The organism is bacterium, assembly GCA_016703265.1.
Taxonomy (GTDB): Bacteria; Krumholzibacteriota; Krumholzibacteriia; order LZORAL124-64-63; family LZORAL124-64-63; genus CAINDZ01.
This window is the reverse complement of record JADJCK010000001.1, coordinates 287,156-517,841: the sequence shown is the minus strand read 5'-3', so window position 1 is coordinate 517,841 and position 230,686 is coordinate 287,156. Positions and strand designations below refer to the sequence as shown.

Here is a 230,686-nt window from a genome sequence, read left to right as displayed (position 1 = left end):
GAACGGAACCGGACACGTGAGTTGGAACCTGATGAGCCGGAACGGCCAGGAAGTCGTCAGTGGCGTGTATCTTTACTCGGTGGTATCCGACGATGACCAGTTCGAGGACTTCGTCGGCAAGTTCGTGGTGGTCAGGTAGGGGCAGATCGAGTCAACTCCGTCGGAGGACGGAAGCGTCCGTCGCGGGACGGACCTGGAGGTTTCCATGAAGCGCATCGCGATGCTGACCGCCATCCTGCTCGCCGCACCCTCGCTGGTGTACGGCGCCGGGTTCGCGAAGGTTGGCACCTTCGGTGGTCAGGAACTCAAGATCGGCGTCAGCGCCCGGGCCACCGGCATGGGCTCGGCGTTCGTCGGGCTGGCCGACGACGCGTCGGCCGTGTTCTGGAATCCGGGCGGGCTGGTCAACGTCACGGGCAACGAAGTGACCCTGAACCACGTTGTCTGGGCGGCGGACACCAAGCTCAGCACGGCGGTCATGGCCTTCAGCCCGCGCTCGATCCCGGGCACGCTGGCCATTTCCCTCCGTTCCTACTGGATGGACCCGCAGCTGGAGCGTACGGCGTACCTGCCCGAGGGCACCGGCCGGACGTTCGACGCGGGCACGACTTCGATCGGCCTGAGCTACTCGAAGTTCTTCACCGACAAGTTCTCGGCAGGGCTCACGATGAACTACCTGCACATGGGCCTGGCCGAGACCGCCGTCAACACCGGCGCCCTCGACTTCGGCATCATGTACCGGATCGGCATCCGCGACCTGAAGCTGGGCATGGTGATCCAGAACCTGGGCGGCAAGTTCACGTTCGACGAACGCGAATCGAAGCTGCCCGTGGCCTTCAAGGTGGGCGTCAGCGCCAACGCGCTGAAGTCGGCCTCGCAGCGGCTGACGGGCGCCGTCGAGTTCCAGCACCCTTCGGACAACCTGGAACGGGCCAACGTGGGGATGGAATACGCGCTGCAGAACCAGTTCTTTGCGCGTGCCGGCTACCACATCAACTACGACACGGACGGCCTGGCCTTCGGGTTCGGCGCGGCGCTTCCTACCGGCGCCAAGACGAAGCTGCAGGCCGACTACAGCGCGGTGGACATGTCGGCCCTCGGCTACGTGCACCGGTTCACGCTGTCGGTCACCTATTGATCGTCCGGCCTGACTGATCGTCCGGCCCGGCTGACGGAAACCGGCCGGCCCGACGCTGCCCCACCTGGAAGAAGCCCTGCCATTGCGGCGGGGCTTCTTCCATTATTGCGACAACTACCTCTGGCCAGCGCCCCGATAATTCGGTAATATGATGGAAGCCGGTAGGATCCGGCTCCGGTCGAGGGGGATCGGCACCCATTCCGTGGAAAGGCCTCGTCATGGCAGTCGTGACGCGTCGTGCCGTACTTCCCCTGCTCTGTGCCTGCCTGGCTGCCCTGCTGGTTCCGGCTCTTGCCGGTGCCGCTCTGCTGCAGCCCCTGGACGGGCGCGGCAACTTTCACGCCTACATCGATGTGGCCAACCGCTGGCGCACTGACGAGCACCTGGACGTCATGGTGCTGGTTTCCGTGGCCAACGGCGACCTTGCCATGCGTAAGGAGGATGGCGACCTGGTGGGGCGCCTGCGCCTGGAGGTGACCCTCACCGCGCCCGACGGCACGGTCGCCACCCGCACGCGCCAGATCCGCACGAAGCCCATGACGACGCAGGACGCCGGGTCGCGAACGTTGCGCCAGGTCTTCGGCGTGGTCCTTTCGGACGTGCCGTTCCGCAGCGGGCGCCTCGAATGCGCCGTCTTCGACGTCAACCAGCGCCGGCGCGGACTGCTTCACCAGATCGACCGCCAGAACTCGCGCAGCGAGGCTGTCACCGACTGGTACGCCGAGGACAGTCCGCGTCCCGCCAGCGGGCTGGCCCTGGACGATCCCCTGTACCTGGTGCAGGCGCCCCTGGCTGCCTGGAAGCCCGAAAGCGCCGCCGATGCCGGCGAAACGGGCGGCTTCCTGGGCGACTATGTCCACCCGCCACGTATCTACGGCATCGAGCAGGACCGTCTGCAGCTGGTGATTCCCGTCTGGCCCCAGGCGGGCGGCGTGACGGGGGCGGCGGATCTGGCGGGACTGCGCCTGCAGGTGCTCGATGCCCCCGGCATCTTCGCCCTGACAGACACCCTGCAGTTCGACGCCCGCGGACGGGCAGCCCTCGAAACCGGCCGCCCGGCGTACCTGTTCTACGAGCTCGACGTGAACCAGCTGCCGGAAGGCGCCTACCAGCTGAGCCTGGCGCCGCTCGGCGGCCAGGGACGCGGACTGGTGAGCGGTTTCTCCGTGGTGTGGCGGCTTGGCGCGCTGGCCAGGCACCAGGACCTGGTGGCGGGGGAGGGGTTCACGGTCTTCAGCGGAGAGCAGCGCGACCAGTTCCTCGACGCCAGCCCGACCGCCCGCGAGACCATGCTCGACGCCTTCTGGGAACGCCTGAACCCCGAGCCCGGCAGCCCCGTCAATGCCGCCCGCCTGGAGTTCCAGTACCGCATGGCCTACGTGCAGCAGTACCTGGGCGGCATCGGGCCGCAGGGGCCGCTCGACGGCCGGGGAGAGGTCTACCTGCTGCTGGGGCCGCCTGACGAGCGCGAGCGGGAGCCGATGCCGCTGAACCACCGCGATCAGGACGATGCCCGCGTCAAGGTCTATGACCGCCTGGCGCTCGACCGCCCGGGCTCCACGGCCAAGGGTGCGGCTGTCGAGGGCAGCGCGCCGACCAGTCCCTATCTCACCTTCGGGGGCGTGGCCATTGCCGGTTCGCCCGAGGCGCCCGGCTCGCTCAAGGCCGAGCGCGACCGCACGGAAATGCTGTACAAGGCCGGCCACGAAATGGGCTTCGAGCTGTGGAAATACGACGATGGCGGAAAGCCGTTGTTCGTGAACAGGTTGTCGAACAAGGGCATGGGGCAGAGGTTCCTGTTCGTCGACCGCACCGGCACGGGCGAGTACCAGATCGAATCCTCGAACGTGATCCAGGGCGAGGACTAGGCAACCCGGTGCGGCCGGGAATCAGCCACGCCGGCCGTACCGGCGCCCTGTCACGAATCGGCGTCGCCGTCAACCGGAATCGTCAAGCCCCATTGACGAAATCGGTTTGACTTGGCGCGCCCGCTTCCACTATTTATAACAAGCGACTAGGCGCTCAGACATCACGCCCGGAGACCCGTTGGTCAGGCGTGATCGCTAAGGGATGCCACGCGCGCTGGCGCGTTCGTGCGGACCTTTTCGGCTGTGATCCGGCGGATCCCCACCTGCCGGCGAAGCCCCACCGTCGCCAGTCTTTCTAAGGGTCCCATTCATTGGAAAGGGAGACTAGCACAATGGCTCGTCAGGGTACGTTGACTCGCGCCGTTATCCGGCACTCTCTGCTCGCACTCCTGGTGCTCCTGATCGCGCTGCCGGTGCTGGCACAGGACCAGGCAACCTCGGCGGCCGCCGCCAAGTTCGCCAAGATCCAGGCCACCAGCGACTCCCTCGGCTTCGGCTCCACCGCCGCCGACTCGCTGCAGGAGATCCCCCGCATCGTCGAGCCCATCAAGGGCCTGATGGGCGTGGTGGACCGCTCCCCGCTGGGCAAGACCGGCGTCGGCAAGTTGTTCGTTGCCGGCGGCGTCTTCATGTGGTGGATCCTCCTGGTCGCGCTGGCAGGATTCATTGTCATCGTGGAGCGCCTGTGGACGCTGAACCGCGCCCGCGTGAACACTCGCCGACTGCTGGGCACGGTCATCACGACCCTGCGCAACGACGGCGTGCAGGCTGCGGCAGAAGAATGCCAGAAGGTGCGCGGCCCCATCGCCGCCATCCTCTACTCGGGTCTGCAGAAGGCCGACCGCGGCCGCGACTCGGTCGAGAAGGCGATCAGTACCGCCGGCACCATCGAGATGTCTTTCCTCGAGCGCGGCATGGTGTGGGTGTCGTCGGTGACTACGCTGGCCCCGCTGCTGGGCTTCCTGGGTACGGTGTCCGGTATGATCAACGCCTTCGAGGCCATTGCGGCTTCGGAGCAGGTGAACGCCAAGCTGGTGGCCTCCGGTATCTCGGAAGCGCTCATCACGACAGCAGCCGGCCTGATCGTGGCCGTACCTGCGACCGTGGCGTACAACTACTTCGTCGGCGCCATCGACCGCTTCGTCATCGAGATGGAAGAGACGAGCTCGGAGCTCATCGAAGAGCTCGAGCGGCGCAACGGCTGATCAACCGCGTTTGGGCGCGCGGCCAGGTAACCGCGCGTCCGGCAGGGGGCTTCGATGGGCATCATGCGCAAGAAGAAGAAAGCTCCGATCGGCGAGTTGCGCCTGGACTCGACCGCCGACGTGGCCTTTCTTCTGCTGATCTTCTTCATCGTGACCACGATCTTCGCGGCCGAGCAGGGCCTGACCCTTGTCCTGCCCGGCAAGCAGAAGAACGTGGACGACAAGATCGTCATCAAGGAGAGCAACATCGCCACGATCTACGTGGACGAGACCAATCACATCACGCTCGACCGCAGGGCCATCGAGATCAACCACATCAAGGCGCAGATCGAGGATCGGATCCTCGGTAATCCGAAGCTCGTGGTGCTGCTGAAGATCCATCCCGAGGCCGACTACGGCAGGATGGTGGCCTGCCTGGACGAACTCAAGATGGCCAAGGCGACCAAGGTCTCGCTGAAGACCGCTGAAGAGTAGGCAAGGAGCCGGGAATGAAGATCACGCGAACGACCAACTCGGGTCCGTTCATCCCGACCTCGTCGATGGGGGACATTGCGTTCCTCCTGCTCATCTTCTTCATGGTGACGACCATCTTCCGCCAGGAGAACGGCCTGCCGGTGGAGTTGCCGCGCGCCGAAGCCGGCGAAGAGGTCAACCGGGAGCTCGTGTCGAACGTCTACATCAACCGGACCGGTTAGATTTCGATCGACGACCGGTTGGTGCAGATCAAGCACATCCCCGACATCATGGGCAAGAAGATCAGCGACAACCCGCAGCTGATCGTGGCCTTCAAGACCGACAACTACGCGGATTACGGCGTGGTCAGCGACGTCATGGAGGCCCTCAAGGAAGTGAACGCGGTGCGCGTGTTCTTCAACAACGACGTCGACTCGGCGCCGGGACTGAAGTACTAGGAGAGCCATGACGACCGCCCCGATGCCCGACGTTCTCCAGATGTCCGCCAACGCCAGGTTCAAGGCGGAGTACGGCCGTACGCTGCGCTGGTCCGCCCTGGTCACGGTGGTGCTGATGCTGTTGATCGCCCTGTTGATCCCGGACTACGTTCCGAACCCGTACAAGCTGCGGCAGGAAGAGTTCGAGGCGATCGACATCGACCAGCAGGAAGCGGTGGACATTCCGCCGCCGCCGGTCGAAGCCCCGCCGCCGCCCAAGGTGATCGAGGCCGCCCCGGATGACGAAGTGGCCGAGGACGTGGATATCGCCGAGACGCTGATGGACCTCGACGAGGCGATCAGTTCGTCGATGCCGAGCTTCGGCCCGGTGGGTGACGAGGGCTTCGTGGCCTCGTCCGAGAACCCGAAGATCCTGCAGTGGGCCAAGCCCGAGTACCCGGAGATGGCGCGTCGCGCGCAGCTCGAGGGAACGGTCATGGTCAAGGTGCTCGTGGGGCCGGACGGCACGGTGAAGGACGCCATCATCATCTCGGGCGTCAATCCGCTGCTGAACAAGGCCGCGATCGAGGCTGCCAAGCGCTGCAAGTTCATCCCGGGCAAGCAGCGGAACATCCCGGTGAAGGCCTGGATGGCCCTGCCCTTCTCGTTCCGGCTGAACTGATCCCGCCCCGGCGGGAGGGAACCTTCACGAACGGGCCGCGTCTTGCAAGGCGCGGCCTGTTTCGTTTGGGGACATTCGTTTACTGACGGCCCGTACTCTTTGCCGCGGCCCGTTTCCTGTTCCGGCGGGTGGGGCCTGTCCGGCGCTGGCTTCGGCCGCCCCGGGCGTTGGGTGTCCGTTCCGTGCAACCGCCGGCGGCCCCAAGCGTATAGAACAGGTTGGCCAGCAGTTGGAGCCGGATTCGGGTTTGGCTTCAGGCGGCAGTGGTCCTATCATGGCCCGGCCCGGGTCCCGGCGGCAATCGAGGCCTCCGGCGGCACCCGGCGGCCCCATTTTTCGGCAACTCGGCAGGGAGAGATTCCATGAGCGTTTCGCGTACGGCGAGGGATGGCCGGCGGACCGGTCGCATGATGGCCACCGCAGTGATGGGATGGCTGGTTGTGGCGGCGCTGGCCGGTGTGGCCGCGGCGCAGGACCAGGCGGCGGCGCCGGTGCCTGTCCTGACGCTTGACGAGTGCATCCGGCAGGCCCTGGCCGGCAGCCCGACCCTGCAGATCAGCGCGCAGCAGCGCGAGATCGCCGCGCAGAACGTGCGCGGGGCCAAGGGTGCGTTCCTGCCGAACCTCTCGCTCTCCTACAACTGGCAGAAGAGCGAGCGCACCGACTTCGACGTGGCGCAGTCCCAGGCCGGCACCTATTCGATCCCGACCACCGATCCGGGAATCTCGGTGCTGTTCCCGACGCAGGTGCCCAGCGGCGAGATCGCGGACGAGACCGTGAGCGCCACCTACAAGTCGCTCGGGGGCCGGGCCACGCTGAACGTCTTCGACGGTTTCGCCAAGTACGGCAACCTGCGCAGCGCAAAGAACAGCCTCGGGGCGGCCGACGCCACGGTCGGCTACACGCGCGAGCGGGTGGTCGAGGACGTGGTGGCGGCGTACTACAACCTGGTGCGCTACGAGAAGCTGGCTGAAGTGGCGCGTGAGGCGCAGGAGCAGGCTGCGCGCGAACTGGAACGTACCGAGACGTACTTCCGGCTGGGCAGCGCGGCGAAGAGCGACGTGCTGCAGCAGCGGGTGCAGCTGGGCAACACGAAGCTGGACGTGGTCGTCGCCGAGAACTCCATCAAGAAGGGCCAGGCCGACCTCGCCTATGCGATGAACCTGCCGCTGCAGGGCTCGTTCGCGGTCGATCCCACCGTGCTGGAGACCGACTTCGCGGTGGCCGACGTGACCGAATTGTACGCCGAGGCCCTGCGCAACCGGCTGGATCTGCAGAGCAGCGAACTGGCCCTCGAGGCGCGCCGGCAGGACGTCAAGGCGGCCCGCGGCAGCCTGTTCCCGCAGGTGGACGTGTATGGCAACTACGGTCGCGACAACAACGAGTCGCCGTTCAAGTTCGGCGCCCAGATCTCGTCGTCGACTTCCTACGGCTATGCGGTCTCCTGGAACATCTTCGACCGCCTGCAGACCTACAGCGGCATCTCGCGCGCCAAGGCGAGTGCGCGCATCGCCGAGTACCAGCTGGAGCAGGCGAGGCTCAACGCACAGGTCGAGATCCGGCAACTGCACAACGCGCTGGTCGAGGCGCGGGAGCGCGCCGATGTCAGCCGCGAGACCATCGTGCAGGCGGAAGAAGGCCTGCGCCTGGCGCAGGAACGCTTCCGGGTTGGCGCGGGCACGGCCCTGGACGTGATCGTGGCACAGGTCAATCTGACCACCGCCCGGGCCCAGGAAGTGCAAGCGAAGGTCGACTTCGTGATCGCGCGTTCGAGCCTGGACCGGGCCCTCGGTCGTCGCAATGCGGAAACGGGGAACTGAGATGGCCGACGCCGTTGCCGATGTCCTCATCGATGTGCGCGAACTGGTCAAGACCTACACCGTGGGCACGCAGTCGGTGCCTGCGGTGCGTGGTGTGGACATGCAGATCAAGCGCGGCGAGTACGTGGCCATCATGGGGACCAGCGGTTCCGGCAAGTCCACGCTGATGAACATGCTCGGCTGCCTCGACACGCCCACGAGCGGTTCGTACCGGCTGAACGGGGTCGAGGTCAGCACGCTGACCGACGACCAGCTCGCGGACATCCGCAATCGCGAGATCGGGTTCGTGTTCCAGACCTTCAACCTGCTGCCGCGCAGCACGGCCGCCCAGAACGTCGAGCTGCCGCTGGTCTATGCCGGGATCAAGGCGGCCGAGCGGCAGCCGCGCGTCATCGAGGCCATCCGGGCGGTGGGCCTGACCGACCGCGCCACACACAAGCCCAACGAGCTCTCGGGCGGCCAGCGGCAGCGCGTGGCCATCGCCCGGGCCCTGGTCAACAACCCGTCGCTCATCCTGGCCGACGAGCCCACCGGCAACCTGGACTCGACCACCTCGGACGAGATCATGGGCATCCTCGGCGGCCTGAACGACGCCGGCCACACCATCGTCCTGGTGACCCACGAGCCCGACATCGCCGCCCGTACCCGCCGCATCGTGCGTCTGGCGGACGGCCGCATCGTCAGCGACCAGCCGGTCGTCGCGGTCTCCTGAGGGGGACCGCGGCGCCCCGGCGCCGGTTCAGGCGATTTCTCAATCCCGCGGTTCAAGTCCTTTTCCCGGCGGCCGATGCCTGAGGCGGTTGGTCAGGGTCCTTTCGACCCGGACCGGGGCCGTGGCCTGCGCGGGATGGTCGGATGTACTTCTTCTACTTCTTTCCCCTTGGCCTGGACCGCCCGCTGCGGCGACGCCCGGTGTTGACCTGGGCGCTGATGGCGTTGCTCACGGTTGTCTACCTGTGGCAGCGCTGGGGTGCGCCGCTGACCGGCGCGGACCCCTGGGACTGGGTCTTTTTTCCCGGCAACAGCCGGGCGTGGACGGTGGCGACCGCCATCTTCCTGCACGGCTCCTGGCTGCACCTGCTGGGCAATCTCCTGTACCTCCATGTGCTGGCGCCGCCGCTGGAAGAGCGCCTGGGCCGTCCTGCGCTGCTGGGGCTCGTGCTGGTGCTGGGCGTGGGCGGCAACCTGGCGCACGGGCTGGCCTCGGCGCTGAACCTTTTCGGGCAGGGCGGGCTGGGCGTGATGGGGGCTTCGGGCGCCATCGCCGGCCTGATGGCCCTGACCATGCTGAGGCTGTACAGCGCGCGCGTCGTGATCGCGTGGTGGCTGTTCGCACCCATCGGCGGGCAGAACAAGGTGGGACGGACGCCGATTCCGGTGCTGTGGGCCGTGCCGCTGTGGATCCTGCTGCAGGTGGCGCAGATGCTGCTGGCGTCGGACACGGGCGCCACCGTGAGCTTCGGGGCGCACCTCGGCGGCTTCGCGCTGGGATTGTTCGTGGGCCTGGTGGCGGGCGAGTTGAAGGCCGGGCGCAACGAGGCGGCGGCGGCGCGCGGGCGACGCTACTTCCGCGACGGCCACTACCACGCGGCGGCCGGGGCCTGGACCGAGGCGCTGGCGGACCGCCCCGACGACGCGCCGGCGCTGGCTGAGCTGGCCCGCAGCCTGATGGTGGCCGGTCGCCGCCAGGAAGCGAAGGCCGCTTGGCGCCGGCTGTGGGACCTGCACCGCGCCGACATGCGCGTGGACGCGGCGCTCGCTGTCTACGACGAGGCCTGCCGCGCCGGTCTTGTGGACCTGCTCTCGCCGGCGGAGATGTCCGAGGCGGCGCGCTTCAAGGAACTGCAGCTCGACTACCGGGGAGCCCTGGATGTCTACCGCCGCCTGTACGAGCAGCACCCCGGCGACCCCCAGGGCCAGCGGGCCCTGGTGCGTGTCATCGTGCTGTGCCGCGGGCGGGCGGCCGACGCGGAAGCGGCCGAGCGATGGCTGCACGAGGCGGGGCGCACGCTGCCGCCCGGCCCCTGGCGCGAGTACCTCGAGCGCGAGTTCAACCTGGCAGCAGCGCCGCGTGAAGGCGTGCCGGCAGGTCTCCCGGCTCTGCCCCGTCCAGCAGGATCCTGAGCGTCGCGCCGTCGGCGCGCAGGCGCCACGAGCGTCCACCCGGTGCATCGGCGGCAAGGTCGCGCAGCGTCTCGAGGTGGCGCTGCACCTGCAGCCAGCTGTCGGGGCGGCCGCCGGCCAGGCTGATGCACGACAGCCCGGGCTGCCAGTCGACGGTCCCCGTGCCGGCGGCATCCAGCGCGCGCAGGCGGTCGGGCAGGTCGCCGAAAGCGGCCGCCGGCGCCACGATCTCCCAGCGGAATCCGTCACTCACGTCGAGCCATTCGGCAATCGTCTTCGCGGGGTCCAGGCGCTCGAGCAGCAGTTCGCGCCAGGCGGCGGAGAGCGTGCTGTCGGCCGTGACCAGCCGCAGGCGGGCCGCCGCGGCGTTCACCGTCATGGCCAGGGGGCGATAGCGGCCTTGCAGGTCGTGGGCGGCGGTGACCGGCGCGGCGGCAGCCGGAACAGGAGTGGGGGACGTCGCGGTGGGCTGTTGAAGCGTGCCTTCGGGTGTGGTCGTCGCGAGCGGCTCGCCGATCACCGTGCCGGGCCGGTCGTGGAAGCTCGAACGCACGACCAGTTCCACGCGATGACGCGCGGCGTACTCGACCGCGCGCAGGTGCACGACGCCGCAGCCGGAAGCGGCGATCTTCTCCATCTCGTCCCAGGACAATCGCGTCAGCAGGCGCGCGTCGGGCACGCGCGTGGGGTCGGCGGTCATGACGCCGTCGACATCCTTGAGGATCTCGCAGCGCACCGCGCCCAACGCTGCCGCGAGCGCTACCGCGGTCGTGTCCGAGCCGCCGCGGCCGAGTGTCGTGATCTCCTTCGCCAGGCTCACGCCCTGGAAGCCGGCGACGACCACCGTCTGGCCGCGCGCAAGCGCCTCGCGCACGCGATCACCGCGCACCTCGAGGATGCGCGCGTCGCTGTGGCTCGTGTCGGTGATGATGCCGCATTGGCTGCCGGTCAGGCTGATGGCCGGGCAGCCCTCGCTGGCCAGTGCCATCGCCAGCAGGCTCGCGGTGATGCGCTCGCCGACCGACAGCAGCATGTCGAGCTCGCGGCGCGGCGGCTCGTCGCTGGCCTGGCGCGCGAGCTCGAGCAGGTCGTCGGTGGTGTCGCCCATGGCGCTGACGACGACGACCAGGCGGTGGCCGCGGTCGCGCGCGCGGCGAAGGTCGGCCGCCACGGCCTTGAGGCGCTCGACCGTAGCGAGACTCGACCCCCCGTACTTGCGCACAAGGATGCCGGCATCGGGAGCAGGGGCGGTGTCGGTCACGCGTGGCCTTTCAGCGAATCCGGGTTCTCAACAGACGCGGCCCCCGGTCGGGCCGCGGCGCGGGGCAATTATGATGTTCAAACCGGCATCGAGACAAGATAATGCGGCGGCAGGCGCGCGGGTCGAGGGGCCCGGCGTGACGGCCGCCGGGGTGTCGGGCGCCGGCGGTCCCGATGCGGCCGAGCGTCTGCGCCGATTCGGGGCCCGGGCCCTGAGCGACGCCGAACTGCTGGCCTGGGTGCTGGCGCCGGGTCGACCGGGGCCCGAAATGCAGGACGGAGCCCGGAACCTGCTGGCGCGCCACGCCCTGGCCGACCTGGCGACCTGCCCCGTCGCCGTGCTGGGGGCCTGCGCGGGGCTGGGCCCCACGCGGGCGCGGCGGCTTCTGGCGGCCCTCGAACTGGGGCGCCGGGCGACCCGGCCGATCGCGGTCTGTGGGCTGCTGGTCCGGCGGCCCGAGGATCTGGCGGCGGTGCTTCGCGACGAGTTCCGGGGTCTTGACAGGGAACGCTTCATAGCGCTTTATCTCGATGCACGACACCGTGTGAGGGCGCTGGAGACCGTTTCGACCGGTTCGTTGAACGCCTCCCTGGTGCATCCGCGGGAGGTCTTCAAGCCCGCGATCGCGCTTTCGGCCGCCGCGGTCATTGTCGCCCACAACCACCCCTCCGGAGATCCGCGACCGAGCGGCGACGACCTTGAGTTGACCGGGCGCCTGGACAGGTGTGGGGAACTGCTTGGCATTGCGCTGCTGGACCACCTGGTGGTCGGCGATGCCGACATCACGAGCATAAGGGAATACGGCTGGCCTGCCCCTTCCGGGGGATAGCGGTACAGCCGCCGCCGGAAGGATTCGGGCATGTTCAAGCACCTGCAGGGCATGGTCACCAACGACATCGCCATCGATCTCGGGACTGCCAATACACTCGTCTACGTCAAGGGCAAGGGCATCGTCCTGAACCAGCCCTCGGTCGTGGCGCTCGACAAGCACACGGGCAAGGTCTATGCCGTGGGCGCCGAGGCCAAGGCGATGCTGGGCAAGACGCCCGAGCGCATCGCGGCCATCCGGCCGATGAAGGACGGCGTCATCGCCGACTTCGAAGTCACCGAGTACATGCTTCGCGAATTCATCCGCATCGCGCAGAAGAAGCGCCACTTCATCGCGCCGCGCATCGTCATCTGTGTGCCCTCGGGCATCACCGAGGTGGAAAAGCGCGCCGTGCGCGACAGCGCCAAGCACGCCGGTGCGCGCGAGGTGTTCCTGGTGGCGGAGCCCATGGCCGCGGCCATCGGTGTGGGGCTGCCGGTGGACCAGCCGAGCGGCAACATGATCATCGACATCGGCGGCGGCACCTCGGAGATCGCGGTCATCGCGCTGAACGGCATCGTCTGCGACACCTCGATCCGCGTGGGCGGCGACGAGCTGGATGAAGCCATCGTCAACTACGTGAAGAAGAACCACAACCTGCTGATCGGCGACCAGACGGCCGAGAACATCAAGAAGACCATCGGCTCGGCGCACAAGTTCGACGAAGAGCGCGAGATGGAAGTCAAGGGCCTGTACCAGGTGTCGGGCGTGCCCAAGACCATCAAGGTCTCGTCGGTGGAGATCCGCGAGGCGCTGCAGGAGCCGATCCAGCAGATCTGCGACGCGTTGAAGCACTCCCTGGAGCAGACGCCGCCCGAGCTGGCGGCCGACATCAAGGACCGGGGCATCGTGCTGACCGGCGGCGGCGCGCTGCTGCGCGGGTTGCCCGAACTGCTGCGCGAGCAGACCGACCTGCCCATCAACCTGATGGACGACCCGCTGTTCTGCGTGGTGCTCGGCACCGGCAAGATCCTCGACGACTTCGAGAAGTACCGCCCGGTGATCATGCCGAGCGGACGCTCCTGATGACCGGTTCCGGGGCGCGGGCATGAATGGACGCCAGCACCGGTTCTCGCCCCGCGGCGAAGTCACCGCGCTGGTGTCGTGTGTCGGTCTGTCCCTGCTGCTGCTCTTCCTGCCCGGCGACGCCCGGGTCCTCGTGGCCGACAGCCTCTCCGTGGTCCTGACCGATCCCTGGATGCGGGTGCGCAGCTTTGCCGGCGACGTGGTGACCCTTCGCGGCGAGAACGCCGAGTTGCAGCAGCGCGTGGCCGAACTGGAATTGCAGGCGTCGGCTGCTGATCGCGAGCTGAGCGATGCGGCGCGCCTGGCCGGGCCCGCCCTCGACGCCGGCTACACCGGCGAGCTGGTGCCCTGTCGCGTGGTCATGCGGCAGCGCGGGCGCCAGGTGACCATGATCAAGATCGCCAGTGCGCAGCCCGTGGGCTGGCGCGTCTACCAGCCGGTGGTCTCGCGCGCGGGCTACCTGGGCCGCGTGCGGCAGATCGTCAGTGCGCGCGAGGCGTGGGTCGAACTGTTGACGGCGCCGGATTTCGCCCTGGGCGTGGAGATCGAGCGCACCGGGCTGGTGGGGATCCTGCGACCGCACGCCAGTACCATCCGCGTGGACATGATCGGTCGTGACGAGGACGTGGCGCCCGGCGACCTGGTCATCACCTCGGGCATCACCGAGGTGCGCGACATGGCCGGGACACCGGACGCAGGGCAGACGCCGCGCGGGTTCCCGCTCGGCGTGGTGGCGACAGTGGAGAAACCGGCCGACGGCATGTTCAAGGACATCACCATCGACCTGGCCGCTTCCGCGGATGTGAACGAGACGGTCTTTGTCGTCACGAGCCTGGGGGCCGGGATGGGGCTGACGCCGTGAGGCAGTTCATCCGCACGACCATGCTCTGGTTCCTGGTGGCCTTCGTCGGCGATGCGCTGGTGGCGCCCATGATAGACATCGCCGGGCGCGCTCCCGATTTCACGATCATCGCGCTGGTCATGCTGGCGCTGTCGGCGGGTGCGGTGCCGGCGACGGTGGGCGGCTTCGCCATCGGGCTGGTGCAGGACCTGGGCAATCCGCCGCTGCTGGGCCTGCGCTCGCTGTGCAAGTGCATCCTCGGATTCGGCCTGGGGCGGCTGCGCGGGCGGCTGGTGCACGGCGTGATCGTCGTCGATGCCGTGATGATCGTGCTGGCGGTGTTGCTGCACGACTTCGTGTTCCTGCTGGTCCAGAGCAACCTCACGCAGGAACGGTTCCTGGTGCCCCTGCTGACCATGAGCCTGCCGACGGCCGTCTACTCGGCGCTGGTCGGCGTGCCGCTGCTGCGCCTGGCCGAGTTCGTGGGCGTCCTGCGCCCCGAGGACTAGGCCGTGAACGGCCACGACCTCACCGTCCGCCATGCGCTGCTGCGGACCATCATCATCGTGGCTTTCGCCATCCTCGTCGTGAACCTGTTCCACCTGACGGTCATCCGCCACTCGTACTACCAGGACCAGGCGCTCGAGAACCGGCAGGACCGGTTCCGGGTCAAGGCGCCGCGCGGCCGCATCTACGACCGTGACGGCAACCTGCTGGTGGCCAACCTGTACATCGCCGACATCATCGTGCCTCGCAAGTGCCTGACGCCGGCCGGGCCCGACTCGACGCTCAACCGCCTCATCGAGTGGTTCGGCCTTGACCGCTACGAGACGCTCGACCGCCTGCAGCAGCAGGCCGCGCGCAGGGACCAGCTGGTGCTGGTTCCGGATGCCTCGCCGGCGCGCATCTTCACCGTCGAGGAGCGCGGGCGCGACCTGCCCGGGGTGAAGGTGGTGACGCGCTCGCGGCGGCAGTACCTGTTCGGGCCGCTGTTCGCCCACGCGATCGGCTATGTGGGCGAGGTGAACCAGGCTGAGCTGGACACGACCACCAGCGCCTACGCGCAGGGCGACTACGTCGGGAAGATGGGCGTCGAGGAGGCCATGGAACCGGCGCTGCGCGGCATTGCCGGCATCAAGCTGGAAGAAGTGAACGCCTCGGGGCGCATCGTCGGGCAGAAGCCGATCTGGGTGCGTGACGTGGTGCCGGGCACCGACGTCGAGGTGACGCTGTCGCTGCGCCTGCAGCAACGGCTGGCGACGGCGATCGGCGACCGCCCGGCCTGTGCCGTGGCCCTGGACGTGCGCACGGGCGAGGTGCTGGCGGCGTACAGCAACCCGTCGTTCGATCCCAACCTGATGAGCGGCTCGCTGACGACCACCCAGTGGAACGAGTTGATCAGCGACCCGGACAAGCCGCTGTTCAACCGCATCACCCAGGCCACGTACCCGCCGGCTTCGCTGTTCAAGACGATCACCTCGCTGGCCGGCCTGTCCGGAGGCCACATCTCCACCACGAGCTCACTGGAGCCGTGCGGCGGCGGCTGGACCTATGGCAACCGCTACTTCCGCTGCTGGAAGAAGGGCGGGCACGGCTACCTGGACCACACCGGCGCCATGATGAACTCGTGCGATACGTTCTACTACCAGCTGGGCATGCGCATGCAGGTGGACGAACTGGCGGCCGCGGCCCGGGCCTTCGGGCTGGGCAGCCGGGTGACCACCGAGTTCCGTGATGAGGTGAAGGGGAACGTTCCCGACGCGGCGTGGTACGACAAGCACATGGGCAAGGGCAAGTGGTCGCGCGGCGTGTTGATGAACACCTCCATCGGGCAGGGTGAGCTGCTGGTGACGCCGATCCAGATGGCGGTCGAGGCCGGCCGGCTGGCCACGAGCGGGGCCATGCCGGACCCGGTCTTCGTGCGCACGCCGGCGCCGGTGCGCCGCCAGCCGCGACCGTTGCCGTTCCGGGCCGACCATGTCCTGGGTGCGCGAAGCCATGCGCCGGACCGTGAAGGAAGGCACCGGCCCCGCGGCGCGCCTCAAGACGGTGGAGGTGGCGGGCAAGACCGGCACGGCGCAGAACCCGCACGGGGACGACCACGCCTGGTTCATGGCCTTTGCCCCGGCCACCTCGCCTGAGGTCGCCATCGCCGTCATCATGGAGAACGCAGGTCACGGCGGCAGCGAGGCCGCGCCGGTGGCCGGCGCATTCCTGAGCGCCTATTTCCACGAGGATGAAGCCGACTCGGTGGCCGTCCCCGTGGAGATTCCGGAAGGGGCCGACTGATGGGAGGTCTGCGCGAGCTGCTGACCCCCCGCGGGGACCGCGTCATCTTCTGGTGCTGGCTGGCGCTGTGCCTGACCAGCCTGGCCGTGTTGTGGTCGGTGACCGAACCCATCATCGGGCCCTACGAGGACGTGGATCCGGGCGTCCCGAAGTCGGTGTTCTGGCGCCAGCTGACCTGGGCCATCGTCGGGTATGTGGGCCTGGTGGTCGCCTCACGCGTGCCGCTGCGCCACATCGACAACCTGGCGCCGTTTCCCTGGCTCATCTCGCTGGTGCTGCTGCTGCTGGTGCCGGTGTTCGGGCCGGTCATCAGCGGGGCCCGGCGGTGGCTCGTGTTCGGGCCGGTCAGCCTGCAGCCGGCCGAGCTGGCGAAGGTGTCGTGCATCATCCTGAACGCCAGCCTGCTGGCCCGGGGCGTTGACAGCCGGCGCAAGTCGCTGGCCACGGGTGTCTCGCTGCTGCTGACGGCCATCCCCGCCGTGCTGGTGATGGAGCAGCCGGACCTCGGCTCCTCGCTGGTGTTCTGGGCTGCGTGGGTGGGGATGATCTTCTGGTTCGGCATGCCGGGCATCTTCCTGCTGGTGGCGGCCAGCGGCACGGCCAGCGCGGTGATCATGTTCTATTCGGACACGGTGTCGCACCAGGCCTGGCCCTGGGGCGGCTACCTGCTGGTGCTGCTGGCGCTGCTGTACTGGGTGCGCTGGTCCATCCCGGCCAAGGTGACCATGCTGGCGGTGAATGTCGTCTCGGGCATTGCCATCCCCATCTTCTGGGCCCAGCTGAAGGGCTACCAGCAGGACCGGGTGATGGCGTTCTTCAAGCCCGCCGAGCACGCCTTCAGCGCCGGGTACCAGACCCTGCAGTCGAAGGTGGCGATCGGTTCGGGCGGGCTGTTCGGGACGCACTACCTGAAGGGCACCCAGAAGGGCCTGGCCTTCCTGCCGGAGCGGCAGACCGACTTCATCTTCTCGGTCGTGGGCGAGGAGCTGGGCTTCATCGGGGCGCTGGCGGTGATCGGGCTGTTCTTCGTGATGATCCTGCGCGGCGTCGACCACGCGGCCGCGGTCCGGAAGCCGTTCTCGCGGTTCCTGGCCATGGGGATCGTCTCCTACCTGGCGTTCCACGTGGTGGTCAATGTCTCGATCACGACGGGTTTGATGCCCGTGACCGGAATCCCCCTGCCGCTGATGAGCTACGGGGGCTCGAACCTGCTGGTGACCTCGGCCATGCTGGGGCTGCTGCTGAACGTCAGCTCGAAGTCGTTCGACGTCTGATCGCCGCTGCCCATGCCGGGGCGGCCTTCGGGAAACAGGGAGCCGGAATGCATCCGCATCTGTTCGGGGTGGTCAAGAGCTACGGCCTGATGCTCGCCATCAGCTTCGCGCTCGGCATGTGGCTGAGTGTCAGGCGCGGCAAACCGCAGGGCATCAGCGCTGAGACGGTACTCGACCTGATCTTCGGCGTCCTCATCTCGAGCATCATCGGCGTCAGGGCGCTCTACGTGGCCACACACGCGTCCGAATTCGATCCCTGGTACCGGGCCCTGTTTATCTGGGACGGCGGCCTGACGCTCTATGGGGGCATCCTGGCGGCCACTGCGACGGTGTGGTGGATGTGCCGGCGTCGCGGCATCCCGTTCCTGGTCATCGCCGACAACTTCGCGCCCGGCGTGATGCTCGGCATCGGCATCACGCGCATCGGCTGCTTCCTTGCCGGCTGCTGCTTCGGCAACCCGACCACCTGTGCCCTGGCGGTGCACTTCCCGGCCGACGCCCCGGCCTCGCGCATGTTCGGCGGACGCGCGGTGCACCCGACCCAGCTGTACGCCTCGGCGGCCGGCTTCGCGATCTTCGGGCTGCTGCTGCTGGCCGAGCGTCGGCCTGCCGGACGCGGCGCCACCTTCGGCCGCTTCCTGGCGCTGTACGGCCTGGCCCGCCTGGTCGAGGACATGTTCCGCTACTACGAGCCGAGCCAGATGCTGCTGGGCCTGAGCAACCAGCAGTGGGTGTCGATCGCGCTCATCGCGGCCGGCGCGCTGGTGCTGGTGCGCGCACATCGCCGGGGGCCGGTCCATGCCTGAGCCGCTGCGCCTGACGCCCGCCGGCTGGCTGCGCGAGGACGTCCGTGGACTCCGTCGCTGCCGTTCTACGCCGTGGTGGGCGACCCGATTTCCCATTCCCTGTCACCGCGCATGCAGGCGGCCGCCCTGGCCGAGCGGCAACTGGCGCACGAGTACCTGGCGCTGGAAGTGGCGGCCGAGCAGCTGGCGGAGCTGAAGGCGCGGACCGCCGTCACGACCGGCTTCACGCTGGCCGGCTTCAACGTGACGGCTCCCCACAAGGAGGCGGTCGCGGCCCTCTGTGACGGGCGCACCGACCAGGCGCGGGCCCTTGGCGCGGTCAACACCGTGCGCGTGGAGGACGGCCGCTGGTTGGGCCACAACACCGACAGCGGCGGGCTGCTGGCGGTGCTCACCCAGCTGTGGCGGGACGATTCGCCGCCGGCCGTGGCCGTGGTGCTGGGCACCGGCGGTTCGGCGCGCGCGGCTGTCGACGCGCTGCTGCGCTGGGGCGTTGCCGCCGTCGACGTGCGTTGGCACTCGACCGCCGGACGCGACCGCTTCGAACAGTGGCTGGGTGAGAGAGGACTGGGCGAGGAGGTCTCGCTGGCGCCGCTCGGCGCCGACGACGAACTGCCGCCCGACGAGCCCTGCGCCTGGATCTGCTGCCTGGCCGGCGGCGTCTCCAGCCGCCCGTTCCTGCCGCCGGCCGCCGGCGCCGCGGCCTGCCTGCTGGTCGACGTGCGTTACGGAAATCAGCTGCCGGCCGAAGCCCCGCCGCTGGGCTTCAGCTATACCAATGGCCTGCCCATGCTGCTGATGCAGGGTGGCCTGTCGTTTGCGTGGTGGTTCGGGCCGCCGGTTCCCTGGGCCGCGATGCACGCCGCGTTGCCGTCACGCTGAGCTGCCGGCGGCGGGCACCTGCGCCCGGTCCCGCGTGAGCGTGGGCCGCATCATCGACATCCTCCCGGATTTCGAGACGATCATGCAAACGAGACGGGCCACGACCCGGGCAACCGCACGGGCCCGGATGCCGGCCCGCTCCTTCAGGCGCGGCGTGGCCGGGCCGCTTGTCGATCTGCTGCTGCCGGAGCGATGCGCAGCCTGCGCCGCGACCGCCGGATATGGACCCTGGGAGCCGCCGGGCCTGGTGGTGCAGGGCCTCCGGCCCTGGGACCGTCCGCACCTGTGCGTGGACTGCGCGACGCGGATCTTCGCGCAGCCGTGCGCGCGGATCCTGGACGGCCGCGGGCGTCACCCGGATCTCCGCGTATGGGCTGCGGCGGCGACTTCGGCCCTGCTGACCCAGGTGGTCGGCGCCTTCAAGTACCACGGCGTGCGCGGGCTGGCCTGGCCGCTGGGTCGAGCCCTGGCCGCGGCAGCCGTCGCAGCGCCGCCTTCGGCCGAGGCGGCGCCACCGCAGGCGGCGCGTGCGTGCGCCGATGTCCTGGTGCCGGTGCCGCTGCATGCCGCGCGAAGGCGCTCACGCGGCTTCAACCAGGCCGCCGTGCTGGCCGACCTGGCGGGCCGGGCGACCGGGCTCTCCGTCGACAACGGTGTCCTGGCGCGCACCCGCGCGACGGCCCAGCAGGCGAAGCTGAGCGGATCGGACGCGCGCGAGCGGAACCTGGCCGGGGCGTTCGCGGCCCGGCCACCGGGCGTTCCCCGCCGCGCCCTGGTGGTCGACGACCTCGTCACGGCCGGCGCCACGGCACAGGCGGCGGCGGCGGCGCTGCGGTCGGCGGGCTGGGAGGTGGCCGGAGTGCTGACCCTGGGGCTGGCTCTGTCGCGCGACGGTGACGGTGACGATGCCGATGCCGATGCCGACGACTTCTAGGCCGACCAGGGCGGGGACAGGGGCGACGGCGTTGACACCCCGGGAGCCGGTTCCTAGTATGGACGTGCCCCGCCGGCGGAGCCTGCGGGTGTACACGGACGCAACGGAGGGTGGAGGGCGATGAACCAGAAGCGCAATCTCGACGGTTTCGACGGTCGCGGGCAGAAGGTCCTGGTCAGGGTGGACTTCAATGTGCCTCTCGACAAGGACCGCAACATCACCGACGACACACGAATCCGCGAGACGCTGCCGACGATCCAGCGCCTGCTGGCCAGCGGCGCCGCCGTCATCCTGATGAGCCACCTGGGGCGCCCGAAGGGCAAGATCGATCCGGCCGCCTCGCTGCGTCCGGTGGCCGACCGCCTGGCCGAGCTGCTGTCGTGCCGCGTGCGATTCGCGACCGACACCGTGGGCCCCGACGCGGTGGCGCAGGCCGCGAGCCTGGCTCCGGGTGAAGTGCTCCTGCTGGAGAACGTCCGCTTCAATCCCGGCGAGACGACCAACGACCCCGGCTTCTCGCGCGGTCTCGCGGCCCTCGGCACGTGCTACGTGAACGACGCTTTCGGCTCGGCCCACCGGGCACACGCCTCGACGGTGGGGATCACCGCGTCCTTCCCGCTGAACCGGGCGGGACTGCTGATGGAGCGTGAGCTGGAGCACCTCGGCGCCCTGGTGCGCGACCCGGCCCGTCCCTACGTGGCGGTGCTCGGCGGCGCCAAGGTCAGCGGCAAGGTCGACGTCATCCGCAACCTGCTGGGCAAGGTCGACACGCTGCTCCTGGGTGGCGGCATGATCTTCACGTTCTTCAAGGTGGCCGGCCTCGGCATCGGCTCGAGCCTGCTCGACGAGGAGAGCCTGGACGTGGCCCGCGAGATCACGGCCCTGGCCAAGACCAGCAAGACGCGGCTGGTGCTTCCCGAGGACTGCGTGATCGCCGACGCCTTCAGTGACACGGCCCAGCGCCGTACGGTGCTGGTCTCGGACATCCCCGACGGCTGGATGGGCCTGGACATCGGGCCCCGCACCATCGAGCGCTACCGTGCCCTCATCGAGCCTGCCCGGTCGATCTTCTGGAACGGCCCGATGGGTGTGTTCGAGTTGCCGTCCTTCGCGGCCGGCACGCGCGCCGTGGGCGAGGCCGTGGCGGTGGCCACCGACGGCGGCGCCCGCAGCGTGGTCGGCGGCGGCGACAGCGTCGCGGCGGTCAACCAGCTGGGCCTGGCGAGCCGGGTCAGCCATATTTCGACCGGTGGCGGCGCCTCCCTGGAGTTCATGGGAGGGCTGGAACTGCCGGGGGTGATGGCGCTTACGGACGCCTGAGAGCTCTTTTTCGCTGCGGGGGGCGGTTTGACAGGCCGCCCCCCGTCTGTTACCATATTGCCCGGCGGCGGGCCAGGCGGCCCGCCGTGTTCTTGAGGTGCTGACCCGTTCGGGAGTGTTCCGGCATGTTGCATGTCCTGCTGACCATCGTCCACATCCTGATCTGCCTGGTGCTCTGCGCGGTCGTCCTGCTGCAGTCGAGCAAGGGTGGCGGCCTGGCCGGCGCCTTCGGCGGCGGCGGTGGCGCTCCCCAGCAGTTGCTCGGCTCGCGCGGGATGACGACCCTGCTCCACAAGGTCACGATCTACTGCGCGATCGGATTTTTCGTGACGAGCTTTGCGCTCTTCATGACCGATGGACCGGGCCGCGCCAAGACCGGCAGTGTCGTGGGTGAAGCCGCGCGCGAGGGTGAACTCAATCTTCCGGTGCAGCAGAATCCTCTCCAGGAGAACGCGCCCGCACCGGCGCAGAATCCGACTGACGCGCCGGCGACGCAGCCGCTGCCTCAGGGGAACTAGTCGTCGAATTTGTGCTGCCCGGGTGGTGAAATTGGTAGACACGCCATCTTGAGGGGGTGGTGGCCACAAGCCGTGCGGGTTCGAGTCCCGCCCCGGGCACCAAAAAAAAAAGGAGACTGTCAGCGACAGTTTCCTTTTTTTTTGTTGACACCATTTTCGCTCGGTCGAAATATTGGCATGCTTCAGCTGGCAGCCTGACGCCAGACGTTCGTGAAGCACGTTTGAGACAGGAGGTCTCACTCGGAAATCCACAGGGTGCGTGGTCCGGGTGGGCGAAGGACTCCCAACGAAGTGAGGTTTGGCATGGAGGAGAGGACGATGGTGGCTGCTGGCCCCAAGAAGGCGACGAAGAAGAAGGCCACGAAGAAGGCCACGAAGAAGGCCACCAAGAAGAAGGCCACCAAGAAGAAGGCCACCAAGAAGGCCACCAAGAAGGCGACCAAGAAGGCGACCAAGAAGGCCACCAAGAAGGTTGCCAAGAAGAAGACGACGAAGAAGGCCGCCACGAAGAAGAAGGCCACCAAGAAGGCGCCGGCGAAGAAGGCGACCAAGAAGGCCACGAAGAAGAAGGCCACCAAGAAGGCGCCGGCCAAGAAGGCGACCAAGAAGGCCACGAAGAAGAAGGCGACCAAGAAGGTTGCTAAGAAGAAGTAGTCGGGCCCTGGATGGGGAACGCTGCTAGAAACCCGCCGGGCTTCGGCCCGGCGGGTTCTTTTGGGCCTGCCCTGAAGATTGCATCTGGTCTGGAATTCGCCGAACCCGCGCATGAAAGCAACTGCTGAGAACTGGCTGCCGCCACACTGTCCCAATCATAACTGCCTGTATCACAACAACATGGCGGATGGATGGCGCTACAAGCGCGCCGGCTACTACCGGCGACAGGCGGCTCCGAAGTGTATCCGGCGGTTCCGGTGCCTGAACTGCGGGCGCTACTTCAGCACCCAGACGTTCAGCACTTCGTACTGGATGAAAAAGCCCGATATCCTGCCCGAGGTCTTTAGGCAAACGACGTCCTGTGCCGCCAATCGCCAGATCGCACACAACCTCCAGGTCGGTGCCGACACGATCGACCGCGCCATCGGACGACTGGGCCGACATTGCCTGCTGATGCACTCTTGCCTTTGGGGGCAGCGGCCGCCGTTGGGCCCCGTCGCGATCGACGGGCTGGAGACCTTCGAATGGAGCCAGTACTTCCCGTTCCATATCAATGTCGCGGTCGAGGTCGAGAGCGGGTTCTTCAGCTACTTCACCGAGAGTGAACTGCGCCGAAAGGGGCGGATGACCTCCTTGCAGAAGTACCGTCGGACCCGGCCCGAGGAGGCGTTCGGCCGGCCGGATCCAGCGGCACTTGGCCGAGGTGTCGCATCGCTGCTGGAGGTGGTCGTTGGCCAGGCCGAGACCGCGGTCTTGCGCAGCGACGATCATCCTGCCTATCGGGCGCCAATCCGCGGCTCGAAGTGTCGGATCCGCCATGAAGTCACGCTCTCGACGGTCCGTCGGGACGGCGACAACGCGTTGTTCGAGGCGAACCTCCTGGACAGCTGGCTGCGGCATGGGAGCGCGAACCACAAACGGGAAACCATCGCCTGGTCAAAGCGGCGACAGCGGGCCATGGAGCGGATGGCGATCGTCCTCGTGGATCGGAACTACATCCGGAGCCGGAAGAAGAAGCAGGGGGGGCCGTCCGCAGGAATGATACGGGGGATCACGGAGCGGAAACTGAGCGTCGGGGACATCCTGGCTGAGCGCCTTTTTCCCGGAAGAATCGTGCTGCCGGCGGCGTGGGAGTCCTACTATCGCGGGCTTGTGCGGACACGGGCGCTCAAGGTCAATCGGGAACACCGGCTGAAATACGCATTCTGAAATGGAAAGAGAGCCCGGTGCCATCGGCCACCGGGCTCTCGATATCTCAGGTGCAATCTTCCGGGCATTCCCGCGAGGCCATCTAGCGACGGGTCTTCTTCTGATCCGCCAGATGCTTCGCCCTGACCTCCGCCGGCACCGTATCGATAAACCACGCCGCCCCCACCGTGAAATTCTTGTAGCTGACCATCTCCGAATACCCCAACTCGTCCACATCGAAGGCGAAGATGGCCAGGTCGGCCCGCGCGATGATCCTCAGGTCGTCCAGGGGCTGGAAGCTGAGCCCGAAGTTGCCCTCCAGGTACAGGGCCGTCTTGTCCTCGAGTTCGCTGTAGCGATTGATGACGCCGCCGAGGCCGAAGCCCAACTGGGGCGTGGCGCCCAGGAAGGTGGCGGGGCGGGCATCGTACATGAGCGACAGGCCGCCCTTGTAGGCGCGGAAGCCGTTGTCCTCGTCGACCTCGACGCGGGTCCACTCGTTCCGCGCATCATCGCGGTTCGGGTTGTAGAGCATCGAGGTCACGGCGCGGCCGGACATGTAGTTGCCGACCAGGTCGAGGTGGAAATCGTCGCCGACATAGATGCCGACGCGGCCGCCGAAAGCGGTGCCGGATTCGATTTCCTTGCGGGCGGCGGTGTAGTGGACGAAGTCGATGGACTCGGCCAGGACACTGCCGTCGTAGCCGATGACGTCACCGGCGCCGGGGGTCAGGATGGTGCGCGGGGACAATTGCTTCAGGTCAAGGTAGCGCGCGCCGCTGAAGGCTCCGCCGTAGAAGGAGAGGCTGTATCCCTTGACCTTATAGTCTTTCCATTCGAGCGCCTTGGGGGCGTCCTCGGCGGCGGAATCCGGGGCCGCAGTGGCTGCGGCACTGGTCGCCTGGACGGCCTGGGGGGCGTCAGCGGCCTGGACGGAAGGGGCCCAGGAGCCGACACAGACCACGCCAAGTGCTGCAACGGCAACGAGGCACGCGATTTTCCTGACGGTCATGAATTCACCTCGACGGGTTCACGTCGACATCACGTCGACTTAACGTCGACTTAACTTCGACCAGGACGCCGACCGCCCGAAGCGGCCGTTCGACCAGGATGTGAAGGTCGCGTGGGGCGCGAATGGTTGGGACCGAACGGCAAAGCCGTTTCGGGACCCAACTAACGGTAATGTGACCCGTTCCCGCTGTCCAGAACTTTCGGGCAACGTGGCCGCTGCGGGTGTGTTGACAGCAAGTTGTCAGACAATTACCATTCTCGACCGGGCAGAAATTCCCGGTAATCCGGACCGCGAATCCCTCCGGGGACGCGGGTTTTTACTCTCATCCGGGCGTCAATGATCCGTGCGCGCGGGGTTTTCCCGGGCCGCGGTTTGCACCCGCACCGGTCCGTTCGGCCGGACCGTCCGGGCGGCAGGGTTGCACCGGCTTCCGTCGACCACCCAGGAGGACGATCCGTGAAGACCTTCCCCATGGAAAAGATCCGCAACGTAGCCCTCATGGGCCCCCACGGCGTCGGCAAGACCAGCCTGGCCGATGCGATGCTCCATGTGACCGAGAAGGTCGGCCGCCGGGGGAATGTGGACGACGGCAGCTCGGTGTTCGATTACCTGGAAGAGGAAATCGAGCGCAAGCAGACGATCTCCGCCAGCCTGGCCTGGACCGAGTTCGAAGGCAACAAGATCAACATCATCGATACGCCGGGTGTGGATGATTTCCGGGGCGATGTCTACGCGGCGCTGCGGGTGGTCGAGGGCATCCTGTTCGTCATCAAGGCTGACGGCGGTTTCGAGGTGGCCTCCGAGAACCTGTGGAACCTGATCCGCGGCACGCACCTGCCCACCGCCCTGGTCGTCAACCGCATGCACAAGGAGCACGCCAACTGGCGTTCGGTCATGAACGGGGTCAAGGAGCGCATCCCGGGTGCGGCGCCCCTGGAGCTGCCGATCGGCAACGGCGAGACCTTCGAGGGCGTGGTCGACCTGATCACGATGAAGGGCTGGAAGTTCGACGGTCACCACGCCGTGGAGTGCCCGATTCCCGCCGACCTGGGCCCGGCCGTGGAAGAGGCGCGGGAGATGCTGATGGATGCCGCGGCCAGCGCCGACGACGCCCTGACCGAGAAGTACCTCGAGGAGCTGACCCTGAACGAGACGGACATCGTCGCGGGCCTGAAGAAGGGCACTCTCGAGGGCACCGTGTACCCGGTCTTCTTCTGCGACGCCCAGAGTGAAGTCGGCGTCAACTCGCTGCTGCATTCGGTGGTCAGCCTGTTCCCGAGTTCGTTCTCGCGCACCCGCTCGCCGCTCAAGGGGTTCAAGGCCGGTACCGAGACCGAGACGCCGTTTACGCCGTCGGCCGACGGCCCGGTCGTGGCCTATGCCTTCAAGCGCCAGTACGAGGCCCAGGGCGGCGACAGCACCTGGCTGCGCGTGTTCTCCGGCAGCATGAAGGCGGGCGACAACCTCGAGTGCAGCGATGGCCGGAGCACCGAGCGCATGGGACAGCTGTCGGCGGCGCAGGGCAAGTCGCGCGACAAGATCGAGGTGGCCGGCCCCGGCGACATCGTCCTGGCTGCCAAGCTGAAGGCCACGCACACGGGCGTCACGCTGACGTCGGGCGTCGACTTCGCGTTCCCGCCCATCCAGTACCCGGTGCCCACCTGCACCGACGCGATCAGCCCGGTCGTCAGCGGCGACGACGACAAGATGGCCGCCGGCCTGCATCGGATCATGGAAGAGGATCCGACGTTCCAGCTGATCCACCAGGGGCACCTGTCGCAGACGCTTCTGGCCACCCAGGGCGAGATCCACACGAACTTCATCCTCGACAAGCTCAAGAAGCTGAACGGCGTGGTGGTGGAGCGCCGCCGCCCGCGCATCAACTTCAAGGAGACGATCCGCGGAACGGCCGAGAAGCAGGGCCGGCACAAGAAGCAGACCGGCGGCCGTGGCCAGTTCGGCGATGTGCACATCCGCATGGAGCCGGTGCCGCGCGGTACGGGTTACGTGTTCGCCGACGAGATCGTCGGCGGCGTGGTGCCGAACAAGTTCATCCCGGCGGTCGAGAAGGGTTGCCGCGAGACGCTGCTGCACGGGCTGCTGGCCGGCTACGAGATGGTGGACGTGCGCTGCGCGCTGTTCTTCGGCTCGTACCACGCGGTGGACTCGAGTGAAGCGGCCTTCAAGGCGGCCGCCCGGCTCGCGCTCAAGCATGCTGTCGAGGAAGACGCCGACAAGCTCCGGCCGGTCATCCTCGAGCCGGTCATGAAGGTCCGGATCGTCGTGCCCCAGGCCTACATGGGCGACGTGATGGGCGACATCTCGACGCGTCGCGGCGCCATCCTGGGCAGCGAGGCCGACGGCCCGTACCAGGTCGTGACGGCGAACGTGCCCGAGGACGAACTGTACCAGTACGCAACGTCGCTGCGCTCGTTCACGCAGGGCACCGGCGTGTTCACGATGGAGTTCTCGCATTATTCCGAAGTCCCCGGCGACGTCCAGAGGCGCCTGGTCGAAGAGTACAAGAAGACGGCGACTGCCGAGGAGTAGGAACCGATGTCCGGGCATTCCAAATGGGCGAATATCAAGCGTCGCAAGGGGTCGCAGGACGCGAAGAAGGCCAAGGTCTTCGGCCGCCTCATCCGTGAAATCACGGTTGCGGCGCGCCAGGGCGGCGGCGACCCGGAGGGCAACCCGCGGCTGCGGGCTGCCCTCGTCGCGGCCCGCCTGGCCAACATGACCAATGACACGGTCGAGAAGGCCGCCAAGCGCGGCGCGGGTGAACTGGAAGGCCAGGTCATCGAGGAGATCGCCTACGAGGGGTACGGGCCCGGCGGCGTGGCGATCATCGTCGAGACGCAGACCGACAACCGGAACCGCACCACGGCCGAGGTGCGGCATGCGTTTACCAAGTACGGCGGCAATCTCGGGGCCACCGGCTGCGTCAGCTACATGTTCGAGCGGAAGGGTGTCATCACCATCGACGGCGAGGACACGACGCTCGAGGCGGTCATGGAGGCCGCCATCGAGGCCGGGGCCGAGGACGTCGAGGATGACGAGGGCACCATCACCGTGACGACGGCCATGGAGGATATGCACACCGTGAACGCCGGGCTGACGGCGGCGGGACTGGCGATCACCTCGGCCAACCTGATGCCGGTGCCCGGCAGCTACATCAAGGTGGAGGGCGACGAGGCCGTCACCCTGATGAAGCTGATCTCGTACATGGACGACCTGGACGACGTGGCCCGCGTGGTGGCGAACTTCGACATCGACGACGCGACCATGGCCGCGATTGAAGACCAGCTCTAGTCCCGGGAGGGGGCGCCCGTGATCATCCTGGGCGTCGATCCGGGTTCCCGCGCGACCGGTTACGGTGTCATCGACACCGCGCCGGTCGCGCGCCTTTTGGGTGGCGGCGTGGTGCGGCCCCGCACGGGGGCGCCGCTGGCCGAGCGCCTGCGCGACATCCACGAGGGGCTCAGCGGCGCCATCCATGAGTTCAATCCCGACGTCATGGTCGTCGAGCGGGTGTTCAACGCGCGCAATCCCCACAGCGCCCTGGTGCTGGGCCATGCCCGCGGCGTGGCGCTGCTGGCAGGGGCGCAGGCGGGGCTTTCGCCCGTGGAATACACGGCGCGCGAGATCAAGCTGGCGGTCACCGGCACCGGCGGGGCGGGCAAGGAACAGGTACGCTTCATGGTGATGCGGCTGCTCCGGCTGACCGCCGAGCCGCCGCTCGACATGAGCGATGCCCTGGCCGCCGCCCTGGCGCACCAGGGGCGCGCCCGGCTGGCGGCGCGCGCCTGACCGCCGTTCCGATCACCTGTGGCACCGCGCGGGTCGATCGCGCATAATGCCCCTGCCGGACGGGCGTACCGCCGGCGCGGACCCGCATCAGGACGGAACCGATGATCGCATTCCTCGAAGGCATCGTGGTGACGGGCGGCACCGACGCGGTCGTGAGCGTCGGCGGCGGCATCGGCCTGGAGGTGCACCTGTCGACGGCCGCGGCGGCCGAGTTGCCGGCGCCGGGCGAGCCGGTGCGCCTGTGGACGCACCTGGTGGTGCGCGAGGACGCCTGGTCGCTGTACGGCTTCCTCGACCCGTCCGAGCGCGGGATGTTCCGCCTGTTGCAGACGGTCTCGGGCATCGGGCCGAAAGTGGCCCTCGGCATGTTGTCGAAGGCGGGCGCGACCGAGATCGCCGCCTGCCTGCGCGGGGGCGATGAATCGGCGCTGTCGCGGCTGCCGGGCATCGGCAAGAAGACCGCGGCGCGGCTGGTCGTCGAGCTGGGGAACCGGTTGCCCGAGCTGCCGCAGGCCGGCGACGGGACGGGAGCGGCCGGGGCGCGCTCGGCAGGTGCCGCGGCGGCGCTGGCGGTGCTCGGCGCGATGGGACTGGCTCCCGGGCAGGCTGAACAGGCACTGCAGCGGGCGAAGCAGGCCGACCCCGCGGCGGCCGCCGACACCGAAACCTGGGTGCGGGCCGCGTTGCGGCAGCTGCACCGGGCCGGCTGAACCGAACCGCGGCCCCAGGGCCGGCGGAAGGATGTAGCGTGCGCGACCAGCGATGGACCGACCCGGGGCAGCGTGAAGAGGAGCGCGAGCTGGAGACCAGCCTGCGGCCCCGGCGCCTGGCCGACTTCGTCGGCCAGGAGAAGGTGAAGGACAACCTGCGCGTGTTCATCACCGCGGCCAGGGCGCGCGGCGAGGTGCTCGACCACGTGCTGCTGCACGGGCCCCCGGGACTGGGCAAGACCACGCTGGCGCAGATCCTCGCGGCCGAGATGGGGCTGGAGATCCGCCTGACCAGCGGGCCGGCCTTCGGCAACGGCGCCGAACTCATCGCGCTGCTCAGCGAGCAGGCGGACAAGCGCGCCATCTTCATCGACGAGATCCACCGGCTCAGCCGCGTGATCGAGGAGCACCTCTACCCGGCCATGGAGGACTGGCGGGTCGAACTGATCATCGACAAGGGCCCGAACGCGCGGCACTTCAACCTGCAGCTCGAGCCGTTCACGCTGATCGGCGCCACCACGCGCGCCGGGCTGATCACGCCGGCGCTCCGCAGCCGCTTCGGCATCGTCTGCCACCTGGACTTCTACCCGGCCGACGAGCTGGCGATCATTGTCCGGCGCAGCGCCGTCATCCTCGGTGTCTCGCTGGCCGACGACGGCGCGCTGGAGATCGCCCGGCGCAGCCGCGGCACGCCGCGCGCGGCCAACCGGCTGCTCAGGCGCGTACGCGATTTCGCCCAGGTGGACGGTCGCCTGACCGTCGACCGTGAGGCGGCCGACGCGGCACTGAACCGGCTCGGGGTCGACGCGCTGGGCCTGGAGCCGCTCGACCGTCGCTACCTCGAGACCATGGCCGGACACTTCGCCGGCGGCCCGGTGGGCGTGCAGAACCTGGCCGTGAGCCTGGGCGAGGAGTGCGACACGCTCGAGGACGTGGTCGAGCCGTACCTGATCCAGTCGGGCCTGATGATGCGCACGCCGCGGGGCCGCGAGCTGACCGCGCGCGGCTGGACGCATCTCGGCCTGCAGCCGCCGGCCAACAGCGGCGCGGCCGGGGTCGCAGCCGCCGGCGGCGTCCTGCCCGAGCTGCCCTAGGCGAGCGGCGCATGCACGACGGTGACCCCGCATTCCAGTTCGACCTGCCGCCTGAGCTGATCGCGCAGGAGCCGGCGCTGCGGCGCGACGGCTCGCGCCTGCTGCTGGTCGGCGACGGTGGCCGCGTTGCCGGTGAAGCCCCGTTCGCGTCGCTGCCGCGCCTGCTGTGCGCCGGCGACCTGCTCGTGCTCAACGAGAGCCGCGTGCTGCCGGCCCGGCTGTGGTGCCGGCGTGCGGACACCGGCGGGCGCATCGAGATCCTGCTCATCGAGCCGCAGTCGGCGGCGGCGCCCGGCGCCTGGCGGGCGATGGCCCGGCCGGCGCGGCGGTTGCGGCCGGGACAGGCGCTGGACGTGATCGACCAGCCGGGCTCGCAGCTGGTGGTCGTGGCGCGCGACGACGAAGGGTTCGTGACGGTGGCGCCGGCAGGTGCGGGCGAGCCGCAAGACGAGGACGACGCCGACGCCGATGCCGATCCCGGCGACCGGCTGGCAGCCCTGGCGATGCGCTGCGGCCAGATGCCGCTGCCTCCGTACATCCGCCGCGAGGCGGGGCACGACCCGCACGAGTCCGCCGATCGCGAGCGCTACCAGACCGTGTTCGCGGCGCCGGGCATCGCTGCGGCGCGTTCGGTGGCGGCGCCCACGGCCGGGCTGCACTTCACGCCGGGCGTGCTGGCCGAACTGGGCGCCGCCGGCGTGGGCACGGCGCGCGTGCGCCTGCATGTGGGACCGGGCACGTTCCAGCCGCCGACCGCGGCGCAGGTCGCCTCAAGGCGCCTGCACGCCGAGCGCTTCGAACTGCCGGCGGCCACGGCCGCAGCGGTGGCCGCGACGAGGGCGCGCGGTGGCCGCGTGATCGCCGTCGGCACCACGGCGCTGCGGGTGCTCGAGACGGTGGCCCGGCTGCCGCTGCCCGCCGAAGCGGCCGACGGCGCCGCCTGGCATGCCGACCAGGGAGACAACAACGCCGGAAGCGCCGGCTTCTTCACCGGCGCGGCGCGGCGCGAGGACGGCCACTGGGCGGTGGCCGGGACCACGCGCTTGTTCATCGCGCCGCCCGACCGGGTGACGGCCGCCGACGGCCTGCTGACGAATTTCCACCTGCCGGGCTCGTCGCTGCTGATGCTCGTGGCCTCGCTGGTGGGCGACCCGGCCTGGCGCGAGGTGTACCGCGAGGCGGTGGCGCGCCGGCTGCGCTTCTACAGCTACGGGGACTGCATGCTGGCGCTGCCGGGCCTGGCTGCGGCAGGCGCCCCAACCGGAGACGTGACATGAACCGAATGCCGCTCGACACCCCGTTCTCGTTCACCGTGCTCGGCCGCGAGGACCGCGCCCGGCGCGGCGTGCTCCGCTGCGGTCACGCCGAGGTGCCGACGCCGGTCTTCATGCCGGTCGGCACCGTGGGCTCGGTCAAGGCGGTCACGTTCGAGCAGGTGGCGGCCACCGGATCGCGACTCATCCTCGGCAACACCTACCACCTGTACCTGCGGCCGGGGCACGAACTGGTGGCGCGGCGCGGCGGCCTGCACCGCTTCCAGGGGTGGGACGGCGCGCTGCTGACCGACAGCGCTGGCTTCCAGGTGTTCTCGCTGAGCGAACTCAACCGCATCACCGACGACGGGGTCGAGTTCCGTTCGCACCTGGACGGGAGCAAACATTTCTTCAACCCCGAACTGAGCATGGAGATCCAGCTGGCCCTCGGCTCGGACATCGTCATGGCCTTCGACCAGTGCGCGCCCTACGGCGCCGATCCGGCCGAGGTGAAGCGCGCGGTGGAGCGGACGACACGCTGGCTGCGCCGTTGCCGCGACGTCTTCGGCGGGCGCACGGTGCGCGACGGCTGGGAGCGCGTGCTGTTCGGCATCATGCAGGGCGGGGTGGATGAGCCGCTGCGGCGCCGCTCGGCCGCCGAGATCACCGAGCTGGACCTGCCTGGCTACGCGGTGGGCGGCCTGTCGGTGGGTGAGCCCACCGCGGCGATGCGCGAGATGACCGATCTGGCGGCGGGGCTGCTGCCGCCGGACAAGCCGCGCTACCTGATGGGCGTGGGATTTCCCGACGACATCCTGGCCGGCGTTGCGGCCGGCATCGACATGTTCGATTGTGTGCTGCCGACGCGGATGGCGCGCACGGGCACCGTGCTGACGCGCGACGGTCGCCTGGTCGTGAAGAATCAGGAATACGCCGAGGATGACCGGCCGCTCGACACGGAGTGCGGCTGCCCCGTCTGCGCGCGCCACTCGCGGGCTTATGTACGGCACCTGTTCCAGGCGCGGGAGATGCTCGGCCCCACGCTGGCGACCATCCACAACCTGCACTTCTACCAGGAGCTGATGGCGGGCATCCGCACCGCCCTGGAGGAGGGCCGTTTCGCCGACTACGCCCGCCTGGCCGGGGGGCGCTGGCGGGACGGCGAGGCCGCCCGCCTGGACGGCGTGAAACGACGCTCCGGCTGAGGGTTGGGGGACCGTACCGGTGCTTCTTGCCCCCGACCGGCCGGAATGGCATTGTTGTCCGTGCCGGGTCACCGGCCGCGCCCCGCTGGGGCGCCCAATCGACGATCCCCAGCAAGGAGAGGTCCATGCTTCCCGTGACCGTAACGGCTACCATCGCGCCTTTCGCGAACGCGCATCTGGCCCAGGCCGCGGCGCCCAGCGGCCCGTCGATGCTCATGCAGCTGCTGCCCATCGTCCTGATCTTCGTGGTGTTCTGGTTCCTCATCCTGCGTCCGCAGAAAAAGCAGCAGGACGTGCGGAAGAAGATGCTCGAGGCGATCCAGCGCGGCGACCGCGTGCTGACGACCGGCGGCATCTACGGAACGGTGAAGGACGTGAAGGGCGATGTCCTGGTCCTCACCATCGCCGAGAACGTGAAGGTCGAGGTGGCCAAGGGCGCCATCACGAGCGTCGCCACCGGCGAAGGCTGATTCCCGACTCGGGCGCCGCTGCCAGTGGCGGCGGCGCCCGGTCCCGTGCCCGCCGTCGCGGGTGACGTCCCCACCCGCGGCACAACAAAGGACGACCGATGCGCGTCGTTTTCATGGGCTCCCCCGACTTCGCGGTGCCGAGTCTCGAGGCGTTGATCGAGGCGCGGTTCGACGTGCGCCTGGTGGTCACGCAGCCGGACCGCCCGGCCGGTCGCGGCCGTCACCTGCTGCCCACGGCCGTCAAGCAGGTGGCCCTGGAGCATCACCTGCCTGTGCGCGAGTTCGGCCGCGGCGAGCACGCCGCGGTCTGTGCCGAGGTGCTGGCCTGCGAGCCCGAGGCCGTGATCGTGGCCGCGTTCGGGCACATCCTGCGCGAGCCGCTCCTGTCGACGCCGAAGTACGGCTGCATCAACGTCCATGCGAGCCTGCTGCCGCGCTGGCGCGGCGTCTCGCCGATCCAGTACTCGATCCTGCACGGCGACACCTGGTCCGGCGTCACGATCATGCGCATGGACGCGGGCGTGGACACTGGTCCCATCCTCGGGCTGAGGGCGGTGCCCATCGGGCCGGAGGATACCGCGGGTGAACTGCTCGACCGCCTGGCGGGCCAGGGGGCCGACCTGCTGCTGGAAGTGATGCGCGGCCTGCCGACAGGCCAGGTCGTGCCCGAACAGCAGGACGAAGCCGATGCCGTCTACGCGCCCAAGCTGACGCGCGCGCTGTCGGCGCTGCGCTGGGATCGCGACGTGGTGACGGTGCACAACCAGGTGCGCGCCCTGCAGCCGTGGCCCGGGTGCACGACGTTCCTGGGCGAGCAGCAGCTGAAGATCACGCAGGCCAGCCCGACCTCGCTGAACTCCGTCGGCCGCGAGCCGGGCACGGTGCTGGCGGTGCGCCCCGAGGGCGTGGTCGTGGCCTGCGGCCACGGCGCGCTGCTCCTGACGGGCCTGCAGGTGCCGGGACGGCGCCCGCTGCCGGTGGACGAGTTCCTGCGGGGCTTCGCCATCCGCCCCGGCGACGTCCTGCGTTCATGAACAGGAAGCCGCCGCGCGACGAGAGCTCCGGTGATCTGCCGGCACGCCAGGTGGCGGTGCGCGATGCAGCCCACGCCGTCCTGCTGGCCGTGCACGAAGGCCGCCGCCTCGACGAGAAGCTCGACGCCGCCCTCGGCCGCGCCCTGCCGCGCGACCGCGGCCTGCTGGCCGAACTGGTGCGCGGCACCCTGCAGTGGCAGGCGCGCTACGACCACCTCATCCGCCGCTTCAGCCGCCGCCGCCCGCCCGACGATCCCGCGCTGCTGATCGTGCTGCGCCTGGGCCTGCACCAGCTGTGCGGCCTGGACGGCGTGCCGGCCCATGCCGCGCTGCACGAGACGGGGGAGATGTGCCGCCGCTGCGTGGGCGACCGCGAGGTGGCGTTCGTCAACGGACTGCTGCAGGCCGTCCGCCGGCAGGCGCTGGGCGAACCGGCGCCGGTCGGGCGCGCGGCGCGCGAGGCGAAGTTGCGGCCGTACTTCGACGACCTGGGCCCCGGCTCGCCCGCCTGGCTGGCGGCCTGGCATTCACTGCCGCCGTGGCTGGTGGAGAAGTGGGTGGCGCGGCACGGCGCCGCCACCGTCGAAGCGATGGGCTCGTGGATCAACGACGCCGTGCCCGTCACGCTGCACGTGCGCGCGCCGGCCGTGACGAGCGCGGTGGCCGAGGCGCTGGCCCGTGAGGGCTTCCCCGTGGCCGCCTGCGCGGACCTGCCGCGTGCCCTGGAGCTCGTGGCCGCGACCGATCGCGCCGCGCTCACGCGCCTTCTGGGCGCGCACCCGGAGCTCATAGTGCAGGACCGCACCGTGCAGGAGGCGACGGCCTGGCTGGCGGGCGACGCGGTGGCTGCAGCCGGCACGGGCGACACGCTGTGCGACCTGTGCGCCGCGCCCGGCGGCAAGGCGGCGCTGCTGGCCGGCTGGTGGCCGGGCCGGCTCGTGGCCTGCGACGCCACGCGGGAGCGGACCGCCCTGCTGCGCGGTACCTTGAAAAGGATTGAGGCGCCGCAGGTGGGCGTGGTATTGGCTGATGGCCGGCGCCCGCCCCTGCGGCCCGGTTCGCTGGCCGCGGTGCTGCTCGACGGCCCCTGCAGCGGCACCGGCGTGCTGCGGCACCACCCGGAAGGGCGCTGGCGCCTGCGTCCGTCGCACATCGACCGCAGTGCGGCGCGGCTGGGTGAACTGGCGGCGGCGGCGGCCGACCTGCTGGCCCCGGGAGGCTGGCTGCTCTACGCGACGTGCTCGCTGGAGCCGGAAGAGAACGCCGATGTGGTCGCCGCGCTGCTGGCCGCCCGCCCCGACCTGGCGCCGGCACCGGACAGCGAGGGCCGCTGGCAGCGCCTGTGGCTGCCGCACGAGTCGGGTGGAGACGGGTTCTTTGCCGCGAGGCTGAGGCGGCAGTGATCGTGGCGACTTTGATCGCGGCACCGGAGACAGCCACGGAAGTGAGCGCACCATGAAGCTGTGGAAATTCCTGATCGTGCTCGGCATCGTCGGTGCGGTGGCCGCCGTGCTGGTGGCCGGCATCAATTTCCTGGTGCTGCCCTCGCTCGTGCACAGCAACGAGGAAGTGGCGGTGCCGGACCTGCGCGGCGCCTCGCCCCAGGCCGCGGCCGACCTGCTGCGCCCGCTCGACCTGGAGGTCGTGGTCTTGCGCACCAGCGCCCATGCCAACATGGGTGCCGGCCTGATCAGCGACCAGGTCCCGGCGCCCGACGCGGGCATCCGCAAGGGGCGCGTGGTCAAGGTGGTGGTCAGCAGCGGGCCGGCGACGACGGGCCTTACCGACCTGGTGGGCCTCTCGGAACGACAGGCGGGCATCACCCTGCAGCGCGACAGTTTCCAGCTGGGCCGCGTCTCGAGAATGCAGAAGGAAGGCCTGAGCGAGCCCCAGGTGGTGGCCCAGCACCCGCAGCCGGGCACGAAGCTGAACAAGGGTTCGGTGGTGGACCTGGTGGTGGCCGAGCCGGGCCCCAGCATCCACTTCATGATGCCCGACCTGCGCGGCGTGCCGCTGTTCAAGGCCCGCAAGCTGATCGACGCCGCCGGCCTGCTGACGGGCGAAGTCGACACCGAACGCCACTCCGGCGCCGCCGACAACACGATCCTGGAACAGCGTCCGCGGGCCGGCGCCCGCGTGGCGAAGGGGGAAGTCGTTGACGTCCTGGTCTCGTCCCGCTGAAGGCCGCGCCCTGGTGGCGCCGTCGCTGCTCTCGGCCGATTTCGCCGACCTGAAGGGCGAGCTCGACTCGCTCCAGGCCTGCGGCGCCGACCTGCTGCACCTGGACATCATGGACGGGCACTTCGTGCCCAACCTTACCTTCGGCCCCTTCATCTGCGAGGCCATCCGCCGCCTGACGCCGCTGCCCCTGGACGCCCACCTCATGATGACCCACCCGCACCGCTACCTGGAGGCGTTCGCGAAGTCGGGCGTGGACGGCATCACCATCCACGTGGAAGCCACCTGCGACGTGGGCGCGGCCCTGGACCAGATCGGCGCCCTGGGCTGCCAGCGCGGCCTGTCGCTGCGCCCGGCCACCGACCTGGGCGAGATGCTGCCGTTCCTGGACCGCGTGGACCTGGTGCTGGTGATGAGCGTGCCGCCGGGCTTCGGCGGGCAGTCGTTCGACGAGGGCGCGCCTGAGCGCATCGCCTGGCTGAAGCAGCGGCGGGCCGAGATGGGCGGGCGGTGGCTGATCTCGGTGGATGGCGGGATCAACGATGTGACGGGCGCCGCGTGTCGGGAGGCGGGCGCCGATATCCTGGTGAGCGGGTCCTGGCTGATGAAGGCGAAGGATCGCGCCGCGAGGGCGGCGTTATTGAAAGGCTGACGATTTTTCGTTGACGCTGATGTTTGCGGCTGGTAAAGTTCGACTTCCTCCCACTTGAACATTCTGGATACGACCGGGTTGCCGCGGCTTCGTTGTGGCGCGTTGCAGCGTTTTATCGCTGTGGGGCTGCTCGCGATGTCGTCGTGTTACCCGCAATGGTTGGAGCTATGGGAGACGGTGACATGCTGAAACGCGTGGTGCGTGCGGTGGCTGTGGCCGGGCTGTTGGCGGTGGCTGCGGCTGCGGTGGTGGGCGTGACCGCGGAGACCGCGGAAGCGCGGCAGGTGCATAGGATGGCGGTGGCGGGGGATCCGGGGGATGGGAGTGTTGGGGATCCGACGGATGGGTTGGATGGGGATCCTACTGATGGTGAGGACGGGGATCCTAATGACGGTGAGGACGCTACTTCGAGTGGAGGCGGCCACAAGGGGCCGACATCGGGTGATCCTGGAGACGGTTCAGAAGTGTCGTCGAACCCGGGTTTGGCCAACGGCGCGTACTCGGCATTGGGCTTCCTCGTGCGCTGGGTGTTGACTTCGTGGTGATTCATGAAGGCGCGCGGAATCGAACTGCGAGACCGCGCCAGGATCGAAGGGATCGGTGTGTCATGTCAGTACGGGTAGGTGGCACCAGGTTGATGGGCTTGGTCGCGTTGCTGATGGCGCTGCTGGTCGTGGTGGGGCAGCCGGTTCAGGCGCTCGCGAAGCAGCGGATCGCGGTTGCGCAGGTGGGGAATCCGCGGGATGGGTTGGCGGGTGATCCAGGAGATGGACTGGACGGTGATCCCGGCGACGGCTTTGGCGGCGATCCAGGTGATGGTGACGAGGGCGATCCTACGGATGGCGAAGGAGACCATGCACTAGCCGGGGACCCCGGTGATGGTGACGGCGTAACCGCTTCTGCGGGCTTCGATGTTTGGGCCCAGTACGGCTGGCCGGTGTGGACCAATTTGATTGTGGCGATGGCACTTGTCCGGATCCGTGGGCGCTGATCTGGCAGCAGGCCATAACTTACAGGGCCAAAACCAGTTATGCTTGTGCCGGCCGATCCATTCTCAAGAACGAGCCTGGGCGCACTTGACTCTTGATCTTCAGGACCGGAATGGCCTAAGATCAAGTGGCTTGCGAAGCCCGGATGGACAACTCGGGGACGACACGCTCAAGGCTTCCCCACTGGCCTTAATGACATTGGCGAGTGGGTACTCCTCCCAAGCCTTGTGGAGTTGATGAGATGAAGACGCGCGTCTGCAATACCCGATTGAACGTCAGCGCAGCCCTGCTGGTGCTCGCTGTCGTAGCCGCCGCTTTTGCTGCACCTGTCTTCGCGCGCGAAAACATTGCAGTAGGCCAGGCAGGGGATCCCGGCGATGGTGAAGAAGTATTTTCTGGTGGTTCATCAAACGATGGCTCTACAACAGTGACTAGGGCCGAGTCGGTTTCCAATCCAGAGAAGACTCGGGCAATTCCAGTTCTGATCCCCGTGTTCGTTTCAGGTGTCGTTTTCTTCCAAGTGTATCTCGTCGCCGCGAATATGGAGTTGAGGCGCCAATGATGAATACCCCGCAGCACGGTCATTACGGGGAATGGTCGCGGCCAATTCCCGCCGGTGACGACTATGCAGCGGCGCAGGAGTACTACAGGAATGAGAACTACTCGAAGGCCGAAGAGATTCTGCGACGGCATGTCGAGGACGATTGTTCGGTTCAACCTGCACAAGAGCAGATAGCTTCGGAATCTGTATTGGTGCTTTATTGTTGGTGCCTTTATCAGCTTAAGCGATTCGATGACCTTGAATTGAAGCTTGATGCGATTTGCGACGAGCGGGGTGAACTGCGAGGCGAAATCCTGCTTGTGTGGTGCCGGCTTAAGCTACAGAATGGCGGATTTGACCTCGCAGCAATGGCTTGTCAACGATTCATTTCTGAGCATTGCGATGCGATCCACCCATAATGGGCCGCTTCATGTTTGTGCTTGGCATCGCACAATACAAGCTTGGAAATGTTGAAGACGCAGTTGAATCGTTAGAGGCGGCCCATGCGCTCAATAATATCGTTGGCAACCGACATGAAGCTGCGCTCGCCGGCAATTTTCTTGGCTTTGTTGCAGGCCGTACATCCAACTATCTTGAGTCGATCAAATGGTACAAGCGTTCACTAACTTACTTTGTTGGAATGGGGCTGCCGCGCAAGTGTTCTATGGTTCATTTAAACCTCGGCATTTCCCACTATAAAACGGGGGAGTACGAAGCCTCAAAGTACCAGCTTGAGCAATCCCTCCGCCTAGGCGCCAAAGCCAACGCCCCCCACCGCCAATGCTTCGCCAACATAGCCTTGGGCAACGTCCATCGCCTGACCCGCGACTTCGAATCCGCACGCCGTCACCTGCACCCGCCTACAACCAGGCGCAGGAACTGCAATTCCCCCGGGAAGAGGCCCTGGCCCTGGAGTTCCTCGGCGATGTGTACCGCGACGAGGGCCAGACCGAATCCGCGCGGCGCTTCTATGCGAGGGCGATGGCCATCGGTCTGCAGATCGCGCCCGAAGGCGACATCGTGATGGAGTTGCGCCGGCGCAACGGTGAGTGTTTCGGGCTGGAGAATCGGGCGGCCGAGGCGATGCCCGAGTTGCAGCGCGCGCTCGACATGAGTCGCGCGCAAAAGGATCGCTTCGAGGAGGGCGTCACGTTGCGCGTGATGTCCGAGGTGGCGTACCGGTCGCACGACCTGGCGAATGCGCGGCGGTTCATCGACAAGTCTTGCGCGTTGCTGGTGGAGATCGGTGCGCGGCACGAGGCGGCCATTGCGCTGCTGCACAGTGTCGACCTGCGGTTGGCCGAAGTGGAGACGGGGCGTGGTCAGAGTCCGCGCGCCATGCTGCTCGACCAGGCGTGGCGGCAGGCGACTGAGGCGCTCGACCTGTTCATGCGGGTGGATGTGCGCTGGTGGACGGACAAGTGCCGGGCCACGGTGGCGCGCGTGTCGGCGATGCGAAGTGCGGCCGAGCGCGGCGCGGCCGACGCCAAGTCGAAGCTGGCCGGCTACGCGCCGGGCGATATCATCGTGCATGCGAGCACGGCGATGCGCGACCTGGTCCAGCTCTGCGACATGTTCGCTTCGTGCGATGACCCGGTGCTGGTCACCGGCGAGACGGGCACCGGCAAGGAAGTCGTCGCGCGGCGCCTGCACACGCATGGGCGGCGCGCCGATGGTCCGCTCGTCGTCGTGAACGTGGCGGCGATCCCGCAGACGATGTTCGAACGCGAGTTCTTCGGCCATACGAAGGGCGCCTTCAGCGGCGCCGATCGCGACAGCCAGGGCTATGCGGCGCAGGCCGACGGCGGCACGCTGTTTCTCGACGAGATCGGTGACCTGCCGCTGGAGGTGCAGCCGAAGCTGTTGCGTCTTCTGCAGGAGGGCACGTACCAGGCCATCGGTGACCCGAAGGTGCGCCGCACCGATGTGCGGTTGATCGCGGCGACGAACGCCAACCTGCGGCAACACGTGGCCGAGGGGAAGTTCCGCGCCGACCTCTACTATCGCCTGCAGACGCTCGAGCTCGACATCGCGCCGTTGCGCGATCGCCCCGAGGACGTCCTGCCGCTGCTGCGCCATTTCCTCAGCCTGGCAGCCAATCGCCCGGTCGATCTTGCCGAGTACTTCAATCGGCGCAGCCTGGCGCAGCTGGTGCAGCACGAATGGCCGGGCAACGCGCGCGAGATCGCGATGGTCGCGAAGCGCGCCCACCTGGCCCTGCTGGCGCAGGGGAGGGTGCTCGTCCAGGTTGCGAAGACCGACGGGTCGTACCTCCTGGCCGACGGCCCGGGTGACATGCCCACGATCGAAGAGGCGGCGCCTGCCTTCCTCACGCCGGTCGAGGCCGCGGAGCGCACGCGCATCCTGCTGGCCATCGAGGCGAACGGCGGCAGCCGGTTGCTGGCCGCGCAATCGCTGGGGATGGGGCGCAGCACGCTGTACCGGAAGCTGGCGCGGTTGGGCATCGCAACACGGCAAGACTGAAATCCACACAGATTCGCGGACGTGATGTGATGAGGTGTTTCCGCTTGCGCACGATGTAAAAGTTTAATATAGTGCGTATATTGCGCACGAAGGGAACACAAATTGCATTCATACTCCCAGTTCGCGACGGCTCTAGGGCTTCTGGATGGCCGATTGTCCCTAGTCTCGGCGCCCATGTACCGACTTGTCGTCTGCGGCGGAACCGCTTTGGTGGCAACAGGTTTGCTGCAACGCAGCACAAGGGATGTGGACATCCTGGCGCTGGCTGACGACCTGGGGTGCCTCATTGATCCGTCGCCGCTGCCGGCACCTTTGCTCAGCGCCGCTGCTGAAGTAGCCGCTGATCTGGGTCTTCCGGCGGACTGGCTGAACAACGGTCCCAGCAGCGGCGACGGTGGCCTTTTCCGGCTCGGTCTGCCGGACGGTCTGGCGCAGAGACTGCGTTGGGAGCGTTTCGGCGATCACCTGGAAGTCGGCTTCATCAGCCGGCTCGACCAGATCCACTTCAAGCTCTACGCCGCGGTGGATCAGTTCGGCAGCTACCACGCGACGGATCTGCAGGCGCTGCACCCGACCGACAACGAGCTGATCGCGGCTGCCGACTGGTCGCGATCGCATGATCCATCACCCGGCTACCGGCAGGGACCGATCCAATTCCTGGGAGCGTTCGGCTATGGCCATCTCTGCGACCGAGTTTAGGGACACCGTCCGCGACCGGCTCCTGGGCCTGTTGTGGCGGCAGTGGTCTGCGATCGGCGTAGCCGGATACAGCGAATCGGTCGAGACACGCATTGTGGATCCTGAAGCGCTCCTCCTGCTGACCCTGACCGTCGGCCGCTACGACGCCCGTCTCTACGATGCCGTCCTGGAATGGCTGGACCTCAATGCCGACTATCTCAACGTGCAGCGTCTGCAGAATCTGGCGCCGTCCTTCGGTCCGCATGCCCGGGCCGGGTTGGGTGCGATTGCCGAGCGGCTCGGCCGGCGGTCTGCGGTCGCGTTGAAGTGGAAGAAGCTGGCGGCACTCCCGGGCCTGGCACAGGAGGAGCCACTCTTTCTCCTGGCCGACGGAAGCGCGATGCCCCTTCCCGCTGCACACGACGAGGTGTTCCGCAAACACGGGCTCCTGCGCGCGCCGATCACCACGCGCGGAGTCGCGCAGCCTTTTCCAAACGAAGGCATGCCGTCGCTGCTCCTGCGGTTGCGGGCCCTGTTTGGCGTGAGCATCCGCTGCGAGATCCTGTGCCTGCTGGGCTCGACGAGCGAGATTCATCCTTCGCTCATCGCCAGGCAGATCGGGCAGGCGCCGCGCACGGTGCAGGACGTGTTGGTGGACATGGTGCGCTCAGGGGTGTGCAGGTGCGGACCAGCGCCCGCGCGAAATACTATGCGCTGGTCCCCGGCGCTTTCGATGACCTGCTGCGACCGGAAGGTCGGACACCATGGACCAACTCCGTGCCATTGTTCCGGGCACTCGAGGCGATCTGGCTGGGGCTGTCCGATTCGGGGGAGCGGGATCTGCCCGTTACGCTGCTCGCGTCACAGTGGCGACGCACGGCGCAGTCGATCCGGCCGTTGCTAGGTGACAGCGGACTTGGACAACCTCTGCGGGACGAAACGTCGTTTGTCGGGGAGGCTTACTACGACGTGTATTTGGAAGACATCTTGCGAATCTTGCGGCATCTATAGAAACCAAGGTCGGACACCCACGACAAATATCGCACCGCTGCTTTAGGCGCTCGAAGCGGTGTGACTCGGGCTGTCGGTCCGGGGAAGCAGGATGCCCCTGCTCGACGACAGCGGGCAAAGACAACCCCTTTGGGACGAGGATCATTCATGGGCGAGGCCCACGGAAGCGTATGTGGTAATGCCCCGCGTATGTAGGCAACGGTGTCGTTCCCGAATACAACAATGAGAAATTGCCGACGCTTAGTTTTGATCTCGCCAACTTGGTGGTTAGGAAACGGGAAGGAATGCAGCACATCGTACCACCGTCACGAGGACTGGGATAATCTAAGCGAAGCAGTGGTGACTCGGCGTTTGAGCCGGAGCAGGTTGTCCATGGAATCTGCTCGTGGTCGCCGGTACCTGTCGAGTCGCGCATCGGATACCCTCGCGATTTCTGTAGGCGAGCCGCGACAAAATCTAGTTGACACTTCGTTGAAAGCAGCCGTAGCATCGTCGCGTATTCCAAACGCATCACCCTTCTGCGGCAGATCGGCCGCAAGCGCCCAGGGTGGTGTGCAGTGAGCGGCGGTGGCTCGCTGCTGATCGCGTTTTTGAGACCGTGTGAATCGCGCCGTAATGTGAACCCGGCAAGTCATATTGCGCCAGTTGCGCACCAGGCAGGTCTGGTGTGGCGTGGAGATTGCCGAATCACTGCTGCGCGCCATGTGCACGATCTCGTTTGAAGGCACAGTTTTTCATTGGGGGTGCCTCAATGAACAAGGCCTTTTTGCTTGTCCTCTTTCTGGTCGTGAGTTCGGCCGCATTCGCCGAAGATGAATGGTGCCTCACGCCCACTTCTTCGGTGGATCCGTTGAAATCGCTGGGCGTTTCGCACCCTTACCCACACGAGATGAACTCCGCCGTCTTCCGCATTTTCATACATCTCCTGCGGCGAAGTGACGGCACGGGCGGGATAACGTCGCAGCAGGCCGACGAACAACTCGAGTGGCTCTTCAACGGCATGGCCCCCTACGGCGTCTCTTTCGTTGAAATTGGCCGCGATGAGATCCTGTACCGCTACTTCGACTCAATATTCTACAACCAGATTCCTTTGAGGGTCTACGATCGCACCGATGCTGTAGACATTTTTCTGGGCGATCCAGCCCCGGTAGATCCCAACGGGAATTTGGAATTCCCCTGGTTTCATAGACACCTAACAAGCCACGCTTCGTGAGGCGCTCTCGAACGCCTCGGGACTGACGTTGCCAAGGTGGCTGTGACGACGCCTGACATTGTAGAACATTGCGATGTAGTTGAACAGGTCCGCTCGCGCCTCTTCAAGAGACCGGTAGATCCGCCGACGAACCCACTCCTTCTTCAATGAACTGAAGAACGATTCGGCCACTGCGTTGTCCCAGCAGTTGCCGCGACGGCTCATGCTTGGAACAAGCTTGTTGTGGGCGCAGAACCGGTGCCAGTCGTCGCTTCCGTACTGCGACCCCTGATCCGAGTGCACCACGACGCGGCACTTGGGACGCCGCAGGCGGACCGCCATCTTCAGTGCATCGATGACAAGACTGCGTGTCATTGTCGGCTGCATCGACCAGCCCACGATCCTTCGCGAGAACAGGTCCAGCACGATCGCCAGATATAGCCAGCCCTGCCACGTGCGGATGTACGTGATGTCGGTCACCCAGGCCTGGTTCGGCTCGTTCACTGTGAACTCACGCTGCAGGATGTTCGGCGCCAGGATCGCCGGCCGGCCGTTCACGTAGCGCGGCTTCCGGTAAGCATGGGCGCCGCGGATCCGATTCTGGCGCATGATGCGCTCAACACGATGCAGGCCACAGGACTCGCCCCATTCGCGCAGGTCCTTAAACACCCGCGGACTCCCGTACGAGTAGTTGCTGGCCTCGTGGCTGGCGGCGATCAGCTCGCGCAGGCGCTGGTCCTCGATCGCACGCGCCGATCGGGGCTCCTTGAGCCAGGCGTAGTAGCCGCCCGATGGACCCCGCAGCACGCGACACATCACCGCTATACGGTGCTCGTGTTGGTGTTTTGATGAACGCGTACTTTACTCGTGGTCCTTTGCAAAGTACGCGGCGGCTTTTTTAAGATGTCTCGTTCTTCCTGCGCCCGCTTCAAATCCGCCTTCAGCTTCTGGATCTCGAGCTTGGAGTTTGGCCACCTCGTCGGACTCCGGGGCCGCCGGCGGCGTGGCGGACCCAGAGGTACAGGGTGTGCGCAGGCACCCCAATCCGCTCAGCAACGTCCTTGACCGGGTACCCCCGATCCACGACCTGCTTGACCGCGTCCGCTTTGAACTCGGGAGAGTACTTTTGGCTGCTCATCGACTCCTCCTTCAGGTACAATTGTACCGTAAGAGGTGTCTAGAGAACCGGGGGAATTCCAGACATCTACAGCCTGCGGGGTGAACACGTGCGGGCGCTGGTATCGCGATCCTTGGTCGCAGGTGTGCACTCTGTGGATTGGGACGGAACGAGCGACGACGGCATGGGGCTCCCGAGTGGCGTGTATGTCGCTCGCTTGACCTCGGGGCCAGTGGTTTCCGTGAAACGGTTGACGTTGGTTCGCTAGAACTGGAGATGTCATTGGGGGCGGGCCGCCCCGCCCCCGAGCTGAACAGGTGGTGCCGCAATGCGATCGCGATACAAATGCCTGGCTGCCTTGGCGGCACTTCTTCTGGCGGCATCCCCGCTGACGGCGGCAACGTGGCGTGTGGAACTGAACGGTAGCGGCGACTTCACCGACATTCAACCCGCAGTGGACGCTGCGGCGGCCGGCGATACGATTCGCATCAGGCCGGGGCGCTTCGCGACGTTCCATCCCATTGGCCTGCCTGGGTACTTTGACGAAGTCATTGTCTTGATCAGAAAACCCAATCTGACGTTCATTGGCGCGGGCAAGAACGTAACGAGAATTGGGCCGACGTCTGCTTATGTCCCCTATGCGAAGGCGCCACGTGCGTTCTTTTCGCTTTCGCCAAACAATTTCAAGCTAAGAGACCTGACAGTCGAGAATGTCTGTCTGCTCGTGTTTGCCAGCAACTATGTGGACATTGAGGGCTGTACTTTCAATGCTCCGGATCATCGGATAATTTGTATTTCGATTTATGACTCTGCGGCGCGCGTTGAGTCGTGCGAGTTCACGCTGTATGGTGCGCTCGGTGTTCTATTTAATGGTCCGAGTTCAGGTGCCGTCATCAATGCCTGCCAGTTCTTGGGAACCGGCAACAGCAATCCCGTCAACTGCTCATTTGGCCCCCGAAATGTCAGCGTATCCGGTTGCAATGTCACGAATGGTGGCTTCGTGTTCTATGACGCGACTGGGTCGGTTGCGAACTGTACGTTCGTAAACGGGATCGCGAAGGCGCTCCACGTCGACATGCCGACTTCGAATATCTTGCTCAACAGTGTCACCATTGAAGGAGGTGCGGAAGTGGGGCTTTCAATCCTCGGTAGCGGCAGGGTGACGGCTGAAGGGCTCGTGATAGCCGGTACGACCACTGCCGCGATCACAACTTCCGCGCGTAGCTATTTGTCCGTCCGCAATTCGAGCATTCTTCCTGCGTCCGGATGGGCCGTGTACGCCAATGTGTCTTCAGGCTGGCCAACCCACACCCTGGATCTCACCAATAACAACTGGGGCGTGACGGACGCCGCCGCCATCGACGCCATGATCTGGGATCACCATGACGACCCCAACAACCCCTGCACGGTGATCTACCAGCCGTATGTCGGGCAGCCGGTGTCCATTGAGTCCACGACCTGGGGTGGGTTGAAGTCGCTCTGGCGCTGAGCGTCGTGGTTTCTTGTCGATCTGGCACTACCTGACCGTTTCCTTGCCCAATCCCCCCCCAAATGCTACATTCGCAGGTCCGCTGGCCCTTTTCGGCCGGCTCCGGACGCATCGCCGAAGTGTGGAACTTTCTGCGATGGCGCCCGCAACATGTTGATTTAGCGTAGGATGCGCGCAGCGTCCCGGCGGGCTGGCTCGAAAGAGCGGGGCCCTCGGGCGGGCACGCCCTTTTGCCGTGACCGGCCCCCGGGGCCGTGCGCGGGTGCGCCCAAGACCGACCAGACAGGAAAAAAGACCGTGTTCCAGGACCTGACCAGACGCCTCGACGCCACGCTGAAGAAGCTGTCCGGCGCCGACCGTCTGACCGAGGACAACGTCAAGGAAGCGCTCCGCGAGGTGCGCCTGGCGCTGCTCGAGGCCGACGTCAACTACAACGTCGCCAAGAACCTGATCGCGAACATCCGCGAGAAGGCCCTCGGCCAGGACGTCCTGGGCAGCCTTACGCCGGCGCAGCAGGTCGTGGGCATCGTCAACCAGGAGCTGACGAAGCTGCTGGGCGGCCACGCCAGCGAACTGAACCTGGACGCGGCCAAGGCGAAGAACAAGGGCATGACCGTGGTCATGGTCATGGGCCTGCAGGGCTCGGGCAAGACCACCTTCTGCGGCAAGCTGGCGCTGCGCATGAAGAAGGAAGGCCGCGTGCCCATGCTGGTCGCGTGCGATATCTATCGCCCCGCGGCCATCGACCAGCTGCACGTGATCGGCGACAGCATCGGCGTGCTGGTGCACAGCGATCGCGAGAAGAAGAACCCGTCGCAGATCGCCAAGCTGGGGCAGCGGCGCGCGCGTGACAACGGCTGCGACGTGCTGATCATCGACACCGCGGGTCGCCTGCACATCGACGACGCCCTCATGGGCGAGCTCGAGGCGATCCAGCAGATGGTGCCTTCGGACGAGAGCCTGCTCGTGCTCGACGCGATGACCGGCCAGGAAGCCGTGAACATCGCCGGCACGTTCGCCAAGCGCCTGAACTTCGACGGCGTGGTGCTGACCAAGCTCGACGGCGACGCGCGCGGCGGCGCGGCGCTCAGCGTCCTGGAAGTGACCGGCAAGCCGGTCAAGCTCTGCGGCGTGGGCGAGAAGCTGGAGGACCTCGAGGTCTTCCACCCCGACCGCATGGCCGGGCGCATCCTTGGCATGGGCGATGTGCTCACGCTCATCGAGCAGGCCCAGGACAAGATGGACCAGGCCACGGCCGAGCACCTGGCCGGGCGGTTTGCGCAGGGCGAGTTCTCGCTGGAGGACTTCCAGTCGCAGATCAAGCAGATGAAGAAGATGGGGCCGCTCAAGGGCGTGCTCAAGATGCTGCCGGGTGTCGACGGCGACATGCTCGACAAGGCCAAGGTGGACGACAAGCAGTTCAACCAGGTCGACGCGATCATCAACTCGATGACCGTCAAGGAGCGCCGCCAGCCCGACATCATCAACGGTTCGCGGCGCAAGCGCATCGCGAACGGAAGCGGCACCACGGTGTCGCAGGTCAACAAGCTGCTCAAGCAGTATCGCGATATGCGGCGGATGATGCGCGACATCAACGCTGCAGGCGGCCTTGAGGCCTTCGGCAAGAAGGTGTTCAAGGCCTAAGAGGCCGGCTCGCGGCAACGCGAGGGGCCACGTACGCTGCGCGCATGGTGCATGCAGCGAAACCACCGTAAGGGGAGGCTGATAGTGTCCACAACGATTCGTTTGACGCGCATGGGGCGCAAGAAGAGGCCGTTCTATCGTCTGGTCGCGGTCGATCACCGCAAGCGGCGCGACGGCGCCTACCTGGCCAATCTCGGCTACTACAATCCTTTCACGGATCCGTTCGATGTGAAGCTGCACACCGACGAGATCATCACCTGGTTGAGCCGCGGCGCCACGGTTTCCGAAACCGCGCGCAACCTGCTCAAGGGTGAAGGCATCCTCTATCGCTACTCGCTGGTGAAGCAGGGCGTGGATGCCGCCGAGATCGAGGCCCGCGTGACGACCTGGAAGCAGGGCGCCGAGGCCGGCGAAGCCAAGCGCGTGCAGGAGAAGACCGCGCGCCTCGCCAAGGCCGCCGCCGAGAAGAAGGCCGCCGAGGAAGCCGAAGCCAAGGCCAAGGCCGAGGCTGAGGCCGCTGCGAAGGCCGCCGAGGAGGCCGAGGCCAAGGCCAAGGCCGACGAGGAAGCCGCCGCTGCCGCCGCTGAAGGCGAAGCGACCGAGCAACCCGCGGAAGGCGACAGTTGAGCGCCCCGCGCGATGAGTTTCCCGCGGACGAGGCCGTGAACCCGGCCGACCTGCCGCAGGGCGATGAGCTGACCATCGGTCAGGGCGCGTGCTCGAACTCATCTCCTATGTGGTGGTCAACCTGGTGAGCCACCCCGCGGAAGTGACGGTGGACATCCTGCGCAGGCAGGACCGCGACGTGTATCAGGTCAAGGTGAACCCTGAGGACCTGGGTCGCGTGATCGGCAAGGGCGGTCAGACCGCCCGTGCGCTGCGGGTGCTGCTGACGGCAGTCAGCGCCCGGACCGATCAGCGCATCGGCCTGGACATCGTCGAATAGCATGGCAACGAACGCGGCAGGATTCATCGCGATCGGCGAGATCGTGCGCGCGGTCGGGCTGCGGGGCGAGCTGAAGCTCTATCGGCTGCTCGATTTCCACGAGCCGCTGCTGGGCAGCCCCTTCCTCGTGTGGGAAGACGGCAGTCCGGCCGGGGTGTCCCGGCACCGCATCATGAGCGGCGGGTGCTGGGGGCTGACGACCAAGGGCGTGGGCGGCCGTGACGGCGCCGACGCGATGATCGGGCGCGAGCTCGGTTTCCTGGCCGCCAGCTACCTCGACCCTGCGTTCCCCAAGCCGAGCGGCGGCCTGCCGTTCCGCTGGGTGGGGCGCGAGGTGGTCACCGTGGGTGGCGAGATGGTCGGGATCGTGGACGAGGTGCGGCGCGTGGGCGCCCAGTTCCTCCTGGTGATCCCGGACGGCGCGCACGAGATGCTGATCCCGGCGCTGCCGCCGATCCTGCGGCCCGGCGACGGGCTCGAAGGACAGCTGGTGATCGATCCGCCGGAAGGGCTGCTCGATGTCCAGCGAGACTGAGCCGGACGACGGTCTGGACGTCGGCAAGGGGAACAGCCAGGCACCGGTCATCCGCGTGCTGACGCTCTTCCCGGAGATGGTCCGCGCGGTGCTGGCCACCAGCATCCCGGGCCGCGCCGAACGGCAGGGGCAGGTTCGCTACGAAGTCACCGACATCCGTGACTTCGCCGTGGACAAGCACCGTACCGTCGACGACACCGCCTACGGAGGCGGGGCCGGCATGATCATGATGGCGCCGCCCGTGGTCGAGGCGGTGGAGAAGGTCCGGCAGCGTGAAGACGCCACCGTGATCCTGACCACGCCGCAGGGCGAGACGTTCAGCGAAAAGCTGACGCTCGAACTGCTGGCGGACCTGCAGGCCAAGGGCGAACTGATCCTGGTCTGCGGGCGGTACAAGGGCATCGACGAGCGCGCCCGCGAACTGGTCGTCACGCGCGAAGTCAGCATCGGCGACTACGTCCTTTCGGGGGGCGAGCTGCCGGCGCTGGTGGTGGTCGACGCGATCGTCCGGCGACTGCCGGGAGTCTTGCACGACGAGGATTCGGCGGCGAACGACAGCTTCACCGCCGACCGCGAAGGCGGCCTCGACTGCGCCTGGTACACGAAGCCCCCGGTCTACCGGGGCCTGGACGTACCCGAGGTGTTGATGTCGGGTCACCACGCGAACATAGAGGATTGGCGCCGGCGGCAGGCCGCCGAGCGCACGCGGGCACGACGGCCGGAACTGGCCACCGCCCCCGCCGAAGTGCCGAAGAAGCAGAAGAAGCGCGACTGACCTCGCGCGAGACCGCAACAGGAGGACGAGATGAACATCGTGGACAAGATGCGCGCCGAGAACCTGCGCACCGACCTGCCCGACTTCGCGATCGGTGACACCGTGAACGTCGGCGTGCGCATCGTTGAAGGCAACAAGACGCGCACGCAGAACTTCATCGGTGTCGTGATCGCGCGTTCGGGCGCCGGCATGGAGGCGACGGTCATGGTGCGGAAGATGTCCGGCGGCGTGGCCGTCGAGCGTATCTTCCCGGTCCAGTCGCCGAACGTCGAGTCGATCTCGGTGAAGAAGAAGGGCCGCATCCGCCGCGCCAAGCTGTACTACCTGCGTGGCCGCACCGGCCGCAGCGCCCGCATCCGCGAAGCGCGTCGGTAGGTCCCGCTTGAAGGCGGTTGCCGGAGCGCTGGCGGACTACGACCGCGAGCGCTCGCGGGACGGCCGCCTGCTGCTGGGTGGAGTCGACGAAGCGGGGCGCGGCTGCTGGGCTGGCCCCGTCGTCGCCGCCGCCGTGGTGCTGCCCGCCGGCTGGGCCCCCGTCGGCCTGGACGACAGCAAGAAGCTGTCGCCCGCCCGCCGCGAGGCTCTCTACACCGAGATCCGCGCCGGCGCGCTGGCCTGGACCGCCTGTGCCATCAGTGCGCCCGAGATCGACAGCACCGACATCCTGCGCGCCACCCTGCGGGCCATGTCCCGCGCGGTGGCGCGCCTGCGTCTGACGCCCGACCTTCTCCTGGTCGACGGCAACCAGCTCCCCACTGTATCCATTCCCGCCGAATCCATCGTCCGCGGCGACGGCACCAGCGCCGCCATCGCGGCGGCCTCCATCATCGCCAAGGTGCTGCGCGACCGCGTGATGGTCGCGTGGGACAGGCACTATCCCGGTTACGGATTCGCGGCGCACAAGGGGTACGGCGCGGCTGCGCATCGCGAGGCGATCGAGCGGTTGGGGCCTTGTGTGTTGCATCGGTATTCTTATGAGCCGTTGGCTTCTCGGGGGCAGGGGCGGTTGTTCTGACAGTGGAGCGGTCGGGGAAACTGGCTCAAGACCCAAGTTCAACCTGTGCAGCACTTCCGGACACATGTTCGCCGAACGTCCAGCGCGAGACTTGCTCCGGCGTAAGTTGATTCGACGGGGCCCGCGGCTGCCCCCCCGGCCCCTTTTGGCCCCCCCCCATTGGCGTGGCGTGGGTCTGTCTGCTCTGCGCCCGGTCGACGCCCGGCCGCCGTCTCCCCCCCCGGGCCGCCCCCGGGGGGCGGGGGGGGGGGCGCCGCGGGGACGCCGGGGGGGGGGCGGCCGGCCCGCGGCGGGGGCGCCGGCGCCGGCCCGGGCGGGCCGGCGGGGGGGGGGGGCCGCCCGGCGGCCCGGGCCCCTCCCCGGGCCCGGGCGCTGCCGCGCCTTCCCCGCGGCCCGCCCCCGGCGGGCCCCCCCGCCCCCCCCGCCCCCCCCCCCCCCGCCGCCCCCCCCCCCCCCCCGACCCCCCCTTCGAGGCCCGCGGCCGGCCCCGGCGGGCGGGGGGGGGGGCCCCCCGAACGCCGGGGGGGGGGGCGGGGGGGCCCCCCCGCACGCCGGCGCCCCCCCCCCCGGCCGCGGGGGGGGGGGGCCGCCCCCCGGGCCGGGCCCCACCCCCGGCACCGCGCGCTGGCGCCCGGCTGTTTGCCGCGGGCCGGCCCGGCGGGCCGCCCCGCCCCCGCCCCCCCCCCCCCCCGCGGCCCCCCCCCCCCGACCACCCGGGAACAGGCGGTTTCCGACTCCGTCCGGCAATCCCCTGATGCGCCTCGACATGAGCTCGGACTCCATTGGAACAGTGGTCGGGCACCTCGGCACGATTATGCGGACGGAAGACGGCGGCGCCCCGCCCCTGCGGCAAGCCGGCGGCACGCGGCGGCGGTGGGGGGGGGGCGCGGGCGTGGGTCCGTTGCGTAGTCGCGCAGCAGGGGGGGGGCCTCTCCCGACATCCGATGGTGGCCGCCACTGGATCAGTCGCGACAGCGATACGACCGAAGGGGGGGGGGGGGGGGGGGGGGCGCGGGGGGGGGGGGGGGGGGGATTGGGGGGGGGGGGGGGGGGGGGGGGGGGGGGGGGGGGGCTGGGCGCCCCGGGCCGCCGGGGGCGGGGCCGGGGGGGGGAACCCCCCCCCGGGGGGCGCGGGGCGGCGGCGGGGGCCGCGGCGGGGGGGGGGGGGGGGGGCGGCGGCGGCGGCGCGGGGGGGCGGGGGGGGGGCCCCCGGCGGGGGCAGCAACGGGCCGGTGGGCGAGCGGGCCCCCCGCCGGCCCCGCCCGCCCCCGCCAAAGGCCCCGTGTGCCGGAACCCCCGCCCGGCGAGACCTGGCATCGCCGCCGGCCGGCGCCCCCGCCCCGCGCGGGCGGGGCGCCGGGGGCGCGGCCCCCCCGTACGCCCCGGGCGTCTTCGCGAACGCGGACCTCGCCGTCGGACCAGGGTGTGCTTCGCGATGACGGTGGTCGGTCCTGGTTGCCTGCGACTCCGGTACTTCGTTGACACGCGACGGGGCCTTCGTGGGTGGGGTGGGTCATCGTGGTGCCGGGAACTGTCCTCGTGTCCACGCGACCGGGTCAGATTGGACTGTGCCTTCTCGGCAGGCGACGGCAAGACCGCCCCCCCCCCAACACCCCCGCGGGGGGGGGGGGGCCCCGGGGGCGGGGGCGGGGGCGGGGGGCGGGCGCGGGGCGGGGGGGGGGGGGGGGCCGGCCGGGGGCCCCGCCCCGGCCCGCCCCCCGCCGAGGGCCCCCCCCCCCCGGGAGCCCCCCCCCCCCCGGGCCCCGCGGGAGGGGGGGGGGGGGGGCCCCCCGCCGGCCCCGCCGCCGCCGGGCCGGCGGCGCCGGGGGGGGGGGGGGGGCGGCCGGGCGCGGCGCCCCCCGCCGGCGGCCGGGCGGGCCCCCCCCCCCCCAGGAGCCCGCCCAACGCTGCGGTCGCCTGGTCCGGACCTGATACGGTGGTTGCGGCAGGTGAGCTTGGTACAGTGCTGCTGAGCGCCGATGGCGGCATGACGTGGGTGTGCCGCGCCCCCAGCCCACATGGGCGCGCTTTGCCGCCTCGGCGGGAGTCGGATGCCGACTATGGTCTCTGCGCCAACGACGGGTTTTTGTCCGGCGTTGTTGGGCGCCTGGCCGCCCCCCCCCCCCGCCCCCCCCCCCCCCCCCCCCCCCCCCACCGGAGGCCGCGGGGGGGTGGGCGTGGTCGCCCGGCCCGGGGGCGGGGGGGCTCGACGCCGCAGCCCGTGGGTTCTTGGTTGGGGATCTCGTTCGCGTAATCGGAGGAACCGCGCCCCCATGGGGGGGGTCCCGTGCCTGTTTCGTAAGCTCACCCAATTCAGACAGTTGAGAAGTGCTGCCCTGAGTCAGGGTTCGGCGGCCCCGGGGGCGTCGCCCAGCCGGGCAGGGCTACCCCCCCCCCCCCCCCGCCCCCCCCCCCCCCCCCCCCCCCCCCCCCCCCCCCCCCCCCCCGCCCCGGGGGCGGCTGGCCACGGGTCAGCCGCCCGGCGCCCCGGCGGCGGGGCGGCGGGCCTGTGCGCTGTCGCGTGCCGCGTGGTACAAGACCCCTCAGGGTCGTCTGGTGCGCGACGCTGAGGTGATCGACGCCTTGCAGGGCCTTGCCGGACGACCCCGGCTCGACCAGCTGCGCCTGCACGGCCGGGGGTGGAATCACAAGCGCCTGTACCGGGTGTACTGAGTTGGGGCTGAATCACCGGCGCCGGACCAAGCAGCGCTGAGTGATCGCCCGCGGCAGCCGCTAGCGGTACCGGCTGCACCGAACATGGTCTGGTCGCTGGACTTCATGCACGACACGCTGTACAGCGGCCGCCGGTTCCGGACGCTGAACGTGTTGGATGATGGCGTTCGGGAACTGCTGGCGATCGAGGTCGACACGTCGCTGCCCGGCGAGCGCGTTGTGCGCGTTCTTGAACAGATCAAGAGCTGGCGCGGCTTGCCGGAAGCGATCCGCTGCGACAACGGACCGGAGTTGCTGAGCGAGGTGTTTGTGGCCTGGTGCGAACAGAACGGCGTCGAGATCCGGTACATCCAGCCAGGGAAGCCGAACCAGAACGCCTACATCGAGAGGTTCAACAAGACGTTCCGTGACGAGCTGCTTAGCGCGTACCTGTTCGACGACCTTGACCAGGTGCGGGAGCTGGCCTGGAACTGGATGCTCGACTACAACGAGGAGCGACCGCACGACAGCCTTGGCAAGGTGCCGCCGTCGGTCTCCGCCCGCCCCCGCCGGGGGGGGGGCGGCCCCCCGGCCGGGTTGTGGAAGGGCCGCCGTTTCGCCCCTCTTCCCTCCCCCCGGGGGCCGTCCGCCGGTGGGGGCCTGGTATGCCGAGCGGAGTTACCGCAAATGAGGATCTGACGAACGAGAACGGCTATGTGGCAGAATTCAGCTACCCGATTAGCGATTGCAGTCGCGCGCTACTTCGGGCGCAGGTACGGTACCACATTCATTGGTGGGGCTTCGGCTTGGGTTAATTTGCCAGGCTATGTCCCTTCGGGCACAAGCAACGGCGATCTGACCGCCGATGGTTGCATCGATGCTTCTGATGTCGCTGTGCTGGCTGCTGTCTATGATCATTGCGAAGGTGAAGGTGGCTACAATGCCTGTGCTGATTTTCAGCCCGACGGGTGCATCAATCTTTCGGACTTGCCCATCTTTGGTGCCATCTACATTGCGCCTCACCCGCCTTGTAGCCTCGACAAAGGGACAGTCCGCGACGATGCGAAGATTGTGTTCACTCAGAAGTCCACGAGCTCGCGCGAGTGTGTAGTGCGCGCCATGTCTAGCTGGAGCGCCGCTGTTATCCGATTGCGAGCCATTGGCGTCAACAAAGATGATTTGGTCTGGGTGCCTTCCGCTGATCGCGCGGACAGATCAATGATGATCGCGGATGAAGCGAATGCCAAAGGGGAGTTTGTGGTTTTTCTGCTTAGTGGGGGCGGAAGTGGTGCAACGACAATCGGTTCGTTGGTTCTGGCTCCGTCTGCGGCAGGGGTGAACGTGGAGGTTCTTGAAGTTGACCTGGCCCCGATTGTTGAGCCTGGAAGCGAATTGAAGGCCGGGGTTTCCTTTGTTACTTCGCTGAGCGATCCAACTCCTAATCCGTTCAATCCTCGTACGAAGATTGCGTTCGAGCTTGCCCGTTCTGAGTTGGTGTCAATCTCCGTCTATGACGTGGCCGGGCGCCTCATAAGTCGGCTGATTGAGAACGATCTCCGTACCGCCGGCCATCATGTTGTGGAGTGGGACGGGCGCGACAAAGCGGGGCTCAGTATGGCTGCCGGCGTGTACTTTTGTGTATTGGACAGTCCGACAGTCAGATTGACGAAAAGAATGACAATGCTCAAGTAGGCGCATTGCGGCCCGCAGGAATATGGAGCGGCGCAGGGCTTCCAATGTCGAATTGCGAAGCCCTGCGTGGCGACAAACGGCACAGCACGCCAGATTTGGTACAAGCCTCGGCGACTTCCCAAAATTGGCTGCGGTTAGCGTATCATCCGTCAATGTCATATCAACGGCAACGTGGCACCCACCAGTTACAGATGCGGCTGCAGGCCTAGACCATTGGCAATTCAAGCGTGCCCCATAACTCCCCAACCGCCGCTGGCCTACCCTCGACCCAAAGCACCCGGCACATTTCCCGCACCCCCGCCCGTTCCTCCCGGAATGGACTCCCACCCTGACCACCCCCTACGAAATCCCCGCTCGCGCCCGTGCCGCCCGCGGCGCCTGGGCCGAGCACCTGGCCGAGGCCGTGCTCGTCGCCTGCGGCTACGCCACACTCGACCGGCGGTACCGCATCCCCGGCGGCGAGATCGACCTGGTCGTCCGGCGCGGCGCCGACCTTGTCTTCGTGGAGGTGAAGGCCCGCGCTGCCGACGGCGCCGGCGAGCCGGAGTGCTTCCTTGCCGAGGGCCAGCGGCGCCGCGTACGGCGGGCGGCCCTGGCCTGGCTGGCCGCACACCCGCAATCCGGGGGGCCGCGCCTGCGGTTCGACGTCGTGGCCATCGTGCACCACGGGCCCGACGGGGGCGTGGACATCCGCCACCTGCCGGGCGCCTTCTGACGGGCACAAAACCGCCGGCCGTTGCGGGGCTGCGGGCGACTCCGTACAATCACGGGGACAATGCCCGACGGAACCAGGATGAGGAGCCCGATGCCGAGGTCACAGCCGAGGTCACAGCCGCGTGCACGGCTGGCGGCGCTAACTCCCGTACCACTCAAAGAAGCCGCGATGCCATTGCTCGCGCTGCTTCTCGCTGCCCTCCTGTTCCTTTGGGCCATGCCCGCACCCGCCGCCGAAGCGATCCCGACCATCGACCCCGCCACCGGCATCGCCGACGTCGACAACGACGGCATCGAGGACCTGCTGCAACAATGGCGGCGCGGCGAGATCGCCTTCACCGATCTGCGCGTCCACGCCACCGCTGCGGCGACCGCTGCACGCGAAGCATCCACCGGCGACGCCGCCGCACCCATGGCCGTCGACACCGTCGAATCAGAGAAGGCCGCAGGCGCCCGGTCGCAGGGGCGCCTGCGGCTTCTCTGCCTCGACGTTGCCCCGGGCGCGCGCGCGAAGGAGATCGATGCCGCCGCGAAGTCCGGCACCTGCCGCACCATCTTCTGCACGCCGCGCTTCGGCGGCGTCACCGTCCTGGAAGTCGACGAGGCCGGCCTGCGCGCACTCGTCGATGCGCCCGCGCAAGGACGCCTGCTGCTCGACCGCGACGGCGTACCCGCGCTCGACAACTCGCGTCGCGCGGTCGGCGCGCATCGCGTGGAGACCGGCGCCTGGAAGCTGGGCGACGACGGCACGTTCTCCCTGGCCATCCTCGATTCGGGTTGCGACACCGCGCACAACGACCTGGGCGATCCCACCGCCGACAACGTCGACGGGCCGCCGCCGCTGGTCGGCGACGCGGGCGACTGGTTCCCCGCCACCAGCGGCTGGCCGCTGTTCCCCGGCTACAAGGTCATCGGCTGGCATGACGTCACCGACGATTTTCCTGCCGCCGCCGGTCCCTGGGACTACAACCACCACGGGACCTCGCTCGCTTCGGTGGCCGTCGGTCGTGGTTCCATCGACAGCGCCTATCGCGGCGTGGCGCCGGGAGCGCGGCTGGTCGTGGTCAAGTGCTACGACTTCGACGAGGTGTGGCATGCCTGGGCCGGCGACTACCTGACGGCCTGCGACTGGGTGCGTGACCAGCGCGAGGTGCTGCGGATCAGCTCCGTGCTCATGGCCGTGAACTGGGACGCCGAACTGGGCATTGCCGGCGCGGTGACCGAACTGGCGAATGCAGGGCTCACGCCCGTGGTGGCGATGGGCAACTACGGAACCACGGGTTACATCGGCTGGCCCGCCCGTTCTCCCGGAGCACTGACCGTGGGCGCGGTGAACGACAACGGCGCCGTCGCCGCGTTCAGCGGGCGCGGCGGCTGGATCACGACGAAGCCCGACATCGTGGCGCCGGGCGGCGGCCTGGTCAGCGCTGCGGGCCGCATCACCTGCGCCGACAGCGAGCCCAACGACACCTACAGCGGACGGTGGGGGACAAGCCTGGCCGCCGCGCACGTGGCCGGCGCGCTGCACCTGCTCGACGAGGCGCTCAACGAGCAGGCCGCCTCGCTGCCGCCGGGGTTGCTGTCGGTGCGCACGCGGCAGGCGGTGCTGCGGTTGACCGCGGCGCCCGTGCCCGCGGCCGAGACCGCCGACGGCGCTTCCACAACGAGCCTGCCGGCAGGCACGGCGCCTCGCGATGACCGCGGCTGGGGATTGCTGCGGATCGATGCGGCGGCGCAGGCACTGCTCGTGCCTTTGCGGCCGGGCGTGGACCAGACCGACTCGCTGCTGACCGGCAGCCGGCAGCCGGTGGTGGCGCGGCGGCTCGACCTGCAGCCGCGCGTGCGCTACCTGGTCGAGGCGTTGCCGGCGCCCGGTCTCGACATCGAACTGGTGCTGGCCGACCCGCGCGATCTCGACAACGACCCGACCGGAGCCGGCGTGGTGCGGCTGAACCAGGGCGGCACCGGCACTTCCGAGTACACCTACGTGACCACCGGGCCGGATAGCTGGCAACTGCTCGCGGTGAAGCGGCTGTCGGGCCAGGGTGCGGTGGTGTTGCGCGTGCGCGAGGCCTCGTCGTTCACGCAGCAGGGCGCCTCGCGCCTGCTGCCCGGCGTCGTCAGTGCCGGCCCGTCGGTCGGTACCTTCGCCGGATTTGCCGGGCCGTCGTTCGTCGTGCCGTCGCTGGTGACGGCGGACCCGGTCGCGCGATCGGTGAACCTGCTCGGCGCCGACGGTGCGCATCGCCCCGGCTGGCCGGTGTTCGTGTTCCCGCATGTGTCGGCGCAGGGCGGCCTGAACCTGCCGCTGGTCTGGGACTTCGACAGTGCGCCGGGCGACGAGATCGTGCTCAGCTCGGCCTACGGCTCCGTCTACTTCTTCAACGCCTCGGGCACCTACCAGACGGTGAACCTTGCGCTCAACCGCGCGCTGACGCTGCCCGTGGGCTACTTCACATCATCCGGCCAGAAGCGCGTGATGGTGGTCGATGAACTGGGCAACGCCCGCGCCTGGCGCGCCGGCCCGGTGCAGGAAGCGACTGCTTCGCTCGGGCACCTGTCGCCGCTGCCGCCGGCGGTGGGGGTACTGCTGCCCGGCGGGGCCGAGAGCATCGTCGTCGCCTTTGCCGACGGCACCGTGACGGCGCTCGCCGCCGGGCTGACCACGCTGGTGGGCTGGCCCGTGAACCTTGGTGCAACACCGGCGGGGCCGCCGGTGCTCTGCGATCTCGACAGTGACGGGCTCCACGAGATCGTGATCCCGGTCCTGAGCGGGGACCCGGCGAGCCTCGTGTTCCGCGTGCTCGAGGGCAACGGCCAGCCTGCCGCCGGCGACGGCGCCGTGGCCCTGGCGCCCACCGGAGGCGGCTGGCGCACCGTGTCGTGGCCCGCCGTGGGCGGACGTCCGGACAGCGGCGAACTGCACGTGGGGCTGTTCGGGCTGGCGGACAACGGGCAACTCGGCGCGGACGCGGTCTGGGAACTGAGCAAGGCGCGACTCGACATGGCGGGGCAGGCCACGTCACAGGTCGTGCCGGGGCTGCGCGTGCACGCGACCAGCGCGCAGGGCGCACTCAATCTTACCTCTCTGCTGATCGCGCCGCCGCTGGCCTGGAATCACTGCGGCGGCTGGGGTACCGACCTGGCATCGCTCGTCCACATCTCGTGGTTCGAGGAACTGTACGGGCTCACGTCGTTCCCCGGCTTGTCCACGGCCTGGTTTGTCGACACCGGCGATGACGACGGGCTTTCGGTGCGGCGGCCCGTACTGCCCGGCGGCGCTGCGGCCGGACCGGTGGCGGCGGTGGGCGCCACCCTGGTACGTGTCAGCGCCGACCTGCTGCTGCGGCTCGACGGCGTCGGCCAGGTAGCCACCATCACGCCCGTGGCCGACCTCTACGCCTCGGATCCGCTGTGGTCCACGGCCCGCGGCGACGGGCGCAACACTGGCGCCTACCCGCTCGAGGTCGGTGCCAGTGCGGCGCCCGAGCCGGTGCCGGTAGCCTTCGGCGTCCAGGTGCACCCGAATCCCGGCACGGGGAATTTCCGTTTTCGTTTTGCGGGCGATGCGGGCGGAACGGTCGATTTCGAGGTCTACGACCTGCGCGGGCGGCGCGTCGGCCGGGTCGCCGTGCCCGCGGGCGCCGGTGCGGCTGACTGGGACGGCCGCGATCCGGACGGGCGGCCGCTGCCGGCGGGCACCTACCTGGTGCGGGCGCGCGGCATGGGGGCCGATGCGGCCACGCGGCTGACGATCGTGCGCTGACCGGCGTCTTTTTCTGTCGGCGCGCGCGGACGCGTGGTATTGTGCGCCCATGGCACCCGAAACGCACCCCGGACTCAACTACTGGCAGTCCCTGGCGGCGGCCGAGCGTTCGCTCGCCGTGCTGGACTTCGCCGCTGCCGAACACGCCTTCCTGGCCGCCGTCGAGACGCGCCAGCAGTCGGCTTTGCGCGTGTTCTTCACCGAGACCATCTCCGACGGCGTCTCCCGCCTGTGGCACCGCGGACCGCCGCGTCCCGGGCGCTGGGAGCGTCTCTCCGGTCGCTTCCGCGAGCGCTTCCTGGGCGAGGCCGACAAGATCGTGCGCGAAGGCGTGCGCGTTGCCGAGTTGCGCCCGGAAGACGATGCCGAGCGCAACCAGCCCGTGCTCGAGAAGTCGCTGTTCCTGGTCGCACGCAGCCGGGTCTTCGTCGAGGAGCCCGCCTCGGCAGTACCCCTGTTGAAGGGCCTGTTCCGCACGGCCAGCCGTACGGGCCGTCCGTTCGACCTGCAGCTCGTGCGGCACGACATCCCGCTCACCGAGGAAGACCGCCTGTGGATGGCCCGCAAGGGCGGTGAACTGCTCGAGTCCTTCGTCGAGCAGGGTGTGTTGCGGCAGGGCTCTCCCGAATCGCAGGAGTGGGCGCAGGTCTTCCTGCAGCTGCTGCAGCCGCGCTACTTCGGCTCGGCAGGACGGCTGGAGGAGGAGCGCTGCTGGCTCGAGGCCATCACCGCCGACCGCCTGCTGGGGCGCGCCCTGGCCAGCGTCGAGCTCTATCGCGCCTTCCTGCACGTGTGCCCCGGGCCGGCCGCGCGTTCCAGCGAGGCGCGCGTGCGCCTGCTCGAACTGCTGGGCAACACCGACCGCGTGCACTTCCCGGTGCCGCGCTACGACGAGGCGCTCGGCGCCATGCAGTCGGCCGGGCTCGAACCGGGTTCGGAACTGGCGCCGCGGTTCGAGCGCGCCCTCGGCCGCATCGAGTACCGCCGGCCCGAGGCCGGGCCGTTGCCCGAGCACAACCTTTCCTGGGCGTCGGTCGCCGTCGAAGCCGATGGTCGCATCGCTGTCGTGTTCTGGTGGGGCGACCAGCCGCGCGACCTTGCGTTCTGGCGGCCCGGCGAGGACACCGCGGCCCTGGACGCCTTCCTGGCACCGTGTGCCGGTCGTATCGTCGCTGCCGACGAGCATGTGACGCAGGCCGTGGGCGACGCCTGGGAACGCGACCCCGCGCCGTGGTCGGCCGCCGCCGTGCTGACCGCGGTGCTCGAGAGCCGGTTGCCCGGCACCGGCGCCGAGCGTCCGGCGCTCGCGCGCATCGCGCTGGGTGAAGCGCAGCCGTGGCGGTCGGGCTGGGACCCGGCCCTGGGACATCCGCTGCTCGAGCCGCCACGTCGTGCCTCGCTGGGCGAAGGCTGGCCTCAGGGACCGGCCGCGGGCGCCGTTCTGGGCGGGCTGCTCTGGCTCGCCGTGCGCAGCCGCCTGCATGCGGGCGACCCGGCGCTGCGCGCTGGCGTGGGCGCCATGGCGCACCGGGGCGACCCGGTCTGCCGCTTCCTGTATCCCTTCGTCTGCCTGAACGACGAAGCCGGCCGCGCCATGGACGCCACCTTCGAGGCGTGGACGCTGCCCGTGCTGTGGACGCGCCCCGACCCGTTCGGCTGGTCGCTGGCCAGCGCGCGGGGAACGACGCCCGACCCCGAAGCCGAGGAACTGGCCGCCACCGCCGAGCTCGGCCGCAGCGACCTGGCCATCATCTCCACCGGCAACGCGCCGGCCGTGCTTGCGGCCTGGGGCGAAGGCCGGCAGAAGTGGCGCGTGGTGCTGGACCGCTTCGAGCGGCTCGAAGCGCTCGGCCGCGTGGCCGGTGGTGTTGTCGGACCCATCACGCTGATCCCCGCCGGCGGCGGCGTGCACGACCTCGATGCGGCGCTGGGCCTGCTCGAGGACCTGCTGAGTGCGCGCGGTCCGGGACGCGAGCCGCTGCTCCCGCTCCTGCACTGGACGCGCCTGGTCGAGACGCACAACGGCGACCTGCTCGACTTCCGCGACGTGCGCCCGCGCCCCGAAGGCGCCGTGCCCCTGTATGACCGCTATGCGCAACTCGTGGCCGACCTGCCGCGCGAAGCGCCGCGACTGGACGGCGGCGGTCGCACCTGGGCCGGGCAGTTCAGCCAGCGCGTGCGCAAGGCCGGGCTCGTGGCCGGTTCGGTGCAGCACCTGGGCTCGGACGCCGAGCGGCTCGATGCGCTCTGGGGCGTGTACGAGGGCGCCGACGCCTCGTGGGTGTTCCTCGACAGCGCCGCCGTTCACTGGGACCTTTTGCGCCGCGCCGACGTGCAGATCCGCGGGCTGCATGCGCTGCTGCACACGCGCGGCGGCCGTCACCTCTCGCTGCTGACGGGCGCTGCCTGGTTGCGCGGCGAACTGGAAGAACTGCTGGCGACCTGGCTCGGTGTTTTCGGTTCGCCCTACTGCGCGGCGCTCGGCGATGCGCGGCCGCCGCGCCTGCGCCTGGTCGACCGCGGCGCGGTGCCCGATGCGCGCCTGCTCGTGGCAGAGGCGATGGCGGCGCAGGCCGCCTGGACCGAGCGCGTGGCCGAACAGGAAGGCCAGGTCACGGTGCTGGTGCCCACCGACGGCGACGCCGGCGCCTTCTGGTCGCAGGTGGCCTCGGGCCAGGTTGCCGCCGCGGGACCGCGCTGGCGCTTCCTCGACGCCAACCGCGCCGCCGCACCGGGAGACTCGGGTCCGCTCGTGGTGTCGGCGCTGACCAGCCTGCAGGGCGGCGCCGTGCCCATGGCCGCCGGCGACCTGCGCCAGGAATGGACCGACGCCGACGCCGAGCGCCGCACCTATCTCGCCTGGCGCGTGCGCCTGTGCGCCCTCGAGGTCGCGGCACGCCTGGCCGGCCCCTGGAGCTGCGTCGACATCATGGACACGCGCTGGTGGCGGCTGCTGCGTTCGCGCGCCACCGGCGGCGAGGTGACCGACACCGGCGGCTGGAACGGCGCGCGTGCCGCCGCCGCCACCGCCGACAGCGCCTGCCGCACCTTCGACCTGCCCGGCTTCGCGCCCGGCGACCGCGAGACGGCCTGGGGCCGCTTCCTGCCGGCCGCGCGCCAATGGTCGTCGTTGGGCGCAACCGACATCGCCGCCACGGCGGCGCTGGCTTCCGGCGACACCGGCATGCCCGCCGGCGTGAACCTGCTCGTCGGCGACCTGGAACCCGTGTGGACGGCGGTGGCCGCCCGGACCACGCTGGCCTGGGAGCGGGGCGAACTCGACCACTGGGTGCTGCTCGTCAGCGATCACTGCCCGCCGGGCGCCGCGGCGCTCGTGGCGCAGGGCGGCGTCGACGGCATCTCGGCCTGGGGCGGCGAATCGCCGGCCGATTTTCCGGCGCCATTGATGCGCGTGGCGCCTGCCGATTTCGGCGACCCGCACCTGCGCGCCTTCCTGGCCGCACATCCGCCGCGCACGGTCGTGGCCACCGGGCTTTACGAATGGCTGCCGGCGCGCGATCGCGAGGCGCAGGAGTCGGCGCTGGCACTGCGCGCACTGCTCGATGCGCGTGCGCATGGCGTCATCCTGCAGACCGTTTCCATGCCCACGCCGTGGATCCGCTTCGTCGAACGGGCGTGCGGTGCGCGCCTGCTCGGGCCGGCCGCGGCCACGGCGTACGAGCCCGTGACCGAGGTCGTGGAAGCCGGGGTCGCGCAGGCGCCGACCTGCCCGCCCGGGGTCGGTGCGGCCGACCGTGCCGAGGCCGTCATCCGCCGCTTCCAGGGCCTGCTGGCCCGCCTGCGGCCCGTGATGGCCGCGCGCGCCGGCCGTGGCGAAGGCGGAGAAGCCGAGCCGGCGCCGCCGCCGGGACGCCAGCTGCTGCCGCTCGACTGGCTGGCCGCGCTGGGTGGCCTGACCGCCGCCGATGTGGAACAGGGCGCTGGCCTGCTGCGCTGGGTGGCGCGATTGGCGGGCGACCCGCTCTCGGCTGCCTCGGTGCGCGTGCCGGGCGCGCGTCGCGCGCTGGAGAGTCATGCCTTGATGCTGCCGCGTCGCCACGCTGATATCGAGCGCCGGCTCGACCAGCTGGGCGGCGCGTTGACCACCGTGCTGCCGCACTGGCTGGCCGGTGCGCCGGTCGGCGGCCTGACCTGGATCGACCAGGAGCACCCGCCGGTGAAGGTGGCGCCGGAAGACCTGGCCGCCGTCGACACGCTGCTGGTGATGGTGGGCGCAGGCGCCTTCGGCGACGTGGGCCTCACCTACAACTGCCCGCGAGGTCTGCTCTACAGCACGCGTCGCCTGGTCGGCATCTCGCGGCCGGCCGACGAAGTGCTGGCGGCGCTGCAGCAGTCACTGGCCATCTTCGCCGCGCGCCTGTCCGAGGTGGCGGCCGCGGCCATGCCCACCGAGGGCGGGCTGCTCGTGCAGACCGGCGTGACCGACCTGCAGGACGAGGAACGGGGTTTCCTGGCGCTGGGCGCCGCGCTGGGCTACTGGCGCTGGCTTGGGCCGGCCTGCCCGGGCGCCATGCACCTGGTCGACCTGCTCAGCCTGGCCGACAGTCCCACGGTGCGTGCCGGCGACGACGGCTGGCAATTGCTGGGCGCCCTTGTGGCGGGGCGCTTCGGCGACCTCGACCAGCCGGCCGCGACCCCCGACGGCAAGGGCCGGCTTGACCTGCTCGCCGAAGGACGTCGCGGCCTGCGCAACCTGCTCGGCGGCTCGGACGGCGGGCCTTCGCCGGGCGCGGTCGTCGAACGCGTGGCGGCCGTGGCCGGCCTCGACGACGAACAGCATTTCCTCGTGCTGCGCGGCACGCTCGGCACCGGTCGTCACGATGCGCTGGTGCGCGGACTGGCGCAGGCGCGGCAGGCCGCCGATGATCCCGGCGAGGTGACCTTCTGGTGCCCCGACCCCGCAACGGCCGCGTTCATCGCGCGCGAGTGCCTGCGCCACGGCCTGCCCGGGCCGCTCGACATCCGGGTGCCGGAACGCGGCGCGACGCTCGACCTGGGCCGCCCCGGCGGCGCCGAGGCTGCCGATCCGGCCGGCGCGGTCGTGGTCATGTGCGAGGTGCAGCGCTTCGAACCCGAGACCCGCTACCGCATCGCGCAGCTCGGTCGCGGCCGCCGGCTCATCATGACGGTGGACCCGGCTGCCGCGGCGGAACCGTGGGAACACCTGTTCCTCACCACGCCGCGCGCCGACGACATCGTCGAGCTGACGGTGCAGCATCGCCTGGCCAAGCGGCCCTGGGCCGAAGTGGGCATGCTCGCGCCGCTCGACCGCGACCCGGGAGCGACGCGGCGACGCGAGAAGGGCCTGGCCCTGGCCGAGTATTCCGCGAACCTGGACCAGTGCGTGGCCCGCATCGTGACGGCGCGCGAATCGCAGGAACTGGGACCGATGCTGCGTGTGGTCGCGGCGCTGCCTTCGGACCTCGAGTACATCGCCGATTCGCTGCAGGACCGCGGGTGGCTCACGGCGAGCGAACCTCGGCTCGACTGGCTGCTGCTGCCGGGACCGCGTGAACTGCTGGCCGCCGTGGCCGATGCGCTGGCGGCCGCGGGACTCGCGCCCGCGCGCCACGGCCTGCTGGCCGCCGCCGCTGCAGGCGGCGACGGCAGCGACACCACACGCGTGACGGCGGCGCCGCCGCTGCTGCCGCGCTACTTCGAGCCCTCGCTGCACGAGAGCTGCCGCGCGTGGCAGGACGCGCTGCCGCCCGGGCCGCTGCCCGACCTGGCGACCTTCGCCGCCGAGGCCGCGCTGTCGGAGTGGGGGCAGGTCGTCTTTGCGCAGCCCGAGGCACGCGAGCGGGCGGCCGCCGTGGTCGCCGCCTGGGGCCGGGCGCCCCTGGCCGAGCTGCCCGACCAGCCCCTGTGGCAGGCCTGGTGGCTGGTCACGCTGGGCGACTTCGGCGAGCAGCCGCTGGCCGGGGCGCGCCCGCTGGCGCTCCTGGCCGAGGCCGCGCGCACGGGCGGACCGTATGTGCCCGCAGGCGTCTACATGTGCCAGGGAACGGAGGATGCGCGCCGGCACTACGAGGTGCTCGGGCGCATCACCGACCAGGCGCTGGTGCTTTACCAGGTGCGTTCGCCCCTGCCCGGCGACGCCACCTGATCCTGCCGCCGGAACGGCGCAGGCGCCTTGTCCCGCGGGCTCGCAGTGACCATGTTCGTACCGGCGCCGACGGACCAGCCCGCGGCGCCGGCGCCGTGAAGTCGGCGCTTCGACGCGAGCCTCGAGCCCGGGAGCGGATCATGGACTTTGCGTTCGAGCCGTATCGCATCAAGGTGGTCGAGAAGATCCAGCGCGTCAGTCGCGAGGAACGCGAACGGCTGCTGGTCGAGGCGGGATTCAACGTCTTCAAGGTGCCGTCGGCGGCCATCTACGTCGACCTGCTGACCGACAGCGGTACCAGCGCCATGAGCGACATGCAGTGGGCGGCGATGATGACGGGCGACGAAGCCTACGCCTGCAGCAAGTCGTACGCCGACTTCGAGAACACCATCCGCGACATCTTCGGCTACAAGCACGTGATTCCCACGCACCAGGGCCGCGCCGCCGAGGGCCTGCTGTTCGCGGTGGGTGTGCAGCCGGGCCAGGTCGTACCCAATAACATCCACTTCGACACGACCCGCGCCAACGTCGAGCATGTGGGCGGCATCGCCCTCGACTGCGTTGCCGACGCCGGCCTCGATCCCGAACTCGAGGCGCCCTTCAAGGGCGACATGAGCCTGGACAAGCTGGCCGCCGCCTTCGCCAAGTACGGCCGCGAGCGCATTCCCTTCGTGATGCTCACGATCACCAACAACAGCGGCGGCGGGCAGCCCGTCTCGATGGCGAATGCGAAGGCCGTCAGCGCCTTCTGCCGCGAGCACCGCGTGCCCCTGTTCTTCGACGCCTGCCGATTCGCGGAGAATGCCTGGTTCATCCAGCAGCGCGAAGCCGGCTATCGCGACAAGCCCATCAAGGACATCTGCCGCGAGATGTTCGCGCTGGGCAACGGCTGCACGATGAGCGCCAAGAAGGATGCGCTGGTGAACATCGGCGGCTTCCTCTGCCTGGACGACGACACGCTGGCGCAGTCGGCCACGAACCTGCTCATCCTGCGCGAGGGATTTCCCACCTACGGCGGGCTGGCGGGACGCGACCTCGCTGCGGTGGCGCAGGGCCTGCGCGAGGTTCTCGACCCCGACTACCTGGCCTACCGTATCGGACAGGTGGCGCGCCTGGGCAAGCGACTCGACGAGCAGGGCGTTCCGTACGTGCGCCCCACCGGCGGTCATGCCGTCTACCTTGATGCGCGGCGCATGCTGCCGCACCTGCCGCAGTCGCAGTTTCCCGCGCAGGTCGTCACGGCCGCGCTCTACCTGTTGGGCGGCGTGCGGGCGGTGGAGATCGGCAGCCTCATGTTCGAGCATCGCGACCCGGACACGGGCAAGCTCGTGGCGCCGGCCATGGAACTGGTGCGCCTGGCCGTGCCGCGACGCGTCTACACGCACACGCAGCTCGACTATGTGGCCGACATCTGCGGACAGGTGATGGCCCTGGGTGAGCGCCTGTGCGGCCTCGAGGTGACGTGGGAGCCGCCTTCGTTGCGCCACTTCACGGCCCGGCTGCAGCCCGTCGGCGGCGGTCCGCTGCTGCGCGGGGCGTGAGTCGGTGACCGGCTCGACCCGCATCACCTGCGTGGGGCTCGAGCCGGCGGTGGCCCGGCTGGTGGACGATGCCGCGCGGCAGGCGCTCGGCGCGCTGGCGCTCGAGCCGCTCCTGCCGGCGCTGGAGATCTGTGCCGACGACCTGGCCGGCTCCGAGGATGCCTGGCTGCGCCTGCGGCGGGGCACGGCCGGCGAGCCGCCCGGCCTGTCCATCTACTGCCACCCCGACGTGTTCGGGCCGCTGCGGCCGGCCACCGGCACGGTCTACCCGCCGCGGGCCGTCTGGGAAAGTCCCGGACAAGCGCGCGACGAGGAGCCGCTGACGGCGGCCGCATTTTCCCGCGCACGCGCCGACGCCTTCCTGCACCACCACCTGCTCTGGGGCCATGACGTACTCGGCGGCGGCCTGCGCAGCTTCGACGTGCCCGGCCTGCTGGCCGAGGCCTTCGCCGCCTGCTGGGCCGTGACCGTCGACGGCCGCCTGGCCCGCCGGGAACTGCCGGGCTACACCCTGACCGAGCGCCGGGGCCGCTTCAGCCGCCTGTTCTCGACCGGGGGCGTGCTCATGCCGGGACACTGGGAGGCGTTCCAGGGCCTGTGGGAGGGGCTCAGCGAGCGGCCGCGCGAGGTGGTGGCCGTGGCCCGGCGCCTGCCCCGGCTCCACGGTCGGGGAACGTAAGGCGCGGGCAGGGGTTCCCCGGTGTTTGGATTTGCTTTTTGTCGCCATCTGCCCCAATTTCATGGAGCCGCCGGGACGGTCCCGGCCGGGGGTCTGCGGAGACCCCGGCGCGACCGGACACGGCGCGTGCCGTTCCGGCCAATTGCATGTGCCGGGCGGCTTTGTGCGTGCGGCAGTCTCGAGTGCGAGCGGCAGTCTCGAGTGCGAGCGGCAGTCACCTGGCGCGGGATGTACCCGGCGCGGTGATCAGGGCTGTCTCGCCGGCCACGGCCGGGCGGCGCTGTGCCGCCGATCGGCCACGGCCCGCGAGCCGCCTGTTAGCCTTGCGACCCACCGGCAAGGCCTGCCATCACCCTTAGGGAGGTTGATTCATGTTCGGTGTCACGTCCTCGCGTCGCCGGGTCACGATCCTGCTGATGGTCGTGCTGGCCGTCACCCTGTTCGGCCTGGCCGGGTGCAGCAAGAAGGAAGTCGTCGATCCCTACGTGTACGATTCTCTGCGCGCAGTCACGCGTGGCGACACGCTGAGCGTCAATTTCCGCTTCGAGATCGACGCGCCGACGTTCGAGTATGTGCGGGGCAACACCGGCATCATTCGCGACGGCAACATCCTCGAGTTCTTCGTCGCAGAAGGCCTCGAGGGCAACTACCAGCGCCTGGCCGGCGCCATGCTCGGCGTCCGCAAGACGTTCTCGCCGCAGCCGACGCACCTGGTGCTCGAGCGCATCAAGCGCAACGGCGTGGTCGAGGCCGACACGACGACCCTGCGCCGCCCCGCGCACTACACGCTGCCGCGCCTGGTGCGCGCCGGCGCCATCGACCAGAACGTGCCCGGCGCCCCGCTGCCGGAGATCGGCTTCAAGGTCGGCGAGATCGACGAGGCCCGCAGCACCTTCCTGCCCGAGAAGGAAACCGATCCCCTGCGGACCGTGAAGAGCGCCTTCGCGAACTTCGCGTACCGTCCGCGCCACGACCTCGCCGCCGGCGCCACGCCGTCGCCCGAGGACTACGCCTGGTACCTGATCGGCGACACGAGCTCGCTCGAGGTCGTCCAGCTGACCGACGGCGCCGAGTGGATGCTGCACCTGCTGAAGGACAAGGACCTGCCGGTGATCGGCGCCTTCACGCTGATTTCGCTCGAGGACGAGTGGACCAAGCGCCGCGTCGAGCACCCGGGCCTCGGCCATGTGGTGGGCAAGGTGCGCATCGACTGGTTCCAGTACGCCAACGCGTTCGTCGAAGGCTTCGACAACAAGGACCGCTAGTCGCCGCCGCGCGGGCCCGGTCACCGCGGTCGCGATAAGCGTCGGAATGAAAAGCGAAGCGGGCTTTCCCTGTGGAGAGCCCGCTTCCTTTTGCCGTCCTGGCCGGAGCGCCTGATCAGACCAGAAGCTCCATCAGGCGCGCGTCCTTGAGTACGGCCTTGGCCGCCGCCTTGCTCTTCTTCTCGAGCGGGCTGGTCTGGATCTTGTTGGACACGACACCCACCATGATGCCGTGCTGGCCCTCGAACAGCGATTCGGCCGCGTGGTGGCCCAGCCGGCTGGCCAGGATGCGGTCGAAGCCCGACGGCGCGCCGCCGCGCTGCACGTGTCCCAGCACGACCATGCGCACGTCGCGGTTCAGCCGCGCCTTGATCTCGAACGACACGTACGAGGCCTTGCCCGCGCCCTCGGCCACGATGATCAGCGCATGGTGCTTGCCCCGCGAGTAGCCGTCGGCAATGCGGCTGCACACCTCGTCGATCTTCCACGGCACCTCGGGCAGGAGCACTTCCTCGGCGCCGGTGGCGATGGCCGTCTGCGCCGCCAGCAGGCCGTACTCGCGTCCCATCACCTCGATGACGAAGATGCGCCCGTGGCTGGTGGCGGTGTCCCGCACCTTGTCCACGGCATCGATGGCGATGTTCAGCGCCGTGTCGAAGCCGATGCTGTAGTCGGTGCCGGGAATGTCATTGTCGATGGTCGCCGGCACGCCGATGCAGGGTATGCCGAATTCCTTCTCGAGCTTGGTGCCGCCGCGGAAGCTGCCGTCGCCGCCGATGATGACCATGCCGTCGAGCTTCAGCTTCTTCAGCGTCCGCCCGACCGGAGCCGCACCTTCGGCAGTGGCGAACTGGGGATAGCGGAAGGTGCGCAGGATGGTGCCGCCCTTCTGCAGGATCCCGCTGACCGAGCCCGGCGACATCGTCTGGTACGTGCCCTCGGCCAGGCCGAGCCAGCCCTTGTTGATGCCGATGACTTCGGCGCCGTGGCGCCAGGCCGTGCGTACGACCGCGCGCAGTGCGGCGTTCATGCCCGCCGCGTCGCCACCGCCGGTCAGCACTCCGATCCTCTTCATCCGTCGCCTCCTGGATTGCCTGTTGCCGGCCGTCCGTTGCCGGTGCGGTCGTCGTCCGTTGTTTCCTCGCCGGCAGCGCGCCTGCGCCGGCGTTCGTGCCATAGCCTGATCTGCTCGATGCGGCCCGCCAGTTCGGCCTCGAAGCCGCGGCGGCCCGGCTGGTAGAAAGCGGTGCCGGCCAGCTCGTCGGGCAGGCAGGTCATCTCGCCCAGCCCTTCCGGCAGGTCGTGAGCGTACACATAGCCGTCGCCGTAGCCCACTTCTTTCATCAGGCGGGTCGGCGCATTGCGCAGGTGTAGCGGCACCGGGGGATTGGTGCCGCCGGCCACTTCGGCCGCCGCGGCACTGTACGCGCGGTACAGTGCATTGCTCTTGGGCGCCAGCGCCAGGTAAACCGCGGCCTGCGCCAGGGCCAGTGCACCCTCGGGCATGCCCAGCTGGTGGGCGGCGTCACGCGCGGCAATGGTGCGCACCAGGGCGTCGGGGTCGGCCAGGCCGACGTCCTCGCTGGCGAAGCGCACCAGGCGCCGCGCCACGTAGAGGGGATCCTCGCCGCTCTCGAGCATGCGCGCCAGCCAGTACACGGCCGCCTGCGGGTCGCTGTTGCGCATGCTCTTGTGCAGCGCCGAGATGATGTTGAAGTGCTCCTCGCCGGCCTTGTCGTAGCGGGCGGCGCGCGTCTGCACCAGGCGCGTGACGGCGGCTGCGTCGAGCGGCGCCTCAGCGCCCTCGTCGCCGGCGGCCGCGGCCACGCTCTCGAGCAGGCCGAGTGCGGCGCGGGCATCGCCCTCGCTCAGGCGGGCGAGCAGGTCGAGAGCCTCGTCGGCGAAGGCGGGGCGTCCGTCCAGTCCCTGCGGCGCGGCGGCGGCGCGGCGCAACAGGCGGCCGACATCCTCCACCGAGAGCGGTGCCAGCACGAACAGCCGCGTGCGCGAGATGAGCGCACTGTTCACCTCGAACGAGGGGTTCTCGGTGGTGGCGCCGATCAGGGTGACGTCGCCGCGCTCGACCCACGGCAGCAGCGCGTCCTGCTGGGCCTTGTTGAAGCGGTGGATCTCGTCGAGGAAGAGGATGGTGCGGCGGCCGGTGGCGCGCTGCAGGCGTCCCGCCTCGGCCATCACTTCCTTCAGTTCGCGCGAGCCGACGGCCACCGCGCTGTACTCGAGGAAGCGCGCGCCGCCCAGGCCGGCGACCAGTCGGGCCAGCGTGGTCTTGCCGCAGCCGGGTGGGCCCCACAGCAGCAGCGAGGGCAGGTTGCCGGCCTGCAGCAGGCGGCGCAGCGGTCCGTCGGGCCCGATCAGGTGGACCTGGCCGACCACCTCGTCCAGCGTACGCGGGCGCATGCGGTCGGCCAGCGGGGCCAGCGCCCCGTTGGCCGCCTCGGCCCGCGGGCCGGGTGCCGTGCCGTCTTCACCGCCGCCGAACAGGTCGCCGCTCATGCCTGCCGCCACATCCCTGCAGGGCGCGCCAGGCGCCCGAAGTTGCTGCCAGCCAAGGCGAAGCCGGGTTGACGAGGCCCCATGGCGCCGTTAACCTGAATCCGCAACACGCGATATTCGAACACGCGGTATTCTTGGTGAAGGAGAGTCCGCATGGCAAGGGCCATTCTCATCGTCCTGGACGGCCTGGGTGTCGGCGGCGCCCCCGACGCCGCCTCCTACGGCGACACGGGCAGCGACACGCTGGCGAACATGGCGGCGGCCGTGGGCGGGCTGACGGTGCCCAACCTGGCCTCGCTGGGCCTGGGCAACCTGCACGCCATCCAGGGCGTGACGCCGGTCGCCGCTCCGCGCGCGGGCTACGGTCGCCTCGTCGAGATCTCGGCGGGCAAGGACTCTACCACCGGCCACTGGGAGCTGATGGGCGTCGTCACCGAAGAACCGTTTCCGACCTATCCGAACGGTTTTCCGGCCGACCTGCTCGCCGAGTTCACGCGCCGCACCGGCTACGGCGTCATCGGCAACAAGGCGGCCAGCGGCACCGCGATCATCGAGGAACTGGGCGACGAACACCGCGCCACCCGCAAACTGATCGTGTACACCTCGGCCGACAGCGTGTTCCAGATCGCGGCCCACGACGAGGTCTGCGATATCGACGAGCTGTATCGCGTCTGCGCGATCGCCCGCGAGATGCTGCAGCCGCCGCACCAGGTCAGTCGCGTCATCGCGCGGCCGTTCCGCGGGCCGAGCGGCGCCTACGCGCGCACGCCCCAGCGCCACGACTACTCGGTGCTGCCGCCGAAGGAACTGCTCCTGCCCGCGTTGCAGCAGGCGGGCGTGCGCGTGGACTCGATCGGCAAGATCTACGATCTCTATGCCGGCATGGGCATCGACCGCACGCATCCCTCGAGGAACAACGCCGAGGGCATGGCGAAGCTGGACGAAGTCTACGGCGCCGCTGCCGACGGTACGCTCATCCTGCTCAACCTGGTCGACTTCGACATGCTCTGGGGCCATCGCAACGACCCGCAGGGCATGCGCGGCGGTCTGGAACAGTTCGACCGCTGGCTGGGCGGCTTCCTGCCGCGCCTGCGCGCGGGCGACCTGCTGCTGATGACGGCCGACCACGGCAACGACCCGACCACGCCCAGCACCGACCACTCGCGCGAGATGGTGCCGCTGCTGGCCTGCCTGGGCGGCCTCGAACGCGGCACGGACCTGGGCACGCTCCAGGGCTTCATGGATGTCGCGGCCACGATCGCCGACTTCTTCGGCGCGCCGCCGCCGCGTCGCGGGTCCAGCTTCCTGGCCCGCCTGAACCAGCGGGGTACCGCATGAACGAACGGCATCGCCAGCTTGTCGAGGCTGCCTGCGAACAGCGCCTGCGCAGCTCCTCGCCCTACTCGCGGTTCCGCGTGGGGGCCGCGTTGCTCGGGCGCAGCGGCACCATCTATCTCGGTACCAACGTGGAGAACGCCAGCTTCGGGCTGTCGATCTGCGCGGAGCGGGCGGCCGTCTGCCGCGCCATCGCCGACGGCGAGCAGGCGTTCGAGGCCATCGCCATCTGCGCCGACGGCAGCGAGCCGACGCCGCCGTGCGGCGCCTGTCGGCAGGTGCTGCTGGAATTCGGCGGCGACCTCGTGGTGCTGATGGCGGGCAACCGCGGCGCCGCCGGGCCCGTGAACACGTCCACGGCCGGCGAGCTGCTGCCGCTGGCCTTCATCGATTTCAGCGCGAACCTGGCCGACGAACGGGACGGGAAGCGATGAACGCACTGGACATCATCGAGGCCAAGAAGCGCGGGCGCGAACTGGCGGCGGCCGACATCGACGGGCTGATCGCCGGGTTCACTTCCGGTGCGGTGCCGGAATACCAGATGGCGGCGTTCCTGATGGCCACGTGGTTCCGCGGCATGACGCCGCAGGAAACGGCCGACCTGACCGGCGCCATGTTGCGCTCGGGGGAACAGCTGGACACGGCGCGCCTGTCGGGGCCCACGGCGGACAAGCATTCCACCGGCGGCGTGGGGGACAAGGTGAGCCTTCTCCTGGCGCCCCTGGCGGCCGCCTGCGGGCTCAAGGTGCCCATGCTGTCGGGACGTGGCCTGGGCCATACCGGTGGCACCCTGGACAAGCTGGAGGCCATCCCGGGCTACGACATCCGCCTCGGCAACACGCAGTTCCTGGACATCGTCGAAAAGGTGGGCTGCGCCATCATCGGGCAGGGTCCGACGATCGCCCCGGCCGACGGTCGGATCTACGCTTTGCGCGACGTCACCGGCACCGTCGACTGCGTGCCGCTGATCACGGCCTCGATCATGTCCAAGAAGCTGGCCGCCGGCCCGGCCATCGTCATCGACCTCAAGACGGGCTCGGGCGCGTTCATGCGCGACATCGAGCAGGCCCGCGAACTGGCCACGGCGCTGGTTGCGGTCGGTCGCAGCTACGGGCGGAAGATGGCGGTCGTGTTCTCGGACATGGACCAGCCGCTCGGTGTGGCCATCGGCCATGCGAACGAGACGCTCGAGGCCTTTGCGGCGCTGCGCCCGGGCGGCCGCCAGGCGGCGCCGGCCGACCTGGTGATGCTGACCGAGGAACTCACCGCGGACATGGTGCGTGTGGCCGGGGTCGAGGCCACGCCCGAGGCGGCAATGGCCCGCGTGCGCGCGGCGTGGGACAGCGGGCGCGCCCTGGCGGTGCTGCTGGACTGGGTCGTCGCCCAGGGCGGGCGCTTGGAGCCGGGTCGTGACGACTTCGGGCTCGACTGCGCGCCGGCCGCGAACGAGCTGCTGGCGCCTCACGACGGCTGGCTGGCGACCGTCGACTGCCGCCAGATGGGCCTGGCCCTCGCCGACCTCGGCGCCGCGCGCCGCCGCGTGGAAGACAAGCTCGACCTGTCGGCGGGGATGGACTACCTGGTGCGCGTGGGCGAGGCCGTCACGCGCGGGCAGCCGCTGGTGCGCGTGTCCTGCCGTGATCGCGCCAGGGCGGAGACGGCGGTGGCGCGCCTGGGCGCGGCCATGACCGTCGGCCGGGAACCGGCGGCGACGCGTCCGCTCATCCTCGGGCGGCTCGAATAGCCGCCCGGCTGGAATTCCACCGGGCTGGAATTCCACCCGGCTAGAATTCCAGATCGCCCTTGTCGATCGAGCGGAAGTCGCGGCCGCCTTCGCTGCCGTCCAGCGGGCGTCCGCCATGCACGTCGCAGCGGTCGCCCGGCTCGTGGCCTGACAGGAAGATCTCCGTCCGCACCGAATCGCAGCCGGTCAACGCCAGGCGGCCCGAGCGCATGCAGACGGTGTGGTCGACGATGCCTGCCGGGCGCGCGAACTGCTCATCACCCTTGCGCGCCGTGACACGTCCCATGAACGCGGCCCAGATCGGCACCGCCATGCGCGACCCGGTGGCGCCGCGGCCCATCGTGACCGGATCGTCGAAGCCCACCCAGACTCCCGCACAGAAACTCGGGGTGTAGCCCACGAACCAGGCGTTCGTGTTGTCGTTCGTGGTGCCGGTCTTGCCGGCGCCCGTGCGCCGGAAGCCGTTGCGCGAGACGCTGGCCGCCGTGCCCTCGGTCAGCGTGCTGGTCAGCAGGCTGGTCATCACGTAGGCCTGGGCCGGGTCGATGGCTTCGTGCTGGTTCACGCGGGATTCGAAGAGCACCTCGCCGTCGACGGTCTCGACCTTCGTGATCAGGTACTGGTCGGGCCATACGCCCTGGTTGGCGAAGGCGCTGTACGCGGCCACGACCTGCGCCAGCGTCACCTCACCGGCGCCCAGGAACAGCGACGGAACCTTCGGCAGGTCGTCGGAGAACCCGAGCTTGCGCAGGTTCTCGAGCACGGGATCCAGGCCGAAGTCCAGGAAGAGCTTGGCGGTCGGCACGTTGACCGAGTGGCTCAGGGCGAACCGCACCGTCATGGGGCCGCTGAAGGTCTCGGAGTAGTTTTCCGGGGCCCAGAGGCTGGTGCCGGTGTCGAGCACGAACGGCGTGTCCATGAGGATGGAACTCGGCGTGTAGCCGCGCTGCAGCGCCGTCAGGTAGACGAACGGCTTGAAGGTCGAGCCCGGCTGCCGCTTGGCCTGCATCGCCATGTTCCACTTCGAGTCCTCGAACGAGCGCCCGCCGATCAGGCCCAGCACCGCGCCGCTGTGCACGTCCTGGAGCAGTGCGGCGCCCTGCAGGTAGGTCACCTTGGGAGGCCGCTTGCCGGCGGCGACCAGGCGGTCATAGTCGGCGCGCGTCTGGCGCTTGGGCCGGTTCTTCTCCTCCTCGAGCAGGTGCGTCTCCAGCGCGTCTTCCATCCACTCCTGGTACTGGGGCACCAGCGTGGTCCACACGCGCAGGCCGTCCTTGTACAGCCGCGTGGCGCCGTAGTCCTTCTCCAGCTGCTTGCGCACTTCCTCCACGAAATACGCGGCAAAACCGGCCGAGGCGGCGTACGAGTCCTCGTCGGCCGCGCGCACCTTCGTGTTCCCGATGGCTTCGGCTTCGGCGCGGCTGAGGTAGCCGGCGCCGATCATCGTCTCGAGCACGGTCGCGCGCCGCGCGTAGGCGGCCTCGGGGTGGCGCAGGGGGGAGAAGCGCTCCGGCTGCTGGATCATGCCGGCCAGCATCGTGCACTCGGCCGGGCCCAGGTCCCAGACGTCGCGGCCGAAGAAGATGCGCGCGGCGGCCTGCACGCCGTAGGCGCCTTTGCCCAGGTAGATCTGGTTGAGGTACATCGCGAGGATCTCGTCCTTCGTATAGAGGGACTCGATCTGCGCCGCGACGATCCACTCGCGGAACTTGCGCGTCATGCGCTTCTCGCTGGGCAGCAGCTTGGGGAAGAGGTTGCGGGCCAGCTGCTGCGTGAGCGTGCTGGCGCCCGGGCTGCTCTTCGAGGTGAGGTTGATCCAGATGACGCCGACCACGCGCCTCAGGTCGATGCCGTAGTGGCTGTAGAAGCGCTTGTCCTCGACCGAGACCACCGCCTGCTGCAGCACCAGCGGGATGCGGTCCAGCGGCACGATGGTGCGGTTCTCCGTGAAGAACTCGCGCAGCGTCTCGCCGTTGGCGGCGTAGATGACCGTCTTCACCGAAGGGTCGATGGTGCGCAGCGTGTCGATCGGCGGCAGGTCGCGCGCCAGCCAGTTCAGGCCGATGATGGTGCCGCCGAGCGACAGGACGAACAACGCGAGCGACACCCACAGCAGGCGCCGCACCCAGTGGCGGGGGACGTTCCGGTCCAGCAGTCCCCGCACATCCAACGATCTCAACATGCACCCTCCCTGGCGCGCCGCGCCGAGCCGGGCGGCAATGCGCTCACCGCGGCAGGTGGACACAATAAGCGTGCGGCGGCGGCGAAGTCCATTGCGGCCTGCGAACAGTCCCTGACCCTCCGGAAGTTCCCGCGGCAGATGCTCCCCGTGCCAAAAGGCTCTCCGGGGACCCCAAAACCACCGCCGCGCCAGCTCGACCAGTGTCCCCACCCGCGGCCAATATGCGATTTGAAGCCCATTTAGCGCCTTTGCCGGGTTTCGGTAAAAAAACTACAAAATCCTTTTGACAGGCATCCGATGTGCACATAGATTCCGCCCCGTTGCCCTGGTTTGCATTCGTGCAGACGGGGCAACCGCTTCCTGCAGTGGCTCTTGAGCCGCGACGGGAAAGCGGCTCGGCTCCGAAAAAAAGTCAATTTTCCAGTTGACTCAGCTCGGTGGCTAGAGTACATTGCCTCCCCTGCCAAGGGGGCCGACGGCAACGACTGCTCGGCACAGCTCTTTGACAACGGAATAGCGTGCGATGGCCCGAATGCAATACCGAGCCGTCTGAATCGATCCGCCCGGCTTCGGCCAGGCGCAGGCGAGGCAGTCGGCGGTTTCAATTGCGCTAAAACAGGAGCGAAGCTTCTGTTGTTATTTTTTGACAACGGAGAGTTTGATCCTGGCTCAGAACGAACACTGGCGGCGTGGTTTAGGCATGCAAGTCGAACGTGAAAGTTTCCTTCGGGAAATGAGTAAAGTGGCGAACGGGTGAGTAACGCGTGGGAAACCTTCCCTTCGTTGGGGGATAACAGTTCTAACGAGCTGCTAATACCGCATACGACCTTTGGACCGCATGGCCTGGAGGTGAAAGGGGGCGCCCTCTTCGGAGAGCTCCCGACGATGGATGGTCCCGCGTCCCATTAGCTAGTTGGCGGGGTAATGGCCCACCAAGGCGACGATGGGTAGCCGGCCTGAGAGGGTGTCCGGCCACACTGGGACTGAGATACGGCCCAGACTCCTACGGGAGGCAGCAGTCGAGAAGCTTCGGCAATGGGCGAAAGCCTGACCGAGCGACGCCGCGTGAGCGAAGAAGGCCCTATGGGTTGTAAAGCTCTGTCAGATTGGGAAGAAAACCTCGTGATTAATACCTGCGAGGCTTGACGGTACCATCAGAGGAAGCACCGGCTAACCCCGTGCCAGCAGCCGCGGTAATACGGGGGGTGCAAGCGTTGTTCGGATTCACTGGGTATAAAGGGTGCGCAGGCGGCCTGTTAAGTCAGAGGTGAAATCTGTCGGCTCAACCGACAGACTGCCCCTGAAACTGACAGGCTTGAGTCCGGGAGAGGAAGGTGGAATTCCAGGTGTAGCGGTGAAATGCGTAAATATCTGGAGGAACACCGGTGGCGAAGGCGGCCTTCTGGCCCGGAACTGACGCTCAGGCACGAAAGCTAGGGGAGCGAACGGGATTAGATACCCCGGTAGTCCTAGCCGTAAACGATGGGTACTAGGTGTTGGAGGATTCTACCCCTTCAGTGCCGCAGCTAATGCATTAAGTACCCCACCTGGGGAGTACGATCGCAAGGTTGAAACTCAAAGGAATTGACGGGGGCCCGCACAAGCGGTGGAGCATGTGGTTTAATTCGATGCAACGCGAAGAACCTTACCTAGGCTTGACATGCAGGGGACAGGTGTAGAAATACATCCTTCCTTCGGGACCCTTGCACAGGTGCTGCATGGCTGTCGTCAGCTCGTGTCGTGAAATGTTGGGTTAAGTCCCGCAACGAGCGCAACCCCTGTCTTTAGTTGCCATCAGGTTATGCTGGGGACTCTAGAGAGACTGCCGGTGACAAACCGGAGGAAGGTGGGGATGACGTCAAGTCATCATGGCCCTTACGCCTAGGGCTACACACGTGCTACAATGGTCGGTACAAAGGGCAGCAATACCGTGAGGTGGAGCAAATCCCAAAAAGCCGGCCTCAGTTCGGATCGAAGTCTGCAACTCGACTTCGTGAAGTTGGAATCGCTAGTAATCGCGTATCAGAACGACGCGGTGAATACGTTCCCGGGCCTTGTACACACCGCCCGTCAAGTCAACCGAGTTGGCTGCACCCCAAGTCGCTGAGCTAACCCCGTAAGGGGAGGCAGGTGCCCAAGGTGTGGTTAGCGAGGGGGACTAAGTCGTAACAAGGTAGCCGTATCGGAAGGTGCGGCTGGATCACCTCCTTTCTAAGGAGAAGGTCTGAGAGGCCTAGCCTCTCGGGCCAGGTAGATCTGTATTGCTCTAGGCGTCGCACGCTATTCTATTGCCAAAGGCTGGGCCAGGCATTCCAGTCGCTGTTTTGTTGGGCCTATAGCTCAGTTGGTTAGAGCGCACGCCTGATAAGCGTGAGGTCGGAAGTTCGAGTCTTCCTAGGCCCACCATCAGACGTCGCGGGGATATAGCTCAGTTGGGAGAGCGCCGGCTTTGCAAGCCGGAGGTCGTCGGTTCGATCCCGACTATCTCCACCAACCCGTTGAACTGGTTCTTCACAGAACTTGGTTGACGAACCAGTCCAGGCAAACTTGGCAATCTGTTCTTTGACAACCGAATATGGAGAGTAGCACTAAAGAGATGCACTCACACTGCCTTTGGTTAAGTTACTAAGGGCGCATGGTGGATGCCTTGGAGTCGTCGAGCGATGAAGGACGTGGTAAGCTGCGATAAGCCTCGGGGAGCTGCAAACAAGCTTTGATCCGGGGATTTCCGAATGGGGAAACCCACTGCGGGTAAACCTGCAGTACTCTGGCCTGAATACATAGGGCCAAGAGGGCGTACGAGGGGAATTGAAACATCTCAGTACCCTCAGGAACAGAAAATAACAATGATTCTCCTAGTAGCGGCGAGCGAACGGGGAACAGCCTAAACCGATGCCGTGTCAAGCTGACGGGCGTTGCGTCATCGGTGTTGCGGGACCTTTCAGGGAGCTCCGTTAAGTTCCCAGGGAGTTACAAAGATCAATCATAGCCGAGCGGCCTGGAAAGGCCGGCCACAGAGGGTGACAGCCCCGTAGGCGAAATGGTTGGACCTCCCGAGAGTCATCCCAAGTACCGCGGGACACGAGAAATCCTGTGGGAATCTGGCAGGACCATCTGCCAAGGCTAAATATCCGACGACTACCGATAGTGAACCAGTACCGTGAGGGAAAGGTGAAAAGCACCCCTGGCGGGGAGTGAAATAGTACCTGAAACCATGCGCTTACAAGCAGTCGGAGGGCCTTCGGGCCTGACGGCGTGCCTTTTGCATAATGAGCCGGTGAGTTATCGTGTGCAGCAAGGTTAAGTGTCGCAGGCACGGAGCCGTAGCGAAAGCGAGTCTGAATAGGGCGCGAAGTTGCACGCGGTAGACCCGAAGCTGGGTGATCTTGCCATGACCAGGATGAAGCGCAAGTAACATTGCGTGGAAGTCCGAACCAGGGTGGGTTGAAAACCGCTTGGATGAGTTGTGGCAAGGGGTGAAAGGCCAATCAAACCCAGTGATAGCTGGTTCTCCCCGAAATACATTTTGGTGTAGCCTCGGGAACTGTTAGACGGAGGTAGAGCACTGAATGGGTTAGGGGCCCTAAAAGGTTTACCGACCCCAATCAAACTCCGAATGCCGTACTAATGAATCCCGGGAGACAGGCTTTGGGTGATAAGATCCAGGGCCGAGAGGGAAAGAGCCCAGACCAACAGCTAAGGTCCCTAAATCGAGGCTAAGTGTTGAAGGATGTCGGATCGCACAGACACCTAGGAGGTTGGCTTAGAAGCAGCCATCCTTTAAAGAAAGCGTAATAGCTCACTAGTTAAGCGATCTGGCGCCGAAAATAATCGGGACTCAAGCCTTGTACCGAAGCTTTGGATTCGTGCCTTCGGGCACGTCTGGTAGGGGAGCATTCCGTAGGTGGTTGAAGCCGCGTCGTAAGGCTCGGTGGACACATCGGAAGGGCTTATGCCGGCATGAGTAGCGATAATGCGGGTGAGAAACCCGCACACCGTAAACCTAAGGTTTCCTGAGGAAGGCTCGTCCTCTCAGGGTTAGTCGGATCCTTAGCCGAGGCCGCAAGGCGTAGACGATGGGAATCCGGTCAAAATTCCGGAACCTGTTTTGTTTCGTTTGTACGATGGGGTCACGGAGAAGTGAAAGGACAGCCGGCTGATGGATGCCGGTCCAAGCGTGTAGGCGTGAAGCTTAGGCAAATCCGGGCTTCTAATACGCCGAGGCGTGATGGAGGAACAACCCTTCGGGGGAGCCAATTGTCCCTAATCAGGCTGCCGAGAAAAGCCTCTAAGGAGAGACAAGACAGACCGTACCGTAAACCGACACAGGTGGGTGAGGAGAGTATCCTAAGGTGCTCGAGAGAACCCTGGTGAAGGAACTCGGCAAAATGGCTCCGTAACTTCGGGAGAAGGAGCGCCACAAGTACGTGAAGCGATTCGCTCGTGAAGCAGAAAGTGGCCGCAGTGAAAAGGCGTTGGCGACTGTTTACTAAAAACACAGGTCTCTGCGAAATCGAAAGATGACGTATAGGGACTGACACCTGCCCGGTGCCGATCTGTTAAGAGGAGAGGTTAGCCTTCGGGCGAAGCTTTGAATCGAAGCCTCGGTAAACGGCGGCCGTAACTATAACGGTCCTAAGGTAGCGAAATTCCTTGTCGGGTAAGTTCCGACCTGCACGAATGGTGTAACGATCGACGCGCTGTCTCCACCAGGGGCTCGGCGAAATTGAGTTGGCGGTGAAAACGCCGCCTACCCGCGACTAGACGGAAAGACCCCGTGCACCTTTACTGCAACTTCACATTGGGTCTTGGCATTACTTGTGTAGGATAGCTGGGAGGCTGTGAAACGGGCACGCCAGTGTTCGTGGAGCCAACGTTGAAATACCAGCCTGGTGATGTTAGGATTCTAACTCCGTTCCGTAATCCGGGCGGAGGACAGTGTGTGGGGGGTAGTTTGGCTGGGGCGGTCGCCTCCGAAAAAGTAACGGAGGCGCGCAAAGGTTCCCTCAGCGTGTTTGGTAATCACGCGACGAGTGTAATGGCATAAGGGAGCTTAACTGCGAGACCTACAAGTCGAGCAGATGCGAAAGCAGGTCATAGTGATCCGGCGGTCCCGCATGGAAGGGCCGTTGCTCATCGGATAAAAGGTACGCCGGGGATAACAGGCTGATCTCCCCCAAGAGTCCACATCGACGGGGAGGTTTGGCACCTCGATGTCGGCTCATCACATCCTGGGGCTGGAGAAGGTCCCAAGGGTTTGGCTGTTCGCCAATTAAAGTGGTACGCGAGCTGGGTTTAGAACGTCGTGAGACAGTTCGGTCCCTATCTGTCGTGGGCGCAGGAGATTTGAAGGAAGCTGTCCCTAGTACGAGAGGACCGGGATGGACGTACCACTAGTGTACCAGTTGTCTCGCCAGAGGCAGTGCTGGGTAGCTATGTACGGCCGGGATAAACGCTGAAAGCATATAAGCGTGAAGCCCCTCCTGAGATAAGAACTCCCGGACGAAAGTCCCTGAAGGCTCGAGGTAGACTACCTCGTTGATAGGCTACAGGTGTAAGCGCAGTAATGCGTTCAGCCGAGTAGTACTAATAAGCCGTGCGGCTTAATCATCTCCTTTTCTTCGGAAAAGGGGCGGGTGGATGTGATTGGATCTCGTGTTACTCTCCATATTCAGTTGTCCAAGGACAACTCCGGCGGGCGCCGTCCTCGAAAGAGGCGCGCCGCAGCCGGAGATTGATTTTCGGCGGCGATAGCGCGCGGGCACCACCTGTTCCCATTCCGAACACAGAAGTGAAACCGCGTAGCGCCGATGGTACTGCAAATTTCTTTTGTGGGAGAGTAGGACACCGCCGGATTCTTAAAGACCCCCGACCGCAAGGTCGGGGGTCTTTCTTTTTGCCCCCGGGCCCCGGGTGGGCGCAACGAGAGCCTCCGTCCATCAGGTCGGGGGCTTTTTGCATATGGCGCGGATCGTGGTTGGGCTTCCGGCATTCCCCGCGTATCTTACCAGCCGGCGCGTGGTTGCGTGAGGGCGCGGGAAAGAAGGAGCTGGGGATGAGCGTGAGGGCGGCGGTCGGGCTGTTGGCGGAACTGGCGCAACGCCAGGCAAAGCCCGGTGGGGCGGCATTCCACCTGAATGAATCGGAAGTGTACGCGCTGTGGGCCGCGCTGGGGCTGCGCCACGGCGCTTTCTCATATGTGCCGGCGAGCAGTGATCTGGCCGATTGGGCGGCTGCTGCAGCGCGCCTGGCCGATGGCGAGGGACGGCTGGTCCTCAAGCTCGTGGGACGCGACATCCTGCACAAGACCGAAGCTGGCGGTGTGCGCCTTCTCAAGCTGGCAGCGGGCAGCGAGGCTGCCCAGCTGGCGGCACAGGGGCGCGACCTGCTGGCCGGCGCGCAGTCGCGCGGGGTGCATGGCGTGGAAGGGTTGCTGGCGGCGGCGTTCGTGCCGCACGTGGCCAATCGCCCCGGCCAGGAAGCCCTGCTCACGCTGCGCCAGGATCCGGCGTTCGGTCCGTGCGTTGTCATTGGTGTCGGGGGCACGCTCACCGAGTGGCACGGCGCCTCGGGCTCGCTGGTGCTGCCGGCGGCGGGCCTGACGACGGCGTCTGTCGAGGGCGCGTTGCTGGCCCATCCGCGGCTGGCGCTGCTCGTGCGGCCTTCGCGGTTGTATGCGGAGCCGCCGTTCGCGGTTGCCGAACTCGCGGCCGCGGCCGCGGCGCTCGCGGCCCTGGGCGAAGCAGCGGGGCCGGGCAGTGACCTGCCGTGGACGCTGGAGGAACTCGAGGTCAACCCGGCGGTGGCCGGGCCCGACGGGCTCACGGCGCTGGACGGTGTGGCGAGGGTGTCGCGGCGCAAGTGGTCCGGGCGGCGGCGTCCGCTCGAGCGTGTGAAGGCGCTCATGGACCCGCGCAGCGCCGTCGTGTTCGGCGTGAGCGCAAAGGGGCAGAATCCCGGGCGCATCATCCTCGAGAACCTCGGGGCTGCGCGGTCGGTGGCGAAGGACCGCTTGTATGTGGTGCATCCCACGCAGACGGAGATTGCCGGAGCGCCGTGCTTCCCCGACGTCGCCTCGCTGCCCGAACGCTGCGACCTGGCCGTGATCGCGCTGCCGGCGGCCGACGCGGTCGGCGCCGTGGCGCAACTGGTCGAGCACGACAAGGCAGCGGCCATCATCCTGAACCCCGGCGGCTTCGCCGAGGCCGGGCGCGGCGACCTGGCGGCCGAGATCGAAGGCACGCTCGCACGGGGGCAGGAACGTCCCGGCGGCGGCCCGGTGCTGGTGGGCGGCAACTGCCTGGGCATCGTCAGCCGCGACCGCTACAACACCTTCTTCCTGCCGGCGTACAAGCTGCCGTTCCGCAGCGGGCCGGGGCGCAACCTGGCGCTGGTCAGCCAGTCGGGCGCGTACCTCGTCACGTTCACGAGCAACTTCGACGGCGTGATCGAGCCGCGCTGCTCCATCAGCTTCGGCAACCAGATGGACCTGACGGTGAGCGATTTCCTCGCGCACTACATCGAGGAACCCGAGGTGGATGTGTTCGCCTGCTACGTCGAGGGCTTCCGCGACGGCGACGGCGCCCGCTTCGTGGAGCAGGCGCGCAAGGCGCGGGCGCGCGGGTTGCGCGTAGTGATGTTCAAGGCCGGGCGCACGGCGCTGGGCGCGCAGGCTGCAGCCAGCCACACGGCCTCGCTGGCCGGTGACTACGCCGTGGCCAGGGCCTGCCTGGAAGACGCGGGCGTGACGGTAGCCGAGACGCTGGACGAGTTCGAGGACCTGATCCGCACGTTCACGCTGCTGTCCGGTCGCCCTGCGCGCGGGCGGCGGGTCGGGATCATCAGCAATGCGGGCTTCGAATGCTCGACGGTGACCGACGAACTGGCCGGGCTCGAACTGGCCACCCTCGACGAGGCCGCGCGCGCGGTCCTCGACGCTTCGCTGCCGCCTTTCGCCCATCGCCTGAACCCCGTCGACGCGACGCCGATGGCCGATTCGCGCGCTTTCAGCGACTGTTGTGCGGCGATCCTGGCCTGTAGCGACGTCGATGCCGGGCTCTTCTCGGCGGTGCCCGTGACCGGGGCCATGGACACCCTACCCGCCGACCCGGCAGGTTTGCACCGGGAAGACATTGCCGGTCCGGACAGCCTGGCCTCGCGGTTGTTGAGGGTCATCGAGGCTTCCCCTAAACCGACGGTCGTGGTGGTCGATTCCGGAGATCTCTACCAGCCATTCCGCCGCTGTTTCGAAGCGGCGGGCGTGCCCGTGTTCCGCAAGATCGATCGCGCTGCGCGCGCGCTGTCCGCGTACTGCCGCGGTCGGGAAGGCAACCGATGAGGAAGTTCTGGATCGTCTTTATCGTGCTGGCCGTGATCGTCGGCGGCGGGTTCGGCTTCATGTGGTACGTGATGCAGGGACTCGAGGAACACGTGTCGGTGGACGGCGGCGTCCTGGTCTGGAAGGTGGAGGGCGGCTTGCCGGAGGAACGCGACGACTCGTTCTGGGGCCAGGTCCGCGGCAGCACCGAATCCACGTTCTCCGAGACGCTGTTCGGGCTCTTGCGCGCGGCGAAGGACGAGCGCATCACCGGCCTGGTGCTGGATATCCGGGCGGCAGAGTTGGACTGGGCCAAAATCGAGGAATTGCGCGGCGCCATCGGGACCTTCCGTGAACAGGGCAAGCCCGTGGTGGCGTACCTCGAGGCGGGATTCACGCGCGACTACGCGCTGGCGACGGCTGCCGACCGCATCGTCCTGGCGCCCGAGGCCAACCTGATGGTCCTGGGCCTGTCGGCCGAGATGGCCTTCCTGAAGGACACGCTGGCCAAGCTGGGCATGGAAGCCGATTTCGTGCATGTGGGGGCCTACAAGTCGGCGCCCGAGCGCATGACCCGGTCGTCGGCCTCGGATGCGAACCGCGAGATGGTCGAATCGATCGTCGGCGACCAGTTCGACGCGCTGCTCGACATGCTTGCCGACGGTCGCGGCGCCGACCGCGACGAGGTGGAGCGCTGGGTCGACCAGGGGCTGTTCGACGGGCAGGGGGCCGTGGCGGCCGGCCTTGCCGACACGCTCATGTACTACGACGGCATGATGGACTACGAGTTCCCCGACGACGACGTGACCTTCCTCGAGGACTACCTGCTCGAGTCGCCGCGGCAGACGCAGGCGGCGGGCAAGGTGGCCATGGTGTTCGTCACCGGCGTCATCATGCCGGGCGAAAGCCGCTTCGACAACCTGCAGGGCAAGATTGCCGGCAGCGAATCGATCATCGAGGACCTGCAGGCGGCCGCCGACGACGAGTCGGTCGACGCCGTGATCCTGCGCGTGGACAGCCCGGGCGGCAGCGCGCTTGCCAGCGACCTGATCTGGCACGAGATCGTCGAGTTGCGCAAGGAGAAGCCGGTTATCGTCTCGATGAGCGGCATGGCAGCCAGCGGCGGCTACTACGTCGCGTGCCTGGGCGACTCGATCTTCGCCGACAAGGGCACGCTCACCGGTTCGATCGGCGTCTTCGCCGGCAAGATGAACCGCCAGGAGATGTACCGGAAGATCGGCGTCAACCGCGAGTTCGTCACGCGCGGGGAGAACGCGCTCCTGTTCAGCGACGAGGGCGTCTTCACCGATGCGCAGCGCACGCTGTTCCAGGCGCAGATGGACGGGTTCTACGAGCGCTTCCTGGGCAAGGTGGCCGACGGCCGCAAGCTCACGCGTGACCAGGTACACGAGGTGGCGCAGGGGCGCGTGTGGACCGGCCGCCAGGGCGTGGAGCGCGGGCTGGTGGACGGCGTGGGCGGGCTCGAGCGCAGCCTGGATGCGGCGAAGCGGCGCCTGGGTGTCGACACCGAATCCCGGGTGACCGTCCTGACCTATGTCGAGCCGATGTCGTGGATGGAAAAGATGCTGCTGCGCTCCCTGCGTGAAGGCGGCATGACGCGCCTGGCGGCGCGGATGGGCGTGGACGCCGGTGCGGCCGGTCGCGGGCCGGTGGCCGGCGCCGTCGACCTCCTGGCGGGCGGGCTCGCGAGGACCCTGCGCGACGACGGCACGCTGGCCGCCGCCGCCATGCTGGACGGGCGGGCGCTGGCGCTGATGCCGGTCTCGATCCGCATCCGCTGAGCCGAGCAGCGAAGCCGCGCACGTCGTGAGCGCTTGCCACGACGGGACTTGTCCGTTAGCCTGACCTCCGTGCCGGGCCTCGGAACGCCTTGCCGTCGCGAGCCCCCGGGCGCGCGCCCGGCGCCGTGGATGGGACGTCGAAGGAGCGAGTTGCATGGATCCGTTTCTCGAGGAACAGGGAGAATCAGGCGGGGGCGGATTCGACCCCATGACGATGCTGCGGGCGTTCTGGCGCCGCAAGCTGCTGTTTATCATCCCGTTCGTGCTTTGCCTGACCATGGCCTTCATCGCCATCAAGACGATGACGCCCATCTACGCGTCTTCCGGCCAGGTCGTCATCAAGGTCAACAGCATGCGCAGCCAGCTGCTGGACGACCCCCGGGCCCGCTACGGCGGCCAGTACGGCGACATGAACGCCATCGCCTACCAGGAAATGAACCTGCTGCTGACCTCGCACGAGTTCCTCGACCAGGTCGTGCGTGAGCTGAACCTGGCGGCGGCCCTGCGGAGCGTCGGCAGGGACGGCACGTCACTCGACGAGGAAGAGGCGATCGCGCTCGCGCGTGGCAAGCTCGCCTCGATGATCCGGCTCAAGTCGGAGGGCAACCGGCTGTTCCGCCTGGAAGTGCGCGACCCGGACGCATCGCAGGCGCATCGCCTGGCCAAGGTCATCCTCGATCGCTTCGTCAACGAGTACCGCGCCAGCCAGACGGCCTCGAACACCAGTACCCGCGATTTCCTGGCCCGGCAGCTCGATCTCTACCAGGGCGACCTGAAAAAGGCCGAGGACGAGTTGAACGGCTACCAGGCGGGGCTGGCCTCGGCCGCGCTGGTCGACAATGCGGTCAACGCGCTGAACATCGGCACGGCCGAGGCGGCGCTGTCGGCGCTGCGCCTGCGCTTCGACGGCCAGGATGCGGCCGAGTTGCGCGACCTCGGTCAGTCGGCCCGCAACGTCACCGGCCAGACGCCGCCGCTGTCGTTCTACCAGGCGGACGGCGGCATCGTCGCCGCGCTGTCCGAGCTCGAGGACCTGGAGTTCCAGTCGCGCCTGGTGGCCACCGGCGACCGCGAACAGCGCGACCTCGAGACCCGCCTGGGGCAGCTCAGGGTGCGCTTGCGGGCGCTGGTCGACTCGCAGGTGGCGCTGCAGCAGCCCTCGCTGAGCTTCATGTCGCGCAACCAGGTGGCGGAGTTCGTCTACTTCTCTCTGTACCGGCAGGGCATGTCCGAAGTGATCCGCCGGCTCGACACCGGCATCCGCGGGTTCCGCAGCTTCACGGCGCGGCAGCCGCAGCAGTCGACCCGCATCGCCGAGCTCCAGAGCGCGGTCACGCGCGCGCGCAAGCTGGTCGAGTCCATCGAGGGCGAGATCACGCAGCACAACCTGAACCTCCAGGCGAGCCTGTCGGAAATCGGCGTGCAGATCCGCATCCGCCAGGAGCCCCAGCTGGAGCTGGCACCGGTCGAGCCGAACAAGATCAAGCTGATGCTCATGGGCGTGATCCTGTCGCTCGGCATCGGCATGGGCCTGGTGATCCTGGCGATCATGCTCGACCGCTCGTTCAGCAATGTCGAGAGCATGGAAAAGATGCTCGGCGTGAAGGTCATCGGCACGTTGCCGATGATCCAGGACGAGCATTTCAAGCGCAAGCGCACGGTCAGGCTGCTGCGGTGGGTGACCATCGTGCTGGGCATCCTCGCCGTGGGCGCCGTGGGCTTCCTCGTGATCTACCCCCGGTTGGGATGATCCGAACACAGGACGGGTGACGTGGCCGAAACCAGGGACCGGGCGGGCAGCGGGCAGATGTTCGACATCGAGTCGCCGATGGCGATCGAGTTGCGCCGCATCATGATCCGCCTATCGCGCAATCTGGACTTTGACCGCAAGCGCACGCTGATGGTGACCAGCGCGCAGCGCGGCGAGGGCAAGAGCCTGTTCTCGCTCCATTTCTCGCTGGTCCTGGCCTACCACCTGGCGAAGCGGATCCTGCTGATCGACGCCGACGTGCGCCGCCCGGTGCAGCACGCCGTCTTCGAGACCGAGCTGGGGCCGGGGTTCGCCAACGTCCTGGCCGGCGAGCTTCCGGCCGCCAAGGCCGTGCACAAGACGCGCGTCAAGAACCTCGATTTCCTCTCTGCGGGCACCGCCGGCGGCCATGCCAGCCGCCTGTTCGGCGACAGCCGCGTCCGCAAGCTGGTCGAGGAGCTGCACGGCACCTACGACATCGTGCTCCTGGATTCGCCGCCGGTGGTTCCCGTGAGCGATCCCCTGCACTACCTCGACGCCGTCGACGGCTGCCTCTACATGGTCATGGCGGGCCAGACCCCCAAGGACGTCTCCAAGCGCGGCGTCGAGATCCTGCGCAGCGCGGGCGCCAACATCCTGGGCGTGGTGGCGAACAACCTGGGAGAGGTGCTGCCGTACTACTACGACCAGAAGTATTACGGGTACGAGGGGTCGAAGAAGGTCAGGAAAGCTTAGGCTGCGGCACGTGGGTGAATGCTGAAGTGGGTTCCTGGGCTTAGCGCGCCGCGGCGGCGCGATGCGCCCAGGAACCCACTTCAGCATTCACCCAGTGGCACCCTAAACCTTCTCGCCTTCGACCGCCCCAGTTGCCGTCGTGAGTTTTCTGAGCATTCTGGGAAGAGATTCGGGAGGCGGTCACCGACACTTCGTGCTTTTCGCATTTTTATGGGTGCGGCGGCGGTATGGCATCGGAATGGGAGACGCGTATGGGGAGCAGCGCTTCCGGCAGACGGCGGCGGGGCTGGATGGTCCTGATGGTCTTGTTTGCGGGCGTGGGCTTTCTGCCGGTCGTGGCGCGGGGCGCGCCGCCGGCGACCGCCGGGGAGTTCGATATCGAGGACTACCTGGTCCGGGATGATATCGCAGCGGCGGCAGCAAGCATGCGCGCGGATGCACTTGCCGTGGGGTTGGATACCTCGCTGGTGCCCGTGTGGAGGAATGTCAGGGCATTTGCAGATACCGCGTCGGGGGAGCTCCAGGTGTCCCCGAACGGATTCCGCCGGATGACCATCGACATGCGGAACGATTCCCTTGCCCGCCGATTCACCGACGCCAAGGCCAGTGGCATTGCCGGCGCCGTATGGACCGTGGTCATGGTCACGGTGCGCAATCTTTCCATCGATGAGACCGCGACTAGTTCGGCTGGATTGCGGAGATCGCACCCGAAGCGAAGCACGATCCGAACTGCTCTGAATCGCCTTCCGGGGAATACGATATCTTCGTGTTCGGCTCCGTAACCGCCGAATATACCCGTGAACTGGAGAGCCGCGGACTCATGGTGGAAAGCTCTTGGAGTCATTTGAATGGCGTAACCATTCGCGGCGCCTGGGACCGGGTGCGTATCCTGCCGTCACTGTGGTGGGTGCGATTCGTGATGGGCAACCATGTCAGTGCTGTCCCCGCCGACTAGACACGTCTGAACGGGCCCGATTCGTCCCCGCCGAGGGCCGCCGAAGGCACCCCCAATTCCCCGCCAGCGACTGCCATTCCCAGGTTTCCTGCCCAAGCTCTGGACTTTGACGCTGCGGCGCAGGTGGAAAAGGGAGAGGCCGGGCGCATCGCGTCGCTTCGACGCGCTAAGCCCGGCCTCTCCCTTTTCCACCTGCGCCACACGGCACCGTCAGGCCTTGGTCTTGAAATCCTTCCCGACCCAGGCACGAGCCATAACCAGCAGGATGGGCGAGACCATCGCCACGAGGGCAAAGATCATCCACATCGCACGCGGGTCCTGCTGGCCTTCGGCCGGCACGTACTTCTGCAGGGCCATGCCCGAGTACAGCGGCACCAGCATCTTGGTCAGGAACCAGGGGAACTGGGCCACGCCCATGTAGGCGCCGGTGCGGCCCTCGGGGGCGATCTCGGCGGCATACTGCAGGAAGCGCGGCTGCCACATCGCCTCGCCGATCGTCATGACCAGCAGGTACGCCAGCAGGGTGTAGATGTTGGTGCCCATGGCCAGGAGGAAGGCCGGCACGGCCATCACGAAGGTGCCGGCGATCATCATGCTGTAGACCTTCTTCTGCTGCGTGATGGCGGCGACCATCGGCACGGCGACGAAGATCAGGATCGGGTTCAGGTTCGAGAAGAACTCGAACTTGTCGCTGACGATGCCGCCGGCGAAGGCGCGCTCGAGGTACTGCGGCAGGATCAGCCAGTTGTACGTGAACAGCGTCTGCACGGGAATCAGCGCGAAGATGAAGAAGAAGAACTTGGAGTCGGCCAGCGGGTGGTTGGCCAGCCAGACGTTCGCCTTGCGCAGCGGGCCGGGCGCGGCGGCGAGCAGCGCGAGGAAGCCCAGCATCGCGGCGGCCACGGTATAGCCGTACGGGCGCGGCAGGAACAGGCAGCAGCCGGCCACGACCACCAGGGTGGCCCACAGGTGCATGGGGACCTTGCGGCCTGCGTCGATGGCGTTCTGGGCGATCTTGGCGGCGGCGGCCTTGGCGCCGTCGGCGTCGTTCTCCTGCTCGCGACGTTCGCGGTCGGCGCGGGCGATGGCCTCGGCCTCGACCTTCGGCGTCAGGATCAACCAGGTGGTGACCAGGCCGGTCACTGTCAGGCCGGTGTAGACCCAGAAGGCGCCGGTGATGCCGATGGCCTCGCGCACGAAGCTGAAGAACGAGGGCAGCCAGCCACCGAGGTTCATGAGCGCGTAGAGCATGGCGTAACCCATGCCGGCGGTCTTGGGACTGGTGTACTTGCGGACACCGGCGTAGGCGGCCGGCTGGTACATGCCGTAGCCGAGCACCACGAGGAAAATGCCGGCCATGGTCATCCAGTGCATGCCGCTCCACAGGCCGGTCTCGGGGAACACCAGTGGTGCGGCGGACCAGACGATGCGGCCGGCCAGCAGCAGCACGAACGCCCAGAGGAGCGTCGTCCGCACGCCGCGCTTGTCGGCGACGGAGCCGAAGAAGAACATCGAGATCGTGATGCCGGCGGTCAGCACCATGACCATGTGATGCGAATGGATGTCCGGGTTGGCCACGCCCTTGAACACGAAATCCGAGAAGTGCATGGCCAGGTAGCCCAGCATGCCGAAATAGACCCAGCCCTCGAGGAAGTAGGCCAGGTTGATGCCCCACAGCGCGCGTGGGGCATGGACCAGGTCGACGAATGGCTGGGTGATCTGCTGCCAGGGAGACTGCTGGGGATTGTTGCCGGGTACCGAGGCCATTTCCAGTCGCCTTTCGCACAAGCGGGAGTGTCGGCGGGCCGCCGCGGCGGACGCGCCATCTTAGGTCGCGGGGAGGGGCCGCGGCCAGTGAATTATCCGCTGCCGGCAGGGCGCCCCGGGGGTGGGCGCCCGTCCAGGCCGGCAGGTCGATCCCGTCAGCCGGCCAGCCGGCGGCGCACCGAGGTCCGGATCGCCGCGGCTGCCGTCTCGCAGCGGGCCAGGGCGGCGTCGGCGCGCGGGCGCAGGTCGGCGGGCGCGGCGGCCTCGGGCAACTCGGCCAGGGCCGCGAGGTTGATCAGGACGTTGTAGTAGGCGCCCTCGGCGCCGGCCATCAGCGTCAGCGCCGCGACACCGGCGTCCGACAGGCTGTTGGCATTGCCGTGCTCGGCGACTTCGGCGGCCAGGTCAAGTGCGGCAGGCACCCTTTCCAGCACCGACAGCGGCACCATGGTGGCGCGCAGCGTGGCCGCGGCCACGGCAGTGTTGCGGGCGGCGGCTTCGGCAGGCGTGGCCTTGGGCAGCCCGAATGCGGCCATGACGGCGTTGAAGGCCGCGGTGTCGTCGTCGATGGCCGCGAGGAACGCATCCTTCAGCGCCTGGGCCTGCTCGGCCAGGTCCTTCATGCTCTCCCACACGGCGGCGTACTTCTTCTTGCCGACGGTGAGGTTGGCCACCATCGCGGCCAGTGCGGCGCCCTGGGCGGCGCACAGCGCCGCCACCGAGCCACCGCCCGGCGCCGGCGAGTCGGTTGACAGTTCGTCGACGAAGGCGCGGTTGGTCATCGAGACCAGCGGGCCGTCGACCAGGCCGGCCTGGTACTCGATCACCTTGTCGTTCGGGTCGAAGGGACCCAGGTCTCGCAGGCCGAGGCTCTGGATCGCGGCCTCGATCAGGTGGCGGCGCGGCACGCCTGCCGACTGCCCCGCCCGGCGCAGGTAGAACCGGCCGGCGGCCAGGAGGTCCGCTTCGGGCACCAGGCCCACCAGCTCGCTGCCGGTCACGCGGGCGCCGCGGTCGCGGGCGCTGGCTTCGCAGGCCTCGAAGGCCTGGTGCGGCTTGGTCACGTCGGTGTTGACGAGGTTGATCGAGATCTGCGCGCGCTCGTAGGCCGGGATGTACCAGCCGACGGCCTTGCAGGCGGGCAGCCGGTACGGGCCGGGCTCCAGCACCTGGTTGCCGGCGGCGTCCTTGATGATGTTCCCCTGCGCGTCGCGCTGCGCACGGCCGGCTTCCTTGATGTCGAGGGCCACCTGCGAGGCCAACGCCTTGTCGCGCGTGTTCAGGTTCACGTTGTAGGCCACCAGGAAGCCGCGCGCGGACACGTTCGTGGCGCCGGTGCGCGCCGTGTGCTCGTTCCACGCGTTGGGCCCGAAGTCGGGCGCCCATTCGGCCGTACCCAGTTTGCGCGGCAGCGCCTCGTACTCGCCCTTGCGCACGTCGGCCAGGTTGCGGCGCTCGGGGCGGCTCGCGGCCGATTCGTAGAGGTAGACGGGAATGCCCAGCTCGTCGCCGATGCGGCGGCCGACACGGCGCGCGAGTTCCGCGCACTCCTCCATCGTGATGCCGCGCACAGGAACGAACGGGCAGACGTCGGTGGCGCCGTGGCGTGGATGCGCCCCGTGGTGCCGGCTCATGTCGATCAGTTCGGCGGCGCGCCTGACGACACGGAACGCTGCTTCGGCGACGGCCTCGGGCGGACCGATGAAGGTGATCACCGTGCGGTTCGTGTCGGCGCCGGGATCGACGTCGAGCAACCTTGCGCCTTCGACTTCACCGATGACTGCGGTGACGGCGTCGATGATGCCGCGATCGCGGCCCTCGCTGATGTTCGGTACGCACTCGACCAGCTTCTGCATGCGGACACCTCGCCAGGCCAACGTGGAAGGCGGGCCGCCCGGGGGCGGCGATCCGTTTACGATAACCCGGCCGCAAGGCGATTTCCAGCGTCTGGACCGGACCATGCAACCTTGGCCGGGTCGGTGCGTCTCCTTGCCAGTGAAAGTTCTGCGGATGCGCCCGATGCGTCGGCATTGTTTCGCCCGAAAGGACCGCCATGAGGAAGCCCGGCAAGAGAACCATCACCCTGGCCGCGATCGCGGTCCTGGCACTCGGCGGGGGCGCCGGGCTGTGGCTGGCCGGCCGGATGCCCGGGGTGCCGGCGCCCATGTTCGGCGCCATGGCGGCCACCGATACGACCTCGGCCGGCGATGACGCGGCCAAAGGCAAGGACAAGCCCAAGGGACGCAAGGGCAAGGACAAGGACAAGGAAGAGCCGAAGCCGGTGCCGGTGGAACTGGCCCGCGCCTCGGCTCGCGGCATCGAGGCGTACTATCGCGCCGCATCGGTGATCGAGGCCGACCGCCTGGTGGATCTGGTCGCACGGGTCCAGGGCCGGGTCCGCCAGGTGGCGGTCGAGGAAGGCAGCTGGGTCGAATCGGGGAAGGTGCTGGCGGAACTGGAGAACGACCGCGAGCGCATCCAGCTGGAGAAGGCCGAGTTGACCGTCGCCGACAAGGCGCGGCTGCTCGAACGCAGCCGGAGCATGCTCGGGCAGGAGCTCATCAGCCAGCAGGAATTCGACGCTGTGGAATCAACCTGGCGCCTGGCCGCCGCCGAGCGCGATCTCGCCGCCATTGCGCTCGAGGACACGCGCCTGCGCGCACCGTTCGCCGGCATGGTGACGGACCGCCGCATCGTGGCCGGGCAGCAGGTGGCGGCCGGCTTCTCGGCCTTCAGCCTGGGCGATTTCGAGCCGCTGCGGGTGCGCGTGCACCTGCCCGAGGACGTGGCCCGCAAGGTGACGGCCGGCCAGCGCGTGCTCGTCTCACCGGAAGGCCGCGAACTGGCGATCGAAGGTACCGTCGAACGCATTGCGCCGGTTGTCGATCCCGCCACGAGCACCGTGCGCTTGACCCTGCTGCTTGCGAACGCCGGCCCCGAACTGCGCGTGGGCGGCTTCGTAAAGGTCCGCATCACCACCGACCGGCACCACGACGCCCTGTCCGTGCCCAAGCTGGCGCTGGTGGAGGAGGGCGCGTTGCGCAGTGTGTTCATCGCCGAAGCCGATACCGTGCGCAAGGTGGAGATCGAAACGGGGCTCTATGACGAGACGCACGTCGAAGTCCTGTCCGGGCTTGAGGACGGCGCCTGCGTGGTGACGATGGGGCAGGGTGGCCTGCGTACGGGCGCCCCGATCCGCGCCCTCAACGCCGAGGCTGCCGGCTACGTGGGCAAGACCGCGGTTGCCGCCGGCTCGACGGCCGGCGGCACTGCCGACCTGGCGCGGGCGGAGTAGGCCATGAGCTTCATCCGCCTGGCTGTCACCCGCCCGGTCACGGTGTGGATGCTGACCCTGGCCGCGGTCGTCTTCGGGGTGACCTCGCTGGGGCGGCTCGACCTGCGCCTGCTGCCGGAGATCCGTTACCCGACGCTCACCCTCCAGACCGACTTTCCGGGCACGGCCCCGGTCGACGTCGAGAACCTCGTGACGCGGCCGCTCGAGGAAGCGGTGGGCGTGGTGCCCGGGCTGCGGCGCGTGCACTCGGTCAGCCAGGCCGGCCTGTCCCAGGTCACCCTCCAGTTCGACTGGGGCACGGACATGGACTATGCCGCCCTGGACGTGCGCGAGAAGGTCGACCTGGTGCGGCTCCCCGATGACGTCGCGGTGCCCCTGCTGCTGAAGTATGACCCGGGCCAGGACCCGGTGCTGCGCATCGGCCTGTCCGGCGGCACCTCGCTCGTGACGCTGCGGCGGCTGGCCGACGACGTGCTCAAGCAGGAGATCGAGGGACTGCCCGGCGTGGCGGCGGCGCAGGTCGATGGCGGCCTCGAGGAGGAGATCCGCGTCGAGGTCGACGAGGCGAAGCTGTCGGCGCTGGGCGTCGACATCGCCGCGATCGGGCGCGTCGTGGGCGAGGAGAACGTGAACGCCTCGGGCGGCCGCCTGCGCGACCGCAATGCCGAGTACATCGTGCGCACGCTCAGCCGCTTCGAGTCGCTGGACGACATCGGCCAGGTGACGGTGGCGAACGTGTCCGGTCGGCCGGTCAAGCTGGCAGAGGTGGCCACGGTCACGCGGACCCACAAGGACCGCACGAGCATCACCCACATCGACGGCCAGGAAAGCGTCGAGATCGCGGTCTACCGCGAGGGCGATGCCAACGCCGTGGAGATGGCCCGCGCCGTGCGCGCGCACCTCGACCGCCTGCGCGGCGAGCTGCCGGCGCCCATGCGGCTGGAAGTGCTGTTCGACCAGTCGGTGTTCATCGCCGACGCCGTGAAGGAAGTGCGGGACAACGCCCTGCTGGGCGGCCTGCTGGCCGTGCTCGTGCTGTTCATCTTCCTTGGCGATTTCAAGGGTACGCTCATCATCGCGCTGGCCATCCCGGTCTCCATCGTGGCCACGTTCATCCTCATGCTCAGCCGCGGCGTGACGCTCAATATCATGTCCCTCGGCGGCCTGGCCCTGGGCGTCGGCATGCTCGTCGACAACTCGATCGTGGTTCTGGAGGCGATCCATCGCCGGCGCGAGCAGCGCCTGGACCCGGACGTCGCCGAGTCGGCTGTCCGCGGCGCGGCCGAGGTGGCCGGCGCCGTCACCGCCTCGACGCTCACGACCCTGGCCGTTTTCGTGCCCATCGTCTTCGTGGTGGTGGGCGTGGCCGGACAGATCTTCCGCGACCAGGCGCTCACGGTCTCGTTCTCGCTGGTCGTCTCGCTCCTGGTGTCACTGACCTTCACGCCGATGGCGGCCGGGCGCGGAGGCGTTTCACGCGCGCCCACAGGTGCCATTTCGGGCTGGAAGCCGGCCGAAGGCGTCAGCGGTCGCCGCTTGTCGCGCTGGTCGAAACTGGCGGGCCTGGCCCTCGTCATCGCCCTTCCGCGCGTGCTGGCCTTCGCCGGCGCCAAGGCGCTGCGCGCGGTCGGCGCTGCGCTGCGCCTGCTGCTGCGGCCCCTGACCTCCGGTTTCGCGCGGGGTTTCCCGTTCGTCGTCGGCGGCTACGACCGGGCGCTGGCCTGGGCGCTGCGGCGCAAGCTGGCCGTCGGCGTGGCCACGCTGGCCTTTGCGGCCGGCGGTGTCCTGCTCTGGCCGCGGCTGGGCACCGAACTGGTGCCGCCGCTGGCGCAGGGCGAGCTCACGCTCGCGCTGGAGCTTCCTGAAGGCACGCCCCTGTCACGCACTGCTTCGATAGTGGGGCAGATCGAGGAAGGGCTGCGCGCCCTGCCCGAGGTATCGCTGGTGGCGGGCGAAATCGGCATCGCGCGCGACGGCCAGGCCGGCCTGGTGCGGCGCAAGGAGAATCGCGCGGAACTGCAGGTGCGACTGGCCGGCACCGGCGCCGTCGCCGAAGGGCGGGCCCTCGAGAGCATGCGCGGCGTGATCGCGGCGCATCCCGAGGTGCACATGCGCGTGCAGCGGCAATCGCTGCTCAATTTCGGCTCGCCCGTGGAAGTCAATGTCGCGGGCTGGAATCTCGACGACCTGCAGAAGACCGCCGACCAGGTGGCCGAGCGCCTGCGCGACACGCCGGGACTGCGCGACGTGCGGCAGAGCCTGGTGCCCGGCTCACCCGAGGTGCAGGTCAGTTTCGATCGCGACAAGTTGAACCGGCACGGCCTCAGCCTGGGCGCCGTGTCCGAGACCGTGCGCGGCAAGCTGCGCGGCACCGTGGCCACCCGCTACCGTGACCGCGAGAACCATGTCGATATCCGCGTCCTGAACGAATCCGAACAGAGGTCCACGCTCACTGCCGTGGAGGACCTCATCGTGGCCGAGCAGGACGGTGTACCCGTGCGGCTGGGCAGCGTGGCGACGCTGGGCACGGCCGTCGGCCCGGCGGAGATCCACCGGTTGGGCGGCAAGCGGGTGGCGATCGTCGGTGCGAACCTCTCGGGGCGCGACCTCGGCTCGGTGACCCGAGACGTGCAGGAACGGCTGGCCGACCTGCCGCTGCCCGCCGGCATCACCGTGGACATGGGGGGCCAGAACCAGGAGATGGCGGCGTCCTATCGTTCCCTGAAGCTGGCGGTGCTGCTCGCCGTGTTCCTGGTCTACCTGGTCATGGCGGCGCAGTTCGAGTCGTTCCTCTACCCGCTCATCATCATGTTCACGGTGCCCCTGGCCCTCAGCGGCGCCGTCTACGGCCTGTGGCTGCGGGGGATGAGCGTCAGCGTGATCGCGGTCATCGGCGCCATCATGCTCGCGGGCATCGTCGTCAACAACGGCATCGTGCTCGTGGACCGCATGAACCAGATGCGGCGCCGGTTGCCCCTGGTCGAGGCCGTGAGGAAGGCCTGCCGCGAGCGCCTGCGACCGATTCTCATGACCACGCTCACGACCGTGCTCGGACTGCTGCCGATGGCGCTCGGGCTGGGCGAGGGCGCCGAATTGCGGGCGCCGCTGGCCGTCACCGTGATCGCGGGCCTGTCGCTGGCGACGCTGCTGACGCTGGTCGTGGTGCCGGTGGCCTACTTCGCGCTGGCGGGCGGCGCCGTGCCCGAGACCGCGGCCGAGAACGCCGATGCCGTGAACGCGGTCGCCGGGGCAGGCCGCCTGGCGGGCTCGACCGCCGGGAAGGAAGCCTGAGATGTGGCTGACCCGCCTGTCGTTGCGGCGCCCCGTGACCCTGGCGATGGCGATCGCCTCGGTGGTCGTTCTGGGCGCCGTCTCGGTGTTCAAGCTGCCGCTCGACTTCCTGCCGCGCGTTGAGTTCCCGTTCATCGCCGTCTATGTGCCCTACCAGGGCGGCATCCCCGCCGAGAACGAGCGCGAGATCGTACGCCCGCTCGAGGAAGTGCTCGCCACCCTGGGCGGCGTGAAGGAGATCTCCAGCTTCAGCGACGCGGGCGAGGTGCAGGTTGGCGTGACTTTCGACTGGGGTCGCGACGTCAACCTGCTGCGCCTGGAAGTGAAGGAGAAGATCGACCAGATCCGCGACCGGTTGCCGGCCGACATCCCGCAGATCTTCCTGCTCACCTTCAACACCAGCGACATCCCCGTCATCGAGGGGCGCATCTCGGCGCGCGGTCGCGACCTGTCCGAGAGCTGGGACCTGATCGACCAGAAGATCATCGGGCCGCTGCAGCGCATACCGGGCGTCGGGCGCGTCAATATCGACGGTGTGCTGCCGACCCAGGCCTCGGTCTACCTGCGACTGGACAAGATCCGCGAGCACCAGGTCGACCTCGACCAGCTGTTCCGCGCCCTCGAAGCGGCCAACGTCGAACTGACGGTGGGGCGCGTCACCGACCAGGGCCTGCGCTACGACGTTCGTACCATCAGCGGGCTCGAAGGGGCCGATGACCTGGCCGGGTTGCCGGTGGATCCGCGCGGGCTTCGGCTGGGCGACGTGGCCGAGGTGGTCTACGGCGCCCCGGCGTTGTCGTACGGGCGCGTGCTGAACGGCGAGCCGGCCATCGCCTTCTGGGTGCAGAAGGCTTCCGGTGCGAATACAGTGGCCGTCTGCCGCGCCATCGAGGCCGAACTGGAGCGCATCAACCACGACCCCGCGCTGCAGGGTATCAACAGTTTCGCCTTCTTCAACCAGGCCGACCAGATCACCGATTCACTGCGCAGCCTGCTGCAGGGCGGGTTGTCGGGATCGCTGCTGGCCATCGCGGTGTTGTTCTTCTTCCTGCGGCGCGTGTCGATGACGCTGGTCGTGTCTGTGGCGATCCCGCTTTCGGTGGTCGGCACCTGCGTGTTCATGTACCTGAGCGGTCGCTCGCTGAATGTGCTGACCATGATGGGCCTGATGCTGGGCGTAGGCATGCTCGTGGACAATGCGGTGGTGGTTCTGGAGGCCATCCACCGGCGGCAGCTGGAGGGCGCCCGCCCCCTGAGTGCTGTCGTGCGGGGCACCCGTGAAGTCGGGATGGCCATCACCGCTTCGACCCTGACGACGGTGATCGTCTTCGCGCCCGTGGTGATCAGCCGTGCCGACGAACTTTCGGTCTGGCTGGGTGAAGTGGGGGTCACCATCAGCGTGACGTTGATCCTGTCGCTGCTGGTCAGCCTGACGGTCGTGCCGTTGCTGGCGCTGCGCGGTTCGCGCGCCGCGATGCCGGCGCCGGAGCCGCGCTGGCTGCTCTGGCTGCAGGGGCGCTACCGTCGCACGCTGACCTGGACCGCCATCCGGCACCCGCTCCTGACATCGCTGGTGCTGGTGCCGGTGGTGCTGGTCGTCACTTTCGGGGCCATGAAGCTGACCAAGTTCAAGCCGGACGTGGAAGGCCAGGACGGCATGCGGCGCGAGAACCTTCGCGTGCAGTTCCACTACACCGGGCCTGTGGACAAGGAAGCCTCGCGGGTGGCTGTAGCGCGCGCCTCGGAGTGGCTGGAGACGCGTCGTGCCGAACTCGGCCTGCGCGACATCTATTCGTTCCACGCCGCCGACGGCGGCGGCATCACGCTGTTCTTCCGGGACGGCGTGGTCACCGAGAAGTACTTCCGGCAGGTGCGCGACGACCTGCGCGAGAACCTGCCCGTGCAGGCCGGCGTGGAGTACCGCTTCGGCGACGAGCAGGGGCAGGACGCCGGTGCCAAGACGTTCTCGGTGACCATCAGCGGCGACGAGACCGAACTGCTGCAGGAGTACGCGCGCGAGGCCAGGCGTCGGCTGGCCCTGGTCGAGGGCATCGGCGACCTGCGCAGTGACGACGAGGCGGGCCGGGCCGAGGTGCAGGTCCGCGTGGACCCGGTGCAGTCGGGCCGGTTCGGCGTGACGCCCGGGGCCGTGTCGCGCGTGATGGGGCTCACCTACCGCGGCGTGCAGTTGCCGCGCCTGCAGACGGGCGACAAGGAGATCGACCTCGTCATCTCGCTGCTGCCCGAGGACCGCGAGTCGCTCGAGAACCTGGCGCTGCTGCCCGTCGGCTCGCTCGGCGGGGAACCGGTGCAGTTGAACCAGGTGGCCGATTTCACGTTCGGCCACGGGCCCGAGCGCATCTTCCGGCGCGACCAGCGCTCGGGCATCACCATCAGCGGCACCTGGTCGGGCGACCGTCTCGACGAGGCGCTGGAGGCGGTGGGCCCGGTCATGGATTCGCTGACCATGCCGCTGGGCTACGGCTGGAATTTCGGCAGCGAGATCCGTCGCGCGCAACAGCAGCAGAATGAAATGGGCCTGAACATGCTGCTGGCGCTGGCCTGCGTGTTCTTCGTGATGGCCAGCTTGTTCGAGTCGGTGATGCTGCCGCTGGTAGTGATGGGCACGGTTCCGTTTGCTGCTCTCGGCGTGTTCTGGCTGATGATGGCCACCGGTACCCCGTTCAACCTGATGGCGATGATCGGCATCGTCATCCTGATCGGCGTGGTCGTGAACAACGGCATCGTGCTGGTCGACCGCCTGGAGGGCCTGCAGCGGGCCGGCCGCAGCCTGGACGAGGCCGTGCTCGAGGGCGGTGCCGACCGCCTGCGCCCGATCCTGATGACCGCCGGCACGACGATCCTCGGGCTGCTGCCCCTGGCGCTGGCCAGCGGCGCCCATGTCGGCAACGCCGAGTACTATCCGATGGCCCGCGCCATCAGCGGCGGCCTGGCCTCGAGCACCATCCTGACGCTGCTCGTGATGCCCACCTACTACCGCCTGGCGGTGATCTGGCGGGCGCGTCTGGCGGGTTCCCGCCTGCCGACGGACGGCATCACGGAGAACCTGCAGCCTGCGGGACAACCTGCCGTCAGTTGAGCACTTGCGACGACGACATCCGGCGCTGGCGGTTTATGGCCGCCGGCGCCTTTGTAAAGGAATTGCGAATCAAAGGCGAAATAACTAATATTCGCCGCAAGAAGGGGGCACGGGAGCCGGTTGGCTCGACGGCCGCCTTCGACTCGCCCGGCTGGCCGGCCATCCGGCCCATTTACCGTAAAGGGGTGAAGGTCCATGTATCAGCACAGTCCCCTGGATCGCGTCGCCGTATTCATCGACGGGGAGAACATCCACTACAGTGCCAAGCACATGAATATGCGGATGGACTACCTGAAGCTGTGTCGGCGCCTGGCGGGAGACCGCCGCCTTGTCCGTTCCTATTTCTACACGGCGATCAGCAACCAGTCCGAAGGCAAGATCGACTTCATCAATTTCCTGAAGTTGAACGGCTTCACCGTCGTGACCAAGGAAGTCCGCAACTTCAACGAGATGGACACGAGCACCCGCAGTGTGCGCAGCAGCCTCGACATGGAGATGGCCATCGACGTCCTGGACATGTCCGACCACCTGGACAGCGTGGTCCTGTGCACGGGCGACGGCGATTTCCAGCCGCTCGTGGCGGCCCTGGCCCGCCGCGGCAAGCACGTGGAAGTCTGTGGTCTGCGCGAGATGACGAGCACCGACCTGATCGCCGCCGCCGACGAGTACGTCGACCTGGCGAGCCTGAAGGATGAGCTGGTCCTGGCCGGCGCGCCGCCGCTGCCGCGCGAGATCAAGAACGAGTTGCCGACCACCGAGCAGGACGACTTCAACACGTTCAAGGTGCAGGACACGAGCTTCGATTTCTGATCCGCGGTTCACCGCGCAGCGACGGCCGCTCTCCGCAGGGAGGGCGGTCGTTCTGCGTCCTGCCTGAGGGGACAGGGCGCCGGTAGCCACTTCCTTCAGTTCGGGCGGTTCCGGCCGATATCCATAGTCGTTATCGCGGGAACAATCCCTGCATACCTGCCGGCCGGGGGCAATGGGGCCCCACCGAACCCGCCGCGGCGGGGCATCTGCAGACGACATATGGCATGGGAGGTCATCATGCGACATGGGTTAACGCGGCACGTCATCCGGCTTTGCGCATGTGTTTGCACCGCGATCGGGCTATCCGCCACGGGGGCCGGGGCTACCGGATGTTTTGAGGTTTCCACTGAAGTACCGCAACTGCTGTTCGCGGGTGACGGCTATTACTCCACGGCGATCGCGGTGGATGGCGATCGTGCGTGGGTCGCCGGCAACGGAGCTATCCGGGCTTATGACATCAGTGATCCGCTGTCGCCGAACCCTCTCGGCACGCTTCCTCTCACGGGCTCCGTCAGCGATCTGACAGTTGTCGATGGATCGCTGCTCATCGGGATCAGCGGCTACGGGCTGCGCATCGCTTCGTTGACCGCCGGGCCGGTGCCCGTGCTCGTGGGCGCGTTGCCGTTCCCGGGTGGTGCTGCCGATGTGGTGTTCGCCGACGGTCTGGCCATCGTTGCCGCTGGAACCGGCGGCCTGGTCATCTGCGACATCAGCGACCCGGCGCAACCGCAGGTCACGGCCACACTGGGCGCGGCCGTGGGCGCGCTAGCCGTGGTGCGACATGGCAACTGGGCGTACGTCGGCTGCAGGCTAAGCGGCATTCTGCCGGTCGATGTCACCAATCCCGCGTTGCCCGTCGCGGGCACGATGCTGGACGTTGGCCACGATGTGATCGGGCTGGTCGTCCATGACGGCTTCCTGTACGCATCGACGTACGACGCGCAGCTGCTGGCGCTCGACATCGCGGTGCCCGCCGCACCCGTGCTTGCCGGTGCTGTCGAACTGCCGGACTTCGCTACTTCGTTGTCAGGTCGAGTTGGTAGCCTGTGGCTGAGCGTCTGCAACACGGGCCTGATGGCGGTGGACACGACCGCGCCCCTGGCGCCCGCGGTGTCGGATCTCGTAGAATTGCCCGGCATTTCATACGACTGCGTGCTCGCCGGAGACGTCGCTTTCGTCGCCGGCTCGGACGAACTGCGCGTGGTGGGCCTGGCCCAGCCGGTACCGAGCGCCACGCTCGGCTGGTACCTGGCGCCGAGCGGGTTCAGCGACTTCGCGGTGTCCGGCAACCGGGCCTACGGGCTCGACTATTTCGAGGGGCTGCTCACGCTGGACGTGACGGACCCGCTCCACCCGGTGGAGTTGGCGCGCCTGCCACTGACCGGCGATCTGGCCACGATCACGCTGGCCGGTGACCATGCCTTTGTGGCGGCCCGAGCGGGCGGACTCCATGTGATCGACCTGACGGATCCCGACCAGCCGTCGCTGGTCGTGACCGTGCCTTTCAACGGATATGTCACGCATGCGGCGCTTGCGGGCAGCCGACTCATCGCTACTGTCTCCGGCGGCACTCCCGATAAAGTTGCCGTCCTCGATGTTGCCGACTGGCGGGCGCCGACAGTCCTGGGTTCAGTCTCAGTGCCGTCCCCCGGCGACATTGCGACCGACGGCGATCGGGCGCTTGTGAGCCGACTCGGTGGCGTCTGTCTGGTGGGCTTCATGCAGCCGGCGGCGCCGGTGGTGCTCGGCACCTGGCTCAACAACGACCTTGCCAGCGGGCTGGTACTCGCGGGCGATCTGGCCTACGTGGGCAGCTTCGAGGACGGGTTGTCGGTGCTGGACGTCGCCGACCCGGCGCATCCGTCGGTCGTCGCGTGGCGGCCCCGGGCTCCGTTTTCCGGCGACCTTCTGCTGGCCGGCGACGTGCTCTATTCGGCATCCGGCGATCACGACATCATGGCCTTTGATGTGCGCGATCCGGCGCAACCGGAGCTTCTCGGCAGTGCAGGGTTGGCCGGTTACACCGAGCGGCTTGTTCTCGCCGACGGTACGCTCTTCGTCACCACCGTCGAGAAGGGCCTCGTCATGACCGAGCCGGCCTGCCTGGCGACTGCTGCCGACGCGGCCATGCCGATGGCATCCGTCCCTGTGCTCTCGGCGTCACCCAATCCGTTCAACCCGCGCACGACGATCTCTTTCAACCTCGATACCGAAGCCGAAGTGGCCGTTGCGATCGTCGACGTGCGTGGTCGCCACGTGCGCACGCTGCTGGCCGCCACTCGGCTGGGTCCGGGAACGCACCGGCAGGTGTGGGACGGCTGCGACGACGCCGGGCGTCCGCTGGCGGCGGGGCTCTACCTGGCAAGCCTGCGTCACGGAGAAGAACGTGAACTGGTGAAGTTGACGTTGCTCAAGTGAAGCCGTGCCGGCGCGGAGCCGGCGTATAAACGGAATGTGCGGGCGTTCCGGATTCCCTGGGCGCCCGCACCTCTGTTCTACGGCTGCCGCGGATCTTCGCCCGCCACCGCACCAGCCACCAGTTCCCGATAGGCCGCTTGCAACTGCCGCGTCAACGGCCCCGGCCGTCCGTCGCCGATCTCGGCGTCGTCCACCGCGACCACCGGCAGGATCTCGCGCACGCTGCTGGCGGTGAAGGCTTCGTTGGCGCCCCGCAGGTCATCGGGCAGCAGGCGCCGCCGCTCGCACGCCAGGCCCAGCCCCGCGGCCAATGCAAGCACGCGTTCGCGCGTGCGCCCGGCCAGCAGGCCCTCGGCGCCGGCGGGTGTCGCCAGGCAGCCGTCCTTCGCCAGGAACAGGTTGCTGACCGCGCCTTCCAGCAGGCGGCCGTCCTCGCTGACGAGGATCGCTTCCTGGCAGCCGCGCGCGGCGGCCTGGCGCAGCGCCAGCAGTGCGGGCAGGCCGTTGAGCGTCTTGAGGTGGGGCAGGTTGCCGCGCGCCGAGCCCGGCTCCAGAAGGCAGGCCCGGATGCCGCCCTGGGCCCACTCGGCAAGCGAGGCCGGCACCGGCGCCAGCGTGAACAGCACCGTCGGTGTCAGACGCCCGAGATCGCGCAGCGGCAGCGGGTCATCGGGGTCGCCGCCGCGACTGATGGTGATGCGCAGGCGACCGTCGTGATCGCGCAGTCCGTTTGCGGCGACCAGCGCCTCGATGATCGTGCCCGTCTGCTCGTCGCTGAGGGGCACCGGCAGTTCGAGCGCCGCCGCGTGGCGGCGCAGGCGTTCGAGATGGGCGGGCAGGTCGAGCGGCCGGCCGGCATACAGGCGCAACGTGGTGTAGATGCCGTCGCCGTAGAGATAGCCGCCGTCCCACACCGAGACGCGTGCCTCCGCCGCATCGATGTACTGTCCGTTCAGGTAGACCTGCATGGGATTCCTTCCGGTGGGCCGCGCCGCGGCATCAGGGCGCAACCTGGGTCACGATCACACACCGGACCTTCGGCCGCAATGCCGCGACCTTCGCCCTGCCGGAAAGAGCCGCGCCGCCGCCTGTGGGGGCGGCGGCGGCGCGGCTTTCGGAGATGGAATCGAACGCTGCTCAGGCCTCGGCCAGGGCGCGCTGCGCGTTCTCGGCCAGCGCGTGCCGGGCGCTCATGAGGCGTCCGAGCTGCTGGCGGATCGGCGTGTCGTCGGGGTGGGCCGCCAGCAGGGCTTCCGCCGTGCCGCAGGCCGCATCGAGGTGCGCCGAACCGGCGATGGCGTGCAGTTCCAGCAGGCGGCGACGGACCGGGGCACTCTGGTACGAGCCCAGGAAATCGTTGCAGCGCCGGACGGCACGGTGCAGGTCGTCACAGGACTCGTCCACGTCGCACAGGTTGAGGACGGCGTTGGCATAGTCCGGGCGCAGGCGCAGCGCGGCCTCGAGATGGCGGCGGGCGCCGTCCGGATTGCCGCGCTGGAAATGGGTGACGCCCAGGTTGTTGTGCAGGTCGGGATCGTGGGGGGCGTGCGTCAGCGCGGCGGCGAAATCGGCGCCGGCATCGGCAAAGCGACCGAGGTGGCTGCGCATCACGCCGCGGTTGTAGAGCACGTGCGGGTTCTCGGGCAGAAGCGCCACCACGCGATCGAAGCAGGACTCCGCACGGTTCCATTCGCCCAGCGAGGCCCACAGGGCGCCCAGGTTGTTGTGCCCTTCCGGGCGGTCCGGGAAGGCGTCGATGACGGCCTGGTAGGCGCCCAGGGCGCGGCGCAGGTCGCCGGCTTCGAGTGCCGCGGTGCCGGCGGCGACCAGCTCGGCCAGGCGGTGATCCGCGGCGGGCTCCGTCGCGGCCTGAAGTCGGGCATCGTTCATGGATCCACTCCCGATTGGACGTTCCCCTGCCGCCGGGCGGCAGGCTGGCGCATGTCGCCGGGAGCAGCGCAACGATCGTGCCGACCGGCCGGAACCGGGGTCGACTGCGGAATTCACGTAACTTGACGTATGGCAAAGGCTTGGTCGTGTCGTATTCCAGCCCGCACCCCGCAGCCAGGTGGCGTCGCGCCCGCTGGTGACCGGAAATCATCCTCCCCGGGCGGGAGATCGACCATCGACGCAACCCCGTGATTGACACCCTCTTTCGCTCTGTTATTTTGGCAACAGTCGGGTCTTTACCGGCCTGCGGCACCGTCTTCCGCCCGGAGAACTGTCCAGAGAATCGTCTCGTGCCACGTCTTCTGCCCGGAGAGTCGCGATGTTCGCTCAGTTCATGCCCGTGCTGCTGGTCCTGGCCGTTGCGGCCGCCTTCTCGGGGCTGTTCCTCGGCCTGAGCTTCTGGCTGGGGCCCCGCCGGCCCTCGGCACTGAAGGATTCGACGTACGAGTGCGGTGTCCCGGTCCGCGGCACCACCCAGATCCGCTTTTTCGTCCGGTTTTTCCTGGTGGCGATCTTCTTCCTGCTCTTCGACCTGGAAGCGGTCTTTCTCTACCCGTGGGTGATCACGTTCCGCGATCTGGTCGCGGCCGGTCATGGCGCCTTCGCGCTGGCCGAGATGGGGGCCTTCGTGGCCGTGCTCGTGGTCGGGTTCGTTTACATCTGGCGCAAAGGCGGCCTGGAATGGCAGTAGATCTCGAGAACCCCAGCAACTACCTGACCACGCGCCTGCGGCAGGCGGTCAACTGGGGACGTAAATACAGCCTGTGGCCGCTGCCGTTCGGCGTGGCCTGCTGCGCGATCGAGTTCATGAGCACGGTGTCGTCGTACAACGACATCAGTCGCTTCGGCGCCGAGCTGGTGCGCTTCTCGCCGCGGCAGAGCGACCTGATGATCATCGCCGGCACCATCAGCTACAAGCAGGCCCCGATCCTGCGCACCATCTACGCGCAGATGGCCGAGCCCCGCTGGGTGATCGCCATGGGCGCCTGTGCGAGCAGCGGCGGCTTCTACAACAACTACAGCACGCTGCAGGGGGCCGACCGCGTCATCCCGGTCGACATGTATGTCGCCGGCTGCCCGCCCACCCCCGAGAACCTGCTCTATGCCCTGACGCAGATCCAGGAACGGGTCGAACGCGAAGGGCTGGTGCCCGCGGCCGTCAGGCACGCCGGGCGGGTCCAGGTCTGAGGGCAATGGCTTGAGGGTCTAGTCTACCCCAGTTGAGCGCGCGGCCAGTGCGTCGCGCGACGGGAACGGATGAGCATGAGCCAGAAGCTGGTCGACAGCCTGCGCAGGGAGTTCGGCGACGCCATCCTCGCGACGGGCTCGTACCGCGGCGACGAGACGGTGACGGTCGGTCGTGACCGGCTGATCGACGTGCTGACGCACCTGCGTGAGGCCGAGGGCTGCGAGCAGCTGTCGGATATCGCGGGCGTCGATTTCCCCGCGCGCGGCGAACGCTTCGAGATCAACTACCTGCTGCGCTCGTGGTCGCGCAACCAGCGCCTGCGCGTGAAGGTCGACGTGGCCGAGGACCAGCCCGTGCCCACCGCCACCGGCCTGTGGCGCAGCGCCGACTGGCACGAGCGCGAGGTGTACGACCTGCTGGGCGTGCCGTTCAGCGGCCATCCCGACCTGCGGCGCATCCTCTGCCATCACCAGTTCGAGGGCCATGCCCTGCGCAAGGACTACCCGATCGAGCAGGGCCAGGAGTGTTCCGAGCCCGAGCACCTGTTCGCGGACGAGGACATCACGCGCGCGGCGCGCCGCGCCTCGGCCATGGCGGCGCGGGCCGGCGGCGTGAGCGACGAGGTGCACCCGAGCGACCTGCTGACGGTGAACATCGGCCCGTCGCACCCGGCCATGCACGGCGCCCTGCGCGCCGAGATGCTGCTCGACGGCGAGATTATCCTCGAGGCTCGCACGGAAATCGGTTACATCCACCGCTGCTTCGAGAAGGAAGCCGAGGACCACACCTGGGCGCAGGTGATGCCCTACACCGACCGGCTCAACTACTGCTCGGCCATGCTCAACAATTCGATCTATGCCGCCGCGGTGGAGAAGCTGCTGGGCGTGGAGGTGACGCCGCGCTGCCAGGCGATCCGCGTCATCGTCAGCGAACTCTCGCGCATCATCGACCACCTGGTCTGCGTGTGCGCGAACCTGGTCGATATCGGCGCGCTGACGAACTACTGGTACCTCTACAACATCCGCGAGAGCCTGTACGAATCGCTGGAGAAGCTGTGCGGCTCGCGGCTGACGACGAACTACGCGCGCATCGGCGGGCTGAGCCATGACCTCTATCCCGAGTTCGGGGCCGAGGTCCGTTCCAAGCTGAACGACCTGATGGTGGCCCATGGCGAAGTGATGAAGCTGATCGCGCGCAACCGCATCTTCCTCGACCGCACGGTCGGGGTGGGGGCCATCAGCCAGGCCGACGCGCTGAGCTTCGGCTTCACCGGGCCCTGCCTGCGCGCCACGGGCCTGGCCTGGGACCTGCGCAAGACGGCGCCGTACTCCGGCTACGAAAACTACGAGTTCGAGATCCCGACCGGCACCGCGGGCGACACGCAGGACCGCATCATGGTGCGCATGGCCGAGATGGTGCAGAGCCGTTCGATCGTGCTGCAGGCGCTGGACAAGCTGCCGGGCGGGCCGGTCAACCTGGACGACCGCGCCATCACGCTGCCGCCCAAGCGCAACGTGTACCAGAGCATCGAGGGGGTCATGAACCAGTTCAAGCTCGTCTACGAGGGCATCCAGGTGCCGGCGGGCGAAGCCTACGGGTTCGGCGAAGGCGCCAACGGCGAGCTCGGGTTCTACGCCGTCTCGGACGGCAGCGGGCACCCGTACCGCCTGAAGGTGCGGCCGCCCTGTTTCCCGATCTTCTCGGCGTATGCGTTCATGATCGAAGGCGCGATGATTCCCGACGCCATCGCGACCCTGGGCAGCCTGAACATCATCGCCGGCGAGCTGGACCGCTGACGGCAAGCGCCTGGAGGCCTTGAACCGATGACCAAGCCCATGCAAGAACTGCCCATGGACGGCACGCCCGGCTTCGCGCTTTCGCCCGGAGCATTGGCACGCATCGACGCCCTGGCGGCGCGCTACCCGACCAAGGCCAGCGCGTTGATGCCCTGCCTGTGGGTGATCATGGACGAGCTGGGCTGGGTCCCGCCCGGCGGCGTCGACCTGATGGTCGAGAAGCTGGACGTCACCCATGCGCGCGTGAACGAGGTGTTGACCTTCTACACCATGTTCCGCGACACGCCGCAGGCGAAGCACACCCTGCAGGTGTGCCACAACATCTCCTGCCACATCATGGGCGCCCGGCCGCTGATCCGTCACCTCGAGGAACGCCTGGGCGTTAAGCTGGGCGGGCGCACCGCCGACGGCCAGTTCCAGATCGAGGGCGCCGAGTGCCTGGGCGCCTGCGGCATGGGCCCCTGCCTGCAGCTGGGCACGCACCTGTACGAGAACGTGACGCCGGCCAAGGCCGATGCGCTCCTGGAGAGCCTGCGCCGCGGCGTCGTGCCGCGGGCCGACACCGACCGGGAAGGGGTGGACTGAGTTGAACCACAACGGCGTCGTCGGCCCGAGCGGGCCGAAGCTGCTGTCGGCGCGGTTCGGCCGCACCGACGGCCACCGCCTGGCCGTCTACGAGAAGGAAGGCGGCTACCAGGCCCTGCGCAGGGTGCTGGGCGGCATGCAGCCGGCCGAAGTGCAGGCGGTGGTCAAGGAATCCGGTCTTCGCGGTCGCGGCGGCGCCGGCTTCCCGACGGGAACCAAGTGGGGCTTCGTGCCCCAGGCCGCCGAGCAGGTCTACTTCTTCGTCAATGCCGACGAGAGCGAGCCGGGCACGTTCAAGGACCGCTTTCTCCTGGACTACGACCCGCACCAGACCATCGAAGGCACCATCATCAGCTGTTTCGCGGTGCGGGCGAGCCTCGGCTTCATCTACATCCGCGGCGAATTCGGCTGGCTCATCGACCGCGTGCAGAAGGCCGTCGACGAGTGCTATGCCGCGGGGTACCTGGGGAAGAACATCCTCGGCAGCGGCTACAACCTCGACCTGATCGTGCACAAGGGCGCCGGCGCCTACATCTGCGGCGAGGAAACGGGACTGATCAATTCGGTCGAGGGCCGCAAGGGCCAGCCGAGCATCAAGCCGCCGTTCCCCGCGGTGTCCGGCTTCCTGAAGAAGCCGACCATCGTCAACAACGTCGAGTCGGTGGCCTCGGTGCCCTGGATCATCATGAACGGCGCTGCGGCCTATCGCGCGTTCGGCACCGAGAAGTCGCCGGGCACGAAGCTGTTCTCGGTCAGCGGACCGGTCAAGAGGCCGGGCGTCTACGAGATCCCGCTGGGCATGCCGTTCCGCACGTTCTTCAACGACGTGCTCGGCGGCATGGCCGACGGCGAGGAACTGAAGGCCGTCATCGTCGGCGGCAGTTCGGTTCCGGTGCTGCCGGCGGACGAGATCATGAACTGCAACCTGGACTACGAGTCGCTCGGCTCGGCGGGAACCATGCTCGGCTCGGGCGGCATGATCATCATCCCGAAGCGCTGCGACATGGTTGAACTGATCCAGGTGCTGATGCATTTCTACTGGGACGAGAGCTGCGGGCAGTGCACGCCCTGCCGCGAAGGCACGGGCTGGCTGCACAGGCTGGTCAAGAAGCTGCGGCGCGGCGAAGGCACGCCCGAAGACCTCGAGCGCATAGAGCACGTCTGCTCGGGCATGGCCGGGCTCACCATCTGCCCGCTGTCCGACGCGGCCGTGATGCCCATGCGCAGCTTCCTGGCGAAGTTCCGCGGCGAATTCGAGGCCCTCATCCAGGACCAGACCCCGGTCGCGGCCGAGAGCCGCTGGCCGCGCGGCGAGCAGGAGTGAGCCCATGGCCAGACTGACCATCGACGGCAGTGCGATCGAGGTTGCCGACGGCACCTCGCTGTTCGACGCCTGCCGATTGGCGCGCGGCGAGGCGTTGCCGCACTTCTGCTACCACCCGGACCTGTCCATCGCCGGCGTCTGCCGGCTGTGCCAGGTCGAGGTGGAGGGCATGCCCAAGCTGACCATCGCCTGCAACACCACCGTGCGCGAAGGCATGGTCGTGCAGACGCGCAGCGAGAAGGTCCGCAAGGCGTCGCAGCAGATCCTCGAGATGCACCTGATCAACCATCCGGTCGACTGCCCGATCTGCGACCAGGCCGGCGAATGCGGGCTGCAGAACCAGTACATGGACTACGGCCTGTACGACAGCCAGGTGCCGCAGTCCGAGAAGGTGCTGAAGGCCAAGGCGCAGGTGATCGGGCCCGAGGTGATCCTCGACAAGGAGCGCTGTGTGCTCTGCAGTCGCTGCGTGCGCTTCTGCAACGAGGTGACGAAGACCGGCGAACTGGGCATCTTCAACCGGGGCGACCGCGCCGAGATCGGCGTGGCGCCGGGCCGGCAGCTGGACAACGCCTATTCCGTCAACACCGTGGACATCTGCCCGGTGGGCGCCCTGACCAGCCGCGATTTCCGGTTCCAGAAGCGCGTCTGGATGCTGAAGTCGACCGACAGCGTGTGCCCCGGCTGCGCCACTGGCTGCAACGTGCGCGTCGATCACGAGGCCGGGCGCATCTACCGCCTGAAGCCGCGCCGCAACGCGAAGGTCAACGGCTCGTGGATGTGCGACGAAGGCCGCCTGACCTACAAGGCCGTGCACGCCGTCGATCGCCTGACCGAGCCCCTGTGGCACGGGCAGGTCGTGGCCTGGGCCGAGGTGAAGAACCACCTGGCCCGTGTGGGCGGTGGCGGTTTCGCTTTGGTGATCGGCAGCGCCCACCAGTCGCTGGAAGAGCTCTGGCTGCTCCGGCAGGTGGCCGGCACCGCTGCGACCAGCGGCGGCCTGGCCGGTAGCGACACCGGCAAGGGCGATGACATCCTTCTCTCCGCCGACCGCACGCCGAACCGGGGCGGCCTGGCCGTGGCCGGCCTTGCCGAGCACAGCGCGACCGAACTGGCGGCGCTGATCCGCGCCGCGCGAGGCGCGATCCTCGTGCACGGGGGCGACCCTGCCGCGGCGCCGGAAGTGGCTGCGGCCCTGGCCGGCCGCGACGACGTGGTCTACCTGGGCACGCACCTGGGCGTCACGGCCCGCGCGGCGGCACTCGTACTGCCCGGCGCCATGTGGGCCGAGAAGGCGGGCGTGTTCGTCAACCGGCAGGGACGGCTGCAGCCCTTCGCCCAGGCGGTGGCGCGGCCCGGCAACGCGCGCGAGGACTGGCGCGTGCTGGTCGAGATGCTTCCGGCCGGCGCCCCTGCGGCGCCGACGAGCCTCAAGGCGCTGCGCGCGGGCGCCGGCGCCGCCCTGGCACCGACCCTGGACCTTGACCGGCTGCCGCAGGACGGCGCGCTGCCCGGGGGGGAAGCCTGATGGACATCGTGCTCATCTCGCTGGCCAAGATCGTGTTCATGTTCCTGCTGATCATGGGCATGGTGCCGGCGCTCATCTGGGCCGAGCGCAAGGGCGCCGCCTACATCCAGGACCGCACCGGGCCCAACCGCGCCTCCATCGGCGGCGTGCGGCTGGCCGGCCTGGTGCATCCGATCGCCGACGTGCTCAAGCTGGTCTTCAAGGAAGACATCGCGCCGACCGGCCGGCACCGCGCGCTGTACAACCTGGCGCCGTGGCTGGTCATGACGGTGGCGGTCAGCACCTACGCGGTGATCCCGTTCGGCGACTACCTGGAGATCGGCGGCAAGCGGTTCCCGCTGGTCGTGGCCGACCTGCAGGTGGGCCTGCTCTACGTGCTCGCGGTGGCCAGCCTCGGCACCTACGGCATCGTGCTGGCGGGCTGGGCGGCCAACAACAAGTTCACGTTCCTCGGCGGCATCCGGGCCACGGCCCAGATGATCAGCTACGAGATCAGCATGGGCCTGGCCATCATGGGCCTGATGCTGATCTTCGGCAGCCTGCGCCTGACGGACATCGTGGCCGGGCAGGGCGAGCTGCTGTTCGGATTCCTGCCCCGCTGGGGCGTCGTGCTGCAGCCCCTCGGCTTCATCCTGTTCATCACCTCGGTCTACGCCGAGACGAACCGCAACCCGTTCGACCTGCCCGAAGGCGAGTCGGAAATCGTCGCCGGCTACCACCTGGAATACAGCTCGCTGAAGTTCGCGCTGTTCTTCATGGCCGAGTACTGCCACATGGTCGTGGGTGCGGCGATGATCAGCGCGCTCTACTTCGGCGGCTACCAGATCCCGTGGCTGCCGCGTCCGGCCCTCGAACAGCACGCCGGTGTGCTCCTGGTGGTCATGCTGCTGGCGATCATCGCCGTCAGCCTCCTGTTCGCCGTGCTGTTCCTGCGCCGCGTGCAGCGCGAGAAGGGCAAGTTCGGCGATGCGCGCGACCGCGAGCCGGTGCTCGGCGCCGGGCTCTGGCTGGTCACGGCGGCGCTCGCTGCCGGCGCGCTGCTGCTGCGGCCGTGGGAGATCGGTCCGGCCGGCGCCAGTGTGGCCGCCACGGTGTTCCAGGTCGGCGCCTTCGTCAGCAAGGTCGTCTTCTTCGCCTGGCTGTTCATCTGGGTTCGCTGGACCCTGCCGCGCTTCCGCTATGACCAGCTGATGCGCCTGGGCTGGAAAGTGATGCTGCCCCTGGGGCTGGCCAACCTTGTGGTGACCGCGCTGGTCGTGGCGGCGGTCGGAAGCGGGAAATGACATGAGCTTCAAAGGACTGGCCAAGGGATCGACGGACAAGCGGCGCTCGCTGCTCGAGTCGATCTACCTGTGGGAGGTGGTGAAGGGGCTTGCCGTCACGGGCCGGCACCTGATCCACAACATCTTCCACACCGGCGACATGCCGACCATGCAGTACCCCGAGGAGAAGCGCGTCTACGGCGACCGCTTCCGCGGGCGGCACCGGCTGATGCAGCGCGAGGACGGCACGCCGCGTTGCGTGGCCTGCCAGATGTGCTCGACGTACTGCCCGGCCGACTGCATCCACATCACGGCGGCCGAGAGCGACGACCCGACCATCGAGAAGTACCCGGCCATCTTCGACATCGACCTGCTGCGGTGCGTGTACTGCGGCCTGTGCGAAGAGGCCTGTCCGTGCGATGCCATCCGCCTGGACACGGGGATCTACGAGATCGCCGCCGATCATCGTGACAAGTTCATCGTGGACAAGGAATTCCTGCTCCACAACCGGACCGACGGGACGCGCTGACCCGCGAAAGGACGACCGATGGAGGCTTTCCTGTTCTGGACCTGCGGCGCGCTGATGCTGCTGGGCGGGGTGATGATGGTGCTGCAGCGCAGCGCGGTCGTGGCCGCGCTGTGGCTGGTGTTCGCCTTCATCGCCGCCTCCGGCGTGTTCGCGGTCCTGGCTGCGCCCTTCCTGGCGATCATGCAGGTGCTGGTCTACGCGGGCGCGATCATGGTGCTGTTCCTGTTCGTCATCATGATGCTGCAGGGCCCGATCATGGAGGGTGAGCGCAAGCGCATGGCGCTGCCGCTGTGGCCCGCCGTGGCCATCCCGCCGCTGGCCGTGCTCGTGCTCGTGCTGGGCTGGCTGGGGCAGCGCGGCGCCGAGCCGTTCCCGGCGGTGCCGGCCGGCTTCGGATCGCCTTCACAGGTGGCGACGCTCCTGCTCGGCCGGTACCTGCTGGCGTTCGAGCTGATCTCGATCGTGCTGCTGGTGGCGATCATCGGCGCACTGGCCCTGGGCCAGGGGGAAAGGAAAATGCCGTGGTCGTGAGCCTGAACCACTGCCTGGCGCTGGCGGCTGCCGTGTTCGTCACCGGCATGGCCGGTTTCGTCGTGCGCCGCAATGCGATCGTCATGCTCATGTGCATCGAGCTGATGCTCAGCGCCGTGAACATCGTGTTCGCCGCCTTCAGCCGTCACCACGGTGACGCCGGCGGCCATGTCTTCGTGCTGATGAATTTCGCGGTGGCTGCCGCCGAGGCCGCCATCGGCCTGGCGATCCTCGTGGAGATCTACCGGCGCCGCCGGACGGTCGATGTCGACGAACTCAAGTCCCTGATGGAGTGACGCCGTGCACAGTCCCGTAACGGAAAACGTCGTCCAGGACAGCCTGCTGCGCTGGATCGTGCTGCTGCCCCTGCTGGGGGCCGCGATCAACGGCCTGCTGAACCGCCGCCTGCCGAGGCCGGCGGTTGGCGCCATCGCCTGCGGAGCGGTGGGCCTCAGCTTCGTGCTGTCGGTCGTGGCGTTCCTGCGGCTGGTCTCGATGCCGGCCGACGCGCGCCTGCTGACCGACATCGTGGCGCCCTGGCTCGGCTACGGCCCGCTGCACGTGGACCTGGGCTTCGCCCTCGATCCGCTGAGCGGCGTGATGGCCCTCATCGTCACCGGCGTGGGCCTGCTGATCCACATCTACTCGCTGGGGTACATGTCCCATGACAAGGGCTTCCAGCGATTCTTCACGTACCTGAACCTTTTCATCTTCGCGATGATGACGCTGGTGCTGGGCGAGAACCTGCTCATGCTGTTCGTGGGCTGGGAAGGCGTAGGACTCTGCTCGTACCTGCTGATCAGCTTCTGGTTCAACGAGGAAGCGAACGCGATCGCCGGCAAGAAGGCCTTCGTGGTCAATCGCATCGGCGACTTCGGCTTCCTGATCGGCACCTTCCTGCTGGGCGTCACGCTGCTGCCGCACCTGGGCGCGGGCGAGGGCCTGTTCAGCTTCCGCACCATGCAGCACCACGCGGCGGCCCTGGCGCCGGCGGCCACCGCCATCGCCCTGCTGCTGTTCGTGGGCGCCACCGGCAAGTCGGCGCAGATCCCGCTCTACATCTGGCTGCCCGACGCCATGGCCGGCCCGACGCCCGTCAGCGCGCTCATCCACGCCGCCACGATGGTGACGGCCGGCGTCTACATGATCGCGCGCATGAACTTCCTGTACGTGCTCTCGCCGACGGCGATGCATGTCGTGACCGTCGTCGGCGCGGCGACGGCCATCGTGGCGGCCACCATCGCCATGACGCAGAACGACATCAAGAAGGTGCTGGCCTATTCCACGGTCAGCCAGCTGGGCTACATGGTCATGGCCTGCGGCCTGGGCGCCTTCGCGGCTGGCATCTTCCACGTGATGACGCACGCCTTCTTCAAGGCGCTGCTCTTCCTCGGTTCGGGCTCGGTGATCCACGCCATGAGCGGCGAGCAGGACATGCGCGTGATGGGCGGGCTGGCGAAGAAGCTGCCGATCACGTTCTGGACCTTCCTGGCCGGAACCTTCGCCATCGCCGGCGTGTTCCCACTGGCCGGCTTCTTCTCCAAGGACGAGATCCTCTGGAAGGCGTTCAGCAGCGACGGTGGCGGCATCACCCTGTGGGCCGTGGCCTTCCTGGTGGCGGGCCTCACGGCGTTCTACATGATGCGCCTGGTCGTGCTGACCTTCCACGGCGAGAACCGCGCCAGCCACGAGGTGCGGCACCACATCCACGAATCACCGCTGTCGATGACGCTGCCGCTGGTCGTGCTGGCGGTACTGTCGGTGGTCGGCGGCTGGATCGGCTGGCCGGCCTTCCTGGGCGGCGCGAACCACTTCGAGCATTGGCTGGCGCCCGTGTTCGCCGGTGGCGGCCACGAAGTGGCGGCGGCGGCGACGCACGGTGGCGAGGCGCTGGCCCATGGCGTGGCGGCCGCCCATGGCGCAGCCGAAGCACACGGCGGCGGCCACGTCGCCCTCGAGCGCGGCCTTGCGGCGGCCTCGCTGGCCTGGGGGCTGCTCGGCCTGACGCTCGGTTTCATCGTCTACTCGCGGCGCACGAAGGTGGCCGACGCCGTGCGCGGCCTGGCCGGCGGCTGGCCGTACCGCGTGCTCCTGAACAAGTACTACGTGGACGAGGCCTACCAGGGCGCCTTCATCCGGCCGGGCTTCCGGCTGTCGAAGACAGTGCTCTGGAAGGGTGTCGACGCCGGCGTGATCGACGGGCTGCTGGTCAACGGATCGGCGCTCGTCGTGGCGGTGATCGGCTCGCTCCTGAGGCTGTTGCAGAACGGCCTGGTCCGGTTCTACGCCTGGTCGTTCACCGTGGGCGTGGCGGTGTTCTTCGTCTACCTGAGCCTGAAGGGCTAGGAGGAAAGCGCTTTGCCGTTCATCACCGACCACATCCTGTCCTGGGTGACGTTCCTGCCGCTGGCCGGATCGCTGCTGCTGTGGACCGTCGTGCGCCGCGAAGGCCCGGCGCGGCTGCTGGCGCTCGGGATCGCGCTGCTCGATTTCGTGCTCTCGCTGCACCTGTGGTTCCACTTCGACCCGGCCACGGGCATGGACCAGTTCATCGAGCACGCCGCCTGGCTGGCCGACGGCCGCATCTCGTACCGCCTGGGCATGGACGGCATCAGCCTGATGCTGGCGATGCTGACCACGTTCCTCGGGCCGCTGGTCATCCTGTCGACATGGAAAGCGGTCAAGGATCGCGTCGCCGAGTTCCTGGGCTTCGTGCTGCTGCTGCAGACGGCCATGCTGGGAACGTTCTTCGCGCGCGACATGCTGCTGTTCTACGTGTTCTGGGAAGCCATGCTGATCCCGATGTACTTCATCATCGGGGTCTGGGGCGGCCAGCGGCGCCTGTACGCTGCCGTGAAGTTCTTCATCTTCACGATGGTCGGCTCGGTGTTCATGCTGATCGGCATCATCTACCTGTACTACCAGGCCGGCAGCATGGACCTCTCGGCGTTCCTGGCGCTGCACCTGCCGCGGCAGACGCAGCTGTGGCTCTTTGCCGCGTTCTTCCTCGCGTTCGCCATCAAGGTGCCGCTGTGGCCGCTGCACACCTGGCTGCCCGACGCGCACGTCGAAGCGCCCACGGCCGGTTCGGTGATCCTGGCCGGCGTGCTCCTTAAGATGGGCACTTACGGCATGCTCCGCTTCGCGATGCCGCTGTTCCCCGAGGGCGTGGCGACGTTTGCGCCGGCGATCAGCGTGCTCGCGGTGATCGGCATCATCTACGGGGCGCTCGTGGCGCTGGTGCAGCCGGACGTCAAGAAGCTCGTGGCCTACTCCTCGGTCAGCCACCTGGGCTTCGCGGTGCTGGGCCTGTTCTCGCTGACGCCGCTGGGCGTGGCCGGCAGCCTGTTCCAGATGCTGGCGCACGGCCTGTCCACCGGCGCGCTGTTCCTCCTGGTCGGCGTCATCTACGAGAGGCGGCACACCCGCGAGATCTCGGAGTTCGGGGGCCTGGCCCACGGCATGCCGGTGTACGCGACGCTGTTCCTGATCACGACGCTGGCCAGCATCGGCCTGCCGGGGATGGCTGGTTTCGTGGCCGAGTTCATGATCCTCTTCGGGACGTTCAGCAGCACCACGCTGGCCCACGGCCGGTTGCTGACCGTGCTGGCGGCCACGGGCGTCGTGCTGGGCGCCATCTACATGCTGTGGATGTACCAGCGCGTCTTCTTCGGGCGGCGTGACAACCCGAAGAACGAGGGCCTGAGCGACCTGTCGGTTCGCGAGCTGGCGGTGCTGCTGCCGCTGGTCGTGTTCATGTTCTGGCTGGGCGTGCGCCCCGGCCTGGTCCTTGACCGCGTGGAAGCGAGCGTGGCCCGCGTGCTGGCGCCGCTGGCGGTCGAGGGTACGGCGCCGGCCGGTCACGGCCATGGCGCCTCGGTGGAGATTCCCGCGCTGGACCTGCCGGATGGGCAGGGGCGGTTCGTGTTCGGCAACGCGGAGATGCAGTGATGAACGGATTCATTGCGCCGTCGGTCGGCAGCCAGATCGATGTCCTGCTGCCGTACCTGGTCGTAGCCTGCGGCGGGCTTGTCGTCATGCTCGTGGACGCCTTCGTCAATGCGAAGAAGAAGGACCACCTGTCCTTCCTGACGCTGCTGGTTCTGCTGGGCGCGGTCCTGGCGCAGTTGACCCGCGGCGGCGCCGGCGACCGCGAGATCATGGCCGGCATGATGACGGTGGGGGACTACTCCCGCTTCTTCAACTACCTGTTCGCCGGCTGCGGCGTGCTGACGACCATCTTCGCGAGCGCCACGTTCGACCGTGACTCGCGCTATCGCGCCGAGTTCTACCCGCTGCTGCTGTTCTCGATCCTCGGCATGATGGTGCTGGCCGCGGCCTCGGACCTGCTCACGGTGTTCCTGGGCATCGAGATGATGAGCCTGGCGGTTTACGTGCTGGCGGGCGGCGTGCGCGGCGACGTTCGCAGCAGCGAGGCCGGCTTCAAGTACCTGCTGCTGGGCGGGTTCGCCTCGGCCTTCCTGCTCATGGGCATGGCGCTGCTCTACGGCTTCGCCGGCGGCACGGCGTTCAGCGACATCTCGCGCGCCCTGGGCGAGGGCGGCAACGACCTGGGCCTGGCGATCCTCGGCGGCGGGCTGGTGCTGGTGGGCCTCGGCTTCAAGGTTGCGATGGTGCCGTTCCACATGTGGACGCCCGACGTCTACGACGGCGCCCCGGCCTATGTGACCGGTTTCATGGCCACGGCGGTCAAGGCCGCGGGCTTTGCGATCCTCATTCGCATCGCCTGGCTCATGCAGCCGCAGCTGGCCTTTGCCTGGTACCCGGTGCTGGCGGCACTGGCCGTGCTGACGATGACCGTGGGCAACCTGGTCGCCCTGGCGCAGAACAGCGTCAAGCGCCTGCTGGCCTGGTCATCGATCGCGCACGCGGGCTACCTGCTGCTCGGCGTGGTCACGCTCATCTCGCCGGCTGCCGGCGGCAGCGCCCAGATGGTGCTCGGCCGCGAAGTGGGCGAGTCGGCCGGTTCCGCGCTGCTGTTCTACCTGCTGGCCTACAGCCTGATGAACCTGGCGGCCTTCGGCATCATCGGTTCGCTGGGCAGCAAGGACGGCGAGGCCGACGACATCGAGCGCTATGCGGGCCTCAGCCGGCGGCGGCCCGTGTCGGCGGCCGTTCTGGCCATGGCGATGCTGTCGCTCGCGGGCATTCCCCCGATGGTCGGCTTCATGTCGAAGTTCTACCTGTTCTCGGCTGTCGTGCGCGCGGGCCTGATCCCGCTGGCTGTCATCGGCGTCATCAACTCGCTGATCTCGGTGTACTACTACCTGCGCGTGCTGGTGGTCATGTACATGAAGCAGCCCGAAGAGGACGGCTATACGGGCGGCGAGCCGATCGCCGTGGGCGCCGCCGCCGTGCTGGCGGTGCTGGTGCTCCTGCTGGGCGTGGCGCCCGACTCGGTGCACCGCGCGGCGCTGGTCATCTTCCGCCAGATCGCGTTCTGATGGTGAACACCCACTGACCCGGCCGCCCCGGCGCGGCCGCCCGGGAGTCGCGATGGGCGTCGTCACGGTCAATCCCGCCACCGGCGACAGGCTCGCCGAGTACCCGCGCCAGGATGCTGCGGCGGTCTTTGCCGCGCTCGACCGTGCCGTTGCCGCCGGGCGCGAGTGGGCCGCACGTCCCGTGGCCGAACGCGCGGCGCTGCTGCCGCCATTGGCGGCCCGGTTGCGGGCGCGGGCGCCGGAACTGGCCCGCCTCATGAGCCTGGAGATGGGCAAGCCCGTCACCGAGGCCCGCGGCGAGGTCGAGAAGTGTGCCTGGCTCTGCGAGGTGTACGCCACGCAAAGCGCCGAGTGGCTCGCCGACACGCCGATGAAGGCCGACGGGCTCCACCATCACGTGGCCTACCAGCCGCTGGGCGTCGTGCTCTCGATCATGCCCTGGAACTACCCGTTCTGGCAGGCCCTCCGCTTCGGGGTGCCTACGCTGACGGCCGGCAACACCAGCCTGCTCAAGCATGCCTCGAACGTGACCGGCTGCGGACTGGCGATCAGCGAATTGTTCGCCGAGGCCGGCTATCCCGCCGGCACGTTCCAGACCATTGTCTGCGACCATGCCACGATCGCCGGACTGGTCGCCCACGACGATGTCCGCGGCCTGTCGCTGACCGGCTCGGTCGAAGCGGGCCGGCGCATTGCCGAACTGGCGGGGCGCCACCTCAAGAAGGTCGTCCTGGAACTGGGGGGCAGCGACCCGTTCATCGTCCTGGAAGACGCGGACCTGGAGGCGGCCGTGCGCGGCGCCGTGACCGGGCGCATGCTCTGCACCGGGCAGAGCTGTATCGCCGCCAAGCGGTTCATCGTCGCGCGTGCGGTCGTCGCCGAGTTCACGGAGCGGTTCGCCGCCGCGATGGCGGCGCTGCCCATCGGCGACCCGCTGGATGAGAGCACGCGCGTGGGCGCCATCGTCAACGAGGACGAGATGAAGGTGCTGGCCGACCAGTGCGCCGACGCGCTGGCTTCCGGTGCGCGCCTGTTGACGGGCGGCCGTCGCCTCGAACGCGCCGGCTGCTTCTTCCCGCCCACCGTCCTGGCCGACGTCACGCCGGGCATGGCGGTCTGGCGCGACGAGGTCTTCGGTCCCATCGCGCCGGTCATGGCCGTGGCAGACGATGAAGAGGCAGTGCGCCTGGCCAATGCTTCGGTCTTCGGGCTCGGGGGTTGCGTCTGGACGCGTGATCTGGAACGCGGCGAGCGCCTGGCGCGCCGGCTCGAGGCCGGGACCGTGTTCGTGAACTCGATCGTCAAGAGCGACCCGCGGATGCCGTTCGGCGGCGTCAAGCAGAGCGGGCTGGGGCGGGAACTGTCCTGGCACGGCTTGCGAGAATTCACCAACGTTCAGGGCGTGAACGTCTATCCGGCATGAGCGGCCGCGGCCGGCCGACGGGCGAGCGGCGCCGTCAGATCTGCTCGACCCGCAGCACCTCGGGGATGCGTGCCTTCATGCGAGCCTCGACGCCCTGCTTCAGGGTGACCATGCTCATCGGGCATGAGCCGCAGGCGCCGCGCATGCGCACGGTGACGATGCCCTCATGGAAGTCGATGAACTCGATGTCGCCGCCGTCGGCCTGCAGGGTCGGCCGGATCTCATCGAGGACGGCCAGGATCCTGTCTTTCATGTCGTTTCCTTCCCGGTGCGAAGGGGCGGTTCCGGCGGGGCAGGGCGGGTGCGCCGGGCCTCGCGACAACCCTCCCAAGCTAGAACAGGCGGGGTGGAACTTCAACCGCGGGCTTGCCTCCTTGTCGGAGCGGTCCGCGTCACCTACGATAGCCCCCGGGCGCCCGGCGCGCCCGGCCGCGACCCGAACCGACGGAGCTAGCGTGAGCGACCACCTGGAAGAACAGCTCTTCTGCCTGCGTGAACTGGTACTGGCAGCAGGGGGCCTGCAACTGGACTGCCTGGGCCGCATCATGCAGGTGGAAGCCAAGGGCGCGACCGAATTCGTGACCGACGTCGACCGACGTGTCGAGGAACTGCTGCTGGAGGGCCTGGCCCACGACTTCCCCGAGGACGCGGTCGTGGCCGAGGAGTCGGGCCTGCGCACCGGTTCTCCCGGCGGTCGCACCTGGTACGTGGACCCGCTCGATGGAACCACGAACTACGCGCACGGTTACCCGATATTTGCCGTCTCAGCGGGTTGCGTGGGTCCCGACGGCCTGGAACTGGGCGCCGTGTTCCTGCCGTACCTCGACGAGCTCTACCTGGCCCATCGCGGCGGCGGCGCCATCCTCGAGCGGCCGCGACATGGCGGCAGCCTGCCGTTGGAGACGCGCCGCCCGGTCGCACTCGAGCAGGCGTTACTGGCCACCGGCTTCCCGTACGTGCGCGACCAGGCGGTCGACCGCACGCTGGCTGCCGTCGGCGCCTTCCTGAAGGCGCCCTGCCACGGGATCCGTCGCGGCGGCAGTGCCGCTGCGGACCTCGTACACGTGGCGGCGGGCAAGCTCGACGGCTACTTCGAACTGAGGCTGCGGCCCTGGGACACGGCCGGCGGCACGCTCATCGCGCGCGAAGCCGGCGCCATCGTGACCGACCTCTCGGGCGCCCACGTCACGGTGCCCGACCTCGGGGTCGTGGCCGCCGCGCCGGGGCTCCACGCCCGCATGCTGGAAATGCTGGCCGCGACGGCCGGACCGGAGAAGGCATGAGCGCCAACGAACTGATGATCCTCACGACAACGTTCCCCGACCGCGAGACGGCCGAGCGCGTGGTGGGCCTGCTGGTGGACGGCGGCCTGGCCGTGTGCGGGCAGGTCGGCGCCGATCTCACCTCGTTCTACCGCTGGGAAGGCGCCCTGTGCCGTACGGCCGAGGTCGCGGCCGTCATCAAGGTGCTGCCGGAGCGCTTCGACCTTTGCGTCGGCGAACTGAAGCTGCAGCACCCCTACGACATCCCGCAGATGGTGGCCTGGCCGTCGGGCTTCGTCTCGCGCGACTATCTTGCCTGGGCACAGGGAGCCGGCCGCTGATGGCGCGCGGCGTCCTGACCCTGCTGACCGACTTCGGCCGGCGCGATCCCGGGGTGGCCGAGCTCACGGGCGCGGTGCTGTCGGCGTGGGCGCGCCACCCGCACAGCGAGCCGCAGCCGACGCTCGTCGACCTGACGCATGACATCCCGCGCGGCGACATCGCCGCCGGCTCCTGGTTCCTCGAACGCGCAGCGGCCACGTTCCCGCCGGGCACGGTCCACCTGGCGGTCGTCGACCCGGGAGTCGGCTCGACTCGGCCGGCGGTGGCCTGCACGGCTCGCGGGCAGTGCTTCGTCGGGCCGGGCAACGGCCTGCTGGCGTTCCTGGCCGCCGAGCCCGACCTGCTGGTCGTGCGCCTGGAGGAGATGTGTGGACGCGGGCACCCGCGCACGGGCCTGGTCAGCGCCACCTTCCACGGCCGCGACCTGTTCGCGCCGGCAGCGGCACGCCTGGCGCTGGGTGAGCCGGTGGCTTTGCTGGGCCCTGCTGAAGAAGCCGGTGCGCTGGGGCTGCCGCCGGTCGGGGCTGTGCACGGGGATCCGCCGCGCCTGGTCTGGATCGACGCCTTCGGCAACGCCATCAGCGACCTGGCCGTCGAGACGCCGGCCGGGCGGCGGCTGGCCGCCGGTGCTGGCCTGGTCGTGGGCGACAAGGCGGTGCCGGGGCCGTTCCCGAACTACGCCGCGGCGCCGCCCGGGCCGGCTTTCTGGTACTGGGGGAGTGGGGGCACCGTCGAGATCGGTGTGCCCGGCGGCAGTGCCGCCGAGCGCCTCGGACTGCAGCGGGGACTGGCCCTGAAGGTGATCGATCCGTAACTTGTATGCCGCCGGCGGTTACCCGACCCGACACCCGGCTGGGAGGAATCGATGAAGCGGAACCTGTGGATGCGTGGAGCTGCCGGCGTGGCGGCCATCGTGATGGTTGCCACCGTGCTGGGCGGCTGCGGCGCCCAGCGCATCACGTTCCTCTACCCGGACGAATCGGTGAACATGGCGCTGGTTGGCAGTCGCACTCCGGCGCTCTATATCGATTCCGTCACCGATATGCGGCCCCTGCTGCAGCGCGAGGGCCGGGGCCATTTCTTCAACATCACCTTCCCCAAGGACACGTCCTGGGAGGCGCCGGCAACGCGCCTGTACGCCGAGGCGCTGGCGCAGGACCTTGAGCAGACCGGACTGGTGGAACTGGTGCCGCTGGCCTCGCAGGCCGACTACCTGCTTTCGGCCGACCTGCTGTCGTTCACCTGTGAGCTGCAGCGTTCGCGCACGTCGTACCTGCTCACGGGCCTGATCGGCGGCGCCGCCGGCTTCGCCCTCGGCAGCGACAGTTCGCACCGCGCCAAGCTCGGGGCCGCCATGGCCGTCGCCGGGATGATGGCCATCCCGGTGCCGACCAGCCATCGCGCCGAGGCAGAGGTGCGCCTGACGCTGCGCGACCGGAGGGGCGAGATCGTCTGGCAGAAGTCGTGCCTGGGTGAAGTCGATGACCGCTCGTACATCACGCCCACGGCGCGGCAGGACCAGCAACTGGTCACGCGCAACCTGACGCGCGCCGTCAAGCGTGCGAACGCGTGCCTGATCGGGCAGCTGCGCCAGACACTGGGCGAGCGCGCCGCGCCCGCGCCGGCCGATTCGACCACCAACTAGAGTGCCGCGCCCCGGCCCGGGCTACAGCAGCTCGGCCGCCAGCGAGGCCAGTTCGCTGCGTTCGCTCTTGGCCAGCGTGATGTGCCCGTGGATCGGATGCTGCTTGAAGCGCTCGACCACGTACGTCAGGCCGTTCGACGACGCGTCCAGGTACGGGTTGTCGATCTGGTACGCATCGCCCGTCAGGATCACCTTCGAGTCCTCGCCCGCACGGCTGACCACCGTCTTGACTTCGTGCGGCGTCAGGTTCTGCGCCTCGTCGATGATGATGAACACCTTCGGCAGGCTGCGACCGCGGATGTAGGTGACCGCCTCGGCCTCGACCACGCCCGTGTCGTACAGGTACTGCACCTTGTCGCCCGCATGCTCCAGCTTCGGGTCCACGAGGAACTGCAGGTTGTCCGAAACCGGCTGCATCCAGCTGCTGAGCTTCTCGTCCTTCGAGCCGGGCAGGTAGCCGATGTCCTTGCCCAGCGGCATGATCGGCCGCGACACCATGATGCGCCGGTACCGCTTCTCCTCGGCCACCAGTTGCAGGCCCACGGCCAGCGCCAGCAGCGTCTTGCCCGTGCCTGCCTGCCCCAGCATGGTCACCAGGCGGATGTCCTCGCGCATGAGCAGTTCCAGGGCGAACTGCTGCTGCAGGTTGCGCGCGCCCAGGCCCCAGGGCCGGCTGTCGCCGTGCTGCAGCGCCTCGATCAGGCCGGTGTCGCCGCGGAAGATGCCGCGCGCGGTGTGCTTGGGATTGTCGGCCGACTTGAGCAGCACGCCCTCGTTCGGGCACAGGCCCACATCCAGCTTCACGGGGCGGCCCGCGTAGAAATCGTTGATCAATGCGTCGGAGACGACGTGCTCGCTCCAGCCGGTGTAGAGCTCGTCGAAGTTGACGACGCGGTTGAGGAAGTCCTCGGCGCGGATGCCCAGCGCGTCGGCCTTCACGCGCGCGTTGATGTCCTTCGAGACAAAGGTGATGTTGGCGCCGGCCTTGTTCATGGCGCAGGCGGCCGACAGGATCCGGTTGTCCGGCTGGCTGCGGTCCATGCCCGTGGGCAGGTGCTCGGTGAAGCTGCGCACGAGGATGAAGATCTTGCCGCCGCCGGGCAGGGGCACGCCCTGGCTGAGCGAACTGCCGTCGCGCAAGGCGTCGATGTCGCGGATCACGCGCCGTGCGTTGCGGCCCTTCTCGTCGTTGCCGCGCTTGAAGCGGTCCAGCTCCTCGAGCACGTCGATCGTCAGGATGAGATTGTGTTCCTCGAACGCGTGCAGGCTGTCGGCGTCGTGCAGCAGGACGTTGGTGTCGAGCAGGAAGCTGCGGCCGGCGGGAACGGGGATGGCGCGATCGTCGTCAAGCCAGTGACCGTTGTGAACGTCCACGGGGTCCCTCCCAGGTCTGGTGCCGCGGCGCCGTCGCGTCCGCGGGCGTTTCCTCCGGGCCGCCAGCGGCGGCCCGTGACCATGGTAGCGCCGAGCTCACGTCTTGTCGCGGGTTGGCTGGCGATGCTAGAGTGCCCGTTGTCAACCGCCGCCCCGGCCGAGGATCGGATACGCATGAGCCTGGCCCATTCGCGTTATCGGCTGTCCTTGCCGGTACTTGCCCTGTTTCTGCAGCTGGCCGCCGGCTGCGCCCCGGCCGTGACCGCCCGGGCGGCGCCGGCGCCCGACCTGGAGGCGCCGCGCTGGCCCCTGGACCTGCCGGCGCGCTGGCTCACGAGCAACTTCATGGAATACCGCGGCGGGCGTTTCCACGCCGGCATCGACCTCAAGACGCGCGAGACCGAGGGCTTCCCCGCCTACGCCGTGGAGGACGGGTGGATCTCGCGCGTGCGCGCTACGCCCGGCGGTTACGGCCGGGCCGTGTACCTGCGCGGCGCCTCGGGTCGTACCTATGTCTACGCGCACCTCGGCCGCTTCAACGACCGCCTCGGTGCGCTCGTGGGCGCGGAACAGGAGCGCCTCGGGACCTGGCGCGCGGAACTCGAGCTGGCCGCCGGGCAGGTGCCGGTCAGTCGGGGCGAAGTGCTGGGCCTGACCGGGCAGAGCGGCACCGTGGGGCCGCACCTGCACTTCGAGGTGCGCGACGGGGCCGGCCTGCCGATCGACCCGCTGGCCGCGGGGTTCGCGGTCAGGGACACGATCCCGCCGGTGATCCACCACGTGCGGGCCCTGCCGGCCACGGCACAGGCTCGCCTGGAGGGCGCCGCCGAGGCCCGCCTGCTGCCGGTGGCGGGCCGACCATGGCAGGACGGCCTGGCGCCGGCACTCCACGCCTCGGGGCCGATTGCCTTCAGCGCCCGCATCGTCGAGGCGACCGACCCCGCGGGGCACCGCCTCGAGCCGTGGCTGATCGAACTGCGCCTCGACGGCGCCCTGGTCTGTCGCCGGGCCAACGAGGCCTTCGACTTTGCCGCCAACGCGCAGCAGCGCCTGGAATGGCTGGAGTGTGGCGGCCTGCGCGAGCAATGGCTGCATCGCCGTCCGGCCGTCTCCGTGCCGGGACGGCAGGGGGGCCTGTGGTACCTGGGAGCCGATGGCGCCGGCCTGGCGCCCGGGCGGCACACCTGTGAACTGGTGGCCATCGACCGGGCCGGCAACCGGGCGTCCGTGGGCTGGGACCTGGTGATCGCGGCGCCCGGCGAGGTTGTCGGCATCCCGGCGGAAACCGAAACCGGCCCGGGAGCCTGGGAACCGGCGCCCGTCGAAGTCTCGCTGGCCTGCAGCGCCAGCAACAACATCATCTTGTCGCCTCTGTTTGAAGCGGTACCTGAGGAATGTACGGCCAACCTTCAGGTGCTGGAGCCGGCCGCTGGAAGCCCCGCGCTTGCTTCCGTGGCTCTGGCCACAACGGGCCCGGTGCCCGCCACGCGGACCCAGCGCGACCAGGCGGCGCGCCAGGGCCTGATTCCCATGGGCCAAGCCGTTTCCTGGGCTGCTGCCGACTGGCCGCTGGACGGCTCCCCGCCGGTCACGCTGCCGGCCGGGGCCCTGCCGCCGACCGCCGCCGGATCCGCCATCGCGATGTACGAGTGGGACGGCGCCGCCTGGTCCCGGGCCGCGCCCCTCATGCCGAATACCGGCGCGGCACAGGAACCGGGATTTGCCCTGCCGGGCCCGGGAACCTATGCCGCCCTGCGTGATACGCTGCCGCCGGTCGTCGCCGCCGGGGCCCGCACCGTCGGGCCGCACCCCGGGTTCGGCGGCCCGGTGCCAGGCGTCACGCCGCCCCGCTGGTCCGTGCTGGCGGTGTCAGTGAGCGATGCGGGGGCGGGGGTCGCCGCCGGGTCGCTGCGGGCCCGCTGGGACGGCCGGCCCCTGGTCGTGGAGCCGGACCTGCTGCGGGATCGCCTGCTGGTCGAACTTCCCGACAGTACCGGGTCCGGCCGGCACCTGCTGGAGATCGAGGTTGCCGACGAGGCCGGCCTGACGGCCCGCGCCGCCATCCCCGTGCGCTGCAGCGTGCCCCCGGGCCGTTGAGAAGTCCGGGCATGGCGACCGGACAGATCGGGGCTTAATATGGGCCGGATGTGGTCGAACCCATTTTGAACACTTGAGTTGGGCGCGGGATCCGGCAATCCTCCAGGGTGCCGGCACCGCGTCGTGCGGATGACGGCAACAACCGTCGCCCGAAAGGAACGCGCATGCGCATCGCCTTCGTGGCGCAGCCCATCGACCCGGCCCTGCCGCCGCGCCAGAATTCGATCGGGTTGATCGTGCATCACACGGCCCGTCGGCTGGTCGGCCGCCACGAAGTGACGATCTTCGTGAACCGGCGCCACAACCCACCGCAGAACCGGCCGGATGACGGCATCGATTATCGTTTCATCGACGACTGGCCGGACACGCCGCTGCTGAACCTGCTGGCGAAGTACCCGAACTACGTGTCGCAGGAGCGCATCATCCGGTCGGGGCTCTACTACGGCGGCTTTGCGCGCGCGGTGGCGCGCCAGCTGCGCGGCGGCAGGTTCGACTGGGTGCACGTGCTGAACTTCTCGAACTTCCTGCCGGTGTTCCGGCAGGCGGCGCCGCGATCGCGCCTGGCCCTCGAGATGCAGTGCGAGTGGTTGACCCAGTTCTCGCCGACCAGCGTGCGGCGCCGGCTGCGCTGCGCCGACCTGGTCACCGGTTCGAGCGGCTACATCGCCGACCTGATCCGCCAGGCCCATCCGCAGGTGGACGGTTTCTGCGTGCCGCTGTACAACGGGTTCGAGCCGGAGCGTTTCACAGCCGCCGCCGACGCCGGACGGAGCGATGCCCGTCCGACCACGGTGCTCTTCGTGGGCCGGCTCTCGCCGGAGAAGGGTGTGCACACGCTCCTGGAGGCGATGGACCTGGTCTGCCGCGAGCGTCCCGATGCGCGGCTGGACCTGGTGGGGCCGCAGGTGTCGCTGCCGCTGGAGTACATCGTGGGCATCAGCGAGGACCCGCGCGTGCGGGCGCTGTCCGCCTACTACGACGGCACCGTCTGCAGCGACTACCAGGCGTGGCTGCGCGCGCGGGCCGAGCAGGGCGCGCTGGCCGGCAAGGTGCGATTCGTGGGGCCGGTGCCGCAGACCGACCTGCCGCGCCTGTACGCGGCGGCCGACGTGCTGGCCAACCCTTCGTTCAGCGAGTCGTTCGGCATGAGCCTGGTCGAGGGCATGGCCACCGGGATGCCGGTCGTGGCCACGCGCATCGGCGGCATGCCGGAGATCGTCGTGCCCGGCGTGACCGGCTTCCTGCGCGAAGCGGGCGATGTCCAGGGCCTGGCGGCCGACCTCCTGGCCGGACTGGATTCCGCGTCGCGGCGCGACGAGCTGGGCGCCGCCGGCCGCAAGCGGGCGCTGGATGTCTTCACCTGGGACGCGCGGGCGCGGCGGCTGGAAGGCCTGTTCGCAGCTCCGCGAGGCTGATTCGACGTGCCGGCAACGGATGCCGGCGCCACCTGAAACCGCCCGGCCGGAGATGGCATCCGGCAGGCAAGGACCGGGAACATGCGAAAGAACGGCCTGCAGGAATTCTGGGCCTACCGCGAACTGCTCTTCTTCATGGTCTGGCGTGACCTGAAGGTGCGCTACAAGCAGACGCTGTTGGGGGTGGCCTGGGCGGTCATCCAGCCGCTGGCCAGCACGCTGATCTTCTTCCTGCTGTTCGGGAAGATGGCGAAGATGCCCAGCGACGGCATTCCGTACCCGGTGTTCGCCTACCTCGGCATGGCCGTGTGGACGTATTTCGCCGGCGCGGTGTCCTACTCGTCGAACAGCCTGGTGAACAACAGCCAGCTGCTGACCAAGGTGTGGTTCCCGCGGCTCATCATCCCCACGGCGGGCGTGCTCAGCCTGTTGCCCGACTTCCTGATCGCCTCGGTGGTGGGCGTGGTGCTGATGTTCGTCTACGGCGTGACGCCTTCCTGGACGTTCCTGCTGTGGCCGCTGCTGGTGCCGGTGATGGTCGTGCTGGCGCTCGGGGCCAGCCTCATCCTGGCCACGCTCAACGTGCGCTACCGCGACGTCAAGTACGCCATCCCGTTCCTGCTGCAGATGTGGATGTTTCTCACGCCGATCATCTATCCGGTCAGCATCGTGCCCGAGAAGTGGCAGCCGCTGCTGCTGCTCAATCCCATGGTGGGCGTCGTCGACGCCTTCCGCGCCACGGCCCTCACCGGGCGTCCGCTCGAGTGGGGAACGCTGGGCGCGGCCCTGGGCGTGGGCCTCGTTGTCCTGTTGATCGGGTTGCGCTACTTCACGAAGGCCGAACGCGAGTTCGCGGACGTCATCTAGAAAGAGGCCGGTGCCATGCAAGCCGTCAGCGTCCACGACATCTGCAAGCAGTACCGCCTGGGCGAGCTTCGCGCGGGCGACACCATGTTGCGCGAAGCCCTCGTCGGCATGTTCCGCGGCCGGGGCCGCGGCAAGCAGCCCGAGATCCTGCACGCGCTGCGCGGGGTCAATTTCGAGATCGAGCGCGGCGAGGTGGTGGGCCTCATCGGCCGCAACGGCGCCGGCAAGAGCACCATGCTCAAGGTGCTGTCGCGCATCACCTACCCGACCAGCGGACACTTCACCGTCAATGGCCGGCTGTCGGCCATGCTCGAGGTGGGCACCGGCTTCCACGAGGAACTGACCGGGCGCGAGAACATCTTCATGAACGGCTCGATCATGGGCATGCGGAAGTCCGAGATCGCCGCGAAGATCGACCAGATCGTCGAGTTCGCCGGCGTCGAGCGCTTCATCGACACGCCCATCAAGCGCTACAGCTCGGGCATGCGCCTGCGGCTGGGCTTCGCCGTGGCGGCTCACCTGGACCCGGACATCCTGCTCGTGGACGAGGTGCTGGCCGTCGGCGACGCCGAATTCCAGAAGAAGTGCCTCGACTCGATGGACGAACTGCGCGGCGGCGGGCGCACCGTCGTCTTCGTCTCGCACAACATGGCGGCCGTGGAAAACCTGTGCCGTCGCGTGATCTGGATCGACCAGGGCAAGGTGCACATGGACGGTCCCGCCGAAGAGGTGGTGCGTTCCTACATGGCCACCTTCGCCTCGGCGCAGTCGGGCGGGGCCGACCTGGCCGCCATCGGCTCGCGCGTGGGCACGGGGCAGGCGCGGTTGTCCGGCGCCGAGTTCCTCGACCCGCAGGGCCAGACGCTGAACTTCATCCGCAGCGGCGACGCGCTGACTGTGCGTGTACGCGCCCAGCTCGAGGAGATGATCCCCGACCTGCACGTGGGCCTGGAGATCCGCAACGAGATGGGCCTGCTGCTGTCGATCAGCAACAACTGGATGACGGGGCCGAGCCTTGTCCGCGTCCCGGCCGGCGCCCATGCCTTCGACCTCGACATCGAGGCGCTCCACCTGATGCCGGGCCGCTACTACCTCACGCTGTGGCTCAAGGGACCCGACAGCCGCAACTACGACCTGCTGGAGAACTGCCTGATGATGGACGTCGAGACGTCGGACTGGTACGGCACCGGCCGCGGCATCGACCCGCACTTCGGGCTCATGTTCCTGCCGGCCCGCTGGCGGGCCGACGCGCGCCTGACCGGGGGCGCGTGACCGGCGGGCGCGTCCGCGCAGCCGCGCACGCGGTCGTCGAGGGACTGGCCGCGCGCCTGTCGCGTTCCCTGGCGGACGCCGATATGGCGGCGCCGGCCATCGTCTTCGCCCCGCACCAGGACGACGAGACGCTCGGTTGCGGCGGGCTCATCGCGCTCAAGCGCGCCCGTGGCGTGCCGGTCACGGTCGTCTTCCTCACCGACGGGCGCACCTCGCACGCGCGCTTCCTCGAGGCCGGTGAGCTGGCGTCGCGGCGGCGCGCCGAGGCCCTGGCCGCCTGCGGCGAACTCGGCGTGGCGGCGGTTGACGTCCATTTCCTCGACTTCCGCGACGGCGAGCTGACCGGCGGGATCGCCGCGGCAGCGGCGCGCATCGCCGGGCTGCTGCGTCTGCATCCGGGCGCCCTGCTGCTGGCGCCCTATGCCGGCGATACCACTGCCGACCACCAGGCCACGCTGGCCGCCGTGCTTGGCGGCATCGCGTTGCAGGAACCTGGTACCACGCGCGTGCTGCTCGAGTACCCCGTGTGGTTCTGGCACCACTGGCCGTGGGTCTGTCCGCCCGTGGCGCGTCGGCTGCATCGCCCCGGCGTCGTGCTGGCCGGGCTGCGTGCCTGCGGGCAGCGGCTCGCCCACCTGAAGCACAGGGTCGAGATCGCCGCCGTGGCCGGGACCAAGCGCCGCGCCCTGGACTGCCACGCCACGCAGATGTCGCGGCCGGCCGACCAGCCGCGCTGGCCCGTGCTCGCCGATGTCGCCGGCGGGCAGTGGCTGTCCATGTTCTTCCGGGGGCGCGAGTATCTGCGGCGGCGCGAGATCGTTGCCGGGAAGGGGCCGCGGGCGTGAACGTGCGTTCGGCCTGGCGCCGCCTGTTCCCTGCAGGGCCGGCTGTCATCGGCGCCGGACCCGGCCGCGGGCTGCGCTTCGATGTCGGCGGCGGCAACCCCGATTTCGCTGCCGGCACCTACGAGCCGCCGGTCCAGCAGGCGCTGGCCGAATGCCTGAAGCCCGGCGATGTGGTGCTCGACGTCGGTGCCAACGTGGGCTTCATCGCGGTGATCGCCGCGAAGCTGGTGGGCCCGGCCGGTCGCGTGGTCGCCTTCGAGCCGGTGCCGGCGAATGCACGCCTGGTCCGCCGCAACGCGCGCCTGAACGGGCTGTCCCGGCTCGAGGTGGTGGAGAGCGCGGTCGGCGATCGCTGCGGCTCGGCCCGACTGGTCCTGGCGCGGCTTTCGGGCGGCTCCGCGCTGGCCGGCACCGACCTGCCGCCCGACGCCTGCGGCGAGATCGAGGTGCCGCTGACCACCCTCGACGCCTGGCATGCCGGCGAGCCGGCAACGCGGCCGGCGCTGGTGAAGATCGACGTGGAAGGCGCCGAACTGGCCGTGCTGCGCGGGGCCGTGGGGCTGCTCGCCGCGGCGCGGCCGGTGCTGCTGCTCGAGGTGGACGACGCCGATGCCGCCCTCGCCGAGGCGAAGGCCGCCGCCTGTGAAGCGTTCTGCGGGGATCACGGCTATCGTGTCGGCCGGTTGCCGGACGCCTACCCCGACATCGCCTGGTGCGTGATCCACATGCTGGCGACGCCGCGGTAACATCGCCGGCGCCGGAGGTCTACGTGAAACTGATCCTGCGTCCTGCCGCCGCGGCCTGGTTGCCGTTGGCGGCATTGCTGTTCGTGGCCGGTTGCGGCGGAAAGTCGCAGCCGGCATCCCCGGTCATCGATGGTCCGGTCGCCTTCCGGCGCCAGGTCGTCGACGCGGCCCCGCCCGGCGGCGAGGACTGCTGCACCGACGTCTGTGCCGCCGGTGATCTCGACGGCGACGGCTACGCCGACCTGGTGCTCGGCGGCGAGCACGCCGACGGCCCGGGCCTCTTCTGGTACCAGTACCCGCAGTGGGACAAGCGTCCACTGGCGAGCGGCCAGTTCACCACCGACATGCAGCTGGCCGACATCGACGGCGACACGCACCTCGACATTGTCGTCGGCGACACAGACCGCGGGCTGTTGTGGCTGCGCAACCCGGGCGACCTGAAGGCCGACTGGCCGGCGCAGGATCGACGGCGACGGCGATGTCGACGCGGCCACCTGCGACAAGCACGCCGTCCGCATCCACCTGCAGACGGCACCCGGCACCTGGCAATCGCGCACGCTGGTCGAACGCGAGGGCGAGGGCACCCACCTGGCCGACCTTGATGGCGATGGCGACCTCGACCTGGTCCTGGGCGGCCTGTGGTTCGAGGCGCCTGCCGAGCCGCTGGGTGGCGAGTGGCTGCGCCACGATTTCGCCCCGGGCTGGAGCCCGGATGCGCGCGTGCAGACAGGTGACATCGACGGCGACGGCAGGCTGGACGTGGCGTTGACCGCCTCGGAAGGCGAAGGACCGGTGGCCTGGTTTGCCGCACCGGCAGACCCCCGCGAGCCGTCGTGGCCCGAGCACCGCGTGGGCGAGTTGGTGCTCACCGGCGCCCACAGCCTGCAGCTGGCCGACTTCGACGGCGACGGCGACCTGGACCTGGCCACGGCTGAAATGCACACCGGCGGCAAGCGGGTGCTCGTCTACCTGCAGGGCGATTCCGGGTGGGTCGAGGAAGTGCTCGCCGTCACCGGCTCGCACAACCTGCGGGCCTTCGACCTGGGCAACGACGGGGACATCGACCTGGCCGGCAAGAACTACGGCGGCAGCGGCCGCGTGTTCGAGTTGTGGGAGAACCGGACGGCGGACAAGGTGCTGAGCCTCGCGCCGGACGCGGCCGCCGCCGGTGAAAGCGCCTGGCCCTACGCACCGATCGACGATGCGCGTCCCGACGACCAGTTCGGCACGATGGGGCTGCTGTTCTGCGACGTGAACCATGACGGCCGCCCGGACGTGGTGGCGGGCGGCATGCTCTACCTCAACCGCGGCGGTCGCGGTCAGCCCTGGCAGAAGGTGGCGCTGCCGGCGGGAGTGGACGTGTTCTTTGCCCCCGATGTCGACGGCGACGACCAGGCCGATCTGGTGGGCTTCCGCGGCGAGCAGGCCCTGTGGCTCGAGGCGACCGGGCACGACGCCACAACCTGGACCGAACGCGCCGTGGCCCCCGTACCACGCGGGCGCACGCAGGGCGCAGCCGTCGCCGATCTGCTGCCGGGCGGGGCGGCCGAGCTCGCCTTCACCCGCGGCATGCACCTGTGTTGCCTGGCCATCCCGCCCGACCCGGCGCTGCCGTGGTCGCTGACCACGGTGGCCGAACCCACCGAGGAGGAGGCCGTCGCCGCCCTCGACCTCGACGGCGACGGCAACTGCGACCTGGTCACCTCGACGCGCGACGGGTTCCACCTCGTCGCGTTCGTGAATCCGGGACCGGCGATTGCCGCTGAAGGGCACTGGCCGGCGCACGTGCTGGCGACCACGCCCGGCCGCGCCGACCGCATCGTGCCGGCTGATATCGACGGTGACGGCCGGCTGGACCTGGTCGTCAGCGAGGAAACGGGAGACCTGGAGGAGACCGCGGTGGTGGCCTGGTTCACGCCGGCACCCGGTGGCGGGCCGTTCGACGCACCCTGGCGGCGGCACCCGCTGTCCCTCTCGCGATCGGCCAACAGCCTCGACGTTGCCGACTTCAACGGCGACGGCCGGCCCGACCTGGCCGTGGCCGAGCACACCGACATGCAGGCGGGCCGCGTGGCGGCGGACAACCGCACCTTCCTCCTGCTGAACCCCGGCGATTCGGGCGGCGCATGGCACGCCCGGCTGGTCGACACGGGACCCCGGTCGAGCCATTTGGGCGCCCGGGCCTGCGACCTGGACGGCGACGGCGACCTGGACCTCGTCTCGACCGCCTGGCGGCAGTTCCGGACGCTCCATGCCTGGTACAACCCGGGCGCTGGGTCCTGATCCGGGCAATCCCCGCTCGGGATTCAAGTTGCGGCTAATCGCGCCGAAGCCTAGGCTGGGTCCGCGGCCGCCCGCCCCGTGGGGGGTGGGGCGTGCGTGCGGGCCATGGTCGTCGAAGCGTGGGGAATCCCGCCGGGAGACCCATGGTCGGCGACGAACGGGTGCGGGACGCGTAACGGGAGAAGGAATCGATGCCGAATATCCTGGTGACCGGCGGCGCCGGCAATATCGCCAGCGCGCTGACGGCGCGTCTGGCGGCCGATGCCAAGAACCACGTCGTGGTGGCGGACAACCTGCTGACGGGCAGCCTGAAGAAAGTCCCGACCCACCTGCCCAACGTGCGGTTCGTCAAGTGCGACGTGAACCGGTGGGACGACATCGGCCCGCTGTTCTTCGTGCACAACTTCGATTTCGTGTTCCACTTCGCGGCAGTGGTGGGCGTGCAGCGCACGCTGGCCAACCCGATGATGGTGCTGGACGACATCAAGGGCTTCGACAACGTGCTGAAGCTCAGCAAGAACACCGGCGTGGGTCGCGTGTACTTCTCGTCGTCGAGCGAGGTCTACGGCGAGCCGTTCGAGATCCCGCAGAACGAGAAGACGACGCCGCTGAATTCGCGGCTGCCGTACGCGATCGTCAAGAACGTGGGCGAGGCCTACCTGACCACGTACCAGCGAGAGTACGGCCTGCCCTACACGATCTTCCGGTTCTTCAACACCTACGGGCCGAACCAGACCGAGGACTTCGTGCTCCCGCGCTTCGTGCGGCTGGCCATGCGCGGCGAACCGCTGACCATCTACGGCGATGGCGCCCAGACCCGCACGTTCTGCTTCGTCGACGACACGGTGGGCGCCTGCCTGAGCGCGCACTACCGGCGCGCCTTCGTCAACGACGTGGTCAATGTTGGCGGCGCCGAGGAGATCACGATCCGCGCGCTGGCCGAACTGGTCATCGAGACCTGCGGCTCGAAGTCGGAACTGAAGTTCCTGCCCCCGCTCAGCGAGGGCGACATGACGCGCCGCTGCCCGGACGTCACCAAGATGCTCACCCTGCTGGACCGGCCGCCGGTCACCCTGCGGGAGGGCATCGCGAAACTGCGCGATCATTTCACGGCCGGGAACTGACCCCCGCCGGCGACTGTTCAACACGGATCCCGATCGCCCGCGGCCGCTCGTTGTGACCGCGGGCGATTCCTGTTATCTTCAGCCCCCCTGACGGCGCCCTGCCGCGCCCGCGACCCTGACCGTCCCACCGCCGCGAAGGATCCGCGGAAGGCTGGCCATGGCGACCGAGACTTTCGTCCACCTGCACAACCATTCCGACTACTCGCTGCTGGACGGCGCCCAGAAGACGGGCGACATGGCCAAGCGGGCGGCGAAGTACGAACAGCCCGCCCTGGCGCTGACCGACCACGGCAACATGTTCGGCGCCGTCGAGTTCTACCAGGCGTGCGTGAAACAGGGCATCAAGCCGATCATCGGCATGGAGGCGTACATCGCCGCCGACCGGCACAACCGCACGGCCGAGCGCGAAAACAAGAGCTACCACATGGTGCTCCTGGCCCGCAACGAGACGGGCTACCGCAACCTGGTCAAGCTGGCCTCGGCGGCCTACCTGGAGGGCTTCTACTACCGGCCGCGCATCGACCGCGAGATCCTCTCCAAATATGCCGACGGGTTGATCGGCCTCTCCGCCTGCATGAGCGGCGAGCCCAACTTCCACCTGCGCTCGGGCAACGTGGCTGCCGCGGTGGAGGCCGCCGCCACCTACCGGGACATCCTCGGGCAGGACTACTACTACCTTGAGATCCAGAACCACGGGATCCCCGAGGAGGAGCGCATCCGCCAGTTGATGCCGGAAGTGGCGCGGCAGACCGGCTGCCCCATCATCGCCACCAACGACTGCCATTTCCTGGACCGGGAGCACCACGAGGCGCACGACATCCTCATGGCGCTGCAGACCGGCAAGACGATCAACGATCCCTCGCGCTGGCGCAGCAACACGCCCGAGGTCTATTTCAAGTCCACGGCCGAGATGCTGGCGCTGTTCCGCGACTGGCCGGAAGCGGTGGCCAACACGCTGCGCGTCGCCGACCAGGTCGACTTCAAGCTGGAGCTCGGCAAGCTACTGCTGCCGGCGTTCCCCCTGCCCGAGGGCTTCGCCACGGCCGACGCGTACCTGACCCACCTGGCGCGCGCCGGGCTGGCGAAGCGGTACGGCACGATCACGCCCGAGCTGGAGGAGCGCCTGGCCTACGAGCTGGGGGTCATCGCCCAGACCGGCTACGCGGGCTACTTCCTCATCGTCTGGGACTTCATCGACGCTTCGCGGCGCATGAACGTGCCGGTGGGCCCGGGCCGCGGCTCGGCCGCCGGCAGCCTCGTCTGCTACAGCATGGGGATCACCGACATCGACCCCATCCGCCACCAGTTGCTGTTCGAGCGGTTCCTCAACCCCGAACGCATCTCGATGCCGGATATCGACGTCGACTTCTGCTACGAGGGCGCGGCCGCGTCATCGAGTACGTGGCCAACAAGTACGGGCGTGAGAACGTCTCGCAGATCATCACCTTCGGCACCATGGCCGCGCGCGCGGTGCTCAAGGACGTGGCGCGGGTGCTCGACTTCCCGTTCGCCGAGAGCGACCGCATCAGCAAGCTTGTGCCCGAGGAACTCGGCATCACGCTGCAGAAGGCGATCGACGAGGCGCCCGGCCTCAAGGAGGTGGCGCAGGAGTCGCCCGAGCACGCGCGGCTGCTGCGCAACGCGCTGGTGCTGGAGGGGTTCAACCGCAACACGGGCATCCACGCCGCCGGCGTGCTGATCACGCCGTCGCCGCTGGTCGAGCACGCGCCGCTGTACCGGAATACCAAGGGCGACATCACCGTCCAGTACGACATGAAGATGAGCGAGGCCCTCGGCCTGCTCAAGATGGACTTCCTGGGCCTGCGCACGCTGACGGTGATCGACAAGGCGCTCGTCCTTATCGCCGAGACCACGGGCCGGCGGTTGACGGCCGACCAGATCCCGACCGAGGACGAGGCCACCTTCAAGCTGCTGCAGGAGGGCCGCACTGTCGGCATCTTCCAGCTCGAGAGCAGCGGCATGCAGGAACTGGTGCGCAAGATGGCGCCCACGGGCTGGGACGACATCACCGCCATCTGCGCGCTGTACCGGCCGGGCCCGCTCGGCGCGGACATGGACAAGGCGTACGTGGAGCGCAAGCACGGCCGGCAGCGCGTGCAGTACAAGGCGCCGGTGCTCGAGCCGATCCTGCGCGACACCTACGGAGTGATCCTGTACCAGGAGCAGGTGATGCAGATCGCCGCGGCGATGGGCGGGTTCACCATGGGTGAAGCCGACACGCTGCGCAAGGCGATGGGCAAGAAGAAGATGGACATCATGTCGGCGATGAAGGTCAAGTTCGTCGAGGGGGCGGTTTCGCGCGGCCACGACGAGCGCGCCGCCAACGAGATCTACGAGGAGATGGAGTTCTTCGCCGAGTACGGCTTCAACAAGAGCCACTCGGCCGCCTACGCGCTGCTGTCCATCCAGACCGCGTGGCTGAAGGCGCACCACCCGGCCGAGTTCATGGCCGCCACGATGACCACCGAGATGCGCAAGAGCGAGCGCATCACGCAGCTCATCGACGAGTGCAAGGCGCTGGGTCTGGCCATCGTGCCGCCCGACATCAACCGGCCGCGTTCGGAGTTCGGGGTGCGCGACGGCAAGGTCGTGTTCGGGCTCGGCGCCGTGCGGGGCGTGGGCTCGGCGGCCATCGACGTGGTGGCGGCCTGCCGCGAAGAGCTCGGGCGCGACTTCAGCGACCTGTTCGACCTCTGCGAACATGTCGACCTGCAGAAGGTCAACCGCAAGGTGCTCGAGGGGCTCATCAACGCGGGCGCCATGGACCTGCTGCCCGGCCATCGTCGCCAGATGCTGATGAGCCTCGACCGCGCACTGGCCTTCGGGCAGAAGTCGGCCCGCGACCGCGCCGGCGGGCAGGCGTCGCTGTTCGGCGGCCTGGCCACGCCGCAGCTGCGTCCGTCGCTGCCAGAGTGCGAGCCGTTCGACCCGCTGGTGCTGCTGGGCCGCGAACGCGACGCCGTCGGCTTCTTCCTCTCCGGCCATCCGTTCCACGAGTACCGCGAGCTCATCACGGGGCTGCCGGTCGGATCTTCGGCCGGTGCGGCCAAGTGCGGAGACGGCGCCTGGGTCGACCTGGTCGGCATCATCACCTCGCACACCACTCATCGTGACAAGCACAAGCGCGTCTACGCGCGGGCCCACTTCGAGGATCGCGGCGGCACGATCGGCCTGGTCATCTACTCGAGCATCTACGAGCAGGTGCGGCTGCTCATCGGGTCGAATTCGATCCTGGCCGTGGGCGGGCGCGTGCAGATGCGCAGCGACGGGCTGCGCGAGGTGGTGGTCGACCGCCTGGTCCGCATCGACGAGGTGCTGGGCACCTGGGTCAAGGAAGTCTATCTGGGCATCGACCTCGAGGCTGCCGGGCGCGCCGGGCTCGAAAGCCTGGGCGCCCTGCTCGCCGCCTGGGGCCAGCCGACGAAACTGAGGCCCCTGCTGGTGACCGACCCTGAGCTCGACAAGCCCGAACCGGCGCCGGCTGCCGCCGCCGTCGCGAGTCCGCCCCGCGGGGACCCCGGCGACGGCGATTTCCTGAGGCGGCGCTGCCTCCGCCGCCGGGGCCGGACCCGGAGCTGGCCCCGCCGGAAGTGATGGCCAGGCCGGTGCCCCTGGTCGTGGCGGTGGAGCGGGACGGCAAGCCCTGGCTGCTGCGTTCCGGGGCCCGGAACGTGGCGCTGACCCTGGACAGCCTGCGCCAGCTGAGGCGGGTGCCGGGGCTGGAGGAACTGCGCCTGAGGGTCGATCTGCCGGCCGCCATCGAGCGCAAGCAGCGGTACAACCGGGCCTGAGGCAGCGGGGTGGCCCCTTGGGGTCCAGAGGCGGGTCCGGACCGCTCCTTGACACCGCTGGGGCAGAGTGGCTTAATCTGGCGGCGGCCGGCTGTTTTCGGTACTGGGAGAACAGCCGGTTGTGTATGCTGGGCGGACGCGGATCGGCGCGGGACGGCGTGGGCCAGTTCCGGGGCAGGTGGCCGGATGGGGCATGGGTTCCCGGGCCGCCGGAAGGCGTGGGATGGACTGGAAGAAGAAATCGATCTGGCTCGACTTCGAGCTGCCCATCGTCGAGCTGGAGGAGCGGATCCAGACCCTCCAGGACTCGGCCGCCGTCCGGGGCATGGACGTGGGCGACGAGGTCGAGCGCCTGCGCCAGAAGGCCAGCCGGCTGGGCAAGGAGATCTTCGCCAAGCTCGAGCCGTGGCAGCGCGTGCAGCTGGCCCGGCACCCCCGCCGCCCGACCACCAACGACTACATCCATCACCTGTTCCCCGACTACCTCGAACTGCACGGCGACCGCATGTTCCGCGATGACGAGGCGATCGTCGCCGGCATGGCCTCGCTCGGCGACCGCAAGGTGATGGTCATCGGCCACCAGAAGGGCCGCGACACCAAGAGCAACATCCGCCGCAACTTCGGCATGGCCCACCCCGAAGGCTATCGCAAGGCGCTGCGCCTGATGGAAATGGCCGCCCGGTTCGGCCGCCCGGTCATCACCTTCATCGACACGCCGGGCGCCTATCCCGGCCTGGGCGCCGAGGAGCGCGGGCAGGCCGAGGCCATCGCCCGCAACCTGCGCGAGATGTCGGACCTGCCGGTGCCCATCGTCTGCCTGGTGACGGGCGAGGGCGGCTCGGGTGGCGCGCTGGCGCTGGGTGTCGGCGACCGCGTGTACATGCTGGAGAATTCCATCTACTCGGTGATCAGCCCCGAGGGCTGCGCGTCCATCCTCTGGCGCGATCCCGCCAAGAGCAAGGAAGCCGCCAAGGCGATGAAGCTCACGGCTGTCGACGCCCTTGAGCTGGGCGTCATCGACGGGGTGATTCCCGAGCCCATCGGAGGCGCCCACCGCGATCACAAGGCCATCGCCATGTCGGTCAAGGCCGTGATCCTCGACGCCCTGGCCGAGCTGGAACCGCTGCCCACTGCCGAGCTGCTCGAGCGGAGGCTGCGCAAGTTCCTCGGCATGGGGGTCTACGAAGAGGCGGGCGGCGACTGAAGGGGTCTGCGGGAGCAGGCCGGTCAGGCCTGACCGACAGCTTCGGGGACTTGACAGGAACGGCGAACTCCTCTACCATCTCCCTTGCCAACTGCTTCGAGAATCCGCTGCCGCTTCGGCCGGCCTTGGGGACCCTGCCCCGGGACCGGCTTGTTTTATTGCCCTGCCCTCCCTGCCCGATGAAGGCCGAGGGGGCTGCCCGGAGACGGACCGGGCCGGGAGCCGGCAGGCGCGGAAGTGACCTGTTTGCAACCCGCAATGATCGTACTATGATGCCGTCCAACCCCGGTTGCCCGCCGGGGGACCGGCCCGAAAGAAGCCGTCGGCATCGCGGCGACGACAACAGACCCTGCGCGTCCAAGGTGGAGGCCGTTCGACATGCTCGACCCGAAACTCCTGGAGATCCTGGCCTGCCCCCGGTGCCGCCAGCCTGTCGTGCCCGACCAGGCGCACGACTGGCTCTATTGCCGCCCCTGCTCGGTGCGCTACCGGGTCGAGGATGGCATTCCCGTCATGCTGCCGGACGAGGCGCAGCCGATTCCCGCCGCCGGCGGGAACGGGAAGTAGCCGCCGTGTGTCTGTTCACGCATTTCGCTGCGGGTGCGCTGGCCGGCGGGCTGACCGGTTCGCCGCTCTGGGGCGCCGTGGCCGGCGTGGCCTCGCACGCCGTGCTCGATGTATTGCCGCACTATGATCATCCGGACTGGCGGCTGGAGCTGGGCGGCGGCATCGCCGCGCTGGCGCTGCTGCTGGCCATGCCGTTCGCAAGCTGGGCTGCCGTCATCGGGGGGATCGCCGGTATGCTGCCTGATCTCGAGAACCTGTTCCAGAAGCTGGGGAAGATGCGTCGCGACCAGTTCGTCTACCCGACCCACACCGGCCTGCTCAAGCACGGCCGGCCGCTGGGCCCGCGCAATCTTGCCGTGCAGGCGGCGATCTTCGTGGCCTGCTTTGCCGTGCTGGGCCTGGCCCGGCCGGGCGATGCCGCTGCCGCCGCCAAACCGGTGTTCTCGCGTCGGGTCCCGAAGCGGTGATGGCCGCACCGGTCGCGCGCGTGGTCAGCCAGACGGCGGCGCGCACGGTGGTGCGCATCGACATGCCGGTGACGCAAGAGCCCGGCGACTGGCAGCGCGTGGGCCCGGAGCTGGTGCGGTTCGCCTTGCCGCCGATCACCGATGATCTCCGCGGTGAGGGCGCGCTGCGCCGCGATAGCGCGCCGGAGTTCACGTTCACGCTGGCCGTGCCGACGCGTAACCGGATCGACGCAACGGTCACCGATGTCCGCTGGTGGCGCGAACCGGCAGCCGGGTGGAGTGCGGAGTCCGTCATCAGCGTGGCGATGCCCGCGATCTTCCGGGGCGTGCCCCTGGCCGGCTGTTCGGTGCCCCTTTACCAGGGTGACGGGATCCTCGCGGGCCTGACGGTCGAGTTCAGCCATCCCGCGGGCCCGGGCTACGAGATTTCCGCGGATCGCAGCGCGACGTTCGACGCCGACTCCCCGGCGCTGCCGGGACTCGACGTGCCGGCCTCGGTTGCGAACCGGCAGCTCTTCGAGACGATCGCGCGGGGTGCGCTGGCGCCCCGCCAGGTCCGCGCTGCCGCCAAGGCCGCGCCCTTCGACCCGTTCGCCACTACCGGCAACTGGGTCAAGCTGGGGATTCCGGCCACGGGGCTCTATCGGCTCACGGGCCAGCAGTTGTCCGGTTACGGTGTGCCGGTGGCAGGTGTGGACCCGGCAAAACTGCGCCTCTATCGCGGCGGCGGCATGGCCCTGGAACTGGACCCTGAGTTCCCGGACTCGTTGCAGGTCGAGCGAACGCAGCTGAACGAAGTCGCCATCTCGGTGGTTGGCGGTACCGACGGCGAGTGGAATCTCGACGACGAGATCCGTTTCTACGGCGTGGCGACGAGCGCCTGGAAGGACCGCTTTGTTGCCGGCGCCGGTGCCCTCGAGCACTACGATCATCCGTATGCGGATGAAGCCGTCTACTGGCTGACCTGGGAGAACGACGCGACGGCCTCGCCGCTGCCGGGCAGTCCTCGCCGCGTGCCGCAGGTCGCTGCGCTTCCGTTCGGGGTCCAGGAAACGAGTGCGGCGCGCCTTCGCCTGCACATGGAGCAGCAGTTCGCCGATGTTCCCGGGGTGTTCGAGGACAATTGGGGCTGGGACACGTCCATCTTCAGTTCGCGCACCGAGCTGTTCAATGTCCGGACGCCACTGCCTGATTCCGCGGCCACCTTCGTCATCGATGTTCGCGGGCTCTTCTACAACGGTTCCGGCAACGGTTTCGTGTACGGCGCGTCGGGGTGGCTCAATGGGGACCAGGGCAACAAGGCCACGACAACGTTCAGCTATTTCGCACAGAACGACAGTATGCGGGTCCGGATCGTCGGCCAATCCGACGCGCTGGTGGCCGGCGGGAATACGATCACCATCGAGAACAGTTCGGTGCAGGTGGGGACGGCTCGCGCCCTGGGCCTCGATAGCTTTGATATCGCCTACTGGACGGGGCTCAACCTGACCGCGGGCTTCGGCCAGCTGGATTTCGCGCACTGGCGTGACCAGGTCACCGCGCCCGACAGCCAGGTCGACCTGGTCCTCAATACCGGCGGCACCGCGCCGGTCGTGGTCTGGGATGTCAGCCAGCCGGATTCCGTGGTGGCCCTGGCCGGCCAGGAACTCGCGGGGTTCATCAAGCTGGGTGTTGTTCGCCAGCCGGATTCGGATCGGCACTTCGTGGCTTCGCGGCTCAGCGACCTGCTGTCGGTGGCCAGCGGTACGCGGGTCCAGGCCAATTCGCTGCTGGATGACACCGGCGATGTCGACTACGTGGTGGTCGCGGCAGCGCCGTTCACCCAGGCAGCGCAGGAACTGGCCGAGTTCCGTTCGCGCAGCCTGCCCGGTGTGGCTTCCCCGTCGGCACGGGCGGTGAGCGCCGAGTCCATCTACGACAATTTCTCGGGCGGCCAGAAGGATCCGGTGGCCATCCGAAACTACCTGCGCCAGGTCTACCGCCTCGGGGCGCAGCGCCTGAGCCACGTCTGCCTGCTGGGCCGCGCCAGTCGCGACTACCGGAACTACAAGGATCGCACGGCGCTGGTGGACCTGTACGACCTCGTGCCCACATTCGTGCGGAACTACTATCCGGGGTTCCCGGTTGCGGAGTCTCTCGTCATGCCGTTCGCGAGCGATGACGGCTTTGTCTCCTTCGATTCGCCACCCCCGCCCGCGTTCGGCTCGGTTGATCTGGCTTTCCCGGATGTCGCCTGCGGACGCCTCCCGGCCATGAACGTTACCGAGGCCCGGGAAATGGTGGCGCACGCCATTGCGTACGCCGACGCGCCGGAGCCCGGCGCCTGGCGGAATCACGTGTTGATGACGGCGGATGACGTGAGGCGCCCGAGTACCCTGAACGGCCCCGCCCCGGGCGAAAATGCCCATACGGCCGAAGCCGAGCTGTTGTCGAGATCCTACATCCCGGAAGGGCTGGACATCGGCAAGATCTACGGTGTCGACTACCCGTTCCCGCCGGCCTCGCAGATCAAGCCGGCGGCACGGGCCGCCATCAACGATGCCCTGAATGCGGGCACGACGGTGTTCTATTACGTGGGGCACGGGGCCGAGGACAATCTCGCGGACGAGCAGATCTTCCAGTCGCGCGATATCGCCAATCTGCGCAATGGGATGAAGCGACCGTTGTTCCTGGCTTTCAGTTGTGACGTGGGCGTCTACGACAGCCCGGGTCGGCGCGCCATGGCGGAGCAGTTCCTGCAGTATGACAGTGGCGGTGCGATCGGCGCGATCTGCGCCAGTCAGCTCAGCTTCTCCGGCTACAACAACCTGATCGGCAACGCATACTTCGCCAACCAGTTCCCCGGGCGGCATATCGATACGGACCAGACCGCCGGGCACGCATTGATCCTCGGCAAGGCCGAGATGTCGTACCAGCAGGCAAGGGTCAACAGCCAGCGCTACAACCTGATGGGTGACCCTGCGTTGAAGTTGCCGCACCCGGTCGACGACCTCACGCTTTCCGAAGTCTCTGTCGATACACTGCGCGCCGGCGTTCGCCAGGCTGTGGTGCTCGGTGGCAGCGGCAAGGCGCTGCTGGGTGCAGGGGACACCTACCGCGTGCGGGTACAGGACAGTGACATCAACAAGAGCTACCCGATTTATATCCCGACGCCGCCCAGCCTGCCCACCGTGAGTTCGTGGGTCGAGGCCGGCGCCCCGATCTTCGCCGGCGAAGGCACCATGGGCACGGGCGACCTCGTGATCCCGTTCAAGGTGCCGTCGCAGATCCGCTACGGCGACCGGGGGCGCGTGCGCCTGGTGGTCGAGACGCCCGACGGCGACCACGTGGCCGTGGAGACGCTGCCGGCGGTGCGCGGGTCCACCGGGGCGGTCGACGACGTGCGCGGGCCCCTGATCGGCCTAGCGTTCGAGGGCGGGCGGTACCGGGTGCGCCCGGGCGACGCGTTGACGGCGACCCTGACCGATACCAGCGGCATCGCCATCCTGGGCACCAGCCCGGGCAACTCGCTGCTCCTGGAACTGGACAATACGGGGCGGATGACCAATGTGACCGGCTCGTTTTCGTATGATCCCGACAGCTACACGAGCGGCTCGCTGGTCTTCCCGCTGCCGGCCGACCTGGCCGCGGGCACGCACCGGGCGGCGCTGCATGCGAGCGACGCGCTGGGCAACGTGGGCTCGGACACGCTCAGTTTCGTCATCGTGCCGGCAAGTGTTGCCGGTATCGAGGACATCACCCTTTTTCCTAACCCGACGCCGGGTCCGTGCCGACTCCTTTTCGAGTTGAGCGACCCGATGGCCGTGCAGTGGGACATCTACACGTTGGCGGGCAACCGGATACGCACGCTGCGCGAGGAATTCAGCGAAGCGGGGCCGCGCATCCTGGAATGGGACGGGCGCGACACCCAGGGCGACGACATCGCCAACGGCACCTATCTGTTCGTCCTGCGGGGCACCGGTGCCTCGGCGGACGGCCGCGAGATCACGAAGACGGGCAAACTGGTCATCATGCGCTGATGGCCGGACCGGGGGCGGGGCGTGGGGCTTCGACGCCGGGTCAACCACTGGAGGTAGGACGGACATGAAAAGGATTCTGCTGACGGTCGCCATGGCGGCGGCCCTGACCACGGGTTTCTGCGGCGCGGCCCTGGCCGGTTCCGGCGCAGGCGCCATCAACCTCAGCTTCCCGGTCGGGGCGCGCTACAACGCCCTGGGCGAAGCGGGCACGGCCCTTTCGCAGGACGTCACGGCGCAGTGGTGGAATCCCGGTGGCCTGGGCTTCCTGCCGCAGCGTCCCGAGCCGCACGACGTGCACATCATGCAGTCGAGCCTGGCCGAGGGCCTGGCCGAGGACATCGGCCTGTACTGGGGCGGCTATGCCACGCCCATGGGTGACAACGGCGCCATCGGCTTCTCGCTGAACTACCTCGACATGGGCGAGCAGCAGGGCACCGACGAGAGCGGCAACGAGACGGGCGTGTTCCGTTCGTACATGTTCGCCTTCGGTGCCACCTACGGCGTTCGCGTGACGCCGAACGTTGGCGTCGGCCTGGGCGTGAAGTACTTCCGCGACAAGCTGGCCGAGGACAACATCATCCAGGACGCGCAGGGCGGCGGCAGCGGCGACAGCTTCGGCGTCGACCTGGGCGTGCTCTGGAAGGTGCCCAGCCTGAAGTCGAACTTCGGCCTGGCACTGGCGAACCTGGGCCCGGACATCAAGCACGTGGATGCCGACCAGTCCGACCCGATGCCGCGCAAGCTGACCGTCGGCATCGCGCACAGCCTGTACCACAGCGAGTACATGGGCATGCTGCTGGTCGCCGACTACCTGGTGCCGCTCTACAAGTGGAAGGGCAACGACTACGGCTTCGGCCTCGAGTCCTCGCAGGAGGAGTACGGGTTCGGCGCGGAGTGGAACTACCTGCGTTCGCTGTTCGTGCGCATCGGCTACAAGAGCGCCGCGTACGGCGACATCAAGGATACGACGTTCGGGTTCGGCGTGGATCTCGACCGCTGGGTCAGCCAGCCGATCACGTTCGACTTCGCGAAGGTGCCGCAGGCCGAGGGCCTGCCGACCGTGACGCGCCTGTCGCTGGCCTACCGGTTCTAGGCTGCGACCGGCTCGAGTTTGTCCAACCAACCCCTGAGCGAGGAGAGTGGCGTTGCCGCTCACGACTGACTACCGCCGGCCGCGGCACGGGCGCCGCGGCCCGGCGGTCCTGCCGGTCTTCCTGCTGGCTTTCGTGTTGATGTCCACCGCTGCCCTGGCCGGAGGCTACGAGCGCCTGCCGGTGCGGCGGTGGGAGCCCGAGGAGCTGCAGGCGACCCCCGCCGGGCGCGCCCAACTGGAAGCCGAACTGCGCCGCCAGGGTGAATCCGTGCGCCGCTGGAAGGCCGTGCACGAACTGGTGGGCGACCGCCATGTCTCGGCCAAGTCGCAGCGGCTGCTGGCCGAACGCGGGCTCGGCGCGGCCAAGCTGGCTCCCGGCGCCGACGCCGACAAGACCCCTCGACGGCGTCGACACGCTGCGGGTGCTGTTCGTGCGCATCGCGTTCGACGGCAACCGGTCGCCGAACCTGACGACCGTTCCTGCGAACGGCGGCTTCATGCTCGAGCCGCTGGCCGCACCGGGCCCGCTCGAGGTCGATCCGCCACCGCACGGCAAGGCCTACTTCGAGTCGCACCTGCAGGGCCTGTCGGAGTACTACCGCTTCATGTCGGGTGGGCGCCTGCACATCGAGGGGCGTGTGCTTCCTGAAGCCGAGGACGGGGCCTACCTCGTCGACGACGTCGCCGACTACGGCCCCGGCGCCGGAGGCTTCTGGTCGCTGGCCGGGCTCGAATCCCTCGTGCGCGACATGATCACTGCCGCCGACGAAGGCACCCAGGGCGACGGCTCGGTGAACCTGGCCGACTACGACGACGACGACCCGTTCACCTACGTCATCTTCGTGCACGCCGGCAGCGACTGGCAGAGCGACATCAACGGCGATTCGCCGAACGACGTGCCCACGTTCTTCGTGAACCTGGGCGAGCCGCAGGCGCTCACCAGCCTCGACAGCGACGGCACGGGCCTGGGTTCGCTGACCGAGTGCTCGGTCATTCCCGAGACCACGAACCAGGACGGCTACGCCGGCAGCATCGCGGCAGCGTTCTACCACGAGTTCGGGCACGCCCTGGGCCTGGTCGACGTCTACGACAGCTCGCGCGGCCTGCCCTCGGTGGGCATCTGGGACCTGATGGACTCGGGCACCAACCTGTCGGTGACCCTGGGCACGATCACCGACGAGGGCGATACGCTCTATGTCGCGGCGGGCGGCGTGCTGCCCCCGTCCCTGTCGGCCTGGGACAAGTGGTTCCTCGGCTGGCTCGAGACGCAGGAGATCGACGGTTCGCGCGCCGAATACCGGTTGCCGGCTGTCGGCGTGCCGCGCGATGACTATGCCGAGTGGCAGGCCAACGGCTACGGCGCCTTCAGCCTGTCCGATCCGCAGGCCTGGCGTGGAGGCCTGTCGCCGCGTGAGTGGTTCCTCATCGAGAACCGCTGGGTGCCGGTGGCGACCGAGCTGCATCCCTACGACGGTTTCGCGTTCGAACGTGACGACACCACGGGCGTGATCCTCTACCTGGCGGGCCTGCTGGCCGGGACCGAGGACCAGTGGGAGAACAGCGGCTTCTACGACTACTTCCTGCCGGCCGGCGGCGCCCTGGTCTGGCACGTGAATGCCGACCGCATCGAGGCCGGCCTGGCCGACAACACGATCAACACCGAGGGCGACGGCCTCAAGCTGGTCGAGGCCGACGGCATCCAGGACATCGGCGTTCTGGACTCGTACGTGCTGGGCTGGTACGGCTCGTGGCGCGATCCCTTCGGCGGCCTCGACGCCAACGGCAACGCGACCGGGTTCACCGAGTTGACGGCCGACGGCCGGCCCAACACGCGGATGTTCGACCGTTCGTGGTCGCATCTCGCGCTGTCGGGCATCGGTCCGCGCGTCGCGCGCACGGCGGCAGTGATGAAGTTCGCCGCCACGCTCGGCGATGTCCCGGCCGGACTGCCCTGGGAGATCGCCACCGAGAGCGCGGCGACGGCCGGGCCTTCCGGCGGCGTGGCCGGGCCGCGGGCCATCGACCCGGCACGCTGACCCCGCTCGAGGTCGGCGGGACCCGCCTGCTGCTGTTCACCGACGCGCCGGGCGTCAACCACGGAACCGGCGCGTTCGACGCTTCCCTGTACGCCGTGACCGACGACGGACGCCAGTACTGGCTGCCGCCGGTCGACCGGCCCGAGGGCGCGGTCATCGGCCTGGGCGGTCGCGCCGCCGGCGCTCCGCTCGTGGTCCCGGCCGACGGCGGCTTGCAGGACATCTACGTCTCCCTGCGCGAAGGTTCGCTGCGCGCCGTGCGCGTGTCGGGCAGTGGCGTGACGCCGCGGTGGCAGACCGCTCTCGCCGATTCGCTCCAGGGCGGACCGGTGCCCCTGCGAGATGCTGCCGGTGTGACGCGCCTGGCCCTGCTGGCCCCGCCCCGGAGCCTGTTCCTCGTCGGCGCCGACGGCGCCGTGCAGGGCACTGCGCTCCCGCTTGTCGATGGACAGGCTGTTGCCGTCGTGGCCGCGGGCGCCTGGGCGGTGCCGGGTGCCGACGGCGAGGCCGATCGCCTGTGCGTGGCTTCCGCTTCGGGCTGGCACCTGGTCGCGACCACGGCCGGTGGCTGGGACGCATCGCCGGTCTGGACCCCGTACGCGCGCGCCGGCAGCGGCCGCGTGCTGGCGGCCGTCGTGCCCGATGCCGACGGCGCCATGGTGCACCTGTTCGATGCGCTGGGTCCTCTCGGTTCGTGGCGGGTCGAAGGCGCGACGGTGTCGGCTCTCGACCGGATGCCGGCCGTGACCGGCATGCCCGTCTGCGAGCCGGCCGTGGCCGACCTCGATGGGGACGGCCTCAACGATCTGGTCGTGGCCACCGGCGAGCGCCTGCACGCGCTCAAGGCCGACGGCGTTCCGCTCCGCGGCTGGCCTCGCCGGCTCTCGGAACTGTTCCCGCTCGCCGATACGACGCGCGTGGCCGGTCCGCTCGTGATTGCCGACGCCACGGGCGACGGCCAGAACGAGCTCTTCTTCAACACCGACGGCGGCCACCTGCTGGGCCTGGGCCCGGACGGCCGCCTGCTGGCGCAGTTCCCACTGCGCTGGGGCGACCGGCGCGCGGCCGGGCTGGCGATCGGCGACGGACAGGACGGCCGGCTGCTCTGGCTGGTTTCCGAAGGCGGCTACACGGCGCCACCGCTGGAACGCACCTGGGTCAACGGTCGCATCGCCGGCTGGAACCTCGCGCTGCCCGCAGGCGAAGGTGTGACCACCACCAGCGAATGGCTCGGATCCGGCGGCAGCATTGCGCGCCGTGGTCCGGCGGGCATCGCCCGTGATCTCGGCGAGGCTGCGCCCGCCGCGATCGACCGCGCCGAGGTGATCCTGTTCCCCAACCCGGTCAGCGGCGAGGCGGTCAACGTCCGCTTCTGGGCCGATGGCGACGGCCCGGCCCGCCTGGCCGTCTACAACCTGCAGGGCGAGCTGGTGCGCGAAGGGCGCTATGCCGCCGCCGCCGGGCAGATGAACCAGCTGCGTCTGGAACTGCCGGGCATCGCCAGCGGCATGTACATCACGGTCCTGGAATACGACGGGGACGGCGGACGCCGCACCCGCACGATGACCCTGGCGGTCGAACGATGACCGCCGCCCATCCGAGGGAGGATTCGATGCTCCGCGAAACCGGGATCCGCAATCTCCGCCTGACGGCGGTCACGATGCTGATGATGCTGGCGGCAGGGGCCGCGCTGGCCGCCGGCGCGAACGCGCCGGCCGACGAAGTCGCTGCCGGTCGCGCCGCGTGGCTGCTCCAGCGGGGATCGCTGCAGGACCTGCCGCTGACCGGCCGCCTGGCGCAGTCGGACGAGTTCGGCAGCAGCGGGGGCGGGGCCACGCCGGCCGCCACCGATTTCGACGACGACCGCGGCGGTAGCGCACTGCCCGTGCTGGCATCGCTGGTGCTGCCGGGTGCCGGCGAGGCGATGCTCGGCCACAAGCGCGGCTACCTGATGATGGCGCTCGACATCTTCGCCTGGACCCAGGTGGCCAAGAAGCACGGCGACGGCAACGACCTGCGCGACGAGTACTACGCGTTTGCCGACGAGCACTACAGCGACGAGCTGCTGCTGGCCGCCTACGTGGCCGGCGGCTCGAATGTCGACAGCTTCTACCGTGCGGACATCGGCACCGACTACTTCGACTTCGAGGCCATGTCCACGCTCGACGACCTGGACAACCTGCCCCTCTACGTGACGGTCGAGGAAGACCGGCGCGAATACTACGAGAACCTCGGCAAGTGGGACCAGTTCGTCTTCGGCTGGGATGACTTCATGCGCCCCGACGACTACGCGTCGCTGCCCGGCAACGAAGGTTATGAACCCACAGGCGATCCCAAGATCGACTTCGCGAATCCGTGGGTCTCGGAGAACCGCGAGTCGTACCGCCTCATGCGTGACGCCTCGAACGACGCCTTCAAGAGCCGTGACCGGTGGCTGTACGTGAACATCGGCCTGCGTATCTTCAGCGTGCTGCAGACGGCCTGGCTCGACGGGCTGCTCGGCGGCGACGGTGGCGGCGAAGGCGACACCAAGCTCTCGGTCAATGGCCACGAAGTGCGCCTGATCGCGCAGCCGACCGGCCTGCGGCGCGCCACGGTGGCGGCCACGGTTTCGTTCTGAGCAGGGACTCCCAACCAGGTTCCGGCAGGCGCCCCCGGCGCCGACCGAAAGGCGATGCGGTGAACGGATTCGATGTGAAACGCGGCGGGGTCGCGCGTGCGACCGGCCTGGCGCTGGTGCTGGTGGCCGTCTGCGCGGCCGGTGCGCTTGCGGCAGATCCGGGTCAGTCCCAGGGCTTTGCGGCGACCGAATTCGCGGTCCTCGGCGAAAGCGCCTCGTCCTCCTGGCGCCCGGCGCTGTTCGGCGAAACGGCTCGCCGGCAGGGTGACGGCATCGGCGGCGTGCCCGACGAGTTCGGTACCGGCCGGCGACCCGAGACCACGACCGAGGAAGCGGGCAGCTCGAGCCAGCTCGGACGCAAGCTCAAGGCGGGCGCCCTGTCCGCGCTGCTGCCCGGCGCGGGCCAGTACTACAACGGCCGGCACAAGCGCGCCTACCTGATGGCCGGCGTCGAGGCCGGCATCTGGACCGCCTATTTCGTCTTCGACCGGCAGGGCGACAACCGCATGGAGTCGTCGCGCGAATGGGCAGGCATCTACGCCGGCACCGATGGCGACCATGCCGACAGCTACTGGCAGAGCGTCGGCCGGTACATGGACAGCGACGCCTACAACGACGGGCGCTATCGCGAAGCCCGCGCGCTGCAGGAGGAAGTCTCGGGCCTTGTCGGGCCCGACGATGCCTGGCAGTGGGTGAACGAGGACCGCCGCTACGGTTATGCGCTCCTGCGCTCGAAGGGCAACTCGGCCTACGATCGCCGCGACTTCATGATCCTCTTCGCCGTGCTCAATCGCGCCGTGTCCGTCTTCGATGCCGTGCTGGGCGCGGGCCACAACGGCGACGTGGTGCAGGCCAGCGTCCTCGGCATGGATGTCGAACTGCAATTGCAGCCGGCGCTGCGGGACCCGGGTGCCCGCTGCGTGGTCTCGCGGAGCTTCTGATGCGTGCCTGCCGGCAGGCGGCCGTCAACCGGTCGGCAGTCACGCTCGTGCTGGCCGCACTGCTGGCGGCGTTGTCCGGTTGCGCCGCGGGAATGCGCGGGTCGACTCCCGACGCCGCGCGTGACGAGATCACGCGCGGCGTCGGCTCGACGCCGGTCTCGCTCATGTTCCTCACGGCCTACGAGAACGTATCCAGCGCACCGTACTACCCGCTCGACGGCATCGCCGGCTGCTGCTTCGGGCCGGACGGGACCCTGATCGTCTGCGACGAGAAGCGCGGTGTGGTCCATGCCCTGGATCCGCGCGACCTCACGTGGTACGAATTCGACGAGCCCGCCTCGCGACCGTACCAGCCGCTCGACGCCGTCTTCGACGGTTTCAAGGTGCTCGTGCTGGACCAGGCCGGGGCCAGCCTCCAGCGCTTCGAGCCGGGCGGCGCCTGGCTCGACGAACTGGTCGACTTGCGCCAGCTCGATCCCGGCGACTCGCCGCTGGCCACTTCCGTGGCCATCGACCGCGACGGCCGGGTCGTCATCGCCGATGCCGTTTCCCAGCAGGTACTGCTGCTCGACACGTTCCTGTCGCTGCACCTGCGCATCGGCGGGCCCGGCAGCGTGAGCGACCAGTTCCGCGACCCGTCCGGGCTGGCCTTCCTGGCCGACGGCGGCTTCGTGGTGGCCGATCGCGGCAACCGGCGCCTGTGCCGTTACGGCCGCAACGGCTTTTTCGAGGAAGTGGTGGGCGGCGACTACATGGTCGACAACCCGTTCGTCGCCCCGCAGGGCCTGGACACCGACCGCTTCGGCAACGTCTTCGTGGCCGACCCGGGCGCCGGACGTCTGCATGTTCTCGATCACCGCCTGCGCAGGCTGTTCTCGGCCGGTCCCGAGATGAGCCTGCAGGCTGCACCGTCGGTGCCGCTGGACGTGGCGGTGGGCCCCGACGGGACGCTGGCGGTGACCGACCGCTCGCGTGCGGCCATCCTGCTCTACCGCATCATCTACGAGTGATGGCAACGACGCGGTCGCGGGCACGGGCGACGGCGGGCGCCTGGCGGCGCGCGCACCGGGGCCTGCCCGTGATCATCATCCTGCTGGCCGTGGCCGTTCCCGCGGCGACGGTGCGTGCGCAGGCAGCGTCCCCGCCGCCCGGCGTTGCCGTCGCCGATACCGGCACCACCCTCGTCGAACATGAGTTCCACCTGATGCCGGCGCGCCTGCGCGCGCTGCCGCTGGCGCACGGCTTCGTCGAGCCCGGGTCGTTGCGACTGCTCGTCGACGGCGTGGCCTGGCGGGAGGGAACGGACTTCCACCTGCGCGCGCGATCGGGCCTCGTGGTCCCGCTGCGCGGCTGGAGGGCCACGGGCGCCGACAGCACGGCTGCCGGGGCCGGCCTGGCGCTGGTCAGTGCCAGCTACCGATTCGTGCCGGTACCGGTTGCTTCGCGGCTGGACCTGCGCGAAGTGGCGGCACCTCCGGCACCGCTGGGGCCGTCGCCGGGTGCGGGCGGGCCGCGCGGGGCCACCGCGCTGCGCGAGGCGGGCGACTGGCGCGACGGCGGCCTGCGCGTGACCGGGAGCAAGACCGTGCAGGTGTCGTCCGGTTCGCGTCGCGAGATGACGGTAGACCAGAACCTGCGGCTGAACATCAACGGGCGCCTGACTCCCGAGATCGGCGTGCGCGCGTTCCTGTCCGACGACAACCTGCCTGTGGTGCCGGAAGGGAACACCGAGGAACTGAAGGACATCGACAAGGTGCTGGTCGAGATCAACGGGCCGGCGTGGAACGCGACGCTCGGCGACCTGGTGGTGCAGCGGCGGGGCACTGCGTTCGGTGATGTGCGGCGCAAGCTGCAGGGGCTCGATGTCCGCGTGCGCGGCGGCGCCACGACCGTGGATGCCGTGGCCGGGGCGCCGCGCGGCTCGTACCGCACGGTGCAGCTGCAGGGGCAGGAATCGAACCAGGGCCCGTACCGGCTTGCCGGGGGCGAAGGCGGCGCGAACCTCTTCCTGGTGGCGGGCTCCGAGCGCGTGACGCTCGACGGCCAGCCGCTCGTGCGCGGTGCCGACCGCGACTACGTAATCGACTATGTGCTGGGCACCATCACGTTCACGTATCGCCGGCTGGTCACGGCCGAGTCCCTCATCACGGTCGAGTTCGAGCAGGGCGAGGGCGCCTACAGCCGCACCGTGCTGGGCGCCGGCGTCGAGCACGAATGGCACGGCCTGCCGGGCGGCGCGGCGGCGCGTCTGCGGGCGCGCGTGCTGAAGGAAGCCGACGATCCGGCGCGCCTGCGCACGGGCGACCTGGCGGACGGTGACGAGGCAGCCCTGTCCGCTGCCGGAGATGATCCGTTGCTCGCTGTGGCGCCCGGCGCCTCGGCATCCCTGCCCGGCGAGGGCCAGTACGACCTGCAGGTGGCGGGCACCGATACCATCTACGTGTTCGCTGTCGACGGCGGCGACTGGAGCGTGGCGTTCCACTACGTGGGCGCAGGGCTGGGCGACTATCGCCTCGACAGCCTGACGAACACCGGGCAGCGCGTGTTCGTCTACACCGGCGCGGGCGCCGGGGCGTATCGTGTCGGGCGTCCACTGGCCCTGCCGGCCTCGCACAGCCTGGCCACCTTCAGCCTGCAGGTGGGCGATTCGGCGGCCAGCGGCATCGACGCCGAGTGGAACGCCTCTCAGGTCGACCGCAACCTGCTGTCCGGTGCCGACGACGACGACAACGGCGGCGGCGCCGGCCGCCTGGCCGGGCGCTGGAACGCGGGAGCGGTCTCGGTCGGAGGTCGCTCGCTGGGCAAGGTGACGGTGAATGGCACCTGGGAGGGACGCGACGCACGTTTCGCGCCCCTGCAACTGCACCGGACGATCGGCGACTACGAGGCCTGGGGGTTGGGCGAGCGCGCGCGACGCACCGGCTTCCTCGACCAGGCCGACCGGCAGGCGGACGGGCGCGTGACCTGGCAGGCTCAGGGGACGCGTGGCCGACTCGACCTGGCGGCGGCTGCCGGCTCGCTGCGTCACGGCGACGACCTCGAAGCCGATCGCCGGTCGCTCGAGGCGCAGTGGGGCCTCGGTGCGGGGCGTGGCCGTCACGAGATCTCGCGTGCCGGCGCACGCGACGTCATCGACCCTCTGGACATCGAGCGGCGCGCGCAGCATCACGAACTGGCCTGGCGGCTCGGTGCGCTGCAGCCGTCGGTCACGCACGACCGCCGGCAATGGCGCGACGAAGCCGGCCCCACCGCGCGCCCCAGGGATTCCGCTTCGAGGAGAGCGGCGCGCAACTGGCCGGCTCGCACAGCGGTGGCGCCACGTGGCGGGTCGATTTCCGGCGTGGCCTGGCCGATTCGCTGCGCGAGGGGACCTGGCGACGCGAGCGGGACAGCCGCACGGCGGGCCTGGCCGCCGGCACCGGCTCGATTGCCGGGATGCGCCTGGTCGGCGAAGGCACGTGGCGGCAGGTGGAACGGCCCGAAGGCCCGGCAGAGACCACGCGCCTGGCGCGGCTCGACCTGGCGGGGCGCTGGGATCGAAGCGCCAGCGACTGGTCGCTGGGCTATCGCGTCGACAACAGCCGCACCGAGGTGCTCGACCGCCAGATCGTCTTCGTCGGCGAGAGGCAGGGCGACTTCAACGAGAACGGCGACTACGTCGGCGAGGACCAGGGCGCTTACGATGTCATCCTGGCCGGCACCGACAGCCTTGTCGCCACGACGTCCGTGCGCGGTGACCTGCGCTGGCGCCAGGGCTTCGCCTTTCTCGGGCGTGAGGAGTGGTACGGCGGCTGGTCCACCCAGACAGTCGCCTCGCTGGAAGGGCGCAGTACGACCGACCAGGTCGGCCGCCTGCTCGTCCTGGATCCGGCTGTCGTCTTCGACAACGACGCTGCCGTACTCGGCGACCTCAACTTCACGCAGGAGATCTCCCTCCTCGAGCACGAGCCGCGCTTCGACCTGCGCGGTCGCTTCGGCTATCGGCAGACGCGCGACCGCCAGTTCGCGGCCCATCCCGAGGACCGTCTTGACCGCCGCTGGCAGGCAACCGGCAGCGCCAACCTGACGGCGCGGACCACGCTGCGTGGGCGCTATGCCGTGGATGGCGAGCGCCGTGAATCGACCGAAGAGGAATTGAGCGCGCGGCGCAGCCAGGATCTCACCACGCGACGTCTCGAACTGGGCTGGCAGGTGGCGCCCGGTCCGGACCTGCGCGTGGGCCTGCAGGGTGAACGGGTCACGCGGAACGATGCCGTGACGGCGGTGGCCCAGCAGGAGTGGGCCCTGCGCCCATCGGCCCGTGCGCGCCTGCGGGGCGGCTGGTCGACGCTGCTGGAGGCGCGCTGGTCGAACGTCACGAGCGAGGAACCGGCGGGCGTGACGCGGCCATACACCTTCCCCTATCCGGGCGGCAACCTCGAGTCGACGCTGCGGTTGTCCTGGGAACCGTCGGGGTACCTGACGCTGTCGGCAAGCTGGTTCGCCCGGCGCCAGGGTGAAAGGGGGTGGCAACATGATTTGCGGCTGGAATCGACGGCGCGCTTCTGAGCTTAGGCTCGCATTCCGGCAGAAGAGTCGGGTAACAACAGCCGCCCTGTGCGGGTTCCTGCTGTGGCAGGGCGCGGTGTCGGCCGCGGCCTTCCCGGTCCCGGTCCTGCCCTTCCTGCCGCAGCTGACGGTGCCGCCGACGCCGGCGACGACCGCTGCCCCGTCGGTGCCGGCTGCGTCTGCGGTGGGGGCGCGCCGCCCCGTCGCCCTTGTCACACGCCCGGGCGCCGTCCCGGGCCCGCGCGAGCAGGCCTGGCTGCAGGAGGACCGGGCGTGGTTGAACGGCCCGGGCGCCTTGTACCTGCCTGCCCTCACCGAAGCCGACACCGCACTCGCGGCCCGCGTCGCCGCCGGGCCGGCGGACGTGGCGGCAGCGTCGGCGCTGCGACGGCGCCTGGCCACCGCGGCCATTGCGCGCGGCGACACGATCAGCCCCCTGCGCGGACGCGAGGCCGTGCTGCGCGACCGCTGGCTGGCGCGCGGTTACCTGCAGGCATCGGTCAGCTCGGTTGGCGACACGGTCCTGTTGCATGCCGGGCAGCCGTGGACACTCGCTCCCTGGCAGGTGGGAGGCGACGATTTCCCCGGCCGCGAGCGACTGCTCGACGACTGGTTGCCGAAGGCGGGATCGCGCTTCGAGGCCGGGAACATCGACTACGGTGTGCGCGCCCTGCTCGAGGCGATCGGCGAACTCGGCTACCCGTTCCCGCGCTGGGTGGTGTCCGACCTGCGGCTCGATGCCGCCGCGCGGACGGTGACCATCGTCGCCACGCTGCTGCCGGGAACACCGGCCCGGATCGGACCGGTGACCAGTGATGTCGGTGACCCGCGTGCCGAGCGCTTCCTGGCGCGGGCCAGCGGCCTGCAACCCGGGGCCCCGCTGCGCGGCAGCGACCTCCGTCGCGCCGTCGAGCGCCTGTGGGCCCGCGACCTGTATGCCGAGCTGGACACCGCGCGCGTCTACACGACTACCGCGGTCGACACCGTCGGCGTGCACTTCCCGGCGCGGCTGCGGCCCCGCCAGAACCGGCTGCACGTGGTGCTGGGGCTGAGCCGGCGCGCGGACACCGAAAAGGCACGGTTGAGCGGAGAGGTTGACCTGCGCCTGCCGAACCTGGCCTCGAGCGGTCGGGCCCTGCATGTGGGCTGGCGTGACGACGGCGCCGGCCGCTCGCGCTTCGGGTTCTCGTGGCTGGAGCCGCTCGCCTTCGGCACGCCGCTTGATGTGACCCTGGCGCTGGACAGCGAAGTGCAGTCGGAAGCGTACACGCGCTTCACGACCGAGCTCGGCGCGCGCCTGTCGGTGGTCGCGCTGTGGGGGCTCGAGGTGGCGGCCGGGCGCGACCGTTCGACCTATCCGGAAGGCCTGGTGGCGCGCACGGAACGCACGCGGGCGCGCGCAGCGGTCCTGCATCGCCGGGGCGACCGGGCACGCAGCGGCTGGGAAGGCAGCTTCGCCGTCGAGTCGGCGTGGCGCTCGTCCCAGGCGCGCGAGGGAACGGCGGGAACGGCTGAGCTTGCGGCAGCGGTGCGGCAGCGGCTCCTGTCGGGCGATCTCGCGGGCGAGGCGTGGCTGTGGCGCCGCGCGGCCCTGGCAGCGCGCGTCTCGGTGCGCAAGCTCGACGGCGGCGAGCGCGAGGCGCCGCTGTCCGAGCACTTCCGCTTCGGCGGCGCCGCCTCGTTGCGCGGCTATGGCGAAGGCGAGTTCCACGGTGTCGAGGCGGCGTGGGCCAGCCTGGAATGGCGCCTGGGGCCGCCGCGGGGCTCGCGACTTTACACCTTCTGGGACGTGGGGTACTTTGGGTTCTGGTCCGCTGCGGCGGGCGAGGACGCGGGCGGGGAACGCCGGCGTGGCTGGCCGCAGGGCTACGGACTGGGCCTGTTGGCGCGCACGCCGGGCGGCGACCTGTCGCTGGCCGTGGGCTTCCCGGGCACGGTCGACTTCGACCTGGCCAAGCTGCACGTCACCCTTCTGGAATCCTTCTGACGCCTTCCGCCGTCCGCAGTGACGGGCGGGGGGCCGCCCGCGGAGGGCCATGCGCGACCGTCCATCCAACGATGCCGATTCCACCGCAGCTTCAGCCGCAGCCGCCGCGCGCGCCGAAGCGGCATCGTTGCGCGAGGAACTGCGTCGCCACCGGCACCTCTACTACGTCGAGGCCGAGCCCGAGATCTCCGACGTCGAATACGATGCGCTCGAACGGCGGCTGCAGGAACTCGAGGCCCTGTGGCCCGACCTGGCGTCCGCCGACACGCCGACCGCGCAGGTCGGCAGCGATGCCGACGCGCGATTTCCGAGCCTGCCGCACAGCCGTCCCATGCTCAGCCTGGCGAACAGCTACGAGCCGACCGAGATCGACGAGTTCACCGCGCGCCTGCGCCGCGAGCTGACGGGACCGGCGGCGGCACTTCCGCTCCGGTTGACCGTGGAACCGAAGATCGACGGCGTGGCGCTGGCGGTCCGCTACCGCGACGGGCGTCTCGAGGCCGGGCTCACCCGCGGCGACGGCAAGCGCGGCGATCTCATCACCGCGAATGCCGCGACCATCAGGGGCGTGCCGACAGAACTGCCTGCGGGCTGGCAGTCCGCCTTTCCGGCGCCGGCGCCGCGGTTCTTCGAGGCGCGCGGGGAAGCCTACCTCTCGCTGTCGCGCTTCGCGAAGCTGAACGAGGAACGGCTCGACGCCGGTCTCGAGGCCCTGGCCAACCCGCGCAACGCGACCGCGGGAACGCTCAAGACGCTCGACGTGGAGGAAGTCCGGAAGCGCGGCTTGTCGGCGTTCTTCTACCAGCTGTTCCCGCTGCCGGGCGACGACGGCACGACCAGCGAGGACTTCCCCGATCACACCGCCGAGATGGCAGCGCTGCGTGCCCTGGGATTGCCGGTCAACCCGTTCCTTCGCTCGGCCGACGACGCGGCCGGCGTGCACGCTCATCTCGAGGAACTGCAGCGTGAGCGCGGGTCGTTCGACTACCAGATCGACGGCGCCGTCGTGAAGGTGGACAGCCGCGCGCAGCAGGCGGCGCTCGGCTTCACGGCCAAGGCGCCGCGCTGGGGCGTGGCCTACAAGTTCGCGGCCGAGGAGGCCGTGACCACGCTGCGGGGCATCACGCTGCAGGTGGGGCGCACCGGCGTGATCACGCCGGTGGCGGAACTGGAGCCGGTGGCCCTGGCCGGCACCACCGTCAGCCGTGCCACGCTGCACAACTGGGACGAACTCGAGCGCAAGGACATCCGCATCGGCGACACCGTGGTGGTGGCCAAGGGTGGCGACATCATCCCCAAGGTGCTGAGCGTCGTAATGGAGCGGCGACCGCAGAACGCGCAGCCGTTGCCGCCGCCGTCCGCGTGCCCGGTCTGCGGCTCGCCGACCGTGCGCCGCGAGGAAGAGGTGGCGCTGCGTTGCAGTAACCCGCGTTGCCCGGCGGTCATGGCGGGGCGTCTGCGGCATTTCGCCGGTCGCGACGCCTGCGACATCGACGGGCTGGGTGGGCGCTGGATCGACCTGTTCCTCGAGCGCGGGCTGGTGCGTGGGCCTGCCGACCTGTTCGTGCTCGAGCGCGAGACGCTGGCGGCGCTGCCCGGCTGGGGCGAAAAGTCCGCCGACCGGCTGCTGGCCGGCCTCGAGCGTGCGCGACGTCGCCCGTGGGCAGCCAAGATCTTCGCGCTGGGGATTCCCCAGGTCGGCGTCTCGACGGCGTTGACGCTGGCGCGACACTACTCCGGCATCGATGCGCTCCGAGCCGCCACGCCGGCGACACTGGCCGACCTGCCCGACATCGGGCCCGTGGTCGGCGAGCAGGTCTGCGCCTTCTTCGCCGGCGATGACGGGCGCGACCTGGTGGCGGGGCTGCGTGTCGCCGGCTTCTTCCTGGATGCGGAGGAACTGCCGCCGGCGCCGGCGGCGGTCGGCGACAACTGGTTTGCCGGGCGCACGTTCGTGCTCACCGGGACTCTGGAGAACATGACGCGCGGTGAAGCGCGGGCGGCCATCGAGGCGTTCGGCGGCAAGGTGGCCGGCAGCGTCAGTCGCGCCACGCATGTCGTGGTGGCCGGCGCGAAAGCCGGCAGCAAGCTCGACAAGGCAACCGAGCTGGGCATCGAGGTGGTCGACGAAGAGGGCTTCAGGCGCCGCCTGCAGGAGATCGGACCCGGCGGAAGCGGTGGCGATGACCCGGCGAACGCCTGAAGGCGCACTGCTCTGCGCACTGGCCTGGCGCCGGCCCGGCCGCCCGGTCTGGCTGGCGCTCGACCTGCCCGGCGCCGTGCGCGTGCACGAGATCGGCGATCCCGATCATGACCCTGCGCTCGGTCCGGGCGCCGTGCTGATCGCCGGGACGGGCAGCGAGTGCCGCGAGCTTGGCGGTGGCGGCCTGCTGGTCGGCGGCGGCGCCCTGTGGAGCCTTCTCGACCCCGGGCAGCCGCGGGCGCCCGCCCCGGACGACGACGAGGACGGCATCGCGATCGAGACCGCGTTGCGCCAGGGAGCGCGCCGCTTCGTCGAGCGTGTCCGCTGGTACCGGCAACTGGACCAGGCGCTGCGGGACGCCGTGCGGCGCGACCTGTCGTTCGGGCATCCCTCGCTGGCCCCGCTGCTCGACCACCTCGAGCAGGTCGCCCTCCCGCCCGTGGAGCCGGTCGCTGCTGCCGAGTCGACGCCGCCTGGTGCGGCTCGCGTGCCGCGTCCCTGCCCGGGCGACCCCGACGGCATCCATGCCTGGCTCTGCGACACCGAAGGCCTGGGCGCCGTCTACGGCGACAAGTGGTCGCCGCGCAGCGAACAGGCGACGATGGCGCGCGAGGTGGCGCTGGCCCTGCAGCGCCGCGAACCGCTGCTTGTCGAGGCGGGCACGGGCGTCGGCAAGACGTTGGCCTACCTTGTGCCGCTGGCGGCCGCTGCGGCGCAGGGACGGCGCGCCGTGGTCTCGACGCACACGCGCGCGTTGCAGTCGCAGGTGCTCAGCCAGGACCTCCCGCGACTGCAGCCGCTGCTGGGAGAAAAGCGTTTCCGCCTGCTGATGGGGCGCCGCAACTATCTCTGCCTTCGCCAGGAGCGCGCGTTCCTGACGCGTCCGGTCGAGGACCTCGCCGACGGACTGCGCACGGCGGCCCTGCGCCTGTGGCTGGCGGTGACGTCGGAGGGCCTGCGCGAGGAACTGGCCGACCATCCGCTGCTGCAGCCTTGCCTCGCCGAATTGTTCGATGCGGCGGACCTCTGCCTGCCGGGCCTCTGCTGGGAGACCGATCGCTGCCATGTGCAGCGTGCGCGTCGGCGCGCGCGCGAGGCCGACATCCTCGTCGTGAACCACGCGCTGCTGCTGCACGACCTGAGACAGGGAGGCACCCTGCTCGGCGAGTACGACGCGCTGGTGATCGACGAGGCGCATCGCCTGCCCGCGGTCACGCTCGAGACGCACTCCGTCGCCTGCGGCCTGCGCCGGCTCACCGACCTGGACGATGCGCTGGGCGCCGCGCCGGCGGGGGGCATCCCGCCGCGGCTCGAACTGGCGGCGCGCAGGCTTGAGGCCCGCGGGCCGGCCGGTGAGCGTGCCGCTGCAGCCTGTACCGATTGCGGCCGCGCATTGGTGCGCATGCAGACTTCGTTCCGCCGCTGGTGGCAGGGCGTGGGCGAGCAGATGACCCAGCTGCCGGGCGCCGCACAGTCGGATATCGGCCGCGTCCGGTTGCGCGACACCGAGGCCTACTTTGCGCCGTTGCGCCCGCAGACGGCGGCGCTGCTCGAGGATGCCGCCGCCGCCGCCGCCGCGCAGGCCATGGTCGGCACTGCGGTCGGCGATCTCGACGATCTCGAGCCCGCCCTGCAGGACGACCTGGCGCAGGTCGCCATGGCCGGCCAGATCCTTCGCCTGCTGGAGCACGACGTGGCCTTCCTGACGGGAGCGCCCGACGAGGGCTGGGTCACCTGGATCGAACCGTCGCGACAACGGGCCGCTGCCGGCCGCCCCGGCGTGGCGCTGCTCGGCGCGACGCTGCTCGAGGCGGGCTCGGTCCTGCGCGAAGCGTGGCAGGAAGCCGACCTGCGTCCCATCGTCACGAGCGCCACGCTGGCCGTCGGCGAGGACTTCACGCACATGCTCGACGAGCTGGGACTGAGCCGGCGGCGACCGTCAACGCGCACGTTGAGCTGCCCATCGCCGTTCGACTATCGCGAACAGTGCCGCATCCTGGTGCCGGCGCGCTTCGCCGACCCCGGTTCGCCCGGCTTCGACGAGGCGGTCGGCGGCGTGCTGGCGGCTCTTGCGCGCGGAGTGCCGCGCAAGACGATGGCGCTGTTCACATCGTACCGCGCTATCCGCATTGCGCAGGACGTGCTGGCGGCGCACGGCTACGACGCTTCCGGCGCCGCCGGCGGCCCGGTCGTGCTGGCGCAGGGGCCGCGGCAGCCGGCGGCGGCCGTGGGTGAGCAGTTCCGGCGCCTGCCGCGCGCGATCCTCCTGGGCACGGCCACGTTCTGGGAAGGCGTCGATTTCCCGGGCGACGACCTCGAGGTGCTCATCGTGGCGAAGCTGCCGTTCCTGGTGCCCTCCGACCCGTGGGTCGAGGCACGATGTGAACGCCTGCAGGCGATGGGCGAAAACCCGTTCACCAGCTTCATGGTGCGCGATGCCGTGCTCCGGCTGCGGCAGGGATTCGGCCGCCTGATCCGGCGTACCGGCGATCGCGGCGTCGTGCTCATCCTCGACAATCGCCTGCACACGAAGAACTACGGCAACACCTTCCTGGGCGCCCTGCCCACGTTGCCGGCAACCTACGGCGACGAGGCGGACCTGCTGGCCCGCGTCGACGCCTTCTTCAGCCGCCCCGCGGCCAGGGAGCAGCCATGAACGCCCCGGTACATTTCGATCCCCGCGCCGGCGACGGCCGTCCCGTCGACCTGCTCGTCACCGACATCGCGCAGCTGTGCACGATCCACGAACCCGGGCTGGACAGCGCCGGCCCGCGGCGACGTGCCGGGCTCGCGGAACTGGGGCTGGTGAGCGGGGCGGCGCTGGCGGTTCGCGACGGTATCGTGCTCGCGACCGGGCCCGAGGCCGAGCTGAGGCAGGCCCTGGTCGTCGCCGCGCCGGTGGCGCCGTCCACGCGCGTGGTCTCGGCAGGGGGCCGGGCCGTGATCCCGGGCTTCGTCGATCCGCACACGCATGCGGTGTTCGGGCGCTGGCGCCACGACGAATACGAGCGGCGGGTGCGCGGCGAGACGTACCTCGCCATCGCGGCGGCCGGTGGCGGCATCAACGCCTCGGTGCGCGACCTGCGCGGGCGCAGCGAGGACGAGCTCTGCGCGATGGCGACCGGCCGGCTGCGCGAGATGTTGCGCTGGGGCACCACCACCGTCGAGATCAAGAGCGGCTACGGGCTGAGCAGCGACGACGAGGCGAAGATGCTCCGCGCCGCGCGAAGCGCCGCCCGCGCCGTCGGCATCGACGCCGTGTTGACCTGCCTGGCCGCACACGAGGTGCCGCCCGAGTACCGCGAACGTCGCGCCGACTATGTGAAGCTGATCGTGGAGGAGATCCTGCCGCGGGTCGCGCGTGAACAGCTGGCCGAGCGCTGCGACGTCTTCTGTGAACCGACCGTGTTCGACCTCGCGGACTCCGAGGCGATCCTGCGTCGTGCGCAGGAACTGGGCCTGGGCTTGACGGTCCACGCCGACGAACTGGAGCCGTTTGGCGGGGCCGCGCTGGCCGCGCGCCTGGGAGCCGCCTCGGCAGACCACCTCATCCGCATCGACGAGGCCGGTCGCCAGGCCCTGGCTCAGAGCGCGACCGTGGCCGTGCTGCTGCCGGGCACCGTCTTCACGCTCGGACTCAAGGGCTACGCCCCGGCGCGGGCGATGATCGACGATGGCTGTGCCGTCGCCCTGGCCTCGGATTTCAACCCCGGGAGCTGTCCCATCCTGGCCATGCCCCTGATCCTGTCCATCGCCTGCTCCCAGATGCGCCTATCCCCGGCCGAAGCCCTTGTCGGGGCGACCCTGAACGCCGCCTGGGCTCTCGGGCGCCAGGAGGTTGCCGGCTCGCTGGCGCCGGGCAAACGGGCCGATTTCGTGGTACTCGATGGTGATGACTACCGCCTGGTTCCCTATCGCGCCGCCCATAACCCGGTAGCGGGTGTTTTTGTTGGGGGGCAGGAGATTATGCTCAACCCGTGAGGCGCCGAGTCGATCTATTTCCCCGAGGCGGACGGCCCGGAAAGGCAATCCGTCGGACCGGCGACAGCCCGAATTGACACCCGTTCGCGACCGTCGGGGGGCCGCAACTTGTCGAAACTCAGCCAATTGAAGCAGGACGCCTACCAGGCCGGCAAGAAGCGGAACTGGTCGCAGGCGATTGCTTTGTACGAGGAAATCCTCGACAAGGACAAGAACAACCCCACGGTCATCAACGAACTGGGCGACCTCTGCCTCAGGTCCGGTGACACGCCGCAGGCCATTCGCCACTTCCTGAGCGCGGCGGCGAAGTACCGCCAGACCGGCCTGCTCAACAACGCCGTCGCCATCTACAAGAAGATCCTCCGCTACGAGGCGGAGAACCAGAACGCCCACTGGTACCTGGCCGAGACGCGCGCCGGACAGGGCCTGGCCATGGAGGGCGAGGATCACGCCCTGCATTTCCTGCAGCATTCGGGCAAGGTGGCCGGCGACATCAAGGAAATCTTCCTCAAGCGCTGCATCCAGTTGCTGGAGCTCCTGCCGGAGAGCATCCAGGTGCAGGTCGCGCTCGTGCAGATCTTCAACATGTGGCAGATGCCGCTGGAGTCGGCGCGTTCACTCTGCCTTCTCGCCGCGATGGCGCAGGTCGCCGGCCGCGGTGACGAGGCGGCCACTCGCATCGGCGAGGCGCTTGCGCGCTGCCCCGAAGTCGTCAACTACCCCGAGCACGGCCGCTGGGATATCGCGGCCCACCCGGAAAAGGCCCGCACCGGGGATCACTTCGCGGGCTTCCGCGAACTGGCGTTCGAGCCCACGCCGGTGCCGATGCCGACTTTTGCGCCCGTGACGGCGCCGGCGGCGCCGGCGTCACCCGGTTTCGGCAACATCGACCTCCTGGCGCCGGCAGCGCCGCCGACCGTGACGCCGCCGGCCGTGCCCATCGAGTCGCTCGAGGACGAGGTCGCGCCCGCCGGCATGCATCGCGTGGAGGACATCCTGGCGCAGGTGGAACTGTCCCGCGATGACAAGGATGACGACGGCTGCTTCGAGATCGATTCGGGCGAGGACCTCGAGGCCCTCGTCTCCGAGGCGATGGCGAAGTCGAAGCTGCACCGTGCCGCGCCGGCGGCCCGGGCCCCGGCGCCCGTTGAACCGGCGCCGGCGCGCCGCGAACCGGCCGACGATGCGTTGTCCCGTTTTCTCAACGCCGATTCCGGCAGCCGTACCGGCCATGACTCCTCGCAGTTGGCGACCATCACCTCCGAGATCGGCGCCGTTGTCGGCGGCGGCGGTGGCGAGGCCGATGTGGAGCGCCTCTACGAGATGGGCATGGTCTACCTCGAGATGGGCCTGTACGACCAGGCCTGCGAGAGCTTCTCGACGGCGGCCTGCGACGAAGTGTTCGCCGTTCGCGCGCACGAGATGTGGGGCATCACGCTGCAGCGGGCCGACCGTTTGCCCGAGGCGATCCGGGTGCTGCGGGAAGGCCTCGGCCACGCGGCCGAGGGCTCGCGTGAGCAGCATGGCCTGCGCTACCATCTGGGCCGCGCCCTCGAACAGGCCGGGCAGTCCGACGAGGCCGTCGAGTGCTACCGCGCCATCCGCGTCAGCGACCCGACCTTCCTGGATGTCGGTCACCGCCTGAAGCGCCTGGTTGAGGTCTAGTCGAGGTCTGGCTGAGGTCCAGTCGAGGTCTGATCCCGCCCGCACCCTGCCGACGCCGTCCCCCGGGGCGCCCCGTCGCCGGCGCGCAACGCCGAAGCGCGGCGTTGCCCGTTCCCCCGCCGTTGCCTATGATGCCCGAATGGTGGAACCCAACGACCCTTCCCGTCCTTCCTCTGCGGTCCGGCAGCCCGTGCTGCTGGGCCTTTTCGCCGGTACGGCCGTCGGCGGCGGCTACCTGCTGGCCTGGCTGCCGAACGTCGAGATCATGACGGTGATCACGGCCGTGGCGGGCGTGGTGCTCGGCCCGGTGCTCGGTTTCCTGTGCGGGGCCATGGCTGCCGCCATCTATTCGATCGCGTCGCCGATGGGGTCGGCGCCGCCGCTCCTGCTCCTGGCGCAGATGCTCGGCATGGGGCTGGCCGGACCCGTTGGACATGTCGCTGCCGGCCGCGTGGCCGGTGTTGCGGGCCGTGTTTCCCGGCGGGCCGTCGCGCGCGCCGCAGCCGGAGGACTGGTCGCCACCGTGCTCTACGACGCGCTCACCAACCTGGCCGGACTCCTGATCTTCGACCTGCCCCTGCCTGTGGTCCTGGTCGGCGCCGTTCCCTTCTTCCTGGTTCATGCCGCGAGCAACGTCGCGATCTTCGCGGTCTTCCTGCCCGTCCTGGCGCCGCGCATGGCGCCCCTGGCCCGCCCGCGGGTGACCGGACGCCCCGGGACGCCCGGCGCCGCAGCATGCCTCGCGGTCGGCCTGATCGCAGCCACGGCAACCTCTGGCTGCGGCCCCTGGCCGGGCCCAGGAATTCCCGCCGGAAACCGGGGTCGTGGTTCCCGCTGTGGCAGACACGGCCGCGGCCGTCACCGCGGCCCCGGACACCAGCCTCGTCGCTGCCGCAGCGGAACCGGTGCCGGTGCCCGGGCCCGCACCCGTGTCCGCCGTCGGCGGCGCGCCGGGCTGGACGCGGCCGCTCTGGCAGCCCTTCAACCCGACCTGGCTCTCCTGGGCAGACCGCGAGTCTCCGTGGCTGACGTTTATCGACGGCGGGGTCGGCGCCACGTCGCGGCTCTCGGGCGAGGGAGGAACTTCGCCCATGCCGCTGGTGGTCCGTGACGGCGTGCCGCTGGGCACCGGTCACGCGCTGGCGGACGATGCCTGGTTCGTGGGGATCGAGGGCGTGACGGCCACGGCCGGCGGCCTCGGCGCCGACGGCTGGGGCGGCACGGGCGGCGTGGTGGAACTGGTCTCGCGCGATATCGAGCCGCGGCGCGCGGTTTCGTCGTACCGGGGCGTGAAGGGGCGGCACGAAAGCTACTACCGCGGCGTCGAGTTCCTCTCGCCGCGCGCCGACTGGCGGATCGGATTCACCTTCGAGGAATCGCTCGACAACGAAGGCTACAACCACACGAACGACCCGGATGAAGTGTTCCTGGCGCTGCGCGCCGACGGCCGATTCCCGGGGCAGGGCAAGGTGCGCCAGAGCCGCACCCGCCTGCAGCGCGCGTTCGCCGACGGCAGCGAGCTCTCGGTCGAGTTCGGCACCGGCCGCCGCACGCGCGATGAACTGCCCGCCCTTGCGGCCGGCAGCCTCGAGGCCTGGGATCGCTCCGCGGCCGTGCGCATGCGCTGGCTGCCGGGCGCCTGGGATGTGCGGCCGGTGCTGTTCTGGAACGAGCGCGATGTGCTGTGGGGGCCGCGCTGGACGAGTGAAACGCCGCCCGACGACTTGCGGTTGCTCGAGTCCGGGCGGCAAGGCGCGCGTGTGGATATACGGCGGCGCGCCGGCAGCGTGGCGGCGGCCTCAGCGCCTGCCGATGGCGCAACGGCGACGGCTGTCGCACCCCGCGATACCCTTGCGGCGGGCGCGGACAGCACCGCGGAAAGCACCGCGGTCGCCGCCGCAGACAGCACCTCCGCAACCACAGGCGACGCCCCCGCCGACACTGCGCTGCTGCCGGACGCGCCAGCGACCACCGGCCTCCCGCTGCTGAGCCTCTCGATCCAGGACTGGACGCTGCGCGACAGCGGCACGCGACTCGAGTGGGCCGGCGCCGACACGCAGCCGGTGGCCGGCCGCGGCAGCGAGGCCCGGCTGGCGTTCGGCTGGGAGGGCGCACTGGCGGGCGCGCACGCCCAGGCGGAACTGGGAGCGCTCGCTTCGGGGCCCCTGGGCTGGGGACCGGACGCGCGCCTGGCACTGGCCCAGCGGGGCACCGATCCGCGCTGGCAGGCCGCGCTGGAGTGGGGCGGCCGCGCGCCGCGCAGCGACGAGTTGTTGACGCACCTGCGCCAGGTCGTCGCCGGGCGGACACTGGTCGTACTGCCGAACAACGATCTCGAACGTGAGCAATCCCTGCGCGCGTCGCTGGTTGCGTCGACGCGCGTTGCGGGCCTGGAGCTTGCGGCCACGGGTTCGGCGCGCCACCTGGCCAACGGCATCGCCTGGCGCGCCGAAACCGATGAGCCCGACCGCGGGCGCTGGACCAACGAACTCGAACTGACGTCCTGGCGCCTGACCACCAGCGTGGCGCGCGCCGGTCGCTTCCTGGGCTGGGCCCGGCTGCAGGCGGAGGGTACGTGGCAGGGCTTCGACGTCTCATCCGGACCGACCGTGCCGCTGCCCCCGGAACAGTGGCAGCGCCTGCGGCTGGACTGGGAGAACCACTTCTTCAAGGAGGACGGCATCCTGCAGCTGTCCCTTCTGGCGACACGGCGGGCGGCGAGCGCCGATCCCTGGGACGTGACGGGGACCTGGCAGCTGCCGGCACGGAGCAACCTGGACCTGCTGGTGGGCTTCCGCCTGGTGGGGGCGCACCTGACCATGGGCTTCCGCAACCTGACCGGGACCCGCCAGCAGTTGACCTCCGGTGCCCTGAGCCCGGGGATGGAGACGGATCTTCGGCTGGAGTGGGGCTTCCGCCAGTAACCGTCCCGGAGGGCCCGGAGCACCCGGAGCGCCCGCGGCGCCGCCGCCGGGCCTTCGGCGGCCCCTCGGTACTGGGACGCCGGCAGGCGCTGGGGCTGCTGCTGGCGTTGCTGGTGCTGGCCGGGGGACGCCTGGTGCGCCAGAAACTGCTGGTCGGGCCGGACGGCGCCTGGCGGAATGAGCTTTGGCTCGACGCCGTCCTGGAGCCCGATGCCGCCGGGGGCGAGGCCACCGACAGCGAGGCCGGTCCCCCGGGCAGCGCGAAATCCGGGTCCGCCATGGAGCCGGGGGCGGCCCCGGCGCCGGAAGCAGCCGCCGTCGCCCTGCCGGAAGGTGACCACCCGCACCGCGCGCCGGCCCCGCGCCGCAAGGACGGCCCCGCCGCCCCGCTGGCCATCAACACCTGTTCGGTCGACAGCCTGCAGATGTTGCCGGGTGTAGGCCCGGTCATGGCCGGACGCATCGACGCAGCCCGGCGCCAGGGTGTCGTTTTTCAAAAGCCGGCAGATTTGCTCGGCATTAAGGGCATCGGCCCGGCAACTGTGTCCCGCCTGGCCCCGTTCCTCGACTTCCGGAAGCCCGCCCGGGCACCGTCCGGACCGCTTAATCCGCATTAAAGTCAGGCTGTTCCCGTCCGAACAAACTCCGGTCACGGCAGACCCCGATCCACGGCCCGAGCCTTGCTCCCGGAAGCATTGCGGCGGGGCGTGGCACGGGCCGCGGCGTCAGGATTGACTCCGACACCGGAAGCGGGAATCGCGGCATGAACACCGGTACTCCGACAGCGCCACGGGACAAGATCGCCACGCAGCTGCTCGAAGCGAAGCTGATCGACGAGGCCGGTCTCGCCCGCGCGAAGGAAATACAGAAGAAGGACGGTGGATCGCTGGGCCAGGCGCTCGTGCGCGCCGGCGCCATCGACGAGTCCGCCTACATCGTCTTCATCGGCAAGCACTACAATCTGCCCGTCGTCGATCTGCAGAAGGCCGATATCGCCACCGAGTGCCTCGACCTGATCCCCGCCGACGTCGCCGCCAAGTTCCAGGTTCTCCCGATCGCCCGTCGCGGCCGCGTGCTGACCGTGGCCATGGCGAACCCGAGCAACATCTTCGCGATCGACGACATCAAGTTCATCACCGGCCTGGACGTGCAGCCGGCCGTGGCCGGCGAGATGGCGATCAAGAAGGCGATCGACAAGTACTACGCGACGACCGACTCGCTCGCCTCGATCATGGAAGGCATGGAAGATGACATCGAGATCGTCGCGGACTCGGACGACGATGACATCTCCGGGCAGGAAGGCCAGCACGCCCCGGTGGTCAAGCTGGTCAATACCCTGCTTGCGGAAGCCGTCAAGATGGGTGCCAGCGATATCCACATCGAGCCCTACGAGAAGAACCTTCGCGTGCGCTACCGTGTGGACGGCGTGCTGCAGGAAGTGATGGAGCCGCCGGTCAAGCTGCGCAATGCGATCATCTCGCGCCTGAAGATCATGGCCGACCTGGACATCGCCGAGCGCCGCATCCCGCAGGACGGCCGCATCAAGCTCAAGGTGCTGACCAAGAAGATCGACCTGCGCGTCTCGACGCTGCCCTGCATCTTCGGCGAGAAGGTCGTGATGCGTATCCTCGACAAGGGGAACCTCAATCTCGACCTGGCCGATTTCGGCATGGAACGCAAGGCGATCGACGACATCTACAAGGCGATCTCGCAGCCGTTCGGCATGGTGCTCGTCACCGGCCCCACCGGCTCGGGCAAGACCACGACGCTGTACTCGTGCCTGTCGAAGCTGAACCGGCCCGAGACCAACATCATGACGGCCGAGGACCCGGTCGAGTACAACATCGAGGGCATCAACCAGGTGCAGGTCCGCGACGAAGTTGGCCTGACGTTCGCCTCGGCGCTGAAGGCCTTCCTGCGGCAGGATCCGAACATCATCATGGTCGGTGAGATCCGCGACCTGGAGACCGGCGGCATCGCCACCAAGGCGGCCCTCACGGGCCACCTCGTGCTCTCCACGCTGCACACCAACGACGCCCCCAGCACGATCAACCGCATGATCGACATGGGCATCGAGCCCTTCCTGGTGGCGTCGTCGACCTTGCTGATTGCCGCGCAGCGCCTGGTGCGCCGCATCTGCAAGAACTGCAAGGAGGAGCTCAGGCTTTCCGAGGAGGCCCTGACGGACGTCGGGCTTCCTCCTGATACCCCGGTGTTCCACGGCCGCGGCTGCGACCACTGCTCGGGCACGGGATATGCGGGTCGGCAGGGTCTCTACGAGATCATGCCGATCACTTCGGAACTGCGGGAACTGATCCTCGACCGCGCCTCGACCACCGAGTTGAGGCGCATGGCCGTGTCGCAGGGGATGCTGACCCTGCGGCAGGACGGCCTGATCAAGGTCCGCAAGGGCGTCACGACGATCGAGGAGATCCTTCGCGAAACCGCAGTCACCGACTAGCGGCATCGCCGAATCACCCCGGCGGGAGGAACCGACAGTGCTTGGCATGCGCGAACTGCTCGAGGAAATGGTGGCCAAGGGGGCCAGCGATCTTCATATCACGGCGGGACTGTCGCCCCAGTACCGCATCGACGGAAACATGGCCGCAACGCAGTTCCCCACGCTGACCGGGGACGACACGCGCCGGCTTGCCTACAGCATCCTGAACGACGAACAGAAGAAGCGGTTCGAGAACGACCACGAGCTGGACTTCTCGTTCGGGGTGCAGGGCATCAGCCGCTTCCGCGCGAACGTCTTCCAGCAGCGCGGCGTCACGGCCATGGTGCTGCGGCAGATTCCCTACCAGATCCACACCTTCGACCAGCTGGGACTGCCCCCGATCTGCCGCCAGCTGATCAACAGGAACCAGGGCCTGGTGCTGGTCACCGGCCCCACCGGCAGCGGCAAGTCGACCACGCTGGCGACCATGGTCGACACCATCAATACCGTGCGCAAGGGCCACATCATCACGATCGAGGACCCGATCGAGTTCGTGCACCAGCACAAGGGCTGCGTCGTGAACCAGCGCGAGGTCAACAGCGACACCAAGAGCTTTCCCGACGCGCTGAAGTACGTGCTGCGCCAGGATCCAGACGTGATCCTGATCGGTGAGATGCGCGACCGCGAGACGATTTCGGCTGCGCTGACCATCGCCGAGACCGGTCACCTGGCCCTGGCGACGCTGCACACGAACAGCACCTTTGAGACCATCAACCGCATCGTGGACGTGTTCCCGAACGGCCAGCAGAACCAGATCCGCTCGCAGCTCTCGTTCTGCCTCTCCGGCGTGATGACGCAGCAGTTGATCCCGCGCGCCAAGGGCTCCGGCCGCGTGCTGGCGCTGGAGATCATGGTCTGCACCCCGGCCATCAAGGCCCTCGTGCGCGACGACAAGGTGCACCAGATCTACGGCCTGATGCAGGCCGGCCAGAAGCACGGCATGCAGACGATGAATCAGTCGCTGCACCAGGCGGTTGTGAACAAGTGGATCACGATGGACGAGGCCCTCAGCCGCAGCGGCGATGTGGGCGAACTCCTGCAGATGCTCGGCGAACCCGCCGGCGTCCGCTAGGCCAGAAGGGGAGGCACCCGTGAGCTCGACGACCGTGTTCCAGTGGACCGGCAAGACCGCCAAGGGCGAGGTCCTGTCAGGCGAGTACGAGGCGGTGGACAAGGCCGCCGTCAGTGAATACCTGCGGAAGCGCCGCCTGGTCATCGTCTCGGTGCGCAAGAAGCAGAAGTCCGCGCCGATGGGCGGGCTGTTCAAGAAGAAAGGCGTCAGCGTCAAGGACCTGTCGGTCTTCACGCGCCAGTTCGCGACCATGGTCAACGCCGGCCTGCCCCTGGTGCAGTGCCTGGACGTGCTGGGCCGCCAGCTGGACAAGCCGCACTTCAAGGAAGTCGTGCTGCAGGTGACCTCCGACGTGGAGAGCGGCTCGACCCTGGCCGAGGCCCTGCAGAAGCACCCGCGGGTGTTCTCCGACCTCTACTCGAACATGATCGCGGCAGGCGAGGCCGGTGGTATCCTCGACGTGATCCTGAGCCGGCTGGCAATCTTCCTCGAGAAGGCCGACGCGCTGCAGAGGAAGGTCAAGGGCGCCATGACTTACCCGGTCATCGTGCTGACCGTGGCCGGCGGTGCCTGCATCTTCATGCTCATGTTCGTGATCCCGGTGTTCGCCAAGATGTTCTCTGACTTCGGCGGCACGCTGCCGGCGCCTACGCGCATCGTCATGGGCATCTCCGACTTCATCCGGGCCTACTGGTGGGCCCTGGCCGGCGGCGCCTTCGCCCTGACCTGGCTCTTCAAGCGCTACCGCGCCACCAACAACGGCCGGCGCAACACCGACCGCCTGGCGATGCGGATCCCCATCATCGGCAACGTCGTGCTGAAGTCGTCCGTGGCGCGCTTCACGCGCACCCTGGGCACCCTGATCGGCTCTGGCGTGCCGATCCTCCAGGGCCTCGAGATCACGGCCAAGACGGCCGGCAACAAGGTGATGCAGGAGGCCATCGAGGCCACCGCCAAGAGCATCAGCCAGGGTGAGACGATCGCCCAGCCGTTGCGCGAAAGCGGCGTGTTCCCGCCGATGGTCGTCCAGATGATCGGCATCGGCGAGCAGACCGGCGCCCTCGACGAGATGCTGGCGAAGATCGCCGACTTCTACGACGACGAGGTCGACGCGGCCGTCGATGCCCTGACTGCGGCCATCGAACCGATCATGATCGTCGTCATGGGCACGATGGTCGGCGGCATGCTCGTGGCCATGTACCTGCCCATGTTCAAGATGTCGAGCGTGGTGGGGGGCTGACCTTGTCGGAGCACGATCGCGGCGGCCGGGCCGCGGCGCCGGCCGAAGACGGCGGGCGTCGGGACCCGGCCGCCCGGCTTCTGCGGTGGCGACTGCTGATGGCGTCCGTCCTCGCGGTCATCACGGTGGTGGCGGGGCTTGTCGGCGTTGCCGAGGTCTCGCGACCCGGCGTGCTGGCCTCCCTCGGCCTGCTGGGCACGTCGCTGGCCGTCAGCTGGGCCGCCTCGGTGGCGGGGGCGTCCCAGCGTCCGCTGCTGGTGCTCCAGATCACATCCGACGCGGTGGCGCTGGGGCTGCTGGTGCACTTCACCGGGGGCCCGTATTCCGCTATCCCGCTCGCGTTCTGCGTCCCGATCATGTTCGCTGCCTACTACCTCGACCGGCGTTGGGCACTGGCTATCGCGGGCACCGCGGCGGCGCTTGTCGGAGGCGGCCACTTCGGGTTGGCATTGGGCTGGCTCGCTGCGGGCCGCCAGCCGGGCCTCGATTTCCACTCGGGCTGGCCGGTGCTGATTACCGCGCTGCACATGTCGCTGTTCGTCGTCGTCGGCATGATCAGCGGCGATCTCTCGGAGCGCCTGGAACGGAGGCGGCGCGAGCACGCCCGAAGCCAGCGCCAGGCCGAGCAGGCGCGACGCGAAGTGCGCGACATCCTCGACTGCCTGCGCAGCGGATTGCTGACCGTCGATACGCGCGGGCTCATCACCCGGGCCAATCCGGCCTGCTGCCGCATCCTGGGCTACGAGGACACGCAACTGCTCGGGGCTCCTCTCGGGACCCTGGTCGATGGCGGCCTTGACGCATTGGCGCAGGTCATCCTGCCGGTTGCCGCCGGCGGCGCGGCGGTGGCCCGCGGCGAGATCTCGCTGGTCAGGCGCGGCCACGCGGTTCCGATCGGGCTCAACGTCAGCCATGTGACGGGCGCGCGCGGCGAGGTGACCGGCGCGGTGGCCGTCTTCACCGACCTGACGCAGGAGAAGGAACTCGTCGCCCGGCGGCGCGAGACCGACCGTCTGGCGGCCATCGGTGAACTGGCGGCGAGCATCGCGCACGAAATCCGCAATCCGCTGGCGAGCATCCGCGGTTCGGTGGAAATGCTCTCGGGCGAACTCGAGCTGGAGGGCTACCAGCGCCAGCTGTTCGAGCTCGTGCTGAAGGAGAGCAACCGCGTCAACTCGATCATCAACGACTTCCTCGGCTACTCGCGCATGCGGCCGGTGGCGCGGCGCCGCTTCGCTGCCTCGTCGTTCCGCGACGAAATGCTGTTGCTGGTGCGGCAACATGTCGCTGCCGCGCGCGGCGACGTCCGCATCACGGCCGAAGTCACGCCGCCCGATCTCGAGCTGGTGGCGGATCCCGGCCAGCTGACCCAGCTCGCCCTGAACCTGGCCATCAACGCCTGCGAGGCGATGCGTTACCAGGGGCGCCTGCGCGTGGCGCTGTACCTGGTCGAGGGCGGCGAGACCTTCGAGCTGACGGTCACCGACGACGGCCCCGGCATCGAGGCCGACATCCGCGACAACCTCTTCCTGCCTTTCAAGACGACCAAGGAAGGCGGCACCGGGCTGGGCCTGTCGGTGGTCGCGCGCATCGCGGCCGGGCACGGGGGCACGGTCCGGGCCGAGGACGCGCCCGGCGGCGGCGCCATCTTCCGGGTCCGCTGGCCGCGTGCCGCCCTGCCGGGCGAGGCGGCCGCCGTGGCCACGCCGGCGGCTCAGCCCCTGGAAGAACTGCTGCCCGTCTGAGCCCGGGGCGCTGGTTCCTCCGACCCATCGCCGGCGATCCGCACGCTGCCCGCTCGCGGGCCGGTACCATGCATCACGAAGTGCAAAAATCATTGAAAAGATCATAAAGCAACGCGCAATGCGGTCGATATCGAACCCAACGCTGCATTTCGCCCGGCAGTTGGACCACCACCGAGGAGAGCTCCCATGCCTCTGGGCCGCATCCTGGTCGTTGATGACGAAGACTCCATGTGCCAGTACCTGTCGATCCTCCTGCGCAAGGAAGGCTACACCGTGCGCACCGCCCATTCGGGCGCCGAGGCCCTCAAGGCCATCGGGGAAGAGCCGGCCGACCTGGTGATGACCGATATCCAGATGCCGAAGATGGACGGCATCCAGTTGCTCAAGGGGATCAAGGCCATCGACCCCACGACGCCCGTGGTGATCATGACCGCCTATGCGAGCGAGCAGTCGGCGATCGACGCCGTCAACCTGGGCGCCTTCAGCTACCTGCAGAAGCACTGCAAGAACGACGAGATCAAGATCGTCGTGCGCAACGCGCTGGCGCTGCGCCAGGCCAAGACCGAGAACCAGGAACTGCGCCGCGAGCTGTCGAAGAAGAAAAGCACGAAGTCGATCATCGGCCAGAGCCCGCGCATGCGTTCGGTGTTCAAGATGGTCGACAAGATCGCCTCGACCACGGCCACGATCCTGATCAACGGCGAGAGCGGCACGGGCAAGGAGCTGATCGCGCAGTCGATCCACCAGCGCTCGGACCGCGCCAACGAGACGTTCGTCGCCATCAACTGCGGCGCCATTCCCGAGACGCTGCTCGAGAGCCAGCTCTTCGGCCATGTGAAGGGCTCGTTCACCGGCGCCGACCGCGACCACGACGGCTTCTGCCGGCAGGCCGAGAACGGCACCATCTTCCTGGACGAGATCGGCGAGACACCGCACGCCATCCAGGTGAAGCTGCTGCGCATGCTGCAGGAGCGAGAGATCTATCCCGTGGGCAGCAGCAGTCCCGTCAAGGTGAACGTGCGCGTTATCGCAGCGACGAACCGCGATCTGGAGGACGAGGTCGCACGCGGCAACTTCCGCACCGACCTCTACTACCGCCTGAACGTCATCCCGCTGAACCTGCCGCCGCTGCGCGACCGCGTCGACGACGTCCCGCTGCTGGTCGACCATTTCCTCAAGCGCTGCTGCGCCGGCGAGTACGTGGGGCCGCTGGCATCCATCCTCGACGACAGCGCGCTGCGTGCCCTGCAGGCCTACGAGTGGCCCGGCAATGTGCGCGAGCTGGAGAACGTGATCGAGCGGGCGAGCATCATCCGCGAAGGCACCCGCATCACGGTGCGCGACCTGCCGGCCTTCATCGCCGATGCGCAGGCCGGACCGTCCACCGGCGGGCACCTGGCCGTGGGCGGGCCGTGGACGCTCGAGGAACTGGAGAAGGCGCACATCCTGTCGGTGCTCGACGGCACCGGCCGGGCGCGCAAGCAGACGGCGGACATCCTGGGGATCAACGCCTCGACACTCTATCGAAAGCTAAAGAAGTACGGGGTCCAGGACGATGATGATGCGCAGGCGCTGGCCGAGGAATTGGCGGGCACTGCCGGCGAGGAACTCCTCGCGGCGATCGACGACCAGCTGCGCGAGCAGGACGAGTCGGACGCCGCACGGTTCGCGCCGGAACCCGAAACGGTCGTGTCCTGAACGGTCGTTCCGGGTTCGAGACTGCACGGTCCGTTCCGGCCACCGCGGGCAATGTGCAGGGTGACGAGGTGGCCGGGCGCTGGGGAGCGCTTCCGCTGATCGCGTAACCGGCAGTCCCCATGCAGGTTACAAAACGAGCCGCCGCCACTGACAAATGGCACGGCCGTTGCAAAGAGGAAGCGCCGTACACAGCCACAAGAGTGCCGGCTCAATCCGGCAAGCGCACGAGGGCCCATGGGCCCCTGTCCAAGGAGACGGACAATGCTGAATCGCAAAGGATTCACCCTGATCGAGCTCATGATCGTCGTGGTCATCATCGGTATCCTGGCCGCCATCGCGATCCCCAACTTCATCAGCATGCAGGATCGTGCGAAGGAAGCCAAGGTCAAGGGCGCGGCCCACACCGTGCAGCTGGCTGCCGAGGACTTCGCTGTCCGCAACGACGGCATCTACTCGGACGCCGGTGCTGACCTGCAGCCCCTGCTCCCGGGCGGCAACCTCCTGGACAACGCGTTCGACGGCAACCCCAGCGAGCCCCGCTTTGCTGCGGCCGCTGCGAACCCGGGCGAAGTCGGCATCGTGGCCGTGGTGCAGGGCGGCGTGAACGTCGGCTACAGCATCACCGGCTTCGGCAAGACTGCGACCATCCTGACGCTGGTCAGCGGTTCGTAAGCCAGGCCCTGTCGGTTCGGTAGTTGGGGACGGGGCCGCAAGTGCGGCTCCGTCCCTGTCTTCAGGCGGCGGAAGCGGGAGTGGGCGATGGGCCAGGCGCCGGAAAGCACCAACACGGCGGCGGGACCGGAGGCAGGGGCGACTGCTGCCCCGGGTCGACGCCTGCCTGCGGGGTTGAAGCTGCCCGCGGTGAAGCTCCCCGCACTCAAGCTGCCGAAAATGCCTGCCCTGAAGCTGCAGAAGCCGGCGTTCCGCGTGCCGCGGCCGGGTCGACCGGCACTGGCGGACCTTGTCTGCGCCGCCGGGGCGGCCAGCCTTGTGCTCAGCGTCCTGTTCGTGGTCAATGCCCCGGAACTGGATCGCCTGCAGGCACGATCCAACGAAGAGAAGATCGTGGCCAATGCCGCGACGCTGCAGCTCGCGGCCGAGACCTACGCAGCCTTGAACGGGGGGCGATACCCCCGCGACGTGCTCGAACTGCTGCCGCTCCTGCCGGAAGGCGCGGCGCCTCGCAATCCCTATACCGACGAGCCGACGATGTTCCGCGGCATGGCCGGGGACCTGACGTATCGGCCCGCGGCGGGCGGCAGCTACGTGATCGAAGCCTGGGGCAGGGGTGCGGCGCGGCCGCAGCGCCTGGCCATGCTTCGGGGCAAAGCACCGTCGGCCGCGCACTGAGAGTGTCCGGGGGAGAAAGAGACGGCATCATGAACAAGCGCGAAGGATTTACCCTTATCGAATTGATGATCGTCGTCGCGGTGATCGGAATTCTGGCCGCGCTGGCCATTCCGAACTATGTGAGCATGCAGGAACACGCCAAGGAAGCCGGCACGAAGAGCAACGCCCACACGCTGCAGCTGGCCATCGAGAACTACGCGGTCACCCATGACGGCATCTACTCTGTCGCCGCCGCCGATATCACCCCGCTACTCCCGGGCCAGGGCATGATGGCCAACAACTTCACCGGTGCCCACAGCGAGCCGCAGTTCGGGGCCGCCGCAGCAGCGCCGGGCGAGGTCGGAGTCGAGCTCATCGTGCAGGGCGGCGCCCCGGTGGGCTATGTCATCACGGCGGCCGGCAAGGCCGGCGTCGTCATGACGGTCGGCAGCGGCCTGTAGCTCAACGGGGTGCCATGGCACCCCGGTTGCAATCCCACAGACGAATACGCGTGAACCTGCCGTCACGGGGCGTAAACAGCCCCGTGGCGGCCTCGCGACTCCGGAGGTGGGCAATGTCCCGTCAAGTGCTGGTCGAAAACGTGCCGCCCGCCGCAGGGGCCATCGGTGTCCTGTCGGCGCCGGCCGGGACCGTGGACTCGCGTGCCGACGGGTGCGTGGACGCCGGACCGGCCCTGCGGGTGGTCGACCTCTGCAAGACCTTCCGCTCCGGCTTTGCGCGCCGCCGGCTGCGCGGCATCGAGGGCGTGTCGTTCACCGTCGGCCGCGGCGAGGTCTTCGCCCTGCTGGGGCACAACGGCGCCGGCAAGACGACCACCATCGGCTGCCTGCTGGACCTGGTCCGTCCCGACCGCGGCGAGGTTTCGCTGCTGGGGCACCCGCACCGCGATCGCCAGGCCCGGGCCCGCGTCGGCTACCTGCCTGAGCGGCCGTACTTCTTCGACTACCTGACCGGCCGCGAACTGCTCGAGTTCTACGCCGACCTGCTCGACGTGCCGCGCCGCGAGCGCCGCGACCGCATCGACCAGATCCTGCGCCAGGTGGACATGCTGCCGGATGCGGGCCGCCGTCTCAACAAGTACTCCAAGGGCATGCTGCAGCGGCTGGGCCTGGCCCAGGCGCTCCTGGGCGACCCCGAGCTGCTGATCCTCGACGAGCCCATGTCCGGCCTCGATCCCATGGGTCGCCGCGAAGTGCGCACGCTGCTGCAGGACCTCAAGCGGCAGGGCCGGACGATCCTGCTGTCCAGCCACATCGTTCCCGACGTCGAGCAGCTGGCCGATGCCGTGGGCATCCTGTGCGAAGGCCGCCTCGTCCTGAACGAGAGGCTCGGCAACCTGGCCGACGCCTGCACCTACCGCGTGCGCGCCGCGGCGAGCGTGGCGCAGGCGCGCTCCGCGGGACTTCCCGACTGGTCGCTGGCGGCATTCACTTCGCCGGAATCCGCGCCGCTGGCGGCCGACCTGGTGGCGGGCGACGCCGGCCAGCTGCGCGAACTCCTGGATGCCTGCCACCAGTCGGGTCTGCCCGTGGTGGCGGTCGAGTCGCAGCGTTCCGGGCTCGAGGAGCTCTTCCTGAGGACACACGCACGAGGGAGCGACGCATGACCCGTCGACACGTCACGGCCCTGGCCCGGGGGACATTTCGCGAAACCGTTCGCGACCGCGTCTTCTACCTGGTGGCCGTGTTCGGCTTCCTGATGCTGGCGAGCACGACCGTGCTGTCGCCGCTCACCATCGGCGCCCAGGGGAAGATCGTCAGCGACGTGGGGCTGGCCTCGATGGTGCTGCTCGGGCTGCTGGTTGTCGTCTTCGTCGGCAGCGGCATGGTTCGCAAGGAACTCGACAAGGGCACCATCACCACGATCCTCTCCAAGCCGGTCGGTCGCCGCGAATACCTGCTCGGCAAGTACCTCGGCCTCAGCCTGACGATGGCGGTGATGCTCGCGGTCATGGGCGTCATGTTCCTGCTGATGCTGCTGATGTCGCCGGGCGCGTTCTCGCTGCGGTTCGTGTCCGCCTTCTACCTGACGTTCCTGGAGCTGTCGGTGATCACGGCCGTGGTCGTCTTCTTCTCGACGTGCGTGTCGCCGGTGCTGGCCGCCGTCTTCACGCTCGGCGTCTTCGTGGCCGGCCACCTCAGCCAGTCGATCCGCGATTTCGGAAACCTGCAGCAGAGCGCCTTCACCGGCACGGTCAGCACGGTCGTCTACTACCTGATGCCCAACCTCGAGGTGTTCAACGTGCGCGGCGCCGTGGTCCACGGCGACCCGGTGAGCGCCGCCCATATCCTGCTCGCGACGCTGTACGGCGTCTGCTGGGTGGCCCTCCTGCTCCTGTTGTCGGGAGCGGTCTTCTCACGCCGGGAGCTGCGCGGTTGAGCGGCGCCCGCAGTACCCTGGCCCGCTGGGCCGCCTGCGTGGCACTGGTGGCGGTGCTGTCCGTCACGCTCGGTGCGCTGGATGCCGAGAGCCGGCGGGCAGCCCGCCAGGATCGCCTGTACTTCCCGTCGGGGCGTGCACTTGTCGAGTCGTCGGTCGGTTTCCGCGAGGTGGCCGCGGACTACCTGTGGTTCCGCTTCGTGCAGTACTTCGGCTCCTACGCCAAGGGGAACCACGACCTGCGGTACTTCGACCTGCTCGTCGACGCGATCACCCGCCTGGACCCGCGCTTCGTCGAGGCCTACCACTTCGCCTCGCTGGTCGCCTGGTCGGAACTCGGCGACTTCGAGAAGTCGATCGACCTCCTCAAGCGCGGCATCCTGGCAAATCCGGAATCGGCGAAGCTGCATTTCCAGGTCGGCTTCACGTACTACGTCTTCTTCCAGGACTACCGGCGTTCCGCCACCTGGTTCGAGGCGGCCGCGCGCTGCCCGGACGGTGGCGAGACGGAGGCGCGCTTTGCGGCCTTCGCGCGCTACCGCGCCGGCGACGACCGCGTCTCGCTCGAACTCTGGAAGGAGATGGCCGCCTCCACCGAGAGTCCCCAGATGCGCGAACTGGCCGAGAAGATGGTGGAGAAGCTGGAGCGGAAGATGACGATCCAGAAGCTCTACGGCCCCGACTTCATCGGCCCGATCCCGGAGTTGTAGGAGATGGCGCTGCCTTACGAACCCGGATTTCTCTACGCCTTCACCGCCCTTCTGGGCGCGTGCTTCGGCAGCTTCTCCAACGTGCTGATCCACCGGTTGCCGCGCAACCTCAGCGTCGTGCGGCCGCGGTCGGCGTGCCCGTCGTGCGGCCGTGCCATCGCCTGGCACGAGAACATCCCCGTGCTCAGCTGGCTGTTGCTGCGCGCGCGCTGCCGCGGGTGCGCGGCCCCGATCGCCTCGCGCTACGTGCTGGTGGAACTGGCCGGCGCCGCCTGCGCCCTCATCGGGGTCTGGCGCTTCGGATTCACCTTCGCGGGGCTTTCTGCATCCCTGCTGCTGCTCCTGCTGCTGGATATTGCATTGATCGACTGGGAACACATGATCATCCCGCACACGTTGACCATCGCCGGCATCGTGATCGGGCTGGGCGGTTCGTTCCTCGACGGGCGCGATCCGGCTGCGGCGTTCCTCGGAGCGGCCGTCGGCGCCGGCAGCATCCTTGCCGTGTCGTGGGGCTACCGGCTGGTCCGCGGCGTCATCGGCATGGGGGGCGGCGACGTCATGCTCATGGGCATGGTGGGGGCGTTCCTGGGACCGTGGGGAGTGCTCGGGACGCTGTTCGGAGGCGCGGTGCTGGGCACCGTCTACGCTCTGGCCAGTACCCGCGGACACCTGCAGGCGGGCGCCAAACTGCCGTTCGGCACGTTCCTGGCAGCCGCAGCGGCCGTGGTGCTGCTGTTCGGGAGGCCCATCGCGGGGTGGTACCTGGGCCTGGCCGGCTGATCGGCAGATTCTGCCGGGCGGCGCGAAACGGCGGCCTGCCCGGAACGGGTGCAGGCCGGGCGCCGAGGGGGCGCGGTCTTCACGGCAGGCGGGGAAATCGGACTCAAGCCGGACGAAACCCCGCCGAATCCACTTGTGGCACGCATGTTGCGGATCGCCCCGGGACCGTCCGGGTCCAGCGGACGCCGCCAACACCGAAGCTCGAACAGCAAGGCAGGCTTGACATGTTCGGATTCCTGAAACGGAAGCGTAGGACACTCATCGGCATGGACATCGGTTCCCATGTCGTCAAGTGCCTGAGGCTGGACCTCAGCGGCGAGCGGCCGCAGGTCACGCACTTCGGCATGGCGGACCTCCCGCCCGAGGCCATCGTCGACGGCGAGATCATGGACCGTGAACTCGTCATCCAGACGATCCGCGAAGCCGCCCAGAACGCGGACTTGCCCAACGAACCGGTGGCCAGCGCCGTCGCCGGTCGCGCGGTCATCGTCAAGAAGATCGTGATGGACAAGATGAGCGAGGCGGACGCGCGCGAGGCCATCTACTGGGAGGCCGAGCAGCACGTCCCGTTCGACATCGACGACATCACGCTCGATTTCCAGATCCTGCAGCCGGACATCGGTGCCGGCCAGATGGAACTGCTCCTCGTCGCCGCCAAGAAGGACATGAGCCAGTCGCACGCGGAGCTGATCCGCGACGCCGGGTTCACGCCCCTGGTGATCGACGTCGCCTCGTTCGCGAACCAGAACGCGTGGGAGAAGCTGCGGGGCGAGACGCCGGCGACGGTGTCGGCGCCTCGTGACGCTGACGCCGTCGACGGCCTGGCGCCTTTCGACGACGACCAGCCCGAGGCCGCACCCGCCACGCCGCGGGGCGCCGGCGAGTTCGTGGCCCTGCTCGACGTCGGTGGCGGCGTGACGAACGTGCACATCGTGCGCGACGGCGTGCCGTACTTCACGCGCGACCTGCCGATCGGGACGGCCCACTTCATCGAGGAATTCCAGAAGCAGCTCGGGTTGACCTACGACACGGCTTCCCGCGTCGCGCGCGGTCACACCGACGAAGCGGACATGCAGCTGATCGGCGACATCGTGCGCTCGGTCGGCGGCGAGATCTACCAGGGCCTCGAGCCCAGTCTGTCCTACCTCAAGACCGCGGGCGAAGCCGACGGCATCGACCGCATCGTCCTGAGCGGGGGCGGGGCGCACCTGCCCGGCCTGAAGGACTACCTGGCCGAGAGCTACGGCGTGCCGGCGGAGATCGCCGACCCGCTGGGCAACCTGGACTATGCATCGGACCTGTTCGGCGAGACGGATCCCGCCGACCTCAGCCCGCTGCTGACGGTCTGTGTGGGCCTCGCGCTGAGAGAGGCGGTGGAGGCATGATCAGGATCAACCTGCTACCCCGTGACGAACAGCCCGCGAAGGCTCGCCTGGCGATGCCCCAGCTGGGTGCCATGGCGCCGCTGGCGCTGTTGCTGCTGGCCTTCGGCGGCGTGGGCGGGGCGTACTTCTACCAGTCCCAGCAGGTCACCGCGCTGCAGACGGTGATCGCGGCCGAGGAAGCCGAGACCCGCCAGCTGGCGCCCGAGATCGCGAAGATCCAGCGCCTGAACCAGCAGCGGAAGGACCTCAACGACCGCCTGGACGTCATCACGCGCCTGGACGCGGATCGCTACTTCCGCGTGCACCTGATGGACGAGCTCAACCGCAGCCTGCCCGAGCACATGTGGTTGACGAAGTTCGAGGATGTGGGCGGTGACCAGTACAACGTGGAAGGCGTGACCTTCTCGAACTTCCTGGTCAGCGACTTCCTCCAGAACGTGACCGAGAGCCCGTATTTCGCCTCGATCAACCTGCTGCTCGCCGAGAAGGGCGAGATCGACAAGGTTCGGGTCGTGAAGTTCAAGGCCCAGGCCAAAGCCGTGCGCAACGCCGCGCCGGCGCCGTTCGAAGGGTAGGAAGGACCACCATGAAGATTGACGTCAAGAACCCCAATCTCATCCGCTGGGCGTTGACGGTGCTGGTGGTCGCGACGGTTGTGCCCATGTACTTCCTGTCCACCTCCTATCCGTTCACGTACGCCTCGCGGTCGCAGACGATCAAGGAACTCGACGACAGGCACCAGAAGCTGTCGGCCGAGCTGGAACGGGCGCGCCTGCTGGTCCGCAACCTCGAGCGTGTCGAGCAGGAGTACGCCATCCTGCACGACCAGTGGAAGGTCGCGGCCACGCTGCTTCCGGACGAGAACGAGATGCCGGACCTGTTGCGCAAGGTCACAGCGGCCGGGCAGCAGTCGGGCGTCGAGTTCGAGATCTTCAAGCCGGGCGCGGTCGCCAACCAGGGCTTCTACTCGGACAACCCGGTCGAGGTCCGCATCAGTGGCGGCTACCACCAGACCGGTGTCTTCCTGAGCCGCCTGGCGAACCTGAACCGGATCGTGAACGTGTCCAAGCTCAAGATGCAGGGTGTCGACAGCAACCAGAAGGACGTCGCCTGGACGGTCCGCACCGACATGCTGCTGACGGCATACACGCAGGGCGCCGCCAACGCGCAACCCGCGGCGACCGACGCTGCGACGTCGCGCCCGCTGCAGGCCAACGCCGCCCAGGCGAAGGCTGCGGACGGCAAGGCAGCCCCGGCCAAGGCCGGCCAGTCCGGTGGTACCGCCAAGGCTTCCGCGGCAGGCGCCCCGGCCGGCAACGACAACCAGGGAGGGCGCTGATGAAGACGGTCCTTAAGGCACGGCCGGGCCTGGTCCCGGCGCTGCTGGCACTGACGCTGCTCCTGGGCGCGCTGCCGGTGGTCGCGGCCGACGAAGAGGCGCCCGCTGTGGCGACCGCTGCTGCGGCAGCGACGTCCCAGCCCGCCGAGGCGGCCGACCCGGGGACGAACGCCGAGGCCGCCGACGCGGCTCCGGCCGATGCCTCGCTGTCGCCTTCCCAGATCTCCGCGGACCGGATCAATGCGATCCGTGCCAACGAGTACTTCTACCAGTCGTACGGCAAGGGAGACCCGTTCGCCACGCTGGTGAACGGTGAATTCCAGCAGACCGGCGCCGCCGAACTGGTGGATGTCAACAGCGCCAGCCTGGTTGGCGTGATGTGGGGCCAGGACGATCGCTTCGCCCTGGTCGAGGACGGCGAAGGATTCGGTTACATCCTGCGCGTGGGCGACCAGGTCCGCAACGGCCGCGTCGTCAGCATCCGCAAGAATTCGCTCACCGCGCAGGTCACTCTGTACGGGATCACGAGCAACGTGGTCCTCAAGCTGGATAACCTGGAGGAGTAAGAGATGTTCCGCTGGTTCCGAAACGCTCGCTGCGCGGTCCTCGGCCTGTGCCTGCTGGCGGGTACGGGCGCCGCGCTGGCCCCGGCCGCCAACGCCCAGGCCCCGGATGCCGGCTACAAGACCCGGCTCATCTCCCTGGATGTCCAGGATGCCGAGATCGGCACCGTGCTCCGCTCCCTGGCCGGATACTCGGGCACCAACATCGTGGCTTCGCCCAAGGTCGTGGGCAAGGTCACGGTCAAGCTCGAGGACGTGCCCTGGATCGAGGCACTCCAGGTGATCCTGCGCGCCCACTCCTTCGACTACCTCGAGGAAGAGGGCATCTACCGCATCGACACCGCCGAGGCTCTCCGTCAGGAGAAGCTGGAGGGCCAGCGTGCCCGCAAGCAGGTGGAGGACCTCGAGGCCCTGCACCTGGGCATGGTGACGCTTAAGTACGCCAATGCGACCGAGGTCAAGGACGCGCTCGAGAAGATGCTGACCGAACGCGGCAACATCGACGTCGACGTGCGCACCAACAGCCTGCTGGTCAACGACGTGCAGACCAGGGTGAACCTGATCACCAACATGGCCGGCCAGCTCGACACGCGCACGCCGCAGGTGGAGATCAATGCCCGCCTGGTCGACATGGACTCGCGCGCCACGCGTGAGCTCGGCGTGAACTGGTCGCTGAACAACTTCCTCAGCCCGGGCAACAACCTGGGTGGAAGCCTGGCCATCGACAACCCGCTCCAGACGCCGTCCGGCGACCTCCGGGTCGGCACCGTTCAGGACTGGGGCGAACTGATGGTCAAGGTGCAGGCGCTGGAGAACGACAACCGCGCCCAGCTCATCAGCAACCCGGTCATCACGACCACCGACAACCGCGAGGCCAAGATCCTCGTCGGCCAGAAGATCCCCCTGATCGTGGCCGACCAGGCCGGCAACGCGATCACGCAGCTGACGACGATCGGCATCCAGCTGCGCGTGACCCCGCACATCAACAGCGAGAACCGGATCACGCTGGACATCCACAACGAGGTCAGCGACCTGTCCAGCCAGGCGACGGTCCAGGGCGGCGTCATCATCAACACCAGCGAGTCGGACACCCGCGTGCTGGTCGAGAACGGCGCCACCGCGATCATCGCCGGCCTGATCCGCAAGATCGACAGCCGGCTGGAGACGGGCGTGCCCGTGCTCAAGTCGCTGCCGGTGCTCGGCGCCCTGTTCCGCCACAGCTCGGACACGAAGGTCGACCGTGAACTGGTCATCTTCGTGACCCCGCGCATCGTGGACGACACGTATATGCAGCGGAAGGTGATCACCCCGGACTCGGCCGTGGAGATCAATCCTTCCCAGAAGATCAGCCGCTTCTAGGCTTCGCCGGCGCCCGGCGCCAGTGGACAGAGCCCCCCGGCCCGCGCCGGGGGGCTATTGCTTTGCCCTCCGACATTCCTGCTGGCACCGGCGTCCCCGTGTTGTAGGTTGTTCCCATGTGGACATCGTTCGTGGGATTCATGGCCAGCGGCAAGACGACCGTGGCCGATGCGCTGCAGGCGGCTACCGGCCGCCCGGTCGTGCATGTGGATGCCGCGGTCACGGCCAGGGCAGGCGCCACCATCGCCGAGATCTTCGCGCGCGAGGGCGAGGCCGCTTTCCGCGACCGCGAACTGGCCGAACTGGCCGCCCTCGACGCGGGCCGCAACCTCGTGGTCGATACCGGTGGCGGCCTCGTCGAGACCCCGGCCGCCACCGAACTGCTGCGTGAGCGCGGCGTCGTGATCTGGCTCGATGCCCCGTGGGAGATCCACCGCACCCGCCTGAAGGCCTGCCCGCCCGGCGAGCGGCCCCTGCTGGACAAACTGGGCTGGGCCGGGCTGGAGGAACTGTTCCGCCGCCGCCGGCGACTTTATGCCGCCGCTGCCGATTTCCGGTTGTCGGCCACCGTGGCGGACCCGGCGCTGCTGGCGCGCACCGCCATGCTGCGCAGCCTGGTCTGGTCGCGCCGTCCCGCGGAGCAGCGGCGATGAGGGTCGTGGCCGGGCGCTGGCGTGGCCGTCGCCTGCTGCCGCCGCCGGGCGACGCGATCCGCCCGACGGCCGATCGCGTCAAGGAGGCCCTGTTCAGCATCCTCGGTGCGCGGGTGGCCGGCGCCGTGTTCGTCGACCTGTGCTGCGGGACCGGGGCGCTCGGCATCGAGGCGCTCAGCCGCGGCGCCGGGCGGGCGATCTTCGTGGACGAGGCGAAAACCTCGCTGACGCTGGCCGGTGCGAACCTCGCGCGCTGCGGCGCCACCGAGGGCAGCTTCGCCCTGGAGCGCTGTGAAGCCCTGGCCTGGCTGGACCGCTGGAGCCCCGCCGACGGGTCACCCTGGCTGCTCGTGGCCGACCCGCCCTATCGCACACCCCTCGGAGCGCATATCATGGAGCGCCTGCTGGCACGACCGGCCTGGCCCGGCTGCCGGGCCCTGGCCGTGGAGCAGGGGTCCGAACACCTGGCCCCGCTGCCGGCCGACGACGCCTGGGAACTGCGGCGCTATGGCCAGGCCACCCTGGCGCTGTGGCTGGCGCCGGAAGACTGACCGGTTGGAAAGGGGCGAGCATGCACCGCCACGTGCTGTATCCGGGTTCATTCGACCCGGTGACGCTGGGCCACCTCGACCTGGTCGAGCGCGCCAGTCGACTGTTCGACCGCGTCACGGTGGTGGTTGCGGCCACCGGCAAGGCCGGCCTGCTCGAACTGGATGAACGCGTGGAGCTGTTCCGCGCTTCGGTTGCCGGGATGTCCGGGGTCGAGGTCGAGCCGTTCAGCGGCCTGCTCGTGGACGAGGTGCGGCGCCGCGGCGCCAGCGCCGTCGTGCGGGGCATCCGCACGCCGGGCGACTACGAACACGAATGGACGATGGCCGGCGTGAACGCCCTGCTCGCCGCCGATGTCGAATACGTCTACCTGCTGGCCCGGCCGCAACTGGCGGCCATTTCCAGCACGCTTGTCCGCGACGTGCTGCGCCACGGCGGCCCCCTCGACCGGCTGGTGCCGGAGCCGGTGGCGCGCGCGCTGGCCGGCCGCGACTTTTGACCCGATGAGCGTCGCTCCGGCGGCGTGACACGCGGCCCCAGGCCGCAACCCGCGGTTGACGCCGCGACCCGAGGAGTCCCGCGTGTTCCTGGACACAGCCATCATCACGATCGCCTCGGGCAAGGGCGGCGACGGCAAGGTCTCGACCCGGCGCGAGAAGTATGTGCCGCGCGGCGGCCCGGACGGCGGCAACGGCGGGCGCGGCGGCTCGGTCTGGCTGCTTGCCGATGCGCATCTGACGACATTGCTGGACTTCCGCTACCGGCGGAAGTACGAGGCCGAGGAGGGCCGGCAGGGCGGCGCGAACAACTGCACCGGCGCCGACGGGCACGACATCGAGATCAAGGTGCCGTGCGGCACGGTGGTCATCGACGAGGAAACCGGCGAGCAGATCGGCGACCTGGTCGAAGCAGGGGACCGGCTCTTGCTGGCCGAAGGTGGTCGCGGCGGCAAGGGCAACTGGGAATTCCGGAATGCCCGCAACCAGACGCCGATGAAGGCCACGCCGGGCAAGCCGGGCGTCGAGCGCGTCGTGCGCTTCGAGTTGAAGCTCATCGCGGACATCGCGCTGGTGGGCGAGCCCAACGCAGGCAAGAGCACGCTGCTGTCGGTGCTCACCGCGGCCCGGCCCAAGGTGGCCGACTATCCGTTCACGACGCTGGTGCCGAACCTCGGCATCGTCGACCTGGGCGACTACGCCAGTTGTACGCTGGCCGACATCCCCGGACTCATCGAGGGCGCGAGCGAAGGGCGGGGCCTGGGCCACGAGTTCCTGCGCCACGTCGAGCGGACGCGGGCTCTGCTGCTGCTGGTCGACCCGTCGACGGTCGAGCCGGCCGAGGCGCTCGGTATGCTGCGCGGTGAACTGGAGAGCTACGGCGGTCACCTGGCGCGGCTTCCGTTCGCGGTGGTCGTGACCAAGAGCGACGTCATGAACGACGAAGATGCGGCTGCGGCCCTGGCGAAGGCCCGACTCTGGGCGACGGCTGCGGGCGCGGTCGACACGCTGCAGATCTCGGCGGTGGCCGGACGCGGCCTGACCGAACTGCGGCACCTGCTGCGACGACTGAACGCCGGCTGAGCCGGCGACGTTTGCCGACGTCCTCCCGGACGGGATCCCGACCATCGTGAATGAACCGAAGCACGGGCGCACGCCTGCGCCCGCGGACTACCTGCTCCTCGAACGCGATCATGAACTGTGGCCGCCCCTCTGGCACCGCGATGTGGCGCCGCTCATCACGGCGCTGCATGTGCAGGGCGAGGCCTCCGTACTGACTCGCCCCTGCCTGGGCATCGTCGGCACGCGGAAACCGACGGCGCGCGGCCTCGAGGTCACGCGCGTGCTGGCGGGCCAGCTCGCGGCCGCGGGCTGGGTCATCGTCAGCGGCCTGGCGCGGGGCATCGATGCCGCCGCGCACCGCGGGGCGCTTGAGGCCGGCGGCAGCACGGTTGCCGTGATGGCCACCGGCACCGACCTCTGCTATCCCCAGGCGCACCGTGGGCTGTTGCGCGAGATCCGCGCGCGCGGATGCAGCCTGACGCCCTTCCCGGCGGGCACGCCCCCGCTCAAGCACCACTTCCTGGAGCGCAATCAGGTGCTGGCACTGGTGGTCCGCGGCGTGATCGTGGTCGAGGCGCCGCTCAAGAGCGGGGCCATGGTCACGGCGCGCGAAGCGGCCGACGCCGGCCGCGACGTGTTCGCGGTGCCGGGTCCGGTCGACGTCGACACGAGTCACGGCTGCCACCAGCTGCTGCGCGACGGCGCCTGCCTCGTGGAATCGGTGGCCGACGTGCAGGCCTGTTTCCAGACGCAGCTGACCCTGTTCCCGTGGGCGACGCCGTTGCCCGAGCCGAACCTGCCGGACCATCCTGCGGCGCGCTGGCTCTACGAACGGCTCGACCTGGGCGGCTGCGGGCGTGATGAATTGCGCCGCCAGTGGCCGGGCGACGAGCGCGGTTTCGTCGACGGCTTGTGCGCCCTCGAACTGGCCGGCCTCATCCACCGGTTGCCGGGAGGGCAGGTGGCCCGTAGACTCTGGACCGCCTGAGGGCTCGGCGCCATGCGGCGGGCCCGGGCGGCCGCTGCGCGCGCCGCGGCGGCCGCGAAACCCATCCCGCACGCCTACCGGAGGCACCACCCTGGCCTCGCCGGCCCGCCAGCGACTCGACTACGCGGCCCTGCGGACGCTCACCGCCCTGGCCGCGCTGCTGCCGCGCCGGGCCCTGCCGGCGCTGGGCCGCGGCCTGGGGGCGCTTGTCTGGCGGTGGCGCCTGTACCGCACGGCCGTGGTGCGCGACAACCTGCGCCACGCCTTCGGCGCCACCCACGACGACGCTGCCCGCGACGCCATCGCCGCCGGTTTCTTCCGCCACTTCGGCACCAACCTCATGGAGTTCCTGCTGCTCGGCCGGCTGTCCCGCGGGCAGTTGCGCGAGTGGGTCGACATCGAAGGGCTCGAGCACTACCACGCCGCGGCCGCCGACGGTCGCGGCGTCCTGCTCGTGACCGGGCATTTCGGCAACTGGGAGGTGCTGGCCGCCCGCCTCGGCGCCGAGGGCATCCCCGTCACGTTCCTCGGCAAGAGCCAGTCCAACCCGCAGGCCGACCGGATGCTGGCGGACCTGCGCGCGAGGGCAGGCGTGCGCATCATCCGCTCGGGCGGCCCGCTGAAGGAGATGGTCACGGCCCTGCGCCGGGGCGAGGTCATCGGGCTCGCCGCCGACCAGGACGCCGGCCCCGACGGCTTCTTCGCGACGTTCCTCGGACGGCCCGCCTCGTTCTACCGCGGGGCGGCCTACTTTTCCTGGAAACTGCAGGCACCCGTCATCAGCGGCATGATCTTCCGCCTGCCGGACGGCCGCCATCGCCTGGAACTGGGGCCGCCCTACAGGCCCGAGCCGGGGTGGGACGAGGCCACGGCCGTCGCCCGCCTTACGGAAATCTTCGTGCAACGTTTGGAAGAGGCCGTGCGTAGGGCGCCGGAGCAGTATTTCTGGACGCACCGGCGCTGGAAGACCCGTCCACCCGAGGAGTCGGCGTGATCGAAGTCAAGGACCTCGTCAAGAAGTACGGCACGCAGCGCGCGGTCGACGGCGTCTCGTTCTCCGTCGCGCGCGGCGAGTTGTTCGGGCTGCTCGGGCCCAACGGCGCCGGCAAGACCACCACCATCGGCGTGCTGTCGACCCTGTTGCGCGCCGACGGCGGGCAGGTGCGCATCGGCGGGCATGACGTCGCGACTTCGCCTGCGCAGGTGCGCAGGCTGATCGGCGTGGTGCCGCAGGAGATTGCGCTCTACACCGACCTCACGGCGCGGGACAACCTCATGTTCTGGGGCCGGCTCCATGGCCTCGGCGGCGCGGCGCTCAGTCGGCGCGTGGAGGAATTGCTGGTCATGGCCGACCTGGCCGACCAGGCCAAGCGCCGGGTCGATGCCTATTCCGGCGGCATGATGCGCCGTCTCAACCTGGTGGCCGGGCTCATCCACGAGCCCGAGGTGCTGTTCCTGGACGAGCCGACGGTCGGTATCGATGCGCAGGCCCGCAGCCGCATCCTCGAACTGATCGCAGGGCTCGGCCGGCAGGGCCTGACGGTCATCTACACGACGCACTACCTGGAAGAGGCCGAGCAGCTCTGCGACCGCATCGGCGTCATCGACCGCGGTAAGCTCGTGGCCCTGGGTGACAAGGAATCGCTGATCGGCCAGGTCGGCGACGTCGACCTCATCCGCTTGAGCCTGCCGGCGGCGGCGCATGCGGCCTTCGTCGAGGCCTGCGGCGCCTGGGCGGATTGCTCGGGTGTGGGCGAGCGCCGCGGCAAGGTCGAGGTGCGCGCGGTGGACGGCGGCCGGCTGCTGCCGCGCATCCAGGAGTGGTTGCGCGCGAATGACCTGCCGGTCGAGCAACTGGAGATCGAGCGCCCCAACCTCGAGACGCTGTACCTCAACCTGACGGGCCGCGGCCTTCGGGAAACCGCCCCATGACGCGCCTGTGGATCTTCGCGGGGCGCGACCTGCGTCGCATGGCAGCTGACCGTCGCGCCCTGGTCATCAACCTGGTGCTGCCGCTCGTGCTCACCTCGGTCATGGGACTGTCGTTCGGCGGCGGCGTGTTCGGCAAGAAGGGCATCAGCGCCATCCCGGTCGCGCTGGTGGCCGGCGACATGCCCGATGCGCTGCGCGACCGACTGCTAGCGGGCCTGGAGGAGTCGGGCTTCTTTGCGCCGGTGTGGGCCGACTCGCTGCAGGCCGATACGCTTGTGCGCGCCGGCGACGTGGCTGCCGCCATCGTGCTGCCGCCAAAAGCGCTGCAGACCTTCTTCAGCGGCGATTCGCTCACCGTGGGTGTCTGGAAGGACCCGTCGAGCGAGGTCAAGGCGGGCATCGTTCAGGAGATCGTCCAGCGCGGCGTGTTGCGCGTGCAGGCCGGCGAAGCCGCCTTCCGCGCCCTCTGGCCCGAGGACTACCGGCCTTCGGCCGCCGATTCGTCCGCCCTCGAAGACCTGTTCACGGGCGGCTTCGACAGCATCTGGCGGAACCTGCGGGAACCGGAAAGGGATGATACCCCTGGACGCGCTGCCGAGTTCCTGGCGCGGCAGGTCGACCACCAGCTGGCGCTCAGCCGTGTCCTGGCCAGGCCCGGCGTCAACCTGGTCGTGGCCGACAAGGCCCCGTCATCCGACGAGGACGGGCGCGAGTCGAACCTGTTCGACTACTTCCTGCCGAGCTTTGCCGTCTTCTTCCTGATGTTCGCCGTGGCTGCCGGCGCCCGCGATCTCCACCGCGAACGTGCACGCCGCACGTTGCAGCGCCAACTGCTGGCCCCCGGCTCGCCCTGGCCGGTGGTGGCCGGCAAGTGGGTCGCCTCCGTGGCGCAGGGCGTCATCATGCTGTCGGTGCTGCTGGTCGCCGGCGCGCTCCTGTTCCGCGTGAACCTCGGGCCCGATCCCTGGACGCTGCCCGTGGTCGTGCTGCTGACCTGTACCGCCGCTTCGGGCGTCTTCATGCTGCTGGCGATGCTGGTGCCCTCCGAGAAGGTCTTCGACAACCTCAGCACGGCCGTGGTCCTCATCTCGGCCATGCTGGGCGGGAATTTCCTGCCGATCGACAACATGCCCGGCTGGACGCGCGCCGCCGGCCAGTTCGTCTTCAACTACTGGGCCAACCTCTCGTTCACGCGCGTGATCGGGGACAACGGCTCGCTGGGCGCCATCACGACGCCGCTGACCGTTCTCTTCGTCGCCAGTGTGGTGCTGCTCGCGGCGATCGTGCTGCTGTTCAACGCGCGCGTGCGCCGGGGAGGCTGGGCATGAACCCGCAGGTGATCGGCGCCATGGTCCGACTTCGCCTGCTGCGTGTCGTGCGCGACCGCGGCGGACTGATCTGGCTCCTGGTGATGCCCATGGTCTTCTCGTACCTGATGGGCCTGCTGATGGGTGACTGGAGCGGCAGCGGCCAGCCGTCGCGCCGCAAGATCATCGTCTCGGACCGCGATGGTGGCGCGGCAGTCGCCATGCTGCTGGCCCCGGTGCGCGCGCACGAACGCTTCGAGGTCGTGCTCGCCGACACCGCCGTGGGCGATGCCGGCGCCCGGTCCCTGGTCGACGACGGCAAGGCCAGCGCCGTCCTGCAGATCCCGGCCGGCTTCAGCGCGGCGCTGGCCGGCGGCGCGGCCGTCGACCTGCGACTCACCATCGACGGCAACCGGCTGGGCAGCCAGACCGCGCGCACGCTCATCGACAAGTCGCTGGTCCGCCTGACCACCGCCGGCGCCGCGCTGAGCCTGGTGTCCGCACCGGGACAGGAGGTCCCGCGCGACGGGGCCGCCGGTTTCGACGAAGCGGCCTTCGTGGACGCCTGGGAGTCGCCGCGCGTGCGCCTGCGCGCCGAGACCCTGGGGCGCCTGCCCACCGACGACTGGGGCCTGACGCGGTCCGCGCAGCACGTGGGGCCGGCCTACGTCCTGTTCTTCATGCTGATGTTCATGATGGTCTCGGCCAAGGATCTCGTGCAGGAGCGGCAGGACCGCACCCTGGCGCGACTCGTCATCAGCCGCGCCAGTGCCTTCGACCTGGTGGCGGGCTACTTCCTCGGTGGACTGGCCGTCGGGCTGGTGCAGGGCGCCATCCTGCTGGTGATGAACGCGGTGGCCTTCAAGCTCGACTACGGCGATTCGCCGGCGGCGCTGGCGGCGGTCGTGGTCCTGTTCGCGGCCTTCGCCTCGGCGGCTTCGATCCTGCTCGGCACGCTGGCGCGCTCGGGCGCGCAGGCCGACGGCCTGGGCACCGGCCTGACAATGACGCTGGGAGCCATCGGCGGCCTGTGGTGGCCGCTCGAGGTGGTCCCGGCGTTCATGCAGGCCATCGGCAAGGCGCTGCCCACCGGCCAGGCGATCACGGCCTTCCACGGCCTGGTCGGGCGGGGATGGGGCGTGGCCGAAACGGTGCCGCTGCTGGGCGGGCTGTTCGCCTGGTTTGCCGTCGTGTTCGCCATCGCCGCCTGGCGGCTGCGGCGGCAGGTAGCAGCCTAGTTCGTCTGGAATCCGATGTTCGGTCCCTGGTTCGGCTGCCCCGCCAGCTTGATCTCGCCGTAGGTCTGCTCGAAACGCTCCACGTTCACCGCGAGCGACTTCTGCAGCGCCTTGGCCGACTGCGGCGTCATGATGATGCGCGCGTGCACCTTGCTCTTGGGCAGGCCGGGCACCAGTCGCGCGAAGTCGAGGATGAACTCGTGGGGGCTGTGCGAGATCAGCGTCAGGTTGCTGTAGATCCCCTCGGCTTCCTTCTCGCCCAGGTCCAGGGTGATGCGCTGCTGCTGCGGGGGATTCTTGCTGTCCATGTGAAACTCCTGGCTGGTAAAAGGCGCCCTGCCCGCGCGCCCGGCTGCGTTGACACCCGCAGGGGCGGGTGGTAGGTTGCCGACGGCCGCCTGGCCGTCGGTGAAACCGGCATTGGCATCGATTCCCGAACCCACAAGAAAGCGTTCATGAACGCGCCTGACAAGTCCCGGCCGAATGGCAAGTCCCCGTCGAACGGCACGCCCCGGTCGAACGGCACGCCCCTGCCCGTCGGCACGCCCGCCGACGCCGCGTCGTCCGCCTCGCTCGAACGCATCGCCGGCCGCCGCCTGGCCGTGGTCGGCGACGCGATGCTCGACCATTTCGTCTGGGGCAGCGTCGACCGCATCAGCCCCGAGGCTCCGGTGCCGGTCGTCCGCGTCCGCGAGGAGACCTGGAAGCTGGGCGGGGCGGCCAATGTCGCGGCCGGCATCCGTGCGCTGGGTGCCGCCGCTGTCTTCTACGGCCTCTGCGGTCGCGACGAGGCCGCTGCCACGCTGCGCCGCCTGCTCGCCGAGCGCGGCATCTCGCCGGACGGCCTGGTGGCCGACGACGCGCGGCCGACCACGCTCAAGACGCGCATCATCGCGCACCACCAGCAGGTCTGCCGCACCGATCGCGAACACGACGGCGAGATCGATGCCGCCGGCATCGCCGCACTCGTGAAGGGCCTGCGCGAAGGCGGCCCGTTCGACGGCATCGTGCTGAGCGACTATGGCAAGGGTGTGCTCACCAACCATTCGCTGCCGGCGCTGATCGCGGCGGCGCGCGAGGCCAACGTGCCGCTCGTTGTCGACCCGAAGCGGGGCGACTACACGAAGTACCGCGGCGCGACCTCGCTGACGCCGAACCAGCGCGAAGCCGAACTGGCCTGCGGGCACGCCATCACCGGGCCGGAAGACCTGCAGCGCGCCGGCCGGCGCCTGTTGGAAATGACGGAGGCCGACGCGGTCCTCATCACGCGCGGCGAGCACGGCATGGCCCTGTACCTGAAGGACGGCGCCGAGCACCACCTGCCGGCCGTCGCGACCACGGTCTTCGACGTGACCGGCGCCGGCGACACCGTCATCGCCGTCTACACGACCTGCCTGGCGGCAGGGGCTGGGCATCTCGAGGCGGCCCGGCTGGCGAACCACGCCGCCGGGCTGGCCGTTCGCGAACTGGGCACCGCCGCCGTGACGCTCGACCAGCTGCGCGGCGTGCTTCCGAAGGGCGGCGCACGATGACGGCACCGGCCGGGCGCGGCGTGGTCCTGGAGCGCGGTGAACTGGCGGGCTGGGCGGCTGCCCACCACGCGGCCGGCCGCACGATCGCCTTCACGAACGGCTGCTTCGACCTCGTCCATGTGGGGCACCTCGAAAGCCTGCGGCAGGCGGCCGCCGGCGCCGACGAATTGATTGTCGCTCTCAACAGCGACGCCTCGGTGCGCGGCCTGAAGGGGCCGGGCCGTCCGATCCTGCCGGAGTCGGCCCGCGCAGCGCTTATCGCCGCCTTGCGACCGGTTTCCGCGGTGACCATATTCGCCGAACCGACACCGCTGGAGACCATTCTCCTGATCCGGCCGGACGTGCTCGTCAAGGGGTCCGAGTACGCGGACGCCGACATCGTCGGCGCCCGTGAAGTCCTTGCCGCCGGGGGTCGCGTGCTGCGCGTGCCCATGGTGCCGGGCTGGTCGACCTCGCAGATCATCGCCGCGATCAGGCAACTTCCCTGACCGCGGCGTTCCGGTTATGGCCGGAATCCAGAGGGGACGGCATGAGCAGGGTCAAGGTCATCATCCTGGGCGCCGCCGGGCGCGATTTCCACAACTTCAACTGCGTCTACCGGAACAATCCCGCCTACGATGTGGTCGCCTTCACGGCCACGCAGATTCCCGACATCGACGGCCGGCGCTACCCGGCTTCGCTGGCCGGGCCGCACTATCCCGAGGGCATCCCCATCGAGGACGAGTCCGCGCTGCCGGAGCTGATTGCCCGCACCGGCGCCGAGATGTGCGTCATGGCCTACAGCGACCGCTCGTACCAGCAGGTGATGAGCCTCGCGTCGATCGTCAATGCGGCGGGCGCCGACTTCACGATGCTGGGCGAGCGCCTGACCGAACTGAAGAGCACGAAGCCGGTCATCAGCGTGGGCGCCGTGCGCACGGGCTGCGGCAAGAGCCAGACCAGCCGCCGCATCTGCGAGATCCTGCGCAAGGCGGGCAAGAAGGTCGTCGCCGTGCGGCACCCGATGCCCTACGGCGACCTCGAGGCCCAGCGCGTGCAGCGCTTCGCCACCATCGCCGACCTGGCCAAGCACAACTGCACCATCGAGGAGATGGAGGAGTACGAGCCGCACGTGGCCGTCGGCGGCGTCATCTACGCCGGCGTCGACTACGAGGCCATCCTGCGCGAGGCGGAGAAGGAAGCCGACATCATCCTCTGGGACGGCGGCAACAACGACACGCCGTTCTTCAAGAGCGACCTGCACATCGTCGTGGCCGACCCGCACCGCGCGGGGCACGAGAACTCGTACTACCCCAGCGAGACCAACGTGCGGCTGGCCGACGTCGTCGTGATCAACAAGGTCGTCGAGGCCGAGTTCGAGAACATCGAGGCCGTGCGCGGCTACATCCGCGAGAGCAACCCGAAGGTGATCATCATCGACGCGGCGAGCCCGCTGACCATTACCGGCGCGGTCGATCTGGCCGGCAAGCGCGTGCTCGTGGTCGAGGACGGCCCGACGCTGACGCACGGCGACATGAAGTACGGCGCCGGTGTGGTGGCCGCGCTGCGCCTGGGCGCCGGCGAGCTGGTGGACCCGCGCCCCTGGGCGAAGGGCCGCCTGGCCGAGACGTTCGAGAAGTACCCGGACATCGGCACCCTGCTGCCGGCGATGGGCTACGGCGACGAGCAGAAGGCCGACCTCGAGGCGACGATCAACGCCGTCGAGTGCGATGTGGTGGTCATCGGCACGCCGATCGACCTTACCCGCATCGTGAAGATCAACAAGCCCACCGTGCGCGTGGGTTACGAGCTCCAGGAGATCGGCTCGCCGAACCTGGAACAGGTGCTGGCCCGGTTCCTCGGCTAGCGGTACCATCCGAAGTATGTCGGCAGAAGCGGCCGGACGGCGATCCCGTCCGGCCGCCAACCCCCCACCGGGAGGAAGTGCGTGAATATCCACGAGTACCAGGCGAAGGAAATCTTCGCTCGCCACGGTCTGCCGGTTCCGCCGGGCTCCGTGGCCACGACCGTCGGCGAGGCGGTCGCGCTGGCGGGCAAGTTCGGCCTTCCGGTGATGGTCAAGTCGCAGGTGCTGACCGGCGGCCGCGGCAAGGCGGGCGGGGTCAAGTTCTGCAAGACGATCGACGACGTGAAGGAAAACGCGTCGAAGATCCTCGGCATGGACATCAAGGGCCATATCGTGCGCAAGGTGCTGGTCACGCCCGCGCTGGACATCGCCAGCGAGTACTACGTCGGCATGCTCATCGACCGCACCTCGCAGCGCGTGCTGCTGATGTGCAGCGCCGAGGGCGGCATGGAGATCGAACAGGTGGCCAAGGACAAGCCCGAGGCCATCCTCAAGCTGGCCATCGACCCGCGCTACGGCCTGCTCGACCACGAAGCCCTCGAGCTCGGCCTTAAGATGTGCCCGGGCGACGTCAAGAAGGCCCGGCAGCTGGCCTCGGCGATGCAGAAGCTGTACGTCGTGTTCCTGGCCGCCGATGCCAGCCTGGCCGAGATCAACCCGTTCATCTTCACGCCGGACGGCATCGGCCACGCCATCGACGGCAAGGTCAGCTTCGACGACAACGCCATGTATCGCCACGCCGACTACGAGGCGCTGCGCGACGTCGAGGCCGAGGATCCCGCCGAGCGCCAGGCGCGCGAGGCGAACCTCAGCTTCGTGAAGCTGGAGGGCAACGTCGGCTGCCTGGTCAACGGCGCCGGCCTGGCCATGGCCACCATGGACCTGGTGAAGTACTACGGCGGCCAGCCGGCGAACTTCCTGGACATCGGCGGCAGCTCGAATCCCGAGAAGGTCGTCAACGCCCTCAGGATCATCCTGCAGGACAAGGCCGTGAAGGTCATCCTGTTCAATATTTTCGGCGGCATCACGCGCTGTGACGACGTCGCCAACGGCATCATCAGGGCCACCGAGATGATGAGCATCGACGTGCCCATCGTCGTGCGGTTGACCGGCACGAACGAGGCCGAGGGCCGCGCCCTGCTGGCCAAGACGAAGCTCCACCCGGCCGAGACCATGGACGAAGCGGTCCAGAAGGCGATCGAGCTCGCTGGCAAGGGTGCGTAGTCAGGCTTCAACGCGCGGGCCCATCACGGCCCGCTGCCCATAAGGAGAGTTTCGTCATGGCGATTTTCGTCGACAAGAACACCCGGGTCGTGGTGCAGGGCATCACCGGTCGCGACGGCGGGTTCCACACGCGCGAGATGATGGCCTACGGCACGAAGGTCGTGGCCGGCTGCACGCCGGGACGCGGCGGCCAGAAGTTCGAGGACAAGGTTCCCGTGTTCGACACGGTGCGCGAAGCGGTGGCCAACGAGGGCGCCAACACGGCGGTCATCTTCGTGCCGCCGTCCGGTGCGTCGGGCGCGATCATGGAAGCGGCCGACGCCGGCTGCAAGCTCGTCGTCTGCATCACCGAGGGCGTGCCCACGGTCGACATGGTCAAGGTCATGCCCTACCTCAAGGAGCGCGGCGTGCGCCTGGTCGGGCCGAACTGCCCGGGCCTGCTGGCCCCCGGCATTGCCAAGCTGGGCATCCTCCCGGCTTCCATCGTCAAGGAAGGCCCCGTGGGGCTCGTCAGCCGCAGCGGCACGCTCACCTACGAGGTCGTGTTCCAGCTGACGGCCGCCGGCATCGGCCAGACCACCTGCCTCGGCATCGGCGGCGACCCGATCATCGGCACGAACTTCCTCGACGCCATCGAGGCCTTCAATGCCGACCCGGCCACCGAGGCCTTCGTGATGATCGGCGAGATCGGCGGCGATGCGGAGGAGAAGGCGGCGGCCTACATCAAGGCCCACGTCAAGAAGCCGGTCGTCAGCTTCATTGCCGGCCAGACTGCGCCCCCGGGCAAGCGGATGGGCCATGCCGGCGCTATCGTCTCCGGCGGTACCGGCACGGCGGCGGAGAAGAAGAAGGCGCTCAACGACGTCGGCATCCCGGTGGCCGAGCGGCCGATGGACATCGTGCCGCACCTGAAGAGCATCTGGAAGCGGTAGGGCGCCGCCCTGCCCGGGTCATGAGCGAGGGGCCGGCCGATACTTCGGCCGGCCCGCTCGAATCCCCGCAAGACCGCAAGCGACACGAAAGAGGAAGACGAAGCGATGCAGCAGACCTACTTCATGATCAAGCCCGAGATCGTCCGCGCCGGCACCCATGTGGGCGACATCCTGGCCATCGTCAACCGCGCCGGCTTCAGGATCACCGGCCTGGCGATGCGGCCGCTCGACCGCCCGCTGGTGGAGGATTTCTACGGTGAGCACCGCGAGCGCGGCTTCTACAAGGACCTCTGCGACTACATCTGCAGCGGTCCGGTGGTCACGATCCGCCTCGAGCGCGAGAACGCCGTCCTGGCCCTGCGCGCGCTGATCGGCGCCACGAACCCGGCCGACGCCGCCGTCGGCACGGTGCGCAGCCTGTACGGGGAATCGCTGCAGTTCAATGCCGTCCATGCCTCGGCCAATCCCGAGGATGCGGCGCGTGAACTGAAACTCATTTTCGGTTAGGCTCCGGACCGCCCGGCAGGGGGCGGCCGGGGCCCGCCGGGCCCGGTCTTGACACCCGCCGGGGCGCTATTAAGGTTTGTCGTTCGCAAAAAGGCGCACCGGACATGATTCTGGACCTCGACAGGACCCCTCTGGGCCGTAGCACGCTGGAACTCTCCGGATCGGTAGAGCTCGGGCTGGGCGAAGGCCGCGCGCCGGAAACGGCGCTCAGCGGCGAACTTACGATCCAGAACCTGGAGAGCCGCGTTCTGGCTTCCGGAACGTTGCAGGCCTCCGGCACAGCTGAGTGCGCGCGCTGCCTGGCTTCTTTCCGGATCGACTGGGACGTGCCGGTGGACTTCATGGTCCTGCGGGACGTGCACTCGGAGGAAACCGAGGGCGAGACCCTGTTGATCCTGCAGCGCGACGGCGAGGTCGAACTTGCCGAATCGCTGCGTGAGTTCGCGGCCCTGGCGTACCCGCAGTCGACGGTCTGCCGTGAGGACTGCCGCGGGCTGTGCGCGTCGTGCGGCGCCGACCTGAACAACGGGCCCTGCGGCTGCGTCGAGGAACCGATCGACCCGCGGTGGGCCGGGTTGCCCTGAACGGGTTCATGACAGAGACTGGTGAAGTGCCGGCCCGGCCGGTCGTACGTTCGTAACCGGAGGCGTTCCATGGCTGTCCCACGCAAAAAGACTTCGCAGTCCCGCAAGGGCCTGCGCCGGGCCAACTGGCACCTGACCAAGCCCGATCCGAACAAGTGCCCGCATTGCAGTGCGCCGCGGTTGCCCCACCGCGTCTGCCGCGAGTGCGGCTACTACGGCGACCGCGAAGTCCTGGTCGTCGAGAAGTAGCTTCCGGGCGTCGGGAAGCGGCAATACGGAACCGGGCCGGGAGCATCCCGGTCCGGCCTTGAACCGGGCCACCGGAGTGTCCAGCCAGCTGGGCCCCTGCCGGAGTCGGGGCCCGCACCGGCAGGGAGGTCGGCTCCGTGGACGATAGCAGGCCCGTCATTGCGGTCGACGCCATGGGTGGCGACCACGGTCCGCAGGTCGTCGTGCCCGGCGCCATCGCCGGCCTGACCGCCGCTTCGCCCTACCGCCTGGCCCTGTACGGCGACGAAACGCGCATCCGTGAAGCCCTCGCCGGCCTGCCCGTCGAGGGCCTTCCCGTGTCTGTCGTTGCCTGCACGCAGGATATCGAGATGGGCGAGGAACCGGCCGCGGCCATCCGCAACCGTCCCGACAGCCCGATCGTGCGCGCCATGACCGACCAGAAGCAGGGCCGCGTGAAGGCTGTCATCTCGGCCGGCTCCACCGGCGCCATGGTCGCGGCCAGCCTGATCATCCTCAAGCGGCTGCCCGGTGTCGACCGGCCCGCCATCGCCACGCGCATCCCCACGGTCAAGGGTGAACTGCTCCTGCTCGACGCCGGGGCCAACACGGAGTGCACGGCCGACCACCTGGTCAGTTTCGCGCACATGGGATCACTGTTCGCGCGCGAGGTGCTTGGTGTCGCTTCGCCTGCGGTCGGACAGCTGAACATCGGCGGCGAATCAAAGAAGGGCACGAAGGTCAACATCGAGACCTGGGAGCGCCTGTCGCAGTCGGGCCTGAACTTCATCGGGAACATCGAGGGCAACCAGCTCATGCTCGGGCCCTGCGATGTCGTCGTCACGGACGGCTACACCGGCAACAACACGTTGAAGGTGGTCGAGGGCTTCGCCCGTTTCATGGGCGCGCTCAGCAAGCGGCCCGACCTGACCGACCAGGAACGCGCCGCCTTCGCGCCGGTGCTCGGGTTCCTCGGACGCCAGTTCTCGTACGAGGTGTACGGCGGCGCCATGCTGCTCGGCGTTTCCGGCGTCAGCATCATCGCCCACGGGCGCAGCAGTTCGCGCGCCATCGCCAGCGCCGTGCGGGAGGCCTGGGAGCAGGTCCGCTATGACCTGCCCGGCAAGCTCGCCGCGGCCGGCGCCTGAGTCGCGCAGCGTCCCCAACGGAGGCACCATGGAAAACAAGCTTCACAGCGTTCCCATGATTTTCCCCGGCCAGGCGTCGCAGGCCGTGGGCATGGCCCGCGACCTCGCGGCGCAGGAGGGGCCGGCCGGCGAGTTCCTGCGCGGGGTCGACGGCGTGCTCGGCTACGGCCTGACGCACATCATGTTCGAGGGCCCGCTGGAGACGCTCACCGAAACCCACCACGCACAACCGGCGATCCTCGCGCATTCGCTGGCGGTGGTGCTGGCATTGCGTGAACGCGGGATCGTGCCTTCACTGGTGGCCGGCCATTCGATCGGCGAGTACAGTGCGGCGGCGGCGGCCGGCGCCCTCAGCCCGGCCGACGCGTTGCGTGCGGTCAGGCGCCGCGGTGAACTCATGTTTGCCGCCGGCACCGAGACGCCCGGCGCCATGGCGGCGGTCATGGGACTGGGGGCGGACAAGGTCGCCGAAGTTTGCCGCGAAGTCGGCGCGCAGCATGGCGTGGTCGTGCTGGCGAACCACAACTCCGACGCGCAGGTCGTCATCTCGGGCGAGGTCGCCGCGGTGGCCGCTGCCGGCCCGGCGTTGACGGCCGCCGGTGCCAAGCGCGTCATCGCCCTGAACGTGAGCGGCGCCTTCCACTCGCCGCTGCTCGAAGGAGCGGCGGCCGGCTTCCGCGCGTTCCTGGCCACGCTCTCCATCGGCGATCCGCAGGTGCCGCTGGTGGCAAACGTCAGCGCACGGCCGGTGACGACAGCCGCCGCCCTCGGCGACGGTTTCGGGCGGCAGCTCGTGTCGGCCGTCCGCTGGCACGAGACCATGGAGTTCATCGCCGGCGGGGCCGGCAGCGGAACGCCGCCGCCGTTCGTGCTGGAGGTGGGGCCGGGCAAGGTCCTGACGGGCCTGGCGCGGCGGGCCTACCCCCAGACACAGTTCATTCCCGTCGGCACCGTCGACGAAATCGAAGCCCTGCCGGCCCTGCTGGCGGGCGGCCACTGAACCCGATCTGGAGCCGATCATGAGCCAGGGAGCCGTCATCGTCACCGGAGCCAGCCGCGGGATCGGCGAGGCCATCGCGCGGGAACTGGCCGCCGCCGGGATGCCGCTGGTGCTGGTCGCCCGGTCGGCTGAAAAGCTGGAATCGCTCGCGACGGAACTCGGCGGCCCGGACAAGTGCCTGGCCTGCCCGGGCGACATCGGCAGCTGGGAGGACGCCCAGCGCATCGCCACCGCCGCGCAGGCGGCGTTCGGGAGCATCTACGGGCTGGTCAACAACGCCGGCGTCACCCGCGACGGGCTGATCGTGCGCATGACCCCCGAGCAGTGGCAGGCGCCGCTCGACGTCAACTTGAATGGTACCTTCTACTTTACAAGGGCGGTGGCCCCCATTATGATGCGGCAGCGTCAGGGGCGGATCGTCAACATCACCTCTGTCATCGGGTTGACGGGGAACGCCGGACAGGCCAACTATGCGGCCTCGAAGGCGGGCATCATCGCCCTGACGAAATCGGTCGCCAAGGAACTCGGGAGCCGCAATGTGACGTGCAATGCGGTGGCGCCGGGGTACATTGTCACCGACATGACCGCCGATCTGCCGGAGAAAGTCCGGCAGGACATGCTCGATCGCATCCCGCTCAAGCGCTTCGGCGAGACGCGGGACATCGCCGGCGTCGTGAGGTTCCTGTTGTCACCGGAGGCCGCGTACATCACCGGGCAGGTCCTGGTGGTGGACGGGGGCATGATCGGCTAGTAGTGAGTTCGCAGGGGACAGCGATACACGGTCCCTTTTCTGAGTAGATCAGTGAAGTAGAGAGTCACAAGAACCAGAACCCCCGGAGGGTACACCGACATGGCGTCGATCCAGGAACAGGTTTACGAGATCATCCAGCGCAAGCTCTCGGTCAACCCCGAGCAGATCACCCCCGAGGCCTCGTTCACCGAGGACCTGGGCGCCGACTCGCTGGACACCGTCGAGCTGGTGATGGACCTCGAGGAGCAGTTCAACATCACGATCCCGGAAGAGGATCAGGAGAAGCTGCGCACCGTGCAGGACGCCATCGACTATCTCGAAGCCAACCTCGAGTAGCGTCCCGCGGTCCGGACGGACGGGTGTCTTTTTCGCGGCACCCGCAGGTCCCCCCGGGGGCGCGTTCGGCGCTGCCCGGGTGAACCCGAAGGTTCCCGGTCGCCTGCTGGCGCCCGGGAGGCCGGAATTCACGGAGGTAGCGCCTTGGCCGCGCGTTCTGTCGTCGTTACGGGAATGGGCATGGTCACGGCCGTCGGTCTTGACCGCGAGACCAGCTGGGCGGCCATGCTTGCCGGCCAGGGCGGCGTTGCGCCGCTGCAGGGTTTCGAGAACGTGTCCGATTACAAGACCACGTTCGCGGCCCAGGTCAAGGGTCTGGACCCCGAGACCATCATGGACCCGAAGGAGGCCCGCAAGGCCGACCGCTTCGTCCACCTGGCCATGGCCGCCTCCGCGCAGGCGATGGAGCAGGCCGGGCTGGCCGATGCCACAGGGGTCAAGGCGCCCGCCGACCCGTTCCGCGCCGGCGTCATCATCGGCTCGGGCATCGGCGGCATGATCACCTTCGAGGAACAGCACAGCAAGCTGGTGGCGCGCGGCCCGCGCGCGGTGTCGCCGTTGTTCATCCCGATGATGATCGGCGACATGGCGGCCGGACTCGTCTCCATCCGCTACGGCTATCGCGGCGCAAACTTCTGCACCGTCAGCGCCTGTGCCTCCGGTGGGCATGCGATCGGCGCGGCGTTCGACCAGATCCGCCTCGGCAAGGCCGACGTCATGATCTGCGGCGGCACCGAGGCTGCCGTGAGCCCGATGGCGCTCAGCGGTTTTGCGAACATGAAAGCCCTGTCTTCGCGCAACGACGAACCGCATCGCGCCAGCCGGCCGTTCGACCGCGACCGCGACGGCTTCGTGCTCGGCGAGGGTGCCGGCATCATCATCCTCGAGTCCGAGGAACATGCCCTGGCGCGCGGCGCCACCATCCATGGACGCATCTGCGGCTATGGCATGACCGGCGACGCCTACCACATGACGCAGCCCGACAACGACGGCGTCGGCGCCATCGGCTCCATGCGCGGGGCGCTGGCCGACGCCGGGCTTCGCCCCGAGCAGGTCGGCTACATCAACGCGCACGGCACGTCGACGCACTTCAACGACATGGTCGAGACACGCGCCATCAAGCAGGTCTTCGGGGAGCATGCGAAGCAGCTGAAGATCAGCTCCACCAAGTCCATGATCGGCCACCTGCTCGGCGCCGCCGGCGGCGTCGAGGCCGTGATCACGGTGATGGCGCTGCGCGACGGCGTGCTGCCGCCCACGATCAACCTCGAGAACCCGGACCCGGAGTGCGATCTCGACTCCTGCCCGAATACGGCGGTGAAACAGAAGGTGGCGTATGCCCTGTCGAACTCGTTCGGGTTCGGCGGTCACAACGTCACGCTCTGTTTCGGCGCCCGGGGGTAGACGGAAGGACGGGATCGTCGGCCCATGCGCTGGACTTCGATTTTCCAGGCAATCCTGGGCCGCCGCAGCCGTGCGGTTGTCATCGCTCCCGGCGGGGACGACGGCACCGCCATTGACGAAGCCAGTCTGCTTGCCCTCGAGGAGAAGATCGACTACAGCTTCGTCGATCGCACCCTGCTGGCCAACGCGCTTCTCCACCGCTCCCATGTCCACGTCACCGGACAGGAACGCGGCAGCTCGAACGAGCGGCTCGAGTTCCTCGGCGACGCCGTGCTCGGCCTGATCGTCAACGAACACTTGTACCGCCATTTCGGCGACTGCTCCGAGGGCGACCTGACCAAGATGAAGTCGCTTCTGGTCTGCGGCGCCTGCCTGTCCGAGGTGGCCGGAGAGCACGACCTGGGCGTGCATATCCTCATGAGCAGGAGTGAAGCGGCGACCGGTGGGCGGGAGCGCTCCTCGATCCTCGCCGACACCACCGAGGCCATCATCGGAGCCGTCTACCTGGACGGCGGCCTCGAAGCGGCCCGCGGGGTCATCCAGAGGATCCTGCTGGATGGTGCGGACCGTGTCCTCACCAGCCGCTCCGAGCGCAACTACAAGAGCCGCCTCCAGGAACTGATCCAGGCCGAGCACAAGACGCCGCCCCGGTACCGCGTGGTGGCGGTGGAAGGCCCGGATCACGACCGTGTGTTCCGGGTGGCCGTCTCGTTCGACGGTCGCGTGCTCGGGGTGGGGGAAGGCCGCAACAAGAAGGCCGCGGAGCAGACCGCGGCGGCGGCGGCGCTGGCTGCGCTGGAACAAGGTCAGGGTTTCCCGGGTTCTGCCGATTCCTGAGTCGTACCCGCCCGCGGCAGCGGCCGCCCGCGCCGACCCGAAGGAGTCCTGGTGCGCATTATTCTCCTGCTGGCCGTGTTCGGACTGACCCTGTCGGTACAGCCATCGTCGGCCGCCGCCCTGCCGGAAGACCCGGCCGGCGGTGCCGCCGCCGTTGCCGAGCCCGACGAGAACGTTCCCTACGGCGTCGCCGCGAGCTGGCTGCTCGGCCACCGGTTGCTCGCCGAAGGCCGCACGGCGGACGCTCTGCCGTTGCTGCACCAGGCCTACCGTTCGCAGCCCGAAGCGACGACCATCGCACTGGATTTCCAGGCGGCCCTGGCCGCCGAGGGCTACCTGCGGGACGCCCTGACCGTCATGGACAAGCTCGTCCTCGACTTCCCCGATTCCACTTCGTTCAGGCTGCGCCGTTCCAGCCTGCTGGCGCGGAGCGGCAACGATGCCGGCGCGTTGGCCGACCTGCGCCAGTTGAGGGCCCAGGGCGACGAGTCGCTCGCCCTGCTCGTGGCGGAGGCTGCACTGCTCGACGAAGGCGGCAAGACCGATCGCGCACTCGAACTGCTGCGCGAAGGCGTGGCTCGCAGCCCGGAAGCCGCGGGCGACCTCTACCTCGAGATGGCCGGTATCCTGCAACGCCGATCCCGGACCGCCGAACTGGCGCCGTGGATGGCCGAGGCGATCGCGGTGGCCCCGGACCGCCCGGCGCTCTGGTTGGTGCGCCTGCGCGCCCTGGCGGCCGAGGGCCACGACACCGAAGCTGCGGCCGCGGCCCGCGAAGCCGATCTCCGTTTCGGCACCGGCGCTGCGACGCCGGGGTTCGGCGACGGGGAAAGTGCAGTGGACACAGGCGAGGACCTGCCTGCCGATTCGTTCGTCGTCGAATTGGCCGACTTCTACGCGCGCCAGCAGAAGGTCGACAAGGCCATCGCCCTGCTGCTGCCCATGTCCGAGCGCGGGGAACTGCAGTTGAACCCCTCGCTCTGGCTGGGCCGCATGCTGCTGGGAACCGGGCAGGAGGCAGCCGGTTCGGCGCTGGTCGAGCGCATGCTGGCGCGATGGCCGGAGGCGGCGCGCGCGTGGTTCCTCAAGGGCAAGGTCGCCGAGAACGGTGAGGACTGGAACGCGGCCCTTCGCTCGTACCGCAAGGCGGTGGAACTGGGGCCGGACGACGGCGAGGTGCGCCTCGCGTGCATTCGCGCCCTGCTCGTCGCGCGCGAGAAGCAGCCCGCTGGAGCGGCCGAGGCGGCGCTGGCCGAGCGACGTCGCGAACTCATGGATCACTGTGTCGCAGCGGCGGCACTCATCCAGGAGCAGGACACGGGCGGTCACATGATCCTCGGCTACGGGTTCCGCGCCGCCGGCGACCTGATGCGCGCGGCCGAGAACTTCGGGCTCGCGGCCGCCGACGAGGAATTGCGTCTCGGCGCGCTGATCCAGAAGAGCCTCTGCCACGATGACCTCGGAGAGGATACCGAGGCCCGCGAGGAGCTCGAGCGTCTGCGCCGCGAATTCCCCGACAACGCCGAGGTGGCCAACACGCTGGGTTACTTCCTGGCCGAGAAGGCGCTCGATCTCGACCGCGCCGAGCAGATGGTGCGGCAGGCTCTGGCGGCCGACCCCGGCAACGGCGCCTACCTCGACTCGCTCGGCTGGGTGCTCTATCGGCAGGGTCGTTTCGAGGGCGCGCTCGACTACCTCATCCAGGCCGTGAACGTGCTGCCGGAGGATCCCGTGATCCTCGAGCACCTCGGCATGGTGCTCAAGGCCAGCGGCCAGCGCGACCAGGCCGTGGACGTGTTGCGTCGCGCGCTGTCCTTCGGCGGCGACGCCGAGCGCCTCAAGGGCGTTCTGCGTGAGCTCGAGCCGGCGGCGGCCGGGAAGCGTTGAACCAGGCCCACGGCACGGGCGGCTGCAATCTGCGGCGGCTGGCCTGGCTCGCTGCCACCCTGCTCGGGCTGGTGGCGGTGCCCGTCGCCGCCCAGGATCAGCCTGGGGCGACTCCCGATTCTCCCGCCGCGGCGCCTGTCGCAGCCCTGCCCCTCGTGCTTGCCGATTGGGGCGTCGAAGCGCGCGGGCGCCAGGCCTCGGGCCGGGCCGCGTGGGTGACCGGGCCTGCCGGCGACCTGCGGGTGGACCTCATGGTCGATGACGCCGGCGCCGACCCCGGCGCAGGTGCGCCTGCCGACCTCCTGGCTCGGGTCGGCCGGGGCTGGACCCTGGTGACGGGGCAGGGGGATGAAGGCCTCTATGGGGCGTGGGACCGCGAATGGCAGGCCCCCCCGGCAGGGCTGGCGGCACTCGCCCGCGCGGTGACCGATCCCGCCTGGTCCACGGCGGCCGGCCGGAGCGGCAGCCGCCGGCTCGTACTGGCGGCCGATCCCGCGGCCTCGCCGGAGGTGGGCGGCACCCCCGTGCCGGCGTTCCGGCGGGCCCAGGCCCGGCGCGGTCGTGGCGGCGGCGGCCCGGGGGAGCGCCTGACCGTGTCACCCATGGGAATGCCCGGACAGTTGCACGTGCGCTCGACCAGGCGCCCGGGCCGGCTGGAGGTCCTGCCGACAGCCCGGCGGGCGGCCCTGGGCGTTCCGGCGGAGGTGTTCCTTCCCTGGTGGCCGCTGGCTGAGGTCCTCGGCCCCGGGGCGTCCGCAACGCGGGAACCGAATCCGGGAACTTCCGGTTCCGGGCCGCGTTGAAGCGCCTGCGGTTCCGTTTCCCGGTTGTCGTCAGGAGTCTGCGGTGAACCTGTCGCGTGAAAACAACCACTTCGAAGATCCCCGCCAGCGCCGGGCAGCGCTGCGCGAGGTCCGTGACGAGGATCTCATCGTCATGGTCCAGCAGGGCCAGAAGCGGGCGTTCGACGAGATCGTGCACCGCTACAAGGGCCGGTTGTACAGCTTCATCATGCGCATGGTCAAGGAACCCGCGTTGGCGGAGGAACTGACCCAGGAAACCCTGATCCGGGTCTACATCCACGCGGACAAGTACCGCGAGATCGCCCGCTTCTCGACCTGGGTCTTCACCATCGCGACCAACCTCGTGCGCAACAAGATGCGGCAGCGCTCGCGGCGGCCGCACATGATCAGCCTGAACCCGGCGCCCGAAGACGACGAGATCCCGGTCGATCCGGCCGATGCGCGTGCCGACACCAGCAGCGGCATCCAGCGCGAGGAACTCGGCAGGCTGATCGCCGAAGCCACCGAGAAGATCCCCGAGCGGTACCGGATCCCGTTCCTGCTGCGTGAAGTCGAACAGCTCAGTTACGAAGAGATCCAGCAGGTCACGGGGCTGAAGCTCGGCACCGTCCGCTCGCGCATCAACCGCGCGCGCACGCGGTTCCGGGCTCTGATCAAGCCCATGCTTAAGAACGAGTCGTTGCTGGCGGAACTCGAGGAAATCGAGGCCCGGGCGGCCGCGGAAGACAACGCGCCGACCGAAGACGAGTGATGGAAAGGACCCCCACGATGCGATGCAGCAAAGCCAGGGACTATCTCAGCCGCGACATGGACGGGTTGCTGCCCCCGGATGCCACCGCCGGCTTGCGTGATCACGTGGACAAGTGCCGCGAGTGCCAGTCGTTCCGCGAGGACCTGGTGCTCGGGCGGCGCCTGATGGCGGCCAGCGAGCCGCAATTGCCCGACAACTTCGACTGGAAACTCCAGCTGCGCCTGAACCAGGCCCTGCAGCAGCGGGCGGGTGAAACGGCGTACCCGTGGCAGGAGGAATCTGCTTCGCGACGCAACGCCTGGCTGCCCGCCTTCGGGGCGGCTACGTCCATCGGGCTGGCTGCGGTGCTGGCGTTTGCGGTCTTCCTGGGACCGGAGCGGTCATCGGTGCCGATGGTTGCGGCTGCGTCCGGCCGACCGGCGCCTGCCGTGGTCTCCGCTTCGGCGTTGCCGGCCGCGGACAATGCGGCTACGGATGCCGTCGCGGTCGCAGGGCGGGCCGACCGGCGTTCGTTGTTCGGTGCGCCTCGCGGGAGCAGCCTGTACGGCGCGGGTATCCAGCGCAACGTCTCCACCGGAAGCCGCGCGATCCCGACCGGTACGGCCATCGATCGTGGCTGGTCAGGCGACCGGATCGAGGATCTGCGCAAGATCCAGCAGCTGCGTGTGCAGAACGAACAGCTGGCGAGCCAGCTGCTCCGGACGCAGCTGGAACTGCGCCGCCTGAAGGCCCAGCTTGACACGACCGGGGGACGCAGCCTAGATACAGGCGTCAACCGCTGACCCGCGCGGCGGCCCCTGCGGGCTGTCGCCGGCAGGTTCCGTCGTCCTGAGGTGTGTCGCGTTGGTTCGACTGGCACTCTTCCATTGCACGGCCGGCCGCCGCTCCGGCGCCGGCCGTCGCTCTTTACAGGTGCTGCGCCCTGCGCTGCTGCTCGGCATGCTGCTCCTGCTCGGCGCGAGCGGTTGCGGCATGAATGACGAGAAGGCCATCCTCATGGCAGCCGGCGGCTATGGCGACATCGCCATCGCCCTCTCGGACGAAGCGCTGCGACCCGCCACCGAACGATTCCTCGGCGCCTTCAACCCCGAGGTCACCTTCGTCATCCAGCCGGAATCGACGTACAACGTCGATGTCTTCGGACCCGATACCTGGGAAACCGCGCGCGGCTACAAGAATGCGGTGCTGCTGGTGCGGATGGGCAGCGGCAACGCCGTGGAGAAGCAGGCCAAGCGCCTGATTTCCAGCGAGGCGTGGAAGACGATGGAGGCCTCCGGGGGCGGCATCGTGCAGGTGCCCGACCCGTGGTCCACCTACCAGTTGGCAGTCATCGTGGTCGGGCGCGACGTCAATGGCATCAGCAGCATCCTGCGCAACAGCACCGAAAAGCTGCGCAAGATCATCGACGACAGCAATCGCGAACGCATCCTGCGCCGGCAGCGGCACGACGGTCTGCACACCGCGCTGATGGACCGCTACTGGCGCGATCTCGGATTCTGGCTCGAGATCCCGGGCGATTTCGGGCAGAACCAGTTCCGCCCCGACGGTTTCCCGGGGCTCGAACTGATGACCACCGCCCCGTCGCGCGGCATCACGATCAGCTGGCGCGAGACGCCCGAGCCGACGGCGTTCCTGGCCGACGCGGACGTGATGGTCGCGATCCGCTCGGAAATGGGGCAGGCCCTCCACAAGGAGGAACTGGTGCCCGAGTCTTTCGTCTGGAGCCGCGACACGATCGGCGACGTAGCCTGCGTGAAGCTCGAGGGCGCCTGGAACAGCACCGACTTCACCGGCGGCGGCCCGTTCCGCTGCTGGTTCATTCCCGATCGCCAGCGCGGCCGGCTGTACTGCGTGGACCTTCTGGTGTATGCGCCCGGGCAGGAAAAGATGCCGCATTTCCGCCGCCTCGAGACCGTGCTCAGCACGTTCTCCCTGAAAGGACCGAAGTCATGAGTGTGCGCCGTGGCATCCGCATGGTTTTTCGGGGTCCGCTCACACTGCCGGTCTGCCTGTTCGCGCTGGCGATCCTCCTGGGCGCCGCTGCGCCGGCTGCCGCCCAGGACCGCAGCGACACCGGTCGCCGCAAGCCCCCGGCCAAGCCGGCGCCCGCTCCGGTCCTCAAGCCGGTCGAGGCCGACGTGGTCGCGCCCGTCTTCACCGCCGGCGGCGAACGCTGGTTGATCGGCCTTGGGGCCGGCGCCTTTGACGGCGGTGACCTGTTCCGGGTTGAGACGGTCACCGGTGTGACCGTGCCCTGGGGCGAGGACGGTCGTGAGCGGTTCAGCGCCTCCCGGTTCACCGCGACGTTGGACCCGGGCACAGCCATCACCGCCTTTGCCGGCCGGCGGCTGGGAAATGGCAGGTGGTGGCTGCGCGGCGACCTTTCCCGTGGCGCCGCCAATGTGGCCGCCGAAGCCCTGCTGGGGCAGGGGGGCGAGGTCTACCAATTCGACCGCCTGACGTTCCTGACCGGCAGCCTTGGACTCGAAGCCCGCCTGACCGCCTGGCCTTCCCATCCTTACGGCGGGCTGGGCCTGATGGTGTGCCGGGCCACGGCCGACAGGTCCGAGGCGCTCACCCAGACGGCCGTTGGTTTCCAGGGAACGCTGGGTTATCGCCAGCGGCTCGGTCGGGGGTACCTGGCCATCGAGGCCCAGATGCGGCGTATCGGCTTGGACCTGAATGAGTTCCGGCCGGCGATTGCCAGTGATGCTGAACCCGAATTGGCTTACGACCCGAGCGATGGCGTGTGGCTGCTGGAACTGCGCCTGGTCGGTTCGCGGGCCTGGTAGTCGGAATATCGCCCATAAATGTCCACTGCAGGGGACAAATACCCTGCCGGCGGGGAATTTTCTTTCAGCCCGGCCCAATGACTCCTATATTGAGAACCTTCGCCCTGTACCCTCCCAACCCGAGCCTGCGGGGGATTCCCAATGGGTAATGTGATCGCCGTCGTGAACCACAAGGGCGGAGTGGGCAAGACCACCACAGCCATCAACCTGGCGGCGGGCCTGACCCGATACAGCGATGTGACCTCATCCTGCCTGATCATCGACATGGATCCCCACGGCTGCGCCACGAGCACCCTGCTGGGCAAGCTGGACGGCGAACCGCCGGCGCGCAGCGTGTTCGACGTGCTGCGCCGGGCCATCACCCCGCAGGACGGCATCGCGTCGACCATCTACGACGAGAACATCGACCTGCTGCCGGCCAGCCCCTCGCTGGAGAGCATGGCCAAGACCCAGATCACCGACCGCCTGGCCAAGGTGGTCCAGGCGCTGTCGACCTCGTACGGCTGGATCATCATCGACACGCCGCCCGACCTCGGCGTGCTCACGCAGAACGCGCTGGTGGCGGCCGACTATGCGCTGATCCCGACGCCGTGCACCGGCCTGGCGATCCCGACGCTGCACCAGATGAAGCAGCTCATCGAGCGCGTGCAGGAGCGCCAGAACATCTGGCTGCAGCTGATGGGCGTCCTGGTCACGATGAAGGACGGCCGCACGCCGCTGCAGAAGAACATGAAGAAGGAACTCGGGAACGTCTTCGGCCCGAACGATGTCTTCAAGACGATCATCACGACGAACATCAAGATCGAGGAAGCGCCTGCCGCCTCGCAGAGCATCTACGCCTACGATTCGGGCTGCCTGGGCGCGTCGCTGTACCGCGACTGGATCAAGAAGGAATTCCTGAAGAAGCACCAGAAGCTGGAGAAGCGGAAGGTCGAACTGCGTGAGCACATGGAGCTCACGCGCGAGGCCGCTGAAGAGGGCTGAGCGCCGGAGGGACCGAAAACGTCGGGGCGTCAGCCCCGCACGTAGGGGTTGGTCGCCTTCTCGCGGCCCACTGTCGTGTCCGGGCCGTGGCCACTGACGACGATCGTTGCGTCCGGGAGCGTGTAGATGCGCTCCCGGATGCTTTTTTCCAGGGTCGCGAAGTCGCCGCCCGGCAGGTCGGTGCGTCCCACCGAACCGGCGAACAGGCAGTCGCCGACGATCGCGAGCCCCGGCAGCACGAACATGACCTCGCCCATGGCGTGTCCGGGTACGTGCACCACCTCGAGGAACCCGTCACCCAGGGGCACCCGCGCGCCGTCGACCAGGTCGGTGACGAGCGTGGGCACGGCGGTGGCCGGGAACCCGTAGCCTTCCTGGATGAGCGGCATCTGGCGGATCATCGGCGCATCGTCGGGATGGCAGCGCAGGGGCAGGCCCAGCGCGGCGCCCACCTCGGCGGCGGCGCCCACGTGGTCGAAATGGCCGTGGGTCGCCAGCAGGGCCGTGACCCGGCAGCCCGAGGCCTTGACCCACGCGAGCAGCTGCGCCGGCTCGTCGCCCGGGTCGATCAGTACGGCCTCGCCGGTCCCGGGAGAAGTCACGAGCACCGCATTCATCCGCAGGGGACCTACCGGCCGCACATCGAATGTGAAGTCCATATCCCGACTCCCGGTCCTGGTTACGACGGCCTGTTTGGGCCACACCTGCGGCAGGGGCGGCGACAAGACCGGCTCCGGCATGGGCCCGGAGCCGGTCATCTGTTCAACTGATCATCTGTCCAGGATCCACTCACGATGGCCGGCTACTCGTCCGCGTAGTCCTGGCCGAGGTGGGTGATCACATCTTCGCCCATCATCCAGCGCATGGTGTTCTTCAGCTTGGTCTGCTGGATGAACAGGTCGTGCTCTGCGTACAGGCCGTCGGGCACCACCGGGCTCTTGAAGTAGAACGACAGCCACTCCTGGATCCCGCCCGGCATCTTGGCGCGCATGCCGAGGTCCAGCAGCAGGGCCAGGTCGAGCACCAGCGGGGCGGCGAGGATCGAGTCACGGCAGAGGAAGTCGACCTTGATCTGCATCGGCCGGCCGCACCAGCCGAAGATGTCGATGTTGTCCCAGCCTTCCTTGTTGTCCCCGCGCGGCGGATAGTAGTTGATCCGCACCTTGTGGAAGAGGTTGCCGTAGAGGTCGGGGTAGAGGTCCGGCTGCAGGATCGCGTCCAGCACGCCGAGCTTCGTCTCTTCCTTCGACTTGAACGACTCGGGGTCGTCCAGCACTTCGCCGTCGCGGTTGCCCAGGATGTTCGTCGAGAACCAGCCGGCGACGCCCAGCTGGCGGGCCTTGAAGCCGGGGGCCAGCACGGTCTTGATCAGCGTCTGGCCGGTCTTGAAGTCCTTGCCGCAGATGCCGACGCCGTTGGCCTTGGCCAGCTGCTCGAGGGCCGGGACATCCGGGCCCAGGTTCGGCGCACCGTTGGCGTAGGGGACGCCGGACTTGATGGCCGCGTAGGCGTAGATCATGCTGGGCGGGATGTCCGGACTGTCTTCGCGCAGGCCCTTCTCGAACGAGGCCAGCGTCTCGTGCACGGCGGTACGCTTGAGGTAGATCTCGGTCGATCCGCACCAGACCATGACCAGGCGTTCGCACTTCTTGGCCTTCTTGAAGTCCGCCATGTCCTGCATGACGGCCTCGGCCAGCTCCATCTTGGTGCCCTTCTTGACGTGCGTGCCGGTCAGCTTTTTGACGTAGTGCTGGTCGAACACCGCCTTCATGGGGCGGATGGCCTCGAGCTCGGGGCGGATCTGCTCAAGGAGGTCCTTTTCCAGGACACCGGCGGTGATCGAGGCCTCGTAGCAGGAGACGTCAAAGATGTCCCAGCCCCCGAACTCGATGTTCTCGAGGTCGGTCAGCGGGAGGAAATTCTTGATGAGGGGCTGGCGGTTCTCGGTGCGTTTGCCGAGCCGGATGTGGCCCATCTGTGTCGTGCTGCCGATGGGCAGGCGCAGGCCCTTCCGGATGGCGATGACGCCGGCCATGAAGGTGGAAGATACCGCACCCATGCCGGGGGTCAGGATGCCCAGTTTCCCGGTGGCGGGCTGGATCTGTCGATGCTCAGGCATTCTCTAGCTCCTCTCGAGTTGCCCGGCCCTCGTGGTCGGGAGCGGTTTACGATAGAGGGCCGCACCATCTTAGGCAAAAGAAATGTTCCCCGGACCCAGGTTGTTGATATTGAATAGCTTTACCGCCACGGGGACTTTCCGGATGGGACGGTCCGGGGGGTGCCCGCCGGACTACATGAAAAAAATACATTTGAGCACTAGACGAAATCGCAGCAAAGGTGCTATCATCAGGATCTCAAAGAAGGCAGGACCGCCGAACGTACGGCCGACCTGACCGGACCCACGGGACCCCAGCGGAAGGACCGCATGGAACATCGCTAACGCGTTCTCAGCCTTTCAGGGCAACTTACAACGTCTTTGCTTCGGCAAAGGGAGATAGTGCACCATGAAGGATGACGCGGCAGCGGTGGCGGTCGTTGGCGGCTCTTATGCGGTCAGTGCACCCCGGCTCTTCATTCCAGCCGACACCACGCGTTACTACGGCAACCAGGGTCGCCTGAAGCGGCTCGTGGATGTCGTCGTAGCCGGTTTGGCGTTGGCGGCCATTTCGCCCCTGTTCCTGCTGATCTGCCTGCTGATCAAGCGGAGCAGTCCAGGACCTGTGCTGTTCGTTCAGGAACGGCTGGGTCGCGACGGCCGGCCGTTCAAGTTCTACAAGTTCCGCTCGATGGTCCACAACAGCGACGACACCATCCACCGGCAGTTTGCCGCCATGTTCATCAATGGCGACGAAGGCGGCTGCGCGGCGTCCAATTCGGGCGAGAAGGTGTTCAAGCTGAAGCGCGACCCGCGCATCACGCCGATCGGTGCCTTCCTGCGCCGCACCAGCCTGGACGAACTGCCCCAGCTGCTCAATATCATCCGGGGCGACATGTCCCTGGTGGGCCCGCGCCCGCCCATCGCCTACGAGATCGAGAACTACCAGCCGTGGCACATGGAGCGGCTGAAGGCCGTGCCGGGCCTGACCGGCCTGTGGCAGATCTCGGGGCGCAGTTCCGTCAGCTTCGACGAGATGGTCCGCCTGGACATCCGCTACATCAACGAGTGGTCGTTCCGGAGAGACCTGGCCATCATCGCCAAGACCGTTCCGGTCGTTTTTCGGGGCACCGGCGGGTATTGACCCGCCGCGGCGGTCGCGCGTCGGCTGACGCTTGACCGCCTGCGGCTCGCGGTACATCCTGCAGAGGGATTCTGTTCCACAAACTGCCGGTCAGCGCGCGTTCGCCCCGCGGGGGCCGACGTCCGCGACCGCGCGAGGAAGGCGGGCGGGCATGATCAAGATGGGTGTCATCGGTTGCGGTTACTGGGGACCGAACCTGATCCGGAATTTCGCGGCTCAGAAGGGCGCCCAGCTGGCGTACATCTCGGATCTGGACGAGAAGCGCCTCAACCATGTCGGCCTGCTGTATCCCTCGACGATCAAGACCACGAACTACCGGCAGATCCTCGAGGATCCCGAAGTGCAGGCCGTGGTCGTGGCCACGCCGATGACCACGCACTACCCCCTCGGCCGCGAGGTCCTCGAGGCGGGCAAGCACCTGTTCCTGGAAAAACCCATGGCGACGACGAGCGCCGACTGCCGCGCCCTGAACGCGCTGGCGGCCAAGCGCGGCCTGCAGGTGATGGTCGGCCACACCTTCGTCTACACGCCCGCCGTTCGTAAGATCAAGACGCTGATGGAAGCGGGGGAACTGGGCGAGATCTACTACGTGAACATCTCGCGCGTGAACCTGGGCATCTTCCAGAAGGACGCGAACGTGGTCTGGGACCTGGCGCCCCACGACGTCGCGATGCTGAACTACCTGTTCGGTGCGGACCCGGTCTCCGTGAGCGCGGTGGGCCACTGCTACGTGCAGAAGGAACTGGGCATCGAGGACGTGGCCTTCGTGACGCTGGAGTATCCGGGCGGACGCCTCGTGCACATCCACGTCAGCTGGCTGGACCCGAACAAGATCCGCTTGTGCACTTTCGTCGGCAGCCGCAAGATGCTGGTGTACGATGACGTGTCGCCGTCGGAGAAGATCCGCGTCTACGACAAGGGCGTCGACGTGCAGCCGCACTACGAGAACTTCGGCGAGTTCCAGCTCCTGTACCGCTCGGGCGACGTGTTCATCCCGCGCCTGGACACCGTGGAGCCGCTGAAGGCCGAGACCGCGCAGTTCCTCGACGAGATTCGCGGCACCGCCTCGCCGCTCAGCTCGGGGGACCACGGACTGCGCGTGGTGCAGGTGCTGGAAGGCGCCTGCCTCTCGATGAAGGAGAACGGCCGGCGCATCGACTTGAAGTACGATGCCTGACCTGCATGACGACGCCTGATCCGGGCGCGGGCGGGGAGGACCGGGTGCCGGGACAACTCATTCGCGTGGCCATGATCGGGCAGAAGGGTTACCCGCCGGTTCACGGCGGCATCGAGAAGCACGTGGCCGAGCTGGCGGCGCGCCTGCCCGGCCACGGCTTCTCCGTCGAGATCTACAGCCGGCCCCATTACAGCGCCCTGGACGGCGAGAGCGGCCTGCCCGGCGTCTCCGTCCGGCGGCTGCCGTCCATTCCGACCAAGCACCTCGATGCGATCAGCCACACCGTCGCCGCGTCCTTCGACGTGCTGCGGCGCGAGGCCGCCATCGTCCACTACCATGCGCTGGGGCCGGGCCTGCTCTCGGGGGTGCCGCGCTGGCTGGGGCGCCGTCGCACCGTGGTCACCGTGCACGGCCTGGACTGGCAACGCGAGAAATGGGGACCGGTCGCCAGGGGCGTGCTGCGCGCGGGGGAGTGGGCCAGTGCCGCCCTGCCCGACCGCACCATCGTCGTCTCGAAGGCCCTGGCGGAACATTACCGGCAGTCGCACCACCGCAGCGTGGACTACATCCCCAACGGGATCGGGGCCCCGACGGTGCGCGCGCCCGAACACCTGGGCGCCCTGGGAGTGGACCGTCCGTTCGTCCTGTTCGTGGCGCGCCTGGTGCCGGAGAAGGGCTGCCACCTGCTGCTCGAGGCCTGGCAGGGGCTGCCGGCCGACCAGCGGGCCGCGTACCGGCTGGTCGTGGCCGGCGACGCCGGGTTCACACACGGCTACGCCGACCGCCTGCGGCGCGAGGCGCCTGACGACGTCCTGTTCCCGGGCTTCGTGAACGGTCCGCGGCTCGAGGAGCTCTATTCCGCGGCCTCGGTGATGGTGCTGCCGTCGACCCTGGAGGGCCTGTCGATCTCGCTCCTCGAGGCGATGAGCTACGGGCGGTGCTGCCTGGTCAGCGACATCCCGCCGAACCTCGAGGCGGGAGGCGACGCCGCGGCGTCGTTCCGCAGCGGCGATGCCGGCGACCTGCGGCGGGAACTGGTCGCGCTGCTGCGCGACGAACCGCGGCGACAGCGGCTGGGCCTTGCGGCGCAGGCCCATGCGCGCGAGAACTACGACTGGGACAGGGTCGCGGCCGATACGGCGGCCCTGTACAGGCAGTTGCTGGCGGGATCGTCAAAATCGATTTGACAAAGAGAGTGGCCGTTATTATTTGTTCTGGACCTTTCGAGCGGGCATAGCTCAGTTGGTAGAGCACTACCTTGCCAAGGTAGATGTCGCGAGTTCGAGTCTCGTTGCCCGCTCCAGATCGGACGGGGAGGATCCACCGGATCCTCCCCGTTTTTTTTGGCTCGATCCGGTCCTCCCCGTTTTTCGTTTCCGGCCCGGTCCGGTCCGGTTGACACGATCGCATCGAGCGAACATACTTCCCCGCTACGGAGGCGGCATAGCCAAGTGGCTAAGGCGACGGTCTGCAAAACCGTTATCCCCGGTTCGAGTCCGGGTGCCGCCTCCACCTGACGACATCGCATCATGCAGCCACGGCCTGGCGCCGTTTTTTTTGTGCTGATTGACAGCGCAGGCCCGGATTCCGATGATGGGCGGCGGCAAGGCGACATCCCGGGCCGGGATGGCGAAACGGGTAGACGCAAGGGACTTAAAATCCCTCGGAGCCAGCTCCGTGCCGGTTCGAGTCCGGCTCCCGGCACCACCGCCGATTCCCGCTGCGCGCCGGCCGCGCGCGGGACCTGAGCCCCAGGGAGTATCCGCGTGCGCCTGGCGTTCCTTTCCATCGGTCGCCACATCCACACCGAACGGTGGATCCGCTGGTTCGCCGCGCAGGGGCACGACTGCCACCTGCTGACCGTGCAACCGGGCGAGGTGCCCGGCGTGACGGTGCACGACATCCGGCGCGGGGGCGGGCCCCTTCCGTTCGGACATTTGAAGCCGGTCCGCTACGCGATGTCGCTGCTCGAGGTGCGCGCCTGCCTGCGCCGGCTGCGTCCCGACCTTCTCAACACGCATTTCCTGACCGGCTACGGCTACTGGGGGCACTACTCGGGCTTCCACCCGAACGTGCTGACCGTGTGGGGCGACGACGTCTACGTGACGCCGTTCGAGAGCGCGCTGAAGAACCGCCTGGCGCGCGCGGCGCTGCGCGGCTGCGATGCGTTGACGGGCGACTCGGCCGATATCCTCGCGGTGAGCGCAACGCTCGGCGCTGATCCGGACCGCAGCTTCCGTGTGCTGTGGGGCGTCGATTTCGAGGTCTTCCGGCCCGCCGATGCCGACGAGTGGCGACGCGCGCGCGGGTTCGCACCCGACGACCTGGTCTTTTTCTCGCCGCGCAGCTACACCCAGCCGTACTACAACATCGACATCGTCATTGCCGCCGCTTCGCGGGTGGCGGCAGCCGAGCCGCGGGCGCGCTTCCTTTTCAGCGGCTACGAGGGCGACCCGGCGCCGTTCGCCGCCATGGTCGAGGGCGCCGGCCTGTCGGGACGCGCTGTCGTCGCCGGGCGCCTGCCGCACGACGAGTTCGCGACAGCTCTGCAGGCGTGCGATGCCTTCATCTCCGTGCCGTCGGTGGATGCGACGGCCGTGAGCCTGCTCGAGGCGATGTCCACCGGCAGGGCCGTGATCGTCTCGGGCCTGGCTTCGGCCTGCGAGTGGGTGCAGGACGGCGTCTCGGGGCTGGTCGTCCCGCCACGCGATGTCGAGGCGCTGGCGGGCGCCATGCTGAAGCTGGCGGCATCCGCAGACCTGCGGACGGAGCTGGGCGCCGCGGCGCTTGTCGTGGCCCATCGTCACGCCGGGTTTGCCGGGAACATGCGCATCGTCGATCGCATCTTCGCACACCTGCTCGAGGGCACGCCGTGGCCGGCCGAGGCCAGTCTGGCGGCGCTGCGCGAAGGCGGCGGTGCGCCGTGATGATCTCGGTGGTCATTCCCACGCACAGCAAGTGCGCGCTGCTGAAGCGCACCCTGGCGGCGCTGGATGCCCAGGTGCTGCCGATCGGTACGGAGTGGGAGATCGTCGTCGTGAACGACGGTTCCACGGATGACACCGGCGCCTGGCTCGAGCAGGCCGGTGCAGGGCCCGGCTCACGGCTGCGGGTGGTGACGCCGCCGGCCAATGTGGGCCGCGCACGGGCGCGCAATCTGGGCGCCGAGGCGGCCCGCGGGCGCTGGCTGGTGTTCCTGGACGACGACATCGTGGCGCCGCCCGGGCTGCTGGCCGCGCACCTCGAACTGCTCGGGCGGCACCCGACCGACGGCACCATCGGTTACGCCGTGACCGCGCCCGAACTGGTCGACGCGCCGCACCTGCGCTACCTCGACACGCGCGGCGTGGCGCGGCTGGGACCGGGCCCGGCGCCCGGCCGCTACTTCGTCACGCAGAACGCGGCCGTGCCGCGCGCGGCGTTCGCCGCCGTGGGCGGTTTCGACGAGGCGTTCCTGTCGTACGGCTTCGAGGACATGGAGGTCGCGTTCCGGCTCGAGGACCGGGCCGGCGTGCGTTTCCAGTGCCTGCCGTCGCCGGTGCCGGTGCATGTCCATCACCACACCTTCAGCCAGCTGCTGGCCAAGCGCCGGGAATGCGGGCGCGGCTCGCTGCGCCTGCTGGCGGAGCGTCACCCCGGGCGCCTGCGCGAGATGTCGCTGCACCATGTCATCGACGGGCCGGGACAACCGAGCGCCGGCGCTGTCAGCCGCCTGCTGAGGGCGGCGCTGGACGCCGGCCTGGCGGCCCCGCTGACGCCCCTGCTGGCCCGCTGGCCCCTCGGGCGCGGGCCCCGGCCGCCCGCCTTCGGGCTCTATGTGCGCCTGATGAACCTGGCCGTGCTGGCGGCATACCGACAAGGCGTCAGGGAAACGGCGCGCTGAATCTGTCATAATGGCAGCTGTCGCGCGTCACAATGGCATGATGGCTGCGGTGGCAGCTGACGCCACCTCTGCCAAGCCCACCTGGCCGCAGTTTAATCAGAAGCAGGACAACAAGTTGACCGATTGCCGGCGCCATCGGGCACCGGGGCACGCCGCTTGTAATAGGGGACCTTGTACGTTGAAGGCATTCCCCAGCAATGGAAACGGAGCGCAGCGACCATGGGCAAGATCATCGGCATCGACCTCGGCACGACGAACAGCGTGGTTTCGGTGATGGAGGGCGGCGAACCGCAGGTCATCCAGAACAAGGAAGGCAACCGGACGACGCCTTCGGTGGTGGCCTGGAACAAGGCGGGCGAGCGGCTGGTGGGGCTGCTGGCCAAGCGCCAGGCCGTCTCGAACCCGACCGAGACCGTGTACTCGATCAAGCGGTTCATGGGGCGCCAGTTCGGCGAGGTCGGCAAGGAGATGTCCGAGGTCCCGTACAAGGTCGTGAAGGGCCCCAACGGCGAGGCGCGCGTGCAGACCAAGCACGGCGAATTCTCGCCCCCCGAGATCTCGGCGCAGGTGCTGCGCGCCCTGAAGGAGACCGCGGAGGACTACCTCGGCGAGACGGTGACCGAGGCGGTCATCACGGTGCCGGCGTACTTCAACGACGCCCAGCGCCAGGCCACGAAGGACGCCGGCAAGATCGCCGGGCTCGAGGTCAAGCGCATCATCAACGAGCCGACCGCTGCGGCGTTCGCCTACGGACTCGAGCGCAAGAAGGACGAGACGGTGGCCGTGTTCGACCTTGGCGGCGGCACGTTCGACATCTCGATCCTCGAGATCGGCGACGGCGTCTTCGAGGTGAAGGCGACCAACGGCGACACGCACCTCGGCGGCGACGACTTCGACCAGAAGGTCATCGACCACCTGGTGGACACGTTCCTGAAGAACGAGGGCATCGACCTGAGCCGCGACCCGATGTCGCTGCAGCGCCTGAAAGCGGCAGCCGAACAGGCGAAGCGCGAACTGAGTTCGTCCACGCAGGCCGAGATCAACCTGCCGTTCATCACGGCCGACCAGAACGGGCCCAAGCACCTGACGATGACGCTCACGCGCGCGAAGTTCGAGTCGCTGGTGGAGGACCTCGTCGAGCGCACCGTGGGGCCCTGCATCAACGCGCTGAAGGACGCCGGGCTGACACCGGCCGACATCGACGAAGTGCTGCTGGTGGGTGGCTCGACGCGCATCCCGGCGGTGCAGGCGAAGGTGCAGTCCATCTTCCAGAAAGAGCCCAACCGCACGGTGAATCCGGACGAGGTCGTGGCGATGGGCGCGGCCATCCAGGGCGGGATCCTGGCCGGTGACGACGTGGGTGACATCGTGCTGCTCGACGTCACGCCGCTGACGCTCGGCATCGAGACGCTGGGCGGCGTGCGCACGCCGCTGATCGAGCGCAACACGACGATTCCGACAAGAAAGAGTCAAGTCTTCTCGACGGCTGCAGACAACCAGCCGACCGTGGAAATCCACGTGCTCCAGGGCGAGCGCGAGATGGCCGTCGACAACAAGACGATCGGCCGGTTCCAGCTGACGGGGATTCCCTCAGCGCCGCGCGGCGTGCCCCAGGTCGAGGTCACTTTCGACATTGATGCGAACGGTATTCTCTCGGTCAGCGCCACGGACAAGGCGACCGGGAAGGCGCAATCGATCAAGATCCAGGCTTCGAGCGGACTGACGGACACGGAGATCGAGCGCATGGTGCGCGACGCGGCGGCGCATGCCGACGAGGACAAGAACAAGCGTGAGCTGATCGACGTCCGCAACGAGAACGAGGCCAGGGTGCACCAGTCGCGGAAGACCCTGAAGGACCTGGGCGACAACGTCGACCAGGCGGACAGGGACAACGTCGAGACCAAGATCAAGGCCTGCGAGGAAGTCCTGCGCGGGGAAGACGTGGCCATGATCCGGGCGGCAGGGGATGCCCTCCTGACGGCGGTCCAGGAAGTCGCGGCCAAGGCCTACGAGAAGGCCGGCCAGTCGGGGACGGCCGACCAGGCCAATGCCGGCGGGGCCGGGGCGGCCGGCGCGGCCGGCGCCGACGCCGCCGCGGGCGGTCCGGGCCGGGGCAAGTCCGGTGACGCCGTGGACGCCGATTACGAAGTCGTCGACGACTGAGCGGGCGTGTTCGGGACCGGGATTCATGCCTTCGGAGGGTCCCGGTCCGTCAACCTTGACAAAAAAGATCACAATTGATTTGACCCTCGTGGGCGCATCGGCTAAAATTGCGCCGAGTTCATTGCTGCGCTGCAAGATACGGGGTCGGATCGGGTACGCGACAACCGCACGGCGGCGGGAACTTTCGGGGTGGCGGGCGCGTATAAGGGATCTGTCTCGGCGGTGAAAAGTGGAACTGAGCCGTCAAGTAATGACGGGACGGCAACCACGCGCCGGCCGGAAGATGTTGGGATCGACCGGAGTTTCATCGACCGGAGTTCCCGGGCGCGGGCGCCCGGGCGGGGCCTGGGGCAGGCAAGGAGGACTTAGCGTGTACGAAGTCGAACTGAGCAGCGACCGCCGCGAGAGCCCGACCCTGCAGCACTACCTGCAGACCATCGGCAAGCATGCCTTGCTGACGCGGGAAGAGGAGTTCGAACTCGCGCGCCGGATCCGCGATGGCGACCGCGCGGCCCTCGACAAGCTGGTCAACAGCAACCTGCGTTTCGTGGTCAGCGTGGCCAAGAAATTCCTCAACCAGGGCCTCAGCTACATGGACCTGATCGCCGAGGGCAACATCGGCCTGATCACTGCGGCCAAGCGTTTCGACGAGCGGCGCGAGTTCCGGTTCATCTCCTATGCGGTGTGGTGGATCCGCCAGGCCATCCAGAAGGCGATCGCCGAGCAGACCAACACCGTGCGGCTGCCGATCAACCGCTCGCAGCAGGCGCAGAAGATCAAGCGGCTCTCGCAGAAGCTGGAACAGAAGAACCTGCGCCCCGTGTACCAGCAGGAACTGGCTGACGGCATGGGGCTGGACCTGCGGAAGATGCAGCAGATCCAGGCGGCGAGCCGCCCCCTGGTGAGCATCGACCAGCCGCTGTACGAGGACGAAGTGACGCTGGCGGACACGCTCAGCGATCCCGACGTGAGTTCGGCCGAACAGGACTACGTGGACGATGAGCTCGTCAAGGAGCTGGGCGAGGCCATGAGCCTCCTGACCCCGCGCGAGAAGGACATCGTTTCGCGGTACTACGGGCTGGGCAGCGAGGAAACCGCGTCGCTCGAGACGATCGGCCAGGACATCAATCTTTCGCGCGAGCGCGTGCGCCAGATCCGGAACCAGGCCCTCTCGAAGATGCGGCAGTACGGCCGCGGCAGCCGTCTGGTGGACTATCTCAGCTGACGCCGGGGTGCGTGGGTGAGGATGCAGTGCACGGTTCCCGGGGTTTTTCATTGACAGCCCGGGGTCCGGCGACTTAAATTCGCGCGCTGTTGGGCGATTAGCTCAGTTTTGGTTAGAGCGCTTGTTTGACAGACAAGAGGTCACTGGTTCGAGTCCAGTATCGCCCACCAACCGTTTCGCCATCAGGAGCCCGGTGCCGCCAACGCGGCGGCGGGCTCTTGTTGCAGAAGAGCCGGTTTTGCGGAACCGAAGACCCAGCAGCCACGGCCGCCACGGCCCGGCAGGACGGTAACCCGACATGTCCGAACTG

191 protein-coding genes, 7 tRNA genes, 3 rRNA genes and 1 pseudogene (2 of these 202 cut by a window edge) are annotated in these 230,686 nt (G+C 68.7%); 187 read left to right on the top strand and 15 right to left on the bottom strand.

Annotated elements, in window-relative coordinates:
- From IPG61_02360 to IPG61_02310, 11 genes are all read left to right on the top strand, one after another.
- A protein-coding gene (locus IPG61_02360; GenBank protein ID MBK6732933.1) for a T9SS type A sorting domain-containing protein crosses the window boundary here: on the top strand, nt 1-139 show its end. The gene continues 2,726 nt to the left of window position 1, outside the view; 139 of the gene's 2,865 nt are visible here — the last part of the coding sequence; its start codon lies beyond the left edge, outside the window; the stop codon is at nt 137-139.
- A 66-nt stretch (nt 140-205) separates the two neighbouring features.
- On the top strand, nt 206-1,138 hold the full coding sequence (locus IPG61_02355) for a PorV/PorQ family protein (GenBank protein MBK6732932.1): 933 nt from the start codon (nt 206-208) through the stop codon (nt 1,136-1,138).
- Between the two features lie 218 nt (nt 1,139-1,356).
- Entirely contained in the window at nt 1,357-3,006 is a 1,650-nt protein-coding gene (locus IPG61_02350) for a GWxTD domain-containing protein (GenBank protein MBK6732931.1), read from the top strand.
- A 557-nt stretch (nt 3,007-3,563) separates the two neighbouring features.
- Complete coding sequence (locus IPG61_02345) at nt 3,564-4,211, top strand: MotA/TolQ/ExbB proton channel family protein (GenBank protein ID MBK6732930.1); 648 nt, start codon at nt 3,564-3,566, stop codon at nt 4,209-4,211.
- A 63-nt stretch (nt 4,212-4,274) separates the two neighbouring features.
- Nucleotides 4,275-4,685, top strand: coding sequence for a biopolymer transporter ExbD (locus IPG61_02340; GenBank protein MBK6732929.1), 411 nt, complete (start codon nt 4,275-4,277; stop codon nt 4,683-4,685).
- A gap of 14 nt (nt 4,686-4,699) precedes the next feature.
- Nucleotides 4,700-4,906: a biopolymer transporter ExbD gene (locus IPG61_02335; protein MBK6732928.1), complete on the top strand. Its 207-nt coding sequence runs from the start codon at nt 4,700-4,702 to the stop codon at nt 4,904-4,906.
- A 21-nt stretch (nt 4,907-4,927) separates the two neighbouring features.
- The gene (locus IPG61_02330) at nt 4,928-5,122 is read left to right on the top strand and encodes a hypothetical protein (GenBank protein MBK6732927.1); all 195 of its coding nucleotides are present in this window, start codon (nt 4,928-4,930) and stop codon (nt 5,120-5,122) included.
- Between the two features lie 7 nt (nt 5,123-5,129).
- Nucleotides 5,130-5,783, top strand: coding sequence for an energy transducer TonB (locus IPG61_02325; GenBank protein ID MBK6732926.1), 654 nt, complete (start codon nt 5,130-5,132; stop codon nt 5,781-5,783).
- 362 nt (nt 5,784-6,145) lie between these two features.
- On the top strand, nt 6,146-7,603 hold the full coding sequence (locus IPG61_02320; GenBank protein MBK6732925.1) for a TolC family protein: 1,458 nt from the start codon (nt 6,146-6,148) through the stop codon (nt 7,601-7,603).
- 1 nt (nt 7,604) lies between these two features.
- Nucleotides 7,605-8,315 carry an ABC transporter ATP-binding protein gene (locus tag IPG61_02315; protein ID MBK6732924.1) on the top strand — a complete coding sequence of 237 codons (711 nt, stop codon included), beginning with the start codon at nt 7,605-7,607 and terminating at the stop codon, nt 8,313-8,315.
- 143 nt (nt 8,316-8,458) lie between these two features.
- Nucleotides 8,459-9,727, top strand: a complete 1,269-nt coding sequence (locus IPG61_02310) for a rhomboid family intramembrane serine protease (protein ID MBK6732923.1) — start codon at nt 8,459-8,461, stop codon at nt 9,725-9,727.
- Here IPG61_02310 and IPG61_02305 read toward each other — a convergent pair.
- Complete coding sequence (locus IPG61_02305) at nt 9,654-10,955, bottom strand: aspartate kinase (GenBank protein ID MBK6732922.1); 1,302 nt, start codon at nt 10,953-10,955, stop codon at nt 9,654-9,656. The genes IPG61_02310 and IPG61_02305 overlap by 74 nt on opposite strands.
- Nucleotides 10,956-11,124: 169 nt before the next feature.
- Here IPG61_02305 and radC point away from each other — a divergent pair, with 169 nt between their 5' ends.
- The 15 genes from radC (at nt 11,125) to IPG61_02230 (ending at nt 23,609) form a co-directional block, all read left to right on the top strand.
- Complete coding sequence (gene radC, locus IPG61_02300; GenBank protein MBK6732921.1) at nt 11,125-11,817, top strand: DNA repair protein RadC; 693 nt, start codon at nt 11,125-11,127, stop codon at nt 11,815-11,817.
- Between the two features lie 30 nt (nt 11,818-11,847).
- The gene (locus tag IPG61_02295) at nt 11,848-12,882 is read left to right on the top strand and encodes a rod shape-determining protein (GenBank protein MBK6732920.1); all 1,035 of its coding nucleotides are present in this window, start codon (nt 11,848-11,850) and stop codon (nt 12,880-12,882) included.
- Nucleotides 12,883-12,904: 22 nt separating this feature from the next.
- Nucleotides 12,905-13,744 carry a rod shape-determining protein MreC gene (locus tag IPG61_02290; protein ID MBK6732919.1) on the top strand — a complete coding sequence of 280 codons (840 nt, stop codon included), beginning with the start codon at nt 12,905-12,907 and terminating at the stop codon, nt 13,742-13,744.
- Nucleotides 13,741-14,232, top strand: coding sequence for a rod shape-determining protein MreD (mreD, locus tag IPG61_02285; protein MBK6732918.1), 492 nt, complete (start codon nt 13,741-13,743; stop codon nt 14,230-14,232). Before IPG61_02290 ends, mreD begins: the two co-directional genes overlap by 4 nt.
- 3 nt (nt 14,233-14,235) lie before the next feature.
- Nucleotides 14,236-15,864: a hypothetical protein gene (locus IPG61_02280; GenBank protein ID MBK6732917.1), complete on the top strand. Its 1,629-nt coding sequence runs from the start codon at nt 14,236-14,238 to the stop codon at nt 15,862-15,864.
- Nucleotides 15,836-16,012 (top strand): hypothetical protein, encoded by a 177-nt coding sequence (locus tag IPG61_02275; protein ID MBK6732916.1) that lies wholly within the window; start codon nt 15,836-15,838, stop codon nt 16,010-16,012. The genes IPG61_02280 and IPG61_02275 overlap by 29 nt, the downstream gene beginning before the upstream one ends.
- The gene (rodA, locus tag IPG61_02270) at nt 16,012-17,286 is read left to right on the top strand and encodes a rod shape-determining protein RodA (GenBank protein ID MBK6732915.1); all 1,275 of its coding nucleotides are present in this window, start codon (nt 16,012-16,014) and stop codon (nt 17,284-17,286) included. The genes IPG61_02275 and rodA overlap by 1 nt, the downstream gene beginning before the upstream one ends.
- A 47-nt stretch (nt 17,287-17,333) precedes the next feature.
- Complete coding sequence (locus IPG61_02265) at nt 17,334-18,092, top strand: prolipoprotein diacylglyceryl transferase (protein ID MBK6732914.1); 759 nt, start codon at nt 17,334-17,336, stop codon at nt 18,090-18,092.
- A gap of 111 nt (nt 18,093-18,203) precedes the next feature.
- Nucleotides 18,204-18,974: a hypothetical protein gene (locus IPG61_02260; GenBank protein MBK6732913.1), complete on the top strand. Its 771-nt coding sequence runs from the start codon at nt 18,204-18,206 to the stop codon at nt 18,972-18,974.
- An 82-nt stretch (nt 18,975-19,056) separates the two neighbouring features.
- On the top strand, nt 19,057-19,908 hold the full coding sequence (locus tag IPG61_02255; GenBank protein MBK6732912.1) for a ComF family protein: 852 nt from the start codon (nt 19,057-19,059) through the stop codon (nt 19,906-19,908).
- A 120-nt stretch (nt 19,909-20,028) separates the two neighbouring features.
- The gene (locus tag IPG61_02250; protein ID MBK6732911.1) at nt 20,029-21,228 is read left to right on the top strand and encodes a phosphoglycerate kinase; all 1,200 of its coding nucleotides are present in this window, start codon (nt 20,029-20,031) and stop codon (nt 21,226-21,228) included.
- Between the two features lie 125 nt (nt 21,229-21,353).
- A complete protein-coding gene (gene secG, locus IPG61_02245; protein ID MBK6732910.1) occupies nt 21,354-21,746 on the top strand; it encodes a preprotein translocase subunit SecG in 393 nt (130 codons plus the stop codon).
- 16 nt (nt 21,747-21,762) lie between these two features.
- Nucleotides 21,763-21,848, top strand: a tRNA-Leu gene (locus tag IPG61_02240).
- Between the two features lie 201 nt (nt 21,849-22,049).
- Nucleotides 22,050-22,400 carry a hypothetical protein gene (locus tag IPG61_02235; protein ID MBK6732909.1) on the top strand — a complete coding sequence of 117 codons (351 nt, stop codon included), beginning with the start codon at nt 22,050-22,052 and terminating at the stop codon, nt 22,398-22,400.
- Nucleotides 22,401-22,511: 111 nt separating this feature from the next.
- Nucleotides 22,512-23,609 carry a hypothetical protein gene (locus IPG61_02230; GenBank protein MBK6732908.1) on the top strand — a complete coding sequence of 366 codons (1,098 nt, stop codon included), beginning with the start codon at nt 22,512-22,514 and terminating at the stop codon, nt 23,607-23,609.
- Nucleotides 23,610-23,691: 82 nt separating this feature from the next.
- Here IPG61_02230 and IPG61_02225 read toward each other — a convergent pair whose 3' ends face one another.
- The gene (locus IPG61_02225; GenBank protein MBK6732907.1) at nt 23,692-24,600 is read right to left on the bottom strand and encodes a hypothetical protein; all 909 of its coding nucleotides are present in this window, start codon (nt 24,598-24,600) and stop codon (nt 23,692-23,694) included.
- 456 nt (nt 24,601-25,056) lie between these two features.
- Here IPG61_02225 and IPG61_02220 point away from each other — a divergent pair, with 456 nt between their 5' ends.
- From IPG61_02220 to IPG61_02130, 19 genes are all read left to right on the top strand, one after another.
- Entirely contained in the window at nt 25,057-27,150 is a 2,094-nt protein-coding gene (locus tag IPG61_02220) for an elongation factor G (protein ID MBK6732906.1), read from the top strand.
- A 6-nt stretch (nt 27,151-27,156) separates the two neighbouring features.
- Nucleotides 27,157-27,912: a YebC/PmpR family DNA-binding transcriptional regulator gene (locus tag IPG61_02215; protein MBK6732905.1), complete on the top strand. Its 756-nt coding sequence runs from the start codon at nt 27,157-27,159 to the stop codon at nt 27,910-27,912.
- Between the two features lie 18 nt (nt 27,913-27,930).
- On the top strand, nt 27,931-28,410 hold the full coding sequence (gene ruvC, locus IPG61_02210; GenBank protein MBK6732904.1) for a crossover junction endodeoxyribonuclease RuvC: 480 nt from the start codon (nt 27,931-27,933) through the stop codon (nt 28,408-28,410).
- A 101-nt stretch (nt 28,411-28,511) separates the two neighbouring features.
- Complete coding sequence (gene ruvA / locus IPG61_02205) at nt 28,512-29,120, top strand: Holliday junction branch migration protein RuvA (protein ID MBK6732903.1); 609 nt, start codon at nt 28,512-28,514, stop codon at nt 29,118-29,120.
- 38 nt (nt 29,121-29,158) lie between these two features.
- Nucleotides 29,159-30,214, top strand: coding sequence for a Holliday junction branch migration DNA helicase RuvB (ruvB, locus tag IPG61_02200; GenBank protein ID MBK6732902.1), 1,056 nt, complete (start codon nt 29,159-29,161; stop codon nt 30,212-30,214).
- An 11-nt stretch (nt 30,215-30,225) separates the two neighbouring features.
- The gene (locus tag IPG61_02195) at nt 30,226-31,491 is read left to right on the top strand and encodes an S-adenosylmethionine:tRNA ribosyltransferase-isomerase (GenBank protein MBK6732901.1); all 1,266 of its coding nucleotides are present in this window, start codon (nt 30,226-30,228) and stop codon (nt 31,489-31,491) included.
- A 5-nt stretch (nt 31,492-31,496) separates the two neighbouring features.
- Nucleotides 31,497-32,672, top strand: a complete 1,176-nt coding sequence (gene tgt / locus IPG61_02190; GenBank protein MBK6732900.1) for a tRNA guanosine(34) transglycosylase Tgt — start codon at nt 31,497-31,499, stop codon at nt 32,670-32,672.
- Nucleotides 32,673-32,797: 125 nt separating this feature from the next.
- Nucleotides 32,798-33,142: a preprotein translocase subunit YajC gene (yajC, locus tag IPG61_02185; protein ID MBK6732899.1), complete on the top strand. Its 345-nt coding sequence runs from the start codon at nt 32,798-32,800 to the stop codon at nt 33,140-33,142.
- 98 nt (nt 33,143-33,240) lie between these two features.
- Nucleotides 33,241-34,176 (top strand): methionyl-tRNA formyltransferase, encoded by a 936-nt coding sequence (locus IPG61_02180; protein MBK6732898.1) that lies wholly within the window; start codon nt 33,241-33,243, stop codon nt 34,174-34,176.
- Nucleotides 34,173-35,579, top strand: a complete 1,407-nt coding sequence (locus IPG61_02175; GenBank protein ID MBK6732897.1) for a hypothetical protein — start codon at nt 34,173-34,175, stop codon at nt 35,577-35,579. The genes IPG61_02180 and IPG61_02175 overlap by 4 nt, the downstream gene beginning before the upstream one ends.
- Before the next feature lie 52 nt (nt 35,580-35,631).
- Nucleotides 35,632-36,357 (top strand): PASTA domain-containing protein, encoded by a 726-nt coding sequence (locus tag IPG61_02170; protein ID MBK6732896.1) that lies wholly within the window; start codon nt 35,632-35,634, stop codon nt 36,355-36,357.
- A gap of 10 nt (nt 36,358-36,367) precedes the next feature.
- Complete coding sequence (gene rpe / locus IPG61_02165; protein MBK6732895.1) at nt 36,368-37,006, top strand: ribulose-phosphate 3-epimerase; 639 nt, start codon at nt 36,368-36,370, stop codon at nt 37,004-37,006.
- A gap of 643 nt (nt 37,007-37,649) precedes the next feature.
- A complete protein-coding gene (locus IPG61_02160; GenBank protein ID MBK6732894.1) occupies nt 37,650-37,997 on the top strand; it encodes a hypothetical protein in 348 nt (115 codons plus the stop codon).
- 239 nt (nt 37,998-38,236) lie between these two features.
- Nucleotides 38,237-38,557, top strand: coding sequence for a hypothetical protein (locus tag IPG61_02155; protein MBK6732893.1), 321 nt, complete (start codon nt 38,237-38,239; stop codon nt 38,555-38,557).
- Nucleotides 38,554-38,955, top strand: a complete 402-nt coding sequence (locus tag IPG61_02150; GenBank protein MBK6732892.1) for a hypothetical protein — start codon at nt 38,554-38,556, stop codon at nt 38,953-38,955. Before IPG61_02155 ends, IPG61_02150 begins: the two co-directional genes overlap by 4 nt.
- Before the next feature lie 361 nt (nt 38,956-39,316).
- Nucleotides 39,317-41,020, top strand: coding sequence for a sigma 54-interacting transcriptional regulator (locus tag IPG61_02145; protein MBK6732891.1), 1,704 nt, complete (start codon nt 39,317-39,319; stop codon nt 41,018-41,020).
- A gap of 246 nt (nt 41,021-41,266) precedes the next feature.
- A complete protein-coding gene (locus IPG61_02140) occupies nt 41,267-41,719 on the top strand; it encodes a hypothetical protein (GenBank protein ID MBK6732890.1) in 453 nt (150 codons plus the stop codon).
- Entirely contained in the window at nt 41,694-42,602 is a 909-nt protein-coding gene (locus tag IPG61_02135) for a hypothetical protein (protein MBK6732889.1), read from the top strand. Before IPG61_02140 ends, IPG61_02135 begins: the two co-directional genes overlap by 26 nt.
- 858 nt (nt 42,603-43,460) lie before the next feature.
- On the top strand, nt 43,461-43,922 hold the full coding sequence (locus IPG61_02130) for a hypothetical protein (GenBank protein ID MBK6732888.1): 462 nt from the start codon (nt 43,461-43,463) through the stop codon (nt 43,920-43,922).
- On the opposite strand, the pseudogene IPG61_02125 reads toward IPG61_02130, so the two are convergent.
- Nucleotides 43,902-45,039 (bottom strand): annotated as a pseudogene (locus IPG61_02125) (IS3 family transposase). The gene IPG61_02130 and the pseudogene IPG61_02125 overlap by 21 nt on opposite strands.
- An 88-nt stretch (nt 45,040-45,127) precedes the next feature.
- Between IPG61_02125 and IPG61_02120 the strand changes: the two are divergent.
- The 17 genes from IPG61_02120 to IPG61_02040 all read left to right on the top strand — a co-directional run bounded on the left by IPG61_02120 (nt 45,128) and on the right by IPG61_02040 (nt 69,858).
- A complete protein-coding gene (locus IPG61_02120; GenBank protein MBK6732887.1) occupies nt 45,128-45,286 on the top strand; it encodes a hypothetical protein in 159 nt (52 codons plus the stop codon).
- A gap of 60 nt (nt 45,287-45,346) precedes the next feature.
- Complete coding sequence (locus IPG61_02115; protein MBK6732886.1) at nt 45,347-46,507, top strand: right-handed parallel beta-helix repeat-containing protein; 1,161 nt, start codon at nt 45,347-45,349, stop codon at nt 46,505-46,507.
- 168 nt (nt 46,508-46,675) lie between these two features.
- A complete protein-coding gene (gene ffh, locus IPG61_02110) occupies nt 46,676-48,151 on the top strand; it encodes a signal recognition particle protein (GenBank protein ID MBK6732885.1) in 1,476 nt (491 codons plus the stop codon).
- A gap of 84 nt (nt 48,152-48,235) precedes the next feature.
- Nucleotides 48,236-48,778, top strand: a complete 543-nt coding sequence (gene rpsP / locus IPG61_02105) for a 30S ribosomal protein S16 (protein ID MBK6732884.1) — start codon at nt 48,236-48,238, stop codon at nt 48,776-48,778.
- Nucleotides 48,779-48,866: 88 nt separating this feature from the next.
- Entirely contained in the window at nt 48,867-49,097 is a 231-nt protein-coding gene (locus IPG61_02100; GenBank protein MBK6732883.1) for a KH domain-containing protein, read from the top strand.
- Between the two features lies 1 nt (nt 49,098).
- The gene (locus tag IPG61_02095; GenBank protein MBK6732882.1) at nt 49,099-49,632 is read left to right on the top strand and encodes a hypothetical protein; all 534 of its coding nucleotides are present in this window, start codon (nt 49,099-49,101) and stop codon (nt 49,630-49,632) included.
- Entirely contained in the window at nt 49,616-50,407 is a 792-nt protein-coding gene (trmD, locus tag IPG61_02090; GenBank protein ID MBK6732881.1) for a tRNA (guanosine(37)-N1)-methyltransferase TrmD, read from the top strand. Before IPG61_02095 ends, trmD begins: the two co-directional genes overlap by 17 nt.
- A 30-nt stretch (nt 50,408-50,437) precedes the next feature.
- On the top strand, nt 50,438-50,782 hold the full coding sequence (rplS, locus tag IPG61_02085; GenBank protein MBK6732880.1) for a 50S ribosomal protein L19: 345 nt from the start codon (nt 50,438-50,440) through the stop codon (nt 50,780-50,782).
- A 28-nt stretch (nt 50,783-50,810) separates the two neighbouring features.
- Complete coding sequence (locus tag IPG61_02080; protein ID MBK6732879.1) at nt 50,811-51,422, top strand: ribonuclease HII; 612 nt, start codon at nt 50,811-50,813, stop codon at nt 51,420-51,422.
- Nucleotides 51,423-54,179: 2,757 nt separating this feature from the next.
- Nucleotides 54,180-54,773: a transposase family protein gene (locus IPG61_02075; protein MBK6732878.1), complete on the top strand. Its 594-nt coding sequence runs from the start codon at nt 54,180-54,182 to the stop codon at nt 54,771-54,773.
- A gap of 15 nt (nt 54,774-54,788) precedes the next feature.
- Nucleotides 54,789-55,766, top strand: a complete 978-nt coding sequence (locus IPG61_02070; protein MBK6732877.1) for a hypothetical protein — start codon at nt 54,789-54,791, stop codon at nt 55,764-55,766.
- A gap of 346 nt (nt 55,767-56,112) precedes the next feature.
- A complete protein-coding gene (locus IPG61_02065; GenBank protein MBK6732876.1) occupies nt 56,113-56,481 on the top strand; it encodes a YraN family protein in 369 nt (122 codons plus the stop codon).
- A 168-nt stretch (nt 56,482-56,649) separates the two neighbouring features.
- The gene (locus tag IPG61_02060; protein ID MBK6732875.1) at nt 56,650-60,246 is read left to right on the top strand and encodes a S8 family serine peptidase; all 3,597 of its coding nucleotides are present in this window, start codon (nt 56,650-56,652) and stop codon (nt 60,244-60,246) included.
- Between the two features lie 49 nt (nt 60,247-60,295).
- A complete protein-coding gene (locus IPG61_02055) occupies nt 60,296-66,373 on the top strand; it encodes a hypothetical protein (protein ID MBK6732874.1) in 6,078 nt (2,025 codons plus the stop codon).
- Between the two features lie 140 nt (nt 66,374-66,513).
- A complete protein-coding gene (locus IPG61_02050) occupies nt 66,514-67,914 on the top strand; it encodes a tryptophanase (GenBank protein MBK6732873.1) in 1,401 nt (466 codons plus the stop codon).
- Between the two features lie 4 nt (nt 67,915-67,918).
- Entirely contained in the window at nt 67,919-68,593 is a 675-nt protein-coding gene (locus tag IPG61_02045) for a hypothetical protein (protein MBK6732872.1), read from the top strand.
- Between the two features lie 371 nt (nt 68,594-68,964).
- Nucleotides 68,965-69,858, top strand: coding sequence for a hypothetical protein (locus IPG61_02040; GenBank protein ID MBK6732871.1), 894 nt, complete (start codon nt 68,965-68,967; stop codon nt 69,856-69,858).
- Between the two features lie 115 nt (nt 69,859-69,973).
- Here the strand turns inward: IPG61_02040 and pfkA are convergent, their stop codons facing one another.
- Both pfkA and IPG61_02030 read right to left on the bottom strand, forming a co-directional pair.
- Nucleotides 69,974-70,933 (bottom strand): 6-phosphofructokinase, encoded by a 960-nt coding sequence (gene pfkA / locus IPG61_02035; protein MBK6732870.1) that lies wholly within the window; start codon nt 70,931-70,933, stop codon nt 69,974-69,976.
- On the bottom strand, nt 70,930-72,372 hold the full coding sequence (locus IPG61_02030; GenBank protein MBK6732869.1) for a replication-associated recombination protein A: 1,443 nt from the start codon (nt 72,370-72,372) through the stop codon (nt 70,930-70,932). The genes pfkA and IPG61_02030 overlap by 4 nt, the downstream gene beginning before the upstream one ends.
- A 153-nt stretch (nt 72,373-72,525) precedes the next feature.
- Between IPG61_02030 and IPG61_02025 the strand changes: the two genes are divergently transcribed.
- From IPG61_02025 to IPG61_02015, 3 genes are read left to right on the top strand one after another with little or no spacing between them, the layout of a single operon-like run.
- Entirely contained in the window at nt 72,526-73,710 is a 1,185-nt protein-coding gene (locus IPG61_02025; protein MBK6732868.1) for a phosphopentomutase, read from the top strand.
- Nucleotides 73,707-74,141, top strand: coding sequence for a cytidine deaminase (locus IPG61_02020; protein ID MBK6732867.1), 435 nt, complete (start codon nt 73,707-73,709; stop codon nt 74,139-74,141). The genes IPG61_02025 and IPG61_02020 overlap by 4 nt, the downstream gene beginning before the upstream one ends.
- Nucleotides 74,138-75,451 carry a thymidine phosphorylase gene (locus IPG61_02015; protein ID MBK6732866.1) on the top strand — a complete coding sequence of 438 codons (1,314 nt, stop codon included), beginning with the start codon at nt 74,138-74,140 and terminating at the stop codon, nt 75,449-75,451. The genes IPG61_02020 and IPG61_02015 overlap by 4 nt, the downstream gene beginning before the upstream one ends.
- A 40-nt stretch (nt 75,452-75,491) precedes the next feature.
- Here IPG61_02015 and IPG61_02010 read toward each other — a convergent pair whose 3' ends face one another.
- Nucleotides 75,492-77,633 (bottom strand): PBP1A family penicillin-binding protein, encoded by a 2,142-nt coding sequence (locus IPG61_02010; GenBank protein ID MBK6732865.1) that lies wholly within the window; start codon nt 77,631-77,633, stop codon nt 75,492-75,494.
- Nucleotides 77,634-78,279: 646 nt separating this feature from the next.
- Here IPG61_02010 and IPG61_02005 point away from each other — a divergent pair.
- The 10 genes from IPG61_02005 to IPG61_01960 all read left to right on the top strand — a co-directional run bounded on the left by IPG61_02005 (nt 78,280) and on the right by IPG61_01960 (nt 91,019).
- A 16S ribosomal RNA gene (locus tag IPG61_02005) occupies nt 78,280-79,844 on the top strand.
- A gap of 118 nt (nt 79,845-79,962) precedes the next feature.
- Nucleotides 79,963-80,039 (top strand) — tRNA-Ile (locus IPG61_02000).
- An 11-nt stretch (nt 80,040-80,050) separates the two neighbouring features.
- Nucleotides 80,051-80,126 (top strand) — tRNA-Ala (locus tag IPG61_01995).
- 122 nt (nt 80,127-80,248) lie between these two features.
- Nucleotides 80,249-83,244: ribosomal RNA gene (locus IPG61_01990) — 23S ribosomal RNA — on the top strand.
- Between the two features lie 129 nt (nt 83,245-83,373).
- Nucleotides 83,374-83,489: ribosomal RNA gene (gene rrf, locus IPG61_01985) — 5S ribosomal RNA — on the top strand.
- Together the 16S, 23S and 5S rRNA genes with 2 tRNA genes alongside form the textbook arrangement of a ribosomal RNA operon.
- Nucleotides 83,490-83,688: 199 nt before the next feature.
- A complete protein-coding gene (locus IPG61_01980) occupies nt 83,689-85,971 on the top strand; it encodes an acetate--CoA ligase family protein (GenBank protein MBK6732864.1) in 2,283 nt (760 codons plus the stop codon).
- The gene (gene sppA, locus IPG61_01975) at nt 85,968-87,752 is read left to right on the top strand and encodes a signal peptide peptidase SppA (GenBank protein ID MBK6732863.1); all 1,785 of its coding nucleotides are present in this window, start codon (nt 85,968-85,970) and stop codon (nt 87,750-87,752) included. The genes IPG61_01980 and sppA overlap by 4 nt, the downstream gene beginning before the upstream one ends.
- Before the next feature lie 154 nt (nt 87,753-87,906).
- The gene (locus IPG61_01970) at nt 87,907-89,502 is read left to right on the top strand and encodes a hypothetical protein (GenBank protein ID MBK6732862.1); all 1,596 of its coding nucleotides are present in this window, start codon (nt 87,907-87,909) and stop codon (nt 89,500-89,502) included.
- 21 nt (nt 89,503-89,523) lie between these two features.
- On the top strand, nt 89,524-90,237 hold the full coding sequence (locus IPG61_01965; GenBank protein MBK6732861.1) for a CpsD/CapB family tyrosine-protein kinase: 714 nt from the start codon (nt 89,524-89,526) through the stop codon (nt 90,235-90,237).
- Nucleotides 90,238-90,527: 290 nt separating this feature from the next.
- The gene (locus IPG61_01960) at nt 90,528-91,019 is read left to right on the top strand and encodes a hypothetical protein (GenBank protein ID MBK6732860.1); all 492 of its coding nucleotides are present in this window, start codon (nt 90,528-90,530) and stop codon (nt 91,017-91,019) included.
- Between the two features lie 383 nt (nt 91,020-91,402).
- On the opposite strand, the gene IPG61_01955 is transcribed toward IPG61_01960, so the two are convergent.
- Nucleotides 91,403-92,959 carry an MFS transporter gene (locus tag IPG61_01955; protein MBK6732859.1) on the bottom strand — a complete coding sequence of 519 codons (1,557 nt, stop codon included), beginning with the start codon at nt 92,957-92,959 and terminating at the stop codon, nt 91,403-91,405.
- Nucleotides 92,960-93,114: 155 nt separating this feature from the next.
- Complete coding sequence (gene ftcD / locus IPG61_01950) at nt 93,115-94,815, bottom strand: glutamate formimidoyltransferase (protein MBK6732858.1); 1,701 nt, start codon at nt 94,813-94,815, stop codon at nt 93,115-93,117.
- Nucleotides 94,816-95,012: 197 nt separating this feature from the next.
- On the opposite strand from ftcD, the gene IPG61_01945 reads away from it, so the two are divergent.
- From IPG61_01945 to IPG61_01925, 5 genes are all read left to right on the top strand, one after another.
- Entirely contained in the window at nt 95,013-96,254 is a 1,242-nt protein-coding gene (locus IPG61_01945; protein ID MBK6732857.1) for an efflux RND transporter periplasmic adaptor subunit, read from the top strand.
- Nucleotides 96,255-96,257: 3 nt separating this feature from the next.
- Entirely contained in the window at nt 96,258-99,545 is a 3,288-nt protein-coding gene (locus IPG61_01940; protein MBK6732856.1) for an efflux RND transporter permease subunit, read from the top strand.
- A 1-nt stretch (nt 99,546) separates the two neighbouring features.
- The gene (locus IPG61_01935; GenBank protein ID MBK6732855.1) at nt 99,547-102,645 is read left to right on the top strand and encodes an efflux RND transporter permease subunit; all 3,099 of its coding nucleotides are present in this window, start codon (nt 99,547-99,549) and stop codon (nt 102,643-102,645) included.
- Nucleotides 102,646-102,840: 195 nt separating this feature from the next.
- Nucleotides 102,841-103,455, top strand: coding sequence for an NYN domain-containing protein (locus tag IPG61_01930; GenBank protein MBK6732854.1), 615 nt, complete (start codon nt 102,841-102,843; stop codon nt 103,453-103,455).
- Nucleotides 103,456-103,674: 219 nt separating this feature from the next.
- Nucleotides 103,675-105,873: a hypothetical protein gene (locus IPG61_01925; GenBank protein ID MBK6732853.1), complete on the top strand. Its 2,199-nt coding sequence runs from the start codon at nt 103,675-103,677 to the stop codon at nt 105,871-105,873.
- Between the two features lie 77 nt (nt 105,874-105,950).
- On the opposite strand, the gene IPG61_01920 is transcribed toward IPG61_01925, so the two are convergent.
- Both IPG61_01920 and IPG61_01915 read right to left on the bottom strand, forming a co-directional pair.
- Complete coding sequence (locus IPG61_01920) at nt 105,951-106,841, bottom strand: aminotransferase class IV (protein ID MBK6732852.1); 891 nt, start codon at nt 106,839-106,841, stop codon at nt 105,951-105,953.
- 169 nt (nt 106,842-107,010) lie between these two features.
- Nucleotides 107,011-107,763: a tetratricopeptide repeat protein gene (locus IPG61_01915; GenBank protein ID MBK6732851.1), complete on the bottom strand. Its 753-nt coding sequence runs from the start codon at nt 107,761-107,763 to the stop codon at nt 107,011-107,013.
- A gap of 379 nt (nt 107,764-108,142) precedes the next feature.
- Here IPG61_01915 and IPG61_01910 point away from each other — a divergent pair, with 379 nt between their 5' ends.
- The 14 genes from IPG61_01910 to IPG61_01845 all read left to right on the top strand — a co-directional run bounded on the left by IPG61_01910 (nt 108,143) and on the right by IPG61_01845 (nt 123,455).
- Complete coding sequence (locus IPG61_01910; protein MBK6732850.1) at nt 108,143-108,514, top strand: NADH-quinone oxidoreductase subunit A; 372 nt, start codon at nt 108,143-108,145, stop codon at nt 108,512-108,514.
- Nucleotides 108,505-109,011, top strand: a complete 507-nt coding sequence (nuoB, locus tag IPG61_01905) for an NADH-quinone oxidoreductase subunit NuoB (GenBank protein MBK6732849.1) — start codon at nt 108,505-108,507, stop codon at nt 109,009-109,011. Before IPG61_01910 ends, nuoB begins: the two co-directional genes overlap by 10 nt.
- A 75-nt stretch (nt 109,012-109,086) precedes the next feature.
- Entirely contained in the window at nt 109,087-110,808 is a 1,722-nt protein-coding gene (locus IPG61_01900) for an NADH-quinone oxidoreductase subunit D (GenBank protein ID MBK6732848.1), read from the top strand.
- A 27-nt stretch (nt 110,809-110,835) separates the two neighbouring features.
- Nucleotides 110,836-111,393, top strand: a complete 558-nt coding sequence (locus IPG61_01895; GenBank protein ID MBK6732847.1) for an NAD(P)H-dependent oxidoreductase subunit E — start codon at nt 110,836-110,838, stop codon at nt 111,391-111,393.
- The gene (gene nuoF, locus IPG61_01890) at nt 111,323-112,717 is read left to right on the top strand and encodes an NADH-quinone oxidoreductase subunit NuoF (protein MBK6732846.1); all 1,395 of its coding nucleotides are present in this window, start codon (nt 111,323-111,325) and stop codon (nt 112,715-112,717) included. Before IPG61_01895 ends, nuoF begins: the two co-directional genes overlap by 71 nt.
- Nucleotides 112,718-112,721: 4 nt before the next feature.
- Complete coding sequence (locus IPG61_01885; protein ID MBK6732845.1) at nt 112,722-114,245, top strand: (2Fe-2S)-binding protein; 1,524 nt, start codon at nt 112,722-112,724, stop codon at nt 114,243-114,245.
- The gene (locus IPG61_01880) at nt 114,245-115,528 is read left to right on the top strand and encodes an NADH-quinone oxidoreductase subunit H (GenBank protein ID MBK6732844.1); all 1,284 of its coding nucleotides are present in this window, start codon (nt 114,245-114,247) and stop codon (nt 115,526-115,528) included. Before IPG61_01885 ends, IPG61_01880 begins: the two co-directional genes overlap by 1 nt.
- Nucleotide 115,529: 1 nt before the next feature.
- Nucleotides 115,530-116,036: an NADH-quinone oxidoreductase subunit I gene (locus tag IPG61_01875; protein ID MBK6732843.1), complete on the top strand. Its 507-nt coding sequence runs from the start codon at nt 115,530-115,532 to the stop codon at nt 116,034-116,036.
- 18 nt (nt 116,037-116,054) lie between these two features.
- The gene (locus IPG61_01870) at nt 116,055-116,567 is read left to right on the top strand and encodes an NADH-quinone oxidoreductase subunit J (protein ID MBK6732842.1); all 513 of its coding nucleotides are present in this window, start codon (nt 116,055-116,057) and stop codon (nt 116,565-116,567) included.
- Nucleotides 116,564-116,863, top strand: coding sequence for an NADH-quinone oxidoreductase subunit NuoK (nuoK, locus tag IPG61_01865; protein ID MBK6732841.1), 300 nt, complete (start codon nt 116,564-116,566; stop codon nt 116,861-116,863). Before IPG61_01870 ends, nuoK begins: the two co-directional genes overlap by 4 nt.
- Before the next feature lie 43 nt (nt 116,864-116,906).
- Nucleotides 116,907-118,913 carry an NADH-quinone oxidoreductase subunit L gene (gene nuoL, locus IPG61_01860; protein MBK6732840.1) on the top strand — a complete coding sequence of 669 codons (2,007 nt, stop codon included), beginning with the start codon at nt 116,907-116,909 and terminating at the stop codon, nt 118,911-118,913.
- A 12-nt stretch (nt 118,914-118,925) separates the two neighbouring features.
- Nucleotides 118,926-120,518 (top strand): NADH-quinone oxidoreductase subunit M, encoded by a 1,593-nt coding sequence (locus IPG61_01855; GenBank protein MBK6732839.1) that lies wholly within the window; start codon nt 118,926-118,928, stop codon nt 120,516-120,518.
- Nucleotides 120,518-122,032, top strand: coding sequence for an NADH-quinone oxidoreductase subunit N (locus tag IPG61_01850; protein ID MBK6732838.1), 1,515 nt, complete (start codon nt 120,518-120,520; stop codon nt 122,030-122,032). The genes IPG61_01855 and IPG61_01850 overlap by 1 nt, the downstream gene beginning before the upstream one ends.
- A 52-nt stretch (nt 122,033-122,084) precedes the next feature.
- Nucleotides 122,085-123,455, top strand: a complete 1,371-nt coding sequence (locus IPG61_01845) for an NAD-dependent succinate-semialdehyde dehydrogenase (protein MBK6732837.1) — start codon at nt 122,085-122,087, stop codon at nt 123,453-123,455.
- Between the two features lie 34 nt (nt 123,456-123,489).
- Here the strand turns inward: IPG61_01845 and IPG61_01840 are convergent, their stop codons facing one another.
- Entirely contained in the window at nt 123,490-123,708 is a 219-nt protein-coding gene (locus IPG61_01840) for a NifU family protein (protein ID MBK6732836.1), read from the bottom strand.
- 202 nt (nt 123,709-123,910) lie between these two features.
- On the opposite strand from IPG61_01840, the gene IPG61_01835 reads away from it, so the two are divergent.
- The 4 genes from IPG61_01835 to IPG61_01820 are packed head-to-tail and all read left to right on the top strand — an operon-like array spanning nt 123,911 to nt 126,704.
- Nucleotides 123,911-124,738, top strand: coding sequence for an inositol monophosphatase (locus IPG61_01835; protein ID MBK6732835.1), 828 nt, complete (start codon nt 123,911-123,913; stop codon nt 124,736-124,738).
- Nucleotides 124,735-125,058 (top strand): divalent-cation tolerance protein CutA, encoded by a 324-nt coding sequence (locus IPG61_01830; protein ID MBK6732834.1) that lies wholly within the window; start codon nt 124,735-124,737, stop codon nt 125,056-125,058. The genes IPG61_01835 and IPG61_01830 overlap by 4 nt, the downstream gene beginning before the upstream one ends.
- Nucleotides 125,058-125,873 carry an SAM-dependent chlorinase/fluorinase gene (locus IPG61_01825; GenBank protein ID MBK6732833.1) on the top strand — a complete coding sequence of 272 codons (816 nt, stop codon included), beginning with the start codon at nt 125,058-125,060 and terminating at the stop codon, nt 125,871-125,873. Before IPG61_01830 ends, IPG61_01825 begins: the two co-directional genes overlap by 1 nt.
- 51 nt (nt 125,874-125,924) lie before the next feature.
- Nucleotides 125,925-126,704, top strand: a complete 780-nt coding sequence (locus tag IPG61_01820) for a hypothetical protein (protein ID MBK6732832.1) — start codon at nt 125,925-125,927, stop codon at nt 126,702-126,704.
- 21 nt (nt 126,705-126,725) lie between these two features.
- Here IPG61_01820 and IPG61_01815 read toward each other — a convergent pair whose 3' ends face one another.
- Entirely contained in the window at nt 126,726-128,036 is a 1,311-nt protein-coding gene (locus tag IPG61_01815; GenBank protein ID MBK6732831.1) for a PhoH family protein, read from the bottom strand.
- A gap of 216 nt (nt 128,037-128,252) precedes the next feature.
- Between IPG61_01815 and IPG61_01810 the strand changes: the two genes are divergently transcribed.
- The 56 genes from IPG61_01810 (at nt 128,253) to IPG61_01535 (ending at nt 199,143) form a co-directional block, all read left to right on the top strand.
- Nucleotides 128,253-130,175: a hypothetical protein gene (locus IPG61_01810; protein MBK6732830.1), complete on the top strand. Its 1,923-nt coding sequence runs from the start codon at nt 128,253-128,255 to the stop codon at nt 130,173-130,175.
- 164 nt (nt 130,176-130,339) lie between these two features.
- Nucleotides 130,340-131,590 (top strand): glycosyltransferase family 4 protein, encoded by a 1,251-nt coding sequence (locus tag IPG61_01805; protein MBK6732829.1) that lies wholly within the window; start codon nt 130,340-130,342, stop codon nt 131,588-131,590.
- Between the two features lie 81 nt (nt 131,591-131,671).
- Complete coding sequence (locus tag IPG61_01800; protein MBK6732828.1) at nt 131,672-132,457, top strand: ABC transporter permease; 786 nt, start codon at nt 131,672-131,674, stop codon at nt 132,455-132,457.
- 15 nt (nt 132,458-132,472) lie between these two features.
- Nucleotides 132,473-133,729, top strand: coding sequence for an ABC transporter ATP-binding protein (locus IPG61_01795; GenBank protein ID MBK6732827.1), 1,257 nt, complete (start codon nt 132,473-132,475; stop codon nt 133,727-133,729).
- Nucleotides 133,726-134,574 carry a PIG-L family deacetylase gene (locus tag IPG61_01790; protein MBK6732826.1) on the top strand — a complete coding sequence of 283 codons (849 nt, stop codon included), beginning with the start codon at nt 133,726-133,728 and terminating at the stop codon, nt 134,572-134,574. Before IPG61_01795 ends, IPG61_01790 begins: the two co-directional genes overlap by 4 nt.
- Nucleotides 134,571-135,320, top strand: coding sequence for an FkbM family methyltransferase (locus IPG61_01785; protein MBK6732825.1), 750 nt, complete (start codon nt 134,571-134,573; stop codon nt 135,318-135,320). Before IPG61_01790 ends, IPG61_01785 begins: the two co-directional genes overlap by 4 nt.
- 23 nt (nt 135,321-135,343) lie before the next feature.
- Nucleotides 135,344-135,922, top strand: coding sequence for a VCBS repeat-containing protein (locus tag IPG61_01780; protein MBK6732824.1), 579 nt, complete (start codon nt 135,344-135,346; stop codon nt 135,920-135,922).
- A gap of 118 nt (nt 135,923-136,040) precedes the next feature.
- A complete protein-coding gene (locus IPG61_01775) occupies nt 136,041-137,603 on the top strand; it encodes a VCBS repeat-containing protein (GenBank protein MBK6732823.1) in 1,563 nt (520 codons plus the stop codon).
- 191 nt (nt 137,604-137,794) lie between these two features.
- Nucleotides 137,795-138,727 carry an NAD-dependent epimerase/dehydratase family protein gene (locus IPG61_01770; GenBank protein ID MBK6732822.1) on the top strand — a complete coding sequence of 311 codons (933 nt, stop codon included), beginning with the start codon at nt 137,795-137,797 and terminating at the stop codon, nt 138,725-138,727.
- 1,401 nt (nt 138,728-140,128) lie between these two features.
- A complete protein-coding gene (gene dnaE / locus IPG61_01765) occupies nt 140,129-142,342 on the top strand; it encodes a DNA polymerase III subunit alpha (protein MBK6732821.1) in 2,214 nt (737 codons plus the stop codon).
- Nucleotides 142,339-142,539, top strand: coding sequence for a hypothetical protein (locus tag IPG61_01760; protein MBK6732820.1), 201 nt, complete (start codon nt 142,339-142,341; stop codon nt 142,537-142,539). The genes dnaE and IPG61_01760 overlap by 4 nt, the downstream gene beginning before the upstream one ends.
- A 223-nt stretch (nt 142,540-142,762) precedes the next feature.
- A complete protein-coding gene (locus IPG61_01755; protein MBK6732819.1) occupies nt 142,763-143,743 on the top strand; it encodes an acetyl-CoA carboxylase carboxyltransferase subunit alpha in 981 nt (326 codons plus the stop codon).
- A 378-nt stretch (nt 143,744-144,121) separates the two neighbouring features.
- The gene (locus tag IPG61_01750; GenBank protein MBK6732818.1) at nt 144,122-144,310 is read left to right on the top strand and encodes a Trm112 family protein; all 189 of its coding nucleotides are present in this window, start codon (nt 144,122-144,124) and stop codon (nt 144,308-144,310) included.
- A gap of 5 nt (nt 144,311-144,315) precedes the next feature.
- Complete coding sequence (locus IPG61_01745) at nt 144,316-144,777, top strand: hypothetical protein (protein ID MBK6732817.1); 462 nt, start codon at nt 144,316-144,318, stop codon at nt 144,775-144,777.
- On the top strand, nt 144,777-148,796 hold the full coding sequence (locus IPG61_01740; protein MBK6732816.1) for a hypothetical protein: 4,020 nt from the start codon (nt 144,777-144,779) through the stop codon (nt 148,794-148,796). Before IPG61_01745 ends, IPG61_01740 begins: the two co-directional genes overlap by 1 nt.
- 64 nt (nt 148,797-148,860) lie before the next feature.
- Nucleotides 148,861-149,889, top strand: coding sequence for a PorV/PorQ family protein (locus tag IPG61_01735; protein MBK6732815.1), 1,029 nt, complete (start codon nt 148,861-148,863; stop codon nt 149,887-149,889).
- Nucleotides 149,890-150,200: 311 nt separating this feature from the next.
- Nucleotides 150,201-151,925 (top strand): immune inhibitor A, encoded by a 1,725-nt coding sequence (locus IPG61_01730; GenBank protein MBK6732814.1) that lies wholly within the window; start codon nt 150,201-150,203, stop codon nt 151,923-151,925.
- Nucleotides 151,926-153,537: 1,612 nt separating this feature from the next.
- Complete coding sequence (locus IPG61_01725; protein MBK6732813.1) at nt 153,538-154,545, top strand: hypothetical protein; 1,008 nt, start codon at nt 153,538-153,540, stop codon at nt 154,543-154,545.
- Nucleotides 154,546-154,604: 59 nt separating this feature from the next.
- A complete protein-coding gene (locus IPG61_01720; GenBank protein MBK6732812.1) occupies nt 154,605-155,486 on the top strand; it encodes a hypothetical protein in 882 nt (293 codons plus the stop codon).
- Nucleotides 155,486-156,496 (top strand): NHL repeat-containing protein, encoded by a 1,011-nt coding sequence (locus IPG61_01715; GenBank protein MBK6732811.1) that lies wholly within the window; start codon nt 155,486-155,488, stop codon nt 156,494-156,496. The genes IPG61_01720 and IPG61_01715 overlap by 1 nt, the downstream gene beginning before the upstream one ends.
- Before the next feature lie 68 nt (nt 156,497-156,564).
- Nucleotides 156,565-159,552 carry a hypothetical protein gene (locus IPG61_01710; GenBank protein ID MBK6732810.1) on the top strand — a complete coding sequence of 996 codons (2,988 nt, stop codon included), beginning with the start codon at nt 156,565-156,567 and terminating at the stop codon, nt 159,550-159,552.
- 32 nt (nt 159,553-159,584) lie between these two features.
- Nucleotides 159,585-160,034, top strand: coding sequence for a hypothetical protein (locus IPG61_01705; GenBank protein ID MBK6732809.1), 450 nt, complete (start codon nt 159,585-159,587; stop codon nt 160,032-160,034).
- 76 nt (nt 160,035-160,110) lie between these two features.
- Nucleotides 160,111-162,021, top strand: coding sequence for a BamA/TamA family outer membrane protein (locus IPG61_01700; GenBank protein ID MBK6732808.1), 1,911 nt, complete (start codon nt 160,111-160,113; stop codon nt 162,019-162,021).
- A 49-nt stretch (nt 162,022-162,070) separates the two neighbouring features.
- Complete coding sequence (gene ligA / locus IPG61_01695; GenBank protein ID MBK6732807.1) at nt 162,071-164,224, top strand: NAD-dependent DNA ligase LigA; 2,154 nt, start codon at nt 162,071-162,073, stop codon at nt 164,222-164,224.
- Complete coding sequence (locus IPG61_01690) at nt 164,205-166,880, top strand: DEAD/DEAH box helicase (protein ID MBK6732806.1); 2,676 nt, start codon at nt 164,205-164,207, stop codon at nt 166,878-166,880. Before ligA ends, IPG61_01690 begins: the two co-directional genes overlap by 20 nt.
- The gene (locus tag IPG61_01685; protein MBK6732805.1) at nt 166,877-168,205 is read left to right on the top strand and encodes an imidazolonepropionase; all 1,329 of its coding nucleotides are present in this window, start codon (nt 166,877-166,879) and stop codon (nt 168,203-168,205) included. The genes IPG61_01690 and IPG61_01685 overlap by 4 nt, the downstream gene beginning before the upstream one ends.
- A gap of 108 nt (nt 168,206-168,313) precedes the next feature.
- Nucleotides 168,314-169,870 carry a tetratricopeptide repeat protein gene (locus IPG61_01680; protein ID MBK6732804.1) on the top strand — a complete coding sequence of 519 codons (1,557 nt, stop codon included), beginning with the start codon at nt 168,314-168,316 and terminating at the stop codon, nt 169,868-169,870.
- Between the two features lie 190 nt (nt 169,871-170,060).
- A complete protein-coding gene (locus IPG61_01675; GenBank protein MBK6732803.1) occupies nt 170,061-170,981 on the top strand; it encodes a hypothetical protein in 921 nt (306 codons plus the stop codon).
- Nucleotides 170,962-172,794, top strand: a complete 1,833-nt coding sequence (locus IPG61_01670) for a hypothetical protein (GenBank protein ID MBK6732802.1) — start codon at nt 170,962-170,964, stop codon at nt 172,792-172,794. Before IPG61_01675 ends, IPG61_01670 begins: the two co-directional genes overlap by 20 nt.
- Entirely contained in the window at nt 172,776-173,411 is a 636-nt protein-coding gene (locus IPG61_01665) for a helix-hairpin-helix domain-containing protein (protein MBK6732801.1), read from the top strand. The genes IPG61_01670 and IPG61_01665 overlap by 19 nt, the downstream gene beginning before the upstream one ends.
- 146 nt (nt 173,412-173,557) lie before the next feature.
- Nucleotides 173,558-175,255, top strand: a complete 1,698-nt coding sequence (gene pilB, locus IPG61_01660) for a type IV-A pilus assembly ATPase PilB (GenBank protein MBK6732800.1) — start codon at nt 173,558-173,560, stop codon at nt 175,253-175,255.
- Between the two features lie 37 nt (nt 175,256-175,292).
- Nucleotides 175,293-176,366, top strand: a complete 1,074-nt coding sequence (locus IPG61_01655) for a type IV pilus twitching motility protein PilT (GenBank protein ID MBK6732799.1) — start codon at nt 175,293-175,295, stop codon at nt 176,364-176,366.
- Nucleotides 176,317-177,606: a type II secretion system F family protein gene (locus IPG61_01650; protein ID MBK6732798.1), complete on the top strand. Its 1,290-nt coding sequence runs from the start codon at nt 176,317-176,319 to the stop codon at nt 177,604-177,606. The genes IPG61_01655 and IPG61_01650 overlap by 50 nt, the downstream gene beginning before the upstream one ends.
- Nucleotides 177,607-177,704: 98 nt before the next feature.
- Nucleotides 177,705-179,351 carry a PAS domain S-box protein gene (locus IPG61_01645; protein MBK6732797.1) on the top strand — a complete coding sequence of 549 codons (1,647 nt, stop codon included), beginning with the start codon at nt 177,705-177,707 and terminating at the stop codon, nt 179,349-179,351.
- A 186-nt stretch (nt 179,352-179,537) separates the two neighbouring features.
- Nucleotides 179,538-181,049: a sigma-54-dependent Fis family transcriptional regulator gene (locus IPG61_01640; GenBank protein ID MBK6732796.1), complete on the top strand. Its 1,512-nt coding sequence runs from the start codon at nt 179,538-179,540 to the stop codon at nt 181,047-181,049.
- 261 nt (nt 181,050-181,310) lie between these two features.
- Nucleotides 181,311-181,721, top strand: a complete 411-nt coding sequence (locus IPG61_01635) for a prepilin-type N-terminal cleavage/methylation domain-containing protein (protein ID MBK6732795.1) — start codon at nt 181,311-181,313, stop codon at nt 181,719-181,721.
- A 189-nt stretch (nt 181,722-181,910) separates the two neighbouring features.
- Nucleotides 181,911-182,399: a hypothetical protein gene (locus IPG61_01630; GenBank protein ID MBK6732794.1), complete on the top strand. Its 489-nt coding sequence runs from the start codon at nt 181,911-181,913 to the stop codon at nt 182,397-182,399.
- 29 nt (nt 182,400-182,428) lie between these two features.
- Nucleotides 182,429-182,839: a type II secretion system protein gene (locus IPG61_01625; protein MBK6732793.1), complete on the top strand. Its 411-nt coding sequence runs from the start codon at nt 182,429-182,431 to the stop codon at nt 182,837-182,839.
- Between the two features lie 113 nt (nt 182,840-182,952).
- Nucleotides 182,953-184,005: an ABC transporter ATP-binding protein gene (locus tag IPG61_01620; protein ID MBK6732792.1), complete on the top strand. Its 1,053-nt coding sequence runs from the start codon at nt 182,953-182,955 to the stop codon at nt 184,003-184,005.
- Complete coding sequence (locus IPG61_01615; GenBank protein ID MBK6732791.1) at nt 184,002-184,778, top strand: ABC transporter permease subunit; 777 nt, start codon at nt 184,002-184,004, stop codon at nt 184,776-184,778. Before IPG61_01620 ends, IPG61_01615 begins: the two co-directional genes overlap by 4 nt.
- The gene (locus IPG61_01610; protein MBK6732790.1) at nt 184,775-185,488 is read left to right on the top strand and encodes a hypothetical protein; all 714 of its coding nucleotides are present in this window, start codon (nt 184,775-184,777) and stop codon (nt 185,486-185,488) included. The genes IPG61_01615 and IPG61_01610 overlap by 4 nt, the downstream gene beginning before the upstream one ends.
- 3 nt (nt 185,489-185,491) lie before the next feature.
- Complete coding sequence (locus IPG61_01605) at nt 185,492-186,271, top strand: prepilin peptidase (GenBank protein MBK6732789.1); 780 nt, start codon at nt 185,492-185,494, stop codon at nt 186,269-186,271.
- Between the two features lie 266 nt (nt 186,272-186,537).
- Nucleotides 186,538-187,656, top strand: coding sequence for a type IV pilus assembly protein PilM (gene pilM / locus IPG61_01600; protein ID MBK6732788.1), 1,119 nt, complete (start codon nt 186,538-186,540; stop codon nt 187,654-187,656).
- Complete coding sequence (locus IPG61_01595; protein MBK6732787.1) at nt 187,653-188,231, top strand: PilN domain-containing protein; 579 nt, start codon at nt 187,653-187,655, stop codon at nt 188,229-188,231. The genes pilM and IPG61_01595 overlap by 4 nt, the downstream gene beginning before the upstream one ends.
- An 11-nt stretch (nt 188,232-188,242) precedes the next feature.
- Nucleotides 188,243-188,995 (top strand): type 4a pilus biogenesis protein PilO, encoded by a 753-nt coding sequence (pilO, locus tag IPG61_01590; protein ID MBK6732786.1) that lies wholly within the window; start codon nt 188,243-188,245, stop codon nt 188,993-188,995.
- Nucleotides 188,995-189,561, top strand: a complete 567-nt coding sequence (locus tag IPG61_01585; protein ID MBK6732785.1) for a hypothetical protein — start codon at nt 188,995-188,997, stop codon at nt 189,559-189,561. Before pilO ends, IPG61_01585 begins: the two co-directional genes overlap by 1 nt.
- A 3-nt stretch (nt 189,562-189,564) precedes the next feature.
- Nucleotides 189,565-190,917: a hypothetical protein gene (locus IPG61_01580; GenBank protein MBK6732784.1), complete on the top strand. Its 1,353-nt coding sequence runs from the start codon at nt 189,565-189,567 to the stop codon at nt 190,915-190,917.
- Between the two features lie 116 nt (nt 190,918-191,033).
- The gene (locus IPG61_01575; GenBank protein ID MBK6732783.1) at nt 191,034-191,570 is read left to right on the top strand and encodes a shikimate kinase; all 537 of its coding nucleotides are present in this window, start codon (nt 191,034-191,036) and stop codon (nt 191,568-191,570) included.
- Nucleotides 191,567-192,121, top strand: coding sequence for an RsmD family RNA methyltransferase (locus tag IPG61_01570; GenBank protein ID MBK6732782.1), 555 nt, complete (start codon nt 191,567-191,569; stop codon nt 192,119-192,121). The genes IPG61_01575 and IPG61_01570 overlap by 4 nt, the downstream gene beginning before the upstream one ends.
- A 20-nt stretch (nt 192,122-192,141) precedes the next feature.
- The gene (gene coaD / locus IPG61_01565; GenBank protein MBK6732781.1) at nt 192,142-192,618 is read left to right on the top strand and encodes a pantetheine-phosphate adenylyltransferase; all 477 of its coding nucleotides are present in this window, start codon (nt 192,142-192,144) and stop codon (nt 192,616-192,618) included.
- 82 nt (nt 192,619-192,700) lie between these two features.
- The gene (gene obgE / locus IPG61_01560) at nt 192,701-193,699 is read left to right on the top strand and encodes a GTPase ObgE (protein MBK6732780.1); all 999 of its coding nucleotides are present in this window, start codon (nt 192,701-192,703) and stop codon (nt 193,697-193,699) included.
- Between the two features lie 46 nt (nt 193,700-193,745).
- Complete coding sequence (gene dprA, locus IPG61_01555) at nt 193,746-194,666, top strand: DNA-protecting protein DprA (protein ID MBK6732779.1); 921 nt, start codon at nt 193,746-193,748, stop codon at nt 194,664-194,666.
- Between the two features lie 241 nt (nt 194,667-194,907).
- The gene (locus IPG61_01550) at nt 194,908-195,660 is read left to right on the top strand and encodes a lysophospholipid acyltransferase family protein (protein ID MBK6732778.1); all 753 of its coding nucleotides are present in this window, start codon (nt 194,908-194,910) and stop codon (nt 195,658-195,660) included.
- A complete protein-coding gene (locus IPG61_01545) occupies nt 195,657-196,598 on the top strand; it encodes an ABC transporter ATP-binding protein (protein MBK6732777.1) in 942 nt (313 codons plus the stop codon). The genes IPG61_01550 and IPG61_01545 overlap by 4 nt, the downstream gene beginning before the upstream one ends.
- Complete coding sequence (locus IPG61_01540; GenBank protein ID MBK6732776.1) at nt 196,595-197,926, top strand: ABC transporter permease; 1,332 nt, start codon at nt 196,595-196,597, stop codon at nt 197,924-197,926. The genes IPG61_01545 and IPG61_01540 overlap by 4 nt, the downstream gene beginning before the upstream one ends.
- The gene (locus IPG61_01535; protein MBK6732775.1) at nt 197,923-199,143 is read left to right on the top strand and encodes an ABC transporter permease; all 1,221 of its coding nucleotides are present in this window, start codon (nt 197,923-197,925) and stop codon (nt 199,141-199,143) included. The genes IPG61_01540 and IPG61_01535 overlap by 4 nt, the downstream gene beginning before the upstream one ends.
- On the opposite strand, the gene IPG61_01530 is transcribed toward IPG61_01535, so the two are convergent.
- Nucleotides 199,140-199,451: a DUF3467 domain-containing protein gene (locus IPG61_01530; protein MBK6732774.1), complete on the bottom strand. Its 312-nt coding sequence runs from the start codon at nt 199,449-199,451 to the stop codon at nt 199,140-199,142. The genes IPG61_01535 and IPG61_01530 overlap by 4 nt on opposite strands.
- A gap of 147 nt (nt 199,452-199,598) precedes the next feature.
- Here IPG61_01530 and rfaE1 point away from each other — a divergent pair, with 147 nt between their 5' ends.
- The 21 genes from rfaE1 to IPG61_01425 all read left to right on the top strand — a co-directional run bounded on the left by rfaE1 (nt 199,599) and on the right by IPG61_01425 (nt 218,689).
- Entirely contained in the window at nt 199,599-200,675 is a 1,077-nt protein-coding gene (gene rfaE1, locus IPG61_01525) for a D-glycero-beta-D-manno-heptose-7-phosphate kinase (protein ID MBK6732773.1), read from the top strand.
- A complete protein-coding gene (locus tag IPG61_01520) occupies nt 200,672-201,163 on the top strand; it encodes an adenylyltransferase/cytidyltransferase family protein (protein MBK6732772.1) in 492 nt (163 codons plus the stop codon). Before rfaE1 ends, IPG61_01520 begins: the two co-directional genes overlap by 4 nt.
- Nucleotides 201,164-201,204: 41 nt before the next feature.
- A complete protein-coding gene (locus IPG61_01515; GenBank protein MBK6732771.1) occupies nt 201,205-202,521 on the top strand; it encodes a GTPase in 1,317 nt (438 codons plus the stop codon).
- An 81-nt stretch (nt 202,522-202,602) separates the two neighbouring features.
- The gene (sucC, locus tag IPG61_01510) at nt 202,603-203,745 is read left to right on the top strand and encodes an ADP-forming succinate--CoA ligase subunit beta (protein MBK6732770.1); all 1,143 of its coding nucleotides are present in this window, start codon (nt 202,603-202,605) and stop codon (nt 203,743-203,745) included.
- Nucleotides 203,746-203,801: 56 nt separating this feature from the next.
- Nucleotides 203,802-204,677 (top strand): succinate--CoA ligase subunit alpha, encoded by an 876-nt coding sequence (gene sucD, locus IPG61_01505; protein MBK6732769.1) that lies wholly within the window; start codon nt 203,802-203,804, stop codon nt 204,675-204,677.
- A gap of 105 nt (nt 204,678-204,782) precedes the next feature.
- A complete protein-coding gene (locus IPG61_01500; protein ID MBK6732768.1) occupies nt 204,783-205,184 on the top strand; it encodes a nucleoside-diphosphate kinase in 402 nt (133 codons plus the stop codon).
- A gap of 104 nt (nt 205,185-205,288) precedes the next feature.
- Complete coding sequence (locus tag IPG61_01495; protein ID MBK6732767.1) at nt 205,289-205,768, top strand: DUF177 domain-containing protein; 480 nt, start codon at nt 205,289-205,291, stop codon at nt 205,766-205,768.
- 69 nt (nt 205,769-205,837) lie between these two features.
- The gene (gene rpmF / locus IPG61_01490) at nt 205,838-206,017 is read left to right on the top strand and encodes a 50S ribosomal protein L32 (GenBank protein ID MBK6732766.1); all 180 of its coding nucleotides are present in this window, start codon (nt 205,838-205,840) and stop codon (nt 206,015-206,017) included.
- A 137-nt stretch (nt 206,018-206,154) separates the two neighbouring features.
- Entirely contained in the window at nt 206,155-207,144 is a 990-nt protein-coding gene (gene plsX / locus IPG61_01485) for a phosphate acyltransferase PlsX (GenBank protein MBK6732765.1), read from the top strand.
- Nucleotides 207,145-207,172: 28 nt separating this feature from the next.
- The gene (gene fabD / locus IPG61_01480) at nt 207,173-208,144 is read left to right on the top strand and encodes an ACP S-malonyltransferase (protein ID MBK6732764.1); all 972 of its coding nucleotides are present in this window, start codon (nt 207,173-207,175) and stop codon (nt 208,142-208,144) included.
- 19 nt (nt 208,145-208,163) lie between these two features.
- Nucleotides 208,164-208,895 carry a 3-oxoacyl-[acyl-carrier-protein] reductase gene (gene fabG / locus IPG61_01475; protein MBK6732763.1) on the top strand — a complete coding sequence of 244 codons (732 nt, stop codon included), beginning with the start codon at nt 208,164-208,166 and terminating at the stop codon, nt 208,893-208,895.
- A gap of 99 nt (nt 208,896-208,994) precedes the next feature.
- Nucleotides 208,995-209,231 (top strand): acyl carrier protein, encoded by a 237-nt coding sequence (acpP, locus tag IPG61_01470; GenBank protein ID MBK6732762.1) that lies wholly within the window; start codon nt 208,995-208,997, stop codon nt 209,229-209,231.
- A 174-nt stretch (nt 209,232-209,405) separates the two neighbouring features.
- Nucleotides 209,406-210,635 (top strand): beta-ketoacyl-ACP synthase II, encoded by a 1,230-nt coding sequence (fabF, locus tag IPG61_01465; GenBank protein MBK6732761.1) that lies wholly within the window; start codon nt 209,406-209,408, stop codon nt 210,633-210,635.
- A 126-nt stretch (nt 210,636-210,761) separates the two neighbouring features.
- Nucleotides 210,762-211,472 carry a ribonuclease III gene (gene rnc / locus IPG61_01460; GenBank protein ID MBK6732760.1) on the top strand — a complete coding sequence of 237 codons (711 nt, stop codon included), beginning with the start codon at nt 210,762-210,764 and terminating at the stop codon, nt 211,470-211,472.
- A 51-nt stretch (nt 211,473-211,523) separates the two neighbouring features.
- A complete protein-coding gene (locus tag IPG61_01455) occupies nt 211,524-213,359 on the top strand; it encodes a tetratricopeptide repeat protein (GenBank protein ID MBK6732759.1) in 1,836 nt (611 codons plus the stop codon).
- Nucleotides 213,356-214,162 carry a hypothetical protein gene (locus tag IPG61_01450; protein ID MBK6732758.1) on the top strand — a complete coding sequence of 269 codons (807 nt, stop codon included), beginning with the start codon at nt 213,356-213,358 and terminating at the stop codon, nt 214,160-214,162. Before IPG61_01455 ends, IPG61_01450 begins: the two co-directional genes overlap by 4 nt.
- Nucleotides 214,163-214,205: 43 nt before the next feature.
- Entirely contained in the window at nt 214,206-214,913 is a 708-nt protein-coding gene (locus IPG61_01445) for a sigma-70 family RNA polymerase sigma factor (GenBank protein ID MBK6732757.1), read from the top strand.
- A gap of 17 nt (nt 214,914-214,930) precedes the next feature.
- Nucleotides 214,931-215,695: a zf-HC2 domain-containing protein gene (locus IPG61_01440; GenBank protein ID MBK6732756.1), complete on the top strand. Its 765-nt coding sequence runs from the start codon at nt 214,931-214,933 to the stop codon at nt 215,693-215,695.
- Between the two features lie 61 nt (nt 215,696-215,756).
- Complete coding sequence (locus tag IPG61_01435; GenBank protein ID MBK6732755.1) at nt 215,757-216,866, top strand: DUF4837 family protein; 1,110 nt, start codon at nt 215,757-215,759, stop codon at nt 216,864-216,866.
- Nucleotides 216,863-217,705: a hypothetical protein gene (locus IPG61_01430; GenBank protein ID MBK6732754.1), complete on the top strand. Its 843-nt coding sequence runs from the start codon at nt 216,863-216,865 to the stop codon at nt 217,703-217,705. The genes IPG61_01435 and IPG61_01430 overlap by 4 nt, the downstream gene beginning before the upstream one ends.
- A gap of 141 nt (nt 217,706-217,846) precedes the next feature.
- On the top strand, nt 217,847-218,689 hold the full coding sequence (locus tag IPG61_01425; protein MBK6732753.1) for a ParA family protein: 843 nt from the start codon (nt 217,847-217,849) through the stop codon (nt 218,687-218,689).
- Nucleotides 218,690-218,718: 29 nt separating this feature from the next.
- On the opposite strand, the gene IPG61_01420 is transcribed toward IPG61_01425, so the two are convergent.
- Entirely contained in the window at nt 218,719-219,348 is a 630-nt protein-coding gene (locus IPG61_01420) for an MBL fold metallo-hydrolase (protein ID MBK6732752.1), read from the bottom strand.
- Between the two features lie 143 nt (nt 219,349-219,491).
- Nucleotides 219,492-220,808 carry an inositol-3-phosphate synthase gene (locus tag IPG61_01415; protein ID MBK6732751.1) on the bottom strand — a complete coding sequence of 439 codons (1,317 nt, stop codon included), beginning with the start codon at nt 220,806-220,808 and terminating at the stop codon, nt 219,492-219,494.
- Nucleotides 220,809-221,193: 385 nt separating this feature from the next.
- Between IPG61_01415 and IPG61_01410 the strand changes: the two genes are divergently transcribed.
- The 12 genes from IPG61_01410 to thrS form a co-directional block, all read left to right on the top strand.
- Nucleotides 221,194-221,928, top strand: a complete 735-nt coding sequence (locus IPG61_01410) for a sugar transferase (GenBank protein ID MBK6732750.1) — start codon at nt 221,194-221,196, stop codon at nt 221,926-221,928.
- A gap of 151 nt (nt 221,929-222,079) precedes the next feature.
- Nucleotides 222,080-223,105, top strand: coding sequence for a Gfo/Idh/MocA family oxidoreductase (locus IPG61_01405; protein MBK6732749.1), 1,026 nt, complete (start codon nt 222,080-222,082; stop codon nt 223,103-223,105).
- A 44-nt stretch (nt 223,106-223,149) separates the two neighbouring features.
- Nucleotides 223,150-224,292 (top strand): glycosyltransferase family 4 protein, encoded by a 1,143-nt coding sequence (locus IPG61_01400; GenBank protein ID MBK6732748.1) that lies wholly within the window; start codon nt 223,150-223,152, stop codon nt 224,290-224,292.
- A gap of 40 nt (nt 224,293-224,332) precedes the next feature.
- Nucleotides 224,333-224,408: transfer RNA gene (locus tag IPG61_01395), tRNA-Gly, on the top strand.
- A 134-nt stretch (nt 224,409-224,542) separates the two neighbouring features.
- Nucleotides 224,543-224,617, top strand: a tRNA-Cys gene (locus tag IPG61_01390).
- 108 nt (nt 224,618-224,725) lie between these two features.
- Nucleotides 224,726-224,812 (top strand) — tRNA-Leu (locus IPG61_01385).
- A 59-nt stretch (nt 224,813-224,871) separates the two neighbouring features.
- Entirely contained in the window at nt 224,872-226,032 is a 1,161-nt protein-coding gene (locus tag IPG61_01380; GenBank protein ID MBK6732747.1) for a glycosyltransferase, read from the top strand.
- A complete protein-coding gene (locus IPG61_01375; protein MBK6732746.1) occupies nt 226,029-226,988 on the top strand; it encodes a glycosyltransferase in 960 nt (319 codons plus the stop codon). Before IPG61_01380 ends, IPG61_01375 begins: the two co-directional genes overlap by 4 nt.
- 219 nt (nt 226,989-227,207) lie before the next feature.
- Complete coding sequence (gene dnaK, locus IPG61_01370) at nt 227,208-229,151, top strand: molecular chaperone DnaK (protein MBK6732745.1); 1,944 nt, start codon at nt 227,208-227,210, stop codon at nt 229,149-229,151.
- Between the two features lie 283 nt (nt 229,152-229,434).
- Nucleotides 229,435-230,376 (top strand): RNA polymerase sigma factor RpoD/SigA, encoded by a 942-nt coding sequence (locus IPG61_01365; protein MBK6732744.1) that lies wholly within the window; start codon nt 229,435-229,437, stop codon nt 230,374-230,376.
- A 91-nt stretch (nt 230,377-230,467) separates the two neighbouring features.
- A tRNA-Val gene (locus IPG61_01360) sits at nt 230,468-230,546 on the top strand.
- 128 nt (nt 230,547-230,674) lie between these two features.
- On the top strand, nt 230,675-230,686 hold the start of the coding sequence (gene thrS, locus IPG61_01355; GenBank protein MBK6732743.1) for a threonine--tRNA ligase. The gene runs 1,908 nt beyond the window's last position; 12 of the gene's 1,920 nt are visible here — the first part of the coding sequence; it begins with the start codon at nt 230,675-230,677; its stop codon lies beyond the right edge, outside the window.

Bases quoted from the DNA above. Each gene is read 5' to 3' on its own strand.
- IPG61_01885 (MBK6732845.1), top strand. From the start codon at position 112,722: ATGGCCAGACTGACCATCGACGGCAGTGCGATCGAGGTTGCCGACGGC.
- IPG61_01930 (MBK6732854.1), top strand. From the start codon at position 102,841: ATGTATCAGCACAGTCCCCTGGATCGCGTCGCCGTATTCATCGACGGG.
- IPG61_01795 (MBK6732827.1), top strand. From the start codon at position 132,473: ATGCAAGCCGTCAGCGTCCACGACATCTGCAAGCAGTACCGCCTGGGC.
- IPG61_01750 (MBK6732818.1), top strand. From the start codon at position 144,122: ATGCTCGACCCGAAACTCCTGGAGATCCTGGCCTGCCCCCGGTGCCGC.
- IPG61_01840 (MBK6732836.1), bottom strand. From the start codon at position 123,708: ATGAAAGACAGGATCCTGGCCGTCCTCGATGAGATCCGGCCGACCCTG.
- IPG61_02025 (MBK6732868.1), top strand. From the start codon at position 72,526: ATGGCAAGGGCCATTCTCATCGTCCTGGACGGCCTGGGTGTCGGCGGC.
- IPG61_01690 (MBK6732806.1), top strand. From the start codon at position 164,205: ATGACCCGGCGAACGCCTGAAGGCGCACTGCTCTGCGCACTGGCCTGG.
- IPG61_02235 (MBK6732909.1), top strand. From the start codon at position 22,050: ATGGAGGAGAGGACGATGGTGGCTGCTGGCCCCAAGAAGGCGACGAAG.
- rodA (MBK6732915.1), top strand. From the start codon at position 16,012: ATGGGAGGTCTGCGCGAGCTGCTGACCCCCCGCGGGGACCGCGTCATC.
- pilB (MBK6732800.1), top strand. From the start codon at position 173,558: ATGAACACCGGTACTCCGACAGCGCCACGGGACAAGATCGCCACGCAG.
- pilM (MBK6732788.1), top strand. From the start codon at position 186,538: ATGGACATCGGTTCCCATGTCGTCAAGTGCCTGAGGCTGGACCTCAGC.
- IPG61_02345 (MBK6732930.1), top strand. From the start codon at position 3,564: ATGGGCGTGGTGGACCGCTCCCCGCTGGGCAAGACCGGCGTCGGCAAG.
- IPG61_01670 (MBK6732802.1), top strand. From the start codon at position 170,962: ATGCCGCTGGTGGTCCGTGACGGCGTGCCGCTGGGCACCGGTCACGCG.
- IPG61_01425 (MBK6732753.1), top strand. From the start codon at position 217,847: ATGGGTAATGTGATCGCCGTCGTGAACCACAAGGGCGGAGTGGGCAAG.
- rfaE1 (MBK6732773.1), top strand. From the start codon at position 199,599: ATGAACGCGCCTGACAAGTCCCGGCCGAATGGCAAGTCCCCGTCGAAC.
- IPG61_02260 (MBK6732913.1), top strand. From the start codon at position 18,204: ATGCAGGCGGCCGCCCTGGCCGAGCGGCAACTGGCGCACGAGTACCTG.
- IPG61_01615 (MBK6732791.1), top strand. From the start codon at position 184,002: ATGACCCGTCGACACGTCACGGCCCTGGCCCGGGGGACATTTCGCGAA.
- IPG61_01430 (MBK6732754.1), top strand. From the start codon at position 216,863: ATGAGTGTGCGCCGTGGCATCCGCATGGTTTTTCGGGGTCCGCTCACA.
- IPG61_02335 (MBK6732928.1), top strand. From the start codon at position 4,700: ATGAAGATCACGCGAACGACCAACTCGGGTCCGTTCATCCCGACCTCG.
- IPG61_02180 (MBK6732898.1), top strand. From the start codon at position 33,241: ATGCGCGTCGTTTTCATGGGCTCCCCCGACTTCGCGGTGCCGAGTCTC.
- IPG61_02350 (MBK6732931.1), top strand. From the start codon at position 1,357: ATGGCAGTCGTGACGCGTCGTGCCGTACTTCCCCTGCTCTGTGCCTGC.
- fabD (MBK6732764.1), top strand. From the start codon at position 207,173: ATGGAAAACAAGCTTCACAGCGTTCCCATGATTTTCCCCGGCCAGGCG.
- IPG61_02255 (MBK6732912.1), top strand. From the start codon at position 19,057: ATGCAAACGAGACGGGCCACGACCCGGGCAACCGCACGGGCCCGGATG.
- IPG61_01365 (MBK6732744.1), top strand. From the start codon at position 229,435: ATGTTGGGATCGACCGGAGTTTCATCGACCGGAGTTCCCGGGCGCGGG.
- ligA (MBK6732807.1), top strand. From the start codon at position 162,071: ATGCGCGACCGTCCATCCAACGATGCCGATTCCACCGCAGCTTCAGCC.
- IPG61_02290 (MBK6732919.1), top strand. From the start codon at position 12,905: ATGAATGGACGCCAGCACCGGTTCTCGCCCCGCGGCGAAGTCACCGCG.
- IPG61_01940 (MBK6732856.1), top strand. From the start codon at position 96,258: ATGAGCTTCATCCGCCTGGCTGTCACCCGCCCGGTCACGGTGTGGATG.
- IPG61_01910 (MBK6732850.1), top strand. From the start codon at position 108,143: ATGTTCGCTCAGTTCATGCCCGTGCTGCTGGTCCTGGCCGTTGCGGCC.
- IPG61_01915 (MBK6732851.1), bottom strand. From the start codon at position 107,763: ATGAACGATGCCCGACTTCAGGCCGCGACGGAGCCCGCCGCGGATCAC.
- IPG61_01580 (MBK6732784.1), top strand. From the start codon at position 189,565: ATGTTCCGCTGGTTCCGAAACGCTCGCTGCGCGGTCCTCGGCCTGTGC.
- pfkA (MBK6732870.1), bottom strand. From the start codon at position 70,933: ATGAAGAGGATCGGAGTGCTGACCGGCGGTGGCGACGCGGCGGGCATG.
- IPG61_02320 (MBK6732925.1), top strand. From the start codon at position 6,146: ATGAGCGTTTCGCGTACGGCGAGGGATGGCCGGCGGACCGGTCGCATG.
- IPG61_01895 (MBK6732847.1), top strand. From the start codon at position 110,836: ATGACCAAGCCCATGCAAGAACTGCCCATGGACGGCACGCCCGGCTTC.
- IPG61_01650 (MBK6732798.1), top strand. From the start codon at position 176,317: ATGTGGGCGAACTCCTGCAGATGCTCGGCGAACCCGCCGGCGTCCGCT.
- IPG61_01900 (MBK6732848.1), top strand. From the start codon at position 109,087: ATGAGCCAGAAGCTGGTCGACAGCCTGCGCAGGGAGTTCGGCGACGCC.
- IPG61_02135 (MBK6732889.1), top strand. From the start codon at position 41,694: ATGGCCATCTCTGCGACCGAGTTTAGGGACACCGTCCGCGACCGGCTC.
- IPG61_02050 (MBK6732873.1), top strand. From the start codon at position 66,514: ATGGACTTTGCGTTCGAGCCGTATCGCATCAAGGTGGTCGAGAAGATC.
- IPG61_02230 (MBK6732908.1), top strand. From the start codon at position 22,512: ATGAAAGCAACTGCTGAGAACTGGCTGCCGCCACACTGTCCCAATCAT.
- IPG61_02325 (MBK6732926.1), top strand. From the start codon at position 5,130: ATGACGACCGCCCCGATGCCCGACGTTCTCCAGATGTCCGCCAACGCC.
- IPG61_02265 (MBK6732914.1), top strand. From the start codon at position 17,334: ATGCATCCGCATCTGTTCGGGGTGGTCAAGAGCTACGGCCTGATGCTC.
- IPG61_01870 (MBK6732842.1), top strand. From the start codon at position 116,055: ATGGAGGCTTTCCTGTTCTGGACCTGCGGCGCGCTGATGCTGCTGGGC.
- IPG61_01575 (MBK6732783.1), top strand. From the start codon at position 191,034: ATGTGGACATCGTTCGTGGGATTCATGGCCAGCGGCAAGACGACCGTG.
- tgt (MBK6732900.1), top strand. From the start codon at position 31,497: ATGCCGCTCGACACCCCGTTCTCGTTCACCGTGCTCGGCCGCGAGGAC.
- IPG61_02355 (MBK6732932.1), top strand. From the start codon at position 206: ATGAAGCGCATCGCGATGCTGACCGCCATCCTGCTCGCCGCACCCTCG.
- IPG61_01800 (MBK6732828.1), top strand. From the start codon at position 131,672: ATGCGAAAGAACGGCCTGCAGGAATTCTGGGCCTACCGCGAACTGCTC.
- sucD (MBK6732769.1), top strand. From the start codon at position 203,802: ATGGCGATTTTCGTCGACAAGAACACCCGGGTCGTGGTGCAGGGCATC.
- IPG61_02150 (MBK6732892.1), top strand. From the start codon at position 38,554: ATGATGAATACCCCGCAGCACGGTCATTACGGGGAATGGTCGCGGCCA.
- IPG61_01645 (MBK6732797.1), top strand. From the start codon at position 177,705: ATGGCGTCCGTCCTCGCGGTCATCACGGTGGTGGCGGGGCTTGTCGGC.
- IPG61_02275 (MBK6732916.1), top strand. From the start codon at position 15,836: ATGGCCTTTGCCCCGGCCACCTCGCCTGAGGTCGCCATCGCCGTCATC.
- IPG61_01635 (MBK6732795.1), top strand. From the start codon at position 181,311: ATGCTGAATCGCAAAGGATTCACCCTGATCGAGCTCATGATCGTCGTG.
- IPG61_01875 (MBK6732843.1), top strand. From the start codon at position 115,530: ATGAGCTTCAAAGGACTGGCCAAGGGATCGACGGACAAGCGGCGCTCG.
- IPG61_01945 (MBK6732857.1), top strand. From the start codon at position 95,013: ATGAGGAAGCCCGGCAAGAGAACCATCACCCTGGCCGCGATCGCGGTC.
- IPG61_01420 (MBK6732752.1), bottom strand. From the start codon at position 219,348: ATGGACTTCACATTCGATGTGCGGCCGGTAGGTCCCCTGCGGATGAAT.
- acpP (MBK6732762.1), top strand. From the start codon at position 208,995: ATGGCGTCGATCCAGGAACAGGTTTACGAGATCATCCAGCGCAAGCTC.
- IPG61_02020 (MBK6732867.1), top strand. From the start codon at position 73,707: ATGAACGAACGGCATCGCCAGCTTGTCGAGGCTGCCTGCGAACAGCGC.
- IPG61_01535 (MBK6732775.1), top strand. From the start codon at position 197,923: ATGAACCCGCAGGTGATCGGCGCCATGGTCCGACTTCGCCTGCTGCGT.
- rpmF (MBK6732766.1), top strand. From the start codon at position 205,838: ATGGCTGTCCCACGCAAAAAGACTTCGCAGTCCCGCAAGGGCCTGCGC.
- IPG61_02215 (MBK6732905.1), top strand. From the start codon at position 27,157: ATGTCCGGGCATTCCAAATGGGCGAATATCAAGCGTCGCAAGGGGTCG.
- IPG61_01980 (MBK6732864.1), top strand. From the start codon at position 83,689: ATGAGCGTGAGGGCGGCGGTCGGGCTGTTGGCGGAACTGGCGCAACGC.
- IPG61_02315 (MBK6732924.1), top strand. From the start codon at position 7,605: ATGGCCGACGCCGTTGCCGATGTCCTCATCGATGTGCGCGAACTGGTC.
- fabG (MBK6732763.1), top strand. From the start codon at position 208,164: ATGAGCCAGGGAGCCGTCATCGTCACCGGAGCCAGCCGCGGGATCGGC.
- rplS (MBK6732880.1), top strand. From the start codon at position 50,438: ATGAACATCGTGGACAAGATGCGCGCCGAGAACCTGCGCACCGACCTG.
- ffh (MBK6732885.1), top strand. From the start codon at position 46,676: ATGCGCGCAGCGTCCCGGCGGGCTGGCTCGAAAGAGCGGGGCCCTCGG.
- IPG61_01685 (MBK6732805.1), top strand. From the start codon at position 166,877: ATGAACGCCCCGGTACATTTCGATCCCCGCGCCGGCGACGGCCGTCCC.
- IPG61_01495 (MBK6732767.1), top strand. From the start codon at position 205,289: ATGATTCTGGACCTCGACAGGACCCCTCTGGGCCGTAGCACGCTGGAA.
- IPG61_01585 (MBK6732785.1), top strand. From the start codon at position 188,995: ATGAAGACGGTCCTTAAGGCACGGCCGGGCCTGGTCCCGGCGCTGCTG.
- IPG61_01595 (MBK6732787.1), top strand. From the start codon at position 187,653: ATGATCAGGATCAACCTGCTACCCCGTGACGAACAGCCCGCGAAGGCT.
- IPG61_01920 (MBK6732852.1), bottom strand. From the start codon at position 106,841: ATGCAGGTCTACCTGAACGGACAGTACATCGATGCGGCGGAGGCACGC.
- IPG61_02060 (MBK6732875.1), top strand. From the start codon at position 56,650: ATGCCATTGCTCGCGCTGCTTCTCGCTGCCCTCCTGTTCCTTTGGGCC.
- IPG61_01570 (MBK6732782.1), top strand. From the start codon at position 191,567: ATGAGGGTCGTGGCCGGGCGCTGGCGTGGCCGTCGCCTGCTGCCGCCG.
- ruvA (MBK6732903.1), top strand. From the start codon at position 28,512: ATGATCGCATTCCTCGAAGGCATCGTGGTGACGGGCGGCACCGACGCG.
- IPG61_02070 (MBK6732877.1), top strand. From the start codon at position 54,789: ATGTGGCAGAATTCAGCTACCCGATTAGCGATTGCAGTCGCGCGCTAC.
- sppA (MBK6732863.1), top strand. From the start codon at position 85,968: ATGAGGAAGTTCTGGATCGTCTTTATCGTGCTGGCCGTGATCGTCGGC.
- IPG61_01520 (MBK6732772.1), top strand. From the start codon at position 200,672: ATGACGGCACCGGCCGGGCGCGGCGTGGTCCTGGAGCGCGGTGAACTG.
- IPG61_01530 (MBK6732774.1), bottom strand. From the start codon at position 199,451: ATGGACAGCAAGAATCCCCCGCAGCAGCAGCGCATCACCCTGGACCTG.
- IPG61_01605 (MBK6732789.1), top strand. From the start codon at position 185,492: ATGGCGCTGCCTTACGAACCCGGATTTCTCTACGCCTTCACCGCCCTT.
- IPG61_01640 (MBK6732796.1), top strand. From the start codon at position 179,538: ATGCCTCTGGGCCGCATCCTGGTCGTTGATGACGAAGACTCCATGTGC.
- IPG61_01500 (MBK6732768.1), top strand. From the start codon at position 204,783: ATGCAGCAGACCTACTTCATGATCAAGCCCGAGATCGTCCGCGCCGGC.
- IPG61_02095 (MBK6732882.1), top strand. From the start codon at position 49,099: ATGGCAACGAACGCGGCAGGATTCATCGCGATCGGCGAGATCGTGCGC.
- IPG61_01410 (MBK6732750.1), top strand. From the start codon at position 221,194: ATGAAGGATGACGCGGCAGCGGTGGCGGTCGTTGGCGGCTCTTATGCG.
- secG (MBK6732910.1), top strand. From the start codon at position 21,354: ATGTTGCATGTCCTGCTGACCATCGTCCACATCCTGATCTGCCTGGTG.
- IPG61_01955 (MBK6732859.1), bottom strand. From the start codon at position 92,959: ATGGCCTCGGTACCCGGCAACAATCCCCAGCAGTCTCCCTGGCAGCAG.
- IPG61_02030 (MBK6732869.1), bottom strand. From the start codon at position 72,372: ATGAGCGGCGACCTGTTCGGCGGCGGTGAAGACGGCACGGCACCCGGC.
- IPG61_01820 (MBK6732832.1), top strand. From the start codon at position 125,925: ATGAAGCGGAACCTGTGGATGCGTGGAGCTGCCGGCGTGGCGGCCATC.
- IPG61_01830 (MBK6732834.1), top strand. From the start codon at position 124,735: ATGAGCGCCAACGAACTGATGATCCTCACGACAACGTTCCCCGACCGC.
- IPG61_02175 (MBK6732897.1), top strand. From the start codon at position 34,173: ATGAACAGGAAGCCGCCGCGCGACGAGAGCTCCGGTGATCTGCCGGCA.
- IPG61_01715 (MBK6732811.1), top strand. From the start codon at position 155,486: ATGCGTGCCTGCCGGCAGGCGGCCGTCAACCGGTCGGCAGTCACGCTC.
- IPG61_01850 (MBK6732838.1), top strand. From the start codon at position 120,518: ATGAACGGATTCATTGCGCCGTCGGTCGGCAGCCAGATCGATGTCCTG.
- IPG61_01805 (MBK6732829.1), top strand. From the start codon at position 130,340: ATGCGCATCGCCTTCGTGGCGCAGCCCATCGACCCGGCCCTGCCGCCG.
- nuoF (MBK6732846.1), top strand. From the start codon at position 111,323: ATGCGCTCCTGGAGAGCCTGCGCCGCGGCGTCGTGCCGCGGGCCGACA.
- IPG61_01415 (MBK6732751.1), bottom strand. From the start codon at position 220,808: ATGCCTGAGCATCGACAGATCCAGCCCGCCACCGGGAAACTGGGCATC.
- IPG61_01755 (MBK6732819.1), top strand. From the start codon at position 142,763: ATGGACTGGAAGAAGAAATCGATCTGGCTCGACTTCGAGCTGCCCATC.
- IPG61_01970 (MBK6732862.1), top strand. From the start codon at position 87,907: ATGGATCCGTTTCTCGAGGAACAGGGAGAATCAGGCGGGGGCGGATTC.
- IPG61_02195 (MBK6732901.1), top strand. From the start codon at position 30,226: ATGCACGACGGTGACCCCGCATTCCAGTTCGACCTGCCGCCTGAGCTG.
- IPG61_01935 (MBK6732855.1), top strand. From the start codon at position 99,547: ATGTGGCTGACCCGCCTGTCGTTGCGGCGCCCCGTGACCCTGGCGATG.
- pilO (MBK6732786.1), top strand. From the start codon at position 188,243: ATGAAGATTGACGTCAAGAACCCCAATCTCATCCGCTGGGCGTTGACG.
- IPG61_01880 (MBK6732844.1), top strand. From the start codon at position 114,245: ATGGACATCGTGCTCATCTCGCTGGCCAAGATCGTGTTCATGTTCCTG.
- IPG61_02225 (MBK6732907.1), bottom strand. From the start codon at position 24,600: ATGACCGTCAGGAAAATCGCGTGCCTCGTTGCCGTTGCAGCACTTGGC.
- yajC (MBK6732899.1), top strand. From the start codon at position 32,798: ATGCTTCCCGTGACCGTAACGGCTACCATCGCGCCTTTCGCGAACGCG.
- IPG61_01620 (MBK6732792.1), top strand. From the start codon at position 182,953: ATGTCCCGTCAAGTGCTGGTCGAAAACGTGCCGCCCGCCGCAGGGGCC.
- IPG61_01825 (MBK6732833.1), top strand. From the start codon at position 125,058: ATGGCGCGCGGCGTCCTGACCCTGCTGACCGACTTCGGCCGGCGCGAT.
- ftcD (MBK6732858.1), bottom strand. From the start codon at position 94,815: ATGCAGAAGCTGGTCGAGTGCGTACCGAACATCAGCGAGGGCCGCGAT.
- IPG61_02130 (MBK6732888.1), top strand. From the start codon at position 43,461: ATGAACAAGGCCTTTTTGCTTGTCCTCTTTCTGGTCGTGAGTTCGGCC.
- IPG61_01540 (MBK6732776.1), top strand. From the start codon at position 196,595: ATGACGCGCCTGTGGATCTTCGCGGGGCGCGACCTGCGTCGCATGGCA.
- IPG61_02340 (MBK6732929.1), top strand. From the start codon at position 4,275: ATGCGCAAGAAGAAGAAAGCTCCGATCGGCGAGTTGCGCCTGGACTCG.
- nuoB (MBK6732849.1), top strand. From the start codon at position 108,505: ATGGCAGTAGATCTCGAGAACCCCAGCAACTACCTGACCACGCGCCTG.
- IPG61_01770 (MBK6732822.1), top strand. From the start codon at position 137,795: ATGCCGAATATCCTGGTGACCGGCGGCGCCGGCAATATCGCCAGCGCG.
- IPG61_02250 (MBK6732911.1), top strand. From the start codon at position 20,029: ATGAACCAGAAGCGCAATCTCGACGGTTTCGACGGTCGCGGGCAGAAG.
- IPG61_02055 (MBK6732874.1), top strand. From the start codon at position 60,296: ATGGCACCCGAAACGCACCCCGGACTCAACTACTGGCAGTCCCTGGCG.
- IPG61_01515 (MBK6732771.1), top strand. From the start codon at position 201,205: ATGAGCAGGGTCAAGGTCATCATCCTGGGCGCCGCCGGGCGCGATTTC.
- IPG61_01810 (MBK6732830.1), top strand. From the start codon at position 128,253: ATGAGCCTGGCCCATTCGCGTTATCGGCTGTCCTTGCCGGTACTTGCC.
- IPG61_02040 (MBK6732871.1), top strand. From the start codon at position 68,965: ATGTTCGGTGTCACGTCCTCGCGTCGCCGGGTCACGATCCTGCTGATG.
- IPG61_01405 (MBK6732749.1), top strand. From the start codon at position 222,080: ATGATCAAGATGGGTGTCATCGGTTGCGGTTACTGGGGACCGAACCTG.
- IPG61_02075 (MBK6732878.1), top strand. From the start codon at position 54,180: ATGGTCTGGTCGCTGGACTTCATGCACGACACGCTGTACAGCGGCCGC.
- IPG61_01725 (MBK6732813.1), top strand. From the start codon at position 153,538: ATGCTCCGCGAAACCGGGATCCGCAATCTCCGCCTGACGGCGGTCACG.
- IPG61_01735 (MBK6732815.1), top strand. From the start codon at position 148,861: ATGAAAAGGATTCTGCTGACGGTCGCCATGGCGGCGGCCCTGACCACG.
- IPG61_02155 (MBK6732893.1), top strand. From the start codon at position 38,237: ATGAAGACGCGCGTCTGCAATACCCGATTGAACGTCAGCGCAGCCCTG.
- IPG61_01960 (MBK6732860.1), top strand. From the start codon at position 90,528: ATGGTCCTGATGGTCTTGTTTGCGGGCGTGGGCTTTCTGCCGGTCGTG.
- IPG61_02310 (MBK6732923.1), top strand. From the start codon at position 8,459: ATGTACTTCTTCTACTTCTTTCCCCTTGGCCTGGACCGCCCGCTGCGG.
- IPG61_02145 (MBK6732891.1), top strand. From the start codon at position 39,317: ATGCTTCGCCAACATAGCCTTGGGCAACGTCCATCGCCTGACCCGCGA.
- coaD (MBK6732781.1), top strand. From the start codon at position 192,142: ATGCACCGCCACGTGCTGTATCCGGGTTCATTCGACCCGGTGACGCTG.
- IPG61_01440 (MBK6732756.1), top strand. From the start codon at position 214,931: ATGCGATGCAGCAAAGCCAGGGACTATCTCAGCCGCGACATGGACGGG.
- IPG61_01730 (MBK6732814.1), top strand. From the start codon at position 150,201: ATGTCTCGGCCAAGTCGCAGCGGCTGCTGGCCGAACGCGGGCTCGGCG.
- IPG61_02015 (MBK6732866.1), top strand. From the start codon at position 74,138: ATGAACGCACTGGACATCATCGAGGCCAAGAAGCGCGGGCGCGAACTG.
- IPG61_01925 (MBK6732853.1), top strand. From the start codon at position 103,675: ATGGCATGGGAGGTCATCATGCGACATGGGTTAACGCGGCACGTCATC.
- IPG61_01625 (MBK6732793.1), top strand. From the start codon at position 182,429: ATGAACAAGCGCGAAGGATTTACCCTTATCGAATTGATGATCGTCGTC.
- IPG61_01845 (MBK6732837.1), top strand. From the start codon at position 122,085: ATGGGCGTCGTCACGGTCAATCCCGCCACCGGCGACAGGCTCGCCGAG.
- IPG61_02010 (MBK6732865.1), bottom strand. From the start codon at position 77,633: ATGTTGAGATCGTTGGATGTGCGGGGACTGCTGGACCGGAACGTCCCC.
- dnaK (MBK6732745.1), top strand. From the start codon at position 227,208: ATGGGCAAGATCATCGGCATCGACCTCGGCACGACGAACAGCGTGGTT.
- IPG61_02115 (MBK6732886.1), top strand. From the start codon at position 45,347: ATGCGATCGCGATACAAATGCCTGGCTGCCTTGGCGGCACTTCTTCTG.
- IPG61_01740 (MBK6732816.1), top strand. From the start codon at position 144,777: ATGGCCGCACCGGTCGCGCGCGTGGTCAGCCAGACGGCGGCGCGCACG.
- IPG61_02295 (MBK6732920.1), top strand. From the start codon at position 11,848: ATGTTCAAGCACCTGCAGGGCATGGTCACCAACGACATCGCCATCGAT.
- IPG61_02170 (MBK6732896.1), top strand. From the start codon at position 35,632: ATGAAGCTGTGGAAATTCCTGATCGTGCTCGGCATCGTCGGTGCGGTG.
- trmD (MBK6732881.1), top strand. From the start codon at position 49,616: ATGTCCAGCGAGACTGAGCCGGACGACGGTCTGGACGTCGGCAAGGGG.
- fabF (MBK6732761.1), top strand. From the start codon at position 209,406: ATGGGCATGGTCACGGCCGTCGGTCTTGACCGCGAGACCAGCTGGGCG.